The following is a 224,832-nucleotide window of genomic DNA, read 5'->3' as shown; positions in this document are numbered from 1 at the left end:
CTGCGCAATATCGCCATCATCGCCCACGTTGACCACGGCAAGACCACGCTGATCGACGTTCTGCTCAAGCAGTCCGGCTCGTTCCGTGAAAACGAACGCGTCGAAGAGCGCGCCATGGACAGCAATGATATCGAGCGTGAGCGCGGCATCACCATCCTGGCCAAGGTTACCTCGCTGATGTGGAAGGATACCCGCATCAATATCGTGGACACGCCCGGCCACGCCGATTTCGGCGGCGAGGTGGAGCGCATCCTCTCGATGGTCGATGGCGTGGTGATCCTGGTGGACGCCGCCGAAGGCCCGATGCCGCAGACCAAATTCGTGCTGGGCAAGGCCCTGGCACAGGGCCTGCGCCCCATCGTTGCCATCAACAAGATCGACAAGTCCGACGAGCGGCACCTGGAAGTGCTCGAAGAAATCTTCGACCTGTTCATTGCCCTCGATGCCTCGCCCGAACAGCTCGATTTCCCGGTGCTTTATGGTTCGGCCAAGCAGGGCTGGATGGCGCTGGAGCCCGAAGGCCCCAAGGAAACGCTGGCCCCGCTGCTCGACAAGGTCATCGAGCACGTGCCCGAGCCGCAGGTGGAAGAAGGCGCGTTCCGCATGCTGGTCACCACCATCGAGCGCAACCCGTTCCTGGGTCGCATCCTGACCGGGCGCATCACCTCGGGCACCGTCAAGGCCAATGATGCCATCCACACGCTCAATCGCGATGGCAAGGAAGTCGAAAAGGGCCGCGTCTCCAAGGTCCTGGCCTTCCGCGGCCTTGAGCGCACCCCGGTCGAGGTCGGCGAAGCCGGCGACATTGTTGCCATTGCGGGTCTCGTGACTTCCACCGTGGCCGACACGCTCTGCGCCACTTCGGTGACCACCCCGATCGCCGCCAAGCCGATCGATCCCCCGACCCTGTCGGTCACCTTCCGCATCAATGACGGCCCGCTGGCCGGCCGCGAGGGCGACAAGGTCCAGTCGCGTGTTATCCGCGAGCGCCTGATGCGCGAAGCCGAGGGCAATGTCGCCATCAAGGTGACCCCGGGCGACGACAATGACAGCTATGACGTGGCCGGACGTGGCGAACTGCAGCTGGCCGTCTTGATCGAGAACATGCGCCGCGAAGGCTTCGAACTCACCATCGGTCGCCCCAAGGTGCTGTTCAAGGAAGAGAACGGCGTGCGCATGGAGCCGGTCGAGGAAGTCATCATCGACGTGGATGACGAGTTCACTGGCGCCGTGGTGCAGAAGCTCACCGAGCGCAAGGGCGAACTCACCGATATGCGCCCCTCGGGCGTCGGCCGCACGCGCATTCAGCTCCTGGTCCCCACCCGCTCGCTGATCGGCTACCAGCCCGAACTGCTCAGCGACACCCGCGGCACGGCCATCTTCAACCGCCTGTTCCACTCCTTCGTGCCGTTCAAGGGCGAACTGCCCGGCCGTCGCACCGGTGTGCTGATCTCCAACGGCACCGGCCAGTCCGTGGCCTATGCGCTGTGGAACCTCGAAGAGCGCGGCGCCATGCTGATCGACGCCGGCGTCGACATCTATGAGGGCATGATCATTGGCGAGCACAATCGCGAGAACGATCTCGAGGTCAATGCGCTCAAGGGCAAGCAGCTCACCAATATCCGCACCACGTCCAAGGACGAGGCGGTGCGCCTGACCACGCCCAAGAAGCTCACCCTCGAGCAGTCCCTGGGCTATATCGCCGAAGACGAATATGTCGAGGTGACCCCCAAGTCGATCCGCCTCAGGAAGATCTGGCTCGACCCCAATGACCGCAAGCGCATGAGCCGCGCTGCCAAGACCGCCTGATCGGCGGTTGGGCCCGATGGCCCGAATAACCACGACAGCGCCCTCGGACTTGATCCGGGGGCCGGTTTCAGCATAGCACGCGTGACGATTGGCCCCTGGCTCAAGTCCCGGGGCGGCCCGGCGGGTGTTGATCATGCTCGCCAGATCCCACGCGAGGGAGTGCAGGCATGAGCGATTTCATCATCGGCTTCATCACCGATTGGGGCTATCTCGGCATCTTCCTGATGATGGTGCTGGAAAACATCTTCCCGCCCATCCCCTCCGAACTGATCATGCCCTTTGCCGGCTATGTGGCGGCGCAGGGCGATCTCAACCTGGTCGGCGTGCTCATTGCCGGCATGGCGGGCTCGCTCCTGGGCACCTCGGCCTGGTATGTGGCGGCGCGGCTGATGGGCATCGAGCGCTTCACCTGGCTCTGCAACCGGCTGGGGCGGATCGCGACGCTCAGCGAACACGATATCGACATGGCCTATCACTGGTTCGCCCGCTACGGCGCGCTGGCCGTGCTGGTGGGCCGCCTGATCCCCGCCATCAGGACACTGATCTCGGTGCCGGCGGGGCTCGCTGCCATGCCGGTCTGGCGGTTCCTGGGCATTTCGGCGCTGGGGACGCTGGTCTGGACCGGCATCCTCACCGCCGCCGGCTATGTGCTCGATGCCGGCTATCACGTGGTGGAGGCCTGGATCGACCCGGTCTCGACCGGCGTCGTGATCCTGGTCGTGCTGCTCTATATCTGGCGCTTCCTCACCTGGAAGCCGATCAAGGACATTGGCTGATCCGGACTTGCAGATTGCAAGGCTCTTGCATTCTGCACACGGCGCCATTGCCGCAAAATGCGAATTTTTACAGCGACTTAAGGTTTGACCCTGGTTTTCCGGGCCGCCGAGTCTGGCACGCTTCGTGCATTGGGATGCGCGCCCGGATGAAGTGTGCTGCGTACCGGGCAGTCAGTCATGCGGGGTCCTGTGTCGTGTTGTTGATGCAGGGCCCCGCGACGTCTTTACCCTTCCTTCGGCCCCGGCCTTGCCCCAGCCGCCTGCATTCACTAGATAATTCGGACCCGCCGGCAGCCATTCGGGCTGCGAACGCTATTCGGAGACGCCCATGCGCGCCGTGCTCGACATCATCCTGATCCTGCTTCAGCTTTATTGGTGGGTGCTGCTCATCATGATCATCATGAGCTGGCTGATCTCGTTCAATGTCATCAATACGCGCAATCAGTTCGTGGCGATGATCTGGCAGGTGGTGAACCAGCTCACCGAGCCGGTGCTGCGGCCCATCCGCCGCTTCATGCCCAATTTCTCGGGCCTCGACCTGTCGCCGCTGATTGCCTTCCTGATCATCTTCTTCATCCAGTCGATCATCGGCTATTACATCTATCCGGCCGTCATTCGCGCCGGGATCTGACCGCATTTGTCCGATCTGCCCGGATTTGCCCGGCCGACGGAAGCCGGGCTGATCCTCCACCTGCGCGTCACCCCCAATGCCGGACGCGATGCCATCGAGGGCATCGAAAGCCGCGATGACGGCACCAGCGTGCTGCGCGTCCGCGTGCGCGCCGTGCCCGACAAGGGCAAGGCCAATGCCGCCGTCATCGCGCTCCTGGCCAAGGCGCTGGGCGTGCCAAAATCCGCGCTCGGCGTGGTGAGCGGAGAGACGAGCCGCCTCAAGACCCTGCTGGTCGCCCCGTCCACTCCCGACCTCGTGACCCGTCTGGCCGCGCTCGCCGGCTAGGCGCCGCGACAAAAGCGCGCAATCACCATTGCTTAACCCATTATTCCCGTTAAGCTCCCTCCCCGGAGGGGGCCCGATGGAGGGCGGGGAGCGGACCGGGCGAAAGACCCGGCCAGGACCAGCGCGGGCCCTCGGAGGAAACTTTTCGAGGGACTTCTTATGGATCTGGCACTTTGGCTGATCGTTGCGTGCGGCGGCCTGTCTATCGTCTATGGCGTGGTGACCACCCAGGGCCTGCTCAAGGCCGATGCGGGGTCGGCGCGCATGCAGGAAATCTCGGCCGCCGTGCGGGAGGGGGCCTCGGCCTATCTCAAGCGGCAATATACCACCATCGCCATTGTCGGCGTGGTCATTCTCATCGCCGCCTATTTTCTCCTGGGCATCTATGCCGCCATCGGCTTCCTGATCGGCGCCGTGCTCTCGGGCGCGGCCGGCTTCATCGGCATGAATGTCTCGGTCCGGGCCAATGTGCGTGTCGCCCAGGCGGCCGTCGGTTCGCTGGCCAAGGGACTGGACCTGGCCTTCAAGTCCGGCGCGGTCACCGGCATGCTGGTGGCGGGGCTCGGGCTTCTGGGCGTCACGCTTTATTTCATCATCCTGACCGGCATGGGGTTTGATCCCACCAGCCGCACCGTCATCGATGCGCTGGTGGCGCTGAGCTTCGGCGCGTCGCTGATTTCCATCTTCGCCCGTCTGGGCGGTGGCATCTTCACCAAGGGTGCGGATGTCGGCGGCGACATGGTGGGCAAGGTCGAGGCCGGCATTCCCGAGGACGATCCGCGCAACCCGGCCACCATTGCCGACAATGTGGGCGACAATGTCGGGGACTGCGCCGGCATGGCCGCCGACCTGTTTGAAACCTATGTGGTGACCATCGTTGCCACCATGGTGCTGGCGGCCATCATCCTGCCCGATGCTTTCAAGCTGACCGGCATGGTGCTGCCGCTCGCCATTGGCGGCGCCTGCGTCGTCACCTCGATCATCGGCACCTATTTCGTCAAGCTCGGCGCGGGCAACAACATCATGGGCGCGCTCTATAAGGGCGTCATCGCCACCGGCGTGCTCTCGCTGGTGGCGCTCTTGCCGGTGCTCTGGTTGATGTTCGGCGACATGAATGCGGTCATCGAGACGGCCGGAAAGACCTTTACCCCCTGGAGCCTGTTCTGGTGCGGCGTGGTGGGCCTGGTCATTACCGGTCTCATCATCGTCATCACCGAATATTACACCGGCACCAATCGCCGCCCGGTGAACTCGATTGCCGAAGCCTCGGTCACCGGCCACGGTACCAATGTCATCCAGGGCCTTGCCGTGTCGCTGGAATCGACGGCGCTGCCGGCCGTGACCATCATTGCCGGCATTATCGTCACCTATTCGCTGGCGGGTCTCTTCGGCATCGCCGTGGCTGTCGCCACCATGCTGGCCCTGGCCGGCATCATCGTGGCGCTCGACGCCTTCGGCCCGGTCACCGACAATGCCGGCGGCATTGCCGAAATGGCCGGTCTCGACAAGGAAGTGCGCCACAATACCGACGCGCTCGATGCCGTGGGCAACACCACCAAGGCGGTCACCAAGGGCTATGCCATCGGCTCGGCCGGCCTTGGCGCCTTGGTGCTCTTCGCGGCCTATACCGAGGATCTCAAGCACTACTTCACCGACCTCACCGTCAGCTTCGACCTCGCCAACCCTTACGTGGTGGTGGGCCTGCTCTTCGGTGGGCTGCTGCCCTTCCTCTTCGGCGGCATGTCGATGACTGCCGTGGGCCGCGCCGCCCAGTCGGTGGTGGTGGAAGTGCGCCGCCAGTTCAAGGAAAAGCCGGGCATCATGGCCGGCACCGACAAGCCCGATTATGGCCGTGCCGTCGACATGCTCACCAAGGCGGCGATCAAGGAAATGATCGTGCCGAGCCTGTTGCCGGTGCTCTCACCCATCGTGGTCTATCTCGTCATCCTCTGGATTGCCGGCCAGGCCAACGCGTTCTCCTCCCTGGGCGCCATGCTCATGGGTGTCATCGTCACCGGCCTTTTCGTCGCCATCTCGATGACGGCGGGCGGCGGTGCCTGGGACAATGCCAAGAAGAGCTTCGAGGACGGCTTTACCGACAGCCACGGCGTCACCCACCAGAAGGGCAGCGACGCGCACAAGGCCTCGGTCACCGGCGACACCGTCGGCGACCCCTACAAGGACACGGCGGGCCCCGCCGTCAACCCGATGATCAAGATCACCAATATCGTGGCCCTGCTGCTCTTGGCGGTGCTGGCGCATATGGGGATGTGAGGCATTCGCCTCAACTGAACTGAAGAAGGCCCGGGGCGAAAGCTCCGGGCTTTTTGGTTGGTACGGCATCACCCCCTCCCTGCCTCCCCCATCAAGGGGGAAGTGGAGCTCGGTGTTCGCCCGAATGTCTGTCCAAGCGGAGAAATTGTAGTGCTTCTCGCAGAGGTTTTGAGACGAACCCGATACGGCACCTCCCCCTTTATGGGGGAGGCAGGGAGGGGGTGAACCGACATGGCCCGCAACTCACTACCCCGCAAACTCCGCCAAACCCCCACCCTTGCCGAGGTGCGGTTCTGGCGTTTGCTCTATCCCATCCGCCAGATGGGCTGGCATTTCCGTAAGCAGGCGCCGATGGGCCGCTATGTCGTTGATTTCGTCTGCCATCCGGCGCGACTGATCGTTGAAATTGACGGCGGACGCATTTCACTGAGCAGGGCATGCGGTACGATGCAGTCCGCACGGCCTTCTTGGAGGGCGAAGGCTACCAGGTTCTGCGCTTCAACAACCAGGAGGTCACCGAAGGGACAGAAGCAGTCTATGACATTGTCCTAGCTGCCCTCGATGCAAGCGGCGCCACCCCCTCCCAGCCTCCCCCATCAAGGGGGAGGTGAAGGTTGGTACTTGCCTCGACCTTCGGACACATCACAGGAGAGGTGTCAGCGTCTGGGAAGGATGCGTCAGCGAGCACGACGCGATACCTCCCCCTTGATGGGGGAGGCTGGGAGGGGGTGGTTGGGAACGCACAGAAAACCACAAAACAAAAATGTCGAACCCCTCACCCCTCCCTCGTCGCCTCAGCGAAACGGGCGGTAATGTGCCGCCCGAAACCAGAGGGACAATCCAATGCGTAAAGTGACAGCCGGGCTTTTTCATTCCGTCGATGGCGTGGTCGAGGACCCGTTCAAGTTCCAGTTCGACAGCTTTGACGATGCACTGGGCGAGATGCTGACCGGGGTGCAGAACCGGGTCGACACCGTGCTGATGGGCCGGGTCGGCTGGTCGGAATGGGCCGGCTATTGGCCAAAGGCCGATCAGGACATGGATTTTGCCGCCTTCATCAATGGTGTGCCCAAATATGTGGCCTCGAACACGCTGGGCGCGACCGACATGGCGAGCTGGGCCAATTCATCGCTGATCGATGGCGATGTCGTCGATTTCGTGCGCGGTTTGAAGGCGCAGCCCGGCGGCGAGATCGCCGCCATGGGCGGCATTTCGCTGGTGCGGCAATTGCTCTTTGCCGGGCTGATGGACGAACTTTCGTTGATCACCCATCCGGTGGTGGCGGGCGAGGGCCGGCACCTGTTCGAGCCCGGCGATCCGACCACGCGGCTGGAGCTGGTTCGCTGCGACGCGACGCCCAAGGGCAATGTGGTGCAGGTCTACGCCAAGAAGGCCTAGGGCACAGGTGCCCTGGCTCCTGCGTCTCCCTCCCCCTTGCGGGGAGGGTAGCGGCGCTTGGCCGAAGGCCGTAGCAAAGCTAGGTGGGGGGCTCGCGTGCAGGGTGTCCGCTTCGGGGCACCAGCGCGTTGCGCACCCCCACCCAACCTCCCCCGTCAAGGGGGAGGAGTTGCACCGGCGAATGCCTTGCCATCGAGGGCAATCTCACCCAGCCTCTTCACCACCCGGTCCTTCTCCCGCGTCAGCCCCTTGTAGGCGAGTTGCTCCGGCGTGAGCGCCTCGATCTGCCCCATCAGCGAGGCCGCAATTTGCGCCCCATCCGCATGCGCCTCCAGCCGCTCCAGCGGATCGAGGGAAATGCGGATGGAAAAGGCGATCGCCCCCGTTTCCGGCAGTTTGCGCAGGGTCTGCCGCTCGACCCGCAGATAGACCGGATCGGCCCGCTCGCCACTGCCGAAGCGCTGCGCGTCCGGTCCCGAGACATCGGGATGATGAAGCCGGTCATCGCCATAGAGCGAAAAATTCCAGCGGATCATCGGCGTCTCGACTCGCAGCGCGTCGAACATGCGCGCCATCACTTCGGCCTGCCGCGTGCCGGGGCCGAAGCCGGGGACGGGCGCGTGAATGTCGGCCAGCACTCTTCCCATTTTCTCGGCGAGGACCCAGGACGAAGGGAAACAGAGACTGCCCGCGGTCAGCCGCCAGCCGTCCTCGGCGCGCCCGAGCACAAGAAGGTCGTCCTGCACCAGCCTTGCCGCCGTCCGTAGCGGGCTTTCCTCGGTGTCGAGCGGAACCGTCTCGTCCGTCGCAATCACAAGCATTCCAGCGCTGCTATGGCGCCATAATTCCGGAAATCGGCTTGGGAGATGGTCGACCAGCAGCGCCAGCAGCTCGGCCTGGGCAGGCCGGCTCTCCGGCAGGTCCGCAAACACCGCCTCGGTCCGCTCGGCCAGGAGCCGCGCCTTTTCGGCCAATTGGTTCGTCATGGCCGCGTCGGGTTCGAGCCAGTCCTGCGGGTCGAGCGGCTTCGTGCCGATGCGGAACAACGGCGACGAGCCGTCATAGGGCGTGGGGAAGGTCATGGCAGGCATAGAGCCCGCGCCGGGGCGGGCTGGCAAGATGGCCGGTGAACCGGCATCGCCAATCCAACGTATCCAAGCAGGACGACACGTCACCAAAGGGAGCATCAGACATGCGTCGACTGGGTTGGATTGCAGGCCTCACGCTCTTGGCCACCGGCCAGGTCATGGCCGTATCAGTCTGGGAATTGTCGCGGGTCTGTGGTGATGATGCCAAGGCCTATTGTGACGGCGTCGGCTATGGCGATGCCATGCAGGCCTGTCTCGACCAGAACTACCGGTCCCTGTCCGATGGGTGCCAGGCGATCATGGATCGCATCCGGGCCGGCGAAGGGGTGAGCCTTTTCTAGCCTCAGACAAGAAGGGCGACCCTGAGGCCGCCCCTTGCAATCCTGCGATCAGGCCTTCTTGGCCATGTCGATGCTTTCGAGGATTACCCTGCGGGCCTCCTCGATGCCGCCGATGCGGTCGATGCGGGCCCACTTGCCGGGTTCGAGATCCTTGTAGTGGGTGAAGAAGTGCTTCACGCGCTCGAGCTGGATTTCGGGCATGTCGCCGATATCCTGGATATTGTCATACATGCGGGTGAGCTTGGAAACCGGCACGGCGATGATCTTCTCGTCCTGGCCGCCATCGTCTTCCATGAACAGCACGCCGACGGGCCGCGAGCGCACCACGGCGCCGGGCACCAGCGGGCGCGAATTCATAACGATGACGTCGAGCGGGTCGCCGTCGCCGCACAGGGTGTGGGGCACGAAGCCGTAGTTCCCGGGATAGCGCATGGGCGTATAGAGGAAGCGGTCGACGAAGAGCGCGCCCGAATCCTTGTCGATTTCATACTTGATCGGCTCGCCGCCAAGCGGCACTTCGATGATGACGTTGAGCTCGTCGGGCGGGTTCTTGCCGGTGGGGATCGCATCGATATTCATGTCGTTCACTTTGGCCGTTCGGGAGGGGTCCGGGAGTTGGCGCGGTTCTGCCCGCAATGGCGGGCAAAGGCAAGGTCCAAATCCGCCGGGGCGGCCCTGCATTACTTGACGATCAGCACCGGAATGGTGGCGCGCGCCAGCACCTCGGCGGCCTGGCTGCCGAGCAGCAGGCGGTTGAGCCCGCGCCGGCCATGCGACCCCATGACGATGAGGTCGCAGGAGCGTTCCGCCGCCGTTTCGAGGATGCCGTCGGCGGGGCGATGGCGCGGCAGGTGCAGGATTTGTGCAGCAATTCCAGCCTCTTGCGCCCGGTGGCGGGCCTTGGCAAGGAGGTCTGCGGCTTCGGCTGCATAGGCTTCTTCAAGCCGCGCCACGATGGGGCCGGCATCGATGGTGCCGAAGCCGCCCGAGCCGATGCCGGTGCTGACCGGGTCGGTGGCCGTCAGGATGGTCAGCGCGGCGCCGTTGGTCCGCGCCAGCTCGAGCGCCACATCGAGCGCCTTGTTGGCGAGGTCGGATCCGTCGGTGGCGACGAGAATGGACTTGAACATGGTGCCGTCTCCTTGTGCGCAGCAATCTGGCATGGTCATCTGGTGAGCATATTGATCTGGATCATCGGGATGACGCCAGTCCCGACATGAGGAGAGCCATGGCCAAACTGAACACTCTATTGGCTTTTTCGACCCTGCTGCTGGCCGTTTCGACGCCGGCAGCGATGGCCCAGTCGGGCTTTACCAGCGCCTATACCGATCTCGATCTCGACCAGTGCCTGGTGCTGGACGCCGATGATTTCGGCGCCTCCTGGTCCTGCCCGGGCTACAAGGGTTTTCCGCTGCTGGTGCAGGAGGGCGATCTGCGGTTCTCGCTCAGCTATGGCTTCGATGCCGATGAAAGCAGCGTCGGCTTCCAGACCCTGCCGCCGTTCAACACGCTGGGCAGCAAGCTCGAGTGGCGGCTCAGCAATGCGCTGGGACGCTGGTTCCCCATCGCCACAATCGTGCGCTACTACACCGCCGATCCAGAGACGGGCGAGGACAGCGGCCAAGTCCTGGTGGTGACTCAAATTGCCGAGGGCAATAGCTGCCACATCGCCTATGTGGATGCGCGCGCCAATGCCAATGCCAATGAGCTGGCGCGGGAAGCGGCCGACAAGGCCGGCGATTTCGACTGCATGAGTGATGAGGTCGAGATCATCGGCAGGTTCGAGGCCTATTAGGCTGGCGCCAGGGTTTAGCCCTCTTCGGGCTCGGATGCGGTCCGGCCGCGGATCTGATTGCGCAGGATCGTGCGGTCGCGGCTGGAGACGCCGATCAGTTCGGCGATGCGCCAGACCATATTGTCTTCCAGCTCGTGGTTCTGCCGGTCGGCAAAGACGACGGTCCACATCATGCGGATGATCTCCACGCGGTCTTCCATGTCGAGCTGGGTCAGCCCGCTGGTGAACTTGTAGAAATCGACTGCCTCGGCGTCGCGCCGCGCGGCTTCCCGGATCAGCCGGTCGACGCTGGCCTCGTCGATATCGTAGTGGTCCATCAGGGCGCCGCGAATGGCCTTGCGTTCGGCCTCCTGCATGGAGCCGTCGACGGCGGCCAGGTGCACCAGCAGGGCGGCCACGGCCAGTTTGGGATCGTGCAGGTCCGACGGTGCTTCGGATTTTGCGAACAAGCGGGTCAGGGCCTCGAACATGGCTGTCTGCCTCCGTCGGGGTCGATGGGAAATATGGCGATGCGCGCCGGGAGGCAGGCCTGACGAGACTTAGCCATAAGCGGGCGCGGCTCAATGGGCTTGGTGGCTGCCTCACGCGGTCTTGAGCGCGGTTGATGCAGCCAGGCCACACCGGCGGGGCGGAAAAGGGACTCGACTCTGCGCGGATTCGGAGTCTAAATGTTCTCTCTTTGTTCACGCATATGGTCGCCCCATGCAGACCCCGAACCAGCAACAGCGCCTTGCCGCGCTGCGGGATGTCATTGCCGATATCGAACGCAAGCCGGCGCTGCTGGACGCGCATGGACCGGCTGATGCAGGCTTGAGTGAGGGCTTTCCGGCGTTCCCGGGCGGGCTGGTGCAGGAGGTCTTCACCGACAGCGCGCGCAATGGCGGGGCGAGCCTGGCTTTCGCACTGGGGCAGGGGAGGGGATTGCTCAATCCCCGGCGGCCGGCACTGCTCTATCTGCATCTGGCCCAGGACGGGCAGTTCTTCGGGGTGCCCTATGGGCCGGGCCTGATCAGCTTCGGCCTCGACCCGGCCCGGCTGGTGATCGTGCGGGCGGCCAATATGACCGAACTGCTCTGGACAGCCGAGGAGGCGCTGTGCTGCGGCGCGGTCGCGGGCATCCTGGCCGATATCGGCGCGATGCCCCAGCCGCTCGATTTCACGGCCAGCCGGCGATTGAGTCTCCGGGCCGCCGAAGCGGGCACCTCCTTGTTCCTGTTGCGCTATGGCCGGGGTCGGGAGGCCAGTGCCGCGCATCTGCGCTGGCATCTGGAACCGGTCCGTTCCGGCCGCCAGCGTCATGATCCGGGGGCACCGGGCCCGGCGCGCTGGCGCCTCACGCTCGAGCGGGGAATTACCATCAAACGTCAGGGCGCATGGCACCTGGAATGGACTGAAAATGGCTTTGCAACACTCCCTACCCATATCCATGGGGCGAACCGGTCTGGCACCGGAGCGACGCTTTCTGGTGCTCTACCTGCCGCATTGGGCGACCGACTATCTCAAACGGCGTGATCCGGCGCTCGAAGCGCCCCTGGTGCTCTATGAGCGGATCAAGGGGGGACTGCGCCTCGCGGCTCTCGATGCCGAAGCCATGGCCCTGGGGCTGCGGCATGGCCAGAACCTGGCAGATGCCCGGGCCATGGTGCCCCGGCTGATCGTGCGCGAACACGATCCGGCGGCGCTCGAAGCCGGCTTTGCCGATCTTGCCGACTGGCATTCCAATGCCAGTCCCCTGGTCTCGGTGCTCACCGATCTTGCGCCCTATGGCGATCTGGTGCTCGACATTACCGGGGTCAGCCATCTCTTTGGCGGCGAGGCGGCAATGCTGCGCCTGCTGCTCGGCCGCCTCCGGGTGCTGGGCTATACGGTGGCCGGGGCCATTGCCCCCACCATCGGGGCGGCCTGGGCGGTCAGTCATTTTGCACGCAGCCAGGTGGTCGGGCCCGAAGCGCTGGAAGGTGTGCTCGATGCCCTGCCGGTGGCGGCCCTGCGGCTCGATCCGCAGCAAATTGCCACCCTGTCGCAGATGGGGCTGTTGCGTATCGGGCAGTTGCGTGCCCGGCCGCGCAAACCGCTGCAGGCGCGGTTCGGGCAGTCGCTGCTGGTCCGGATCGATCAGGCCTTCGGCGAGATCGAGGAGCGCATGGCGCCGCGCCTGCCGCAGGTCGATCACGCGGTCGAACATCGCTTTGCCGATCCCATCGCGCTGATGGACGACGTGCTGGCGGTGACCCAGGACCTGGCGGTGCAACTGTCCTGCCAGCTGGAAAAGGCGGGGCTGGGCGGGCAGAGTTTTCACCTGTTTCTCTATCGCGTCGACCACAAGGTGATGACGCTTTCGCTCAATTCGGCGCGGGTCACGCGCGATCCCAGCCACATCACCGATCTGTTCCGGCATCGGGCGCAGCGGCTGGAGGGGGAATATGACGCCGGTTTCGGCATCGACATGGTGCGCCTGGCAGTCAGTTCCCTTGACCGGCTCGATGCACTGCAGACCGGCGCCTTTGCCACCCAAACCGGGCTCAATGAACTCGATCGCCTGCTCGACCGGCTGGGAAGCCGGCTGGGGAGCGAGGCGGTGCTGCAGACCGAGCTGGTGGCCAGCCATATTCCCGAGCGGGCGGCAAGGCTGGTCCCGGCGGTGGCGGCAATGCCCAATCCGGTGCAGCCGCCGCGCCTTGTCCGGCCCTTGCGCCTGTTGCCCATGCCCGAGCCGGTTTCCATCAATGCCGAAGTGCCCGATGGCCTGCCCGCATCGATGATCTGGCGGCGCCAGAGCTATCGGCTGGTCAAGGCGGCCGGGCCGGAGCGCATCAGCGCCGAATGGTGGCGGACCGGGGAGCGGTTGCAACTGGTGCCGCCGGCCCGGCCGAAAGAGGGTGAGCCCCAACCCCATATCCCCGATCTGCCGCTGTTCGATCCAGAAGCCGGCACGCGTGATTATTACCGGGTCGAGGATGAGGAGGGGCGGCGGTTCTGGCTGTTCCGGCAGGGGCTCTATGGTGGGCCGGTGCATCCGGCCTGGTATGTGCATGGGCTGTTCGCATGAACCAGATCGTCTCCCTGTCCCGGCCGGCGCCGGCCGGCCCTTCCGTCCCGGCCCCATCCCCGGCCTATGCCGAACTGGTCACGACCAGCAATTTCTCCTTCCTGCGCGGCGGCTCGCATCCGGAGGAGCTGGTGGCCGGGGCCATGCATATGGGCATGAATGCCCTGGGCCTGTGCGATCGCAACAGCTTTGCCGGGGTGGTGCGTGGCTATGTGACGGCGCGCGACAGGGGTGAGATCGCGCCGGGGTTCCGCTATCTGGTCGGGGTGCGCCTCTGCTTTGCCGACGATACGCCCGACATCATCGCCTATCCGAGCGACCGGGTAGCCTATGGGCGGCTCTGCAAGCTGCTCACCATTGCCAACAGGCGGGGTGAAAAGGGCAATCCCGTGCTGCTGTTCGATGATCTGTTCGGCTCTGGCAATCCGGCTTCGACGCAGCTTCAGGGCCCGCCGGAGGATTTTTCGCAGGGCCAGCTCTTCATCCTCATGCCCGATGAGGCGGATTGGGGCCGAACCGAAAAGACCCTTGATCATCTGGGGCGCAAGGCGCCCGGGCGGGTCTGGGTGGCCGGGGTGCCCCGCTTCGACGGGCAGGACCGCGCCCGGCTCAACCGCGTTGCCGCACTCGCCGGCCGGCACGGCGCTGCCATGATCGCCAGCAATGATGTGCGCTATCACGAGCCTGATCGATGCCTGGTGCTCGATGTGGTCACCTGCATCCGCGAGCATGTGACGCTGGAAGAAGCCGGTTTCCGCCTCGCCGCCAGTGCCGAGCGGCATCTCAAAAACCCAAGGGAAATGGCCCGACTCTTTGCCGGCCATCCCGACGCCATTGCCCAGACGCAGGCCTTTGTTGCCCGCATCGGTTTTTCGCTCGACCAGCTCAAATATAATTATCCCGAGGAGACGATCGGCACGGGCGAGACGGCGCAGCAGACGCTGGAGCGGCTGACTTGGGAAGGGGCTGAAAAACGCTATCCCGCGGGCGTCCCCGAAGCGGTCAAGCGCTCGCTTTGGACCGAATTGTGCCTGATCGCCTACAAGCACTACGCGGCCTATTTCCTTACCGTGCACGACATTGTCCGCTATGCCCGGCATGAACGGCATATCCTGTGTCAGGGGCGCGGCTCGGCGGCCAATTCGGCCGTGTGCTTCTGCCTCGAAATCACCGAAGTCGACCCGGCCAAGGCCAATCTGGTGTTTGGCCGCTTCATCTCCACCGAGCGGGACGAACCGCCCGATATCGACGTCGATTTCGAGCACGAGCGGCGCGAGGAGGTGATGCAATATGTCTATGAGAAATATGGCGGGCGCCGCACCGGGCTGACGGCCAATGTGATCTGCTATCGCTCGAAAAGCGCCATTCGCGAAAGCGCCAAGGTGTTCGGGGTCTCCGACGACACCATTGCCGCCTTCAACCAGCTGCACTGGGGCTGGGGTAGTTCGGTCAATCTCAAGGATCTGGTTGGGCTGGGGCTCAATCCCGACGACCCGGTGCTGGCGCAGATGTTCGAGGTGGTCAAGGTGCTCAAGGGCTTCCCCCGCCATCTCAGCCAGCATGTGGGCGGCTTCGTCATCACCCGCGATTCGCTCGAAAGCCTCGTCCCCATCGGCCAGTCGGCCATGGACAGCCGCTCCATCATCGAATGGAACAAGGACGATATCGATGCCCTGGGCATCCTCAAGGTCGATATCCTCGCTTTGGGCATGCTTTCCTGCCTGCGGCGCGCCTTCGAGCTCCTCCATGTCCATTACGGACAGGATCTGCGGCTGGTGGATCTTCTGGCCGAAGAGACCGGCGATGGGCCGATGGACAGGGAGCGGGTCTATGCCATGATCCAGCGGGCCGACACGCTGGGCGTGTTCCAGATCGAGAGCCGGGCGCAGATGAGCATGCTGCCGCGCCTGAAACCGGCGCGCTTCTATGACCTGGTGATCGAGGTCGCGATCGTCCGGCCCGGTCCCATCCAGGGCGATATGGTGCATCCCTATCTGCGGCGCCGGCAGGGGCTGGAAAAGGTCGAGTATCCCAGCGCGGCCCTGGCCGATGTCCTGGAACGGACACTGGGCGTGCCTCTGTTTCAGGAGCAGGCCATGCAGATCGCCATTGTCGGGGCCGGGTTTTCACCGGGCAAGGCCGACCAGCTGCGCCGCGCCATGGCGGCCTGGCGGCGCACCGGCAGGATTGCCCAGTTCGGCGAGGAGTTCATCGCCGGCATGGTGGGCAATGGCTATGATCTGGCCTTTGCCAAGCAGAGCTTTGCCCAGATTCAGGGCTTTGCCGAATATGGCTTTCCCGAAAGCCACGCGGCCAGTTTCGCGCTTCTGGTCTATGCCTCGTGCTGGTTCAAGTGCCATTACCCCGATGTCTTTGCCTGCGCGCTGCTCAATTCCCAGCCCATGGGGTTCTATGCGCCCAGCCAGATCGTGCGCGATGTGCGCGAGCACGGCGTCGAAATGCGCGAGGCCGATGTCAACCTGTCCGAGCTGGAATGCGTGCTGGAGGCCTCCGAACACCGGGCCGCCGATCATCTCTGGCAGCGCCACGCCGACATGGCGGGCGATATCCTTTCGAACCGGGCCATCCGCCTGGGCCTGCGCTTTGTCGAGGGCCTGGCCGAAAACGACATCAACCGCATCGTGGCGCGGCGCGGGGCGGGCTACAAGTCCGTCCGCGATCTATGGCTGCGCACCGGGGTACCCATTGCCAGCCTCGAAAAGCTGGCCCGGGCCGATGCCTTTGCCTCGATGGGGCTCAACCGCCGCGACGCGCTCTGGGCGGTCAAGGGGCTGGTGGGCACGCATGGCGCGGAGACCCTGCCGCTCTTTGCCGCTGCCGAAACCCCCGCAGTCGCGCTGGCCGAAGAGCCCGCCGGCCTGCCGCCGATGCAACCGGGCGAGGAGGTCATCCATGACTATGCAACGCTCTCGCTTTCGCTCAAGGGGCATCCGGTCGGGTTTCTCAGACCCATGCTGATGGCGCGAGGAACCACGCGGGCGGACAATCTTGCCGGCATTGCCAATGACATCGTGGTGGAGGTGGCCGGGCTGGTACTGGTGCGCCAGCGCCCCGGCACGGCGAGTGGGGTGATTTTCGTGACGCTCGAAGACGAGACCGGGGTGGCCAATATCGTGGTCTGGCCCAAGCTGTTCCAGGATGACCGGTTGCGCAAGGTCCTGCTCTCGAGTCGCATGCTGGCGGTGCGCGGCAAGGTGCAGTCCGAGCAGGGTGTCATTCATATCATTGCCCAGGACATGACCGATCTCACCCCGCATCTGCTCGATCTTTCGCATGGCAAGGATATTGGCGATGCCGCAATGGCCCGGGCCGACGAAGGCAAGTCAGGCCCGCCCGGCAGCCAGAGTCGCGATCGCATTGCCGTGCGGGAAGTGGAAATGGCGCGGCGCCGCGCCTATGCCGCCATGCCCAATGGCCGCAATTTCCACTAAGTCGTTTCATCGCGCGGCTGGAGCGGGTCAGGCCCCCAGGGCGTCGATGCGTCGGGCAAGATCAACATCCTTTTCGCTCAGCCCCCCGGCGTCATGGGTCGAGAGGCGGATCGAGACGGTGTTGTACACATTGGACCAGTCCGGGTGGTGCCCGGCCTTTTCGGCCAGCAGGGCGACCCGGGTCATGAAGGCGAAGGCTGCCGAGAAATCCCTGAACTTGTATTCCCGCACCAGGGCATCGGCATCCGCGTCATAGGACCAGCCGCCGAGTTCGGCCAATGCCTCCTGGCGCGCAGCAGTCGACAATTTCTCCACCATGGTCTCCTCCACAATCAGCCTGTCCATAACGCAACGCGGAGCTCCACCGATCGCTCCAGCGGCGACAGCATAGGCGGGACTGTCGAATATTAACCTGCCATTCAGCCTCAAACCGAATCACCGGCACGGTGGGCCGTGCCCGCAAGGGCTTGTTAAGGGCTCGCCCCCCCAAATGGCATGGCAAGAGGAAAGTTCCGTGCTGAACTCAGCCCGAAAGACAATGCCAGCCCTGGACTATGTGTCCATCGTCCGCTCGGTCTATGGAGACCGGATGGCGATGCTTGGCGGCGTGTTCGCCACCGCCATAACCTCGGGTCTTGCCGCCTATAGCAACCAGTCCGTCCCTCTTTACGTCATCACCGTCACCTTTCTGGTGATCGGTTTCGTGCGTGACGCCAATATGCGCGCCTTTCGGCGCGCCGCCATTGCAGATGACGACATCAGTGGTGCAGAGCATTGGGAAACCAGGGCGGTGTGGACCGGTGGGGCCCTCGCGCTGACCTATGGCCTGTGGTGCCTGATCTCCATGGGTTTCGTGCAGGACCCCTTTGCCGAGCTTTCCAGTGCCTCGATCACCATTGCCGTCACCGTCGGCATCGTGGCCCGCAATTTCGGCCTCGACCGGCTGGTCACCATCCAGGTCAGCCTGGTGATCATCCCGCTCTCGATTGGCTATGTGATGCTGGGCGACCTCAATCACATCGTCCTTGCAGCCATGCTGGCGGTCATGCTCATCAGCTTCCGCAAGCTCGCAGGGGACATCAGGGCCATTCTGCTGGCTGCCGTGCATGGGCGCGAAGAAGCCTCGCGCCTCGCCGCCGAGCTCGATATTGCCATCACCACGCTCGAGCATGGTCTCTGCATGCTCGACGAGAACGGCGTCGTCACGGTGGCCAATGAGCGCGCCAATGGCGTCTTTGCCATGTTGGGGATCGGGCAACTGGCCAATCAACCCTTCGGTTCGGTGCTTGCCGCGCTTGGCACCACCGACCGGGTGCCGCGCACGGCAGTCGAGCAGCTCGCCAGCATGATTGCCCGCCGCGCCTCTGGAAAGGTTCTGCTCTCGCTCAGTCCGGGTCGATATTACGAAGTGACCGTGAGTTCCCGCGACAAGCGCAGCGTGCTGCTGTTCGAGGATATCAGCGAGCGCGTTGAGGCCCAGGAGCGCATCAGCTTCATGGCCCGCCACGACACGCTGACCAATCTGCCCAACCGCAGCCATTTTGGCGAGCTGGCGCTCGAGGAGCTCGAGACTCGCGCTGCAACCGATTCGCCCAGCGCGCTGATGATCTTCGATATCGACGAGTTCAAGCACGTCAATGACAGCTTCGGGCACGTGGTCGGCGACAAATTGCTGCGCCAGGCGGCAAATCGCCTGCGCGAAACCCTGCCCAAGGGCACCACGCTGGCGCGCCTGGGCGGGGATGAATTCATCGCCCTGTCGGGCAATGATCCCGAGCGTGCCCGCGCGGACGCGCAAAGCGTGCTGGATGCCTTCCAGGAGCCTTTCGTGCTCGACGGCCACCAGCTCTCGGCCCAGGTCAGCATCGGCGTGGTGACCAGTCCTGCCAGCCAGGACGAACTGGACGAGCTGATGACCAAGGCGGATCTGGCGCTCTATGCCGCCAAGGGAGAGGGCAAGGGGCGCAGCCAGTTCTTCCACGCGCAGATGGATATCGACTACCATTATCGTCAGCGTCTCAAGACGGATCTGCGCGATGCGGTTGCGGCCGACGCGCTGACCCTGGTGTTCCAGCCGCTGCTCGATATTGACAGCCGCAGGGTCGTCTCCTGCGAGGCGCTGGCGCGTTGGACCCATCCCGAACTGGGCGCCATCGCCCCGACCACGTTCATTCCGCTGGCCGAGGAAATGGGCATCATTTCCCAGATTACGGACTTCGTGGTGCGCAGTGCGGTGGCGCAATGCAGCCAGTGGTCCGGCGATATCGGCGTCGCGGTCAATGTGTCCGCCCGGGACTTCCGCGGCCTGGACCTGCCGAGCCTGGTGGACAGAGCCCTGCGCGAGGCCGATCTGGCACCATCGCGCCTCGAACTCGAAGTCACCGAAACGGCGGTTATCGAGGAACGCGAACTGGCCCAGAGCGTGTTGCAGAGCCTTTCGGCGCGGGGCATCTCGATCGCGCTTGACGATTTCGGAACCGGCTATTCATCGCTGAGCTATCTCAGCGCCCTGCCATTCTCCAAGCTCAAGATCGACCGGTCCTTCGTTCAGGACATCGCCGGGGACGAGCGCGCCCTCAGCCTCCTGGCCAATGTGGCGCGGTTGGGCCGCGACCTGGACCTGACTGTCGTTGCGGAGGGTGTGGAGACCGAAGAGCAGCTCAATGCCATGCTGGAGCATACCGGCATACAGCAGGTGCAGGGCTATCTCTTCAGCCGGCCGCTGCCGGCGCGCGACATTGCCGAGCTCATCGGCCGGCTCAATGGCAAGGCGTCCCTGGCCTCGACAAAACGCAAACATGGTTAACCTGCGTTAACGCTTTGATAACCATGAATTTTCACGAAGAATAACGCCTAAGTGGCCGTTCCATCGTGATTTTTCCGTATGCGGATATCCCTAACAAAAGGTTAAGCTGCCTCCAGCCACCGGGGTAATGGGTATCTGTATATGAGTGCGGCAATGGATACGGCGGCGGGGACCCCCTCGCGATTTGCCACCAGTCTGATCGACCTTCTGGACCGCGTGCATTTTCGGCGCGTGTCCGTCGAGGACCAGTTCGATCCCGTCTACAGGCTGCGTTACGAGGCCTATCGGCGCGAAGACTTCATCCCGATCAATTCCCAGGGCATCACCCGCGACGCCTATGACGAGGCGGACAATTGCTACTGCTTTGGCGTCTATATCGACGACACGCTGGTGAGTTCCGTGCGGCTGCATATTGCGACGCCGGAGAACCCGACCTCGCCGAGCGCGGCGATCTGGCCCGATGTGCTGGGCGACATTCTGGCAAAGGGCGGCAGCTATATCGATCCCAGCCGCTTCACGGCCGATCACGAGGCCTCGCTGGCCTATCCGGCCTTGCCCTATCTCACCCTGCGGGCCGCGGTCATGGCCTGTGAGCACTTCAAGGCGACCTACTGCATTTCCTCGGTGCGCCCCGAACATGCCGCCTTCTATCGGCGCGTCTTCGGCTCAACGCAATTGGCGGGGATCGGATATTGGGGCGAGCTCTCCTTTCCGGTCTGCCTCTACGCCTCCTATATCCCGGTCATGTATCCACGGGTGATATCCCGCTACCCGTTCTTCGATTCGACGCCGGAAGAACGTGCGCAGTTCTTTGCCCCCGGTCGCCAGGCCATTCCGGCCATACGGCCAACGGCGCGCCTGGCCCAGCGGCTCGAACGGATCTCGGGATCTGTGTAGAGGAAGTGGTGCCGCAGAAGGGACTCGAACCCCCGACCCCATCATTACGAATGACGTGCTCTACCAACTGAGCTACTGCGGCGCCGACAGGGGCCTTGGCCCGCTCGGATGGCGGGTCTTTTACTGGGCGTTTTCGGTCGATGCAAGGGGCAAGGGCGGTTCGGCCGGCGGCAGGCCTGGCACAGCCTGCGCGGCGCTCGCCGCCAGGGGCGCAGGCCGGGCATTGCTGGCCACCGGCACCTTCCATTCAAAGGCGTCGAGCCGTCCAGTCACCGGGGAAACCGGTTCCCATTCGTCGCTGACAATGCCGTCGGCGGTCCAGGCGGGATCGCGCGGCGCGCGCACCGCACGGGCCAGCCATTCGCGCGCCTTGCCCTGGTCGCCGGTCTGGCCTTCCTCGATCTCGGCCATAAGGGTAGCGACGCCCTGGGTGGCTTCGGGGCCGGCAAAGGGCGCAAGTGCCTCTCGCGCACGGGGCCAGTCATAGGCATCGATGGCGGCGCGGGCCATGGCCATGGCGGCCGCCCGGTGCGGTGCGGGCAATTCGATGATCTCGCCCAGGCGCTTGAGACGGTCCACCGCCGAAGCACCGGGTTGGGAATGGGCGTAGAGCGCGGCGATGTCGGGATGGCCGGTGGCGCGCCAGATGCGCCGCAGCAGGCTCTGCGCCCGGCGGCTTTCGCCGCGATTGGCATAGATGCGAGCCGCGATCAGCGCGGCCGGCACGAAATCGGGCAGCAGCTTGAGAGCGGTCAGCGCGTGTTCCAGGGCATTGTTGGGCTGGCTGGTTTCGCTTTCCCGGGCCCTGGCGGTCTCGATCACCGCCTGGCGGCGGCGCTTGCGGGCCTTGTCTTCGCGGCTGGTGGCGGATTCGGCATTGACCATGGCCACTGCTTCCGCCCACTGGCCGCGCCGCGCCAGGTCGTCGAACACGGCCTGGCCGGCCCAGCCGGTTTCCGGCGCCAGCGTCAGCGTCTTGCGGGCAAAGGTGAGCGCGGCTTCGGGGCGGTTCTGGGCGCGGGCCTGGTCGTAAAGTCCGGTCAGGGCGGCCACGGCTGTCTTTTCGCTCGCGATCAGGGAGCGGTAGTGCTCGCGCGCTGCGGGCATGTCGCCAAGCGCCAGATCGGCTCGGGCTTCAAGGAGCCTCGCCGCGCCGTTGTCGGGCAGGCGGGCCTGGGCCTCGCGCGCCATGATACGGGCACGCGCCGGGTCGCCCGATTGCAGGGCGATGACTGCGTCGGACAATGCCTCGACGCCCTGTTCGCGCCGCCGTGTGGCGCGACGCCGCGCCATGGCTCCCGGCGCACCGATGATGCGACGGACAATGGCCCAGATCAGGATCACAACCGCCGCAGCGACCAGCAGAATGAGCACCGCCGTGCCGAGCCTGGGCTGCATGCGATAGCCGGCCAGCTCCAGGGTCAGGGTGCCGGGCAGGGCAATGATCCAGGCGGCGATGCCGGCAAGGACCAGGCTGCCGATAATCCAGGAGGCGAGTCTGATCATGCGCCGTTCTCCCCGGCCAGCAACTGGGTGCGCAATTGCCCAAGGAAGGTTTCGGCCGCGGCAAGGCTCTCGATGTCGGCGGCCACGCTGCCTGCGGCATTGCGCATGCTTTCCGGCAGGGCCTGCAATTCGGTCTGGGCGGCAGTGAAGTCGCGGCGGGCAACGGCGGCTTCCAGCCGGGCAATGGTGGCATCCGGCCCATCTCCTTCCACCGCCCCCGCCGGACGCATGGCGATCAGTCCGCGGAACCAGTCGGCCGTGGCGTCCTGCCAATTGGCGTCGGCATTGGCGGGGCGTCCCGCCAGCATGTCGGGCAGCGCGGCAACGAGCTGGCGCTCGACAGTGTCGGGGCGCGGCAGGCCGCCGGCGGCGCGACCGGCAATGGCTTCGGGCACGATGGTTTCGGGCAGGGCCTGGCGCAGGGCCGCCAGTTCGGTTTCGAATGGCCGGCCGGCCGCAAAGGCGCTTTCGAGGCTTGAAAAGATCAGCGGGAGACGCACAGTTGCGGCTTCCGTGCCAGCATTGTCATCGGCATCCTGGGACAGGGCGGCCAGCTGCTCCTGCGTTTGCGCCAATTGTGTATTGGCGCCCGCAATTTCGGCGCCGAGCCGTTCCAGTTCTGCCTTGAAACCCGTCAGCGCCTCGGCGTCGCTGGTGCCGGCCGGGGCCGCGGCCAGTTCATCCAGACGCGCCGAAAGGCTTTGCACCTGTTCGGCCAGGGCCGGATCGGTAGTCGGCACTGCGGCGGCCTCGGAGCGCACCTGCTCCAGAGAGCCGACCCGGCTGGTCAGGGTCGAGAGTTCGTCCTGGACCGTATTGGTGACCGTTTCCAGTTCGGGGATGGCCGTGGCAAACTGGGCCAGGCGCGGGTCCGCCTGCGGCGCGACCTGTGGCGGCTGCGGCCAGAGGCCGAACCAGGCCAGGCCATAGGCCGCGCCAAGGCCCAGAACGCCGCCGACCAGCCCGGCCAGCCAGGGATTGCTGCCCCTGCCATCTGTGGTCCCTTCAGTGCGCGGTTTTGGGGTCGGAGCACTCGCGGGTTTGTCTGCCGTGCCAGGCGCTGCCTTGCCGGGGCTCGCCGAATCACCGGGCTTGCCGTTGCCGGACGGCCGGGCGGTGCCCTCCAGCACGGGTGGCTTGACCGGGCCGGACTTGCCTGCCGGTTTGGGATCGGTCGATGGAGTTTCCTTGCCGGTGGTGTCAGCCATGGGCCTTCCTTTGCATTGTTCCGATCATGACCCAGTTTGCTCGCGCGCAAAAGCCAGGGCCAGGGCCAGCATCGCGTCCTCGCTCGGGTGATCGGCCAGCAGCACGCGGCTGAAATGGTGCGCGAGCAGGGGCGCAGCGACATTTTCCGACAGGCAGAGAAATGGAAGCTTGCGTCGATCCGCCGGCGCGATGAGGTCGCTTGCCAGATCGCAGAAAATTTCCGCGGTGCGCCTGGAATAGCACAGCACAGCGCCGAACCGGCCTGATGCGAGGTCGCTGGCAATGTCCTTGTCGAGATCGGAACGGGCGACCATCTCGTAGACCGGCACCGTCACCACCATCAGGCCGCGCGGTGCCAGGGCATGGGCCAGGTCGCCGCTCAGATGCCGGCCCGCCGGGTAGAAGACCGGGCCGTCGGGCCGTGCAAGGGCGATGGCGGTGGCCAGGGAGTCCAGTGTCCCGTCAGCTGCGGTGACGTCGGCAAATCCGAGCTGCCGTGCCTCATGCGCCGTGCGGTCCCCCACGGCGAAGACCGGCTTGTCGCGCAGCGGATCAAGCGAGACCATGTCCGAAAGGGCGCGCAGCGCATTGGTGCTGCTCAGCGCCACGGCCGCGAAGCCCTCGGGCGGTGGCAGGTGGGCGTCGAGGGTCTGGCGGGTCATCAGTGGTGCGATGTCCGCCTCGATCTCAAGCGCGGCCAGCCGCTCCTGGGTGGCCTGCGCATCCGGTTCGGGCCGCGTGACCAGCATGCGCATCAGCGGTTCCACCGATCGAGGAAATCCGCGCCGGCCTGCGCCAGGAGGTCGCGCCCCACCGCCTCGCCCAGCGCCAGCGGATCGCTGCCCCTGGCCTCGGCACGGTAGCTGGTCTGTCCGTCCATGCTGAGAATTTCGCCCTTGAGGGTGAGAAGGCCATCATCGAGGCCGCTCAGTGCCCCTACCGGGGTACGGCAGGAGCCGTCGAGCACGGCCAGCATGGCCCGTTCAGTGGCAATGGCGGCGTGGGTCGGGGTGTGGTCAAGCGGCGCGACGATTTCGGCCAATCGGGTGTCGCCGTCACGGATGGCAATGCCGATGGCCCCCTGGGCCGGGGCCGGCATGAATTGCTCGGGATCGAGAATGGCGGTGGCGCGATGCCCTTCCTCAAGCCTGTTGAGGCCGGCCAGGGCCAGCAGGGTGGCGTCGGCGACGCCATCGAGAAGTTTCTGCAGCCGCGTATGCACATTGCCGCGAAAGGGCACGATGCGAAGATCGGGCCGGAGGCGCAGGGCCTGTGCAGCGCGGCGAATGGACGAGGTGCCGAAGCGGGCGCCCTCGGGCAGATTGTCGATGCCCTTCACCGATACCGAGATGAAAGCGTCGCGCACATCCTCGCGTTCGAGAAAGGCGGCCAGGCGGATGCCGGCCGGCAGGCCAGTGGCGACATCCTTGGATGAATGAACGCCCAGATCGATGCGACCAGACAGCAATGCCTCGTCGATCTCCTTGGTGAACACGCCCTTGCCACCGATATCGGAAAGTGTGGTGTTCTCGGCCTGGCTACGGTCGCCGCCGGTGGAAAACACCTCGATCTCAATGCGATCCTCGGCCACGCCATGCGCCTCGGCCAGGAGGCTGCGCACCAGTTTCGCCTGGGCGAGGGCCAAGGGGCTGCCACGCGTTCCGATCCGGGCGAAGGGGAGGGATGATTGCATCGACTATGGGTCCTATAGTAGGCGATAGGCTCTGTTGGGAGTAGACCAGTTCATCGTGACCGGGCAAGCGCAAGCCATCATTCTGGGTATCGAAACCAGCTGCGACGAAACCGCCGCGGCAGTGGTGGTACGGGATCAATCTGGTCGTGGGACGATTCGTTCCAATGTGGTGCGCTCCCAGCTCGATGAACATGCCGCTTTTGGCGGCGTGGTGCCGGAACTGGCGGCGCGCGCCCATGTCGAATGGCTCGATCACATCATTGCCCAGGCCGTCGATGAAGCCGGGATCGCGCTGGCCGATGTCGATGCCATCGCGGCCACGGCCGGTCCGGGGCTGATCGGCGGGGTGCTGGTGGGGCTGACCACGGCCAAGGCGCTGGCGGCCTCGCTGGACAAGACGCTGATCGCGGTCAACCATCTCGAGGGCCATGCTCTCACGGCCCGGCTGACCAATGGCGTGCAATTCCCCTATCTGATGCTGCTGGTCTCGGGCGGGCACAGCCAGTTCGTGCTGGTGCGCGGGGTGGGGCATTACGAGCGCTGGGGCGGCACGATCGACGATGCGCTGGGCGAGGCCTTCGACAAGGTGGCCAAGCTGCTTTCGCTCGGGCATCCGGGTGGTCCCGCGGTGGAGCAGACGGCCAAGTCGGGCGACCCGAGACGCTTCAAGTTTCCCCGGCCGCTTCTGCGTGAACAGCGGCTCGATTTCTCCTTTTCCGGGCTCAAGACGGCAGTGCGGCTGCAGGCCGAGGCACTGGCGCCGCTGACCGACCAGGACGTGGCCGATATCGCCGCCAGTTTCCAGGCGGCCGTCACCGAAATCGTCGCGACCCGCTCGCGCCAGGCGCTGGCGCGGTTCAGGGCCGAACTGCCTGATGCCGCTCCGCAACTGGTGGTGGCTGGCGGGGTGGCGGCCAACCGGGCCATTGCCGAGGCGCTCAAAGCGGCGACCGACGAAATGGGCGCGACCCTGGTGGTGCCGCCGATTGCCCTTTGCACCGACAATGGGGCCATGGTCGCCTGGGCCGGTGCGGAGAGGCTGGCGCTGGGCGCGGACGACCGGCTGGACGTGGCGGCGCGACCCCGCTGGCCCCTCGACACACCCGATATGAGGATCGCCGAAGATGCGACTTGAGACGGTAGCGGTGATCGGCGGCGGGGCCTGGGGCACGGCGCTGGCCCAGGCGGCCGCCATGGCCGGGCGGCAGGTGACGCTGGTGGTGCGCACGCAGGAACAGGCCGAGGCGATCAATGCGACGCGGATCAATGCAGCCGCGCTGCCGGGGCAGGCGCTGCTGCCCAATGTAAGGGCCGTGCCGGCGCTTGATGCGGCCGATATCGTGATCCTGGCGGTGCCAGCGCAATCGACGCGGACGCTGCTTTCGGGGCTGGAACCGGCGCTGCTGGCAGACCGGCCGGTGGTGCTCTCGGCCAAGGGGCTCGAAACCGGCACGCTGGCGCGGCAGAGCGAGGTGCTGGCCGACATGGCGCCCGATGCCATGCCCTTCGTGCTCTCGGGCCCGAGCTTTGCGGTCGATGTGGCTTCGGGACGCCCGACAGCGGTGACCCTGGCCGGCGACGATGCCAGCGATACGTCCGATCTCGCCGCCGCGCTGGCCGGGCCGAGCTTCCGGCCCTATGCGGCCGATGACCGGATCGGGGTGGAAATCGCCGGGGCGCTGAAGAATGTCTATGCGCTGGCCTGTGGCGCGGTGGAAGGGGCCGATCTCGGCGCCTCGGCCCGGGCGGCGCTGATCGCGCGGGGCTATGCGGAAATGGCCCGCATGGTGACGGCCATGGGCGGTTCGGCGCATACGCTGACCGGGCTGGCCGGGCTGGGTGATCTCACCTTGACCTGCACGTCGGTGCAATCGCGCAACTACCAGTTCGGCATGGCGCTCGGCGCTGGCCGCAGCACGGCCGATATCCTGGCCTCGGGCGCCAAGCTGGCCGAAGGTGTGGCTACGGCACCGGTCGCCGCCGCGCTGGCCCGAAGCCTGGGGGTCGAGGCGCCACTCATCGATGCCGTCGATGCCGTCGTCGCCGGCAAGGCCAATATTGCCACAATAGTGGCGGGACTGATGTCCCGCCCGCTCAAAAGGGAAGCCTGATCCATGCTCTATGCCATGATCGCCAAGGATGCGCCGGGGGCGCTGCAGAAGCGTCTCGACACCCGTCCGGTGCATCTGGAGCACCTCAATTCGCTGGGCAAGAAGCTCGTCTTTGCCGGCGCCCTGCTCAATGCCGAGGAGCAGCCGGAAGGCTCGATCGTGGTGTTCGAGGCCGAGAGCCTGGACGAGGCCGAAAAGCTCGCCGCTGCCGATCCCTTCGTGCCGGCCGGGGTCTTTGCCAGTTATGAGGTGAAGCGCTGGCGCATCGCCATCAACAATTCGGGCGCGGAGCTCTGACACGATGGCCTATTGGCTGATGAAGAGCGAGCCAGACGTCTTCTCCTTCGATGACCTCGTCGTCAAGACCGCCCGAGGCGAGGCCGAGGAATGGCACGGTGTGCGCAATTATGCGGCACGCAACAATATGCGGGAGATGAAGGTGGGCGACGAGGCCTTCTTCTACCACTCCAATATCGGCAAGGAGATCGTGGGCATCATGAAGATCGTGGCGCCCGCCCATCCCGACAGCACCGGCGAGCTCAATGCCAAGGGCGAAGTGGTGTGGGACTGCGTCGACGTGCAATCGGTCAAGGCGCTCCCGCGCCCGGTGACCCTGGCCGAGATCAAGGCGACGCCGGAACTGGCCGAGATCGAGCTGATCAAGCTCTCGCGCCTCTCGGTCTCCAAGGTCCGTGAAACGGAGTGGCGGCTGCTCTGCACGATGGGCGGCCTGTAGACCCTCCGTCTGTTCGAACGGCGCAAATCGGCCTAGATTCCTCGGCGCAATCACTTGCGAGGGGGAATTGAAATGAACTTTGTTGCCGTCAACTGGCTGGCCATCGTGCTGGCCACCGTGGCCAGCTTCGCCTTTGGCGCCGTCTGGTATATGGGGCTGTCAAAGCAGTGGCTCGATGCCGTAGGCAAGACCAAGGAGCAGCTCGGCGTAGGCTATACGCCCTTCATCTGGTCGGCCGTGGTCGAACTGGTCATGGCCTATGTCCTGGCCCTGATCACGCCCTTGCTGATGGGCGGTATCTCGATCGGCGCCGCCATCCAGGTCGCGGTGCTGATGTGGGTCGGCTTCGTGATCACCACGCTGATCATGAACCACCGCTATGAAGGCATGAAGTGGTCGCTGACCATCATCGACGGCCTGCACATCCTGGGCGTTCTCGTCATCCAGGGCGTGGTGATCGGGATCTTCGGCTAGCTTTCGACCGTCACCGGCGGGGCCGTCTTGGGTTCCGCCGGCGGCGCATATTTGTTGAGCAGCGGCAGCTGCGTCATCGAGAAGGCCACGGTTAGCGGCATGATGCCCCAGACCTTGAAGGCCACCCAGAAATCGGTCGAAAAGCTGCGCCAGACGATCTCGTTGAGCACGGCGAGCACGACGAAGAACAAGCCCCAGTTGAGCGTCAGCCGCCACCAGCCCTCGGGCCTGAGCTTGTAGACGTCCCCGAACACATATTTCAGCAGCGATTGCCCGAACAGCAGCCCGCCGAGCAGCACCGCAGCAAACAGGGTGTTGGTGATGGTGGGCTTGACCTTGATGAAGGTGTCGTCCTGCAACCAGAGCGTCAGCCCGCCAAAGACCAGCACCACGACGCCGGTGACCAGCGGCATCACCGCGATCTTTTTGAGAATCAGCCAACTCAGCAGCAGCGAGAGCACCATGGCCCCCATGAACCAGGCGGTGGCGACGAAGATGTCGGCGCGGCCATTCATGATGAAGAAGACGACCAGCGGGCCCAGCTCGAGCGCCAGCTTGATGGCCTGTGGCTTCATCTCGTCCCAATTGAGTTCGGGTTCGGCTTTTTCGGTCATGCGTGCTTCCATAGCGTTGCAGCCAATGTGATGGCAGCTTTGCTCCGATGCAAGCGCTTAGCGGACAAGAGTGGTCAGAATTGGGCCTGGCTCCCTTGGCCTTCTCGCTTCAAACCTGTCCGCCGAAGCGGTTTGTCCCGCCTCCCCGCCATTCGTGCATAGCTCTCATGGCCTTCTCGGCTCAAATCTCCCCGCCGGGGAGATTTGCGCTAGCGGGACGCCTCGAAGCCGGCAATGGCCTTGGCAAAATCACTCGCCTCAAACGGCTCCAGATCGGCAACGCCCTCGCCGACGCCGATGAAATGCACCGGCAGGCCGAATTTCTGGGCGATGGCGACGAGGATGCCGCCCCTTGCGGTGCCGTCGAGCTTGGTCATGACGAGGCCGGTAACGCCGGCGCGCTGGCCGAAGATTTCCACCTGCTTGAGCGCATTCTGGCCGGTGGTGGCGTCGAGGGTGAGCAAGGTGGCGTGCGGCGCCTCGGGCTCAACCTTCTTGATCACGCGGATGACCTTTTCGAGCTCGTTCATCAGCTCGTCGCGGTTCTGCAGGCGCCCGGCGGTGTCGATGATCAGGACATCGCGGCCCTCGGCCTTTGCCTGGGTGACGGCGTCGAAGGCAAGACCCGAGGCATCGGCGCCCGCGGGTTTGGCGATGACCGGCGCTCCGGTGCGCTGGCCCCAGACCTGCAATTGCTCGATGGCGGCGGCGCGGAACGTGTCGCCGGCAGCCAGCATGACCGACTTGCCCTCGGCGGTGAGTTTCTGCGCCAGCTTGCCGATGGTGGTGGTCTTGCCCGAGCCGTTGACGCCGATCATGAGGATGACGAAGGGGCGCTTGCCCGCATCGATTGCCAGCGGCGTCGCGACCGGGGCGAGCACTTTTTCGACTTCGGCGGCGAGGACGGCGCGCACATCCTCATCGGTCACGTCCTTGTCGAAGCGGTCGCGCCTCAGCGTTTCGGTGATGGCCATGGCCGTGTCCACGCCCAGATCGGCCTGGATGAGCACGTCCTCGAGCTCGTCGAGCATGGCCGCATCGAGCTTGCGCTTGGTGAAGACCGAGGTGATGGAGCTGGCCAGATTGTCCGAGGAGCGCTTGAGGCCCGAGGCCAGGCGCCCGAACCAGCCCATGCGTGGCGGTTCCGGTTCAGCCACGGCCTGCGGCGCGGCGGCCAGCTGGTCCTCGATCTCCTCGATATAATCGGGCGTGGTCTCGGGCGGGCCGGGCGGGGGCGGATGATCGGGCTCAGCCGGCGGGGCAGGCGGCTCCGGTTGGGGCTCCGGCGCGGGCTCGGGCACGTCGGGGATGGCATCGGGAGTGACCGGGGTCTCCGGAACAGTCTCCTCCGGGGCGGGAGCTGGCGCGGGCTGGGTGCCAAACAGGCGCTGGAAGAAGCCGGGTTTCTTTTCGGTCATCCGATGTCCTTAAAAATCACGCCGCGGCGCGCAGGGCTTCGCCCATGAGCCCATCTTCGCTCAATCCGGCAATGCGCACGGCGAGCAGTTCGCCGGCTTCCGCCCCTGCAACGCGCACGGGGATGAATTGTTCGGTGCGACCGAGCCCGGTGCGTTCGACCAGCACGCTTTCCGTCCTGCCCAGGCGCGTGGCGCAGAGGGCGGCGAACTGCTTTTCGCCCGCTTCGCGCAGCAGCGTGGCGCGCTGCCGGGCAATGGCCTTGCCCACCTGCGGCATGCGGGCGGCCGGCGTGCCGGGGCGCGGCGAATAGGGGAAGGCGTGGATATAGGTGAGGCCGGCCTCGGCAATGAAGCGCAGGGAGTTTTCAAACATCGCGTCGGTTTCGGTGGGAAAGCCGGCAATGATATCGGCGCCAAAGACCATGTCGGGCCGCAGGCTGCGCAGCTTGTCCACCACGGCCAGCGCGTCGTCACGCAGATGCCGGCGCCTCATGCGCTTGAGGATGAGGTCATCTCCGGACTGCAGCGAGAGATGCAGATGCGGCATCAGCCTTGTGTCGGTGACGGCTTCGTAGAGCGCCGGGTCGGCCTCGATGCTGTCGATCGAGGAAATGCGCAGGCGCGGCAGGTCGGGCACGTGGCGGAGGATGGATTGGGTCAGCTTGCCCAGGGTCGGGCTGCCGGGCAGGTCGGGCCCATAGGAGGTGATGTCGACGCCGGTGAGAACCACTTCGCGGTAGCCATTGGCCACGAGCTTTTTCACCTGCTCGACCACCAGCCCCATGGGCACCGAGCGCGACGGGCCGCGGCCGAAGGGGATGATGCAGAAGGTGCAGCGGTGGTCGCAGCCATTCTGTACCTGCACGAAGGCGCGAGTGCGCCCGTCCATGCCCTCGATGAGGTGCCCGGCGGTTTCGCGCACGCTCATGATGTCGTTGACCTGCACCTTGTCATTGAGCGGCGTGCCGAAGACCATGGGCTTGTAGCTCTCGGCCTTGAGCTTGTCGGCATTGCCGATCACGAGGTCGACCTCGTCCATGTCGCCAAAGGACCGCGCCTCGGTCTGGGCGGCGCAGCCGGTAACGATGATGCGGGCCTCGGGGTTGTCGCGGCGGGCCTTGCGCACGGCCTGCTTGGCCTGGCGCACGGCCTCGGCGGTCACCGCGCAGGTATTGATGATGATGGCATTGTCGAGCCCGGCCTTTTCGGCCTCGGCCTTCATCACCTCGCCCTCATAGGCATTGAGGCGACACCCGAATGTCAGCGTTTCAATCGCCATCAGGCGGCCTCGCTGCGCGTCCAGGCGCCGGTGGCTGGATCGAGGCGGCCGCGCCATTCGAACTCGGCCGGGCCGGTGAGGGTCACGTGATCGTCAGGCAGCCATTCCACCACGAGGTCCCCGCCCGGCACGGTCACGGTGGCCTTGCGGGCGGTGCGCCGGGTGCGGGCGCCATTGACCAGGGCCGCGCAGGCGGCGGTGCCACAGGCTTCGGTCAGGCCGGCGCCGCGCTCCCAGGTCCTCAGGATGATGCGGTCCGGCGTCAGCACCTGGGCGATGGAAATATTGGCGCGCTCGGGAAACAGGGGATGGTTTTCGAGCAGCGGCCCGAAGCGGTCCAGCGCATAGGACCAGACGTCGTCCTTGACCCAGAAGGTGGCGTGCGGATTGCCCATGGAGGCGACGGACGGGGAATGCAGCACGGGCGCATCGATCGGCCCGATCTGCAGCTCGACCTGGCGGGTATCGGCGAATTCCTCGTTGAGGGGAATGTCGTACCAGGCGAATTTCGGCGTGCCCATGTCGACGGTGATCAGGCCCGTATCGGCCTCTTCGCCGAAGAGAATGCCGGCCACGGTCTCAAAGGTGAAGCGCTGCCGGCCCTGTTCGGCCGAAAGCGCCTGGACGACGCAGCGCATGCCATTGCCGCAGGCCTGGGCGCGGGAGCCGTCGGAATTGATGATCTCGATATAATTGGCGGTGTCGGGGGTCTTGGGATCATGGATGGCCATGATCTGGTCGAACCGGGTCTCGGGGCGCGCATTGATGGCGATGGCGGCCTCGGGCGTGACGCGGGCCGTGGTGCCGCGCAGATCGGCCACGATGATCTGGTTGCCCAGCCCGTTCATCTTCAAAAAAGGGACGTCGCTCACGCCGGTCTTCCACGCTCTGTTCGCCCCTGGGGGCGTGTCTGTGCCCTATATGGCGGAACTGGCGCGCAAATGCCAGTCCGGCGCGGGGCATGGCCCGGATGCGACCCGAGCAGGCGCGGGCGGGCAATATACAATTTTCTTTTCATCTTAACCACTTGGCTTGGTTACGCTCTTAACCAGAGTGGCAGCTTTGGCGTGCATGTCGCGCGCATTGGACTAGTCTGGGAAGCGAAGAGTTGTCGCCGCCGTGTCCGGAGTCCGTCCATGAACATGCCGCTCATTTCCGACCAGATCATCACCGACTGGCAGCCGCATTACCCGCAGGTGTGGGGCAGCCAGGCGCTGCGCCTGCAGCATAGCCTCGCCAATTCGCCGCTGTTTACCGATGCGGCGCTGGCCGAATTGATCGAGAACAGCCCGCGCAATGCCTATCACGTCAACTATTCGCAGAAGACGCCGGGCAATCCGCCCAAGCGACGCGAAGGCGAGATCAAGGGCCTGTCGGGCGCCGAAGTGATCGAGACCGTCAAGCAGGGCAATATCTGGGTCAATCTGGTGGCGCCCGCCAGGACCAATCCGGCCTATGGCGAATTGCTCGACAGCCTCTATGCGGAGTTCGAGGACCGCGTCCCGGGCTTCAAAAGCTACAAGCGCAACCTGACCATCCTTATTTCCTCGCCCAATGTCTCGGTGAAATACCATTCGGATGTTCCCGGGCAGAGCCTGTGGCAGGTGCGTGGCACCAAGAAGGTCTATGTCTATCCCGCGCAGGCCCCGTTCATTTCCCAGCCCGCGCTGGAGAAGTTGATCCTGGGGCAATTGCGCGAGACGGACATGCCGTTCGAACCCTGGTTCGACGATTTCGCCCAGGTCTATGACCTGGAAGCGGGGCAGATGCTGCACTGGCCGCTCAACGGGCCGCATCGCGTGGTCAATCACGGCATGCTCAATGTCAGCTTCACCACCGAGCACTGGACTGACGAATTGCGCAAGCATTATGCGGTCAACTATGCCAATGGCGTGCTGCGCAAATCGCTGGGAATGAAAAAGCTCGGCCAGCAGGTGACCGGCCTTTCCTATATCGCCAAGCTCGGCATTGCCGGGGCGGTGAAATTCTCGCCGCTCAATCCGCAGAAGAAGAAGGTCTACACCGTCGATTTCCAGGTCGATCCGGCGGCCCCCGAAGGGGTGCGCGACGTGGCGGCGCATAGTTTCGAAAAATGAGCATTGCCGGTGTCATTGCCGGGGACGGGGATCGTCGGGCCAGGGGCGCGGCGGCGGAGAGCTATGGCCTGCGCGGTTCGGTCGTGCGCAGCCGCGAGGAGCTCGATGCCATCGCCCATCGCTGGCAGGGCCTCGAGCGGTTCAGCAGCGGCGCCAATCTCTTCCAGAGCCTGGGCTGGGCACAGGCCGTGTTCGATTTCGAGGCGGCGCGGGGCAACACGGAATTCGACCCGGTCATCGCCACCATTGAGGACGGGCAGCGGCTGGTCGGCATCCTGCCGCTCGAGCGGGTCAGCACCGGGGCACGGACCCTGCTGGTGCCGCTGGGCCATGCCTTTGCGCAGATTGCCGATGTGCTGATCGATGCCGATACCGACCCGGTGGCGGCGGTCACCCGCCTGTTGCGCATCGCCATTGCCAGGGCCCCGAGCGACGGGGTGAGCCTGCTCAAGGTGCGCGACGGCTCGGCGCTGGCGCTGGGCATGCCCAGGACCCACATGCTGACCGGCGAGGAACAGGGCGCTCCCTATGTGGGGCTGGATGGTTTTGCCGATTTCCAGGCCTATTTCTCCACGGTGCGGGCCAAGACGCGCAAGAACATGCGCAATGCGCGCAACCGGCTGGAGCGTGAAGGCAAGGTCGCGCACCGGGTTGTGGTCCGGCCTTCCGAGCAGTTGGCGCTGATCGAACGGACGCTGGGTGGGCGGGCCGACCGGCTCAAGGAGCAGGGGCTAACCTCGCGCGCCTTTCGTGACGGCGACTTCACCGCGTTCTGCAAGAGCCTGGTGGCGCGCAGCGACATGTCCATCCTCGCCTTCTCGCTGACCCATGACGGGCGGCCCCTGGCCGAACAGTGGGGTTTCGTGCATGGCGGGCGCTACCACGCCTATGTGGCCAGCCGCGATTTTTCCCATTCCGATGAAAGCCCGGGCAAGCTGCACCTGGCCGAAATCCTGGCCGCCTGTGCCGAGCGCGGCCTCAAGGGCTGTGACCTTGGAGTGCCGGCCATGCCCTATAAACTCACTTTCGCCACCGAAACGGTGCCGGTGCGTGACTATGCCCTGCCGGTTACGCCCCGGGGCTGGGTCATGGTCCGGCTCTGGGACATGGGGATGCGCCCGGCCCTCAAGCGGCTGGTGCTGGCCATGCCGGCCGGATTGCGCGCCCGGTTGATGAAGCTGGGCGGCCACGGCCACTAAATAGCCAGGGTTAAACATTTCTTACCAAATCGCTCCGTACTGTCCCTTTAGCTGACAGTTGGAGGGGACCATGCCAGCCAGTGCATCTGCGCGGGCCGTTGCGCCTGCGGGAGAGGGCCCGCGCCTGGGCGATATTGGCGATCGGGCCGGACGGCTCGGCGTCGAGATAGCCGATGTCGCCGGGTTGATCGGCGATCTGTCCGGCATCAGCCAGAACCAGGCGCTACAGGCCGAGGCGGCCCGCCGGTCTGCCCAGGAGATGGGTGCGGCGACATCCCGCCTGGCCCAGTCCATGGGGACGACGCGCGAGGCGGCGGCGGATGCGCGCCGCGTGCTCGACCAGAGCGCCGCCCAGATTTCCGATGTGGTGACGCGGGCGGCCGAAACCATGACGGTGCTGTCGGAAAGCGCGCTAGGCTTCCGTTCACGGCTCGATACGGTGTCCGACACCGTCAGGGGCGTGGAGAAGGCCAGCATGGCCATCGCCCAGATCGCCCGCGAAACCAAGCTTCTGGCCCTCAACGCCTCGGTCGAGGCGGCACGGGCCGGCGATGCCGGGCGGGGCTTTGCCATCATCGCCAATGCCGTCAAGGGTCTTGCCGACCAGATCCAGGAATTCTCGGGGCAGACCGTGGCGCATCTGGGCGAGTTGACCGAGGCGCTGGGCGGGCTCAGGCACCAGGCCGAAGACAATGCCGAGGCCGCGCAGCAGGGCATGACCGATTCCCGCGCGGCCGGCGAGGCGACTGCCACGCTCGAGGAACTGGTCGATTCGGTGGGGCGGCTGGTGACCGATATCGACACCATGGCCCAGCCGGTGGAACAGTCCATTGTCGGCTTCGAGGCCATGCAGGGCGAATTGTCGGCCCTGGCGGACGGCGTCGCCGATGGCCGGCGGCATCTCGAAAAGGCCGAGGCCCGCACCCAGACCATTCTGGGGATTTCGGAAGACTTCATGCTGTTCCTGGTCGAGGCCGGGGCGGAGACGGCCGATGCGCCGTTCATCGACCTGGCCCGGGCCAAGGCCGATGAGATTTCCGAACTGTTCGAGGCGGCGGTGGCCCGCGGCGAAATCGGCGTGGGTGAGCTGTTCGACGAAAACTACCGCGACGTGCCCGGCAGCAATCCCAAGCAGGTGACCACCCGGTTCACCGCTTTTACCGACAAGGTGCTGCCACCGGTGCAGGAGCCGGTCCTCGCCTTCGACGCGCGCATCGCCTTCTGCGCCGCAGTCGATCGCAATGGCTACCTGCCGACCCATAACAAGATCTACTCCCAGCCACAGGGCGACGACCCTGTCTGGAATGCCGCCAATTGCCGGAACCGCCGCATCTTCAACGATCGCACGGGCCTCTCGGCCGGGCGTTCGACCAAGCCCTTCCTGCTCCAGACCTATCGCCGCGACATGGGCGGCGGCCAGTTTGCGCTGATGAAGGACTGCTCGGCGCCGATCATGGTCAATGGGCGGCACTGGGGCGGGGTGCGGCTGGCGTTCAAGGTTTAGGCGCCGCGACCGGCAACGATCCGATCGGCGCGATCCTGGGGGCGCGTGATCATGTAGTGCTCGGCACTGGGCAGGAAATAATACCGCCACTCTGTCGCCCACTGGCCTTTGCCACGCGCCAATGCGGCATCAAGCGTTGAAGCAGCATCGCTTTCGATCCATAGGCGCAGGTCGTAGAGTGGGGCCAGCGCCGGATCGAGGGCGGATACGCCTTCGATGATGACGGGACGATCCTGCGCGTCGATTGTGTGAGGTGCGGCCAGTTGGCCACTTGCCCAGTCATAGGGCTGAAATTGACAAAGGCGATTGGTCGCCAGTTCGGCAGCTGCAGCAATGAAAGCGGCGTGGCGGAAATAGGGAAAGGGATAGGCTGGTAGGAGCGGACGCGGCCAAAGATCCTCGGGGATGACAAAGTCATCGAGAAAGAGGCAGACCGCGCCCAATTCACTGGCGAGCCGTTCAGCCAAAGTGGACTTGCCGGATGCCGGCAGGCCATCAATGGCGATGGTGCGTTTGCCGCCGGCTTGTTCGATGGCCTCCGCCATGCTGATCATCTGTGCTCCTCCGCATTGGCCTTGGTAAATCAGCATGGACTTGAAGTCATCCGCGCTTGCGCCTCAGTTGCCCGGCGGACCGGCGCGGTATTTGTCCATCACCGCATCGAGCCGAGCATTGGTGATGTCGGGATTGATCGCCTGCAGGCAGGGCAGAAGAACTGCCTTGTTGTCGCGTTCGCGCTGGCCGTCGAGCTCGGCTGACATGCGGGCCGGCGTGACGCCGGCAAAGCAGGTGGCAAATTGCAGCGGTGTCACGCCCAGTTCGCCGGCAACGGCCTCAACGGGCCGGTTGGGATCGTTGAGAACGGCTTCTGGCGTCGAGACGGCAAGGGCGGGGCTGGCAACGGCCAGAAGGGGCAAGACCAGAACGGTCGTTGGAATGCGGGGCATCGTGTTTCCTCCTCATGGAATGGGAAGAGGGTGGCAGCGGCACCGGGCCGGAACAAGTTAGGGTTTGGTCATGGTCTTGCCCGCTCCGTCACGGAACGGAAAGATTGCCGTAAGCCGGGGGCCAAGCTTGCCAGCTTTCCTTGACTCCCCCCGCACTTTCCCCTAAAGCCACCCCGTTCATCAGGCTTTTGCTCCTGACCAGCCGACCGGGACCCCTCGTGGTATAAACCGATCCCGGAGGCCAACATCCGCCAGCGCGTTGCGCCCGCGGGTGGGTTTTGCATTTGGCCTTTTGGACCCTATCTCTTGCGGGATTGGCCCGCGAGCGAAAAGGAACAGCGATGTTTGAGAGCTTAAGCGACCGGCTTGGCAAGATTTTCGATGGACTTCGCGGACGCGGCGCGCTCAACGCTGCCGATGTCGATGCGGCCATGCGCGAAATCCGCCGGGCGCTGATCGAGGCCGACGTTTCGCTCGAAGTCGTCCGCGCCTTTGTCGAGCAGGTGCGCGAGCGCGCCGTCGGCGCCGAGGTGACCCGTTCGGTGACGCCGGGCCAGCAGGTGGTCAAGATCGTCAATGACGAGCTGGTCCAGGTGCTGGGCTCCGATGCCGTCACCCTCGATCTCAATGCGCCGGCGCCGGTGACGTTCCTGATGGTGGGCCTGCAGGGTTCGGGCAAGACCACCACCACCGCCAAGATCGCCAAGCGCCTCAAAGATCGCCAGAAGAAGAAGGTGCTGCTGGCTTCGCTGGATACGCGCCGCCCGGCCGCCATGGAGCAGTTGCGCGTCCTGGGCGAACAGGTCGGCGTTGATACGCTGCCCATCGTTACCACCGAAACCCCGGTCGAGATTGCCCGCCGCGCCGAGCGCGAAGGCCGTCTGGGCGGTTATGACGTCCTCATCCTCGATACGGCCGGCCGCACCCATATCGATGAAGAGCTGATGGCCGAGACGGTCTCCATCAAGGAGATCGCCAAGCCGCATGAAATTCTCCTGGTCGTCGATGCATTGACCGGCCAGGACGCCATCAATGTGGCCCGTTCGTTCGATACGCGCCTCGATGTCACCGGCATCGTCATGACCCGTGTCGATGGCGATGGGCGCGGCGGTGCGGCGCTTTCCATGCGCGCGGCCACCGGCAAGCCGATCAAGCTGATCGGTGTCGGCGAAAAGATGGATGCGCTGGAGGATTTCCATCCCTCGCGTATTGCCGACCGCATCCTGGGCATGGGCGACATCGTCAGCCTCGTCGAAAAGGCCGCCGAGCATGTGTCGGCCGAAGACGCCCAGAAGATGGCGAAGAAGCTCAAGAAGGGTTCTTTCGACTTCGAGGATCTGCGCAGCCAATTGCAGCAGATGAAGAAGATGGGCGGCATGGGCGGATTGATGGGCCTGTTGCCCGGCGCCGGCCAGCTCAAGAAGGCCATGGCGGGCGCCAATATCGACGAGAAGGTCTTCGACCGGCAGATCGCCATCATCAATTCCATGACCAGGAAGGAGCGGGCCAATCCGGACCTGCTCAATGCCAGCCGCCGCAAGCGCATTGCCGCCGGTGCAGGCGTGGAAGTCTCTGAGATCAACAAGCTCGCCAAGCAGCACCGCCAGATGGCGGACATGATGAAGAAGGTCTCCAAGGGCGGCATGGGCTCGCTGGCCGGCATGTTCGGCGGCAAGATGGGCGGGATGATGGGTGGCATGCCCGATCTCTCCAAGATGGATCCCAAGCAGCTCGAAGCCATGGCCCGCCAGGCCGGTGTCGACCCCGAACAATTGAAGGGCCTGCCCTCCGCAGACCTTCCGGCGCAGAAGGCGTTGCCCAGCGACGTCAATGCGCTTCTCAAATCCTCCGGAGGTCCGGCTCTGCCCGGGCTTGGCGGAGCGCCCCGTTTCCCCGGCCTGCCCGGCCTGGGCAAGAAGAAATAACCCTCAATATCAAACCGACATAACTGAACAGGACTGACAAAATGGCTCTCAAGATCCGCCTCGCCCGCGCCGGCACCAAGAAGCGCCCCTTCTACCACATCGTCATTGCCGACGCCCGTTCGCCGCGCGATGGCCGCTTCATCGAGAAGCTGGGCACCTTCAACCCGCTGCTGGCCAAGGACGCCGAGAACCGTGTCGTGCTCGACGCCGAGCGCGCCAAGCACTGGCTGTCGCATGGCGCCCAGCCGACCGACCGCGTGCTGCGCTTCCTCGACGCTGCCGGCCTGGCCAAGCGCGAAGCCCGCAACAACCCGAACAAGGGCGTGCCCGGCGACAAGGCCAAGGAACGCGCTGAAGAAAAGGCCGCCAAGGCCGCCGCTGCTGCCGCTCCCGCCGAGGAAGCTTCGGCCGAGTAATTCCGGCCCTTGCCTGAATGAGAAAAGCCCCGGTGGAGACACCGGGGCTTTTTTGTTTGTGCGAAGCATCCCAAGTCACTCGATGTCATCCCGGCGAAAGCCGGGATCCATCCTGAGATCTCAAGATGGGCCCCGGCCCAAGGCCGGGGTGACAGCCGGTGATTAGCGGAGATCAGCGCTTACTTCTTCAGCTTCGCCAAAATCGCGGCGCCCATTTCTTCCGTCCCAACCGTCTTGCAGTTGTCCTGGGCGATGTCGCCGGTGCGCAGCCCGTCGTCGAGCACGGCGGCGATGGCGTTTTCGACCTGGCTTGCCAGTTCGATCATGTTGAACGAATAGCGCAGAGCCATGGCGAAGCTGGCAATCATGGCGATGGGGTTGGCAATGCCCTTGCCGGCAATGTCGGGGGCCGAACCGTGGACGGGCTCGTAGAAGGCCTTGCGTTTGCCGGTGACCGGATCGGGCGCGCCGAGCGAAGCGGAGGGCAGCATGCCGAGCGAGCCGGTCAGCATGGCGGCGACGTCGGAGAGGATGTCACCAAAGAGGTTATCGGTGACCATGACGTCGAACTGCTTGGGCGTGCGCACCAGCTGCATGGCGGCATTGTCGGCCAGGATGTGGTGCAGCTCGACATCGGCATAGTCCTTGGCAACATTGCGCACGACCTCGTCCCAGAGCACGCCAGACTTCATGACGTTTTTCTTGTCGGCCGAATGCACCTTGCCGCCGCGGGTGCGGGCGAGGTCGAAGGCGACGCGGGCAATGCGGTCGATTTCGTAGGTCTCGTAGACCTGGGTGTCCACGGCGCGCTTCTGACCATTGCCGAGGTCGGTGATGGTCTTGGGTTCGCCGAAATAGACGCCGCCGGTCAGCTCGCGCACGATGAGGATATCGAGGCCTTCCACCAGCTCCTTCTTGAGCGAAGAGGCCGAGGCCAGAGCGGGGTAGCAGATGGCGGGGCGCAGATTGGCGAACACCGCCAATTCCTTGCGCAAGCGCAGCAGCGCGGCTTCCGGCCGGTGCTCGTAGGGCGCATTGTCCCACTTGGGGCCACCCACGGCACCGAAGATCACCGCATCGGCGGCCTTGGCCTTGGCGACGTCCTCGTCGGTGATGGCCACGCCATGCTTGTCATAGGCAGCGCCACCGGCCAGGCCTGAATCGGTCGAAAAGTCCGTCAGGCCCTCGGCATTGGTCCAGGCAATGAGCTTTTCCACCTCGACCATGATCTCGGTGCCGATGCCGTCGCCGGGCAGAAGGAAAAGGGAATGGGTGGCCATGATGGGGAAACTCCTCGCCGTACTGGTGGGTACACCTTGGGCGCGCACATAGCGGGAAAACGCCGCCGAGCGCAAGCACGCCATGGCCGGAATCGTCCAGTCTGGGCGCCTCAGCGCTGGAACAGCAACTTGATATAGGAGCGAAAGAGCAGCACCTGCTGGGGCAGGATGCCGGGATCGTCGAGCGCCTTGCTCATGATGATGCCGCCATCGACGATGCAGCTCATCATGCCGGCGAGCTGGTCGAGATCGACCGGCTCGGCTGGTGGATAGGCCGCGGCGATGGCTTCTATGCGCTCGCGGAAGAAGGTGTTCCATTTGCGCACCGATTCCGCGGTGAGCTGGCGCACGGTGTGGTCGAACAGGCGCTCCTGGTAGCAGACGCTGGCAATCAGGCAGCCGGGGTGGCCATTGGGCAGGTCGGCCATGGTCTCGGCGAGGAGCTTGAGCCCGATCAGGAAACCCTGCAGCGGGTCGTCGGACAGTTCGGCGCCGCGACCGAACAATTGCTCGAACAAATCATCATTGGCCGCCACATAGCGCTGCAGCATTTCGTGGGCGAGGGCGTTCTTGTCGCCAAAATGGTAGAAGAAGCCGGATTTGGTGATGCCGGCCTCGGCGATCACCTCCTCGATGGACGTGGCGGCAAAGCCCTTGGTCAGCACCGCGGCCTCGGCGATGGCCAGAAGCCGCTCGCGCGTTTCCTGTCCCTTGGTGGCCTTTCTGAACATGCCCGCCCCCTTTTCGCTGTACCGCCGGTACAGTTTTGCCCCGAACCGTCCGGGAAAAAAGCTCTCTGCCCCACAATATGGGTCGCCAAGCCATTGATTTACAAAAGAAAACAAGACGGCCGCCAAGTGGACCACGAGTCCGCTAGATGGACGCCGTCATGCCGGGGCATCACTTGGGCCACGGGCGGGACGATGTAACCCCGCTCCAACAGCCAAAGCAAGTGATCAAAGGAGGCCGTGATGGCCAAGCACAGTCCGACCCTGCCGCAACTCTCCGGCCAGATGTTCGTCACCGATGGTGGTATCGAGACGCATCTGATTTTCAACAAGGGGTTCGATCTGCCGCATCTTACCGTGTTCCAGCTCAATGACAGCGCGCTGGGACGCCAGGCGATGCGGGACTATTACCAGCCCTATATCGAGATTGCCCGCAAGGCGGGGCAGGGGTTCCTCTTCGATACCAATACCTGGCGGGCCAATCCCGATTGGGGCGCGCTGGTCGGCTATGACGCGGAGATGCTGCGGGCCGTCAACATCAAGGCCATCGCGCTGTGCCGCGAAACCGCGCAGGACTTCCATGCGGCCGGTGTCCCCACTGTGGTGAGCGGCGCCATCGGGCCGCGGCGCGATGCCTGGCAATATGACGGGGCGATGAGCCTCGAGGAGGCCATGGCCTATCACGAAGGGCAGATCGCCGCCTTCGCCGAGGCCGGGGCGGACCTGGTGACGGCCTATACGCTGACCAATACGCCCGAAGCCATCGGCATTGCCAGGCTCGCCGAGGCAGCCGGGCTGCCGGTGGTCTTGTCCTTCACGCTCGAGACCGATGGGCGCCTGCCCGGCGGCAAGGCGCTGGGCGAGGCGATCGGCGAGGTCGAGGCGGCAACGGACGGCTATCCGGCCTATTACATGATCAATTGCGTGCACCCGATCCACTTTGCCGGCACCATCCGCAAGGCGGGCGACTGGATCGACCGCATCGGAGGGCTTCGGGTCAATGCGTCGATGAAGAGCCACGCCGAGCTCGACGAGAGCGAGACCCTCGATATCGGGGACTCGCAGGACCTGGCGCAGCGCTACCAGCGCCTCCTGCCGCTGCTGCCCAATATCCGCGTTATCGGCGGATGTTGCGGCACCGATCACCGGCATATCGGGGCGATCTGCCACCATTGCCTGCCCGGCACGCCTCACGGCAGCGCTGCGATCGGGTCCGCTGGCCATCACGTCCACGAGGCGGCGATATGAGCGAGGCACTAGCCGCTGCCGGTCCCTTCGCCGGCGCGCAGGCCGCGTCGCGGTCTTGGGCCAGATGGGTCGCGTGGCGGGGCCTGCGCATGCTGGCCTGGATCCGGGCGCGGTGGCGGGCCTACCAGCTCTACCGCGACAGCCAGATATTCCTCACGCGGGCAGATGAGAAGCTGCTCTATGACCTCGGGCTGGAGCCACTCGACCTGATCGAGCAGGTGCGCAAGTCCCGGGAGCGGCGGCTGAGATACGATCCCCCGCGCCTCCCCTGATCCAGAAGCCGGATGCGGGCGCCTCAGGCGCCCGCAAAGCCGTTGCGGTCGAACAGCACCCAGAAAGCGAAGATATTGGTGAGACCGTGAGCAATGCTCACATAAAAAACCGAGCCGGTGCGCCAGGCGATCCAGCTCCAGAACAGGCCCAGCGCAGCCGCGCCGCCGATCAGGGTCGCTGCGCCGCCATCGAAACTGATGCCGACGCTCATGGCCAGCGGCACATGCCAGGCCGTGAACAGGCTCCAGCCCAGCCAGAAGCCCAGGCGCGGCCGGTCCCGAAAGGTGCCAAGGAAGCCGCCGCGCCAGGCCATTTCCTCGAGCGGGCCGTTGATCGCGGCGATGAGCAAGGCGAGGTACATGCCGCCCTGGCTGAGGATGGATGTGTTGGGCACGAAATTGATGATGGCGACCGAGCCGACCTGAGCCAGGAGCAGGGGAATGAGCCACCAGTCTCGCCAGGCGAGTCTTTCCGAGAACAGGCGCCCGTCATTGCCCTTAAGCGCGTGCCAGCCGATGACCGGCAGGCAGAAGCCGAGCCAGTAAAAGGTGAGGGCAAAGAGATAGCCATATTGGGGGTGCCAGCCCGTCAGGGCCGGCACCATGAAAAACAGCGCCCCGATGAGGAGCGCTGCATGCAGGGTAAGGGCGATCTGTCTTCCGGTCATCGCCCGCTCGCAGCTCAGCTATGGCTGGTCGCCGCACCGATCCGGGCGGTCACCTCGATCTCGATCTTCATGCCTTCCTCGATCATCTGCACGATCAGCATGGAGGCGGCCGGACGGATGTCCTTGAAGACCGGACCGACCGCGGCGACAACCTCGTCGACCAGCGCGCGGTCGCCGACATAATAGACCACGCGCACCGTGTCCTGGATCGAAGAGCCGGCTTCCTTCAAGGCCTTGTCGATGGTGGCGAGAGCGTTCCTGGCCTGCTCGCCGACGCTTTCGGGCATTGTCATCGTGGCATAGTCATAGCCGGTCGTGCCGGAGACATAGACGGTGTCCTCGTGCCGCACGGCGCGAGAATAGCCGAACGTGGCTTCGAAGGGGGAACCGGTGGAAACGCGCTGGACCATTGGTCAATCAACTCAGGTTTTTGTGGAGATAATGCCGGGTGAAGCCGGGTGGATAGTCGGCGAGCGTGCCGAATTCGGTGTAGCCGAGCTTCTTGTAGAAGCCGGGTGCCTGGAATGAGAATGTGTCGAGCCAGATGCCGGTGCAGCCCTCGCGGCGCGCCACAGCCTCGGCCTCCAGCATCAGCTTTTCCCCGAGGCGTTGGCCGCGCAGATGCTCGGGAACATAAAGCAGCTCGACGAACATGCGGCTATAGCCGATGCGGGCGGTAAGGCCGCCCACGGCCTCGCCCCTTGCCGGATCGCGCAGGGCGATGGCGATATTGCGCGGAGGGCTTTGGGTGCCCCCCGTCTGTTTCTGGTTGAAGGCGATCAGGCCTTCGAGAATGGCCGCGCGCGTTTCGGGCAGCGGCTCGGGCTCGAAGACGATCTCGACCATGGCGACTAGAGCCAGGGACGCTCGGCCGCCATCTTGCCTTCAAAGGCGGAAATGGAGGGATCCGACTTCAGCGTCCCGGCAATATCGTCGAGGCCTTCGAGCAGGATCTGTTTGCGGGACGGGTCGATGTCGAAATGCAGCGTGCCGCCATCGGGCCCCTTGATGGTCTGGCTTTCCAGATCGACCGTCAGGGTGGCGTTGGAGCCGCGCTCGGCATCGTCGAGCAGCAGCTTCAACTGCTCGGGCGTCACCACCAGCGGCAGGATGCCGTTCTTGAAGCAGTTATTGTAGAAAATATCGGCAAAGCTGGTGGAGATCACGCAGCGGATGCCGAAGTCGAGCAGGGCCCATGGCGCGTGCTCGCGGGACGAACCGCAGCCGAAATTGTCCCCGGCGATGATGATCTGCGCGCCGCGATAAGCGGGCTTGTTGAGCACGAATTCGGGGTTTTCCGAGCCGTCCTCATTGTAGCGCATCTCGGAAAAGAGCGCGGTGCCCAGACCCGTGCGCTTGATGGTCTTCAGGTACTGCTTGGGGATGATCATATCGGTGTCGATATTGATGATCGGCAGGGGCGCCGCGACACCGGTCAGGGTGGTGAACTTTTCCATGGGGGCAAAGACCTCGCTATTGAGGCCGTCATGCCGCAAAAGCAGGGTTTGGGCAAGGCCAAACCGTACCGAAGCGTACGGTTAGGTGTTTCCTCTCCCGTTCACGGGAGAGGGGGACCGCCATAAGGCGGTGGAGAGGGGAGCAAGAGACCCTGAAGTGGCGGTATCGTGGGTATGGCACCCCCCTCCACCATGCTTTGCATGGTCCCCCTCCCCCGCGAGCGGGGGAGGATCGGCGCCGCGCTATCCAGCCTCAGGCCGCCAGGCTCTCCCGCGCCCCGACGCCGAGCATGATGTTGAGGTTCTGGACGGCCGCGCCGGAGGCGCCCTTCCCCAGATTGTCATAGACCGCGCAGATCACCGCCTGATTGAGCGCGTCATTGGCAAAGACATGCAGGGTCAGCGTATTGGTGCCGTTATGCGCTTGCGGGTCGAGCGCGGCGGTCTTGGCCATGGTCGGGTCATAGGGGGCGACGCGGACAAAGCTGTCTGGAATGCTGGCATAGAAGTCGCTCAGCGCTTCATGCAGGTCCTTGCCGGTCGGGATTTCGGCGGACATGTCGGTGTGGATGGGCAGCGAAGTCGACATGCCCTGGGCAAAATTGCCGACCACCGGCTCGAATAGAGGCGCGCGGCCGAGCTTGGCGTAATGGGCCATTTCCGGCAGGTGCTTATGCTGGAAGGTCAGGGCATAGGGCATGTATTGGCTGGCCTTGTCGCCCTGCGCCACGTAATCCTCGATCATCTGCCTTCCGCCGCCGGAATAGCCCGAGACGCCATGATAGGAGAGCGGAAAATCGCTGGGCAGCAGCCGCGCCTCGATCAGCGGGCGGGCGGCGGCGATCAGGCCCTGCGGCCAGCAACCGGGATTGGCGACAAAACGGGCCTTGGCGATTTCCTCGGTCTGGTCGATGTCCATTTCGGCAAAGCCATAGGCCCAGCCCTCGGCCACGCGATGGGCAGTCGAGGCGTCGATGACGCGGGTCGTGTCGTTCTCGATCAGCCGCACGCTTTCCCTGGCCGCATCGTCGGGCAGGCAGAGGATGGCGACATCGGCGGCGTTCAGCAGGCGCTTCCGCTCGTCCAGATCCTTGCGCTTGTCGTGGGCAATGGAAATGACTTCGAGGTCGCGCCGATCGGCCAGGCGTTCGCGGATCTGCAGACCCGTGGTTCCCGCTTCACCATCGATGAAAATCTTCGCGACCATTGGCATGCCTCCGTTTGGGACGCGCGGTACATGGCGCCGGCAGGGCTGCGCGTCAAGAAAATAGCGCATGAGCGGCCGGGTGGTTCCCGGCGCGGGATTGTCATGATCCCACGCCGGTGGCACTACTTTGACCAATTGGACAAAACCGGGAGAGGCCCATGACCACGCCGCACAACCATGCCAAGCCGGGGGATTATGCCGAAGCGGTGCTGCTGCCGGGTGATCCCTTGCGCGCCAAATGGATTGCCGAGACGTTTTTCGAGGCACCGCGCCTCGTCAATTCGGTGCGCAATTGTCTTGGCTATACCGGCAGCTGGAAGGGCAAGCCGGTCTCGGTGCAGGCCTCGGGCATGGGCCAGCCCTCGCTCTCGATCTATGTGCATGAGCTGATCAATGTCTATGGCGCCAAGTCACTGATCCGGGTGGGCACATGCGGGGGGCTCAACGCCAAGGTGAAGGTGCGCGACGTGATCCTGGCGCAGGGGGCCTCGACCGACAGTTCGATCGTCCGGGACCGGTTCGGCCCCTATAATTTCGCGCCCATCGCCGATTTCGGCCTGTTGCGCTCGGCCGCCGACAAGGCCGATGCCAAGGGGCTGCGCTATCATGCGGGCAACATGCTCTCCTCGGACATCTTCTATCACGCCGACGGCTTTGCCGGTTACAACAAGCTGCCCGATCACGGCGTCATTGGCGTCGAGATGGAGGCGGCGGCGCTCTATACGCTGGCGGCGCGCTTCGGCGTCAGGGCCTTGACCATCTGCACCATGACAGACTGCCTCATCACCCATGAGGAGATCGATGCCGAAGCCCGGCAGACCTCGCTCAAGGACATGGTGGAACTGGCGCTGGACGTGGCGGTGGACGCCTGATGGCAGGCGGTCGGTCCATTGCCGATCGCTTGTCCGGGGCGCTGGGGCGCCGCGACGAAGGGCCCAATGTGGCGCTGGCGGAAGACATTGCGGCGGCAAAGGACAAGGCCGGCGTGGCCGAGCTGATCGATCTGGTGCGTTCTGGCACGACGCGTCAGCGCAATGACGCGATGAAGGTGCTCTACGAGATCGGCGCGCGCGATCCGGAGCTGATCGGCGGCCATTGCCCGGTGTTTCTCGAAGCCCTGGGTAGCCGCACCAATCGCCAGGTCTGGGGCGCCATGTCGGCACTGGATATGGTGGCCGAAATCCGGGCCCGGGAAATCGCCGCCGAACTTCCAAAAATCATTGAGGCGGCCGACCGCGGTTCGGTGATTGCCAAGGATCGCTGCACATCGCTGCTGACCAAGCTCGCCCGCGCCGGCTATGCCGATATGGCCGTGCCCATTCTGGTGGAGCGCCTGAAGAGCGCCGCCCCCAACCAGTTTCCGACCTATGCGGAGGAGACGGCCAGCGTGGTGACGCCGGAGGCGAAGCCGGGCCTGATCGAGACGATCCGGGAGCGGCTTGCCTCCATGAGCCAGCGGGCCAAGCGCGAGCGCATGGAAAAGCTCTTGCGCAAACTCAATGGATAGACGCTTCTCGGGACGTTCCGAGAACGAAGATAACGGAGGCCGGTTTGGCTCTGGTTGCAATGATCCTTGTGGGGCTGGTGGCCCTTATCCATCTCTATATCGTGTTGCTCGAAATGCTCTGGTGGGACACCCCACGCGGCCACAAGGCTTTCGGGCTCAAGCCCGACTTCGCGCGGCAGACCAAGGTGCTGGCGATCAATCAGGGCGCCTATAACGGCATCCTCGCGGCTGGTCTCATCTGGGGCCTGGTGCATCCGGACCCGGCCTTTGCCTGGCAGATCGAACTGTTCTTCCTCGCCTGTGTGGCCGTGGCGGGAATCGTGGGTGCGGTGACGTCCAGCCGGAAAATTCTCTTCATCCAGACCGTGCCGGCGGTGATCGCGATTTTGGCGGTGGTGTTGGCTTAGGAACGGGCCCCCTCACCCGGCCTTTGCGGCGGGTGAGGGGGCCTTGAGGGTCTAACCCTGCGCCAGTGAACCCAAAACCCGCACCCAGGAGCGGATGCCGCGGTGGAAGCTTTCGAGGTCGTATTTCTCGTTGGGCGAGTGGATCTGGTCGTCCACATGGGCAAAGCCGATCAGCAGGGTGTCGAGCCCGAGGATCGACTTGAACTCACCTGCGACCGGGATGGAGCCGCCCGAACCGGTCACCACGGCCGGCTTTTTCCATTCCTCCGACAGGCCCTTGAGCGCCAGGCGCAGATAGTCGCCATCGGCCGGCACGGTGATGGCCGGGGAGCCGCCATGGGGGGTGAATTTCACGCTGCAATCAGGCGGGACCATCTTTTCGACATGGGCGCGGAAGGCGGCGCGGATCTTGTCGGGCTGCATGCCCGAAACCAGGCGGAAGGAAATCTTTGCCGATGCCTTGGCCGGAATGACGGTCTTGAAGCCGTCGCCGGTATAGCCGCCGATCATGCCGTTGATTTCGCAGGTGGGACGCGCCCAGAGCATTTCGAGCACCGAGCGTCCCTGCTCGCCGGCGGGCACGGAAAGACCGGCCTCACCCAGAAAGGCCTTTTCGTCAAAGCCGAGCCCGGCCCATTGCGCCTTGAGCTCGGGCGAGATTTCGGCCACGTCGTCATAAAAGCCGGGCAGGGTCACCGAGCCATCGGGCGCACGCAGGCTGGCGATGATCTCGGCCAGCACCTGGTTGGGGTTGCGCGCGGCATTGCCGAACATGCCCGAATGCAGATCCTTGTTGGCGGCAGTGATTTCCACCTCGTCGGCCACGAGGCCGCGCAGCATGGTGGTGATCGAGGGGGTCTGGCGGTCCCACATGTCGGTGTCGCAGACCAGCGCGATGTCGGCCTTCAGTTCCTCGGCATTGTCCCGCATGAAGGGCGGCAGGTTCTTGCCGCCGCTTTCCTCTTCGCCCTCAAGCATCAGCGAGACGCGGATGGGCAGCGACCCGGTCGCTTCCTTCCAGGCGCGGCAGGCCTCGATGAAGGTCAGCATCTGGCCCTTGTCGTCCGAGGCGCCGCGCGCCACGATGATCTTGCGGCCGTCCTTTTCGCGAATCTGCGGCTCGAACGGATCGGTATCCCACAGGTTGAGCGGATCGACCGGCTGCACGTCATAATGGGCATAAAAGAGCACATGCGGCCCGGCCTGTTCGGGGCCATGAGCCACCACCACCGGATGGCCGGGCGTCGGGCGGGCGGAGGCGTCAAAGCCGAGGGCGTTGAGTTCGCTGGCGATCCAGTCGGCGGCCTTGCGGCATTCGGCGGCAAAGGCGGGGTCGGTGGAGATGGACTTGATCCGCAGAAGATGGAACAGGCGCTCCAGGCTTTGGTCGAGCCCCGCATCGACCTTGGCGAGGACGGCGTCGATGGTTGCAGGGCTGGTCATGGAATAGTCCTTGGGTCACGAATCCGGATATGGGGCGCACCATGGCGCGGCAAAGCCGGCGCTGTCCAGCCCGGCGGGCGGCGGTGTTATTGTCATACTAATACGCCTGTGATTAGGTCGAGCGAACAGATTTGGAAGTGGAGCGGCAATGGACAGGTCCGGTGGACGCGCGCGGCATTCAGGCGATCTCATTGCCGCGCTCTCCGGGCGTAGTCCGGCCCGCAATCTGCATTCCGACGTGCTCTGGGCGCTGGGCCTGGCCATCGTGTCCGGCACCTATGCCGAAGGCGCGATCCTGCCCTCGGACAGCGAGCTGCTGGAGCGCTTCGGGGTGTCCCGCACAGTCTTGCGCGAGGCGCTCAAGACCCTGGCGGCCAAGGGGCTGATCGAGGCGCGGGCGCGCATCGGCACACGCGTGCTGCCGCGCAATCGCTGGAACCTGTTCGATGCAGACGTCCTGGCCTGGTTCTTCGAGCTGGGACCGGAAGTGTCGTTCCTCAGGAGCTTGGCCGAGGTGCGCATCGGCATCGAGATCGAGGCGGCGGCGCTGGCGGCGGAGCGGTGCGGTCCGGAGGAAGCGGCCGGATTGATCGCCTGGGTGGACAAGATGGCCGGATCCGAAACGCCGGCCGATTTCGCGCGCTATGACCTCGAATTCCACAAGGCCGTGGCGGAGGCCTCGGGCAATCCCTTCATGGCCTCGATCAGCGCGCTGGTGGAAATGGCGCTGACGGCGGCCTTTACCATTTCCTCGCCGGTCAACGATCCCGAGGCGCTCGGCGTCACCGTGGGCGTGCACCGCCGCATCGCCGAGGCCATTCGCGATGGCGATCCCGCCGAAGCGCGGCTGGCCATGCGCGACGCCATCGCGCAGGGTTTTGACCGCGCGGCGGGGCGCATGGAAAAGGGCGAATAGACGCCCGCAAATGGAAGAAAAATGGTGGAGCTGAGCGGGATCGAACCGCTGACCTCGTCATTGCGAACGACGCGCTCTCCCAACTGAGCTACAGCCCCTCACCAAGGCGGTATATGGACAAAATCGCGGGCGAGGGCAAGGGGTGGGGCTCGTTGTTTTTCAGACCAGGCGGCGCTCGATCAGGCTGGCCGTGGTGGCGGCGACGGACTGGCTGGCGGGGACCAGGGGGCGACCCAGCAGGGCAATGGCGGCGCTCGAATCCAGCGCCTTGAGCACCCCCAATTCGTTGACAATGCCGCGCACGTCGCGGTCGAACAGGCCATAGAGCCGCACCGCCCAATCGGGCATGTTGAGGCGCGGCACCTTGCGGCCGGGGGCTGCCTTGCGCACGATATCGGCGACCTCGCCCATCAGCATGGGGCGCTCGCCCATGGGGAAGCGCCGGCCGCCGGCACTGTCCTCGGTCATGGCCTTCACATGAGCCTCGGCGATGTCGCGCACATCGACAATGACGAAGGGAATGCGCGGCAGCGCCGGCACCGAACCATCGAGCAGGCGCTTGACCATGAGCGCGGAGGTGCTGGGATCCTCGTCAAGCAGGGGCCCCAGAATGGCGCTGGGATTGATGGTGGTGAGATCGCGCTCGCGCCCGGCGGCCCGCATGATCTCCCAGGCGCGCCGTTCGGCCAGGGTCTTGGATTCGATATAGGCGTTGACGCCGCGGCCCTCGAGATCGGTCCAGTCGGCGGCAGTGAAGGGGCGCGTGCGTGCCTTGTCATGGCCATAGGCGATGGCGGCCATCGAAGAGGTCAGCACGATCCGCTCGACCCCGGCCCTGAGGGCCGCCTTGAGCGCCCGTTCGGTGCCTTCGACGGCCGGGCGGATCAATTCGTTCTTGTCCTCGGGCAGGTCGATGACGAAGGGCGAGGCGGTGTGCTGCAGATAGCGGACCCCCGCCATGGCCTCGTCCCAGCCGGCATCGGAGAGCAGGTCCAGTTCGACGAATTCGAGCCGGGAGATGTCGGCGCCCGCCGCCTTGAGACTGGCGCGCACCTTGTCGGCTTTGGCCAGCTTGCGCACACTGCCCCGCACGGTGTAGCCAGCCTTGAGCAGGGCCAGGGCAACATGGCCGCCCAGAAAGCCGGATATGCCGGTGAGCAGGACGCGGTCAGCATGGTTCTGGGTCGATTGGGACATGGGCATGGTCTCCTGTTCAATTGAACGATATATACGGTAATCGTTCAATTCGTTCAATAGTGGCCGGAGAAGATGGCGAGATGCAGGACGCAAGGCAGGCAGAAAAGCGCGAGCGCATCCTTTCGGCAGCGCGGGAGCTGTTCCTGCGCCATGGCCTGCGCGCCACCAGTATGGAGGCGATCGCCCGCGCCGCCGGCATGGCCAAGCCCACGCTCTACGCCCAGTTCGCCGACAAGGATGCGGTGTTCCTGGCCATTCTCGAGGTGCTGATCGCCGACAAGCTGGCCAGTTTCGATCTGGCGATGGCCGGTCCGGGGCCGCTGCCCGAGCGGATCGGGGTGGCGCTGGCCGCTGAATTCGGCGTCATTGCCACCGCCATTGCCGGCTCTGCGCATGTGGACGAATTGTTCTCGGCGCACCGGCAGGGCGCCGGCCTGTTTGCCGAATCGGATCGCAAGGTGCGCAACCGGCTTGAAGCCGAGCTGACGTCGGCTGGCGCCGCCGAACCCGTGCGTCTTGCCCGGCTGCTGCTCGATGCCGCCTTCGGGGTGGCGCAGAAATCCATCGCCGCCGAGACGCTCGAAGACGATCTGAAGCTCCTGGCGCTGCGGCTGGTGGCGCCGGCATTGCCGGCCCCAAAGCCTTAGCGCGCCACCCTGGCCCAGGCGCCGGTCTTCTCGCTTTCGAAGATTGCGTCGATCACCCGCATGGTCGCAATGGCGTCCTCGATGCCATAGGGCAGGGGCGCATTGCCCAGCACCGCCTGGGCAAAGGCCTCGGCCTGCTCGGTATATTGATCACAGGCCGGCAGGATTTCGCGCCGGGCCAGCGTGCCATCGACAGTGCCGCTGTGATCGACAGTGATGGCGGTGGGGGCGTTGGGCGGGGCATTGAACGGGATGACAATCTCCGCCTTGGCGCGGGTGCCGAAGATTTGCACCCGCTGGTGCGGCGCCGCCTGGGTGGAACAGGTGAAGCTCAATTGCCGGCCCTTGCCAAAATCGGCCATGACGCTGGCGAGGCGATCGGTACCGAAACCGGGGTCGCGCTCGACCAGCGAGACGACGCGCTCGGGTTCGCCCTCGAAGAAATAGCGACCGGCCGTGATCGGGTAGCAGCCGATATCCATGATGCCGCCACCGCCGATATCGGCCTGATTGCGCACATTGGCGGGGTCGACATTGTGATAGGTGAAGACCGCATTGATGGCGCGGACCTCGCCCAGTTCGCCCGAACGGATGATTTCGCGCATCCGCTGCCATTGCGGGTGGAAGCGCACCATGAAGGCTTCCATGAAGACGATGCCCTTCGGAATGTCGCGCAATTGCTCGGCCTCGGCGGCCGAAAGCGCGATGGGCTTTTCGCACAGCACATGCTTGCCGGCCCGCGCCGCCGCCAGCGTCATGGGCACGTGCAGATGGTTGGGCAAGGGATTGTAGATGGCGTCGATCTCGGGATCGGCGAAAAGCTCCTCATAGGAGCCATAGGCCCTGGCAATGCCGAGCTGATCGGCGGCGGCGCGGGCTTTTGCGGCGTCGCGCGAGGCGATGGCGACCACCTCGGAACTGGGCGAGGCCTGGATGGCGGGCGTCACTTTCTGCATGCCGATATTGGCGGTGGACAGAATGCCCCAGCGGATCTTTTGCGATGTCATCTTGCGCTCCCTCACATGCAGCACTGGGGTAGCCCCGCTGGCCCCAGAGGCGCAAGGGGGCACTCACCGACAAGTCATCGGAACGGCGTTAACCCTGCCCCATGCTGCCGCGATTCTGCCGGGATGCTTGTGTTAACCTCCTCTTAAGGGCCCGGTGGCGGGCCATCCGGATCGGGGTCCCCATGCAGCTCAAGCCCAATGCCTTCCGCCTGCACGAAACCGCGCGCGGCGTCGAAACCATGAGCCGGTTCGCGCTGGCGGTACTGGCGCTGGCCTCGGGCGTCTATACCTATCTGGGCGTGCGTGGCCTGCTCGACGGGTCGGCGAGCTTCGTGTTCTTTGCCGCCATCATCTATTCGGCTGCGGTCTCGGTCGCGATCTATGCCTTCTGGACCTATATGATGCGCTTCATCCCGCTGGTGATCAGCGGCGTGCAGCGGATCAGCCTGTTTCTCACCATGCTCATCGGCTGCGCCATGATCGTGGCCATGAGTTCCTGGCTTAACGCGGCGGCGCTGGCCGGTTCGGCAGCCCTGGAACAGCATATGGCGGTGACGCTCCAGGGCTATGCCGAGGATCTCGACCGGGCCCATGCCAATGCGCTGGGCAGCCAGAGCCTGTTGCCCGATGTCGAGCGGGCCGCGGCCCGCTTTGCAGCCCTGGCGCAGGACGAGCGCGACAGCGGCGCGCTGACCGGCACCCAGGGTTCGGGCAGCGTCGTGCAATTGCTCAGCCAGATGAGCACGCAGATGACCCAGCTTGCCGGCACGATCTCGGGCTCGCGCGAGGAGGTGGCGGGGCTCTTCACTCAAGGGTCCGAGCGGTTGGCGTCGATGCGCGAGCTGGTCTCGACGCCCGGCCAGATCGAGCCGCGCTCCGATGCCTTCCAGGCCGAGGCGGTGCAGCTCTCCGCCATCATTGCCGCGCTGGAGCAGACCGACATTGCCGCCTCGGTGAAGCGCGCCGCGACCGATCTTTCGGCCGGGTTCATCGCGCCGGTGGCCGATGGCCGGGTGGGCGACCTCGCCGCGCGGCAGAACCAGGTGATGGCGACGGTCGAGGCTTCGGTCGATGCCCAATCGGCGGCGCTGGTGGCGGCGGCCGACGAGATTCTGGCAACGCCAGCAGTAGAGCAGCGGCGCTTCGTGCCCCTGTCCTCGGCCGAGGCCGTCATCCGCTACTGGAGCGATTTCATCCCCTCCTGGGCCGGCGCCATTTCCATCGACCTGTTGCCCGTGGTGCTGGTGCTGGTCCTGATGATCGTCAATGACGCGATGCGCCGCGAGGCCGAGACGCTCAAGGAGGCCGAGACCATTACGGCCGCGGAAATGCTGCGGGCCATGGCGCTTTACCGCCGCATGGAGGCAGAGGGTGCCGCCGAGGCGGCCGCAGCGCTGGCGCCGAAAATCGAGGAAGTGGACACGCCGCCAGTGCCCGACGAAATCGCGCCGGAAGACAAGACCGTGGCCGAGGACGGCACGGTTACGCCCATCGAGGCAGCGCAGCGCAAGCGCGGCGACGGACCGCGCCCGGCATGAAGACGGACGCCAATGCCCGCGCAGTGGGGGAGGAGGGGCCCTTCTATCGGCGTCTGGTCGCCAGGCTGGCGCGGATCGAGGACGGGTCGATCCTGCGCTTTGCATTCTTCGCCCTGCTGGCCGGCACCGCGGGGGTGCTCTATGTCGATTATCGCGAGTTGAACGCACAGGCACCGGCGGCGCTGACCCTGATGCCGCAGCCCATCCTGCCGCCGGCGACCAGCGATGATGGCGGCGGGCGGGCGCGTCCGGCCCTCAACACTCCCCCCGAGGTACTCGACGAACCCTTGAAGATCGAACTGACCGGCGGAGGCGTATTGCGGCTGACCGGAACCATCGATCCGGGCGCGGCGGAAAGATTTGAACAGGAGATCGCACAAAGGGGGGAATATGTGTCAACCGTGCTGCTGGATTCGCCCGGCGGCTCGGTGGACGATGCCCTCGAAATGGGGCGTCTGATCCTGGAAAAAGAACTCGATACACTGGTGCCGGATGGCGCTTTGTGCGCCTCGTCCTGTCCGCTGGTGTTTGCCGCGGGGCACGAGAGGATTGCGGGTCGGGATGCGGCTATCGGGGTGCATCAGATCTATGCGGCGGCGCTGAGCGCCTCCCCGGTGGATGCTCTGAGCGTTGCGGGCGTGGCCATGGCGGATGCGCAAAGTGCCACGGCCAGGATCACCCGCCATTTGAGCCAGGCTGGCGTCGATGCGGCGCTGTGGCTGCATGCGCTGGAGACACCGCCGGACCAGCTTTACTATTTTTCGCCTGAGGAGATGGAGCGTTACAGGCTCGTCACCCAGCTGGCGGATAGTTGATCGGAGAGGCGGGAACCGGCGCAGAACCGGACCGTTTCACGAGGTGACAGACGAGGAGGCCATTTATGTCACAAGCCCATCTGCTGACCCGGCATCGGGATATCCAGAACTGGGTCAATGACCGCCAGGGGCGGCCGGCGATCGCGCGGGTGCGCGACCGGTTCGGCGAGCAGCGGGCGCAGCTCAAGCTGCGTTTTGCCCATAATGAAGAGGGACGGGAAGATGTGGGCATGAGCCCCGTCTCATGGACGGCCTGGCTTGCGGAGCTGGACCGTCAGCAACTGGCGCTGCGCATCGAGCCCACCGGCGATTGCGCGCTGGTATCCCGGCAAGTCATGAACTGATTGTGCCGTTTACGCGCGCGGCCGCGAGTGGCCGCGCCGGTTCGCTGAGGACTGTGCGCACGCAGTCGCGACCATCGGTCTTGGCCTGGTAGAGGGCGGCATCGGCCCGGCGCAGCAGGTCGGACAGGTGATCGGACGGGACGAACTGGGCCACGCCGAAAGAGGCGCTGACCGTGCGGTCGACGCCCATATGGCCGCGCGGCCCGGCCCGGAATGCATTGCGGACAGTTTCGGCATAGAGCCTGCCGGTGGCCAGATTGGCGCCGGGCAGGAAGGCCGCGAATTCCTCGCCCCCCAGCCGACCCAGCACCGCGTGAGGTGGCGCGCAGTCGCGGAGCACGGCCGCGAATGCGGCGATGACCTCGTCTCCTGCGGCGTGGCCAAAGGTGTCGTTGATCTGCTTGAAATGGTCGAGATCGGCCACGATCATCACCGCAGGGACCCCGGAGCGCGCCGCCAGGGTCAGGGCCTTGTCACCCCGGTCCTCGAACCCCCGCCGGTTGAGCAGCGTGGACAGCGTGTCGGTTTCCGATCGCGCCGTCATGTCTGCCATGACGTCGCGGATGATGATGAGCAGCATCATCAGGCCATTGGCGATCAGCAGCACGGCGCCCACGGTCTGGGAGACGGCGGCATAGGTGGAGCCCATATAGGCCTGCGGCGCAGCGCCCGAGCCGATCAGCATGGCCAGCACCGGCTTGGCGAGGAAATGCAGGGCCGAAATGAAGTAGATGACCAGAAGGGCCAGGTCGAGCGCGCGCTTGCGCGGATTGGCGAGGATCACCCCGACGCCAATGGCCTGAATCACGGCATAGGGCGCCTGATAGAGCAGATTGCGGACAAAACTGGCCCGCGGCATGTCGAGAATGGATAGGTTAAGCAGGAGCGAGGCCAGCACCGCCACAGCCAGGAGCAGCCAGGGCGGGTTGAGCCGATAGTGATGGGCGAGACCCACCACGCAGCCGGCCAGCGCCAGCAGAAAGACGGCGAAGATGCCGAAGCTCAACAGCCGGTGGTCCTGCTGGAAGGGCAGGATGAACTCGAACACCACATTGAGCACGCCGAAGCTATAGGCAAAGGCCAACCAGCGCGCGCCCAGCGCCGAGCGCTGGTAGGCGGCCACGACGCCGAAGGCGGTGGCAAAGATGCCCGCGACAAAGAGGTTGATGGCGAGCACGAAGGCTGCAGCGCTCATGAGGATGTCCGTCCCTGGATTGCCCCGATCCTAGCGAGCGGGGCAAAAGGAGTCGTTAACGAACCATGCCTCAGGCGCCCGGGCGGGGAGCGACTCCCAGGGCTTCGGCGAGGAGCGCGAAGGAGCGCCGGCGCAGCGCATAGGAATGCACGGTGGTGGTGATCATGACCTCGTCGGCCCCGGCGGCCCGGGCCTTTTCGGCAATGATTTCGGCCAGTTGCTGCGGGTCGCCGACCAGCCACAGGCTCGACTGGTGTTCGATGACCTGTTGCTGCTGCGGCGAAAGAACGCGGGCGGCTGCGTCCTCGGGCGGCATCAGGTGGCGCTGCTCGCCGGTCACGAACAGGGCCCAGCTCACCGCCTGCGAGGTGGCCAGGAATTTCGCCTCGTCCTCGGTGGGGGCGCAGATGGCCGAAAGACAGAGAATGGTTCGCGGCTCGGGGAAGTCCTCTGTCGGCTGGAAGGCCTGCCGATAGGCCGCAAAGGCGGGCGCGGCCGGGGTGTGGCTGAAATGGGCGGCAAAGGCATAGCCGAACCCGAGCTGGCCGGCCGCCTGGGCGCTCGCCCCCGAAGAGCCGAGCAGCCATTTGGGCGGCAGGGAGATGCCGCCGGGCGAGACCGGCACCCGGGAAAATGGATGATCGGGCGGAAAGCCCTCTTCGTCGAATGCCATCAGTTCGGCCAGATAGGTGGAAAATTCCTCGCCGCCGCCGCTTCTGAGGGCGCGCATGGCATAGCCATCGCCGCCCGGCGCGCGGCCAAGGCCCAGATCGATGCGGCCCGGATGGAGCGCCTCGAGCGTGCGATAGGCCTCGGCGATGCGCAGCGGCGCATGGTTGAGCAGCATGACGCCACCCGAGCCGACGCGGATGTTGCGCGTGGCGGCCGCGGCGCTGCCGATCAGGATTTCCGGGACCGAGGAGGCAATCGACGGCATGCCGTGATGCTCGGCATACCAGAGGCGCGTATAGCCCAGAGCATCGGCCGTCTGCGCGAGGATGACGGTTTCGGCCATGGCCTGGGCCGTGCTGGTGCCTTCGGCTATGGGGGCAAGATCCTGAAGCGACAGGGCAAAGGGTGCGGGCATGATCGGAATTGGCAAAAGGAAAGGGACGGAGAGCTTCTATCGGTAAATTACGATGAAATCGAGACCCGGCGTGGCTGCCTCGCAACAATGAGAGGTGATTGGCCGTGCCCGCATTGACTCGATAACAAGACTGCGCCCTTTACTATCGTCTGTCCGAAGAGGTTCCCGCTCGTGTCGATGCTGCGCATTTCCCTGTTGGCCCTGGCCCTGTCGGCCGCCTGTAGCGGGCCCGCGCAGGCGCAGAGCCTGCTGTCGCCCGAGCCTTTTTCGGACATTGTCGACGAAATCCGCGTTGGCCTGCATGCCCATAGGGTTCACCACGCGGCGCTGCCCTTTCTGGTCAATGAGTGGCAGCTGAACGGGGTCGAGGATATCAGCTTTGATGTGCTCTTCACCTCACCCGATGTCGACGTCTTCCGCTGGATCGGCTCGCCCCGGCCCGAGGTCGGCACGACCATCAGCCTGGCGGGGCGGGACAGCCTGGTGCATGCCAATCTGACCTGGCAATTGCCGGTTTTCGATACGCCGATCTATCTTGAGGCCGGCCTGGGTGCCGCCATCCATGACGGGGCGCTGACCGGGGCCGCGCCGGGCCGGCAGAATTTCGGCTGCCGGGTCAATTTCTACGAACGCTGGGGCGTGGGCATGCATGTGAGCGACAACGCCACGGCAACCTTGACCTATGAGCACACCTCCAACAATGACTGGTGTGCGGCCAATGATGGCCTTTCCAATTTCGGCCTCAGGCTGGGCTGGAAGTTTTAGGGCGCGTCAGATTTGATCGGAATCGGCGGTTCCTGCGCCTCCCTCCCCCTTGAGGGGAGGGATCGAGGGTGGGGGTGGTTTTGTGGGTCGCCGATGGACCCCCTCCCCCAGCCCCTCCCCTCAAGGGGGAGGGGAGCCACCAACCGCGCGTTTCCATCAAAAACTGACAGAGTCTGGCCGGGCCTAGGCTACCTGTCCGGCGGCCCAGCCCGAAGCCCAGGCCCACTGGAAATTGTAGCCGCCCAGCCAGCCGGTGACATCGACCGCCTCGCCGACGAAATAAAGGCCGGGCACAGTGCGAGCCATCATGGTCTTGGCGTCGAGCCCGGTGGTGTCGATGCCACCCAGTGTGACCTCGGCGGTGCGATAGCCCTCCGAGCCGACCGGTTTCAGGCTCCAGCGCTGCACCCTTTCGGCCGCGGCAATCAACTTCTTGTCGGACATGTCGCCGATCATGCCGGGCTGGTCGATCATCTCGCCAGCCAGTTGCGCCAGCCGCTTGGGCAGCTTGTCGCCCAGCACCGTCTGCAGGTGCAGCTTCGGGGTCGCCTTGCGGGCGGCGCGAAACAGTTCCAGCGCATCCTCTCCCGGCAGCAGGTCGATGAGGATGCTGTCACCCTCGCGCCAATAAGAGGAAATCTGCAGGATGGCCGGACCGGAAAGACCGCGATGGGTAAAGAGCAGCGCCTCCTCGAAGCGGGTCTTGCCATGGCTGACAATGGCATTGGTGGAAACCCCGGCCAGGGGCTTGAGCTGCTCGAGTGCACCGGGCTCGAAGGTCAGCGGCACGAGGGCAGGACGGGTCTCGGTGACCTTGAGGCCGAACTGCCGGGCAATGTCATAGGCAAGGCCGGTGGCCCCCATCTTGGGGATGGACTTGCCGCCAGTGGCCACCACCAGGCTCGACGCGGTGACCCGTCCATCGCCGATCATGACATCGAAGCCATCTTCGATGCGCTCGATGCTGCCCACTTGCCGCCCGGTCCAGATGGCAGCGCCGGCGGCGCGCAGATCATTGGTCAGCATGGAAACGACCTGGGTCGCCGGGCCGTCGCAGAACAATTGCCCGAGGGTCTTTTCGTGAAAGGCGATGCCTTGCTTCTTCACCCGCGCGATGAACATGTCGGGCGTGTAGCGCGACAGCGCAGAGAGCGCGAAACGCGGATTGCTACTGAGAAAGCGTTCCCGACCCAACTGATGGGTGGCATTGATATTGGTGAAATTGCAGCGCCCGCCACCGGAAATCCGGATCTTTTCGCCCGGATCGCGCGCATGGTCGACCACCAGCACCTTGCGGCCACGCTTGCCGGCCTCGATGCCCGCCATCATGCCGGCGGCGCCAGCCCCCAGGATGATCACGTCGAAATCGGGCATGGTCATCTCCTGTGCCGGCTGCGTACCGCCCGGCCGTAGCGCGCCGGCAGCCCCTTTAGCAAGGGCTGTCGGCGGCCGGTCAGCTTTCGGCGTGCTGGTAGGCGACGGGCAGGGTTATTGTGCAGGGCGTCGGCCCGGGAGCGGTCGCGACCGCCCGGATGGTGCCCGACAGGCGCTCCGGCGCCTCGACGATGAGGTCATAGGTGGCGAACATGGCGTCCGACCCCGGCAGTACGGCCCGGTAATGGCCGGGCCCGATTTTGAGCCAATTCACGCTCTGGTCGGGAAGCGCCTGGCCCGGGTCGAAAGGCGTGGCAAAGGCGATGTCCCCGCTCTCGGCCAGCCGCAGGCCGGACATGGCTCCCTCCACCCCCGGCGGGCAATTCTCGGCGCTGCCCGAGCCGATGGTGACCGACCATTTGCCGTCGCGCGGCTGGATGTCACCCAGATCGGGAAAACTGGAAATGATGGGCGGCTCGCCCCTGCCGCCGAACAGTATATTGATTTCCTCGGGTGTGCGCTGCATGTCGACATAGTCGACCGCCTCGCCGGCATTGTTCCTGAGGAACACCACCGGCTTGCCGAAGCCCTCGCCCTCGAGCGTGCCGAGCTTGTTGAGCAGCCTGTCCATCTCGGGATAGGTGAAGGGGGTAACAAAACCCTGGCAGCCGTCGCCGCCATAGCAATAGAGCGCCAGGACCCGTTCCGGGCCGTCCTGGGCAAGGGAAAAACTCGTCAGGGCGCCCCAAAGCGCCAGGCCGATCGCAATCCGCATGTTTTGTGGTCTCCAAGCCCCCTTTGGAGAATAGACCAGAGGCCGGGACGGGCGGCAAGAGTGGCGCCAAGCATTGACTCTTTCCTATTTCAGAGTATGAGAAGTCCTGCTTTTCCAAAGGAAGCATCGTTCGTCATGTGCAGCCGCAGCCGCAACATCGCAGCTCTTGCCACCACCCGGTTCACTACCGGGGGCATGCCGGCCATGACCAAAACCACCAAAACCGCCTGACGCTTTTCCCCGGGTCGCACTCCCGACGGGGAGAGGCTCAAGAGCAATAGGCCGCGATGGATCGATCCAATCGCGCGGGGGCGGAAATGGTAAGGGACCGGAGTTCCATCATGGGTTATCGCGTCGCTGTCGTCGGGGCCACAGGCAATGTGGGCCGCGAAGTTCTCAACATTCTGGCCGAGCGCAAGTTTCCGGCCGACGAGGTCTTCGCGCTGGCCTCTTCAAAGTCCATCGGCAAGGAATTGTCCTATGGCGACAAGGTGCTCAAGGCCAAGGACCTGCAGCATTTCGATTTTTCGGGCGTCGACTTCGCCATCATGTCGGCGGGCGGCTCGATCTCGAAGGAATGGGCGCCGCGCATTGCCGCGGCCGGGGCCATCGTGATCGATAATTCGTCCTATTGGCGCTACCACTCGGACGTGCCGCTGGTGGTGCCGGAAGTGAACGGGCATGTGCTCGAGCGCTGGCTCAACGATCCCAAGCGCACCAATATCATCGCCAATCCCAATTGCTCGACCGCCCAGCTGGTGGTGGCGCTCAAGCCCCTGCACGACGCGGCCACCATCACGCGCGCCGTGGTTTCGACCTACCAGTCGGTGTCCGGCGCCGGCAAGGAAGGCGTGGACGAGTTGTGGAACCAGACCAAGGGCATCTTCGTCAATGACAGCCCGACCCCGGGCAAGTTCCCCAAGCAGATCGCCTTCAACGTCATCCCGCATATCGATGTGTTCATGGAAGACGGCTACACCAAGGAAGAGTGGAAGGTGCTGGCCGAGACCAAGAAGATCCTCGATCCCAAGATCAAGGTGACCTGCACGGCGGTGCGCGTCCCGGTCTTTGTGGGGCATTCCGAAGCGGTCAATCTCGAATTTGCCAATCCGATCAGCGCCGACGAAGCACGCGACATCCTGCGCGAAGCGCCGGGCATTTCGGTCCTCGACAAGCGCGAGGCCGGTGGCTACGCCACGCCGGTGGAATGCGTGGGTGAATATGACACCTATGTCAGCCGCATCCGCGAGGACGTCACGGTCGAAAACGGCCTGGTGCTGTGGGTGGTCAGCGACAATCTGCGCAAGGGCGCGGCGCTCAACACCGTCCAGATCGCCGAAACCCTGATCGAGAAGGGCCTGGAGAGCCGCAAGGCCGCCTGATAGGAGCAGGGGGCGGTCCGTTCGAATCGCCCTCTTCCTTGTTCCTTGATTGAAAGGAGCGGCACATGCCGCTTCGCCATATTCTCCTCGCCCTTCTGGTGGTCGCCATCTGGGGCTTCAATTTCGTCGTCATCAAGATGAGCGTCGAGGCTTTTCCGCCCATCTTGGCGGCCGCGCTGCGCTTTGCCGCTGCGGCGTTCCCGGCCGTGCTGTTCGTGCGGCCGCCCAAGGCGCCGGCATGGCTGGTGATCGGCTTTGGCCTCACCTTCGGGGTGGCGCTCTATGGCTTTCTCAACCTGGGTCTTGCCTGGGGCATGCCGGCGGGGCTCTCCTCGCTGGTGCTGCAGACCCAGGCCTTCTTCACCATGGTGATGGCCTTCCTGCTCCTGGGCGAGCGCCCCAGCCGTTTTCAGATCATCGGCGCGGCCATTGCCTTTGCCGGCATAGGGGTCATCGCCTCGGAACGGCTCGAAGTCACCAATCTGATGCCGCTGGCTTTGGTGCTGCTGGCCGCGCTGAGCTGGGGCCTCGCCAATGTGCTGACCAAGAAGGCCGGCAGGGTCAACGCCATCTCCTACACCGTGTGGGGCGTGCTGGCCGCGCCATTGCCGCTCCTGGCCCTGTCCCTGGCGACCGAGGGTTGGCCGGCCATATCCGCGGCGCTGGCCGGATTTTCCTGGATGGATGCGGCACTGATCGCCTTTCTCGCCTATCCCGCAACGCTCCTGGGCGGCGGCATCTGGAGCTGGCTGCTGGGCCGCCATCCGGCTTCCGTCGTCGCGCCGTTCACGCTGCTCGTGCCGATAACGGGGCTGGCTTCGGGCTATCTGGTGCTGGGGGAGACCATCACCGCCATTGAAGTGCTCGGCGCCGCGCTGGTGATCGCCGGACTGGTCGTGACCTTGCGCCGGGCCAGGAAAAGCGAGCCGCCGATCCGGCTCGACTGAGCGGCCGGAAATGGCCGCCCATGGGGCGGCCACCAGAGGGTCAGTCCGCGCTGTCGGTCAGCGAGGTCGTGGGACCGGCAGGGGCGTCGGGCTGCATGGCGCCATTGTCCATCGGCATCGGGGTCGGCGTCGCGTCCGGCGCCGGCAAGGCACTGGGTTGCAGGCCAGCGAGCTCGTCGGCGTTGAGGCCGCCATTCATGTCGAGGTCGGCAGCCATGAATTCGTCGTGGGTGATGTCGGGCCAGACGGCCTGCAGCTCCTCAAAGCTCAACTCGCCGCTGGCATCGGCATCGACATCGGCAAAGGTCAGGGGAGTCTGGGCAAGGGCGGGCGTGGCCGCCAGGGTCAGCGCGATCAGGCTCAGGGTCAGCTTGTTCATGGATATGTCTCCGGAATTGGGGTGTCTTCACCCCGGATCAAGAAGGCCGCAGCCACCCCGGGGGGCGGGGTAGCTGGCTGACTGCCCCGTGCTGCAGCCGTCTGCGCGGGCGAAGGCTTAGGGTAACCTCCGGCCGCTGGACCGGCCGCACATTGCTGCGCGGAAATCTTTGGGGGCGCTTTCCGGGAGCACGTCGCAGGGGCAGGGAGGATTACTGCGCGGCAGGCGCAGCGGTGGTGGCGAGATAGGCCTCATATTCTTCGGCCGACAATTCGCCATTGCCGTCGGTGTCGGCGGCGGTGAACGCCTCTTCGGTCAGATCCGGCCAGGCCACCTGCGCTTCGGCAAGCGAGACACCGCCATTGACGTCGGTGTCCACCGAGGCGAAGTCGGTTGCGGCCTGGGCCATTGCGGCGCCCGAAAGGCCGAGGGCGAACAGCGAGGTCAGTACGATCTTCTTCATGGTCAAACTCCATGTTGACTTGGGAGGAGGCGGCACCGGAGGACCCGGCGCCGACGGGTCGCTCTCCGGCGGCCCGTGACCAAAACAATCGTCGTCCAATGTGGCCGGTCATGGCCGGCAGATGGGCGCGGCTGGACAAATCTCGGGGCGATTTTCGGGCGCGGCAAAGGGCCCGCATTGCGGCCCCCTGCAAGTTGCGGTCAGGGCGCGGCCGGGCCGATCGCAGATCCCGGTCACGGGTTAGTGATCACGATTGCGGCCGGGCCAGTACAGTTTTGCGGCAAAAACCGGAACAAGCGCGGCCGGGCCAATGGTCGGGCGCCCGGCATGGTCGCCCGGCAATGCTTCAACGGGACGGTTAGAGGACCGGGCGGATGAAATCGCCGTTATTGTCCATGATCCACAGCTCGCCGGTCGAAATGTCGAACCAGGCGCCGTGCACGGCCAGCTTGCCCTCGTCCTCGAGCTTGGCGACATAGGGGAAGGTGCGCAGGTTGCGGATGGAATTGCGGATCGAGATGCGCTCCAGCGCCGTCTGCCGCTCGGCCTCGGTCATCAGCGTGTTCTGTCCGAGCTGCCCGGGCAATTCACCCAGCATGCTCATCCACTTGCCAATGAAGTCGCCAGCGTCGAGCGGCTTCATGTGCGGGTCGAGGGCGGCCTTGATGCCGCCGCAGCGGCCATGGCCCATGACCACGATATTGGAGATGGAGAGCCCCTTGATGGCAAATTCGATCGCCGCCGAGGTGCCGTGCTGGCCGCCATCGGGCTGGTAGGTCGGCACCAGGTTGGCGACGTTGCGCAGGACGAAGAGTTCGCCCGGGCCGGCATCGAAGATCATTTCAGGCGCCGCGCGGCTATCGCAGCAGGCAATGATCAGCGTGGTCGGCTTCTGGCCGGTTTCGGCCAGGTCGCGAATGCGCTCCTTCTCCCGGGCGTAGCGTCCGGACATGAAATTGGCGTGGCCATCGAGCAGGTGCTGAGGAAAGCTGTGCATGAATGCTCGATTAGCTGTAAGAGGCGACAAGATCAATCGCCGGCGTGTGATCGTCGGCACATGGGGGACATGCATGCAGATCTACCGTTTCCTCACGGGCGAGGATGACAGCGCCTTTTGCCACAAGGTGACCAAGGCGCTCAGCGAGGGCTGGCAGCTGCATGGCGGGCCGACCTATGCCTATGACGCGGTCAGCAAGAAGATGCGCTGCGGCCAGGCGGTGACCCGCATTGTGCGCGACCAGCCCTACGACCCGGACAAGAAGCTGGTGGACTTCTGACCGGCCGCAGGCAAAATCGCTCCGGTGGAGCGATTTTAGGTCAGGAGGCCACGAGACCTATGGTCGAGTGGCGAGGGCGGGCCGCAGGGCCATTCGGTCCGGTGGAGCCTTTCAAGCCGAGAAGACCACGTCAGCTAGGCTGGCGTGGCGAGGGGCCTGTCTCACCCCAGCCGCTCCAGCGCCAGGTGCTGGAGCAGCAGAATTGTCTTGGCATCGACGATGCGGCCGTCGCCGATCATGGCCAGTGCCTCTGCCATTGGCAGTTCCACCAGCTCGATGTCCTCGCCTTCGGCCACGACACCGCCCCCGGCATGGCGGCGTGTCGTCTCGTCATAGTTGCCGATGAACAGGCTGACCTTTTCGGTGAGCGAGCCGGGGCTCATGTAAGCGTCGCACACATGGCGGATGGCGCGCGGGGCGTGGCCGGTTTCCTCCAGCGCCTCCCGGGCGGCGGCCTGTTCGGGGTGGTCGTCGCCGGGGTCGAGCAGGCCGGCGCAGACCTCGAGCAGGTCGGGCTGGTCGGCGTTGAGCATGGGCGGGTAGCGGAACTGGCGCACCAGCAGCACCGTGTCGCGCGCCGGATCGTGCAGGAGCAGGGCGGCGGCGTTGCCATGGTCATAGACCTCGCGCACCAGCCGCTGCACCGCGCCGTCGCGGCGGCGAAAGTCGATGCTGGTGCTGGTCAACAGGCCCCAGCCTTTGGCCAGCGTCTCGACGGCCACCACCTTGATCCGATCCTGCATGCGGCTCCCCTTGATCGCTTTGGAATGAATTCGAGAATTCCTGGGGATCGCTTAGCCCGGACCCGGCCTCATGGAAAGGCCGGGTCCGCAGGCATGGGTTGGGCAGCGGCGGAGGGTAGGGGGAAGAGCCCTAGAACTCGTTCCAGTCCTCGGCGGCGGCGCCGCCGAAATAGGCCTTGGCCGCCTTTTTCACCTTGCCCAGCAGTGCGCGGGCGCCGGGTTCGGCGGGCGCAGCCTGTCGTGCGGCCGTGGCAACGGGCCTTGAGGCCTTCGTCCCGGCCGCCACCGCCGGCATGTCGAGGGTAAAGGTCTCGACAATGGTGTCGAGCTTGCCGGCCTGGCCCTCGGTCTGTTCGATCGAGGCGTTCATCTCCTCGACCAGGGCCGCATTGTGCTGGGTCATCTCGTCCATCTGGCGCACCGCGACATTGACCTCGGCAATGCCGGAGGCCTGTGCCTGGCTATCGCTGGCGATGGTCTCCATCACGGTCGCGGTCTGGCGCACCCCTTCGATGATATCGCCAAGGCGGCCGGCGACATCGGCGACCAGCCGCGTGCCATTGCGCACTTCGCTGGCGCTCTGCTCGATCAGCACCTTGACCTCGGCAGAGGCCTGGGCAGCGGACTGGGCCAGGCGCCGCACTTCCACGGCCACCACGGCAAAACCCTTGCCGGCCTCGCCGGCGCGCGCCGCTTCTACCGAGGCATTGAGGGCCAGGAGATTGGTCTGGAAGGCGATGTCGTCGATCAGCCCGATGATGTTGGAGATCTTGGAGGAGGAGGTCTCGATGGCGCTCATGGCGCTGGTGGCCTCGTCCATCACGGCGCTGCTGGCTTCCACCACATGGGTCACCTTGTCGGTGCTGCTGCTGGCATCGCGGGCGCGCTCGGCATTGAGCGAGACGGTTGCGGCCATCTGCTCCATGGCGGCCGATGTCTCCTCGATGGTTGCGGCCTGGCGGGTGGTGCGTTCGGAGAGATCGTTGGCGCCGGCGAGGATTTCGGCGGTCGCGGTCTTGAGGGCACGCGAGGTCTCGCGCAGATCGCCCACCATTTCGGCCAGCTTGTCGGCGACATTGTTGGTGGAGGATTTGAGCCGGTCGAAGGCGCCGGCATAATTGCCGCGCATGCGCTCGCGCAGGTCGGCGCGGGCCAGTGCCCCGAGTACGGTTTCGGCCTCGTCCAGCGCCGCTTCGATGGAATCGAGCATGGCGTTGAGATTGTCGGAAATGCGGTCGATCTCCGGATCGTCGTGCCGCTCTTCCATGCGCCCGGAGAAATCGCCCTGCATCGCCCGGGCGATCAGGGCATCGAAGGCGGACTGGAAGCGGGCCATCATCTCGGCGCGTGCTTCGGTGGCGCTGGCCTGGACGCGCTTTTCGGCCTCGGCCAGGGCCACCTGGCGGCCATTGTCGCGGAAGGTCTCGAGGGCCCGGGCCATCTCGCCCAGTTCATTGCTGGCGGTGGTTCCCGAAATTTCGATGTCGTAGTCGCCGTCCGAGAGGGTGCGCATGGTCTGGGTGAGCCCGGTGATCGCCTTGCCCAGCCAGCGTGCGGTGACGATGGCCAGGGTCACGCCGGCCACCAGGCCGACAATTCCGGCCGCCAGGATGATCAGGAACTGCAACCCCTGCTGGGCTTCGATCTGCGGCCCGAGCGTGTTCTGCGCCTCCTTGGCGCGGTCGCTCATGGCGCCATAGAGTTCACTCATGGCCACGCCCAGCGCCCGCATCTGCGCGGTCTCGGGCACCGCTTCGGGGTCGGCGCCGCCGGCGATGGCCGAAACCAGCTTGGTGAAGGCGGCGTCATATTGCTGGGACTGGGCGGTGACGCTGTCGATGGCCTCGAGCGAAACCGGGTCGTGCTGGAAAAAGGCCAGGCCGTCGGCGTCGGTGGTGCCGACATCGAGGATCATCTCGCGCACCCTTTCGGCCTTCTGGGCCGTCGGGTCACGCAGATATTCGGCGAAATCCTGGCGCAGCGTCTCCACGTCGCGCACATAGTCGTTGATTTCCAGCGATTGTCGCGAGGCCTGCCGATACTGGCCGAACAGGGTTTCGGCCGAGTGCATCATCACAATCGCGGTTCCGGCGAGCACGAGGATGATCGTGGCGACGCTGGCGAAAGCGGCATAGAGCCGCCCTTTGACACTGGAAATCAGGCCCATTGTGAATTCTCCGTAACTGTCCCTAAATTCCACGGAGGAGGCTAATATTTGTTTACCATATCGGCGGTTTCGCCCAACTCACGCGCATCTGGCTCAGAAAAGTGGCGGTACGCCTGCGCAAATCGAACAGCCTGTGCGGTATGCGAACAAAGTGCGCATTGCGCCGAAAGTTGGACGCTTCCGTCGGGTCGGGGCTTTGATTTCGTAACCATTGGGCGCTAAACGTTCGAACCATTCCAAACTGGACGCGGCAACTGCGCCGCCTCAGGAAAGGCCCCGGATACGCCCCATGTCGGTCAGAGCCCGCCCCACTTCCCCGCATCTGCAGATCTATCGCTGGACCGTCACCATGACGATGTCCATCCTCCATCGCATGACCGGCATCGCCAATTATGCCGGCATGGCCCTTCTGGCCCTCTGGCTGGTGGCTGCGGCCGCCGGGCAGGAGACGCTGACCCAGGTCAACTACATCTATGGCAGCTGGTTCGGCCAATTGGTCCTGTTCGGCTTCACCTGGAGCCTGGTGCATCACATGTGCGGCGGCCTGCGGCACTTCGTGTGGGATTTCGCCGTGATGATGGAGCCGGGCCAGCGCGAGACTATGGCCTGGGCCACTTTGGTCGCTTCGGTGATCATCACGCTCCTGATCTGGACCCTATTTGTGTGGATGGCCTGATATGCGTGAAACCGTGACAACCACCCAGACCATCGCCAATCCGACATCTCACTACGGGGATGCCAAGGCATCCACCCGTCACTTCATTACCCAGCGCACCACCGGCGCCATCAACACCGTGTTCCTGGGGTTGCTGCTGTTCATCGTGGTGCGCCTGGCGGGGCAGGATCGCACCGACGTGGCGGACCTGATCGGCAGCTGGTGGATCGGCATTCCGCTGGCAGCGCTGATCTGCGTGGTGGCCGTTCACATGCGCAATGGCATGCGCGATACGCTCGAGGATTATACCCACGGCGCCATGTATCGCCTGCTGATGCTGCTCAACTCGCTTTTCTGTCTTCTTGTCGCGGTGGCCGGAGCCGGCGCCGTGCTCAAGATCGTGTTCTGGGGCTGATCCAATGGCGAATTACGAACTGATCGACCACGAATTCGACGTGGTGGTGGTTGGCGCCGGCGGCGCGGGCCTGCGCGCCACGCTGGGCATGGCCGAACAAGGCTTCAACACCGCCTGCATCACCAAGGTCTTCCCCACCCGCAGTCACACCGTCGCGGCCCAGGGCGGCATTGCCGCCTCGCTGCAGAATATGGGGCCGGACAGCTGGCAGTGGCACATGTACGACACCGTCAAGGGGTCGGACTGGCTGGGCGACAATGACGCCATGGAATATCTGGCGCGCGAGGCCCCGGCCGCCATCTATGAGCTTGAGCATTACGGCGTGCCCTTCTCGCGTACCCAGGAAGGCAAGATCTACCAGCGCCCCTTCGGCGGCCACATGACCGAGTTTGGCGATGGCCCGCCGGTGCAGCGCACCTGCGCCGCCGCCGACCGCACCGGCCACGCGATCCTGCACACGCTTTACGGCCAGTCGCTGCGCAACAATGCGCAGTTCTATATCGAATATTTCGCGCTCGACCTGATCATGGGCGAAAATGGCGAATGCCAGGGCGTGATTGCCTGGAAGCTCGATGACGGCACCCTGCACCGGTTCCGCGCCAAGCTCGTCGTGCTGGCCACGGGCGGCTATGGCCGCTCCTATTTCTCGGCCACCTCGGCCCATACCTGCACCGGCGACGGCAATGGCATGGTGGCCCGCGCCGGCCTGCCGCTGCAGGATATGGAATTCGTGCAGTTCCACCCCACCGGCATCTATGGCGCCGGCGTGCTCATCACCGAGGGGGCGCGCGGCGAGGGCGGATATCTCACCAATTCGGAAGGCGAGCGCTTCATGGAGCGCTATGCCCCCAATGCCAAGGACCTGGCGTCACGCGACGTCGTGAGCCGCTGCATGACGCTCGAAATCCGCGAAGGCCGTGGCGTCGGTCCCAAGAAGGACCATATCTATCTGCACCTCGATCACCTCGATCCCAAAGTGCTGCACGAGCGCCTGCCGGGCATTACGGAATCGGCCAAGATCTTTGCCGGTGTCGATTTGACCCGCGAGCCCATCCCGGTGCTGCCGACGGTGCACTACAATATGGGCGGCATTCCCGCGAACTATCACGGCGAGGTCCTCAACCCGACCGCCGAGGACCCCAACCGCATCGTGCCGGGCCTGATGGCCGTGGGCGAAGCGGCCTGTGCCTCGGTGCATGGCGCCAACCGCCTCGGGTCCAATTCACTCACGGACCTGGTCGTGTTCGGCCGCGCCGCGGCCCTCCGCGCCGGCAAGGTGCTCGACAAGGCCGCCCCCGTGCCGGGCATCAACAAGTCGGAAGACGAGAAAATCCTCGCCCGCTTCGATCGCCTGCGCAACGCCAATGGCTCCCAGCCGACGGCCAAGCTGCGCGACGAGATGCAGCGCACGATGCAGGCCGATGCCGCCGTGTTCCGCACCTCGGACTCGCTCAAGAACGGCGTCAAGGCGATGACCGAGATCTATGCGCGCCTGCCCGACGTCAAGGTCACCGACCGCTCGTTGATCTGGAATTCGGACCTGGTGGAAACCCTCGAGCTTGAAAACCTCATGACCTGCGCCATCGCCACGGTGGTGTCGGCGGAGGCGCGTCACGAAAGCCGCGGCGCCCATGCCCATGAGGATTTCCCCAATCGCGACGACCAGGAATGGCGCAAGCACACCCTGGCCCGCGTCGATGTGGGCAATGGCGCGGTGGACCTCAGCTATCGTCCGGTGATCACCGATCCGCTGACCCCGCAAGACCAGGGCGGCATCGACCTCAAGAAGATCGCCCCCAAGGCGCGGGTGTACTGAGCGCCATGTGTCACCTCTGCGAAGAGCGCAGTCACGACAGCTGGCGTCAGGCCGGGCCCGTCGCGCATGCTCCAAAGCCCAGCCAGAATGGCGACACCCGGCCACCCGCCCCGCCCAAGCCCGCGAAGGAAGGCAAGTAGAACGCGCATGATCCGTTACCTCGCTGTCCTGACCGCCGCTTTCGCTCTGGCCGCCTGCTCGACCAGTTCGACCAACTTTGCCGCCAGCGGCAATGCTGGCGCGGCCGGCAGCACCTTTGGCCAGAACGAGCAGACCAGTTATGGCAATAACAGCGTTGTCACTACCACCAGCCAGATTGATCCCTCGACCGGCCAGCGTGTGATGACCGGCGGCAGCTTCGTGATCGGCTCGAATGCCAATATGGCCGGCATGGCCAATGCCATGACCGGCAAGTGGACGCTGAAGGACAAATTCGGCCGGACCTGCACCTTTGCCCTCTCCACCAGCCCGCTGAGCGGGGCCAGCGGCGCCATGCAGGCGGCGCAGTCGGGCTTCTGCTCGAGCGAGTTTTCATCGGTCGCCGGATGGATGAGCGCCGGCAATGGCATCGCGCTGACCAATAATACCGGCGCCATCCAGGGCCAGCTCATCGCCGACGGCCAGGGCGGCTATGAGGGCAATCTCAACACCATGTTCGGGCCCGGCGCCGTAACGCTGACCCGTGGCGGCTTCTAGGAGGGATGAATGACACGACCAATCGTCGTCCTCGCATTGCTGCTGGGCACTGGATTGCCGGCCTTCGCCGCGGCGCCTACCGCGGCGCAGAAGGATGAATTCTACCGCGTCTGCATGGGCATCGCGCAGGATGCGCGGCTGTGCGGCTGCAAGGCCGATGCGGCGATGACGCTGATCGACGAACGCTTCATGGGGGTCGTGATTTCGTCGATGAAGGGCGGCTCGCCCGCCGCATCCGACTATGACGCCTACAATACCTATGTCGCCCGATCGAACCAGGTCTGCAAGCCGAACTACTGATCGGGCGAAACCGACATGCCTTGGGGTCGAAGACCCCGGAGTTGAGAAGGAAGAGCGAAGAAAATGGCCGAACTGACATTGCGCAAGGCCGACCAGCCGCAGAAGGGCAAGACCTGGCCGAAGCCAGAGGGCGCCACGCGCCTGCGCGAGTTCCACATCTATCGCTACGATCCGGACAGCACCGACAATCCGCGCATCGATACCTATTTCGTCGATCTCGACGATTGCGGCCCGATGATCCTGGATGCGCTGCTCTATATCAAGAACCGGACCGATCCGACGCTGACGCTCCGCCGCTCCTGCCGCGAGGGCATTTGCGGTTCGTGCTCGATGAATATCAACGGGCTCAATACCCTGGCCTGCACCAAGGGCATGGACGACAGCTCCGGCCCGATCAAGATCTACCCCTTGCCGCATATGCCGGTGGTCAAGGACCTCGTCCCCGACCTCACCAATTTCTACGCCCAGCACCGCGCCATCGAGCCCTGGCTCAAGACCACCTCGCCCACGCCGGACAAGGAATGGACGCAGTCGATCGAGAACCGCGCCAAGCTCGACGGGCTCTATGAATGCATCCTGTGCGCCTGCTGCTCGACCTCCTGCCCGTCCTATTGGTGGAATGGCGAGAAATATCTTGGCCCCGCAGCGCTGCTGCAGGCCTATCGCTGGCTCATCGACAGCCGCGACGAGACCCAGTCCGAGCGCCTCGACAATCTCGAGGACCCGTTCAAGCTCTATCGCTGCCACACCATCATGAACTGCGCCAAGGTCTGCCCCAAGGGCCTCAATCCGGCCAAGGCCATCGCCCAGATCAAGAAGATGATGGTCGAGCGCAAGGCGGCCTAGAGCGCTTTCAGCAAAGGTGGACACCACTTTTGCGGTTCGAAAGCGTGACAAAACAAAGAGATAGAGCTCCCGTTCTGAGTTAGAACGGGAGCTCTAGGGTTCAGACGCCGATTGTTCATGAAAAAACCCCCGGTCCATGCCGGGGGTTTTGTTTTTGGGTCACGGTGTGTGGACGGCAGAATGCGACGCCGCTGGGGCCGTTGAGCCCATACGACCAGACAACCAAAACCTGCTGTCTCCCAACCCACCGCGCGTCACCCTCGGGCCTGACCCGAGGGCTCTTCACTTGACGATCTCGTCACAGAGGTCGCGCCCATTCAGACTTGTGTCGCTTCATAGCGCCCCTGCCGAAACGCCAAAGTACAGAGCCCTCGGGTCAGGCCCGAGGGTGACGATCCGAGGGGTGGAAACAAAGAGACAAAACCGGAGGACCGATTTCGATCCCTTTGCGGTCGTTCGGGCTAAGCTGATAGCCACCCGAAAGCTGCCGTCATGGTGTTCTGGGGACGAGTGTGGTTCGACGCAATGATGATACAGTTAGGGAAATCGCGTAGAACTGGAAAGTCGATGAGATGATGCAGGTCGATGAGACACTCGAAGCTTGGAGTGCAACATTGATGACAAGCATTCCCGTTGGCGGATTAATTTCCCGAAATCCCATCGTCTACAAATGGAAATCGACTTTTCGGGTATGGATGCTACGTGAGGTGGTGGCTTGGCGGTTGGTGGACCTCTTGCAGCAGTCCCAGGTCCTCTATCACCAGTCGCATATCCTCGGTGCTCGGATATTGCTCCGGAGCGCGTTCGAGACGCTCGCCACGCTGATCTATCTCAACCAACAGATGCGGCGCGTGATTGAAGGGACGCTGGACTTCAACGCCTTCGGAGAGAAGACTTCCGTGCTGCTGCTAGGCGCGCGCAACAACCCCGATGCTCCAAAATCGATGAATATCGTGTCCGTGCTAGAGAAGTGCGACAACGAGTACCCAGGTCTCATGGCGTTTTACGCAGACCTCTCCGAGAGCGCCCATCCGAGCTACGAGGGCTTCATGAGGGGCTATTCCAAGGTTGACCATGGCGAATACGAGACACATTTCTCGAACAATTGGTCGGAACGCTACACCGATGGTCATCTCGAGAGAGTAGCCCTTTGCATGACCACCTTTGACCACGAGTACAATGAGGTCTGGCCGGATCGTATGGCCAGGCTGGAAAGGTGGATCGAGGAGAATGACGAGGCACTTGCAAACAGTCGCGTAGAGGACGGAAGATAAGGTCACCAAGAGCTGACCCTCGCCTCCCCACCCCATTCCCCCCAAAAAGCGAACGGCGGGATCGAGGCCCCGCCGTTGGTGTTTCGTCTGCTGAACCCGTCTAGCGCAGGATGATCTTGCCCTGCTCATAGAGCGTGCGGCAGTCCTCGGCGTCGTGTTCCAGATCGCTGTCGAGCAGCGTCGTGGCCGAGCCGGGGCCTTCGAAGCGCGGGTCGTCGCAGATATTGTCATTGGCGTAGGACGATGAATTATCCCCGAAATTGACGCCAGAAGTGTCATAGGGCGCGCCCAGGATATAGTCGGGCTGATAGACCGATTTGATCGAAATGTCGCCAGAGGCTTCAAGGGCCTGGCAATCGCTGGCATCGGCCTGGACATCGGCGCTGGAGAGCTTCTTGGCCATGCCGGGGCCGGTGAAGCGCCAGTCGTCGCACTGGCCGTCATTGGCCCATTCCGAGCTGTCATTGCCATAGTCGAAGACGCCGCCCAGGTCGCTGGCCGACTTGAGCGCGGCTTCGCCGGCGATGAAGGCGGCGCGGCAGTCGCTGGCGTCGTGCATGCGGTCGACATCGGACGGATCGCCCGCCACGCCGGGGCCGACAAAGTCGGGGTCGTCGCATTCATTGTCATTGGGCCAGTTGCCATTGTCATCGCCGAAGTCGATACGGGCGGCCAGGGCCTCGAGCACCGAACCGGGGACCGTGCTCATCGGTTCATCCGGTGCATCTTCGGCCAGGGTCACGGTGCCGTCCTCGAAGGCCTGGCGGCAGTCGCTGGCGTCCTTCATGATATTGACGTCGTCCAGTTCGCTGGCCATGCCGGAGCCGGCAAAGCGCGGATCATCGCATTCCTGGTCCTTGGCCCATTCGGAACTGTCGTCGCCGAAGTCGATATCGGCCATTGGGGTGGTGCTGCCCTCGCCGGCAAGGGTGATGGTGCCGGCCTCATAGGCGGTGCGGCAGTCGGTGGCATCCTTGCCGATATCGATGTCTTCCAGTTCGGCGGCCATGCCGGTGCCCGAGAAACGCGGGTCGTCGCATTCCCCGTCCTTGGACCAGTTGGAACTGTCATCGCCGAAGTCGATGTCGCCGCCAGCCATGTCCGTGCCGGCATCGCCTTCCACCAGGGTGATGGTGCCGGCCTCGAAGGCGGTGCGACAGTCGGTGGCGTCCTTGCCGATATCGACATCTTCCAGCTCGGCAGCCATGGCCGAACCGGTAAAGCGCGGATCGTCGCATTCGCCGTCATTGGCCCAGTTGGAGGTGTCGTCGCCAAAATCGACGGTCCCCGTTCCCTGCGCCAATGCAGGGGCGGACAGGCCCGACACCATCACCAGCATGACGCCGGCCAGGCCCAGTCGTTTGGTGATTGCACGCATCGCTCGTTCTCCCTCAACCCTCAGATGTAGCAATAGTGGTGAGCGCACATTACAGCGGCTTTGCGGCGGCCAGAAGCGGGAAAGCTAGCGATTTGCAGCGCGGGCCCGGTTGTCGGTTCGGGCAAAAAGGATCGCCCCCGCCATCACCAGGGCCGTGCCCAGGGCATGAAAGGGGGTGAAGGCCTCGCCCAGGACCACCACCGCCAGGGCGATGGTGACGATCGGTCCGAGCGAACCGGTGGCCGAAGTGGCGCGCGCGCCGATCCGGGAAATGCCGGCATTGAGCAGGAACGAGGGCAGCACGGTGCCGAAGATGCCCAGCATCAGGCCCAGTGCCCAGACCTGGGGCTGGTAGGCGAGATAGGGCCCGACGCCGTCCAGCACCAGGCTTTGCCCGATCGCCAGCACTGCGGCGGTGGACATGCCGATGCAGGTGAAGAGACCGGCGCCGAGCACCGCCATGCGGCGCTTGGCCAGATGCTGGTAAAAGGCGAAGGTGACCGCCGAGCCGAGCACCAGCGCCGTGCCGGTCAACAGGCCTTCGGGCTGCACCGCCAGGTTCCAGCCGAAAATGATCAGCAGCCCGCCATAGGACAGCGCCATGGCCGGCACCAGCGCCCAGTTCATGCGGTCGCCAAAAAACCAGACACCGAACAGCAGCACGAAGAAGGGATAGGTGAAGAGCACCAGCCGCTCATATTGCGCGGTGACATGGGCCAAGCCGGCAAAATCGAGATAGCTGGAAACAAAATAGCCCAGCGCCCCGACCGCCATGGCCGGCAGGACCTGTCGCGGCGTCAGCCTGGCCAGCAATTGCGGGTTGCGGCGCAGCAGCGAGACCAGGATAGCCAGATAGACGGGCAGGGCAACGAGCATACGCAGCGCCAGGGTCGCTTCGGCAGAGACATGCTGGGCATAGGCGAGCTTGGCGAAAATGCCCTTGGTCGAAAACAGCGCGGCGCCGGCAATTGCAAAGCCATAGCCGACGAGGTCGATCCGGCCGGGGATCAATGCCTCTTGCGGTGATTGGGGCTTTGCGGGTGATCTGGTGAACATGGGCGGGGTCTTTCTGGCCGCTCCATGGGGTCAACCGGACGCCGCAGGGAGCGGGCCGGTTGGTGCCAAATGCTGGATGTCAGCCTTCGGTCCGGGCCCGTGAGGGACGGATGAGCCAAAGAATCGAAATCAGAATCGTCGGGCGTGAAGACATGGCCCATTGGATAGGCCCTGACTTCGTGGCAGCCAAGCCGCGCAAGGCCAAATCCGTCCATTCGGGGCAATTCAGCCGCGCGGATGGGCGTTCGTGTAGCTTTCCAGCAGGCGCTCGGTATCGACGGCGGTGTAGATCTGCGTGGTGGAGAGGCTGGCATGGCCGAGCAGTTCCTGGATGGCGCGCAGGTCGCCGCCCTTGCCCAGCAGGTGGGTGGCAAAGGAATGCCGCAGGGCGTGCGGCGTTGCCGAGGGCGGCAGGCCGAGCGCGGAGCGGAGCTGGGCCATGCGCAATTGGATGAGCCGCGGCGACAGGACGCCCCCGCGGACGCCGCGGAACAGATTGTCGTCCGCCCCGAGCTTGAACGGGGCGAGCTCGAGATAGGTGTCGATCGTCTGCCGCACCGCCGCAATCAGGGGCACCATGCGCACCTTGCCGCCCTTGCCGGTGACGCGCAGCGTATCGGTTTCGAGGTCGGCCCTGGTGAGCGCCAGGGCCTCGGAAATGCGCAGTCCGGCGCCATAGCAGAGCGAGATGACCGCCATGTCGCGCGCCGCCACCCAGGGGCGGTCTTCCAGCTCATTGGTGGCGTCGATGGTGCGCTTGGCCTCCACGACCGTCAGGGCCTTGGGCAGGGAGTGCGGGACCTTGGGGGTGCGGATGACATTGAGCGCCTCGGTCGCCAGCGTCCCCTCACGCTCGAGAAAGCTGAAAAAGCTCTTGAGCGCGGACAGGACGCGCGCCAGCGAACGCGAGCCGAGGCTCTCGCTGCGGCGCTGGGCCATGAAGGCGCGGATATCGGCGCCGCGCAGCTCCTTGAGGGCCGCGAGCGAGACCGGACCGCCCATATGGCCGGACAGGAAGGCCATGAACTGTCCAAGGTCGCGGCCATAGGCTTCGAGGGTCTTGGGCGCGAGGCGTCGCACGGACCCAAGGTCACGCAGCCAGGCATCGATCTGGCTGCGGACGAAATCATCGGTGGCAAAGGCGCTGTCGGTCATGGGTGAAGTCTATGCCGGCGCTGGTGAACAAACCCTAGTCGAAGGGGGCCCTGCCGCGCCCATCCCAGTCTTCGCCAGGAGTTGGAAGGCCGAGATCGGCGTAGAGATAGGCCGGCAGTGGCGCCGGGCGGCGCCTGACCCGGCTGCGTCCGACCAGCCAGTCGTAGAAGCTGGCGGAGCGGGCAATGCCGGTGATCGTTGCGGTTTCCTTGTGGAACATGTGCTGCTTCATGACGTCCTCCCGTTTCATCCTGCATGAACATTAGAAGAACATCACGTCAGGGAATGTCAGCAGGCCGCGCCAACGGAATCGCTTGCATTGGGGCTCCGGCGATGCGAACAGAACAGGCACAGATGATCGATCGTCCTGACATTGTCGCGGTGATGGTGGGGGTGGCCGTGGAGGGCCCCTATAGCTATAGCGTGCCCGCCGGCATCTCGGTGGAGCGCGGCTCCATCGTCGCCGTACCGCTGGGGCCGCGGCTGATCCTCGGCGTGGTCTGGGGACCGCCCAAGGACATGATTGCGCATAATCGGCTGCGCGACATCGCCCATGCCTATGACGTGCCGCCGCTGTCCGAGGAATTGCTGAGGCTGGTCGAATGGGTGGCGCGCTATACGCTGACGGCGCCGGGCCAGGTGCTGCGCGGCGTCCTGCGCTCGCCCGAGGCGCTCGATCCGCCCAAGCCGGTGGTCGCCTATCGCCGCACCGGGCATGAGCCGGAAAAGCTCACCCCGGCACGGCTGCGCGTGCTCGATTGCCTGATGGACGACATGGCCTGGCCCAAGCCGGCACTGGTGGGTGCCAGCGGGGTCTCTTCCTCGGTCATTGACGGGCTGGAGCGGGCGGGCGCCATCGAGAAGCTGGAAATGCCGCCGCCGCCGGTGGTGATGCCGCCCGACCCCGATGATAATCCGGCAAAACTCAATCCCGAGCAGCAAAGAGCGCTGGACCAGATCCTCGCGCTCGATGCCCGCCAGTTCGGCGTGGCCCTGCTCGATGGCGTCACCGGCGGCGGCAAGACCGAGGTGTTCTTCGAGGCGGTGGCCGATACGCTGCGCGCCGGGCGGCAGGCGCTGGTGCTGCTGCCCGAAATCGCCCTCACCAATACCTTTATCGACCGCTTCACCCGGCGCTTCGGCACGCGGCCGGCCGAATGGCATTCGGACATGACCCCGGCGCAGCGGGCCAAGGTGTGGCGTGGGGTGCTGGAGGGTTCGGTGCGGGCCGTTGTGGGGGCGCGCTCGGCGCTGTTCCTGCCGTTCCGGGAACTGGGGCTCATGGTGCTCGATGAAGAACATGACGGCGCCTATAAGCAATCGGACGGCTTTACCTACCATGCCCGCGACATGGCCATTGTCCGCGCCAATCTCGCCAATGCGCGGGTGGTCTTGTCGTCGGCCACGCCCTCGGTGGAATCGCGCAACAATGCCAATCACGGTCGCTACGCGCATGTGACGCTCGAAAGCCGCTTTGCCGAGGCGGCCATGCCCGATGTCACGGCCATCGACATGCGCACCGATGGGCCGGAAAAGGGCGAGTGGATCGCCCCGGCGCTGGCGCGGGAGGTCTTTGCGGCGCTCGACCGGGGCGAGCAGGCGCTATTGTTCCTCAATCGGCGCGGCTATGCACCGCTCACCCTCTGCCGCTCCTGCGGACATCAATATCAGTGCCCGGACTGTTCGAGCTGGATGGTGGAGCACCGGTTTCGCGGCGTGCTCATGTGCCACCATTGCGGGCATGAGATGCGGACGCCCAAGGCCTGCGGGGAATGTGGGGACACTGACAGTCTGGTCGCCGTCGGTCCGGGCGTCGAACGGGTGGCCGAGGAGGCCGCGGCGCGTTTCCCCGAGGCAAGGCGGGTGCTGCTCTCGACCGATATGGGCAGCCATGCCCAGTTGCGCGAACGCTTTGCGGAGATCGAGCGCGGAGACTATGACCTCATCATCGGCACCCAGCTGGTGAGCAAGGGACATCATTTCGAAAAGCTCTCGGTGGTGGGCGTGCTCGATGCCGATCTCGGCCTCGCCCATGGCGATCCGCGTGCCGCCGAAAAGACCTTCCAGATCCTGACGCAGGTGGCCGGCCGCGCCGGCCGCGCGTCAAGGCATGGCAAGGCCTTCCTCCAGACCTACCATCCCGACCATCCGGTGATGAAGGCCATGGTTTCGGGCGATCGCGAGGCGTTTTATGCGCAGGAATTGTTGGCGCGCGAGGCCGGCGGCATGCCGCCTTTCGGTCGGCTGGCAGCGCTGATCATCTCGGCCAATGAACAGCAGACGGCCATGGCCTTTGCCAAGGGGTTGTTGTCGGCGGCGCCCATGGCCGAGGGGGTGCGCCTGTTCGGTCCCGCCGATGCGCCCGTCGCCATGATCCGCGGGCGGCACCGGGTGCGGTTACTGGCCCAGTCGGGCAAGGATTTCGACCTCTCGGGCTATATGCGCTTCTGGCTATCCAACGCGGAAAAGCCCAAGGGCGACCTCAAGATCCAGGTCGATATCGATCCGATGAGCTTTATGTAGGCCCGGAGGGGCCGATATGGCGCGCCGCTGGCGCGGCAGCTCCCGTGCCGGACCGCCGCCGCCGCTCAACCATAGCGCTCGCGGCCTCTTCGCCTGAAATCGCTCCACCGGAGCGATTTGGCTTGCAGGACGGTTCCTGCCATTCGGCCATAGGCCTCATGGCCTTCTCGCCTCAAATCATGCCACTGGCATGATTTGCCCTGCGGGACGGTTCGAAGTGCGACACTTTTGCCGCCATTGAATCGCGCCGCCGCGCCTTGCATGGCGCAACGGCCTTGTGCTAGAGGGGGCGCGATTTCCTGGGGGGTCGAGGTGTGCCCCCTTTCCGGACAAAAACAAGCGTCGGCAACGACCCGGTTTTCGGCACGAAAATGCGGGGCGAGACCGGAGCAGATAACCAAGAGGGTGAAGCGGCATTGGCAGCGCAGAATTCAGTGCTTACCCAGATCGCGCGGCCTTATGCGTCGGCGCTGTTCGATCTCGCCCAGGGCGAGAACCAGCTGGCCCAGGTGGAAACCGGCCTTTCCGACATCTCCCGGCTGATTGGTGAAAGCGACGACTTCTCGCGCTATCTCCGTTCCCCCGTGATCTCCGGAGACGTCAAGGCGTCGACGCTTGAGGCGATCCTCAAGAAGGCCAAGGTCAATCCGCTGGTGGGCAATTTCCTGCGCCTGGTGGCGCGGAATGGGCGCCTGTTCGCACTCGACACCATCATTGCCGTGTTCCGCGAGCTGGCCGCTGCCGCCCGTGGCGAAGCCACGGCCGACGTCACCTCTGCTGCGCCGCTGTCCGATGCCCAGGCCAAGGCCCTGGCCGAGACGCTCAAGGCCAAGCTGGGCAAGACCGTCACGCTCAACCAATTCGTCGATCCCTCGCTGATCGGTGGCCTTCAGGTGAAGGTCGGTAGCCAGATGATCGACTCATCACTCAAGACAAAACTCGCTGCGATGAAAATCGCCATGAAAGAGGTCGGATAATGGACATCAAAGCCGCGGAAATTTCTGCGATCCTCAAGGACCAGATCAAGAATTTCGGCCAGGAAGCCCAGGTTTCCGAAGTTGGTCAGGTGCTTTCCGTCGGTGACGGTATTGCCCGCGTCTATGGCCTCGACAATGTGCAGGCCGGTGAGCTCGTCGAGTTCCCGGGCGGCGTCAAGGGCATGGCCCTCAACCTTGAAACCGACAATGTCGGCGTCGTGATCTTCGGGTCCGACCGCGCCATCAAGGAAGGCGACGTCGTCAAGCGTACCGGCGCCATCGTGGATACCCCTGTCGGTCCGGGCCTGCTCGGCCGCGTGGTCGATGGTCTGGGCAACCCGATCGACGGCAAGGGTCCGATCGACCATACCCAGCGCAGCCGCGTTGACGTCAAGGCTCCGGGCATTCTACCGCGCAAGTCGGTGCATGAGCCCATGTCCACCGGCCTCAAGGCCATCGACGCGCTGATCCCGATCGGCCGCGGCCAGCGCGAGCTGGTCATCGGTGACCGCCAGACCGGCAAGACCGCGATCATTCTCGACACCTTCCTCAATCAGAAGCCGGCCCACGACGCCGACGCTTCGGATACCGACAAGCTCTACTGCATCTACGTCGCCGTGGGTCAGAAGCGCTCCACCGTCGCCCAGTTCGTGCGCCAGCTTGAAGAGTCCGGCGCCCTGCCGTACTCGATCGTCATCGCCGCGACCGCGTCGGACCCGGCCCCGCTCCAGTACATCGCGCCCTTCACCGGCTGCGCCATCGGCGAGTGGTTCCGTGACAATGGCAAGCATGCCGTGATCGCCTATGACGATCTGACCAAGCAGGCCGTTGCCTACCGTCAGATGTCCCTGCTGCTGCGCCGTCCGCCGGGCCGCGAAGCCTATCCGGGCGACGTGTTCTATCTCCACAGCCGCCTGCTCGAACGTGCCGCCAAGATGAACGAAGACCATGGTCTTGGTTCGCTGACCGCGCTGCCCGTCATCGAAACCCAGGCCAACGACGTGTCGGCCTATATTCCGACCAATGTGATCTCGATCACCGATGGCCAGATCTTCCTCGAGACCAACCTCTTCTTCCAGGGCATCCGCCCGGCCGTGAACGTTGGTCTTTCGGTGTCGCGTGTGGGTGGTTCGGCCCAGATCAAGGCGATGAAGCAGGTTGCCGGTTCGCTCAAGGGTGAGCTGTCGCAGTACCGCGAAATGGCCGCCTTCGCCCAGTTTGGTTCGGACCTCGACGCCGCCACGCAGCGCCTGCTGAACCGCGGCGCACGCCTGACCGAATTGCTCAAACAGCCGCAGTTCTCGCCGCTCAAGACCGAAGAACAGGTCGCGGTGATCTTTGCCGGTGGCCAGGGCTATCTGGACTCGATCCCCGTGAACAAGGTGCAGGATTTCGAAAAGCACGTGCTTTCGAACATGCGCTCCAAGCATGCCGATCTTCTCAAGACCATCGCAGCCGAAAAGCAGCTCAGCGACGATACCCGCGCCAAGCTCAAGTCGGCACTGGACGAGATCAAGAAGACCTACGCGGCTTAAGCCCTGAAGGAGACGACAGGCAATGCCGTCGCTAAAGGACCTGAAAAACCGGATCGACTCGGTCAAATCGACCCAGAAGATCACCAAGGCCATGCAGATGGTCGCGGCGGCCAAGCTCCGTCGCGCCCAGGAAGCCGCCGAGGCCGCCCGTCCCTATGCCGAGCGCATGGGCAAGGTGCTGGCCGCGCTTGGCGCCGTCTATGATGGTCAGGAAAACGCACCGGTGCTGCTCGGCGGCACCGGCAAGGACCAGGTGCATCTGCTGGTCGTTGCCACGGGTGAGCGCGGGCTTGCCGGCGGGTTCAACTCGTCGATCGCCCGTCTTGCCCGCGACCATGCCCAGAAGCTGATTGCCCAGGGCAAGACCGTCAAGCTCCTGACCGTGGGTCGCAAGGGCCATGACATCCTGCGCCGGCAGTACCCGGACCTGATCGTGGACACGTTCAACTTCCGCGAAGTCAAGCAGGTGGGCTTCACCCAGGCCCAGCAGGTTGCCGACAAGGTGCTCGAGATGTTCGCCGCCGGCGAATTCGACGTGGCCACGCTCTACTTTGCCAAGTTCGGCTCGGTGATCAGCCAGGTGCCGACGGCCCAGCAGATCATCCCGGCCAAGCTGGAAAAGGTGGAAGCCGAAGGCGACGTCAATGCCCCGGCCGTTCCCTACGAATACGAGCCGAGCGAAGAAGCAATCGTCGAGGACCTGTTGCCGCGCAACATCTCGGTGCAGGTGCTGCGCGCCCTGCTCGAGAACAGCGCCTCGTTCTACGGTGCGCAGATGTCCGCCATGGACAATGCGACCCGCAATGCCGGCGAAATGATCAACAAGCTGCAGCTGAGCTACAACCGCCAGCGCCAGGCCCAGATCACCAAAGAACTCATCGAAATCATCTCGGGCGCGGAAGCGCTCTAACCCATCAGCGAGGACGAACAAATGGCAGAGAAGAAGGCCGGTCGCGTTTCGCAGGTCATTGGCGCCGTCGTTGACGTGGTGTTCGACGATCACCTGCCCGCCATCCTGAACGCACTTGAAACCACCAATAACGGCCAGCGCCTGGTGCTGGAAGTTGCCCAGCATCTCGGCGAAAATGCCGTGCGCACCATTGCCATGGACACGACCGAAGGTCTGGTCCGCGGCACCGAAGTGACCGATACCGGCGCTTCGATCTCGGTGCCGGTGGGCGACGAGACCCTTGGCCGCATCATGAACGTCATCGGCGAGCCGATCGACGAAGCCGGCCCGGTTGCGACCGCCGGCCGTCGTGAAATCCACCAGGAAGCGCCCGATTTCGTGGACCAGTCCCCGGAAGCCGAAGTGCTGGTCACCGGCATCAAGGTCGTGGATCTGATCGCCCCCTATGCTCGCGGCGGCAAGATTGGCCTTTTCGGTGGCGCCGGCGTGGGCAAGACCGTGCTGATCCAGGAACTGATCAACAACGTCGCCAAGGCGCATGGTGGTTATTCGGTGTTTGCGGGCGTGGGTGAACGCACCCGCGAAGGCAATGACCTCTACCACGAAATGATCGAATCGGGCGTGAACAAGGACCCCAAGGAACATGGTGGCTCTGCCGCCGGCTCCAAGTGTGCCCTGGTGTTCGGCCAGATGAACGAGCCCCCGGGTGCCCGTGCCCGCGTCGCGCTGACCGGCCTTACCGTCGCCGAGCATTTCCGCGACCAGGGCCAGGACGTGCTGTTCTTCGTGGACAACATCTTCCGCTTCACCCAGGCCGGTGCCGAAATGTCGGCTCTGCTGGGCCGCATTCCCTCCGCCGTGGGTTACCAGCCGACGCTGTCGACCGACATGGGCGCGATGCAGGAACGCATCACCACCACCACCAAGGGCTCGATCACCTCGGTGCAGGCCGTTTACGTGCCCGCCGACGACTTGACCGACCCGGCCCCGGCCACCACCTTCGCGCACCTTGACGCGACCACCGTGCTCAACCGCGCGATCTCGGAAAAGGGCATCTACCCGGCCGTGGATCCGCTGGCCTCCAACTCGCGCATTCTCGACCCGCAGGTCGTGGGTGAAGAGCACTACCAGGTCGCCCGTGACGTGCAGGCGATCCTGCAGAAGTACAAGGCCCTGCAGGACATCATCGCCATCCTGGGCATGGACGAGCTCTCCGAAGAAGACAAGCTGACCGTGGCCCGCGCCCGAAAGATCGAGCGCTTCATGTCCCAGCCCTTCGACGTGGCCGAAGTGTTCACCGGTTCGCCGGGCGTGTTCGTCCAGCTCGAAGACACCATCAAGGGCTTCAAGGGCCTGGTGAGCGGCGAGTATGACCACCTGCCGGAAGCCGCCTTCTACATGGTCGGTACCATCGACGACGCCATTGCCAAGGCGCAGAAGCTGGCCGCCCAGGCTGCCTAAAGTCGGTCGGGCCGCTTCGGTGGCCCGCCATCTCGTCATGGGGCCCGGATGAGAATTCGGGCTTCGTTGCCAAAGGACCAAAAGAATGGCTGAAGGCCTCAAGATCGAGATCGTGTCGCCCGAGCGGCTGGTGCTGTCCGAAACCGTGATGTCGGTCACCGTGCCGGGCACGGAAGGCTATTTCACCGTGATGGACGACCATGCGCCGTTCATGACCACGCTCAAGCCCGGCTTCATCACCGTGACCAAGTCCGGTGGCGCGTCCGATGTCTATTTCGTCAAAGGCGGCTTTGCAGACGTGTCGGCCTCGGGCCTGACCATTCTGGCGGAGCAGTCGGTGCCGTTCACCGATTTCGACCATGCCGATCTGCAGGCCCAGATCAAGGCGGCCGAAGAAGAGCTCAATCGCGCCGCGACGCCGGAAGACAAGTCCTATGCCCAGGAAGTGGTATCGGGCCTGTTGAACCTGGCCATAGAGGCCCAGCATATCGACGGAGCGCATGTCCATTAAGGACCGCGCGGCAGCACGATCGCCTCAAGAAGGCCGTCCGTTGGGGCGGCCTTTTGCTTGTCTGATAGGCACTTAGCGCAATATTTGTGCAAGTCATTGATATTTATAGTACTTTTCTCGCAATCAACCAGTGATTAACCCTTGCGGTGCACAGTGCCCGCGGAACGGCAGAACGCCGGCCACCGGCGGCCGGACTTCGGGGGCATGATCATGGGTTCTTTCCTGCGCAATATCCGGCTGACCTTCGCCATATCCAGCATGACTATCGGTGCGATCACCGTGGCCATCATGGCGGTGCTTGGTGGGCTCTATTACAGCTTGAGCGCCTCGGTGGCTCAGGACGAGAATGACGCACTGCGCGACACGACCCGCATTGCCGCCGAAATCCTGCAGGTCAATCTGCCGAACCTCGAAGTGGTGGTCGACGATGTCGGCAATGTCTCCGCGCTGACCGCGCGGAGCATGCCGCGTTTCCGAACCCATGACGTCATCGATTCCGTGGCCCATGTGGCCGGGCACGATGTCTCGGTCTATGTCTATGACACCGAGAAGAGCCCTGACATGGTGGTGGGCAGCACGAGCCTTGTCGATGGCGCCGGTGAACGCCTGATGGAGACCAGCCTGGTTGCTGGCGACCCGGTGTTCGAAGCCCTGATCGGCAATCAGCCCGTGCGCGCCGAGACCAGCTATAATGGCGCAGACTATCTGTTGAGCTACAAGCCCATCGCCACGGCGGAGGGGCAGGTGATCGGCGCGCTGATGGTGGCGGTCGACAAGGGGCCGATCCAGGCCGTGCTGGGCCGGACCATGATCGTCCTGGGGGCCGTGGGGCTCGCGGGCCTCGTGGTCACCGGCATTTTGGCCCTGCTCTTGGCGCGCAAGCTGATGCGTCCCATTCCCGACCTTGCCGGCGTGATGGGGACCCTGGCCCAGGGCGAACTGGACAGCCAGGTGCCCTATACCGAGCAGCGCAATGAAATCGGCGCCATGGCCCGGGCGGTGGAAGTGTTCCGCGCCAATGCCGTGGAAAAGGCGGCCCTCGACGCGCAGGCCCGCCAGCACCTGGCCGAGGCGGCCGACCATACCGGACAACTGCAGGCGATTTCACGCAGCCAGATGGTGGTGGAATTCGAACTCGACGGCACGGTCATGACCGCCAATGACAATTTCCTGGCGCTGCTGGGCTACCGGCTCGAAGAGATCGTGGGGCGCCCCAATGCCCTGTTCCTTTATGACGCCGATCCGGCCAGCCAGAGCTATCGGCAGTTCTGGCAGGACCTGAGCGAAGGCGCGTTCAAGAGTGGCGAATATCGCCGCCGCACCAAGACGGGCCAGGAAATCTGGATCCAGAGCACGTTCACGCCGATCTTCGACGCCGATGGCGTGCCCTACAAGGTCGTGCAGTTCGCCACCGACGTGACGGCCCGCAAGACTTCGGTTGCGGCCATTGGCGCCGGGCTGCAGCGGCTGGCGGAGGGCGACCTGACCGGCCCGATCCAGACGAGCTTCCCACCCGAATTCGAGGATCTGCGGGTGGCCCTCAATGGCACGATCGCGCGCTTTGCCGATGTGGTGGGGCAGTTGCGGCTGACCACGCGCTCGCTGCGCACCGCCAGCGGCGAGCTGCTCTCTGGCGCCAACGACCTGTCGGAACGCACCACCCGCCAGGCGGCGACCATCGAGGAAACCTCGGCCGCGATGGAAGAACTGGCGGCGACTGTCGCCGGCAATGCGGACATGGCGGAGAAGGCCGCGGGCAAGGCCGAAACCGTCTCGAAGGCGGCAGCCGAAAGTGGCGCCGTCATGGGTGAGGCCAATGGCGCCATGGAGCGGATCACCGCCTCCTCGGCCAAGATCTCCAACATCATCGGTATGATCGACGATATCGCCTTCCAGACCAATCTGCTGGCGCTCAACGCCTCGGTGGAAGCGGCGCGCGCCGGGGATGCCGGCAAGGGCTTTGCCGTGGTGGCCGTGGAAGTGCGGCGCCTGGCCCAGAGCGCGGCCAGCGCATCCGCCGAGGTCAAGGCGCTGGTGGAACAGAGCGCCGGTGAGGTCAAGGGCGGGTCCAGCCTGGTCGCGGCGGCCGGTGACAAGCTCCGCGCCATGCTCGATGCGGTGGCGGAAAACAGTGAACTGGTGCGCTCGATCGCATTGGCCAGCCGCGAACAGGCGGCCTCGATCGAGGAGGTCAGCACCGCCGTGCGCACGCTCGACCAGATGACCCAGCACAATGCTTCGCTGGTTGAACAGACCAATGCGGTGATCGAGCAGACCGAAGGTCAGACCCAGGCGCTCGACATGATCGTGGATGTGTTCACGCTGGAAGACGACGGCAAGGCGCCGCAGCAGGCGGCAGGCCGCCGAGCCGCCTGACCGCCACAATCCCGCGCTTCAGGTTTCCAGGGCGGCGCTGACCAGCGCCTTGGCGTGCAGGTCGGTGGTGTCGTAGGTGGGCAGTGGGCTTGTGCTGTCATCGATCAGCATGCCGATCTCGGTACACCCCAGGATCACCGCCTGGGCGCCGCGCGCCGCCATGCGATCGATGGCGGCCTGATAGACGCGGCGCGACTCCTCGCGCACGATGCCCTTGCACAGCTCGTCATAGATGATGCCGTTGAGGTTGGTGTGGTCCACCTCGGGCACCAGCACGTTCAGCCCATGCCCCGCAAGCCGCTCCTTGTAGAAGCCCATTTCCATGGTGAAGCGGGTGCCCAGAAGGCCAATTGTATCGAAGCCGTCCGCCAGCAGCGCCCCTGCCGTCGGGTCGGCAATATGGATGAAGGGAAGGTCGAGGCCGGCCATCATGGCCTCCGCCACGACATGCATGGTATTGGTCGCCAGACCAAGCACCTCGGCGCCTGCAGCAGCCAGGCCACGGGCGACCTCGTTGAGCACATGACCAGCCTCATACCATTGACCCGCAGCCTGCATGGCGGCAATCGGGGCGAAATCCACCGAGTGCATGATCACCGGTGCTGAATGCAGGCCGCCCAGGCGCGCCGCCGTCTCCTGGTTGAGAATGCGATAATAGTGGGCGCTGGACTCCCAGCTCATGCCGCCGATCAGGCCAATGGTCTTCATCGGGTCTTTGCTCCTGGGAGTCGCATCGGATCGGTCCGGAAACCGCGACGCCCTGTTCGGTCCGATGCTCTAGACATGGGTGAAGCGCTGCGGGATATCGGCAAAGGCCTCGACCACCTTCTCGTAGGCGGGGCGCTTGAACGGCACGATCAGCGCGGGCGCGCGGCTGAGTTTTTCCCAGCGCCAGCCGTCGAATTCGGCCTCGAACTTGCCTCCGCCCGGATGCTCCACATCGATTTCGCTGTCGGGTCCGGTAAAGGCGAAGGCGAACCAGCGCTGGCGCTGGCCGCGATATTTGCCCTTCCAGGCCTTGCCGAGAAGGTCGTCGGGCAGATCGTAATAGATCCATTCCGGGGCCTCGGCGAGCAGGCTGACCGAGGTGATGCTGGTCTCTTCGTAGAGTTCGCGCAGCGCGGCGCGCAGCGGGTCCTCGCCCTTGTCGATGCCGCCCTGCGGCAATTGCCAGGCCGAGCCATGGCTCGCCGACTGGTCGGGGTCGCCCTCGATCCTGCGGCGCCCGAGAAACACATTGCCATCGGCATTGAACACGGCAACGCCCACGCAATCGCGATAGGGCAGGGCTTCACGGTCGGGCCGGCTGGTCGGCATGGAATGTCTCTATTTCATCAGGGCGCTGACCGGAACCAGCGCAATTCCCTTGGCATCGAGTTCGCGCGCCCAGTCCGACACAGTCTGCACGGAGATGGGCAATGCGCTGACAATACCAATGGCGCTGCCCGATTCTATGGCTTCCGTCTCAAGGCTGGCAAGCGCTGAGAGAATGGATGCCCGGGCCGGATTGGCGTCTATCATTTCCCCGGCGCGGCCGAACGGCACGCGATTGGCGGAAGCGAGCTGAGCGGCCACAGAGCGATTGGACGATCCGTCATCGAGATAGCCCAGGCCACGCGCTCCAAACTCTTCCATGATCGGGGCCATGTCCACCGCCGAGGCGGTGAACCGGGCGCCCATATTGTTGATGACGCCGAAATAGCCGCCGAAGCGGGCCATGAGCCAGAACAGCTTTTCGAGATTGTCGCGCGGTGTCTCCCCGGTCAGCATGGTGTGGGGGCCGGGGTCGTTCTGGGGATAGTCGAAGGGCTCGAGCGGGACTTCGAGCATGACCTCGTGGCCGGCGGCGCGCGCCGCGGCGACGCTGGATTGCAGCGACCTGCCATAGGGCGCAAAGGCCAGCGACACATCATCGGGGAGTTGGTCGATGGCATCGAGCGAGCCCTGCTCATTGATGCCGAGGCCGGTGACGACGATGCCGATCATCGGACCGGTGGTCGCCGCACTGTCCACGGGCCGGCGATACGCCGCGAAGGGGGTGAGACCGGTTCCGGACATGCGCGGAATGGTGCCGACGGAGGTTTCTTCGCTGAGGTCTGGCAGCGCGCCAAACTGGTCGGGAACCTGCCCCATGGCGCTGCCGGCGGTGCTGCCGGAGGGGGTGGGAACAGCAATGACCGAGCCATTGGCGGGGTATTGACCGGGGTCGGCGGTAATGGTCGCCGGGTGGCTGGCCGCCTCGTTGGCAATGGAGTTGTTGTCGCGGGTGGACGTGATGGCCACTTCCTCGCTGGGACGACCGCCATCGGGGTCATCCACCAGCATCAGGCGCAAGGCGATGCCGCCGATGATCAGGAAGATCAGGCCGAAAAGCAGCCGGGCAAGGGGGAAGTGAAACCGCTTCGACCGGGCCTGATTCCGGCGCCGGCGTCCGGTCAGCGGCGTGGAAAGGTCATTGGCCATCGGCTGCGTGCTCATCCCCGGCTGGGCAGGTGCGGGACGCGGCGCGAATCAAGCCGCCGCATCCCCAGTCTATCATGGTCTCCGGCGTTTCCGGGAACGCGCGGAGCGGTCCCATCATGCGGAGGCCGAGCGGTACCCGCTCGGCTTATTCCGCCTTTGCGGGATAGGCGGGGTCCGTCTCCTCGCCCTTGATCAGCCGGATGGCATATTGCAGCTGGGTATCTTCCGCCTTGTCCGCCGGGACATAGACAGAGGAGCCGACGCTCGCCTCTTCCTGGCCTTCAATGGTGATGTGGCCTTCCAGCCCTGCTTCGCCAATGATCTCGTCGCGCCCCTGGAACTCCTCGGGAACCACCTGGCGCACCTCGATGTCCGGGGTGATGCCCAGCGCCTGGATGGAGCGATTGTTGGGCGTGTAATAGCGCGCGGTCGTCAGGCGCATGGCGCCGTCCGGCCCCAGCGAGATGATCGACTGCACCGAGCCCTTGCCGAAGGACCGCGTGCCGACCAGGGTGGCGCGCTTGTGGTCCTGCAGGGCGCCGGCGACGATCTCGGAGGCCGAGGCGGAGCCGCCATTGATCAGGACGACCAGCGGGACATCGGCGATCTTGGCGTCGAGGGGATCGGGAGCCGCATCATAGCGGGCGCTTTCGCTCTCGCTGCGACCACGGGTGAGCACCACAGCACCGCGATTGAGGAAGGCGTCGGCGACATAGACCGACTGGTCGACCAGGCCACCGGGATTGTTCCGAAGGTCGAGGATGATGCCCTTGGGGGCCACGTCATCGCGCGCCTTGTAGATGTCCTCGATGGCACGCTCGATGCCGACAAAGGCCTGTTCAGAGAAGCGCGACAGGCGCAGCACGGCGATATCGCCCTCGCCTTCCTCGGCTCCTCCCTCCATGCTCCAGCGTACGGCGCGCATCGAGATGATGCCGCGCGTCAGCTTGAACTCGATGGGATCGGTGACCCCCTCGCGCAGAACGGTGATGGTGACATCGGTGCCCACCGGACCGCGCATCTTCTCGACGGCCTCGTCCTGGGTCATGCCCTGCACGGGTTGACCGTCGATCTCGTAGATCAGGTCATTGGCCATGATGCCGGCGCGAGCGGCCGGGGTCTCGTCGATGGGCGAGACGACCTTGATGAGGTCTTCTTCCATGATGATCTCGACGCCCAGGCCACCGAATTGGCCCGAAGTGTCTTCGCGCATCTCGTCATAATCGGCCGGCGGCAGATAGCCCGAATGCGGATCGAGCGAGGTGAGCATGCCCTGGATGGCGGCGCGGATCAGCTCCTGCTCGTCGGGTGGATCGACATATTCGGCGCGGATACGGTCGAAGATTTCGCCGAACAGGTTGAGATCGGCGTAGATTTCCAGCGGGTCGCGCGGCGCGGCGGCGCGTTCGGCGGCGGTCGGCTCCGGCGTTTCGCCGCTGGGATTGGGGTCGAGCTGCTCCTCCACGGGCGCCGGCGCCGGATCAGCCGGAGGTTGGTCCTGGGCGATCAGCACTGTGGCGGGCACCAGCACTGCCGCGCAGATGGCGGCAAGGCGAAGGGTGGTCAGGCGCATGGGTTTATTATCCCGTCTGTTCACTGTTGGCCCACCACCCGGCCGGGTCGAAAGGCTCGTTGTCTTGTCTCAGCTCAATATAGAGGGTCGGCTGGTCGTTTCCAGCACTGGTGGTCACGGTTCGTCCAATTGTGCGTGATCCCATGGTTCCCAATGGCTCGCCCATCTGCACGAACTGGCCGATATCGGCGGTGATCGTGTCGAGGCCGGCGAGCAGGGCGGTGTAGCCATTGCCCGTATTGAGAATGACGATCTGGCCATAATTGAGGTAAGGCCCCTTATAAAGCACCCAGCCGTCGGCCGGCGCCACCACCTGAGCGTCTGCGCGGGTCACGATGGATTGCCCCTGGGCGATGCCGCCACGGCCATCATTGGCGCCGAAATCCACCACGGTGACACCATTGGCCGGCAGGGCCAGATAACCCTGGGCCAGAGGGAAGGGGACCGCGGGTTGCGTACGGGCCGCATCGGCAAAGGCCAGTTCGATGGCCTCGGCCGAGAGCTGCGGCAGGTCGGGATCGGCAGTGACCGGCGCGGCGCTGGCGCCTTGGGCGGCGCGTTCGGACAGGGCGCCGATCAGTTCGCGCAGTGACGTGGCCTTTTCTGCCAGGGCGACCGCTTCGGCCTCCTCGGCCTGCAATTCGGCACTCATCTGGGTGATGCCCTGCTTGCGCGCCGCGATCAGCGTGGCGATGCGCAACTGCTCCTCCTCGAGCACCTGGTGATTGGCCTTGAGCGTCTGCTCCTCGGCCAGCGCTGCCGTCTTGATGTCGGTCAGCGCCTTGAGGTCATTGGCAACCGTGTCGGCCTTTTCCCGCAGCTGGGGAAGGATGGCGGCGATCAGCATGGCGCCGCGCGCCGAGCCGAGCGCATCGTCGGGATCGACGATCAGGGCTGGAGGCGGGTTCAGCGATATGCGTTCGAGGGCGGCCAGAACATTGGCGATCTCTGCATCGGCTCCGTCAAGGCGGCCGCGCACCTCCAGTTCGCGCACGATCAGCTCGGAAATCCGTTCCTCGACATCGGACACTTCGATCTCGGCCAGCTTGACCCGCTGGGCGGCGGCGATCAGAGCGGCGTTCTGCTGGGTGCGATCGCCTTCCATGGCGGCGATCTCGGCCTTGAGCTCGTCGATGCGTTCACGGCTGAGGCTGAGCGAGGCCTCTACCTCTTCGAGATCGATGACATTCTTGTCGGCGGGCTCGGTATCGGCGGCCTCGGAAGGCTGTGCGGCCTCTTCGGAGGCGGTTGCCGGCCTCTCTACTGCATCGGGTTCCGCGGGTTCGAGGGGCAGCGAGGGGCGCAGGTCCACATCCTCGACGGCCGCGGGAGCCGGTTCGGATTGCGCCAGAAGCGGCATTGCGACGAGACATGCCGCGACGCTGCCCGCCAGCAGGGCCTTGAGTGTACTTGCCGGCCGCAGGGGCATGGCGTCTCCTCGAAAAAGGGCCGGGCCCCGAATCAATCGGGGGCACTTTAGCAAGAGGCGGGCAAACCGCCGGTTAACAATGCTTAACCATAAGCGGCGGGGCTTAGTCGCCGCGATGATAGGGGTGGCCCGAAAGAATGGTGGTGGCGCGATAGAGCTGTTCGGCCAGCATGATGCGCACCAGTTGATGCGGCCAGACCATGGGCGAGAAGCTCACCGTCAGGTCGGCCGTGCGCACGAAGTCCGGGTCGATGCCGTCGGCGCCCCCGATCACGAAGCCCACGGCAGGGCGGCCGTCGTCGCGCCAGCGCGCCAGCTGGTTGGCAAAGCCTTCCGAATTGAGGCCCTTGCCGCGTTCGTCAAGCATCACCGTGATGCCCTCGGGCAGGGCGGCGCGCAGGGCCTTGGCCTCCTCGGCCTTGCGGGCTGCGGCCGACCCGGCGCGCGACTCGTTGATCTCGCTGACCTCGAAGCCGGTCAGGGCCAGAGGCTTACCGCTGGCATTGGCCCGCTCAAGATAACGGGCCACGAGCTCGCGCTCTGGCCCGTTCTTCATCCGGCCAATGGCCGCAATCGCAATCCGCATCGGGGATAAGCCCGAACGTTAGTGCTGGTCGGCGGCGAAATCGGCCTGCCACATCTTTTCGATGTTGTAGAACTCGCGCACTTCGGGGCGGAAGATGTGCAGGATCACATCGCCCGCATCCACCAGCACCCAGTCGCAATGGGGCAGTCCTTCGACGCGCGGCTTGCCATAGCCATTGTCGCGCAGGGCGGTAATGACCTGATCCGCGACGGCACCGACATGGCGCTGCGAGCGACCGGAGGTGACGATCATGTGGTCGGCCAGCGACGACTTGCCGGTGATGTCGACCGCGACCGTTTCTTCGGCCTTGGCGTCATCCAGCGTGTCGAGAATGAGGTCGATCAGGGGCTTTTGCGCACCGGCCACGGGGGCGGGCGAAGCGGAGAGGGAATTGTCGGGCAGCGCGGCCATCAAAAACGGCCTTCCGCCCATGCGCGGGCATGGGTCATGCGAAAGATGAGCATCCTTGGTTGTTGATCGGAATGTTGCGGCGTCGTGAGAACGGCAAGCCGTCTGTTCCTGTTCCGGTGACAATGATCACACTTGGGGCTGAATATGCGCTTCCGGAGCCGATTTCGCAAGGTCGGGGCGCGCAAGAGCCTTAATTTGTGCCCTGCGCGGCCCGGATGGCGGTCGAAGACAGGGGGGATTGGCGACCCTGGAGGTAGATCCAGGCCGGGGCATGGCAGCGCGCCAGGAGGGCCGTATCGGTTTCGTCGAGCTGGGCGTGATCGAGCGTTGCCGCGGCCCGGGAGGCCAGGGCCCGGCGGCCCGCCCCGGGGCGGACATAGACGGCCATCGGCACTTTTGCGGCCATGTCGCGCCAGCGCTGCCAGCGATGGAAATTGGCCAGACTATCGGCGCCCATGATCCAGACGAAGCGCCGGTCGGGCATGGTCCGGGTGAGGAAATCCACGGTCTGCCAGCTATAGGCAAAGCCCCGCTCGGCCTCGAAACCGGTGACGCGGATGCGCGGATCGGTGATCATGGCCCGCGCCGCAAGGACCCGGGCTTCCAGCGAGGGCAGCGATGAATTGTCCTTGAGCGGATTGCCCGGCGTCACCAGCACCCAGAGCGCATGCAGTTCGAGCCGCCGCAGCGTTTCCTCCATCACCAGCAGATGCCCCTGGTGCATGGGATTGAAGCTGCCACCAAACAGGCCAATGCGCATGCCGGGCGCAGAAGGCGGCATTGTGGTGATGCCGGGGATGCGGAGGGGCGGTCGCAGGGTCAAGGGATCAGGGCCGCGTCTGACCGTTGCCGCGCACGCGGTATTTGAAGCTGGTCAATTGCTCGACGCCCACCGGGCCGCGCGCATGCATCTTGCCCGTGGCAATGCCGATTTCGCCGCCAAAGCCGAATTCGCCGCCATCGGCGAACTGGGTCGAGGCATTGTGCATGAGAATGGCGCTGTCGATCTCATTGAAGAATCTTTCGACCGCCGCGGGGTCCTCGGCAATGATCGCCTCGGTATGGTGGCTCGAATAGTGCTCGATATGGGCAATGGCCGCCTCGACATTGTCGACGATCCTGACCGAAATGATGGCGTCCTCATATTCGGTCTGCCAGTCCTTCTCGGTGGCCTCGTGTGCCTCGGGGATCAGGGACATGACCGTCGCGTCGCCGCGGATTTCACAGCCCTTTGCCACCAGCGCTTCGATGATGGGCTTGAGGTGCGTCGCCACGACATCCTTGTGCACCAAGAGCGTCTCGGCCGCGCCGCAAATGCCGGTGCGCCGCATCTTGGCGTTGAGCGTCACGCTCACCGCCTTTTCGAGGTCGGCGCTCTTGTCGATATAGACATGCACCAGCCCTTCGAGATGGGCAAAGACCGGCACGCGCGCCTCGGCCTGGACGCGGGCCACCAGCGTCTTGCCGCCACGGGGCACGATGACGTCCACATTGCCCTCCAGCCCCTTGAGCATCTCGCCCACGGCGGCCCGGTCGGTGGTGGGCACCAGTTGTACGCATTCGACCGGCAGGCCGGCCAGATGCAGGCCGTCGAGCAGGCAATCGACAATGGCGCGGGAGGAATGGAAACTGTCGCTGCCGCCGCGCAGGATGACGGCATTGCCCGATTTGATGCAGAGCGCGCCGGCATCGGCCGTCACATTGGGCCGGCTTTCAAAGATCACGCCGATGACGCCGAGCGGGGTGCGCACGCGCTCGATATGCAGCCCATTGGGCCGGTCCCACTCGGCAATCACCGTGCCGACGGGATCGGGCAGTTCGGCGATGGTCTTTACGGCCTCGATGATGCCGTCGATGCGCGCATCGGTCAGCAGCAGCCGGTCGAGAAAGGCCTTGGAAATGCCCTTCTCTTCGGCTGCCTGCATGTCGAGCGCATTGGCGGCGAGGATCTTTTTGCGATGCGCATTGATGGCGCCGGCGGCCGTCAGCAGTGCGGTGCGCTTCTGTTCGGGCGTGGCGATCTTGAGCGCATTGGCGCCCTTGCGGGCATTGCGGCCGATCTCGGCCATCAGGCTCGCAATATCGGTCGTGGTGGCTTCAGCCAGGCTCATGGTTGGCCTCTTGTCTCTGCGGTTTGTCGGCGCTGCCGGTCAGTACCAGATTGTCGCGATGCACCAGCTCGGCGCGACTGTCCATGCCCAGGAGTTCGACAATGGTGTCGCTGCGCTTGCCCATGACCAGGCGAGCATCCTCGCTGTCGAGCCCCACCAGGCCGCGGGCGATCTCGCGGCCGTCGGGGTTGATGATGGCGATGGTGTCGCCACGCTCGAACGCGCCGGTGATACGGGTGACGCCAATGGGCAGGAGCGACTTGCCAAGAGCCAGGGCGCGGGCGGCGCCGGCATCGACCTTCACCGTGCCGGCGACGGCCAATGTGCCCATGATCCAGCGTTTTCGAGATTGGGCGCGGGTGGTCGCGGGCTTGAAGAGCGTGTGCAACCCGCCCTCGGTCAGCCGGCGCAGGGGATGGTCTTCTGTGCCCTTGGCGATCACCATGGCCGTGCCCGCCAGCGTCGCGATCTTGCCGGCCTCGACCTTGGTGGTCATGCCGCCGCGCGAGAGATGGCTGGCAGCGCCCCCGGCCATGGCCTCGATGGCGGGCGTGATTGCCTCGACCACGGGAATGTGGGCAGCCGACGGATCCTTGGCCGGTGGCGCGGTATAGAGCCCGTCAATGTCGGAGAGCAGCACCAGCAGGTCTGCCTCGATCATGGTGGCGACGCGGGCCGAAAGGCGGTCATTGTCGCCATAACGGATCTCGGCCGTGGCGACGCTGTCATTCTCGTTGATGATCGGAATGGCGCCGAGACCCAGCAGGGTCTGGATGGTGGTGCGGGCATTGAGATAATAGCGCCGCTCCTCGGTGATATTGGGGGTGATGAGAATCTGCCCGGTGACGATCCCATGCCGGCCCAGGGCCTCGGCCCAGGCCTGCGACAGGGCGATCTGCCCCGCGCTGGCGGCGGCTTGGCTCTGTTCGAGCGTCAGGGCGAGCGCCGACAGCCCCAGAAGGCCGCGCCCCAGTGCAATGGCACCGGACGAAACAATGACGATATCGCGCCCCTCGGCCTTGAGGGCAGCAATATCCTCGGCCAGGCCCGCCAGCCATTGCGCGCGCAGCCTGCCGGCCTTGTCCACAAGCAGGGCCGAGCCGATCTTGATGGTGATGCGGCGATAGGGGGCGAGGGGGTTCTGAACGCTCATCTTGCGGCGAACTCGATCCACTCCCTCCCCCTTGCGGGGAGGGTTGGGGTGGGGGGACAGCTTGCAGGGCGTCGAGCGCGTGACCACCCCCACCCGGCCTCCCCCGTCCAGGGGGAGGAGTTGCATCCAGCGTGCGAAGGCATCAACGCGATCAAGGCGTCCATTTGCCTTCGACCTTTTTCCGCTCGGCCTCGGCCTTCTCGGCCTTTTCCGCATCGAGGATGTTGAGCACGTCGTAGAGCACCTGCTCGACACCCGATCCGGTTGCCCCCGAAACCAGCCGCACCTCGGCCTTGGAGACCTTCTTGAGCGCCTTGACCTTGGCCTTGACCTCTTCGGGCGTCAGCGCGTCGACCTTGTTGAGCACGACGATTTCCGGCTTGTCGGCCAGCACATCGGCATAGGCGGCCAGCTCGTAGCGCACGGCCTGGTAAGTGTGGGCGACGTCTTCATTGGTGCCGTCGATGAGGTGGATCAAGACGCCGCAGCGTTCGATATGGCCCAGAAACCGGTCGCCAATGCCGATGCCTTCGCTTGCCCCCTCGATGAGCCCGGGAATGTCGGCCAAGACGAATTCGCGCTCGCCGATGCGGACCACGCCCAGATTGGGGTGCAGCGTGGTGAAGGGATAGTCGGCGATCTTGGGCTTGGCGGCCGAAACAGCGGCGAGGAAAGTCGACTTGCCGGCATTGGGCTGGCCGACAAGGCCGGCATCGGCAATCAGCTTCAGGCGCAGCCAGATGCCCTTTTCAACGCCCTCCTGGCCCGGATTGGCGCGGCGCGGCGCCTGGTTGGAGCTGGTCTTGAAATAGGCATTGCCGAAGCCGCCATTGCCGCCCTTGAGCAGAACGACACGCTGCCCGACCTCGGTGAAGTCGGCAATGAGCGTTTCCTGGTCTTCCTCGAAGATCTGGGTACCCACGGGCACGCGCAGGATGACATCCTCGCCATCGGCGCCGGTGCGGTTCTTCCCCATGCCGTGCACGCCGGTGCCGGCGCGGAAATGCTGCTGGTAGCGGAAGTCGATCAGCGTGTTGAGGCCATCGGCGCATTCGGCGATCACGTCGCCGCCGCGCCCGCCATTGCCGCCATCGGGGCCGCCGAACTCGACGAATTTTTCGCGCAGGAAGCTGACGGCGCCGGCGCCACCGGAACCCGACTTGATATAGACCTTGGCCTGGTCGAGAAATTTCATGCCTGTCGTGCCTTCCAGCGGCTAGCTCGCCGCGTTTCCGAGCCGCAATGCCGGCGGCCAGGTCTCAAGGAAACGCTCGCGCGTCAATATGGTGTCGATATGCTCCAGCTCGGCGTTCCGCGCAAGGCAGAGCAGGGTGGAGCGGCCCGTCTCGGTAAATCCCAGCCGGTGCTGGATGGCCAGAGACGCCGCGTTGAAGTGGAACACGCCCGAATAGAGGACCTCGGCCCCGGTGCTGGCAAAGTACCAGTTGACGGCGGCCCGGGCGGCTTCGGTCATGATGCCGCGCCCCCAATGCGGCTTGCCCAGCCAATAGCCGATCACTGCGGTATCGCCTGCGGGCTGATAGCCGATATGGCCGACATAGCCGACATCCGCAAGCTCGATGGAGAAATTTGCCTCCTGCGGGGAGAGGTCGGGCCGCTGGGTGCGCAGCCAGGCCCGGGCATCGCTGAGATGATAGGGAAAGGGCACGCGCGCCAGATTGCCCGAAACCTCGATGTCGTTGAGGAATCGCGCGATGGGTTCGGCATCGCCCTGTTGGGGCGGCCGCAGGATCAGCCGGTCGGTGACGAGGGTGGGGGTCATGTTTGCCCCCCGCATTGGTCCAATGCACGACTTTCCCCTCTCCCCCTGTGGCAGAGGGTGGATCGCGCGCAGCGCGAGACGGGTGAGGGGTCCTGAAGAGCCGCGATACTCCTCATCCGCCCTGCGGGCGCCATCCCCCGTAGCGGCAGAAAGGGGCGTCGAGCCGTTTCGATCCGGTCGGCAAGACTGTCTCTCAGGCGCATTGCTTGGACTCCAGGGCCGCCCAGTCGGAGCGGTCGAGACTGGTTAGCACATGTTGCACATTATGCTGCAGGGCATGGGAAAAACGCATGTCCCGACCGGTCTCGCGAAAGCCCAGCTTGGCCTTGACGCGGAGCGAGGCCCGGTTGTCGTGATGGGCGCTCGAGGCGATCGCACCGGCATCGCTATTGGCGAAATGCCAGCCGATCACGGCCCGCGCCGCCTCGGTGACATAGCCGCGTCCCCAATGGGGGCGGGCGATCCAGAAGCCCAGTTCGCTCCCCAGCGCCACGCATCCAATCAGGCCACGGCCTGGCAGATCGACGATGAACATGGCCCTGCCTGGGTCGTCGCCCGGTGCCTGGCGCAACCAGTCGCTGGCCATGGCCAGGGTGAAGGGAAAGGGCAGGGGCGTCAGCCAGCGGGCGACAGCGAAATCGCTGACGCCGAGCGCAAAGCAGGGCGCATCGTCGGGCCGGCCGGGGCGGAGAATGAGGCGTTCGGTGCGGAGCTCGGTCATCTCCCGAACTCCAGCCGCATCTGCATGACCTTGCGCCCGGTGAGGGTGCCGGTGCGGTCGATATCCTCGCCGACGTCGATAAAGCCGAGCTTGCCAAGAACCTTGCGCGACGCATGGTTGTCGAGCAAGGCCCGCGAGCGCAGCCCCGGCGCGCCGGCCGCTCGTGCCGCCGCGACCACGGCCTGGCCTGCCTCGGTGGCAAAGCCCTGGCCCCAGAAGGGCTCGCCCAGCCAGTAGCCCAGTTCCGGCAAGCGGCCGGGCAGCAGGTGCAGGCCGATCGTGCCGATAAAGGCGCCTCGGTGCTCGATGGCCCAGGCGAATTCCTCCGGTCCCCGGGCAATCGTCTCCACGAAGAACCGCCCGTCGCTTTCCCCATAGGGGTGAGGCAGGCGCGACAGCACCGCGTGAATGGCTTTGTTATTGGCCAATACGGCCATTTCGCGAACATGGCCCAGAGCAGGGGTGGCCAGGGCCAGGCGGGCCGTGGCGAGGGTGGCAGGCAGACGATCCTTCAGGGTGCTCATGGGACAGATTTCCAAATACGAAAAGGGGAACCGGCGGACCGGTTCCCCTTGATTTGTCGTGTCTGTCGCCAAACGCGCCGGGGAACTGGTCTCCGGCGGGTTGGTCAGGCCTGCCGGGTTATTCGGCGGCCTCTGCCGGAACGACGGAAACGTGTACTTTGCTGTTCGCGCGGGTGCGGAACGCAACAGTGCCGTCGATCAGCGCAAAAATGGTGTGATCCTTGCCCAGGCCGACGCCGGTGCCCGGAGCCCACTTGGTGCCGCGCTGACGCACGATGATGTTGCCGGCGATGACAGCTTCGCCGCCGAACTTCTTGACGCCGAGACGACGGCCAGCGGTATCACGACCGTTGCGGGATGAACCGCCTGCTTTCTTGTGTGCCATGGTCTAGCTTCCTCTTATTCCTTGTCGGCCTTGGGAGCGGCCTTCTTGGCCGGGGCCTTCTTCGCCGGCTTTTCAGCGGCGGTGTCTTCCTTGGCGGCAGCGGCCTTCTTGGCAGCCGGCTTCTTGGCCGGGGCTTCGGCAGCAGCTTCGGCCTTCGGTGCAGCCTTCTTGGCCGGGGCCTTCTCGGCGACGGCTTCGGTCTTTTCAGCATTGGCAGCAGCCTTGATCGTCGGCTTGGCACCGCCGGTCAGGATCTCGGTGATGCGCACCGTGGTCAGCAGCTGGCGGTGGCCGTTGCGGCGACGCGAATTGTGGCGGCGACGCTTCTTGAAGATGATGACGGTCTTCTGCTTCTTGGTCTCGACCAGCTCGGCCGCAACCAGGGCGCCTTCCACCAGCGGGGCGCCGATGGTGTCGCCAACCATGAGGACCTGGTCGAAGGTGACGATGTCACCGGCCTCGGCCTCGAGCTTTTCGATCTTGATGACGTCGTTGGCAGCAACCTTGTACTGCTTCCCGCCCGTCTTGATAACGGCGAAAGTCATATTCATGCCGATTGGTTTTCCCAACCGGTCCCTATCTGTCGCGCTCTGCGGCGCCGCAGGTTCATGCCAATCCCGCGGGCTTTTCGAATGATGGGGCCGAAGATTTCGGCCGGCAGCCTCGAGCAGCGTTTTCAAACAAAACCAGCGCACCGGACGGACCGGTGCGCAGATTGGGGGCTTATCGGGTCAAAAGGCCCCGGAGTCAAGCGCGGCGGGGCCCGGTTCGAGCCCGGACAGCATTTTCCGTTCAGAATGCGTTCATTAACGCAGTCCAGGACCTAGCCGGGATACCAGTTGCGCAGCCGCACCTCGACCGCAGCGTCGATATCGGTCTCAAGCGGGCTGAGGTCGCTATCGCCATAATGATAGGGGTAAACCACGGCTGGCTTGAAGGTGTTGATCGCCTCCACGGCCTGGTCCACGGTCATCGTATAGGGCAGGTTCATGGGCAGGAAGGCGACGCTAATGTCTTGTAAATCCAGCATATCCTGCGTGGGCTCGGTATCGCCGGCGATATAGACCTGCTTGTCGCCAAAGCTCAGCACATAGCCATTGCCGACGCCGACCGGATGGTAGCGCAAGCGGTCCTCGGTGGTGTTGTGCGCGGCGATGGCGCGGATCGGCAGGTCGAGAATGGTGCCGCTTTCGCCATTGGCGAGCGCGGTGGCATTGGCCTTAAGTCCTTCCGGCAACTTGGAAAAAACATCCCCATTGGTGATGAGCGGCGCGTTTCCGGCAATGGCCTCGAGCGTGGGCACATCGAAATGATCGCCATGTCCATGGGTAATCAGAATAGCGGCGGGCTCGGGCAGCGATGCATAGCGCCCGGCACCGCCAACCGGATCGACATAGATGGCCTTGCCGTCCCATTCGAGCACGAGACTGGCGTGATCGACCGGATGAATCACCAGGTCGCCGGCGCTGGTGGCGAGCGTGTCGGCCATGGGCATCTCCTGCGCGTGGGTGGCGGTTGCGACAAAACTGGCGGCAAAGCCGGCAAAGGGCAAGCCGGCCATGCCGGCGACGACGGTGCGGCGTGTAACCATGGTCAAGTCTCCCTCTTTGTTGATGGCAAGGAGGCTAACGGGGCAATGCGGACGCCGGATGTCCGTGCACGCAAATGTGAGGGCCATGGGGCCTGCGTCCAGCAGCGCGACTTGGGGAAACAGGTGCAACCCCCAAGCATCGCTCCGGGGCGAAACGCGCAAAAGGGGTGTTGCAGGCGCGGTTGGGCTATGTCATAAGCCCCGCCGTATCGACCAGCCGCGTCCGTTTCCGGGCGCTTTCGATCTCGCGGAGAGATGGCAGAGCGGTTGAATGCACCGCACTCGAAATGCGGCATAGGGGCAACTCTATCGGGGGTTCGAATCCCTCTCTCTCCGCCACTCCTAAGTCATTGAAATTGCTAGGGTAGAATCCGAATCTGAGAACGGATTCTGTCACAGCATCCCGTCACAGCGACGGGAGTGTTTGTTCCTTGCTTGGTCCTACATCATCCTTGGTTCACCGGCGGGGTCCGGTCCTCTGGTTCCGCAAGGCGGTGCCGGCGGACCTGATCGATCGCCTTGGACGGTCGGACATCCGCAGGTCATTGCGTACATGCAATATGCGGGTGGCCCGGCGGAGAGCCTGGGCTTTGACATTGGTCGTAGAGGATGCATTTGCTGTATTGCGCGACGCGGGGCTTTCGCCCGGCGCCCGCAGCGCATTGAGCGCCGTCCTGGACAGCGTCATGAATGACCTGGACCGCACGGGCCAGCAATGGTCGCAAAGGCTGCGATACAAGGCCCTGCTGGAAAGCCTCGACACTAGGCCATCAGATGACGCCCTCAAGGCCGAAGCGTCGTCTGACGAACTGATTGGTCAACTCGCCATCCCGACGAACCTTCCGGTTCCGCAACCCTCGCCGGCGGCGCCTCTGGCGGATCAATCCTCTACTGACCTTGCACAGACGGTAATGAGCGCTATCCGCCTCGCGAGCCTCCACCCGGACGCCAATAAGCCGCTGACCAGCTTTCTGCCGGACTACCTGGCGGGACTTCGCAGGAAGGGCCGCGGCGAACAATATCTGAGCGAAATTGGCACCAAGGTACGCATCTTTGTCTGCACGATCGGCGACAAGCCTGTGCACGAATATGGCAAGACCGATCTATTGCACTATCGTGACCTCATCGATCAGATGCCGTTCGATGCGATCAAGCACCTCAAGACCGACGATCCGGTCAAGGCAATCGCGCTGAATAAGGAGCGCGCCCAACCACTGCCGCCGATCAGCCCGACCACGGTCAACAGCAAGTATTTGACTGTCATCCGGGGGCTATTCGGCCATCTGGTCCACAAGGGTATCCTGGCCACCAACCCGGTCACCGGGGTGAATTCGGAGCAGGTCGTTGACGGCGAGGACCTGCTTGACGTCGAGATCCGACTTCCCTTTACCGCGGATATGGAAGCGGCGATCTTCCGCGAGGCCAGCAAAAAGCCGAAATATTCAGCGGATTATTGGTGGCCCCGGGTCAATTGCCGGCAGGGCTTGCGATTGCAGGAGTTCACGCAGCTGTGCGTGTCCGATTTCCGCATGCTGCATGGTCGCATGTGCATCGATCTGCTGCACTTCGACTTCGACGGCGACCCGTTTCACGCCATCCGCAAGACAGAGTTGCGGCTCAAGTCCTCCGCCGCGCGCCGCATCTTTCCTCTTGCGCGAGAGGTGATCGATGACGGCATTTTGGATCTCATTGAACGACGCCGGCGTCAGGACGGTCCAAATGCCCGGCTGTTCCCCAAGGAGAAGCCTGATCGCTTCGGCAATACGTCATCGGCGCTGTCCAAGCGCGCCAACCGCGTAGTGCGCAGCGTGACCAGTGACGCGCGCTACGTCGCCTACAGCGCCCGGCACCTGTTTGCGCAGCGGTGTGACGAGGCCGGCATCCCCATTGCGATCCGGAACATGTTCATGGGTCATGAGCCTGAGGATACCGAGGAGACTAAACAACGTAAGCGGCTACGCGGTCGGCACGTCAGTGCACGCTATGGGTCGCCGCTGCCGACGGCGGAGGATTTCGCCTGGTTCGACAAGATTAAGTTCAGCACCAGCTGACATGCACGCCCCCCGACGTTAGGCCCTTGGCAAATGTTGTTCCTTGCCAGGGAGGCGGTGATGGTTCGTCCATTCCGGCCGTGTCGGGCCGGAACCTTTTTCACCGGAGATGAACATTGGGCGAGCATATATCGGACGGAGACGGCAAAGAGGCAGATTCGGTTCCTGAGCTCCTTGCATTGAGAGAAAAACTGGCCCGACTGGTGGCGGACGATTTTGAGGCTGTCATCAGTTTTAAGATGCCCGCACCGGCCGGGTCGACCAAGGCAGCCGAGGCCCATCGGAAGCGGACGGCGCAGTACAAAACCACGCAGTTGCTGGCTCTTGCCCCGGACTCACAGGCCATCGCACAGGCCTGCTCCTATCTTGTGTTGCGGTCCCTGAGCTCGAAAAGCAAGGTGGCCCTGGAACTGCTCGAGCGCCTTGTCGGCATTTTGGCTGCAGCGGGCTATGAGCGTCTTGAAACAGAAGCCGCAATTGACCGGCTTCTGATCGACCTCGATCGTCGCCAGGCAATGTGGCAACGCAGCCAGATTCGCAGGCTTGCGTCGGCACTGGCAGCGGCCATACGCGGACTGAAGTAGCCCGGAAGCTGCTCGTGCGACGCCTGTGCATCGCACCGGGTGCGTCACCCGGTGCGATGGAGTAACGTAGGTGCCGAGCATCACTATGTCACCGGGTGATACCCGAGCGGCCTCAATCAACTATGGGGAACCATTTGTTGCTGGCGAGCCAAAGAGCGTGAGCTGCCGTCAGCTTCGATGCCTTCTGTTGGACGTCTGCAAGCCGTGACAGCAGCGACCGCCTATTGGTATCTGCAGTTTGGTTGCGACGTCGTCGGTCGAAGATGGTGGGCTGGGTGTTCCACCGAGAGTTTGTTCCTTGCCAGGCCTTGCCGCAGTTTCGGTCCATGACCGACCCCAACTTCAACATTGTCAGGCCTGCGGCGCCGGAGACTAAGGCAGAGCTCGATGTATCCGACATCTGGCGGCGCGCCGACGCGGCGAATCCGGCGCATCCCTTTCTGGCGCGATATGCGCTGCCACCGCAGCACCTACGCCAGATCGGCGATCATCTGGTCGCGCCGCTGACCACCCGAGGCGGGTCGCTGGTTGGTTTGCGGCTCGTCGATCCTCACGGAGCCGAGGATGCTTATCCCGCAGTGGCGGATCATGCCTGCTTCGTTCTGGAGCATGACGCTCCCACGAGGACGATCATTGTTCAGGGTTCAGTTGCGGATGCGCTTGCTATTCATGCGTCTACCGATGCGCGGGTCCTCCTTGTATCGTCCGCGACCGACGCGCTGAAGCTGCATGCCCAGCTATCGGCCGACCGCCCCGCCAGACCGCTCGTTGTGGCGTTTTCCTCAGGCGACGTGGCGGCCGCTTTGGCGCCCGTCGGAGAGCGACTCGTCTTCGGACTGGTCCCACCGCCGGGTCCCACATGGGCCGAGCTTTATGCGCACCGTGGTCCCGCAGGCGTAGCCTCATGGCTGGACGATCCCGCCATCATATTTGGTGGCGTTGCCATGCCGGATTATCTGGCTGTTCGCGCGTCCGGCCTATGGATCTGCCTGGAGGATCGATGCTCGTCACGAATCGGCGGTGCCGTTGTCGCCATTGCCCTCGCACATGACGAGAACAAACAGAACTGGCAACGCGTGCTCTATATGCGCGACCGGGACGGTAGTGATCGTCATCTTTTCGTGCCTGAGCAGCTGTTCTGGCAGAACCCGAACAGGGTGGCCGGCACCCTCATCAATGCCGGCTTCGATCTTGGCACCGGCTGTGCGGAGCAGCTTGTTCGCCAGCTGGTGCAGACATCGGTCGAAAAGCGCCTTGTCGTGGTGGCCCGTCCGGGCTGGCATCGTGAGCATTATGTCAAACCAGATGGTACGATCGGACCGCGCTCGTCCCGTGTCCCGGTTCTGGCCGGATCAGTTGGAACAGCGCCAGCAATATCGGCTGAGCGACTGGAGCTGTGGCGACGTACGGTCGGCAGGTATGCGGAAGGCAATAGTCGCCTCACCGCGGCGTTAGGGATTGCGTTGGGCGGGATCGCAATCGGGCTTTTCGACGGCCAGCTTGGCATTGGACTTCACCTGAATGGCCTGTCGAGCCTGGGCAAAACCACCGCGCTCCGGGTTGCGGCATCGGTTTTTGGACCTGCGCATACGGAGGTAAGGTCCTGGAGTGCTACGGATAGCGGCCTCGAGGTCCTGGCGGTCCGCCACCATCACCGCTGCCTGATCCTCGACGAACTCGCTCAGATCAGGCCTGACGCTGCGGCTCAGGCCGCCTATCTCCTGGCAAACGGATCGGGCCGGCAGCGGGCGAATGGTGGCGGACGTGCGCGGCCAGCCGAGCATTGGAAATTGACCTTTCTGTCGAGTGGCGAAATCTCGCTTGAGGAAAAAGTGGCGGAACGATCGGGGGCGCCTCAGGTGCGCGAAGGGCAGGCAGTGAGGCTGATCGACCTGCCGGCCGATGCCGGCTGTGGCCACGGCATCTACGAGGACCTGCACGGTTTTGCCGACGGCGCCGCACTATCCGATGCCCTCAACCAGGCGACGGAGCAGAGCATGGGCGACATCGCGGATGAATTTGCCGGAGCCATAGCAAACGATATCGAACAGACTCGCGCTTTCCTGCGCACAGAGCAGGAGCGCTTCGTCCGCAGCAGTCTCCCCGATGAGGCGGACGGCATCGTCAGAAGGGTATACTCGAGTTTGGGGTTTCTGGCCGCCGCCGCCGAGCTTGCGACGCGAAAAGGGATCTTGCCGTGGAGGCCAGGAAGCGGCCATGCCGACATCGGTGTTTGCGCACATGCATGGTTCTCGGCCTGGCGGTTGCGGTCAGGGATGAACCGCCCCCATGCGCTTACGCAGGCATGGCTTGCGGAGAACATCGCTCGCCTGACACCATGGGAACTGGCGGCGCGCGACGTTGATGAGCCTGGCTACTATTGCCACGCACGAAACGTCGTCTACCTGAAAGCCGCTGGCTGGCGAGATCTCTGTGGGGACCTCAGTTCCGCATACATGCAGGCGGCCTTGAAAGAAGCTGGGGTTGTTCGGTACACGACCGCTCGTCCACCCCGCGGCAAGCCAGGGAAATTCTACATCATTGATGCTGCTACTTTGGGTGATGGAAGCAGCGAAGGTAACAACAGTAAAAATCCCGGATAGGCGCCCTGTGTGCGCGGGCATCCCGAGGCGATGTTACCATTGTTACCTCGTTACTCGTGACCATTCGGCAGGAAGGGGGCCGAAAGTGGACTTGCAGGTTTTGGGACAGTGGCCAGGTGTTGTCGTCGTTCCGGCCCCCTGCATTTCGGCTTGCGCTTGCACCAGGCTATAGGGGGACGGTCGGATCGAAACCCCATAAGCGTTCGGGACCGGAGACATTGTCGTTCCGGCCCCGATTGCTGAACTAGAGCGCAGAAGCCATTTGTAGCGCGGGCTTTCCCGTTCTGGCAGGTTCGACGTCTATACGTTGACCGGTAATGCGGTCGAAAAGGTGCAGGTCGGACTGCTTGAACACCAGCTTGACTGCGCGGCCTTCATAAGGCTCGTCGCCCGGAGGCAGAACCACGGCGATCTCGGTGTTCTTGACGGTGCAATACGCGATGCGCGAACCGCCCAATTCCTCGACCAAGTCGACGGTTGCCGCAATACCGTCGATCCCATCGGGCGCGAAGGTGACAGCCTCCGGGCGGACGCCAACCGTCAGCGGCGTACCCTCTGGGAGCCCGGCAAGACGCAGGACCGGGCGGCAGGTGGCGTCGATGGATACCTGGCCGTCGGTTCCCATGGTTGCTTCCATCAGGTTCATCGCAGGTGACCCCATGAACCCCGCGACAAAGACCGATGCCGGCTGGCGATAGACTTCGGACGGCGTGCCGACCTGCTCGATGCGACCGGCATTCATGACGATCAGCATGTCGGCCAGGGTCATGGCCTCCACCTGGTCATGAGTCACGAAGATCGAGGTGGCATTCAGGCGCTTGTGCAGCCGCTTGATCTCGATGCGCATTTGCACGCGCAGCAGCGCGTCGAGGTTGGAGAGCGGCTCGTCGAACAAAAAAACCTCCGGCTCGCGCACAATGGCGCGGCCCATGGCCACGCGCTGGCGCTGGCCACCCGAAAGCTGGGCCGGGCGGCGGTCCAGATATTCGGTGAGGTTGAGGATCGCGGCGGCCTCTTCCACGCGCTTGTCGCGCTCGGCAGCCGGCATTTTCGCGATCTTGAGCGGATAGCCGATATTCTGGCGCACGCTCATATGCGGGTAGAGCGCATAATTCTGGAACACCATGGCGCAGCCGCGATCGGCCGGGTCGATGTCATTCATCGTGACGCCACCGATGGAGAGGTTCCCCTCGGTAATGTCTTCGAGCCCCGCAATCATGCGCAGCAGGGTGGACTTGCCGCAGCCCGAGGGGCCGACCATGACGACAAAGCTGCCATCGGGAATGGTCACGTCCACGCCATGCAGAACCTGCTTGGCGTCATAGGTCTTCTTGAGGTGCTTGAGAACGAGCTCAGCCATCAGACATCTCCCATCAGGCGGTGGCGCAGGCGGTCAATGGTGTCGGCCGACAGGCCGATCTTTTCGAGATAGGTGACGGCTGAGCCGTGGTTTTTCTCGATATAGGCAATGGTCTCGATCATGGTCGACGGTTCGGACGCCAGCAGCGGACGGAAGTGATCGACATTGGCGCCCTGCGCGGCGGCATGGGCGGTCATTTCCTCGATCATTGGAGCGATCATCTCTGCGGTGAGCGCATAATCGTCGACGATGAGTCCTGCCTCGACATTGGCAATCGCCAGCAAGAGGGCCGAGACGATGCCCGTGCGGTCCTTGCCGGCGGTGCAGTGGTAGAGAACCGTGCCCTGGGGTGCATCGGCGATGATGGTCAATACCTCGGCAATGGCGGCCTGCCGGGTCTCGAGCGCCAGGATGTAGAGCTCGAGCAGCAGGTCTTGGCCCGGCTTGGGCGTCGGGGCCAGAGACTCGAATAGCGAGACATTGTGGTAGCGCACGGCCGGATTGGCGTGGAACGGGTTGGGCTGGGTGGCCAGCTCCCCAGGATGGCGCAGGTCGATGACCGTGGCAACGCCGGCTTCGACCAGGGCATCCATGCCCTCGGCGTCGAGGCGGTGCAGGCCATCGGCCCGCAGGATGCGGCGCCAGCGGGTTTCGCCGGCCGGCGTGCCATAGCCGCCCAGATCGCGGACATTGAAGGTGCCTTTGACGGGCAGGTGGCGGGTGAAGGTAGCGTTCATTCAGCGAATTCCTGATTTCATGAAGGACTGGATGACCTGGCGCTGCAGCACGATGTAGATGACCAGAACCGGCAGGCTGGCCATGGTCGAGGCAGCCATCAGCGGCCCCCACTGGTTGCCTTCGGAGGACATGAACATCTGGATACCGATCTGGATGACGCTGTTGTCCGCGGTGCGGGTGAGCAGCAGGGGCCAGAAATACTCGTTCCAGGTCGAGATGAAGATGAGAATGGCGAGCGAGGCGAGGGTGCCGCGCAGGTTGGGCGTCATGACTTCCCACAGGATGCGCCAGTTGCCGGCTCCATCCATGCGGGCGGCTTCCACCACTTCCTTGGGAAAGCTGCGCATGGCCTGGGCCAGGAGCAGGATGGCGAGGGCGGATGCCAGGTTGGGCAGAACCAGCGCGGCGAGCGTGTCGAGAAGGCCCATCTGGGCGATCAGCAGGTAGTTGGGGATCATCACCACCTGGAACGGCACCAGCCAGGTGAGGGCCACGGCGGTGTAGATCAGCTTGTCGCCGGGGAATTTCCAGCGGGCAAAGGCATAGGCTGCGAGCAGGCCCGTGCCCAGCTGCACCACCGTGGTCAGCACCGAAACCACCAGCGTGTTGATCAGCATGCGCAGGATCGGAATGCTGTCCAGCGCATAGGCATAGTTTTCGAGCGACATGGTCGTGGGCCACAGGCTCGTCTCGAAAATGGCATTGGCCGGGCGGAACGAGGTCGCCAGCATCCAGTAGACCGGAAACAGGCAGAAGATCGACAGCAGCACCATGACCAGATGGCCGGCAGCACTGTTGACGCCGATCCCTTCGGCGGCCTTGCGGCGGAGGGGACGCGCCGCAATCAGCGGCACCTTGAGAGCTTCAGTTGTCATGGAAGGAATACCTGTCGATGAGGCGGAACAGCACGAAGGCCAGGGCGCCAAAGCCGAGGAACAGGATGACCGCTGCGGCCGAGCCCCAGCCGACCGACATGGTCGAGAAGCCAAAGTCCCACAGCAAATAATAGATATTGGTGGTCGCCCCGAGCGGGCCGCCGCCGGTCAGCACATTGATATAGCCAAAGCTCCACTGGGCGCCGAGCAGGATGGTCATCATCACGAGGAACAGCGTCGTCGAGCTCAGCAGCGGCAGACGGATGTCGCGGATGATTTCCCACTTGCTGGCCCCATCCATGCGGGCCGCTTCGATAAGAGCCGGATTGATATTGGCATTGGCCGCCGAAAGGATCAGCGTCGAAAAGCCGATGAGCTTCCAGCCGGTAATGGCAATGATCGTCCAGATGGCGATCCGCGGATCGGTGAGGAACTTGATGGGTTCGGCTCCGAAAAAGCCGATCAGTTCATTGACCATGCCGTAATTGGGGTCGAGCAGCCAGCGCCACACGGCGGCGGCCACCACCGGAGCAATGATCATCGGCACGAAGATGATGGCCCGGTAGATATTGCGCCAGCGCGGCGACAGGTCATGCGTGTAGATGGCGAGAGCCAGCGGGATCAGCACAGCCAGGGGCAGCAGGCCCAGCACATAGACGCCGGTATTGCGCAGCGCCTGCCAGAATTTGGGCAGAGCAAAGATGCGCTGGTAATTGTCCCAGCCCACAAAGGTCTGGGGCGAGGTCGGCAGCATGTTCCACTGGAAAAAGCTCAGGCGGAACGCGTCCACCAGCGGCCAGTAGATCCAGACGACGAGAGTTATGATGGCCGGAGCCATGTAGAGCCAGGGCGACCAGCGGGGCTGGGCAATCCGTCGCCGCTGGACTGGGGCGGGTGCAGCTATGGCCATGTCACGCTCCAAGATTGAGGGAAGGGATGGCCCGCCCAAGAGGGCGAGCCGAAAAGCCTGAGGTCTATTCCGCGGCTTCGGTTTCGTAGAAGTCGTGCGCCTTGGCGACGAGCTCCTGGAAGGTCATGTCGCTGACCAGCTTGCGTTCTTCGGGGCGCGGCATGAAAGCCACGGTGAGGCCCCAGGAGCGGATCGTGCCCACGGCAATCGAGGCGCCCGAAGTCTGGCAGAGGCGACCCTTTTCGAGCTTGATCGGGTCGATCCAGTCGTGCTGGCCGCCCGTCATGATCAGCGGAATGCCATGCCAGTTCGACACGCGATCGTGGTGCAGGTGGCCGCAGAGAATGCCCAGAATGTCGGTGCGACCCTGGAGCACTTCGCGCAGGGCGATCGTGTCCTTGAGGGTCATGCCCTGCCATTCGGAAGCCGGATCTTCGTCCAGCATCAGCGGGTGATGCATGACGATCAGCTTCGGCACGCCGGCATGGTCGGCGAGGCGACCGCGGAACCAGTCGAGCTGGCCGGGTTCAAGCGCGCCATGGCCCTGCATCGGGATCGAGGTGTCGAGCACGATGATGTGGGTGCCGGCAATGACCGTGTCGTAGTCGTAAGGCGCATCGGCATTCTCGGTTTGGTCGAGCATGACCTTGTAGAAGGGCGCGCGGCTGTCGTGATTGCCCAGGGCCAGCAGCATCGGGATCGGCAGCGCGGCTTCATCCAGCAGGCGCTTGAGTTCTTCAAAGGCCGGCTCGGTGCCGCGATTGGTCAGGTCGCCGCTGACGACGATGAAATCGGGGGCCGGATCATAGGTCTTGATGTCGGCCAGCACCTTGGCCAGCGTCGCGCTGGTATCGGTGCTGAGGAAAGCGTCCGGCACGCCCGGCTGGGCAATGTGCAGGTCGGTGAGATGCAGGAAAGTCGTGTGCCGCGTCATGTCTGTCTCCTGAAACTGGGAAGGTGACGCCGCCCGGAAAAGAGGCGGGGCGGCGCCATGCGTGTTGATCAGGGCATCAGCGCCTGGGCATTGGCCTGGGCGTCGGCCAGCGTGGCCTCGACATCGGCGCCGCCGAAGATCGCCATTTCCATGCCGTCCATCATGGTCTTCATGATCTGGCGATAGTTCGGGCCCGGCAGCGGGTCCCAGGGTTCGAGACGATCAAGCTGTTCCAGGTTCGGCTGTACCAGCGGATGCTCGGCAATCCAGTCCTTGAGGTAAGCCGGATCATCAACGATGGCCGGACGCAGCGGCAGGTAGCCGATTTCCGAGGTGATGATGGTGTAGCCGTGCTCCGAGGTCAGGAACTTCATCAGTTCCCAGGCGGCGCGCTGCTTGAGCGGGTCAGCCGTGTGGATGGTCAGGGCCGAGCCCGAATTGTTCGGGCGGGTCGGCTTGTCGCCAAAGCGCGGCATGGTCGTCGCGCGAAGATCGTAATTGTCCTTGGCACCGGCGACCAGGGCCCCCTGAAGGGCCGAGGTCTGAAGATACATGCCCAGCTTTCCGGCAGACATGCCTTCCAGGGCGCCTGCGAAGTCATAGTTCTCAAGGGCGCCGGCGTCATACATGTCGCGCAGCATCTTGACGGCTTCGATTGCTTCGGGTTGGGCGAAATTGAGCGTCGTGCGATCGCGCGAAATCACTTCGCCATTGTTGGAGCGGATGACGCCCTGAAGCATCCAGTCCGAGCCGCCAGATCCGATGCCGGCGACACCGGCGGTGAAGCCTTCTGCGGCAGTCGCCGATTCGATGGCCAGCGCGGCTTCCTTCACCTGCTCCCAGGTCTGGGGCGGGTTGTTGGGATCAAGGCCGGCGGCCGCAAACAGGTCCGCATTGTAGAACAGCACCGGGGTCGAGAACGTATAGGCCAGGCCATAGGTCTTGCCATTGAGTACGCCCAGCTGGGTGCCATTGGGATGCATGCCCTCGAGATGGGTTGCCAGTTCACTGTGCGTGGTGATGTCTTCCAGCGCCTGGGCGCCGAAATTTTCAACTGCGAAATCGAGATCGCTGAACACGGTCTGGACCAGGTCGACTGGCAGGCCGGCCGCCATGTCAGCCTGAATGCGGCTGCCATCGGTGCCCGAGTAGGGCACGCCTTCCACGGTCACGTTCGGGTTGGCGGCCATGAAGTCAGCGATCATCTGACGGGTGGCATCCGCGCCGTTGTTGGAGGCAGACAGGTTGTAATTGTAGAAGGTGATGGTGACCGGCTGGTCGATGGCCGGAGCCATCTGGGCCAGTACAGGGGTCGATACGGTCAGAGTCAGCGCCATGGCGCCGAGCAGGAAGGACTTGCGGTTCATCGCAGTTCTCCGGGTTGGGGAAGGGTGAGGGGCATCCCGTGGGATGCCCCGGGAAATCAGGGCATCAGGGCCTGTGCATTGGCCTGGGCGTCGGCAAGCGTCGCTTCGACATCGGTCCCGCCGAACACGGCCATTTCGGCAGCGTCCATCATCATCTTGACGATCTGCGCATAATTGGCGCCGGGCATCGCATCCCAGGGCTCAAGCCGCGACAACTGCTCGAGATTGGGGGCGATCAGCGGGTGATCCTTGATCCACTCGCCCAGATATTCCGGGTCATCGACAATGTCGGTGCGCAGCGGCAGGTAGCCGATTTCCGACGTGATGACGGTGTAGCCATGCTTGGAGGTCAGGAACTTCATGAATTCCCAGCTGGCGCGCTGCTTGATCGGGTCCTGGCTGAGAATGACCAGCGCCGAGCCCGAATTGTTCGGACGGGTCGGCTTGTCACCAAAGCGCGGCATCGGGGCGGCGCGCAGGTCGAAATTGCCTTCGGCGCCCTTCACGAGGAAAGCCTGAATGGCCGAAGTCTGCAGATACATGCCGAGCTTGCCGCTCGCCATGTTCTCCATGGCACCCGTCACGTCGACATTATCATAGGCGCCGCTCTCGTAGAGATCCTTGAGCATGGCGACAGCTTCAACGGCGGCCGGTTCGGCAAAGGTCAGGGCCGTGCGGTCTTCCGAGATCACCGAGCCATTGTTCGAGCGAACAACGCCCTGGAACAGCCAGTCAGCGGCGCTGGGGCCAAAAATGCCGGCGGTAAAGCCGGGATTGCCGGTCTTGTCCTTGATGGCGAGCGATGCGGTCTTGATCTCGTCCCAGGTCTGGGGCGGATTGTTCGGATCAAGGCCGGCAGCCGCGAACAGGTCGGCATTGTAGAACAGCACCGGGGTCGAGAACGTATAGGCCAGGCCATAGGTCTTGTCGTCGAGCACGCCGAGCTTCAGCCCATTGGGGCTCATGCCTTCCATGTGTCCGGCGATTTCGTCGGCCGGGAACAGGTCTTCCAGCGCCTTGGCGCCGTAATTTCCGCGCGCATAGTCGAGCGAGTTGAAGCCAAGCTGCACCAGGTCAACCGACATCCCGGCGGCAAGGTCCGCCTGCAGGCGGGCATTGCCCTCGGCCGCGCCATAGGGCACGCCTTCAACGGTCACATTGGGGTTGGCGGCCATGAATTCGGCCATCAGACGCTCGGTGGCATCCTTGCCATTGCCGGCGCTGGCCAGGTTGTAGTTGTAAAACGTAATGGTCACCGGTGCATCGACGCTGGCCGGAATGGACTGGGCCAGGACAGGCGCCGAGATCGAGAGCGCAAGCGCGCCCAGCAGGAAAGACTTGCGGTTCATCGCAGTTCTCCGGGGAGGAATCGGGGAGGCGGGCTCCCCGCAGGGAGCCCGGACTGTTTCTGGGGGCTACTCGGCAGCGACGAGGCTGGCTTCGTACTTCTTGAGCATTTCGGCGAAGTCGGCGAAGCGGAAGCTCATGATTTCCTTGGGGTCCTTGCGCAGCGGCGCGAAGGTAATGGTCAGGCCGGAGGGACGCAGCGTGCCGATGGCGAAGGACGCGCCTTCATAGCCACGCAGACCTTCATGCAGCCAGAGCACGTCGGTGGCGGCGTGCTGGCCAATGCCGACGACAACCGGGATGCCGTACCAGTTGGAAACGCGATCGTAGTGGATGTGGCCCGAGAGGATGCCGATGACATTCTTGCCTTCGACGGCCTGACGCAGCGACTCGGTGTCGGCGATGGAGAGGGATTCCCATTCCATCTGCGGATTGTCATCAAGTGCCGGGGCGTGATGCATGACCAGCAGCTTGGGCAGGTCGGCATGGTTGTCGAGCTCGGACTTCAGCCACTCGAGCTGGCCGGGTTCGAAGGAGCCACCGACCTTGTTGGGAGCGGAGGAGTCGAGGGTGATGATATGGATGCCGTCGATGACCTGGGCGTGGTCATAGGGGGCCATGGCATGATCGGTCTTGCCGAGCATGGCGGGGTAGAAGCCTTCGCGCTTGTCGTGGTTGCCGAGGGCAAAAAGCACCGGCATGGTCAGCTCGGCTTCGGCAAAGATCGCCTTGAGCGTTTCATAGCTGGCTTCGTCGCCACGATTGGTCAGGTCGCCGCTGGCAACGATGAACTTGGGCTGCGGCACGAGCTTCTTCACATCGGCCAGGATGGCCGCGAGTGTGGTGTTGGTGTCGGAATGCAGGTGGTCATCCTGCACATTCGGGTCGCCCACATGCAGGTCGGTGAGATGAACGAAAGTGACGAGGTCGGACATGGCGCTCTCCTGAGTCTTTAGAGCCAGATCAATGGCTTCTGAAACTTTTTTGATCCCGCGACCTAATTTGGGACTTTTCCCTCTTGCGCCGGAACGGATGCCTAGCTAGCGTTCCAACATGACAGGTGAATGAAGGTTCATTCAGTTTATGGACGTTACCCCCGACAAGCGCGAACGCATTATCGCCGCCGCATCAAGACTGATCGTGAAAAACGGATTGCACTGCTCCATGGCGGCGATTGCCGAGGAAGCGGGCGTAGCCACTGGGTCGCTCTACAATTATTTCGATTCCAAGGAAGCGCTGGTGCTCGGCGTCTATGGGCGCATGGCCGAGCAGATGACCGAAAGCCTGTCGGTGCAGCCTGATCCGGCCAAGACACCGGCCGAGCGCATGCAGGTCTATATAGCCGACTATGTGGACTTCATCTGGTCCGATCCGCAGCGCGCACGGTTGTTCGACTACCTCGAAAACAATCCGCTCATCACTTGGGCCGACGCCAAGACGATCTTTGGCGCCTTTGTCGACTATGCGATCGATCTGATCGCTGCCGGGCAGGAGAGCGGAGACTTCCGGCCCGGTTCGCCCACCATGATGGCCAGCTTCATCCGCGGCGCCATTCGAAACACACTCAAACGCCGACGGCTCAGTGCTGAACCGCTGTCAGATGCCGAGCGGCTTTTAGTTATCGAGATGTGTTGGGCGGCCATCGCCGCATGACGGGATGAATGCACCACGTAGACCACACCCGTGTCTATGCCCGCGAGGTCATCAAGTGCTCGCTGGAGCTTTCAGCGACGGCCGTCATCCTGGTGCACAACCATCCCTCGAGCGACCCGACGCGCGGCAAGTTCGGTTCAGCATCCCTTCGCACGGCTCGGGCTGCTTGCAGTCTTGTGACGCAGAATGCGCCAAGTATCGGTTCAAGCGGAATGTCGGCTTTCGGCCTATCGACAAGGTGCAGCGAATGACCGAGTTGGGGCGCGTTGCGGACAGCGTGAGGTCACCTTCGCTCACCTCCCCTCTGTACTGCTAGCAAGCTGCAACGATCGCAAGCTAGCAAGACGGCAAGCTAGCGCGCGATCGGACTACGAGTCCGCCTGCAGCTTGGCGAGGAGGTCGCCCACGGCCTCATCGAGAAGGCCCTGCAAGTTCGTCCGGCGGTCGAGAGCGAGGCGGTGCAGCATGTCGCGCCTTTCGCGGGACAGCCGGTAGCAGATCTGAGCGCGTGCTTCGGTCTCTTCTACCAGGTCAGGCGCGATTGCGGTTGCGCGGAGGGACGATTTCGGCGGCGTGTTCATCGGCAGTTACCTCTTCCACTTGCAAATGGCCGACCACAGGCGTTCGTAGTCAGTACGGGCCGGGGCATCGGCGGACAGGTCGGCAATGGTCATGCCGCGATGGATCAACTCCGGGTAGGCGAGGCGGTGGGTGATCTGGTGACGCCAAAGAGTCGCGCCCGCGGATTTGAGGCGCTCGCGCGCGATACGGACAGCAGGGGACTCCATATCAAGGCGCAGAGGTGGCGCGGCGGTGAGCGCGACCAATGGCGTTGTATGGGCGTTCTTCAGGACGTGCACCCACTCCAGAGCCAAAGAGATATCGAAGAGAAACGGACGGGCGCAGATCAGCGACATACCGGCCCTCTGGGCAATGGCGGTGGAGCCGCTGTAGCGGGCCGGTGGATTATCGATAAGCACCACGTCGTAGCGTGTTTTGGCCCGATCCAGCAGCGCGGCAACTGCGCCAACTTCGGTGCTGTGCACGGCAAAGGGAGGATTCGCGCTCACCGCATGCCATTCGCTGGCCGAACGCTGCGGGTCAGCGTCGAGGACTATGGCGCGGCGGCCCTCGGCGGTCGCCAGGCTCGCCAGGGCAAGTGCAGTCGATGTTTTGCCCGAACCGCCCTTACCCCAGAGCGCAAGGACAATGGAACTAGTGCTTTTGGTCATGGTCATCCTTTCCTCGGCAATGTCGGAGGAAGCCTGGCAAGGAACAAATGCTCGACGCACCGGCATGCGGGCTTGCTATCAATCGAGCATGCTCGCTTGATCGCTTTGGGGCTGGTATCCGAGCCTGGGGCCGAGCCGATAATAGCGGCTGATGGTTCGCGCCCACCCGGCCTGTTCATCGGCTGCAAGAACCGCGGAGGTGGTAATGCAGCCGTCCTGCAGCAGGGGATGGCTGCTAACGAAGCCGACCAGGCGGAACAATCCGCCGGGCAGGGGCTGGACGGCCCAGCCAGTCAGGAGCGGTGCGTCGGCCAGTTCCGCCGCGCCGGGTACAATCCCGGCCTTGATGCGCTCCGCCTCACGCAACCCGGCCGCGATGGTTTCCTTGGACAAGAGACTCATGACCACCTCCGGCGCTTGTGGTCCGGACAGCGCGTGCTCCACCAGCGATTCCAGCTCTGCAGCGATCCGGGGGCGCCGCAAGCTTCGCAGACATGCCCGGAAAGATGTTCTGCAGCGGCGATGATCGCATCACCGGTTTCAGGCAGGTCGCCAGACCAGTAAAACCGCAATGTCGCGTATTTCTCCTTGACCTGATCCGACCGCCAGGAGTGGTCTGGCGCGATCTCGTCCAGCCAGATGAAGACGGCATCGAGGAGGTCAGTCCACCCTGGCAGGCATTCGAACCCAGCCGTGGCTCGCTTGTGCTTCTGGTGCAGCGCCTGAAGGTCTGCCTCAGTTGGCGGCATGGCCAGCGGGGTGAGGGGTGCAGACCGGTGCCAGCGCAGGCGCTGCATGCGTAGGGCCAGTTCGGTGAGCGTTTCGCGGCGGAATGACGGCGTGCGGTAATAGGTGGTGCCACCGATCTCGCTGGCCGGTACACCGGGGGTGATGTGCACGGCCAGGGTATCGGGCGAAGAGCCGGCAATAGCCAGCGTCGGCAGTGCCGGATCGCCATCGAGCGCGGCTTCGATCAAGGTCCGGGTTTCAGCGGCGATGGTCACGGTCGGCCTCGTGGAGCACGTCTTCAATGGCGGCGAGCGCGATTTCGATCAGCGCGGATTCGATCAGCGCCAGCCAGGGGCGGTTCCGGCCAATGGCGAGGGCGGCGCGGATATTGGAGATTGTCGGGCGCTGGTCACAGGCGACAAGCGCCTCGCGCTCGGGCCCCTGCGGCAGGGTGCGCATGCACAGGGTGATCGCATAGTCCCAGGCATGGGCAGCGATGCGGATCTGGTCGGCCTTCTGCATCAGATCCTCCCCGCCACCGGAATGTGGTCTTCGATCGCATCGTCGATCTCGTCAGGCTTTTCGGCCGTGTGGGCGGCATCGAGAATGCCGGCCAGCCTGTCGCCGGTGATGACGCGCTCGACCTGCAGGATTTCGGCGAGGCGGAGGATGTCGTCCCTATGCCGGCTGACGATTGTGACGGCCCGGCCGTGGAGGCGGTCGAGTTCGGTCGTCACTGCTGCCCACAACGAGGCCCCGTTCCAGTGGCGCGGGTCGGTGTTCTGGACCGTCGTCAGGGGGCCATAAAGACCAAGCTCGAGCATGGCGCTGCGCAATACCATGTTGGCGATCTCGATATCCGACTCGGCGCCACTATTGGCGCCATTGCCCAGGCTGATGTCGGCGGCGCGCCCGGCCAGCACCATGGTGACAAAATCTTCGACGTCGCCCCGGGTGAGCAACCCATCCCCGGGCCTGGGCTTTACCCAGCCTCCCATGGCACCAGAGCCGAGGATGGACACTTCCAGGATCGGCAGGTTCAGCGCATGGGCCACCACGGCATGACCTGCTTCGTGGATGGCAATGCTCCGGTCGGTCTCCGGCGACCGTCCGTCGGGCGGGGCAATCAGAACCATGAGATCGGCCAGGCCGAGCGGCCGATCCTCGGCTTCGGCCGCGGCGATGGCCGATTGGCACCAGCTTTCGATCTGCGCGGGCGTGGCCTCCACGGCCAGCCGTGCCAGCGTCGCAATGCCGCCAGCATTGATCCTGTCGCCGAGACAGGCTGCAAACATGCGGCACCGCTCATCGAGGTCCGGGAGCAGGACAGGCACTTTGCGCTCCAGCCGTCCTGGGCGGATGAGCGCCTTATCCAGCTTGCCGTAGTGGTTGGTGGCCCCGATCAGCAGGATCGGCCTGCCGAGCTTGCGCAGCCGGTCGAGTTCGGTCAGCAGGAAAGTCACGACCGGAACCCACCACGATGCCCGGTCTGCATCGAGCGTCGCCCGGTCGGGAATGGCGTCGACTTCGTCGAGCAGCCCGACGATCGGTCCGTCGGCACTGGCGACTTCGTCCAGGAAGGTGCGCGCAGAGCGGATGACATCACCCAGATGACCATCAGAGCTGGCAAACCAGGCGCCGACCGAAGTTGCCGTGAACCTCCAGCCCGCCGAAACAGCAAGGGCCTCGGCAATGGTCGTCTTGCCGGTGCCGGGCGGTCCGGCAAGGCAGGCAAAGCGCAGTGCCGTGGGGTTCAGGCTCCCCTCGGCGACCTTGCGCATGATGCCCAGCGTCTCATGCGCCCAGTCGCCAACCGGCCGGGTGAGCGCCAGCCGCTCAAGGGGAACGCCGCGACTGTGCTCGGCCGGCTGGTTGCGATAGCCTGCGATGCGGCGCAGATTGGCAACGCAGTCCCGCGACGAGAGGCCCGGCCGGATGGCAACGGTCAGGTCGTGGACCGAAAGACCCTCGACATCGGTCCGCAGCAGACCGCGGACGGTGCGGCCGGTGACCATGCGGATGGTCCTGCGAATGATGGCAAGATCCGGGCCCGGCACCGCGATGACGGCATCGGCGCCCGCGAGAGCCTCGGGAACAAGCACGCGCTCAGGATCATGCGAGATGAGGATGACGCTGCGGCCCGCTTCGAGCAGGTCGAGTTCGGCGCGCCCCTGCAGCTCATATCGGCCGCCGGATTTCTGCCGTTCGGCATAGGCCGCGACCATCGTCGCTCGGTCCTGGCCGGACAGATGACGCTCAAGCATTGCGGCGGAAATCTCGTTTTCGGTCCTGATCACGACGAGGCGGGGCCGGGTCTTGAGCAGGCGCTTGAGCGCAGGCGTAAGCGCGGCCTCGACCATGCATTGGGCCAAAGCGTCGCTGGTCCGCTCAGCCAGCGGCGTAGGCGTGTCGTCCTCAAGATGGGGTTCGTCGTCGGTCTCGGTATCAGATGATGGGGTACGCAGCGAAGAAATGGACATGAGGCGTCTCCAGGCGGCGGCCAGGGCCGCGCTACGTGCGAGATGGAAGGAAGGGGACGAGCGCGGGAAAAAGACCGCGCTAGCGCGCCGGTGCGGTGAGGTCGGTATCGACGGGCTGCCAGCCGCCGCGCCCCCGGCCCTTGCTGCCCACGGTAAAATGCATGGCGGCAGAGGCCGAGGAAAAGACCATGTCGCGGGTCAGCACATAGGAGGTCCCGTCATGGGCCAGCTCCAGAATGCCGGCATTGTGCCAGGCAGCCCGCAAATAGCTCACCGAGGCCGTGGCGCTGGCCACGCTATCGAGGCGGACATCGGAGCCGCGTAGAAGCACCCATTCATCATCGGCCCGGCGGCAGGCGAGGGCGATGTGGCCCTTGCCGAAGGCCAGCTCCATGACCTCGCCTTCCGGCGCCTCGTTGAAGGCGCGCCAGGGCGCCAGCCGCCCCTCTTCCGCACGCGGGCCGGCCAGCACCATGCGCGGGCTGAGATTAACGAACAGGTGCCCCTTGCGCGCCAGGACATGACAGGCCATGGCTGCAAGAAGGTTGAGTTCCTCGAACCGTTCGGGGGCAACCGGCGCCCCATCCGGGGTGCCATTGACCAGGGTCACTTCCCGCGCCACAGACAAGCGTCCATGGATGATCCGTTCGAGCACCAGGGCATCGGCCTCGCTCAATCCGTCATGGGCATCGGTAATGGTGATGATCGCATCGATATCCGCGATCGGCTGGGTGCCGGTAGCGACGCGGCGGCCCACCTCGGACCCCATGCCGACATAGGCCTGCGCACCGGACAGCAAAATGTAGACGCCGGGACGCTGCAGGACCTCGGCGCGGCCCAATGCACGGCGTCCACTGCCCGGGCTGACGACCACGCTCGGATGCATGGTGGTGACACATGGGGAAACAGAATCGTCGGGCAGGCCGCCGGTGATGGGCAGTACACCGCCTGGCGCGGAGGGCGTCGGGTCATCGTCCGGATCGTTGGGCGCCATGCGGGTGAGCATTGTGTGCTGGTCGAGTACCCCCGAGCGGATATCAGCTTCGACGATCCCCGCAGAGATCAGCGCCTGGATCGCCCCGGCCGGATCGGCATGACCATCCAGGGCCACCATGATGTCGCCGACGCTGGCCGAGCCGGTCTCGTCGATGGTCGCCAGGATCAGGACCTGATCGGTCGGGCTGACCAGGTCGTGCTGCACCAGTCCGGACGCAATGGCGATCGGGCTGGTCGTGGGACAAGAAAATTGGGACTTGTTCGACGCCGCGGCGCCGCTAGAAGAAGGACAGGTCATGTATGCCTCTGGTGAGTCAGGGGTTATGTGGCTCAGGCTGACGGGAGTGTTGGAAGCACTTCCGTCAGCCGCCTTTTGGAAGAAGGCGACTTGCCGGCCAATCAAGCCGGAATCGGCCTGACACAGCCAAGATGCGGATCCGTTTGCCCAAAACAAGGATCCGGGGCAAAGCCATCGGTAGCGTGGTTAACGTCTCGTGACGTGGCTGTTAGAATCCTTCGCTCCTTCGCGCTACTGAATAGCCCCTAGATTTGTAGACGCCTTCTTCCCTAATTTTGAGGCAAGGAGGCCTACATGGGCAAAGGCAATTTCAGCGACGAGTTCAAGCGTGACGCGGTGCGTCAGATCACCGAGCGAGGATATCCGGTTTCGGAGGTGTCGCAGCGTCTGGGGGTGAGTGCCCATTCGCTCTACGAGTGGCGGAAGAAGTATGCATCGGATGTTTCCAAGGGTGGGGATCAGGCCGATGAGATCCGGCAGCTGAAGCGAGAACTGGCCCGGGTCAGCGAGGAGCGCGACATCCTAAAAAAAGCGGCCGCGTACTTCGCCAAGGATGCAAAGTGAGGTACGCGTTCGTTGCCGAGCATCGCCAGCAATTCTCGGTGCGCACCATGTGCCGGTGCCTTTCGATCCATCCCAGCGGCTTCTATGCCTGGCTCAAGAGCCCCTTGAGCAAACGGGCCCAGGAAGACATTCGCCAGACCCAGCTCATCGAGGAGGCCTGGAGACAGAGCGGCAAGGTCTATGGCTATCGCAAGCTGCATGATGACCTGCTGGACCGGGGCGAGACCAGTTGCGCCAACCGTATTGCGCGCTTGGCCAGGCTGGCCGGGATCAAGGCCCAGATCGGCTATCGGCGCCGGCCTGGCTCCTATGGTGGCAAGCCATCGGTCGTGGTCGACAACACCCTGGCCCGGCAGTTCGACGTCGATGCACCGGAAACCGCCTGGGTGACCGACATCACCTATATCAAGACCATGGAGGGCTTTGCCTATTTGGCCGTGGTCATCGATCTGTTCTCGCGCCGCGTCATCGGCTGGTCACTACAAAGCCGGCAAACCAGCGAGGTCGTTCTTCAGGCCCTCTACATGGCGGTCTGGCGCCGAAAGCCACAGAACACGGTGCTAGTCCATTCCGATCAGGGCTCCCAGTTCACCAGCATGGACTGGGCCAGCTTCCTGCGACACCACAATCTGGTTCATTCGATGAGCCGGCGCGGCAACTGCCGTGACAATGCTGTGGCCGAGAGCTTCTTCAACCTGCTCAAGCGCAAGAGGGTCAGGCGTCGGACCTATCGGACACGGGGCGAAGCCCGCCAGGATGTGTTCGATTACATCGAGATGTTCTACAACCCAACCCGAAAGCACACCCGCAACGGCATGCTCTCACCCGTCGAGTTCGAACGGCGGCACCAAATCTAACCCCGAAGGTGTCTACAGAACGCGGGGCTATTCAGTCCGGATGACCCAAACTGCTGGAGTGGGGCACTCAGCCGCTGTCGTTCCAGAATGGCGGCTTACAAGAATTTAAGGAACTGCACCGATTGCAGGCATGGGGTCAAAAGTTGACCAGCTGAAACGCGCCCCAATTCAGACGTGAGAGCCGCGTCGTCTGGGTCCCCAAAGCGGCTATTCCAATGAGCTGTCAGAAGCCCGATACCGCTCGCACCGTCCATCAAACTAACGACCATACTTGCTCAGCCAGGAGAGCAGAGGCCAACGTGGCTGCACTGATTGTCATTCGACCATAAATGTTCTAATGTAACAACATCGTGTCGAGTGGAGCGACCCATGACGATCACCACAGTGTCCAGTCGAGAATTCCAACAGAATGCCAACCAGGCGCAGAAGGCCACGCGCAGCGGCCCCGTCTTCATTACCAACCGTGGCAAGCCGGCCCAGGTTCTACTGAGCATCGAGGAATATCAGCGGATCACAGGTCAGCGCCGGAGCATCGTTGCAGCGCTTTCAATGCCTGGACTATCGGAGATTGAGCTTACCCCCCCTCGGTCGCGCGACTTGCCTCGTCCAGCAGATTTCTCCTGATGTTCTTGCTCGATACCAACGTGATTTCTGAGCTGCGCAAAGCCGGCGATGGCAAGGCGGACATCAACGTCGTCTCGTGGCTCGACAGCGTTGAAGCCACGAAGCTCTACATATCAGTGATAACACTGATGGAGCTGGAACTTGGCATCCTTCTGGTGGAGCGACGGGACCCGGACCAAGGCGCCAGATTGCGCATATGGATGGATCGTCATGTCGTTCCTGAGTTTGCCGATCGGACGTTGTCGGTCGATACGCCGGTAGCCCTCCGTTGTGCTCAAGTCCATCTGCCTAACCCCTGCGCCGAACGGGATGGCCTGATTGCCGCGACTGCGTTGGTCCATGGTATGACGATGGTCACGCGTAACGTTGCCGATTTCGAGCGAACCGGGGTCAACATCATTGATCCCTGGGATCACCCCGCCTGATACGGCTGGCGTTCTCGAAAGGATTTTGCGTTCAAACGGCAAAATGCCCGTCAAAATGAAGAGCGGTCCAAGATAACTGCAGACTGGCAACTTCTTATCACTGGCGGGTCAAATCTAGACGTCCGCAACAGGCGCGGGACCGGACCATCGCTGATGCGCCCCCATTCCCGCCGTTCAGGCTGCCATTTCAATTTCCCGAAAACGGTCGGTCCGCTCTGGTTCTGGCAACGGCAACACTGGGGTGGGGAGCGGACTGGCGGCACTTGGCAAAACAACCAGGGAAACCGCCATTGCTCTCAACAGATAAAGGCATGGTCTGCATGCCGGACGTCTGATCCTTTGCGAGATCGGAGCCTTTAGCGGCAATTGCGGAGGGGCCCCATTGAGATACCGTTTGACACGTTAAAGGCGCAACGCCCCTTTGTGCTCGAGGCAAAAACTGAATTGAGCGGGACTCTAGAATGGTCTTCCGATGCTAGTGAATGGTAGAGTTGCGTATGGAAACCTCACGCGTCGACATAGATTATCGGCCCATCCGTATTGGTTGGCTCATTCATTCTTCTGACCGTGAATCTTTTCGAAAAGCTGTAAAATACTGTAATGCCTTCTGGTATAGCGCGGCAATCTGGATGAGACGCTGGCGACAATCAGGATGAGATTCTACGTCGCGGCGCTTGTGATGTTATCAGGTTGATTGTCGTGGGCAAGATCGGCGTCTTCCTGTGATTGACGCGGAGCGTCAGTCACAGGTGTGTTCTTGATTGTCGCAAAGGATGCGGGTCTTCCTCGTTGCCGTTTGGCCTCGAGGGCGGATCGTCGCCGGTAGCTTTCGACGTTCATCTCGAAGATGGTCGCGTGATGGACCAGCCTGTCGACAGCGGCCAGCGTCATGGCTGGATCTGGGAAGACCCTGTTCCATTCTCCAAAGGGCTGGTTGACGGTAATCATGATCGAGCGTCGCTCGTATCGCGCTGAGATGAGCTCGAACAGGACACTGGTCTCGGCCTGGTCCTTGGTGACATAGGCGAGGTCATCGAGGACCAGCAGATCGAACTTGTCGAGCTTGGCAATAGCCGCCTCGAGCTGGAGTTCGCGCCGGGCGATCTGTAGCTTCTGGACGAGATCGGTGGTTCTGGTGAAGTGCACGCGCCAGCCATTTTCGATCAATGCCAGGCCGATCGCTGCGGCAAGATGGCTTTTGCCGCCGCCCGGCGGGCCGAACATCAACACATTGGCGCCCTTGGCAAGCCAGCTGTCACCGGCCGCCATGGCGAGGGTCTGCGCCTTCGAGATCATGGGCACGGCTTCAAAGTCGAAGCTGTCGAGCGTCTTGCCAGGTGGCAGGTGGGCTTCGGCCAGATGCCGTTCGATCCGACGGTGCGCTCGCTCGGCAAGTTCATGTTCAGCAATGGCCGCCAGGAAGCGTGCGGCGGGCCAGCCTTCGCGATCGGATTGCTCGGCGAACCTGGGCCAGAGGGTCTTGATGGTGGGCAATCTTAGCTCGTTGAGCATGATGCCCAGGCGGGCTTCATCGACGGGATGGGTATTGGCTTTCATGCGCGTTCTCCCGCCATGTCCTGGGTTCCGACCAGAACCTGGTAGCTGTCCAGACAGACGGGCTGCACAAAGACCTGGGGCAAGGCGGCGGGATCTGGAGAGAACCTTCTCCGCAACGCCGCCAGATCAGGCAGGCTACCGGAACGGAGCACCTGACCCAACTCGCTGGCCAGTTCTCCTTCACAGTTGCGATCATGTGCGAGTGCCAGAAGTTCGACTGTGATCTTGCAGGCGGGCCGTTCCGGCATCGCCGCACACAGGGCCTCGAATGCGCGACGATATTCCGGTCGGGGGAAGAGCTTGTCGCGATAAACCAGGTGCAGCAGCGCCATGGGCTTCTTGCGCAAGGAGTGGATGACGTGATGGTAGTTCACCACCTGGTCATGCTTGCCGTTGGCCTGAGCGCGCCCTCTGGGCAGGGTCAGCAAATGCGTTCCGCCCATGAACACTTCCAGCCTGTCATCGAACAGACGCACCCTCAATCGGTGTCCGATGAGGCGGGAAGGCACGGTGTAGAACACCTTGCGCAAGGTGAACCCGCCCGTGCTGGAGACGGTGACGATCACCTCCTCGAAGTCCGTGGTGCGGCGCTCAGGCAGAACCTGCAGATGCGCTCGCTCCGCCTCTATGCCTTTACCCCGGTTCGCATTGCGCCGGCTGATGATCTCGTCGACAAAGGCGCGGTAGGAGCTCAGATCCTCGAAGTCAGGGCTGCCACGCATCAGCAGGCCATCCCGGATCGCGCCCTTGAGATGGCCATGAGCACTCTCGATCGAGCCGTTCTCATGGGCCACGCCCTTGTTATTCCGCGTCGGGGTCATCCCATAGTGAGAGCAAAGAGCCTCGTATCGCGTCGTGAGATCTGTTCTGGCCTCGGCGTCAAGATTGCGGAAGGCGGCCGAGAGGCTGTCGCTGCGGTGATAATGAGGAGCACCACCGGCTGACCACAAAGCATTCTGCAGCCCCTCGGCCAGAGCAACAAAGCTCTCCCCGCCCAGAATGACGTGAGCATGTTCGAAGCCAGACCAAGGCAGACGGAAGTGGTACAGCAGGTGGTTCAACCGCTGCCCGGCAATGGTGACGCCAAGCCCGCCCAGATCAGTAAAGTCCGAAAGCCCCAGCCGTCCCGGTTCGTGAACCTGCCGGAAAATAACATCTCGCTCGGCGCCATGGATGGCCCGCCAGGCGCGAATACGACGCTCCAGTGTACGGCGAATGCCGGACTGCAGGTCGGGGTGGCGGCGCAGCAGTTCCTCGTAAATGGCGACAGGTCGCAGCCCCGGCGCTGCCTGCAGCAACGGCACAACTTCAGCCTCGAAAATGTGCACAAGAGGATCAGGGCGTCGTCGCCCTCGAGGTTCTCGCCTCTGGGACGGCAATATCGGGTCCTGTAGCAGCCGGTAGCCTGTCGCGCGGCTTATCCCGGTCTTGGCTGACGCCGTCTCGGTAGCGTGGGTTTGTCTGAGCTTCATGAAAAGCCTCATCTGATGATCGGTTACATGGCGCCCCGGCACAAAGGTGGTCCCCTCCTGAAAACCACCACTGTAGCGGGACGACCGCGATCACAGACCCCGAAATCGGGCAAAGCGGTTGGTATGCGCCTCCGGTCGGGCTACGCCCTCCCTGCGACACACACCAACCGCTCCGTCTCATCCTGATTGTCGCTGAATCTCACCCTGTTTGTCGCGCTGCACCTTCTGGGGCGGTCGTTTCAATCCGATCATCTTAGTCGACCGTCCGGTGGCAAGCGCGCTAGTCGAACTCTATGCACCGGACTTGTTGTTGCCGATTGGCGACCACAAGTTGCTCGCGGAGTTTGTCGAGAAGTATCCCCACCTCAAGAACCCCCTCATGACCGATCTCTACTTCGGACGAGGTGAATACGGCCCTCCGCGTTCGGCCGTGTTGGACATAAATAATATGCTTGTCCACTGGCGTCACCGACCTGAGTGGAAAGAGGCCATGGAGCTGGGAATCAGAGTGGCATGGTGGGAAGCCGACGATCCGCTAGCCGATGCCTTGCTAGTGCAGTTCGGAGCTTATCCCGACATCGATGATTGCGGAATAGATTACTATGAGACGTTGTCGCAAGCGACAGCGGCGATCCAAGTCGATTTGAGCAAAGATCGTCCAATTCCAGACGAGTTTCTGCGTTGCCACACCGTGTCCAAGCTCGCACGCTTCGGCATGGAAACCCAATCCGAGTTCGGTGGTTGGCGCAGTCCCGGCTTCTACGTGGGAAGCGCAGGAAACATCGACGACCTGACCCACTTCTGGAATCTGAGAGCGGCAGGCGTGTCTCTGTCGTTCCACGATCCCGATCACAAACATCGCTACGAACTGATCGACGCGGCCTACGAAAGCGCTCTTCGCGCGGATTTATCTACGGGGGATGAGCACTCCCGGGAACCAGCTATCTGGTCTCGCCGCGAGATAGGCGAGGAAGCCCAAGCCGCAATGGGCGAAGGCAAATTTGTGCTGTGTCGCATCGACGATTTTCTATGGAACGGCATGAACGTGAAACCCTGCACGGCGATCCTCGGGCAAGAATCTGCATTGGGGGTTATCGGGGCTGGCAACGCGCCGAGGATTAGTTTTGCGCTCTCGAATAAGCCCTTCTCAGGCGATACGTGGTTCTATTCGCAGCACCTGATTGCCTCGATCAAACTCTTCGGCGGCTTCGATCAAGATTCGATGTTCATCCCGCCATATGTGCCAGAGCTGAACGAGTTCTACGGACGAACAATGGCTCTCCGCTATGACCTTGTTCGGGTGGAGCCCCAAAGGATCGCCTTCGTTATCGACGCTGCTGATCGCGATCTATCGTTCCAAGCTGTTCCAGTGGCGTCCCTGATCGAGCGGATATTTGACCTCGGCGGATACAAGGCCAGCTTGAGCGGCGGCGGCCTGATAGCAAGACAGCTAATAGCTCGGATGGGTGGTCCGGACGGCGCACGGGCCTTCAAAATACCCGGCGTACGCCGGTTGCTAAAGCAGTATGGGCCGAATGACTCATTTACGGCCAAAGCGGCATTGCAGTTGATCGGCGAAAAGGACCCCGAGAATCCTAGAGCGTCGTTTGCGGATCACAAGGGACTGTTCATCGAACCACGAGACTGGAACGAAGAGTTAACGCCGAAGGCAGTGTTCGCTCATTTGGTAGCAAAGGGCCTCTTCCGCATGGGGTCCGACCTTCGGTGTCCAACATGCGCGCTCACGAGTTGGGTTCCGCTGGATGACCTCAAGCAAGACACCAAGTGCCAACTCTGTGGCACTGCGTTCGACGCGACAAGGCAATTGGTCGATGAACGTTTCGCATACCGACGCAGTGGTGTTTTGGGGCTTGAACGAAATATTCAAGGGGCGGTCCCCGTTGCGCTTGTACTTCAGCAGTTGTCCGTCGCACTTCACGGCCTCAGCAATGAAAGCGCCTCCGGCGCTTCTTATGACCTTATCCCGAAAGACGGAGACGAAGGCAAACGCTGCGAGACGGACTTTGTCTATCTTGCGCGACATCCTCGTGATGCGACTACCGACTTCATTATTGGCGAGGTCAAGGATGTGGGCGGCACAATTGACGAGAATGACATCAAGCACCTTCACGACGTGGCCGATAGCCTACCTAAGTCTCGGTTCAACACATATGTCGTGCTCGCGAAACTCTCTCCTTTCACAGAGGATGAAATCGCTCTCGCGAAGACCCTGAACACCAAGTATCGCCGCCGCGTTATCATGCTGACGGATCGAGATTTAGAGCCGTACCATATATATGAGCACGCGGCAGAGGAACTCGGCGAGCGTGTAGTCGCTGTGAGCGCCGATGATCTGGCCGCTATAACTCAAAAGCTTTACTTTGCGCCACGAGACATACAAAAGGTCGAGGTTGTTGCAGCCAAGTAATTGGTCGGCAAAGCGCGTCTATTGGTTGAAAGAGCGGGAGGGGGAGCGCGCCTCGCAGAGCGTGTTCCCATTAAAAACGCGACTTGATGCGAAGACACCAAAAGGAACGACAGCTTTTGGTGATGTTAGCACACGTTATGCAACGGCCGAAACGGGGTCGGGAGCGGGCCGGCAGGTTTCCAAGGCAGGCAGGAGCGCTATTCCCGGGACCCCGACGCCGTTAGGGTTTTCGCCATGACGCCGGCGATGTCGGAAGTCGACCATCCGGATCGATAACGCGCAGAACGGGAGCGCCTGGACTGTTCCATCGCCATAGAGCGACGCAACTCCCGCCAGGCGACATGAACGATGGATAGATTACGCCGTCAAAACCTGCGCCAAACAGTTGGCGATAGACCAAATGAGGTGCTGGAACTTCGCCCTTATCGAGTTCCGACCGCCATTCCGATCGATGGATGGCCTGGTCAAAGCCATGTTCTTCCATGACTGCTGGCACTGTAAGATCGGCAAGCCTTGCGCCGGCGAGCTCGAGCTGGGCAATCAACGCCGGGTGCTGAACGAACCCCTGATTATATTCGGCCCACGCGGTCGAAAGTTCCCGCGCCGCGTAGATTGCCGGCACTCCGGGAGGATTCCAGCGCCCGCCGAAACGGGCCGCCCCGTCTCCTGACAGAGGCACATAGGACCATTTGGGGACGTAGGCACGCCAGAGGATCAGCGGTCCGGCTGCCTCTGCGTCAGGCATAAACGCCCGCTCGAACAGCCTCGAGATAGGCCAGGACCTGGTCCGCCTTGCGCTCCTCGACAAGATCGTATGCGGTCTTGCCGGCCCAGCCGGGAATGGGCTGGTGCTTGAACCAGATGACGGCCCGGCTCTCGTCGCCCGCCATTTCCGCGGCCAGCGTCAGAATGCGCACAATCGGACTGAGCGCCGCATCCACCTTTCGCGTGGCTGACTTTGCGGTGAGGGTATTGCGGGCAACACCTGCGAGCCTTGCAAGCTCGGCCTGGGTCACGCCTAGCTGCTCCGACAGCCGCTGCGGCGATAGAAATCGCGATCCCTCTTCCCCATAACGGGTGGCTCCCAAGTCGAGCCCTTGCGCCTGCATGAAACACGTTCCGATCTCAGTTTGAGCACCTATCCGTCAATATGCGCTCTAGTTGTGCTCACTTCAAGCATGGGTCTCATTCCGTTAGCGCCGGAGCGTCAGCGGCTTTCTCTCACCCCGTCAAGCGCTGCCTCATTGTGGCACCGATCTTTGGGCGTTGCCGCCGGTCGGCTGGGCGCCCCATTTCAGACATTTAGCGAGCCTTCGCAAAGTCCCGAAAGCGGTCGGTCAGCGCATGTTGCCGACTAGCTTGATCGAGGCATCAGCTACCACTGCTGGGTGTCTCTATACTGTCTCCCCAATGGTGCGTTGCGCGAGCCGGCCGATCACGGATTGCGACCTTATGCATCCTCATCGGAGGTGCCTTCGCCCCCCAAGGTCGCAAACTTGACATTCAATTTGTCCTAATCAATAGATAGATACTAATAGGCGGAGGCTGGTCGCGTGTCGCGAGTGAAAAGCATTGATGCGGTGACGCGGCATGGCAGCGCGCAACTGTTGCTGTGGTCCGCATTCTACTACCTGCTTCCCGCGCTGCTGCCGCACATGAGCGACGATGGGTTGCTCCTCAACGATCTCACGGGCGCCATAACGATCGCAGCCCTCGTCTGGGCGGCACTTATTCCCGTTGCTGGGCGATTGGTCGACCGGGGCCATGGCATTGCTATGATGCGCATTGGCGGTGTGATTGGGGTCGGGCTGCTGGTTCTGATGACGTTCGTGCCCTATGCCGCACTACCGCTGGTGATCGTGGCGCTTGGCGTACCCATGGCTGCCACGCTTTACGATCCGTGCTTTGCAATTCTGTTGCGCACGACCGGTCTTGACGCCAGGCGGGCCATCACAACGGTGACGCTGATTGCCGGGCTTGCCACATTGCTCACCTTTCCATTGGTCATGCTGGTCGCCACCATATGGCCCTGGCAAGGTGTGGTGCTGGTCTTTGCAGTTATCGCATCTCTGGGCGTCGCCAGTATTCCCGATGGCGGAAGTGACACGGCCTCCAACCCTGTGGATGTCTCATCGCCGGTTAGGTCGCCGCTCCGCACGAGGATGAATCTGGTGCTGATCTCGGTGCCATTCGGGCTGGCGATGTTTTCCCATGCCGCTTTGCTGTTCCTGCTTCCCCTGGCGCTGCTGAAGATCAACGGTGCGAACAGCTGGGCCTTGTACCTGCCCGCCATTCTCGGGCCCGCCCAGATTGCCGGGCGGGCGTTGTGGCGCCGGATGGCGCTTCGGGGCAAGCCCAAGGGCGCAGCGAGCGTCATGTTCGCCTTATTCCTTTTGCCCCCCATGATCCTTCTGGTCTCGCCGTCGCACTGGGCGGGCGTCCTGCTCGCGCTTTTGATTCAGGGCGGGCTCTACGGCATCCACACCGTCTTGCGCCCGCTTGTTGCGGCCTCCGTGCTGCCGATGTCCAGCCTCGGCCAAACTCTTGGCTCGGTTGCTACCATTGGCCTGTTGATGATGGCAGCGGCACCCGCTCTGGGAGGCGTCGTGATGCAGAATCTAGGCTTTCAAGGGCTGATCGCATCGTTGTTGGCAGTCAATCTGGCCGCCCTTGGTGTTGCCGTGTTTGGAAAGTTTGAATTGCAAGGGAGAGCAAGATGGACCCCGTCGTAGTTGCTGGCGGTGCAATGACGCCGTTCAACCGCCGCAAGGATGGCTCGTCATGGCGCGACTGGGCGAAAGACGCCTTTTTTGCCGCTCTGGCCGACACAGATCTTGAGCGGCAGGACATTGACGCCCTTATCGTCGCCAGCGAGAGCGACTTCTTCACCCTGCAACTAAACCCGGTCAGTGTTCTGGCCGACGATCTGGCTTTGCTCGGAAAGCCGGTGATGCGCGTCGAGGGGGGCGGCGCGTCGGGGCATTTGGCGGTGCAGGCAGCCGTGATGCAGGTGCTGTCAGGCCAGGCCAGCCGTGTCGCCGTAGTTGGGGTCGAGGCGCTGGCGAGCCATTTGCCGGGTGCCACGGTATCAACGCTCTACGGGCTCTCGTTTGACGCCTGGACTGATGGGATGACCGGAATCGATTCGACAGCGCTCTATGCGCTGTCTGCCATGGCGTTTCAGGCACGGACCGGGGCCGATGAGAGGGACTTTGCTGCCGTTGCGGTGCGCAATCGTGACAATGCACGCCTCAATGACTTTGCCCATTTGCCTCTCGCAATCAGCGTGGAAGATGTTCTCTCTTCCCCGATCATTGCCGCGCCCTACCACCGGCTCGACTGCTCGCCACTGAGCGACGGGGCAGCATGTATCGTTGTGGGGCGTGGTTCGGGTCTGCCGGACACTGCGCGCGATCGCGCCAGGCTGGTGGGCATCGGGGCGGCCAATGATCGCGTCCGCTTGGGGGAAAGGGCCGACCCGGGCCATTTCGGCAGCAAACGCATCGCCGCTGAGCGGGCCCTTGCCGGTGCCGGTTGGGTGCACTCTGATATCGACATTGCCGAAGTCTATGACAGCTATTCGGGCGCACAACTCCAGGCAATCGAAGGGCTTGGCCTGAGCACGAACGTGCTCGCTGATGAGCGTGCGGGGCGCTTTGATGCGCAGGGCGATCTGCCCATCAATCTTTCCGGCGGGCTGCTAGGGCAGGGCGCTCCGGTCGGTGCAACCGGGGTAGCGCAGGTGCTTACAATCGCCCGCCAGCTCGAAGGTCGGTATTGGGGGCGCAAGCCCTCCCGGGCACCCCGCCGGGGTCTCGTCGACACTCATGGCGGCATCGCCACTGTGTGCGCAGTGAGCATTCTGGAGGCGCCATGAAACGCCAGATAACATTGGACTACGCCCTAAAATTCGGCGCCTTGGCGCCATACGTCGCCGCGGTGGGCAAAGGTGAAGCGCTTGCCAGCGTCTGCGTTCAGTGCGGCTATACGGCGTTTCCCGCCCGCCTCGTTTGTCCCAATTGCACGAACAGTTCGGTCACATGGAAACGCCTGTCGGGGCACGCGCAAGTCGTCCACCGCACGGTGGGGCCGGAACACGAGTTTGCGCTCGTGCGGTTTGACGGCGCGGATACCCAATCAGTCGTGCGGCTCCACGCCGTTCCCTCTCACGCTTCGCATGGGTGGCTGATTGCCCCTCGCGATGACCTCATTGGCCTATGGCTCGGCGCGGATGCGTCTGATGCCGGAAAGGAAGACTAGATGCTGAACGATCTCAATGCCGATCAACTCGCCAAGATTGGTCTTGTGCGGGACGGAGTGGACCTTTCGATCAGCGTGCCCGATGACGCCAATATCTATTCCATGACAGTTGGCGCGCAGATCGCTGCGGGAAACGGCGAACACGTCGCTATGATCTTCGAACAGCCTGAGGGAGTAACCACCTGGACCTTTGGCGAGGTTGACCACGCGGCAACAGCCCTGGCGGCGCACCTGCGTGGTCTCGGTCTAGGACGGGGCAGCCTTGTTGCGCTGCATACCGGCAACCGCCCGGAAACGGCAATTGCGCATATGGCTATCTGCAAAATTGGCGGTACAGCCGTCACCTTGTCGCAGCTTTATGGGCCCGACGCGCTTAGCCACGCGCTCAACCACAGCGAAGCAAAATGCCTGCTGAGCATTGAAAAGGCCTGGGCTCCGCTGCGCAACAACGCCGCTGAAGCGTTCACCCATATCGAACATGTGCTGGTGGCCGAAGCTGCAGGTCCGGAAGCAAATCTGACCGAAATACTTGCCGGTCCCGCTCCCGCCGACTTCGTGCCGGAGCTGACAGGCGCCAATGATCCGGCACTGCTGATGTACACCTCCGGGTCCACCGGCATGCCCAAGGGGATCCTGCATGGGCACCGGGTACTGGCCTCCTACCGGCCCTCGATCAATATGTTCTTCAATTTGACGCTTGAGGACGGGGATGCCGTGTACTTCTCACCCTCCGACTGGGCGTGGGTCGGTGGGCTGCTTGACATGCTATTTCCAGCATGGATGGCAGGCCGTCCTGTCGCGACCGCCGAGGCGCGGTTCAAGGCCGAGTGGGCCTATGAATTCATGGCGCGCCACAAGGTCACCCATACTTTCCTCCCGCCCACTGCGATCAAGCGGCTGGCCGATACCGACAGCCCGCGGAGCAAATATGACTTGTCGCTGCGGGTCATATGCACTGGCGGCGAGGCGTTGGCGGCGGAAACGCTCACATGGGTGGAACGCGAACTTGGTGCCGTATGCAATGAGTTTTATGGGATGACCGAGGTCAACCATCTGATCGGCAATTGTCAGGCGCTTTACTCCCGCCGACCGGGCTCGATGGGGCTAGCTTATCCGGGGCACGATGTCCGGTTGGTCGACGAAGATGGTGTGGAAGTCGAGTGCGGCGTGGAGGGCGAGATCGTCACTCGGGCCGACGCGCCCACCCGCTATCTCGGTTATCTGAAAAACGCCGAGAAGGAAGCCGAACTGCGTCTGGGCGAATGGATGCGGACCTATGATCTGGCTGTTCGCGATGCCGATGGGTATTTCTGGTACAAAGGCCGCAGCGACGATTTGATCAAGTCATCTGGTTTCCGCATCGGGCCCGCCGAAATCGAAGAATGTCTGATTGCACATTCGGCAGTTGCCGAAGCCGCGGTGGTCGGCAAGCCTGACAAGGACCGCGGAAGCATCGTCAAGGCCTTCGTGCAGTTGGCGCGCGGCTATGAACCCTCCGATGAACTCACCGAAGAATTGCGCGACCACGTGCGCATACGCCTGGCACCCTACAAGTCCCCGCGTGACATCGCCTATGTCGAAGGTTTTGAGATGACGTCGTCGGGGAAAATCAACCGAAAGAAGCTGCGTCAGGCGGAAATCGACGCCCAGAAGCATTGACGGAACCAATTGGTGCATACTAATCTGTAGCTATCAATTTGGAGGTCTCATGAGGTTCGGCATACATGCGGGGCTATGGCAACGCGCTTGGAGCGACAATCCGGCACCGATCATGAGTCAGGTCAAAGAGCTTGGCTATCGCGGGGTTGAGCTCTCCCTGCTGGGAGTTGGCTTTTCCGATGCGGGAAAGCTAAAGACCCTGTCGGTTGAGCTGGATCTGGCGCTGACCTGCTCGACGGGTCTGGGAGCTGGGGAGGACCCTGGTTCTTCCGATCCCGAACGTCGCACGGCAGCGATCAGGGCACTGACGGCTGCCGTGCGTACGGCAGGTGCCATGGGCGCGCAGAACCTGTCCGGGGTCGTTGCCAGTCCCTGGGGCTATTTTGAACCTGCTCGCAAGACCGAGCGCGCCAAATACGCGTCCGAAACGCTGGCCCAGCTCGATGGTGTGCTGCGCGAAGAAGGAGTTGTTCTTGGAATAGAGGCGCTAAATCGTTTTGAATCGGACGTGACCAATACCGCTGCCGAAACCAAGGCAATCGCGGATGCGACCGAAAGCCAGAACATTGGTGTGCTTCTCGACACATTCCATATGAATGTCGAGGAGAAGTCTCCTTCTGACGCGATCAGTGAGACGGGCAAGTCTCTGGTGCATTTCCATATTTCGGAGAATGACCGCGGAATACCTGGAACCGGCCACTTCGATTTTGGAGCGTCCGCGCAGGCGCTTTCGCAGATTGAGTATGATGGGTGGGTGGTAGCCGAGATGTTTGTCATGGCCGGCAATCCCGCAAGTGCTGACGTCAATATCTGGCGCAACATTGAAGCGGACCCGACCGAGGCCGCGCGGGTCACGCTGTCTTTCATGCAAAGGACCTTCTCGCGATGACCATTGCACAACAGTATTTTTCGCGGCTGCTTTCCAGGATTGAGGCGCGCAAGGACGAGCTCAACGCGCTCGATGCCGCTCTGGGTGATGGCGACCACGGCACAACGATGCTGCGCGGTCTCACCAGGGCCGCCCAAGCGGAGTCGGGAATGGGCGCCAAGGCCTTCATGCGCGCTTCGGGTGGGGCAGCAGGTACGCTATTCGGATTGGTGCTGGTTGCCATCGAGCGGCACCTTGTTTCGGACGCAGACCTGCCGGCCGAACTGGCGCTTGCCGAAGCCCGCATATGCGATCTAGGACAGGTAAAGGCCGGTGATAAGAGCATGATTGATGCGCTCTCACCGGCCGTTTCCGCCTTCAGTGACGGTGATCTGGATGCCGCCATCGAGGCTGCGCGGCAAGGGTGCCAGGCGACAATCGCTCTCCATGCCCGCAGGGGCCGTGCCCAGTATGTCGAGGGCAAGGGCAGGGGTCATCAGGACCCCGGCGCGACCTCAATCGTAATCCTGTTTGAAGTTCTCCGCGAAACCCGGGAAGGCCAATGACCAAGCTCTTCAACTCGCAGGAGACCATGGTCGACGACATGATCGACGGCTTCGTTTCCGCATTTCCCCAAGTCGAACGCGGCAAGATTGACCCGCGTGTCGTCGTTCGCAGCCGGGCCCGCAAGAACCCGGACGAAAAGGTCACCGTGCTGATTGGCAATGGCTCGGGACACGAACCCATCGCCATGGGCTTTGTTGGTGAAGGCCTGCTGGACGCCAATGTGGTTGGGGATGTCTTTGCCGCCCCCTCGGCGGACCTTATCCTCGATGGCATACGCGAAGTGAACGGCGCTGCGGGAACGCTCCTTTTGATCTCGCAGCATTCCGGCGATGTGATCAATGGCCGCGCAGCGATCATGCTTGCCGAAGACGACGAGCTCAATGTCCGGGGCCTATTGATGTACGACGATGTCGCCTCGGCTCCGCCCGAACGGCGCCAAGATCGGCGCGGCGCTCCCGGTACCATGTTCATCTACAAGATCCTTGGCGCGGCTGCAGAAGCAGGGTTGGACCTCAATGGTCTGATGGCGCTGGGCGAAGCGGTGCGCGATCGCACGGTGAGCCTCTCGGCGGCTATTTCCCCTGGCATCTCTCCGCTGACGGGCAAGCCGATGTTCAAGCTACCCGAGGGCGAAATCTTCATCGGCATGGGGGTGCATGGCGAACCGGGCGCCGGCCGAATGGCGTACGGTCCGGTCAACAAGCTCGTCCAGACCATCGTCGACAAGCTATTGCAGGACCGTCCCATCGCCAGGGGTGGCCGTGCCGCTGTTATCATCAATGGCATGGGCGGCACCACCTTGATGGAGTTGTACACAATCTGGAACGAGACCAGAAGAGTCCTGGCCGCACACGGGATCGAGGCGATTGCCCCGATGGTGGGCAGTTTCGTGACCACCCAGGAAATGGGCGGCTTCTCCATCTCTCTGCTCGAGCCGACCGACCAAATGCTGGCCTATTGGTGCGAACCTTCCGACAGCCCGGCCTTTCCCTCAATCTCACTGCTGGCCCAGGAGGCGCTGACGTGATGCCCGCTCCTTTTAAACCCCATGAGCCCATCTACGGCGTGGCCGTCGACCAAGGCAGTGGCCTGGCAGCAGTGATTGCCGCTGCCCGCGGCGCCGATGCGCGCGATGACGACCTCCAGACTTTCAAACGGATTGTTGTGGAAACGGCCAGCCCCCAGGCGACGACCCTGCTCGTCGACTCCAACTACGGTCCCCAATTGCTGCCGCACATGGCTCCGACCTGCATTCCTATGCTTGCTTTCGAAGCCGACGTCTATCATATCGCCGACGAGGACCGCATCACTCGCCTGCCCGATAACCTCACCGTGGAACAGTTCCCGGCCCTCGGCGCGCCTGTGCTGAAATTCTTCCTGTATTACGGCCCCAACGATCCTGCCGAGCTGAACAAGCGCAAGTTCGATCTCGTGCGCTCCATCGGAGATCGCTGCCGGGCTCAGGGTACCACGTTCCTATTTGAACCCATCGTCTATGATCGCGCCGTTTCTGATGGTGCATCGAAGGAGTACGCGCTGCTCAAGCCCGAACTGGTGCGACGTGCCGTCGAGGATTTCGTCAACCCGGACTACAAGATCGATATTCTCAAGATTGAGATCCCGGTTACGTTGGATTACGTCGAGGGCTTCGGGACGCCTGCGATGAGCCGCCGCGACGCAGAGGCCGCGGTAGTGGATGTGTCCAACGCCGCGGGCGACATGCCGTTTGTCTATCTCAGCGCCGGGGTGACTTACGAGCGGTTTGTCGAAGGGTTGAAGTTCTGCAAGTCCAGCTCCGGCGAGGCGGCAGGCTTCATGTGTGGTCGCGCGCTTTGGAGCGATGCCATTGGCATTTTCGGATCAGAGGGAGCAAACGCCATGGCTCGCTGGATGGAAACAACCGGCCGCGACCGGCTTGCGGGCATGAGCGAGGCCATCGCATGACCATGCTGGAGCTCAACCCCGAGGTTTCCGATTTTCTGAGTTCTGTCCAGGGACTGCGCATTGGCGCTGAGCAGGTTCAGGCTCGCGAAACCATTGAGGTTCTCAACCCCTCCACCGAGGAGCCTCTGGCGCAGGTTGCCTGCGGTGATGCCGACCATATCGAGGCCGCCGTCGCTACGGCCCGAAAGGCGCTTTCCGGGCCCTGGGGCACCATGTCCAGCCACGATCGCGGTGTGCTGATTTGGCGGTTGGCAGACGCGATCGAAGCCCGCAAGGAGATATTCGGGCAGCTCGACGCACTCGATAACGGCAAGCCCTTTGCAAAGGCCCGCGACGTGGATGCGGTCTATTCCGCCCGCCACTTCCGCTATTTCGCCGGCTGGGCCAGCAAGATTGAAGGGCGCACCATTCCCGTTTCCGATCCACGCCGGTTCAACTATACCCGCGCCGAGCCAGTGGGGGTGTGCGGGTTGATCACGCCTTGGAACTATCCAACGCTGATGGTCGCCTGGAAGCTGGCGCCGGCGCTTGCGGCTGGCAATACCGTAGTGCTCAAGCCTGCCGAACAGACGCCGCTGAGCGCTCTCTATCTCGCCGACTTGGCGCTCGAAGTTGGTTTTCCGCCGGGCGTCCTCAACGTCGTGGCCGGCCTAGGCGCTGGCGCCGGTGCAGCCTTGGCGAGCCACAGGGGCGTCGATAAGATCGGCTTTACCGGTTCGACCGAAACCGGCCGAAGGATCGTTGCCGCATCGACTGGAAATCTCAAGAAGGTTTCGCTCGAGCTCGGTGGCAAGGCTGCCAACATCATTTTCCCTGACGCCGACATCGAAGCTGCGATCGAAGGTTCGTTCTGGGCGCTGTTCGGAAATAACGGGCAATCGTGCACGGCGGGCGCGCGGCTCTTTGTGCACAGCTCCATTCGCGATCAGGTGGTCGCCGGTCTGGCCAGGCGGGCCAATGCACTTTCGGTTGGCCCGGGGATGGATTCGGAAGGTCATGATCTGGGCCCCATCATCTCCCAGCATCAGATGGACAAAGTTCTTTCCTATGTCGGGCAGGGGCAGGCCGAGGGTGCTCAGTGTGTTGCCGGCGGCAAGCGCGTTCGCAGCGCCGGGTACTTCGTCGCGCCGACCGTGCTCGACGGAGTGACTGATACCATGTCGGTCGCGAGGGAAGAGATTTTCGGACCCGTCATGGCAGTGCTTTCGTTTGACGATGAAGCTGAGGTGCTTTCGCGCGCCAACAATACCGACTTTGGGCTGGCCGCTGGCCTTTGGACCAATGACGTATCTCGCGCCCACAGGATGGCGGCACGGCTGCAGGCCGGCACCATCTGGATCAACACCTGGGGCGATACGGACGCGGCTTCCCCCTTCGGCGGCATGAAACAAAGCGGCTATGGCCGCGAAATGGGTCAGGAGGCGATTGCGCTTTATTCGCAAACCAAGAGCGTATGGCTCGGTCTCAAGGAATCTGATTTGATCTAATCAATTTGTGTTTCATGAAAGGGTCGTCAGGTGGCAACCAAGTCCGTTCCAAAATACCAGTCGGTGCACGACGAGGTGCTCAACAGGCTGGATTCCGGCATGTATTCGGTCGGAACGCGCCTTCCTACCGAGGAAGCATTGGCGAAGGCGTTCGACGTCAGCCGTGTCACCGTGCGCAAGGCGCTCGATATGCTCGTTCAGTCTGGATACATCACCGCGCGCCAGGGCAGTGGCTACGTCGTTTCCACGCTTTCGCCACCATCATCGAGCTGCCTTGTCTCGTTCACGGATCAGGTTATCCGTGAGGGGCGGATGCCCGGGGCCAAGCTGCTGGGTATCGATGCGCCTGCAAAGTCGGTGCCCCCGGAAGTTGCCGCTCTGTTTGACAGTGAATTGACACTGATCCGTCGTTTGCGAACCGTCGATGGCGCGCCCGTCATGCTCGTTCGTACCTGGGTGCCAAGCCATCTGGTGGATGGCATCAGCGCCGAAGATTTGCCCGAAACGGGTCAAAATCAATCCATCCTGCGTATTCTCGGACGGCGGTTCAAGATGCAGTGGACGCGCGCCTGTGAGGTTATCAGCTCGCTGGTCGCGGATGCCGAGATCGCTGAACTGCTGGACGTAAAGCCCAACGCGCCCATTCTTTCGCAGGCCTGTACGGCGTTCGACGAGGACCAGAAGCCGGTCTTTTACGACCAAGTCTACCGTCAGTCGCCCATCACCTACAACCTCGACAAATCCGCCCCCACGCGAACAGCCGGAACCTCTGCATAATGCCCTTGACCATCGGCCTGATCAAAGCATCGCTGCCAAGCTACTTTCCGGATAAGCATGGTGTCTTTGATCTGGCAGTGTCTGCGCTGGAAGGCCTGGCCTCAGAAGAAGGCGCCCGACTGGTTGTTGCTCCCAGCGTGCCGATGAATGGAGAGCAGGCTCGGGCGGCCATGGACGCTGTTCTCTCGGATGGCGCAGACTTTGTCATTCTGCTGCACGGCGGCTTTACCATGGGCGATGTTGCCCGAGCGCTGGCCAGCTATGACGTGCCTCTGGGCTTCTGGGCGACGCCTGAGCCAATCCACGAGGGCGACATCCAGCTCAACAATTTTGTTTCGCTCAATATGAGCATGTCGATTGCCCGTGGGGTCCGTGACTTGGAAAGTTCGCCGGTTCGCTGGTACTTCGGAGCGCCGGACGATACGACATTGCTTGGGCAGTTGCGTCAGACGATCAAGGCGTTGGGAATGTGCACGGCCCTGCGCGGAGCGCGGATCGGGGTGGTGGGCGGACTGGCTCCAACCTTCTACAACATGGCTGTTGATCAGGACGCGCTGTTTTCGCGGCTCGGCGTGGAAGTCGAACATGTCGATCTCCATCATCTGACCCAAGCCATGAGCGGCTTTCCTGATGAAATGGTCGCCCGGGAACTGAGCGCCATGTCGACTGCTGCCGACGTTGATGGCGTATCCATGGCGCAGATGGACCTGGCTGCGCGCATGGTGCTGGCTTTGCGCGAACTGGCGCAGGTCAATCGGTATGATGCGCTGGCTGTGTCCGATTGGCCGGCCCTGCAGCAGGATCCGGGCTTTCATCCGGGCGCCGCTTTCAGCTGGTTGGAAGAGCATAACGCCATCCCCGTCGCCTCGGAAGGCGATGTTATGGGCGCGGTGACCCAGCTTGCAGTCAGGTCCATGACGGGCCGAGTCGGCTGCCTGCTAGACATGACCTCGCCGCAGCTCGCGCAAGATCGCATCCTGATGTGGCATGGCGGTGGGGGACCGCTGCATCTCGCCGAAGGTCGTGCGCGCTGGATTAATCATCCGATGATTGGTCGGGGAACTGTGCAAGGGCCGATCTACGGTGCCATTGCGGACTATTGTTTTGCCCTCGGGGCGGTGACGGTGCTTCGATTGGGACGCAGTGGTGCCAGCCGCTTCAGCTTTGAGGCGGAAGTCGTCAAGGCGCCGGAAACTGGATTTACGGGCTGCCGTGGCTGGGTGTCATGCTTCGTTGCCGACGGGAATCCCTGCAGCGCAAGCGATGTCGTGGCGGCAGTTCTCGATCACGGCGTCGAGCACCACTTTGTCCTCGTTGCCGGCCATTGGGAACAGGTTCTGACAGAGTTTGGCGAGTGGTCCGGGCTCGTCACTTTAGGCATCAAAAAGCGCTAGGAATTCGTCCTTCTCTTCGCCGACGAGGCGTTTGGAGTTGACACGGGGAAATTTTCGGCATTAATTTGTAGTATCGAATTGGATAGAACCAATTGACACTAAGGGAGGGCACGCGTGACCGAAGTCCGGCTCAATGCGGTTCAGAAGCGATTTGGTGCATTTACGGCGATCGAATCCATTGATCTCGATATCAAGTCCGGGGAACTGGTCGCTCTCCTGGGGCCTTCCGGCTGCGGCAAGACGACGACGTTGCGCATGATCGCCGGGCTTGAGGCGCCGACGAGTGGAGAGGTCTTGTTTGACGGTAAGGACGTTTCGGACGTTGCCGTGCAGAAACGAAACGTCGGCATGGTATTTCAGCGCTACGCACTTTTTCCCCACATGACGGTCGAAAAGAACGTCACGTTCGGGCTCGATGTGCGGGGCCTGCCCAAGAAGGAAATCAGCGAGCGCCTTGAGGAGATTCTCGAGGTTGTACAGCTCAACAAATTCCGCAAGCGCTTCCCGGCGCAGCTCTCTGGCGGCCAGATGCAGCGCGTTGCCATTGCGCGCACGCTGATTACAAAGCCCTCCGTTCTGATGATGGACGAGCCGCTGGCCAATCTTGACACAAAGCTGCGTGGCGAGATGCGGCGCTTCATCCGCGACCTGCAGAACCGCCTCGGCATTACTACCATCTTTGTGACCCACGACCAGGTCGAAGCCATGGAATTGGCGGATCGGGTGGCGGTCATCTTCAACGGCAAGCTTGCCCAGTTCGGCGCCCCGCAGGAGCTCTACCAGCAGCCCAATTCCACTGAAGTCGCCGACTTCATGGGGGCCAGCAATATCTTCAGCGCGAAGCTCGCAGCGGCCGATCGCGCGGAAGCCTCGTTTGGAGCCATTGAGATCACGCCGCAGCCTGGCCTCAGGGCGGGTGACGATGTGCATGTAATGCTGCGCAGCGAAGGCATCGATCTCTACCCCGAGTCCGAGGTGCCCCAAGGTGCCCAGAACCTGATCTCTGGCAAGATCAAGGCGCGCGAGTTTTTCGGTGCGTCTGTTCAATATGTGGTCGGTGCTGGAGAGGACATCACCGTCGCCGAACAGTCCCGCCGTCTACTCGACGTGGGCCAGTCAGTTGTTCTCTCGGTCCAGCCGGACCGGGTGTGGACTATCGCCCGCTAGCAACAGGGGCGACGACTAAGAAACGATTTTTCAAGAGGAGGAAATTCAATATGCATAAACTGGCACTAGGCGTTTCGCTCGCTGCACTGCTTGTAGCAGGCGCCGCACAGGCAGAGGATCCGGCCGCCACCGAATTCCGCGAGAGCTTTCTCGCCGGAGACCTCGATTGGTCAGCCGTGACCGAGCGCGCGCAAGCCGAAGGCACCGTGAATCTGTACTATTGGGGCGGTAGCGATCCACTCAACGTTTGGATGGACAGCGTCGTTGCTCCGGCAATGTCCGAGCTGGGTGTAACTCTCAATCCCGTTCGCATCACGGGCACCAAGGACGCCGTCGACCTCGTTCTAGCCGAGCTTGGTTCGGGCAAGATGGTCGGTGAAGGCAGCGTCGATGCGATCTGGCTCAATGGCGAGAACTTCTCGACCCTCAAAGAACAGGACGCGCTTTTTGGAGCCTTTGCGCCGCTGTTGCCAAACGCAAAGAACATCGAGTGGGACGAAAGCGACCCCCGCTCGCTGCTCAATCTGCGCGACTTCGGTGTGACCACCGGTGGGGCGGAGGTTCCCTGGTCCGGCGAGCAATATGTCTGTGCCTTGAACTCAGATCGTGTGAGCGCCGAAGAGGTGCCCCATACATTCGAGGAAATGCAGGGCTATCTTGAAGCCAACCCCGGCAAGTTCATTTACGTGAAGCCGCCGCACTACATCGGCAACACCTTCGTGCAGCAGGCGATTTACGCGCACAATCCCGATGGCACTGGTGCAGAACCGTTCCAGCAGTCGCTCGAGGAATTGGGGACGTCCGAACTGGCGCGCCTGATCACTCCGGGTCTGGAATACCTGAAGAACCTCGAGCCTCTGCTTCTCGGCGGTGACAGCGGCACGCCGCGCTATCCGGAAGATCAAAACGCGCTGGACGGCTTGTTCCTCAATGGCGAGGTCAACTTCAACTGCAAGTTCGGCCTTTATGCGGTGGCCACCGGTCTCAGCCAGGGAACCTATCCTGAAGGCGCCCAGGAGTTCGTGTTTCCAGAAGGCAACATGATCAAGAACAAGAACTATCTGGCCATTCCGGCCAATGCGCCCAACCCGGCAGCTGCTCTGGTCCTGGCCGACTACATGACCACCGTTGAAGCGCAGATCTCCAAGCTCGAATTCACCGGCATGCCGGCCGGCATTGATCCGTGGCTCCTCAGCGAGGAAGACGCTGCAGCGCTTGCTGCAGCCTCGCCGGGCCACACGGGCCTCGATGCTTCCGAGCTCGACGCAAACATCGCACCCGATACCAACGCGACCCTGGTGGATGTGATTGAAGCCACCTGGCTCGAATACATCGAACGCGACAGCACGGACTCGATCGAAACCATTGTGACCCGCGCAGCCGAGAATCTGAACCAGTAACGGCAATTTGTTGGCCCGGCGCAGGTCGGGCCAACAGTCTCCAATTTGTCCTCGGAAGTTTTGATATGGCACGCTCCCACGACAGCGCACTGAAGGAAAGAATGTGGCTCTGGCTGCAGCTTTCCCCAGTGTTGCTCATCCTCGCGGTGCTCTTTGGCGGTGCCCTGGTGCTTGCCGTCGTGCAATCACTGGGGTTCGCCCCGTGGTTCGGGGTCAATACGTTCCCAAGCTTTCAATACTTTGGCGCGTTGTGGGGCTCGGCCTCTTTCTGGCAATCGCTTTGGCTGACGCTCTATTATGCTACGGTTTCGACAGTCATTGCCCTGGCCATGGGGATAGCGTTGGCATTGGCCTTGGTGCGCACTTTTCCGGGCAAGCACCTGTACAAGTATATCTATAAGCTGCCGCTGATGATCCCTTACACGGTGGGCATCGCCCTGGCCGTAATCATGCTGGGCAATGGCGGCATGATCTCACGACTGGCTGCGTTCTTTGGCCTTATTTCCGATCCCTCCCAGTTTCCGCAGATCCTCAAGACCCATGCCGGTTGGGGCATCATTGCGGTTTATGTCTGGAAGCAGGTTCCATTTATCACCTTGGCGATCTATGCGGTGATGCTCGGGATCGGCCGGGAAACCGAAGAGGCGGCGGCCATTCTTGGCGCTAATCGTTGGCAGATCCTGACTCAGGTGACACTGCCCCAGATCATGCCCGGAATCGTGTCGTCCACCCTGATCTGCTTTGCCTTCAATGTCGGGGCTTTCGAAGCACCGTTCATCCTGGGAGGCGGGTTCCCAGACACCTTGCCCGTCGTGGCATGGCGCTACTTCAACGATGCTGACTACACCCTGCAATTGCAGGGTATGGCCACCGTGGTTTCCATAGCTCTGGTCGCTGGCGTCATCTTGTTCTCCTACCTGGCCATCTATCGCCGCTTTGAACGAAAGATCGGGAGAACGTGATGGCCCGCAAATTTTCCAGCACTGCCTTGAACAACCAGCTCTCTGGCTTTCAGAAGATCTATCTGATCCTGATCGTCGGGTTCATCCTGGGGCCGTTTCTGCCGCTGATCATCCAAAGCCTGGCGTTCCGTTGGGCATGGCCCGACCTACTGCCCGGAACCTGGTGGATGGAGCAGCGTGAAGTCTCAAGGATGCCGCTTGCCTGGGACTATGTGCTGTCGCCTTACAGCCGCATTCTCGAGGCAACGATCAATACCGTGGTGATCGGCGGAATCGTGACCGTAATCTGCCTCGCCATTTGCCTGCCGGCAGCGCGGGTGCTGGCCCGGGAGAGCTTTCGGGGCAAGTCAGGCTTTGAGTTCTTCCTGTCCCTGCCACTGATCGTGCCCGAGGCCGCCATCGGTATCGCCTTGCTGATGATCTTCATACGCATGGGCATTGCCGGCAGCTATCCCGGTATCATCATCGCTCATCTGATCCCCACCATCCCTTACATGATCCGCATGCTGACGGCGGTCTATCAGGGGCTGGGCAAGGACTTCGAGGAGCAGGCAATGATCCTGGGCGCCAGCAGGTGGCAGGTTCTGCGGCTTGTGACGCTCCCCATGCTGCTGCCGGGCGTGGTGGCGGGTGCCTTGTTCACCTTCCTTGTGTCCACCAACATCTTCCTACTCACCTTCTTTTTGGGGCAGGGCAAGATAATCACCCTGCCAACGCTCCTGTTTTCAAAGATCGCAGGCGGGACGCTCGATGCGTCTGCTGCTGGCATCACGCTGATCGTGACCCTGCCAGGGGTAATTCTGCTCATCATTTCCGAACGGTTCATCAAGGAAGAAGCTTTCGGCAAGGGCTTCGGAAACTAGGATTTCGACTATGCTAGACCAAGACGTGATCGCGCGCTTTCCCAAGCTTTCCGCTGAGCTCTACCAGAGGCTGCTTGCCCACCCGGGGCACTTGGCCCGTGTAATTATCGATACTGACACGGCCAATGAAATCGACGACCAGTATGCGTTGGCCTGGGCTTTGCTCTCGCCCGACCGCGTGCGGCTTGAAGGCGTGACGGCGGTGCCATTCTCATTTGCCCATCACCAGGACAACCTCATTCGTTCGGTTGCCATTCTCAAGCGTGGCGGCCCGGAAAATCCTGCTGAAGAAAAGTTCATGGGTGGACTGGCTGGCTGGGCGCAGCGCATGGTCGATACCGGAAGCGATCCCAAGGAGACGCTGTTTACTCTGCCCAAGGAAGGCGCCGAGCTCTCCTACCAAGAGATCCTGCGCGTCTTCGGAAAGTGTGGCGTCGACCACGAGGGCAAGGTTTACCGCGGCGCCCCAGGTTACCTCGAAAGCTTTGACTCCCCGTTTGATACTCCGGCCGCCCGCTTCATTGTCGAGAGCGCCCGACGTCGCGAAGATGGCCCGGTCTATGTGCTGGCCATGGGAGCGTTGACCAACATCGCTTCCGCCCTGTTGATGGCGCCCGACATCATCGACAACATGGTTGTGGTCTGGACCGCTGGGTTCCCGACCTATGCGCCATTCTCCAACGAGCCCTCGCTCAATCTGGTGCAGGACCGGCTTTCTTCACGCCTGCTTTTTGACTGCGGTGTGCCGCAGGTCTATCTGCCGGGCTATCACGTCGGCGCCCAACTGAAAATTTCACTTCCGGAAATGGAGCGGTTCGTAAAGGGGCAGGGGGCTATCGGCGATTATTTGCACCACCTTTACACCAACAATCCGCTACACGAGATGTTCGCCATCACCGGGGCCGAAGCAAAGACCTGGGTGATTTGGGACATGATCAATGTCGCCTGGCTCCTAGACCCGGCCTACGTCTCGACATTTGATACCCAAGCGCCCAGCCTGGATCCGGGCCTTTATTGGCGCCAGGACAGTATGAGGCACCCCATGGTTGAGGCCTATGACCTGAACCGCGATGCGATCTTTGAAGATTTCTATCGCTGCCTATCCAAGGCCCCTCTCTAGAAGCCCGGCTTGGAATCGGAAAGCGTCAAAATCAGACCCGTGTTCGGAAAGCGATAGGCGACAGTGATGACCACAATCGATCTGTGCCAGCTCATGCTGGTCGCAGGCGTCGCTGCTTATCTGCAGACCCTTACCGGATTTGCCTTTGGCCTGGTTATGATGTGCGCAATAGCCATTCTCGGCCTCATTTCACTTGCAGACGCGGCGATTATCGTAGGCATCCTGTCGGTGGTGAACTCCGTTCACATCCTGATCAGAGGCTGGCGATATGTTGCCTGGCGGGAATTCTGGCTTGTGGCCGGTCCGTCGCTCGCTGCAACAATCGCTGGTTATGCGATGCTGGAACGCGTCGCCGCCTCGAACCTGGTACTTTTGCAATTGATCCTGGGAGTGGTGATCATTGCAGCTGCGGTCCAGCTTGTGTCCCGACCCCACCCCTTGAGCAAAAGGTCATCAGCGAGGCAATTCATTGTAGCCGGAGCTGCAGGCGGTCTCATGGGAGGGCTCTTTGCCACTGCGGGGCCACCCTTGGTCTACCTGTTCTATCGCCAGCCCATGGCGATCACGTCGATCCGGGTGACTCTTGTCCTTGTCTTCACTGTCGGCATTCTGCTGCGGACGACATTGGTCGTTGCGACCGGTGATTTTCCCTTTATCCCTGTGTTGTGGAGCTTGCTGACGATTCCGGTGATTCTCGCCGCCACCGAGATAGCACACCGATGGCCGCCCGTGCTCTCACCCGAGACCCTGCGCCGCGTTACATTCGGCCTGCTCCTCGCCTCCGGGCTCGGCCTTGCCTTCAAGGCTCTTATCTAGCGTTTCCTTTTGCGTGCACTATTCATCACCAAACACCAACGACCGGCGCGGCTGTAAGTGTCCCTGCTGAGATGCGTCTCGCACCGCGTCAACCTCCTAATTCTCGCTAGCCGCGTGCCCCGCCGCGCTGCCGATGGGCAGTGGCTCGCCCAATCCATTCTCTGATAGTCCGCCGGAAGGAACAGACCTATGGACGCCCTACCTCACCGTATCGTCATGCTGGATCGCGGCACTTTTCCCGCGGACACCAGGATCAAAGGTCCGAAGTTCCCGCACGAACTGGTGCTTTATGAGCGCACCGCTCCTAACGAAGCTGCTGCCCGTGTCGCCGATGCCGCGGTGATCATCACCAACAAGGTGCCGATCACACGAGCCGTTCTGGCGCAGGCGCGGCAGCTCAAGCTGGTGGCCGTTGCCGCCACCGGCTATGACGTCATCGACGTTAAGGCCTGCGCCGAGCGTGGCGCCGCCGTGTGCAATGTGCGCGACTACGCCCTCCACACCGTGCCCGAGCATACCTTTGCGCTGATGCTGGCGCTGCGGCGCAGCCTCATGCCGTATCACCACTCAGTCGGAAAGGGCCGCTGGCAGCAAAGCGGCCAGTTCTGCTACTTCGATTATCCGATACAGGACCTTGCAGGATCGACCATTGGAATTTTCGGCGGCGGCACCATCGGTCAGTCGGTGGCCGGCATCGCCCGAGCCTTCGGGATGAAGGTGCTGTTTGCCGCCCGCCGCGGTGCCCCGACCCAAGCGAATCGCACCCCATTCGAGGCCGTCCTAGAAGAATCCGACGTTCTTACTTTCCATCTGCCGCTGCGTCATGAGACGCGCCACATGATCGGCGCCGCCGAGTTTGCGCGGATGCGGCGCAAGCCGCTGGTCGTCAATACCGGACGCGGCGGGCTAGTGGATGAGGCGGCGCTGGCCGTAGCGCTCGAGTCGGGACAGATCGCAGGGGCGGGGTTCGACGTGGTCACCGTCGAGCCCATGCCGGCCGATCATCCGTTCCAGAGGTTGATGGGCCGTCCGGACTTTGTTCTGACACCCCATGTCGCCTGGGCAGCCGCGAAGCCACTCAAGCTGTTGCCAACCAGGTGTTCGAAAATATCGACAATTTCTTCAGTCGATTTCCTTCGAACCTGGTGCTTCCTTGACGCTGTGCCAATGGCCTTGAAGCAAGTGACGATGAGCATCGATGATGCTGGCCAAGTTGGAACCGCCACGCACTCACTTTCTTGAAGAAGACTGTGTGCGGCAAATATAGACCGGTATTGCAGATACCTTTTACTAGGTACAGGACTTCAGTTGACCTGATTCGTGCCGTTTTGGAGCCGACTGTGGGAGTGGACCGCGTTTCCCAGGACAGCCGGCGGTTAAGTTTAGGCACCGACTGTTGTGCGCTACTGGTCGGTCCGTCAGGTGGCACCCACTCTTTCTGGCTCTGATTTGGTCTGGCCTCGAAGTCGGCATCAGCGGTATGTGGATTGGAGACTTCAGCTTCCTTAGATTTCAACCGGAAACTAGGCCGACCGGATTCTGCCCCTCACTCTTTACCTGCGAACCTGGCGGGAAGGGCAGGGGGCTTCCTAATTCGCCTGGCAGCAACGCGCCCCGTTCCGGCCGTTAAGAGCCAAAAAGCCGGTTCTCGAAAGCAGACATGCAAATTTGGCAGGGATAGTTCCGCCAGCAGCCCCCGCTGTTTCCCCTTCCATACACTACGCGGGATTGTGCATTTGGGCAGTTCAGTCGGTTTGTCGGATATGGGCAAAGCCACGCATCCGGAAGCTAGAGCAGCGACGCGCTGGGGGCAAAGCGGCGCGCGGTGACTTCAAGCAGCAGGGCTACCGCCAGGGTCACGGCAACGACGACGGTGGCCAGGGCCGAGGCCGCCGGGGAGTTCCCCTCATACTGCAGGAAGAACACCATCACGCCCAGCGTCTCTGTGCCGGTTGACCACAGGAGGGCCGAGAGCGTCAATTCGTTGAAGGCGCTCATGAAGACGAGGAGGGCACCGGCAATGGTTGCGGGCAGCACCGAGGGCAGCGACAGCTGCACAAGCCGCCGCGGCACGCGCGCACCGAGGATCTGGCCGGCCTCGTCGAGTGCCGGATCCATCGTGGCGTAGCTTGCCGCGACAGGACGGAGCGCCAGTGGCAAGAAGCGGGCCAGATAGGCGACTAGAATGATCCAGGCGGTGCCATAGAGTGACACGCCGAACACCGGCAGTGGCGGCAGGAAGACCATGATTACACCAAGCGCCAGCACAGTGCCGGGAACGGCATAGGGCGCGTCGGCAAGAAGATCTAGCAGCCGGGCGAGCGCATTTCGGCGGACGGTGGTCAGGTAGCCGAGGATGAAACTGGCCAGGGCCGAAATCAGCGCAGCGGCGCCGGCCAGAAGAAAGCTGTTGGTGAAGGCGCGGCGCAGGGCGGCATTGCTGAAAAGGAAGCCGAAATTATCGAGGCTGAGGGTGGCAACGCTCAAGCGAACGCCAAGCGCCGGAACAAGGGCGCTGGCGATCAGTGCCAGCAGCGGCAGAACCGAAATCAGCAGCACAAGCAGCCAGACGACACACTCCATGGGCAGGCGGAACCTGCCGAGCGCGAAGGGATCAAGGGGCTGCCCGGTGCGGTCGAGGTAGGAGGTGCGGCGCAGCAACAGCCAGCGGAGCAACAATCCGGCTGCAGCCAGCAGCACCAGCACCAGCGACAGGCTCGCCACCTGCGCCAGCGCCGACGGCCCGAAGCCGGTGAGGCGTTGATAGATCAGGGTCGTCAGCACCGTGACGCGCCCGGGGATGCCGAGCAGTGCCGGCACGCCGAAATTGCCGATGGCCGCGACGAAGGCAAGGGCACCGCCGGCCAACAGGCCCGGCCGGGCCAGTGGCAAGACGATGCGCCAGAGGATCGCCGTGCGCCGCGCGCCGCTCACGCTGGCGGCTTCGACGAGATCGCGCGGCAGTGCGCGCAAAGAGGTCAGCGTCGCCAGCATGACCAGCGGCGCATGTTCGAGCCCCATGACCCAGATGATGCCGCCCATGGAATATAGAGGATTGGTGGTGCCCGGTGGCGGCGCAAGGCCGGCGAGGCGTAGGAGCGGGCTTGAGGGGCCGGTGAGTTCGATCCAGGCCAGGGCCGAGATCTGCGGCGGGATCAGCATGGGCAGCAATAGCAGGAAGCCAAGTGCTGTCCGGCCGCGAATGTCGGTCAGATGCAGCACGGCCGCGCCCAGCCCCCCGATCAGCAGCGAGACCATGGTCGCGCCGACCGAGGCAATCATCGTATTGCCGAGTGCGCGTGGCGCCGCGCGGCTCTGCCAGACGTCGAGCAGGATGCCGAAGGCCTGGCCGTCCTCGCCAGGCCGCAGCGCCTCGATCAGCAGCCGGCCGAGCGGCATCACCCCGACCACGAGCACGTAAAGACACAGTCCGGCGAGGAGGAAAACCTCGCCGGACTGCGAAGGCCACCGCATGCGCAGGGGTGGCAGCAGGCCCAGGCGATCAGCCGCCGAAGAGATCGGCAAAGTGCTGCTTGTTGGCTTCGTCGTCGGCCAGCATCTGGTCGAAGTCGGCCGGCAGAATGTTCAGGGAATCGACTTCCGGATAGCCTTCGGGAACGGCAACGCCGGCAAAGATCGGGAAGTAGCCCTGGGTGACCGACTGCTCCTGGGCGGACGCGGACAACTGCCAGTCGACAAAGATCTTGGCAGCTTCGAGCGCGTCGGTGTCCTTGAAGATGGCGATCGGCTGGGTGATGGAGGAAACGCCCTCGGCCGGGAAGACGAAATCGACGGGCGAGCCGTCCTTCTTGGCGTTGAGCGCCATATATTCGATGATGATGCCATAGGGCTTTTCGCCACGCGCCACGGCCTCGACCACGGTGCCATTGCCCTGGCCGGCCACGGCGCCATTGTCAGCGAGAGTCTCGTAATATTCCCAGCCGAATTCGGGCTGCTGCGCAACGGTGCCGACATGGATGACGGCCGCGCCGGAATAAAGCGGGCTCGGCATGATGAGGCCTGAGGCGATCTCGGGCTGGGTGAGGTCGGCCCAGGCAGTCGGCGGCGTGTCGACCAGGTCGGTGTTGTAGATGATGCCGGTGGTGATCAGCTTGGTGCCGAAAAAGGTCATGTCCGGATCAACGACGCTGGCCGGAAGGTTTTCGACCGGCGCGTCGGTATAGGCATAGAGCAGGCCTTCGTTCTTGAGCTGCGTCATGGCGACCGCATCGGCGATCAGGATGACGTCGGCCTGGACCTGACCGGCGGCCACTTCGGCCTGCAGCTTGCTCATCACTTCGGTCGTGCCCGAACGGAAGAGTTCGACGGTGATCTCGGGGTGATCGACGTTGAACGCCTCGATCACGGCTGTCATCTGCTCGGTGGGCTGGGACGTATAGACGGTGATGGTCGAGCCATCCTGGGCCAGAACGGAGGCCGGAACGGCCGAAATGGCGAAGGCTGCCGCAAGGCGAAGAAGCGTTGTTTTCATCGGATTTTCCATCGTGTGACCCGCGGGTGCGAGCGTCGGAGGGGACGTAGCCAAATCGCGTGACATCGGCGTGACGCTCAGGCGAGTTGCAGCGCGCCTTCCGTCCAGGGGATGGCGGGCAACGCCGCATGCAGGGCGCGGAGTTGTTCCGCCGGCACGAAGGCAGGCATCACGACCTCCGGCTCGACCGCGTCGAGAAGGGCCCGAATGTCTGACAATCGGGGGTGCACGTTCCAGCGCAGGACGCTGGCGCGGCCTCCGGCAACGGCAAGCGCCGCCGGCGTGCCGCGCGAGACATGGCCGGTGAAGACGATTTTGACTTCGCCGGTCCGCCAGGTGGCGAGCAATTGCGCGGCGAGACCGCCGCTTGCATCGGCCTTGGCTGCGATCATGACGCCGTCCGGCTCGTCATCTGCATAGAGAGTTTCCGTCTGCTCGAGCAGGGAGGCCAGGCGCTCTAGTGCGCCCGGTGCCAGTTCCGCGCCGCCCTCGATCAGCATGGCGGCCACGGCGCGATGGACGGGGCAGAGGCGGACGCGATGGCCTGCCTCCCACAGCAAGAGCGCCATTTCCAGGCCGCGGCCCGCCGCCGGAGCGGGCAGCAGCAAGGGGCCGGCGGCGGCAAGTGCGGTCAGTTCGGCAAGGGCCTGCTGCACCGTGCCGTCCCAGGCGCCATAGGAGGCATCGGCAACCAACGCACGCGCGCGCGGCCAGGGTTCAGCAGGATAGAGGTTGCTTTCGAGCGAGAAGTCGCCGGTATAGAGCAATCCTTCTGCGCCGCCGATCCGCATCCAGACGGCGCCGGGGGCATGGCCGCAGCGGCCGGTGGCGATCTCGAGGCCGAGATGGCGGGCGGCATCGTCAAAATCGCCGACGGCGCGGATATCGGCGAGCCGTGCGGCAAGGCCGGTGGCAAAGACCGGGGGGCTGCCGATGTCTCCGAGGCGATACAGGGCACCGGTATGGTCACGGTGGGAATGGCTGACAAGAACTGCGTCCACGGTGCCGACGCCGACCAGGTCGGGTTCGCGGTCGTCATCGGGCCCCTTGCCGCAATCGAGCAGCAGGCGGCGTCCGGCGATCTCGAGAAGGAAGCAGGCGGGTCCCTTTTGTCCATAGCCCGATATCGCGGTCAGCCTCATGCCGGGAGCACCCAGCCGCCGGTCACGGCAAGATCGACACGCGCACCGGGCTCTGGCGCCGCCGCCATGCCGAGGCCGATGGTCTTGCCGCCAAACTGCTCCAGCGCCAGCGTCACCAGGTGATCGGCGCCGCGGAAGGATGTGTCGACTACCCTGCCGACCAGATGGGGCCGCAGTCCGGCCGCTGCCGGGACGACGTTTTCGGGACGCAGGCTGAGCTGGGCGGCGCCGACTGCAGCCACACCCGGAAGGTCGAGCGTCACGCCCCCGAGGGAGACGCGGCGCGTTCGGTCGTCGAGCCGTGCGGCCACGTCGACCGGCAGAACCACCCCCTTGCCGAAAAACTCGGCCACCATCCGCGTCGCCGGCTGCCCATATAGCTCCTGGGGCGTTCCCAGCTGCTCGATGCGACCGGCATTCATGACGGCGACCCGGTCGGCCAGGGCCATGGCCTCGGCCTGGTCATGCGTGACAAAGACGAAGGTGGTGCCGGTCTTGCGGTGAATGCGGCGAAACTCGGCCTGCATGGACTCGCGCAGGTGCGGATCGAGATTGGCCAGCGGCTCGTCGAGCAGGATGAGTTCAGGCTCGGTCACGAGGCAGCGCGCCAGTGCGGTGCGCTGGCGCTGGCCGCCGGACAGTTCGGGCGGTCGGCGACTGCCCAGGCCCTCGAGTCCAACCATCGCAAGGGCGGCCTCGACCCGTGCCGCGCGCTCGCGGCCGTGCATACCCCGCACCGACAGGCCAAAGCCCACATTTTCGGCGACGCTCATGTGCGGCCAAAGGGCATAAGACTGAAATACCATGCCCAGCTTGCGCGCTTCGGTCTCAACCCAATGGTCGGGGCCAGCCACCACGCGGCCAGCGATCTCGATCTCGCCGGAGGTTGGCCGTTCGAGCCCGGCAATCAGGCGCAGCAAGGTGGTCTTGCCGCAGCCGGACGGTCCCAGCAGCGCGAGGAAGGTGCTCGGCTCGACCGACAGCGTCACATCCTGCAGCACTGCGGTGTTGCCGAAGCGCTTGTTGATCTGCCTCAGTGTGATCTGGTCCATCGCAATCGCCCCTTCGGGCGGTGGCTGTAGGCAGGCGATGTGACAATCGTGTAACGGCAAGGCCGGCTGCGGGTCTGCCTGGCCTCCGAAGCCAGGAATTCGCACGTCGATCCTCCGTCACGCAACCTTCGCCTTAGCGTTAAGAAACCGTCAGCTCTGCCGCGTACATCGACCGGGCAATGCAATTACAATTGCAGGGAGAGATCATGTCACGCAATTTGCACATCTCGATTGCAGCCAGCTTCGTCGCCCTGGCCGCCTCCACCATCGCCGCCCAGGCGCAGACCACAGTCAGCTTTTGGCACAGCTTCAACAATCGAGCCGGTGAAGCTCTCGAAGAAATCATCGCCAACTACGAAGCCGCCAATCCGGACGTCGACATCCAGGGTGAGTATGTCGGCAACTACAACGACATCGTCGCTCGCCTGCAGGCCGCCATTCCTGCCAACCGGGCGCCCGCCGCAGTGATCCTGGAGGTCACGCGCTACGGGCTCTTTGCCGATGGCGGTGTGCTGGTGGACCTCACGCCCTATTTCGAAGCCGACCCGCTCAAGGACGAGCTCTATGATTATGCTCGCGAAATCGGGGTCATAGGGGACAAGAACTATATCGTCCCGTTCAACTCCTCGACCCCGGTCCTGTATTACAACAAGGACATTTTCGCCCGCGCCGGCATTGAGGGCGAGCCCGACCTCGGCACTTTCGACGAGATCCTCAAGGCTGCCCAGACAATCACCGAAACGCTTGGATCAGAGGGCATCACTGGAATCGCCGCACCCGGCCAGTTCGCACGCTGGGGCCTCGTCATGGCCAATGGCAGCGACCTCATCGATTCCATGACCGGCGAAATCCTGCTTGATGATCCCAAGACCATCGAGGCCTACGAATGGATGGCATCCCTCGTGGATGAGCACAAGGTCGCCTCGGCCGACGGTGTCACCGAGGAAGACAACGGACGTGACGCGTTCCTCGCCGGCAAGGTCGGCATCATGATGAACTCGACCGGCAACTATGTCGGCGCCCGCGAAGCTCTCGGCGATAACCTCGGCGTTTTGCCCATGCCCTGCAATCCCGATTGCTCCGTGCCGATCGGCGGCGCCGGCATCGGCATTCTTGCCAGCGCTCCGCAGGACGTCCAGGACGCGGCTTATGATTTCGTGAGCTATGCCGCCTCGGCCGAAGCCAACGCCATCTGGTTTGCCGCGACCGGCTACCTGCCGATCAACAAGAACTCGGCCGAACAGCCTGTCGCCGCCGAAGCACTGGCCAACCAGCCGGGCATCGACGTAGCGATCAAGTCCCTTCCCTATGCCCACGGCCGTGCCCGCACCCCGGTGGTGACCTGGATGCGCACTACCGAGTACGATGTGTGGCAAGCGATGGCCTTGGGCCAGACCCCCGTGGAAGCGGCGATGACCAAATTCGCTGAAGACACCCGTGCTGAGGAAGCCCGCATCAGCAACTGATCCTCTGCCAGATGGGCGGCGGGCCATTTCCGGTCCGCTGCCCTCCCAGGTGCCTGCGAAATGTCCAAGCTCACGCCCTATCTGCTGGTCGCGCCGCTTATCGCCTTCATCGCGATTTTTACCTATGTCCCGATTGTTTCGAGCGTCGACCTCAGCTTCCGCTCCTGGAACTTCATGTCGCCGGAAATGCCGTTCGTCGGCTTTTCCAACTATGCGCGGCTCTTTGCCTGGGACGACTTTTGGGATTCGCTCAAGGTCACGACGATCTTTGCGGTCATATCGGTGCCGATCAGGCTGGTGCTGGCCCTGGCCATCGCGAGCTACCTCAAGCGCGAAACGCTGAGCTCGCGAGTCTTGCGCGGGGCCATGTTTCTGCCGACCATCACTTCGACGGTCTCGATCGCGGTTGTCTTTTCCTGGGTATTCTCCACCGACTATGGTCTCGCCAACGGCCTACTGACCGCCATGGGGCTGGGCAAGGTACCGTGGCTGCAGGACCCGAGCCTGACGCTCCTCGTCCTCATCTTCATCAACACCTGGAAGCAGCTTGGCTACGACGTCATCATCTATATCGCCGGGCTGCAGGCGGTGCCTCAGGAGCTCTACGACGCTGCCGCCATGGACGGGGGACGGCGCTTCCAGGTGTTCCGGCGGGTCACCGTGCCGCTCATTATGCCCACGACCTATTTCCTGCTGGTGATCTCGGTCATCGAGGCCTTCCAGATTTTCACCATCATCAACGTGATGACGCGCGGCGGGCCGGCGGGAGCGACCGACATGCTGGTGCACCTGCTTTATCGCACCGGCTTCGTGCTCTTCGATATCGGCACGGGCTCGGCGCTCGCCATCATCCTTTTCGTGCTGCTGATCGGGCTGGCCCTGGTCAAGGCGCGGGTCCTCGGCGCCAAGGTGCACTATGAAGCTTAGGCAAAACGCAACGACCGCGCTGGCGCTCGTTGCCGGGCTCCTGTTCCTGTCGCCGGTCCTCTACTCGATCTGGATGTCGTTCCAGACGGCGCAGTCCTATTATCGCGGCGGCTTCGAATTCAGCCTGGGCAACTATGGGACGGCGGTCACCAAGTTCAATTTCGCCCGCTACCTCGTCAACTCGATCATTGTGTCGGGCATGGTGACGCTGGTGGGGCTGGCGGTTTCGACGACGGCGGCGTTTGCCTTCGCGCGCTTCGACTTCAAGGGCCGCGACCTGCTCTTCGGGATCACGGTGGCGACTTTGATGATCCCGAGCCACATCACGCTCATTCCGAACTATCTGACCCTGGCGCGGGTCGGCCTGCTCGATACCTATGCCGGGCTCATTTTGCCCGCGATCTCCAACGGCTTTGCCGCGTTTTTCCTGCGCCAGTACATCCGCGGCATTCCGCGCGCACTCGATGAGGCAGCTTACATGGACGGGGCACGGCCGCTGCAGGTCCTGTGGCGGGTGATCGTGCCGATCTCGCGGCCCGCCATCTTCTCGATGGGGCTCTACATCTTCCTTGGCGAGTGGAACAACTACATCTGGCCGCTCGTCGCGGTAGGCAAGGAAGACCTCTATACGCTGCAACTCGGGCTCGCCAGGCTCTACAGCGTCAACCCCGGTGAAGGATTGATCGACTGGCCGCTGGTCATGGCGGCCTCGACCATCACCATCCTGCCGGTCCTGTTCGGCTTTTTCCTGGTGGAGCGGCATCTGGTGCGCGGCATCACCATGGGCGCCGTCAAATGATACAAGGACAAAGACGATGACACGCATCGCATCCCATCGCGGCGGCACGCTCGAATTTGGCGACAGCACGCCCACCGGATTTCGCAAGACGGCGCAGATGGCGCTCGAGGAGGTCGAATTCGACGTCCATCCGACACGCGACGGCGCCATCATGGTCCATCACGATGCAACGCTCGAGCGCACCACCGACAAGACCGGGGCGATCGCAACGCTGAGCGAAGCCGAGGTGCGGGCCGCGACCATCAATTACAGCGGCGGCGAGCATCCGCTCTCGCTGGACGAGCTTTGCGACATCTATCGCGACAGCACGGTCGAGTTCCGCTGCGAGATCAAGCCGGATGCCGAAGGCCGCGCCTACAGTAACTTCGTGCCAGGGGTCGTCGATACCTTGCGCAAAGGCGGTATGCTGGAGCGGACGCGGTTCTCGTCGTTCCTGCTCGATACGCTGGTGGAGCTCGGTGCGGTGACGCAGCGGCCCTGTCTCTGGCTGGTTAGCCCGCAGGTCTTGCGGCTCGTCGGCAGAACCGCGCTCTTTGAAATAGTGCGCGCGCGCTCGATATCCGAGATCGGGGTCCACATCGACGAGGCGGACGCCGAGCTGATGGCGGCGGCCAACGACGCGGGAATCGCTTTTGGATGCTGGGCAGCACATACGGCCGAACAGATCGAAAAGGCACTTGGGCTGGGGATCAAGGTCTTCACGACCGACCGGCCGAGCCTGGCCATTGCTCTGCGCGACAATCGAGCGGGGAGGCAGCCGGCATGAGCGCCATAGCGCTACGTAACGTCCGTAAGGCTTATCACGGCGGTCCGACGGTGCTCCACGATCTGTCGATGGCAATCGAAGCCGGGGAGTTCATCGTTATCGTCGGCCCCTCCGGATGCGGCAAGTCCACGCTTTTGCGCCTCATTGCCGGGCTCGAGCGCGCCGATGGCGGCGATATCGAAATCGGCGGCACCCGCGCCAACGACTTGCCGCCGCAGGACCGCGATATTGCGATGATCTTCCAGAACTATGCGCTCTACCCGCATATGAGCGTGCGCGAGAACATCGCCTTCGGGCTCGAACTGCGCGGCGTGCCCAAGCGCGAACGCAACGCGCGCGCCGAGAGCGTCGCCGGGATGCTACAGCTCGACCCCTATCTCGAGCGCAAGCCGGGCGCACTCTCGGGCGGGCAACGCCAGCGCGTGGCCATGGGCCGGGCCATGGCGCGCAAGAGCTCCATCTTCCTGATGGACGAGCCGCTCTCCAATCTCGACAATGCATTGCGCATCGCCATGCGCACTGAAGTCAAGGAACTGCATCGCCAACTTGGTGCCACCATGGTCTATGTGACCCACGACCAGACCGAGGCCCTGTCGCTGGCCGATCGCATCGCCGTGATGAAGGACGGGCACCTGTTGCAGTTCGATACGCCTGAGGCGATCTATGATCGGCCGGCGCACCGGTTCGTCGCCGGGTTCCTTGGCGTGCCGCCGATGAACTTTCTGTCGGCAAAAGCGGTGCCGGGCTATTCGGGACCCGAGGGACTGACCATAGGCCTCCGCCCCGAGCACCTGTCCATTCATGCCGGGGAGCCGGCGGCCAACGGGCTGGGTGTGCGGCTCCTGCTCTCGGAAATGACCGGGGCGACGGTCATCCTTCATTGCGAGAGTGCCGCCGGGCGTATCACGCTGAACTGCGCGCGCAAGGACATGCCACAGGGGAGCGATGCCCTGTGGGTAAATCTCGAGCTTTCGCATGCGCTCTATTTCGATGAAGACGGCAAGCGTGTTGAATTGTCCTGAAGGCAGGAAGCACACCTGCGTCCCTTTTCATCCAGGCCGGGATCGTCCGTGATCGAAACGAAAGATACGGTTTCCGAGGCATTGCGGAACCTCATCGCGCGCAATTCGACGCGACTGACGCGGGCGGACGAGCGCCTGCTCGAAGTCCTCACCCAGGACCCGGTGCGCGCTGCCATCGACAATGGCGCGGCTGTGTCGTCCCGGGCGGGCGTTCATCCGGCATCGGCGGTTCGCCTGGCGCGCCGGCTTGGCTTTTCCGGCTATCCAGAATTTCGCACCTTCATCCAGTCGAGCCTGATCGCGGGCGGGGGCGACCTCGACAGTCCCGCTGCGCGAATGGCGGCGCGACTCGTCAAGGCGGACGACGGCGGCATTCTCTCTTCGATCCTCGACAGCGAAATCGCCGCACTCGAGCAGGTCCGCCAGCGCGTATCGGGCGGTGACATCCGCCGATTTGCCGAGTGCATCCGCGAGAGCCGGCGCGTTTTCGTCTTCGGGCGCGGACATTTTGCCTCTCTCTCGGCCCTGGTGACCTTGCGCCTCAATCGCTCTGGCTATCCTTGCGTCGATCTCGGCAGTCGCATGCACCAACTCCCCGAGGTGTTGAGCCAGATGACGCGCAAGGACACGCTCTGGCTTTTCTCCTTCCGCCGATCGGTGCCGGTGCTGAACGAGATCAGGGCCATCGCGCATTCGGCCAAGGCTACGACCATGGCGATTACCGACCTGAAGGGCGTACTGATCAGCCCCCCGCCCGACCACCACATCGCTGTCTCGCGCGGGGCTGTGGGTGAGTCGCAGTCGCTCGTCGTTCCCATGACGATCGCCAATGCCATCATCCTCGATCTTGCCTCGATCGATGAAGGTCATTCGATCCGCTCCCTTGAGCGGTTCAAGGCCTTTCGCACCCAGAGCGGCCTCTCACGCTCTCTGACCTGAGGCGTTACGGGCAGCTAAGCGCCCCATTCCCGCCACTAGCGGGTTCATTCTGATTGCCTGTAAGCGGACACCCCTCTGGAAGCCGCAAGGCCTTCAGACGATGGTTGCGACCCGGCGAGACATGGCGGACTGGAGGACCAGGTAAAGTATGGAACCAAGGCCGCAATAGGTCGCGTAGCCGAAGGTTTGGATCGTGATCGGTGCGCCTGCATCAATGAGGTAGCCTGCAATGCCCGGACCCAAGGCAGAGGCGGCAACCAGGGCTGCGGTGGCCAGCGATCGAATGGCACCGATATGGGCCGTGCCGTATATCTCCACCCATAGGGCTCCAACCACGGGGTTCATCATACCCTGCGTCATGCCGATGCAGATGAAAGCGATAGGGACGGACCATATTGGCGCAACCGTGCCCAGGATGAGGCTGGCTGCGGCGAGGGGCAGAAGTACGATTGGCATGAGGCGCCACGATCCGAAACGATCAACCAGAAACCCGGCGACGATGGATGACACCGCCACCGAGAGCGACAGGAAGGGAAACATGGCGGTGAATGTCGTCAGGTCCCAACCCTTCACCTGGGTTAGGTGGGCTTGGTGAAAGATGTAGAGCGTGCCGATCGCCGGGGGTGCCATGATTCCCGGAAGCAGGAAATAAAAGAGCGGATCACGCAGGACGCGCGATCTCGTCCATTGTTTGCCAGTTGGCTCCATCGTGCCCATGCCATCCGGATTGGCAATGACCGGACGACCCTTGCGCCCCTCGGGAGGGTCGCGCAATAGGAACCAGATCGCCGGAACGACCAGACCAACGAGCATGGTTGCCGCGCCCGCCCAGACATTGCGCCAGCCAAAGGCGAGGATGGAAACCGTCAGCACGAATGGCAGGATGGCGTCACCGATCGTATAGCCCAGCCCTGCGAAGGACAGCGCTCGGCCACGGAAGCGGTTGAACCATCGGGACATCGTGGTCATGGCGACATGGCTCAGCATGCCCTGACCGAAGAAGCGCAGCATCGCCAGTGCCACCACCAGGATAGCGACATGGCTCGCGCCGGCCATGAGGAGTGCAGTGGCGGCCAGACCCAGCATGCAGCTGATGGCCAGGCGACGTGCCGGGATCTTGTCGGCGAGGATTCCAGCGAAGACCAGCACGCTGGCGCTGGCGAGTGTGGCCAGCGTGTAATAGCCGCCGAATTCGCCGTGGCTCAGCCCGAATTCGGTCCTCAGCGCGGTGTTGAACTGGGCGATGAAGTTGGTCTGCCCCGGCATTGTCGCCAGCGTCATCATGGCGCCACCGGCAATCCATTGGAGCTGGCGACCCGTCAGTTCGGACAGGGGCGGAGACTTCGGCAAGGCAATAACAGACACGATATGACTTTCCCGGCAGAACGCCGGCAGAAATGAGTGGGCATGAAAGGCTGGCCGAGGAGTCGGCTCAAGGCAGGTCCCGTCAGCTTAACATCGGCGGGAGCCGCTACCCAGCGCTCCTTTGAGCACAGGATATGCAGAGCGTCGCGGCCGGGTCGATTTCGAGACGCTTGAGCGCGATGGGCTCGCCACAATCCAGGCACTCGCCGAACTCGCCGGTTTCCAGCCGCCGCAGCGCCATTTCCAATGCGACCTTTCTCGCCTGGCGTCGCTGACCCGAGGCCTGAGCAAGAGCCTGGCCCTGCATGGCATCCATCCGTGACAGGCGCCCCACGCTCTGCTGGTCAAGCTGCACGGGTGCCCGATCCGCCTCGGTGCCCTCGGTGAGGCGTTGCAATTCTGCGAGTTCGTCGCGGATAAGGGCCTCAAAACGCGTTGCGTGCTTGGGGCCGAACTGATCAACCATGGGTCTTCTCCCATAGCCATTGCACACCCGAGAGTTCAGTCGCGGCACTGTTCAACGGAAGGGTGTTCATGTCCGCCTCATCAGATCACCGCCAGGGTCCAACACCAGGGCGAAACCGATAACAGTGTCGAGGCGAACCTGACCCTGATATGGCGTATTGCATCAATCAGAAATTCGCCGCTGCCTTTGGTCGATGGGCTGCCATTTTCGTCCAATCCCCGGGTCATATAGGTCAAGGAGATGGCATCTGCCCTGCTGCCAGAACAGTGGCGACAGCTGGCAGAGGGATGATGGGGCTTGGTGTTCCCATCCGGGGTATCAAGGCTTTCCGGGAAAAGCCGGGCCATCGCCTGGTCGACCGCGAATGAGGCGTCGGCGTCTGTGTGCCAGCGACCACCCCGTGCCGCCGCCGTTTCCTTCATGAACCACCATATGAATCCCCTATGATAGCAGGACGACAGGATGCGAGCCCGGGAGTGGCTCGGGGTTAGTCGCATGAGGACCCAGAGCCCGGCGGCATAGGCGTACTGTTCCAACCGGCGCCGACGCCAGCGTTGAAACAGTGACAGTGACCTCGATACTATCGGCAAAGATACCTTCTCCCAAGTAGCGCCTTTACGGCAGAGGATCATGTGCGAGCGATCATCTCGCGATGGTCGTAGAGGTCAATGAAGCCCGAACATTCGGTGACCAGTTGTTCGTGTGGCGCAATGGAGGGTGGCGCATGCAGTGTCGACACCAGCGAGACCTTTGTCCCGCGCTCGACCAGCGCGGTTACCAGAGGGGTCAGCTTGATGTCCGCCCCGACGAGCAGAACCTCGTCCCCCGGCTGGGCGACTTCCATCGCGTCCACGGCCAGGCCCACCAGGTTGGTGCCGTATCGCTCCCGTGGGAGGTCGTCGATTTCGCTGTTATCATCGCCCAGAACTTCGAAATCATGGCGGGACAACCAGCCAAGGAAACCCTCCTGTCGCTGCGCCTCCTCGGCGTCACGCAGGTCTCGGTGATAGTGGGCCGCCGCGATGGCTCCTGCTTCCGCCAACCTGTTTCTGAGTCTGCCGAAGTCAATGGCGATCCCGAGCACCTTGCGGAGCCGGTCGCAATGGGCTCCGTCGATGAGCAGGATGCGCTTCCCTTGCTCTGTCATGATCTCGCTCCTTGCCTCGTGCAGTGGCTGGCGGCGTCACGCGCTGCCAGCCAGTCTCGTCAGCGGAACAGCATCACGGGACGCTTCACCGACCGCACCATCTCGGCCGTAGTGCTGCCGATGATAAAGCTGCGGATGCGCGAGTGCCCGTAGGCCCCCATGACCAGGAGGTCGATGTGGTCGGCCTCTGCATGGCTGGCGATGACTTTTTCCGGTTCCCCATCCTCAATAAGGGTATGGATGGTGTAGCCTGCGCTTCGCAGTACGTTGGCGGCAGCTTCGAGCTTGCCGCGGCTTTCCGGCGTGTCCTTGCCAACTGTCACCATGTGACCTTCCAATCCTGGAAACAGCTTGCCGGTGGCGATGTGGTTGATCGCCTTCATCACGCTGGGCCCACCATCGAAGGCGACGAGGAAGCGCTTGACTGGCTGGAAGGCCCGTGAGGCGACCAGCACCGGCTTGGTGCTGGTGCGCACCACGCGTTCAAGGTTCGATCCCAGATGCAGCTTGGCAAAGTCTGCGGCTTCGCCGCGCTTGCCGATCACGATCAGGTCGGCCTCTTTCTCGAGCTCCTGCACGGCCTCGACTACGTCGCCATTGCGCAGCTTGCCGATAGCGCTCGGGACACCCGCTTCGAGCAGGCGCTTGACGCCGGCATCGACAATCAGCCGACCACGCTGCTGCGCCAGCTTGGCACGTTGGGCATCGTGCTCGGCCAACTCGTTGAGCAGGCTCGTCCGGGCGCCGAGCTCCAGGCTTCCCGAAAGATCTGCGGGTGTGCTGGAAAGATCGCGGCGGCCAATGACATGGACGACGTCGACGCTGGCACCAATGGTGGTGGCCACCCAGGCGGCGTGGTCGAGCACGCTCTGGGCATAGGTCGAGCCGTCGATGAAGGCTATGAGTTTTGCCATTTTTCGTTCTCCTCCTAGTGACCCATGAGGCGTTCAAGCGCCCCGGGCTTATCGTGGATGGCCAGCCGGTCGACGATGGTCTCGCTGGCTTCGTTCATGCCGACAAGATTGACCTCGGCACCCTCGCGCCGGAATTTGAGGACGATCATGTCGAGAGCCTGGACGCTGGAAATGTCCCAGATATGAGCGTGGGTAACGTCGATGGTGACCTTTTCGAGGCTTTCCTTGAAGTCGAAGGCGCCTGTGAAATCCTCTGCTGACGCAAAGAAGACCTGGCCTTCGACCTTGTAAGTCCGTTCACGTCCATCGGCTGACAGTTCCGAGGTGATGCGGAAGATCTGCGAGATCTTCCAGGCAAAGAAGATGCCCGAGAGCAGCACGCCGATGAGTACGCCGATGGCCAGATTGTGGGTGTAGATCACGGTCACCACCGTCGCGATCATGACGATGGATGAGCTGCGCGGGTGCAGGGCCAGGTTCTTGATCGAGCTCCAGGAAAAGGTGCCGATCGAGACCATGATCATGATGGCCACCAGTGCAGCCATAGGGATCTGGCTGACGAGATCACCCAGCACCAGGATCATGAACAGCAGGAACACGCCGGCCATAAAGGTCGACAGACGCCCGCGACCGCCCGACTTCACATTGATGATTGACTGCCCGATCATGGCGCAGCCAGCCATGCCGCCGATAAAGCCGGTGGCGGTATTGGCAATGCCCTGGCCGATGCATTCCTGGTTTCTGTTGCTCTTGGTGTCGGTCAGCTCGTCGACGATCTGTGCCGTCATCAGGGATTCAAGGAGGCCCACCACCGCCACGGCTGCCGAATAGGGCAGGATGATCATCAGCGTTTCGAGGGTGAGCGGAATCTGCGGGATCAGGAACACCGGCAGCGTGTCGGGCAAGTCGCCCATGTCGCCAACGGTGCGCAGGTCCATGTTGAGGATCATGGAGAGCGCAGTCAGCACAACGATGCAGACGAGGGGCGACGGAATGGCCTTGGTGATGCGCGGGAAGAGGTAAATGATGGCCAGCCCACCGGCGACCATCACATAGGTCAGCCAGGTAACATTCGTCAGCTCGGGTAGCTGGGCCATGAAAATGAGGATGGCCAGCGCGTTGACGAAGCCGGTCATCACCGACTTCGAGACGAAGCGCATGACATAGCCGAGCTTCAAAAACCCTGCCGCGATTTGCAACAGACCAGCCAGCACCGTCGCGGCCAACAGGTATTCGAGACCGTGGTCCTTGACCAGGGTGATCATGAGCACGGCGGTTGCGGCGGTTGCGGCCGAAATCATTCCCGGGCGACCGCCGACAAAGGCGATCAGCACGGCTATCGAGAACGAGGCATAGAGGCCGACCTTGGGATCGACGCCGGCTATAATTGAAAAGGCGATCGCCTCTGGGATCAGGGCGAGGGCAACGACAAGGCCGGCGAGAATGTCGCCGCGGATATTGCCGAACCACTCGGCACGCATTCGGAGAAGGATATCTTGCATCTGGGGTCCATCTGTGGAGTGACGCTGTCAGAAGGCTTCTGGCGGCTATCGCGACACACGGATGTCCTGAAGGAAGAATAGTCGGCGGCGGCAATGCCCATTCCGGGCCCTACGAAACGCGGTCGCCTGCACGAAAACGGTGGGTGTTGTGTGCCGTGATCGGGACAGTCTGACCGGCAGCCGAACGCTTCAGGCGTTCCGTTGCATCGATGTTCAAACGATCTGGTAGGTGACCGGGGGATAGGCGCCCGGAGAAGCCACCCGCATGGCGGGTCCGACGACGGTATGTGAATGCCTCAGATGGATCAGGCAATCAAGGAATACTAGCCATGCGTCAAACGCATGACAAGCTACTAGCGCAGGCTCAGCCCGCTATCGTCCACGTCTTCAAGCGCATGGCTGAAGTCTCTCTCCAATAGCGCAACGGTGCTGGGATCACTGGAGTGAACATAGGCTTGGTTACGAAAGCGCTCGATCCAATGATGGGCGGCGTGATGCCGTCGCAAATGTTCACCGATTTCGCGGATGGCCGCATTGCCCTGGCCCGGTGCGAGGACGAATTTGGTCCCTTCAGGTGGACCGCAACGCCCCGCAATCCGTACAAAGTTGCTGACAAAGGTCCCGGAAGAGACGCTCCTTTCCGACTGGTCCCAAACAATGAACGCAGGACCCGAACCTGTTCTGGTCGATCCGTTCGATGGCCTCCATCAACATGCGCTCACGCAGGACGATCCATCCATAATGACTGCGGTAATACTTGCTCTCTGTATTCTCGTTCAGAAGGCTGGTCCTGATCCGCCGCCGCTCGATAGCCAGAAGGTCCCTTTCGCGCAGCGCCTGGGTGCGAAAGCGTTCGAACGTTTCGGTACTGATATCCAGCATGTAATTTCTCCGTCGCTACTGGATTTGCAGGGGCGCATTCAACGCGGCAACTACCCCGCGCCTCAACACCCATTGATTGTCATGTTCGCCCGGATCGATCGTACATAAGCTGAGCAATGCTCGATCCCTGGACACGGACTTGTCGACGGGCCTGAATGTCAGGGCATCGCCTACCAGACGGGCGAGCTGGGTATAGGCCTTGTGCGCGGCATCGGCATCGAGGCGACAGGACCGTGCGAGCTCGCTGATTGTACTGCGATGATCGGGCAAGGATGCATGCTGGTGCAACATGGTCAGCGCATCGGGACTGACCAGCCGGCGGTATCCCTCCAGCGCGGTCCTGTATTCCTCAGGGGAAGGTTCCCCATCGCCGCGGGCGGCGAGCATTGCGGCTCGGTTGGCCTCGATCCTGACTTGCAGGTCTGCCATGGCTTCAACCAGGCTCTGCCCGCTCACGCGCAGGGTTTCCTGTCGGCCAAGATAGGCCACGGCCTGAAAATCGCCCTTATAGGAGGCCGCAACCAATCTATACGGCCCATACCTGACGTCCATTCTCTCGTTCATCTGCGTCCTTCATCTTCATTTGGTGGAAAGGGCGATGGGGCGGGCATGGTCACGGAGATAGATACGCTTCTGCTCCAGGTCGTGGTCGCCGATGCCGTCGAGTTGCGGCAGCAGTCTGCGCATTTCGCTGACGCTGGCTTGAGGCTTGGCCACAGGACCCGCGCGATCAGCCTGTTGATCTCTTTGGCGCCAAGTCTGGGTGCAGCAATCATGCTGACGTCCTCCATCGCTTGGGCTGGCAGGACGGGGCAGGCGACAACGCATCGCTCACCAACCGGAGCCTGAAGCGCCGGGTGCAGCTGAGCCGGACCGAAAACCGCTTCGCGGTTGCCAGGAACGGAGCGCTGCAACAGTCGCCAGCCGTTCTGGTTTCGGCCCCGGCATCCGAAGATGAAGGGGAACACCCGCCTTTATAGACGGAGAATTTCTTCCTGTGTAGCCCAAAAAGCCGCTAGGGTTCCAGATCGTTTGCACACGGCGCTACTGGCTGCCGGTGCGCTGATTGCTTTTCCATTTTGGAGATGCAGCAGCAATGCTGTGGCAATGTCCACGAACTCTTAATCCGCCTGCCCCAGGATTGAGGTCCATCACTGGATATATGTGTGCATCTATGAGGGACGAACTGACCTTGGGAATGGCCGGCGATCTGCTCATGCCCGCGGACCGGTTCGAGCCCGATTTCGCTGGCATTTTCGACGATCTATCCCAACTTGCCCATTTCGGCATTTGGGAACACGCGGCCATCCCGGACGAGGTTCGCTGGAGCCGCACCATGTTTGCGCTCTGCGGGGCCGCCGACACTTCGTGCCCCACCATGCAAGACATGCATTCCCTCTTTCCCGCCGGGCAGTTTACCACTCTCCTTGAAGAAGCTGATCGATTTGGAACCGCCAGTATCGAATCCCAGATATCGACGGCGGGCGGCGACAGGAAGTGGGTGCATGTCGTTGCCCGATCCGAGCGCGAGTCCGAAAGGGTCACGCGGCGCTACGGGCTCGTCCGGGACATTACCGTGGAGCGGATTGCGCTTCAGGAAGTCACGCGACTGGCGGAGCGCGATACGCTGACCGATCTTCGCAATCGCGCTTCCATGCTGGCCCGCCTGACCGACATTCAGGACCGTGAAAATGCCGTTGCGCTCCTGATGCTGGACCTGGACGGGTTCAAGGACGTCAATGACGGCAGTGGACATGCGGCCGGCGACCATTGCCTGACCGAGTTTTCCGAAAGGCTGAAGCGCCTGCGCGCCCGTGGGCGAATGATTTGCCGACTGGGTGGGGACGAGTTTGGCATCATCCTTGAAAGCCCCGACGACGTGGGCGCTGCCGAGGCGTTGGCTCAGGAGGTTCGTCGCCTCGCGCAGTTGCCAATCGACTGGCAGGGTGGGACATTTCAGCTGAGTGCGTCCATCGGAATAGCGACCCGGCCAGCGTCAGGCCGGTTTGAAGCAGATCAGCTCATTCGCGAGGCTGACCTTGCACTTTATGCCGTCAAGGCGCGGGGCCGGAATGGCTGGCAGAGGTTCACCTTCGAAATGAAGGCAGAGGCTGACAATCGGCTGGCCCTGCTTCATGCCGCGCGTGGCGCCATCGCGAGTGGTGAAATGGAGCTCCATTATCAGCCCATCGTGGACCTGCAGAGCGGCGAGACCATAGGCCGGGAGGGCGTGCTGCGGTGGCGTCGCGGCGATGGCCGCTATCTGGCGCCACACCAGTTCCGTCCTGTGTTCGAGGACATTCAACTCGCCCAGAGTATCGGCGACCTTGTGCTCGATCAGGGGCTACGGACGCTCGCCCAGTGGAAGCGGCAAGCGTGGCCTGGCTTCCTCAGCCTCAATGTGGGCCCGCATGAGTTTCGAAAGCCCGATTGGGCCGGGCGGCTGTTAACATCTCTGGGCCGGGAAAACCTGACGCCTGCCGACCTGCGCATAGAGGTGACCGAAGACGTCCTTCTCTCCAAGCATTCCGGAGACGCTGCATCCGCTTGCGCAGCCCTGGAAAAGGCGGGGGTCCGGGTCGCTTTCGATGACTTCGGCACCGGCTATGCCTCCCTGACACACCTGCAGGAATTTCCGGTCTCCATCATCAAGATTGACCGCTCCTTCATCAAACCGCTGGGGCGGTCCGCCGCCAGCCCAGCCATTGTGCAGGCCATCTGCCAACTCGCCACGGCCCTAAACAAGACCGTCATCGCCACCGGGGTCGAAACCGCTGCCCAGGTGTCCTTCCTGCGCTCAGTCGGGTGCCAGATCGGACAGGGCGACTTCTTTGCCGCGGCCGGTTCAAATCGGGATGGTTCTGGGCTCGCCGTCAGCGGCAGCGGTCGTTAGTGGGCTGGTCACTGACGAGCGGCAATGTCCGCTTAACTCCGTTCTTGGCCTGAACCGGACTGGCCGCAAGCGGCCCCGCTGGAGGCGCTACCGAGGAGAACTGTGAGGCAGGGGTAGTTCACCCGAGGCCGCACGGCGCTGCCTGACGAACTGTTCGCCTTAATCGTTCTCCCCATTGGCCGATGTTGGCCAAAGGAGAATGAAAATGGGTATCTCACAATATGACCCCGCCGCCAGAGGTCGGCCGGCGTGGAACGCCGGTCGCCAAGTTGGCGCCAAGCGGGCGCTCAAGGTCCGGCAGATTTGGGCAATCCGGTTCTTCCTGGATCGGGAGGGCCGAATGCGCGACCGAGCGCTGTTTGACCTCGCCATCGATAGCAAGTTGCGCGGTTGCGATCTGGTCAAGCTCAAGATCGGCACACTGGTGACCGGTCATGACATTCGCGCGCGGGCGATGGTCATCCAGCAGAAGACCGGTCGACCGGTTCAGTTCGAGATCACGAGCGATGCCAGAACAAGTTTGCTGGCATGGCTCGAGAGGCGAGGGGGCTCGGTTGAGGACCTCGCGTTTCCTAGCCGCACCGACCCGAACGATCACCTGAGCACCAGGCAATACGCCCGACTTGTGGATGAGTGGGTCACCGCCATCGGTCTGCGCAAAGAGGAGTACGGTACGCACTCGCTCCGGCGCACCAAGGCCTCGCTCATCTACAAGGCAACCGGCAATCTCCGCGCCGTGCAGATCCTTTTGGGCCATACCAAGATCGAGAACACGGTCCGATATCTGGGAGTCGACGTCGAAGACGCACTGGAACTGGCGGAGCACACCGAAGTCTGACGATCAGCGGCCCCACCGCAGGTGAGGCCGCGCAGGAGAACACCGCCGGTCCACCATCCTCAGTTCGAACACCGCAACCGGACAGTCAGCAATTCCGTGATCGTGTTTCTTCCCGGACCGGGGTCTATGCGCCCCATCTCCCTGTTCCCCGTCAGCGCCCATGGCACAGATTCAGGGTTGAGCTTTAAGGAGTGTTTTGGTCTCGTCGTCTGACGAAGGAACCAAGATGACTGCTAAATCCCCGAGCACCAAAAAGCCTGCCGAGCAGGTGGTGAAGGACATTCGCCGGGCGTCCCGACGGCACTTTTCAGCTGAAGACAAGATCCGGATCGTTCTCGATGGTCTGCGCGGCGAAGACAGCATTGCCGAACTGTGCCGCAAGGAAGGCATCGCGCAGAGCCTGTATTACACTTGGTCGAAAGAGTTCATGGAAGCCGGCAAGCGCCGACTGGCGGGCGATACTGCTCGTGCTGCGACCAGTGATGAGGTCAAGGATCTGCGCCGAGAGGCTGGTGCGCTCAAGGAATGCGTTGCCGACCTGACGCTGGAAAACCGTCTGCTTAAAAAAAGCATGATCGCGGATGGGGACGAGCCAGAATGAGATATCCCGCATCCGAAAAGCTCGAGATCATCAATCTGGTTGAGCAGTCGCACCTGCCCACAAAACGCACGCTGGACCGGCTGGGCATCCCGCGCCGGACCTTCTATCGCTGGTATGACCGCTACCTCGGTGGCGGTCCTGAAGCACTAGAAGATCGGTCTTCGGCACCCAGTCGGGTGTGGAACCGGATCCCGACTGCCGTCCATGATCAGCTCATCGAGATGGCGTTGGAAGAGTCCGAACTCTCGCCTCGGGAGCTGGCTGTGAGCTTCACCGACCAGAAGGGGTACTTCGTGTCCGAAGCCAGCGTTTACCGGCTTCTCAAGGCCCACGACCTGATCACCAGCCCGGCCTATGTGGTGATCAAGGCGGCAGATGCGTTCCACACCAAAACGGTGCGGCCAACGAGATGTGGCAGACCGATTTCACCTACTTCAAGATCATCGGCTGGGGCTGGATGTATCTGTCCACGGTGCTCGACGATTACTCGCGCTACATCATCGCCTGGAAGCTGTGCAACACAATGCGGGCCGAGGACGTCACTGACACGCTGGACATGGCCCTCGCGGCCTCAGGCTGCGACCAGGTGCATGTGCATCACAAGCCCCGGCTGCTCAGCGATAATGGCCCCTGCTATATCGCCAGTGAACTGGCCGATTATATCCAGACCAATCGCATGAGCCACGTCCGCGGCGCCCCGATGCATCCCCAGACCCAGGGCAAGATCGAGCGCTGGCACCAAACCATGAAGAACCGCATCCTGCTGGAGAACTACTTCCTGCCCGGCGACCTGGAGGCCCAGATCGGCGCCTTCGTCGAACACTACAATCACAGGCGCTATCATGAGAGCCTCGACAACGTGACCCCGGCAGACGCCTACTTCGGCAGGGCCGCAGCCATCATAAAACAGCGCGAAAGGATCAAACGACAAACCATCCAGCATCGGCGCTTGCAGCACCGCAAGCTCGCCGCATAACATCAACCCAAAGGCGAGGCCGATACTCCGCTAATCCAAGACCCAAACTGCGCCAAATGATCTGACGACGGACAAATATGACAGGCAGGGCATCAAGCATGGTTGTGTTCCAGGAGAGGGGACATTCGGTCGTGCGCCCCTGACCCATGCTTACTGAATGGTCAGGGGATGCCTTCTTGATTGCGAACGTCTTTCTCTGGTGGTGCTGCCGGGCATGTCAGACTTGATCCGAAAGATTATGTTCCTGGTCGACGGAGAGAACGGTCAGAGCATTCTTTTTGCCGCCATGACTCCGCCACGTGATCGACTGACCAGTTCTGAGACCGATCAGTGCTGCTCCCACCGGCGTCAGGACAGAGACGCGACCGAGTGAGATATCGGCCGCTGCCGGGTACACCAAAGTGACCTCCTTGGCGGAGCCTTCATCGGTTCGAAACTGAACTCGCGAGCCCATGCGGACGACGTCGGAATTGAGCTTGTCGTCCTGGACCACGTTGGCGCGCTCCATTTCGTCGAGCAGACTTTCTGCACCTGGCGAGGTGCCTGCGGCGGCCATCGCGAGGAGCTGTCGATGTTCTGACAAAGCCACTGTAATTCGTGGTCTTAGATTATGATTACGCATAGCGTGCGTCTCCACGTGCAAGCACTGATGACTCAGAAGGTCACCAAATATTTCGAATGATGGAAGTATAGAGAGCCCCCCTAAACCACGCAGCGTAGGCCGTGGTTTAGGGCTGGTGTCCTTCGACCGGAATCGTCCGGCGGGCGCTGGAAATGGCAATGATCTGAACCGAGCTCATTCTACGAGCGTAGCTCCACCGCGGGGGTTGTCAAGCGCAGACGGGATCCCCAGCCCACACGTCAGCGCTTCGGCAGGACCGTAGCTAGTTCAGCAATTGCTACCAGATGTTCGAGCATGGCTGCACTTGCCTCTGCCGGCCGCCGGTCCGCAATCGCTTCCACAATGCGCAAATGCATGTTGTCCTGAGCCAGGGCGTATTCTTTCTTGTGGGCGCGGCGAAAAATCTGGTCGTGTTCTCTCTGCCATGCCACTCGCCCCCGGACAGAGGACACGAAATGCATCAAAGATACTAGAACCCGGTTCCCAGTCGCCGCGGCGATAGAATTGTGGAAGTCACTGTCCGCGCGCTCATAACTCTGCCAATCAGAGGCACTGCTTGTCGCCAAAGCGTGTTTTCTCATCAGGTCCAGCGATTTGTCAGAAGCCATTCTCGCGGCCAGCGCAGCGACGCCAGGCTCGATGGCGATGCGGGACTGAAGCAACTCGAAAGGGCTGGCGATGTCGAGAACGATCCGAGAGGGGCCAATGTTCGAAGAGTCATGAGAACCGAGAAAGGTACCTTGTCCAATTTGGCGTCTCACCCTGCCTTCCTTTGCCCAACGCTCCAGTACTGCTCTTAGGGTGCCTCGACTGCACCCGAGCTGTTCGGCCAAATTGCGTTCCGCAGGCAGTCGGTCGTGCAAGGATAGGTCATGTTCGACGATATGCGCCTCGAGAAGATTGCTGACTTCAGCAGTGGTGAGGCGCTTCACACTCGCCACGGTTGTGTCTCCCAGATACGCGTCTCACCAACCATAATCCAGCACGGTCAAGGTTCTAACCCGACCCTCGTCGACCCACTCGATTGAAGCGTTTCTTTTCATTCCGATGAGTGCCGCACCCACGGGTCCTAAGATAGGAATATTGCCGCGTTCTCCCCAAGGTCGGTTCGGGTATCTCAACCGCCCGATTCTGGTGATGCCGTCATCGTCCACCCGGAACATAACGCGGTGGCCCATCGACACGCCGGCGGGATCCCAAGGGTCGCACACCTCGGCCCGCTTCAATTCACGTTCCAAGTATGCCGATACGTATGGCAGGCTGTCGAAACAGCGTTCGGCGAGGAGCGAAACGCGGTTGTAGTCATCGGCATTGATGAGGATATCCGGCAGATCTTGGCTAGGAAACACGACTTCACCCGTTTTGCTCTTCTGCACAAAATTTGTCCTACAAGCACACGAAGTCTGCAATATGAGACAGCACGATTGACCCAATAGGCTGCTCGTGGCAGACATTCGATGCAATATTTTGCGTCCTGCCTAATTCATGCTCAAGGGGGTTGTTTTGTCCGGGGATTCCTTGCTCGATCGCGCACTTGTACGGTTGGAGGAGGCTGCAGGCCATCTCCAAATTGATCAGGATGTGATTGAGAAACTCAAATATCCCCGTGAGACCACAAAGACCAGGTTGCTGATCCGCATGGATGACGGTTCCAGAAAGTCGTTCCAGGCCTGGCGCTGCCGCTACGACGATACGCGTGGCCCTACCAAAGGCGGCATACGCTTCCACCCCCATTCGACGATGGAGGAGGTGGAGACGCTCGCATTCTGGATGACATTCAAGTGTGCGGTCATGAACCTTCCCTACGGAGGCGGCAAGGGTGCGGTGCAGGTGGATCCTCATTCGCTCTCGAAATCGGAGCTCGAGCGCCTGTCTCGCGCTTATGTTCAGGCTTTTGCCAGCACCATAGGGCCTGACCGGGACATACCGGCTCCCGATGTCTACACGAATGCCATGATCATGGGCTGGATGGCAGACGAATACAGCCAGATCACGGGACAGGTCTCGCCGGCGGTTATCACCGGGAAGCCGATCTCGTTGGGCGGATCTTTGGGCCGAAACGATGCTACGGCTCGCGGCGGCTTCTATCTGGTCAGGAACCTTGCCAGCGAACTGGGTCTGGATCGGGACCATACCGTCGCCATCCAGGGCTTTGGCAATGCCGGACAATATTATGCGCGTCTTGCGGCCTCCGATAGAAATACGGTCATTGCCGTCTCCGACTCGGCCGGGGCCATCTATCGACCGGGTGGACTGGATGTGGAGGCCCTCATAGCGGGTAAGAGCTCCGGCCGTCGTCTCATCGACATGGCGGCCGATCAAGGTGCCCATGCGATTGATGCGGAGGAACTGCTGTCCGTTGAGGCCGACCTGCTCGTGCCAGCGGCCCTGGAAGACATGATCACGGCGGATAATGCTGCGCGGATCAAGGCTAAGGTGATTCTTGAGCTTGCAAACGGCCCGGTCACGCCAGGTGCCGACAAAATCCTCAATGATCATGGCGTGGTCGTTCTTCCCGATATTCTCGCCAACGCCGGTGGGGTCACCGTATCCTATTTTGAGTGGGTGCAGAATCGACAAGGATTCTATTGGGATCTGGAGGAAATTCATTCTCGCCTGCTCAAGATTGTGGAGCGAGAAGGCCGGGCGGTCTGGAGCATTGCCAAGGAGCGTGGCGTATCGGTCCGTTCGGCTGCCTACATCCACGCGTTGGACCGACTGGCCACGGCAATCGAGGCGCATGGTACGCAATCCTTCTTTGCTGGTTGAGACGGCAGTCGATTGCCAAAAACAGAATAGGCGAGATCATCGGTTCGACACATTTAGGCCCACAACACGTGCTGCGATGTGGGGTATGTCGTTCCGGGCGATACCGACGTCATTCAGCAATGCACCGTTGAGACACTGAAGCGCCATTATAGCCCTCTGGTGATGCCATTGACGCATTCGAGACTTCAAACGGTTGCGCAGCGTATCTCTACGCTTTGATGCACTAGCAGCGGGCTTAGGCGTTCCATCGCTCGGAGGTTCGGCGCAAACCACGTCCGCAACGAGAGCTGTCCGCAATTCGCCTCGTTCGTCAGCAAAGCTGATTGATTGTCCTTTCCCAATTCCAAGCAAAGCTAGGCCGGTGGTCACAGTGCAGGGCAGCTCGCCTTCGGAGACGGTGCTTTCCGTCCAGACGAGGTGGCGTGAGATCGCCTTGGCGCCATCGACCGAGAAGGTCACCCGCTTTCCTATGCGCGCGATATTCGATGAGATGTCGCTGGGCAGCATCACCACCGAGGCGGCCAGTTTGCGACGCAGCAAATTGGCCAAAGGTTGCCTACTGCCCGTCATGGTGCTCATCATCGTCTCCAGGCGCTCGAATTCCACAGGCGTGATGCAAGTTACGGCGGTGACACAGAAGTTCGGATTCATGCCTTGATGCAGCAAGTATAGGCTCCCTGATCTGACGCACCATCGAAGAGATGGCGTTGATGCCGTTGCCGCGGTAGCTTCCGCGGCAACGAACGGATCGTTTCAAGCACGCACTCTGGAGTTGGCGACCTGCAGTACTTCTACGCTGTCCGCTTGTCCGGTCGGGCCGATCCAAGAAAGCGATTGCTTGGGCCTCAACCCAAGCAAAGCCGCACCGTGCATCGATGTCACCGAAAGACGATAGCTCCGCGCATCATCGACCTCTCGTGGAAGCACGAGCTTTATGGTGCGCTCACCCGCGGAAGCCGCTCTGTACCGAACAACGCTGCCCAGCCGGACAACGTCCGTGGGGAGTATGTCGTCATCGACAATCATCGCCCTATCGAGTTCGTACAGGAGAAAATCGACGTGGTCTGCTTCATTGGTGACATCCGTCAAGGCCGCTGTGGTCAAGTGCCTTAGCTCCTGTCGACCTATGGTAATTGGAGGCGAGTGCTCCCAATCCCTCAATGAGATCGTCGTCAATTGCCGGTTTCCTTTTGATTGCCTCGAATAGTGGGATGAACGCCTCCAAAACGATCGTACGAAGCGAACAGGTGCTCCGGCCTTGACTGAGCGCTGCTGTAGTCTCGATGACACCACGGACATCGACGAGCCGCACGTGGCCGAGGACCAGAACAGGATCTGCAATATCTCAACATTCCCATAGCCTTCCCCTTCAAACTCGCGACGACTTGGCGAATGCTTCGAGGAGCACTCGTCTATCCTCGATAGACAGCAGCTTGATTGTCATGGTTTCGGTCTTGATAGGTGTCTGAACCGGCAAACTGTAGCTCAGGGCAGGGACGTGCTCTTCCGCCCATTCGCGGAATCTGCGGAGCTTGTTGCCACCGCTGATGGGAAGAGTGACGGAATACTTGAAGGTCATCGCTTCGGCCTCGACGAGACGCGCGCTCACGTCGCACGGCAAGTGCGTCAGGAGCGCATTGAACGGAACTGGTTTTGTGAGTGGAGCTTCCTGGTGCTGCTCTTGCCTTGGGCAGGTAGCAGCACCAGGCAATCAGAGTGCCTGGCGATGACCGTGTGTCAGCTGATTGAAGTACGTCTTGCTCATGACGTCGATCATGGACATATTTCGCGGATTGTCAAATCTCGACCCAGTCAGGCGTCTTTGGCTGAGCCACGGCCTGGAGCACCTGTGGGGCCAAGGCTTGCCAACGGATCGACCTGGTGCGCTGCCCAAGAGTCAATGGCGCCGCGGCTGATGCCAATTCTGTTGAGATGATACTCGTCCAGGCGATGAAGGGCGGAAGCCGTCCGCCCCCATAGCATCTTGCGAAAAAAGCCGCACCGACTATTGGGCAGAGATGCGTCGCGATAACGACGACTTTTGCTTGTACCAACGTGAAGCAACATGACTTCCTCCTTGGAATGGCTTCGACCGACAAGCTATTTCTTTGAGCAGTGGTCCACTAATTGGTCCATTTCGTAACGTTCAAATTCGATCACCAAGTGGAAGACACGAATAGGCAGATTGATGCGCACCGGGCTGGTGGGCTGGTCGCGCTTCACGATGCCGATGATCGGAAGGTCGCAGGCTTTCGTCACTGCCGCGACATTGTCGGCCCCTTCAATGCGCAGCGCCCTCGCGCCGCCATCCCGGGCGGCCAGTGCGAAACCCACAATGGCCGGGATAGAGTCGAGCGGACCGTTGTCCACCGGCTGGCAGGATACGATGAGCCCGCCGCGCAAAGTATCAAGAAGTGAGGTGGTCATTGGGGTGCCGTCTCCACGGGAATTTCCTTGCGATCACGGTTGGATTGGTGCGCCGCCGCGATGATGGCGACCAGATGCCGGCCATAGCTGGCATCTATCGGTGGCGGTTTGCCCTCGGTGATCGCGCCGAGAAATGCCTGCCATTGGCGGCGGACTGCTGCGACCATTGGGTCTTCATCCGTAGGGCAGGGCAGGTCCTGCCAGATTCCGCTCTGTCCAATCTGCAGGCGTCCGTTGAGGTCGAGTACCAGGGTGCCATGCTCGCCGACAATCTGCAGGGCGGCGGTCACGGCGCCATCGGCATAGCCAAGGCTGGTCACCTGGCCCAGCCGTCCGTCGGCAAAGCGCAGATTGAGAAAGGCGATGTCGTCGGCGTCCTGGCTATGGAACGCCGTGTCCATGAGCGCGCCGACACTTTCGACCGGGCCACCCATCAGATGGAGCAGACGATCCAGCGCGTGGATGCCGGCGGTCATCAGCATGCCGCCCCCGGAACTCGCGGACAGGTGCCAAGGCTGACGATTACCCTCCATCCAGAGCTTGATGAAGGCGCTGGTGCCGGCGATCGGGCGACCGATACGCCCGGAGGCAATGACTTCGGCAGCGGCCTGCATTGGGGCAAAATTGCGTGGCACATGCAAGAGCATCTCGACGTCATGGCGGAGGGGCAGAGCGAGGAGATGGCGGCCCTGATCCAGACTATGGAGCCGATGCACAGCGACATGATGCGCGGCGTGACGGCTGCCGACTTTCAGACCGCCTTTGTCTGTTCAATGATTCCGCACCACCAGGGGGCGGTAGAAATGGCCCTGGTCGCTCAGAAGTTTGGCACCGACCCCTGGGTGCAGATGTTTGCGCGGGAGATCATCGCGGCCCAGCAGGTAGAGATAGGGGAAATGCAGGCCTGGCTGGCGCGAAGGAACCAGTGATCCTGGAAACGTCGCGATCCCGTTGGTGCGCGAGTTCCTGGCGTTCAGCGGGCCGGCGCGCAAAAGCGCGACTGATAAAATGGTCGCTTGGCACTGGCGCTACCTGAAAGCACCCTGCCCAAATCCCAGCGGGCAATTCAGCGCATTTTAACCGCTTGCCTTTGGGACTTGTAGATACTTGGCAGCTACTAGGAGGGTTTTAAGTCTAGCAATGGGATCAATTTACATCGGTTCTGCGTGAACAAACATGAACGACAGTGAACTCTTCAAGACACTCACCCTTGCTGTTCCGGGCCTGGTCTGGGTTTGCGACGCGCTCGGCAATGTCGAGTCCAACAATGCGCAGTGGTCGACATTCACTGGGCTCCCACAGGAGAATGGGTTAGGATTAGGCTGGTTGGACAGTATCCATCCTGCCGATGCAGCGGCATTCCGGGCTCAACTCCCGCTGTCCCCAATGGGGCCAGAAAACGTCCAGGCTGAAATGCGCGTTCGTCATCACGACGGTACCTACCATCGGCATCTTCTCAATGTCCGGCACGTGGGGGAAGGCAAATGGGTAGGCTGCGCGATTGATGCCCATGAGTGGTTAACCACAGAGCTACGCGATGCCACTCAAGGCAATATTCTGGAGATGGTTATCTCCGGCGTAGAGCTGCCCCAACTGCTTTCCGAATTGTGTCGTGCAGCGGAACGGCAGATACCAGGCGCTACGTGCAGCATACTGCTCGTAGACCATAAGAAAGGCGTATTCCTGGAAGGGATTGCGCCGAACATGCCTCAAACGATGATGAGCGCGGTGCCCAGCATCAAGATTGGCACGGGCGTCGGTTCCTGTGGCACGGCCGCCTTTGAGAAACGCGATGTGATCAGTTCTGATATCGCCAATGATCCTCTGTGGGACAGCTGGCGAGATTTGGTCTTGCCTCTCGGCTATCAGGCCTGCTGGTCGAAACCGGTTTTTGCTTCGAGTGGAGAAGTTATTGCTTCTTGTGGGTTCTACTTTCGAGACAGGCGTTCGCCGACAGCGGTCGAACATCAGGAGCTTACCCGGCTGCGCGGCCTTGCGTCGCTAGCAATTGAGCGCGTCCGCATGCTCGATGCCCTGCGCGAGAGCGAAGAGCATTATCGCTACACCGTTGAGCAGAATCCTCAGATTCCATGGACCTCGGACCCACAAGGGCGCATTCTGAGCGTATCATCTCGCTGGACGGAGTTGACTGGAATTTCTCAGGCGGATGCCCTGGGGAATGGCTGGCTTCAGGCATTGCACCCCGAGGACATGGCGCCGACTATCGAAAGCTGGGAAGAGGGGCTTTCGACGGGAGGCCCCGTCGACATCAATTATCGAATTCGACTGAAGGACGGCCAATATCGCTGGGCCCGCGCACGAGCCACGCCACGTCGGGATGCCCAGAGCAAAATCATGCTCTGGTATGGCACTGTTGAAGACGTGCACGAGCAATATCTGGCCGATGAAAAACTCAAGCGTCAGGCCTACCAGGACGAGTTAACGGAGTTGCCGAACCGTCGTCGATTTGTGGAGGAGCTGAAGCGGCGCCTGACCACTACCACCGAACCCATAGGGTTGATGGTACTCGATATGGACGACTTCAAACTGATCAATGATCGATACGGGCACTTGACAGGTGACGCTGTCCTCCGGCTGTTTGCTCGCTATCTCCAGCGCACTGTTGAACCCAATGAATTTGTCGCACGCCTCGGTGGAGACGAGTTCGCAATCATCTGCCGTCATATCTCCGACGAACACTGCCTGCTCGACCGTGCCCATTCCATTGAAGCCAAGCTCGACACCTATTTGAAGTCTAACAACAAGACTCGTAACTGCCGCCCCAGCATTGGCTGTGCCATGGGCAAGCGGGACGAGAGCCCCGATGAGGTCTTCAAACGCGCCGACCTTGCCCTCTATGCTGCCAAGGCCGCAGGGAAAAACAGAACTAAGCTCTTTGATCCCACTATTCGAAGCGCCGCCTCCAGGCGAAGCGAGGCCCTGGAACTGGCCAGGTCCGCACTGCGGGACAATTGGATCGAGCCATTCTATCAGCCCTTGATCGACCTCAAAACGCAGCATGTCCGAGGGTTCGAGGCGTTGCTCCGTATCCGGCATCCGGACCGCGGGTTGCTTTCACCTATCGCGATCAAGGACGCTCTCGATGATCCCAGGTTGGCTGACGCCATTGGCATTCGCATGGCCCAGCTGGTGATTGACAATATGGCCAATTGCGCAGCCGCCGGCATCCGATGTGGCCAGATTTCGATCAATCTTGCGACCGAGAACCTGGTCAACACAGCGTTTATATCTGAGCTCCTGGCAATGATGGATAAGCGAGCACTGCCAAGAGAGGCGATCAAGCTAGAGATCACCGAACGCGTTTTGATGGACGAGTTGGGAGATGCGGTTGTCCGCAATCTCGAAAAGCTACGCCAAAGTGGCGTTGGCATATCGCTCGACGATTTTGGCACTGGCTATGCGTCTCTGGTTCATCTGCAAGCCCTGCCCGTCGATGAAATCAAGATCGATCGCTCCTTCGTCTCAGGCCTTGGTACCGATGCCAACCGCGGAGAAATCGTACAGGCCATGCTTGGCCTGGCGAAAACGCTTGGGCTGAAAACTGTCGCCGAAGGCATAGAGACGCAAGGGGAGGCGCTAAAGCTTTCAGCCTGGGGCTGTGACTATGGTCAGGGCTATCTCTTCGCTCGACCAATGCCATTCGAAGAAGCCAAACAGCTGGTCTTGGGCCCGACCAACCTGAGGAGTGCGGTGGCGCGTTAGGTCAACCGGAACCTTTGGCGCGCCCAGGAATTGTCCGAAATCGGGCGCAATCACGCCAATCCTCTGGACCAGCATGACCAAGTTATCTTCGATCCACACCGAAGCGTGGCTTGCCGCCCTCGTTGAAAGCAGCAACGATGCCATTATCTCAAAAACTCTTGGCGGTATTGTGACCTCCTGGAACGCCAGTGCCGAGCGCACCTTTGGTTATTCTGCAGAGGAGATGATCGGACAGTCAATTCTCCAAATCATTCCGCCTGAGCGTCATGGTGAGGAAGCGCTGATCCTCGGACGTATCCGGGGCGGCGAGCGCTTGGACCATTTCGAAACCAGGCGTCGACGCAAGGATGGCACGCTGATCGACATCGCGCTCACAGTGTCCCCGATCAAGGACGAGACAGGCCGTATTCTGGGCGTGTCCAAGATTGCCCGAGACATTACGGAAGAGCGCCGGGCGCGCGAAACACAGCGGCTCCTTATGCGGGAGGTCAATCATCGTTCCAAGAACCTGCTCGCCGTCGTTGAGGCTATGGTCAGGCGATCGGTCACCAGAACCCCGCCGGCTGAGTTTGCTCGCAGGGTTTCCGCCCGAATAGGAGCGCTCTCTCGCACACTAGACCTGATCGTGCGCGGCGATTGGCTGGGTGTTGATCTCAACGAGCTGGTTCTGGCGCACGCGGCTATCGTACCACCCCCGATCCAGGCGCGGTACAGCATCGCTGGGCCCAAGCTCCGGATATCGCCCAACGCCGCCCAGGCTCTGGGTCTGGCGCTCCATGAACTTTTTGAGGGGTCGGCGCTTCGACTGAGAGACGTAACGGGTGGTGAGGTGGTCGTAACCTGGGTAGGCGATCAGGCCGATCAGTCACTTCAGTTCTCGTGGTCAGAAGCCCTCCATTCCGACAAGGATGAACTCGACGACTTTGCCCGCGACGTACTGAGCAAGGTGTTGCCGCTCTCCCTGAATGGCGTTGCAACTTTGGCGATTACAGACGCGGGGTGGCAGTGGTCGGTGTCGACCACCTCCGATGTCGCGTTCGGGCCCCAGATTGTCGACCCTTTGGGCTCGCAGGGACGTTAGATTTGTTCTGAGCTTGCCGCAGCGCGGAATAATGTGATCTAAGCATTGACAGTCCAGCGGCGGGCGAACCTCCAAATGCATGATGATGAGCTCGCAATTGCTGTTGCCGAGACAACGCCCGCCATGTTGTGGATGGGCGACGAGAACGGTCGCTGCCTGTTCTTGAACCGGGCTCTCCGAAAATTCTGGGGCGTGGATCCAGAAGACCTGGGGACCTTTGACTGGTTCGCCACCCTGCATCCCGATGACGTCGAGATGCTTCAAGCGCCCTTTGCCCAAGCCATGCAGGATCACGCCGCTTTCACTGTGGAAGCACGGTATCGACGTGCCGACGGTACCTTTCGAATTATGCACATCCAAGCCAATCCGCGCTTTGACGAGACCGGGCGCTTTCTGGGGATGACGGGGGTCAATACCGATGTCACCGACCAGCGGTCCGCCGAGGAGCAGTCGCGCTATCTGATGGGTGAACTCAACCATCGCACCAAGAACCTGCTTACTGTGGTGCAGGCCATTGCCAGGAACACCGCGCGATCTATTTTGCCCCAGTCATTTCTGGAGTCGTTTTCTGCGCGATTGGGCGGACTGGCCGCCAGCAACGATCTGCTGGTGGCCCAGGATTGGTCTTCGGTTCATCTTGAAGATCTTGTCATGGGCCAGCTACGGACGATCGGCGCCGATGAGGATGTCCGGGTGGTTGTAGAAGGGGCGCCCTTTCTTGTCTGCCCGCAGCATGACCAGGTGATCGGGATGGCGTTGCATGAACTGGCGACGAATAGTCTGAAACATGGGGCGCTGGCTCATCCCGAGGGTCGACTGCGCATCGTTTGGACCGGTTCGTCCAATGCCAACTGGAAACTGGAATGGGATGAATCCCTGCCCTCGGCGCTTGTGCCGCCGGAGCGCAAGGGCTTCGGCCATGTGGTCATGGTCGATATGGTTGAGCGGGCACTTGATTGCGAGGTGAAACTCGAGTTTCAACCAAATGGTGTTTTGTGGAGCCTCAATGTTCGCGGTCCCGCGGTAGGCCGCTAGGCGCTGTGGCGCTAACAGCCACGGGCTGAACAGGGCAGGGCCAGATCCTGAGCTGTATTCTGGGGGCAATTCCTCTTCTCGTTTGAGGCCAATGCCGTGCAGGGCGCGTAGCGACCATCTGGTTGTCGCCACCACCGTTTTCCACCGCGGATGATGGGTTGCCCCAACTTGCGACATCTTTGCCAGACGCTGGCGATCAGCGCCGTCACTGAAAGAACCTTGAGCCAGATCATCGCTTATTCCGAGGTCAGGAAGCAATCGATGCGGAGCGTGTCTGTCTCGTCGGTCATGCGGATAATGTACTCGTCATGCGCGTGCCCCGCGCCGGCTGGGGAATACTCGAACCGAGCGGGCCACCCTCGGTATGCGCCATCCTGCCACACAATAGCTCCAGTACCCGTGTCGAACGAATAGGCCCCCTGCACACCATTGACCCCGTAGGTCCCTTCATTCAGGTCAATCCAGCCTATCGTTGTCATGTACTGGCGACAGACATAACGACCAAGTGGCAGTCCGCCATTGGTGGATATGGGTTCCGCGCCTTGCGCTGGCGACATGGCTTGCTCGCCGATGACCCGGCAACCCCCCAATTGAAAAGTGTCCCAGCCCCATGAACTGTCGTCGCCTTGTACAGTCAGCATCGACCCGGGGATCAGTTCTGCAAGCTGGTCTCTGTCTGCTTCATTGAAAGTGCACATCGCTACGCCGAAGGGTCCGTCTGTTAGTCTGACATAGTCGGATCCCACGCGTTCAAGGGTGCCAGACAAAGTCACCGTCAGCCCTTCATAACGTTGACGGGCTGCGGCAACGTTTGTTCGGTACGCCTCCCCAATCTGGGCGAGATTGGCCTCAAGTGTCTGCGAGGCGCGCGGTGGAGCTTTGGTCTTGCCGCCTGCGTCAACAGCAGAAGAGTGAACGGCACGCATGCGGTCGGGTGCCATAGAGAAATGCATCTCGCGACCGCTGTAGCTGGTGTTAAGAACACCGCAGGCTTCATCCCCGAACGCGTCGGGGCCCGAGACGATCCCCTTGTACCATGCACTGCCAACAAGTATTTCGACCTCGTCACCAGGAATGCAGAGGTCATGCCAGTCCGGACTTAGGGCATCGGATATGGTCGGTGCCGGGCCAATGGCCGGGCCGGCAACGTCCATCAGCTGCACAGCACGCATGCGATCATGTGCCATGGAAAAGTGCATGTCTCGCCCGGTGTAACTCGTATTGAGAACGCCGCAATAGGCCTCCCCATTTATGTCGGGTCCGGTTACGGTACCGCGATACCAGGAGCCGCCGACAAGGATTTCCACTTCGGCGTCCGGCGTGCAGATTTGTCGCCAGTCCTGCTCTGCGGTGGACGCGGTTGACAAGGACGTCAACACGGCAATGGACAAGCCTGTGGCAAAGACGGAATTTCGCAGCGCTACGATCATCGGATTCTGAACCCCCCCACTCGAAAAAAGCATAATCGCCAAACTTCAATTCAGCGAGCGAAAGATTGAGTGACGGCCATTCATCGCCCCGCCCACGCGCAGCTCACGACTTGGGCGGCACTCTGACGCGATAGTCGCGACCAATTGGCCCCAGGAAACGAGGGGGTATTTTGTTTGGGAAACCTTTGTCGGGTGCTGAAATGTTCAGTGGGAAAGTTGCCAGATCGGCCTTCGAGCAGCCCGGACGTCGAATAACCTAGTGGCTTATCGCCTCGGTCAGTCGCGATCGCGTGTTTTGGAAACCTGCCGAGGTTACCCCCCTTCGGCCGGCTTGGAGCGCCGGTCGGCAAGTAGGCGCCAAGCGGGCGCTCAAGGTCCGGCAGAACTGGGCAATCCGGTTCTGTCTGGATCGGGAAGGGCGAATGCGTGACCGCGCGCTGTTTGACCTCGCAATCGATAGCAAGTTGCGCGGCTGCGACCTAGTCAAGCTCAAGATCGGTACACTTGTGACCGGTCATGACATTCGCGCCCGGGCAATGGTCATTCAGCAGAAGACCGGCCGACCTGTTCAGTTCGAGATCACGAGCGATGCCAGGACAAGTTTGCTGGCATGGCTCGAGAGGCGAGGGGGCTCGGTAGAGGATTTCGTGTTTCCCCGCCGAGCTGATCCGAACGACGGACAGGCAGCTGGAAATATCCTGGCCTGTCGTGCCGTTCCACTGACGGACGTTGCCGTCGCCTGGTCCAATGATCAAGTGGTGGCGGGTGCTCGGGTCAGGATCGTTGCCTTGCACACTATGGCACCCGAAATCTATCGGCTGGTGCTCCGGCCCGATGAGCCCATTGCCTTTTCACCCGGACAGTTCTTCGAAATCGAACTGGCGCCCGGCATCACCCGCAGCTACTCGGTCGCCAGCGAACAGGGCGCGCTTGAGCTTGAGTTTCATATCCGCGCAATCGCCGGTGGCCGCGCCTCGGGCCTCCTTGCCGAAGAACGCGAACTGGGCGACGCTGTTCGGGTGTCCGGACCGTTCGGCAGTGCCATCGGCGCCGACCAGGCGACAGGACCAATCCTTGCGATTGCCGCGTCCACCGGCCACGCTCCAGTCCAGTCGATTCTGAACTCAAACGACGGCCGACGGGTGCACCTGGTCTCCTTCGCGCGCCAGCGCGAAGGCTTCTATCTCAATGGCCTCTTTGCGCGAGCGGCCGAGGCAGACACCCGTTTCACCTATCAGGCGATCATGACCGGCGCTGTTGCGCGGAACTCATCGGCATCGCCTTTGGCTGAGGCCATCAGACAGCTTGATTGCGACCTGCTGTCAGGGCAGGTCTACATCGCCGGGCCGCCGGGCTTTGTTGACGCGGCAGCGGAACTGGTGTCGGCCCGGCAATGCCTCACCGGCGTCATTCTGACCGACAGGTTCGAGTTGAGCGCCGCCGCGGCCGCCAGTTAATCGGACGGATCGACGGTGACCCACTGCCGATCCATTCCGTCTATTGGCAGCGCAGATAGCCCAGATAGCCCGCCTGCAATTGGTCGCCGATTCTCAGCTCCATGACCACTTCGGACAGCTTGTGGTCCATCAGCTCCGCTATCTCCTGGCCGTCCCGGCCTGCAAGGGTCAGGCTGAGGTCGCCTGCGGCAAACGCGCCCATGCTGTCCCCCTCGATCCGCACCACATCACCGGAGAGCTTGACCACAGCGATGGTGCCGGTGCTGCCCGTGCCGATCGCCAGGGCAGGCTGACTATCCTCGGTATAAAAGAATGTGCATATGGCCCCTTCAGGCAAGGCAGCGGAAATGTCCTCCGGAGCGAGGAATTGCGGGTCGAGGGCAGACACATCGGCACTGGCCAGGGCAGCTTCGACGCTGTCGACCAGCGGCGCAGGATCTTTCAGATCGGCCGGCTGTTTGCCGTCTTCGGCAATAGAGGCCAGCAGATACTTCATTTCTGAAATTTCCTTGTCCTGGGCATAGATTATCTCGTCGGCAAGCTTGCGCACCCTGCCGTCTTCGATACGCGCCCGCGACGAAGTCATGATGGCGATGGAATGGTGAGGAATCATCGCACTCATATAGTCGCTGTCGTCGACGGTGACTTGGCTGCGCACCAGCCATAACGACAGCCCGAAAACCACCGCGGCACCCGCGAAGATGGCGATGTTGAGCATCGTATTCTTGTACATGGACAGCATGAAGGCCAGCATGATCACCGCCATCGCGCCGCCCATCACCAATGCCATCCAGGCCCGCGTCTCCGACCAGAAGACATGGCTGAAGAGATAGGTATTGAGATACATCAGACCGAACATCACCACGGTCGACGTGGCGATCATCAGGAAAAAGCGGCCGTATTTCATCGGGTCCTCCATCATTGTCTGGTGGGGAAATGACCTTTCCACGTGGGAAGGTTGCGAACATTTCATATATGCCCGAGCGGGGGCGACAAGTGATGCGCTCGCTGAGCTGGCGACTATGACCTCCACTGACGGCAATCGCTTTGTGCAACCAAAGGTCCGCTTATCGTCGCTTTTGCAGTAAACCGGACAGTCAGCAAACGGCCCCGCTGGAGGCGCTGCCGAGGAGGACTGAGGGGCAGAGGGACCTTTCTCGCGAGGCGGCACGGCGCCGAAGGACAAACCGCTCGCCTTAATCGTTCTCAGATTGGCCGATGTTGGCCAAAGGAGAATGAAAATGGGTATCTCACAATATGACCCCGCCGCCAGAGGTCGGCCGGCTTGGAACGCCGGTCGGCGAGTAGGCGCAAAGCGGGCGCTTAAGGTCCGGCAGATCTGGGCAATCAGGTTCTTCCTGGATCGGGAGGGCCGCATGCGCGACAGAGCGCTGTTTGATCTGGCCATCGACAGCAAGCTGCGAGGCTGCGACCTGGTCAAGCTTAAGATCGGCACACTGGTGACCGGTCATGACATTCGCGCCCGGGCGATGGTGATCCAGCAGAAGACCGGTCGACCGGTGCAGTTCGAGATCACGAGTGATGCCAGAACAAGTTTGCTGGCATGGCTCGAGAGGCGAGGGGGCTCGGTTGAGGACTTTGCGTTTCCCAGCCGAGCCGACCCGAACGATCATCTGAGCACCAGGCAATATGCCCGACTGGTCGATGAGTGGGTAACCGCCATCGGTCTTCGCAAGGAGGAGTATGGCACGCATTCGCTCCGGCGCACCAAGGCCTCGCTCATCTACAAGGCCACCGGCAATCTCCGCGCCGTGCAGATACTTCTTGGCCATACCAAGATCGAGAACACGGTCCGATATCTGGGCGTCGATGTTGAGGACGCGCTGGAACTGGCAGAACACACCGAAGTCTGACGATCAGTGGCCCCACCGCAGGTGAGGCCACACAAGATGACGCCGGCGGCTCACGATCCTAGGTCAAAAACACCAACCGGACCGTCAGCAATTCCGTGATCGCGTTTCTTCCCAAGAGCATATCCAGACCGGGGTCTATGCGCCCCATTCCGGTCATTCGGCGAGCCTTCGCGGCTTCCTAAAAGCGGACAACGTTGACTTGCTTGCCGGCCTGATGAGCGTCAGCCGCCCGTACCGAGCCCTACGACATCCAACAGCCTCGGCGCATGGGCCGAACGCGACTTCGCATCCGGGCACACCCGGCGAGGGCATGCTGTTCTGCCTATTGCGGCGAAGAAATCACCAATGGTGTTTCCAGCTGCAGAGCTATTGCCTGCCAATCCTCCGCAAACGGTCCATAAGCCGTTTTGATTTCCACGCCGACCGGCAGTTCGGGACATTCATTCTCGCCATTGCTGCCCCAGTTCACCCAGCCCGACTGGCGACGCTGGACGATCTGGAAGGCGCCCGAGGGCTGGGAGGTCCACCAGACCATGGCGCGTCCGCTTTCGGAGTGGAACTCCACGGTCTTGTCGGCCGGGCCGGGGAAGATGGTTTCGTGCGGAATGGCGGAGACGTCGACCGGCTCCTCGGTGAGTTGCCAAAGGCGCTCGGTGAGGTCGGCCTTCACATGCGCGGCGGCGCGGACGCGGGCCAACCGTTCGCGGATCTCGTCGTCGCTCAGCACGCCTTCCCACTTGCAGAACAGGCGCCAATATAGGTCCCAGTGGGCGCTTTCGATATCGGTTAACTGGTCGCGGAACTCGTTGAACTTCTCGCTGGTCGCGGTCGACTGCTGCACCGTCTCGGCGACCATGGCCACCAGTTCGCCGGCATAAGGATCGCCGGAGCGGTAGCGCGTGCCACCCATGGCAGCGAAGCGGTCGAAGACCAGCTTGCCCGGGCCGCCCTCGAACTCGTCGCCGACGGTGATCTTGTTGGTCACCGAGCGACCGTTGATGACAGTCTGGAAGTCGTCGACGCGGTAACGACGGCCGAAGCTGTGCGCCTTGTGTGCGAAAAGCCAGTCGATGGAGAAGGTCTTGCCCTTGAGCTCGGGCAGCAGGCCATCGGGGATGGTGCCATTCATGCGGTAGTGATGCAGCACCGGACCCTTTTCGACGGTCTCGATCTCGACCAGCGTGTGCTCGGGCGGGTTGATCAGGCCGTTTTCGGGCGTGAAGAAGGGACCATAGAAACCGCCGATAGCATTGTTGCCAGAGGGCAACAGCTCGAAATCATCGAAATGGCCCTTGAAGTGCTTTATGCCCCATTTGGAGGAGCCAAGCCCCTGCGCCGTGCCCGAGCACAGTTCTAGATCGAAGGCGCCGGTATCGAGGCGGACGAAGCAATCGACTTCACGGCCAGTCTTCTCGACGATGCCATCAACGGCCTCGCCGGCGGCGATCGCGCGATCAAGCACCAGTTCGGTCTGACCGGTGAAGCTGACCACGGCGGCAAACATGGTTTCCCCGGTCGCCCCGCCGGACAGGCGCTGGCACAGAACAGCCTGGCCGGCATCGTCCTTTGCCCACCAGAGCGGCTCGGCATGCTCACCCTTGACGGAAAAACGGATGAGTTCATTGCTGCGGGAGCCGAGAAGCGGGTCCCTGACGATAATCTTGGTGGACATAGTGTTTCCTGAATAGGGACGTGAAGCGGATCAGCCCTGAGACCGCCCTTTGCCCCGGCCAAAAAGGGCCGAGAGCAATTCAGGACGCTGCTTAAGGCTGTCGATGGCCACGGCCAGAATGATCACCACGCCCTTGATAAGGAGCTGGGTGAAGAACTGCACATTGAGCAGGATTAGCCCGGTGGTCAGCACACCGAGGATCACTGCGCCTATGAGCGTGCCGACGATGCGGCCGCGACCGCCGACGAGGCTCGTGCCGCCCAGAACAACTGCCGCGATGGCGTCGAGTTCGTAGCCAGTGCCGGCGGTCGGCTGGGCCGAGATGACGCGCGCGGCAAAGATCACGCCGGCAAGGCCCGCGCAGATGCCTGCAATGACATAGACCGAGAGCAGGATGCGATTGACTTGCACGCCGGCCAGCCGCGCGGCCTGGGCATTGCCGCCCACGGCATAGACATGGCGGCCATAACGGGTGCGCTCGAGCACAAACCAGGCCACGAGAAACACCACCAGCATGGTGATGACCGGCACCGGCAGACCCAACAGGTAGCCGTTGCCGAAGTCGCGGAAACTTAGGTCGCTAGAAACGATGGGCTGGCCGTTGGTCATTGTGTAGGCTAGGCCCCGCAGGAAGGTCATGGTGCCAAGCGTGACGATGAACGGCGCCAGCGCGAGGTAGGCCGTCAGCACGCCATTGATGAAACCGCAGGCACCACCGACCGCCATGCCGATGGCGATTGCAATCGGCGCCGGGACACCGGCCATTGCTGCCAGCACGGCGACGACGCCGGATACGGCGACGATGGATCCGACCGACAGGTCAATGCCGCCCGTCAGGATGACGAAAGTGAGCCCCGCGGCGAGGATCGCGTTGACCGAAATCGATCGCGCTATGTTGAGCAGGTTATCCACGCGATTGAAATTGGGCGCGAAGATCGACATCAGCAGTACGAGCAGGATCAGCACCATCAGGATGCCGACCCGGTCCCACCACCAGGCGAAATCGAAGTGCCGCTTTTCCTTGGGGGCGGCGACCGGTTGGGAATTGGCGCTCATGGCAGGTCTCCGGCTCTGGCGGTCTGATGATCTGTGCTCGCGCCTACGGCGTGTCGCATGACGGTTTCTTCGCTAGCCTCATCGGCCGACAGTTCCTTGACGACCTTGCCGCCGCGCACAACGAGCACCCGGTCGGCAATGCCGATGGCTTCGGGCAGGTCTGACGAGATTACAAGGATGGCCTTGCCGGCACGAGCCAGCGCATCGATCAGTTCGTAGATTTCGCGCTTGGCGCCGATATCGACGCCACGCGTCGGCTCATCGAGGATCATGACGGCGGAGTCTCGCAGCAGCCAGCGCGCCAATGCCGCCTTCTGCTGGTTGCCGCCCGAGAGGGCCCGCACCGGCAAGTCGATGGCATTCTTGCGCAGGCGGAGACGAGCCATCTGCTCGAGCACCGCCTGCCGGACCGCGCGGTTCTGCACAACCTCGGCGGAGACGTAATTTTCGAGCGACGATATCGACACGTTGCGCTCGACGCTGTGGTCGAGGAACAGGCCCTCTGCTTTGCGGTCTTCGGGGACCATGGCCAGCCCATCCGCGATGGCATTGGATGGATTAGCGGGGTCAGATGGCTTGCCGTTGACCAAAACCGTGCCAGTCTCGCGGCGGTCGGCGCCAAAGATCAGCCGGGCGAGTTCGGTGCGGCCGGAGCCGACCAGGCCCGACATGCTGACTACCTCGCCAGCGCGCACTTGGAAGCTGGTGGGACCAAGACCGCCAGCCGCGAGATCCGCAACGTCAAGCACGACCTCACCCGGCTCACGCGGTTCATGGCGGTAGAGGTCGCCGATCGAGCGGCCCACCATCATGCGCACCACATCGGCTTCGATTAGCTCATCGCGGGTGCCGGTGCCGACATAGGCGCCATCGCGGAACACGGTGATGCGGTCCGAAAGTTGCCAGACCTCTTCCATGCGGTGTGAAATGTAGATCAGGCCGACGCCCTCGGTGCGCATCCGATTGACGACGACGTAGAGTTCCTGTGCCTCGGCGCGCGACAACGCTGCCGTCGGCTCGTCGAGTACCAATACGCGGGCGTTTTCGCTGACAGCACGGGCGATCTCGACCATCTGCTGCATGCCGATGCCGAGCGATCCGAGCGGGCGGGTCGGGTCGATGTCGGCGTGGATGCGCGCCAGCTTTTCGCGTGCGTCGCGCAACACCTGCCCCCGATCCAGCATGCCGAAACGGTTGCGCGGCTCCTGACCCAGCGACAGGTTCTCGGCCACGGTCATGGCCGGAACGGTATTGAGTTCCTGGTGGATGATGGCGATGCCATGGGCGCGTGCATCGCGCGGCGTGCGGATGTCGACGGGTCGGCCATCGATCAGGATGGCCCCGGAATCGCGCTGGATATTGCCCGACAGAATCTTCATCAGAGTGGACTTGCCGGCGCCGTTCTCACCCATCAGCGCATGCACTTCGCCGGCGCGCAGATCGAAGCGCACTTCGTTGAGCGCGAGGGTGGCGCCGAAGCGCTTGGTGATGCCGTTCAGTTCGAGCAGTGGCTGGGTCATGATCCACCTTTTCAGTTGGGGTGGCCGGAGCATGGGAGGATGCCCCGGCCCTCGACTGGTCTTGGAGCTTACCAGCCGGGATATTCGCTGACGTTGTCGCGCGTCACCAGTACGCTGGGGATCAGCACGTTGGTTTCGGTCAGCGTCTGGCCTTCGGTGATGGCGACGGCGGCCTTGACGGCCTGGCGCACCATTTCGCCCGGGTTTTGGGTCGCAGTGCCGATGAAGGGCGAACCGTCACGGGTCAGTTCCTGCACGGCTTCCGGGCTGCCATCGACGCCGGTAACCTTGATCTGGCTGGACTTGCCAGCCTGTTCGACGGCGAGCACGGCACCCAGAGCGGACGGGTCGTTCATCCCGAAGATGCCGGTGACGTCGGGATTGGCGGTCAGCATGTCGGTGCTGACGGACATGCCGGAGGCCCGGTCATTGCGCGATGCCTGCTGACCGACGATCTGGATGTCCGGATAGTTGGCGGCGACGTTCTTGCAGCCGGTGATGCGGTCGATGATGGTCTGGATCGGCGTACCGTCAACCAACAGCACCTGACCCTTGCCGCCCATCTGTTCGAACAGATAGGTGCACGAGACTTCGCCCGCCTGCACCGCATTGGTCTGGAACACGGCGTCAGCGCCGACGGCCGGGGTATCGACGGCCATGACGATGATGCCGGCGGCCTTGGCACGCTCGATGGCGGGGGCAATGCCGGCCTGATCGACGGCCGAGATCACGATAAGGTCGACGTCCTGCTGGATGAAAGCATCGATCTGGGTGTTCTGGTTGGCCAGGTCGAGCTGGGCGTCCTGGGTGTTGAGGGTGGCGCCGATCTCGGCAGCGGCTTCCTTGGCACCCTTTTCCATGGCGGCAAAGAAGGGATTGGACATGTCCTGCACCATCAGGCCGATCTGTTCGATCTTGGCCGGGGTGTCCTGGGCCATCACCGGCAGCATGCCGGTGGCGACGAAGGCCAGGGCCGAAACCGCAATGCTAAACGTTTTGGATTTCATTCGGAGTTCCTCCATGTGCCAGTCCTTTACGGAGCGCGGGCCGGCTTGCGCATTTCGACCGTCCACCACGGACGGAAACTTGGGGTTAGCTGGCGCCGGGGCCGGTGACCCTAGGTTGGCAGCCGCAGGACTGGCGAACGATGAGTTCGGCGCCGACCTGCTTCTGATGCGACGGCAAGTAGACGGGCGTCCCGCCTAGGCCGCCCTTTTCGGCTTCATCCTGGGCCAGCACGATTTCGGCCAGGGTATGGGCCGCTTGGCGACCGATTTCGCCGCTTCGCTCGTTGAGCAGGGTCAGGGGCGGCTGGATCAGGTTGGACCAGGCAAATTCGTCATAGCCCACCACGGCGATGTCGTAGGGCACTCGCAGGCCCGCGAGGCGGAAATGCTCGAGGGCGCCAAGCAGCATGGGGTTGTTGCCGGCGATCAACACTTCGGGCATCGCGCCGGAAGCCGCTAGATGCAGGCGCAAAGCCGCCTTTGCCGAGATGGCGTCGTTGGCGCTTTCTACGACGGTGAGTGTCGCGCCGCTGGCTGTCGCTGCATCGCGCAGGCCATGCTCGCGCTCGACGCGGGTGGACCAGATGGCGGGATAGGCAAGGAACAGCCAAGACTTGTAGCCATGCCCGGCCAGATGCTCGCCCACCTGCATGCTGGCGCGATAATTGTCGGTGGTGACGCTGGGCAGGTCCGGCGCGGCGGCAGGCGGCGAGGAGTCGACGAAGACCACCGGAATGTCCCACTTGGACAGGAGGTCAGTGTTTTCCTTGCGCAGCGTCAGGGTCGAGATGACGCCGGCCACGCGCGCTTCGATCAGGCGGCGGACCGTGCGATCCTCCTGGTCGGCATCGTAGTGGCCGTCGACCGCCACGTCGGCGATGATCACCGTCCAGGCCAGCGACTGCACGGTGCTCTGGATGCCGCCGATCAGGTCGAGATAGTAGGAGTTCGAAGTGGACGCCGTGATGAGGCCGACCGAGTCGCGATTGGTGCGGCGCAGGTCCTGGGCGGCGCGATTGGGAATATAGCCAATGTCATTGGCCGCAGCGAGGACGCGAGCGCGGCTGTCGTCCGAGACACCGTCGGCCCCCCGCAAGGCCTGCGAAATCGTATAGGTCGACAGGCCCGTCAGCTTGCTGATGTCACGAATCGTGGGACGAGCCATGGCTTCCTCCGTATCAGGCTTCCTCAAATGCCTAAACGTTTATCTGCATAGCCGCCATGCAATTAGGAGTCAACTAAACGTTTTGGTGATTTTCTAATATTAGAGATGCGCCCCATTCCCGCCTTTGGTAGACTGAACTAGTAATCCTGTAAGCCGCCATTCTTCGCACGGCGGAGAAATGATGCGATGCTTGTGCGATTTGACTAACGCTCGGGAAGCCCGGCGGCCCTGAGGCTGGGGATAACCGCGAGGCCGTACGCGTCATCACATCGGTCAACGCCTTCTTCCAGCGCTGCCAGGGTGAGCGTCGGATTCAGTTCGCGAAGTCGCCGGACCATAGCTCGGGCGTCGTCCATCTGACCGAGGCGCTCGTAGCAGGTGGCCAATGTCATGTAGGTGAAGGGCCATTCGTTGAAGGTCGCCAGCGATTTGAGGCACCATTGCACCGCAGTCTCAAGATTGCCGCGCATCATTTCTGCCGCACCCATGCCGTGCAAGCTCACATAGGCGTCCGGGGCACCGGGGCTGAGCTCATAGGCGCGCCTCCGACACCGCAATGCCTCGTCGACGTCACCGCTCATCTGATGGCCTATTCCGCTTAGATTGAGAATGACGACATTGTTGGGATTTTCTCGCACCGCTTCACGCAAACCTTCGAGCATGGCGGCATCGCGTTCCAACCGATAGAGCACGAAGCTGCAAATGGCCCGCAGAAGCGGATCGCTGTGCCCGACCTTCAGCGCCGCATGGGCGAGCGCGATGCAATTGTCGCGATCGCTGTTTCCCAGGGAAGGCAGACGGGCCGAGATGCGCTTTTCGTAGATCCAGGCAGCATAGGCCGATGCCAGGCCAAAGCCCGGATCGAGTTCGGCCGATTTCTGCAACAGCGCCAACGCCTCCTCATACCTCTGCGGCGTTGGTGCATAGATCATGGGCAGGGCCTTGAGGAAGAGCTCATAGGCATCGAGGCTCTCTGCGGGCTTGCGGCGCACCCGCTCGATCTCGGCCGTTCGAATTGTGGGTTCGACGAGGCCAGCCACGATTTCGGTTATGCGATCCTGAAAGGCGAAGACCTCCGAGGCGCTGCCATCATAGGTCTCCGCCCACAAGGTCTTTCCAGATTCCGCACCGAGCAACTGAGCCGTAACTCGGAGCCGGTCGCCACGACGTCGAACGCCCATTTCCAGAACATAGCGTACGCCGAGTTCGCACGCTGCATTCACGGGGTTCGCGCTCCGATCGCGCAGGGCAAAGCTTGCGCTGCGAGACAGCACGGCGAATGTCTTGAAGCGTGACAGCGCGGTGATGACGTCGTCGACAGTGCCGTCAACGAAATCGTCTCCCTCGGTGGCGGCGCCATGATTGGCGACGGGTATAACGGCAATCAGCGGCGGGCCGCTCAAGTTTTCGGACGGTTGAGGTCGGACGACCAAACGATAACCGATGCGTGGCACGGTGATGATGATGCTGTCGCCATCGGCGCCCAAAGCACGGCGCAACGCCGAGATCTGCACGCTGAGATTGCTTTCCTCAACAACCACCCCAGGCCATGCCCGCTCCAATAGCGTGTCCTTGCTGACGGCTTCGCCCTTTGCCTCGGCCAGGGTTTCGAACAGTACATATCCCCGATGGCCGAGGGGCAGAGTTCGTCCGTCGCGCATCAGCTGACGGCGTTCATGGTCCAGCGTGAATGGTCCCAAGGTCGTGCCCATGGCGCCGAGCATAGCCGGTTTTCGGAAGTTTTCGACTCTTTCAAAGGACCCGAAACGCCCATCTCTGGGAAGCTCCTGCACCGACAACAGGAGAGTTTCCGATGACCAGTTATTCCCATCTGATCAATGCGCTAGTCGCCGTATTTGCAATTTCGGCAATGCCGATGTTGGCGATGGCCGACGATGCCGACACGACCTATCAGAATATCAGCGAAACCTATGGCGCTGTGCCCACCTTCTTCTGGCAGTTTCAGCGCGAAGAGGTCGCCGATGCCTGGGAAGCCTTCTCGGCCCACCAGATGAACCCCGACCTGGCGCTGGAGGGCGGCATGCGGGAGCTGATGGGTGTCGCGGTCGCTGCGCAGGGTTCGTGCCAGTCCTGTCTCTACTTCCACACAGCAGCGGCGCTCGCCAATGGCGCTTCCGAAGCCGATATTCTGGCGGCCCTTCGAGTTGGCGAGGCCACAGGACGTCTTGATGCAATAATCGCTAAAGTCGATGCGACGCCCAGAGACTTCCGGCGGGCAAAGGATCTTGTTCTTTGGGGCGACATGACAACGGTCGCGGTGCGAAGCCCATCCGCCGAATTCTGCAGGCGGCTTCTTGCGGCCGGTGATCTGGCCGGATTCTGCGAAGAGTAGACGTTCCGTTCAGGTGGCTGTCCCCGTCTGGAGTCGGAGGACAGTCGTCAGGCAGCGGCCCAACTTCGCTGGCTAGGCCGCTGCTGAAATGCGCCCCAAATCTGCCGTCTGACGCAGTTGACTGATTGCCGAAAGCGGACATCGCACCTGAACCCGCTGAAGCCTCATCCGGTCCAGAAGGGCCATATGATTCATGCGATTTAGCTCAATCCCATCAAGTCACGCTCTCCGGACGGTGGGGGTAAAACAGCTGCGTGATCCAGATTAGACCATCACCAGTGGCCAGTTCGACGACGCCGCGATCGACATGAATGTCCAACAGCAGCGGGCCTGCCTTGGGAAATGAGGCTGGCACGCCGTAATTGTGGCCGAAGGCTGGCATGGCCGGCGTCTGGCTGCGGATCACAAGGATGGTTGCCTCGTCAGTGGCCGTGCGGGTAATCCTGAATTGGGGCTCATGCTCCGCGAAAAGCGCGATGTCCATCGACTGACCGATAGCGAGGGGCAGTTCCATTTTTTGTCGATAGACACCGGGCTCGGTCGAGGCGTTTAGCGCGGCGGAAACCGCAGCCGGAAGCGACTGAGTAAGCCGCAGGCCTTGGCGTGCCTCGACCAGCGATAAGGTTCGCGGCAACGACATGACGCCCCGGAAGGCCTCTGTCGGGGTGCTGCGGGCATATTGCCAGTTGCTTGCCCAGCCGAGAACGATTGGATCAGCGCCCTCCCGATCGAAGAAAGTCTGGGCGGCGTAGAAGTCCCTGCCGTAGTCCAGCCAGAGCGTGGTGCCCGGCCGGTTGCCGTTGATGAAAGCCCTGCCGTTAAACTGGCCGACAAAGTATTGCGTGCCCGATCCAGCGGCGAAGCCGCCAGACCCGACGCCGACCAGCAGGATCCAGTGTTCGGCGCCGTCCGGTCCGGTCATGGGGAACAGGTCCGGGCATTCCCAAGGGCCATCACTGTGGCGGCCGTGGCCAACGCCGAAATCGCTTTCATGCGTCCACTCCGACAGGTCGGGCGATGAATAGAAGCCAATAGACTGGCCGTGCGTAACAACCATGATCCAGCGCTGGCTGGGCGCGTGCCAGATCACCTTGGGATCGCGGAAGCAGGGCAGCCCGGGATTGTCGAGCACCGGGTTTTTCTCGTCGTGACGGTAGGTGGAGAGGGACCGGTTGGCGTGGACAAGGCACTGGACCTGATAGTCCTCGTCATCGATGCGGCGATGGGCGGTGTAAATCAGCTTGAGCTCGCCGTCTGCTGTCTCGACAGCACTGCCGGAAAAACAGGTTCCCAACTCGGTCGGATAGAGCGCCACAGGCAGCTCTTCCCAGCTGACCAGGTCGGTGCTGCGGGCATGGCCCCAATGCATGGGGCCGTGGGTAATGCTGTCCGGATCATGCTGGAAAAACAGATGATAGGCGCCATCGACCTTGATGAGCCCATTGGGGTCATTCATCCAGCCATGCAAAGGCGAGAAATGCAGTCTTGGACGATACGGCTCCACGATGTTGGTCTCCGGGCAGGAAACGAAAGGAGCCGCCGGTGTGGCGGGCTCCGAGGTCGGGACTGTCGGGAGGGCAGCCCCGTAGCGCCGATTTGCCGACGTTGCGGAGGGCGCGGTCAGACGATGAGGAGGAACTCACGGTCTGGTAAGGGCTGCAGCGTCGGCGCGGGCAGGGTCTGGTACCAATAGGCGACAGAGGCAACGTCGTCCTGCATGGGCAGCCAGCGGCCATTATAGCCCCAGCCAAGTGCTTGCACCGTGACTTTGAGGTCGCTGTCGAAGCGGATGGGGTCCATGACGTGGAAGCGATACATGCCCATACGGAATTGCGTCTTGTAGTCCGATGCCGGGCGAACCACCTGGTGAAAGCCGGCATATGGGGTCGTGTAGGTGACGTATTCCTTGTCATGTTTGGGCGTGGGGTCGAAATTGTAGGAGCCGCAGAAGTAGTCCTCGAGGCCGGTCGAGGCGATGGTAGGATACTCGCTGTCGCCGTCCATGAAGAACTTGACCTCGCCCTCGCCCCACCAGCCATTGTTGTTCTGGCCCCAGGCCATATACAGCCCGACAAAATGGCCCTTGCCCTTGATGCCGTCGATGACGGTGTAGTCCGTCTTGTAGGGAATGGGGTTGGTCCGGCGAAAGTGGGCGTGGAAATAGGCGCAGTCGTCGGGAATCTCGGTCAGCGTGTAGTTGATCTGGTAGTAGAGCGTCATCTGCTCTTCGGCGATATTGGTCATGGTGATGCGCGCCCGCTTGCGGAACGGCATCTCCCAGTAGGAATTGAAGGCGCTGCCCGGATTGACGCAGATCGGCAGGGCCGACATCTGGGCAAACTCGCCCCAGCCCGAGCCGAAGAAGTCGCCGACGGGGCATTCGACGGACGGAATGTCGCTGCCATCCCAGTAGATGCGCAGGATGGTGAACCGCCAGTTTCCCGTGGGTGTCATCCAGATATGCTGGATCGCCCCCGGGCCTTCGATGTCGGCAATGGTGCGGGTCTCGCCGGGCTCGATGCGGATCGAGGGCGAGATTTTCCAGCCCTTGCCGAGGTCGCGCGCCGCGTTGGCTCCGGTCCCCTCGGTCGCCATGCAGGCGCCGCCCTTTTCGCCATTGAAATTCTCGGCACAGATCGACCGGGTCTTTGCATTCGACAGCCGGGACAGATTGCCCAGATGCATGCCAAGGCCGTTGAAACCAGTCATAATAATCCTCTCTGCGCTTGCGCGCTTATTGCTTTGGATGGAGTTGAAAAGGTGGGCGCGCGGCCATAACAGCCATCTGCACGGCCGCGGCCGTCGTGGGTGTCTCACCCGGACGAAGCGGCAGCGCGACCGCACGCAGCGGTTCGGTGTGGTAGAGCCCGACCGGTCCGGTGGGCAGGAACGCGGACGGCGAAGGCGGTTCGGCTTCCAGGTTCCAGTCCCGATCCGGATCCGGCGACGGCACAGCGTCGATCAGCGCCTGCGTATAGGGGTGCTGCGGATTGTGGATGACTGCGTCGGGATCGCCCACTTCGAGGATATGCCCGCCATGCAGCACCACAATCGTATCGGCCACCTGATAGGCGGTCGCCAGGTCGTGGGTCACGTAGATCAGTGAAATGCCGAGGTCGCGATTGAGGCTGAAGAGGATTTCAAGAATTGTGGACCGCAGCGAAGCATCGACCATCGAAACCGGTTCGTCCGCCAGGATGATCTGCGGGTCGAGCAGCAATGCGCGGGCAATCATCACGCGTTGGCGCTGGCCGCCCGATAGCTGGTGGGGATACTTGCCAAGGGTTTCCGACGGCTTGAGCCCGACCCGCTGCAGGGTTGTCTCGATCCGGCCATAGCCTTCCTCGCGCGACTTGATGAGCCCGAAGGCCCGCAGGGGCGTCATCAGGGCGTGGTCGACCCGGTAGAAGGGATTATAGACCGAGAACGGATCCTGGAAGATGGCCTGCACTTCGCGGCGAAAGGTGCGCTGGCCGGCACTGCCGAGCCGGGCCACTTCGGCGCCATCATAGCGCACGCTGCCGCGCGATGGGGGCTGCAGTCCCAGCAGCAGCCGGATCAGCGTGGACTTGCCGCTGCCGCTTTCGCCGACCACTGCGGTGATCGACGGGCGCTCGCCGCCGACGGCCAGCGACACGTCGCGCAGGGCCGTCTTGGTCTTGTTGAGGCCGAGCTGATAAACCACGTCGGCATCCGTAACCTCAAGAAGCTTGCTCATGGCAATGCCTCCTGATGGGCGGCCTTGATGAACCGCGCCTGGCGGTCGAAGGACGGGAGCGAATTGATCAACATGCGCGTATATTCGTGTTGCGGGTTGGAGAAGACGTCGCGCACCGGGCCGACCTCGATCAGCTCGCCGCGATACATGACGCCCAGTGTCGTCACAAAATGCGCCATCAGCGCCATGTCGTGACCGATGAGGATGATGGCGGCCCCGATATCGCGTTGCACCCGGCCAAGCGTCGCGAGCACCTGCTTTTGCACCATCACGTCTAGGGCACTGGTGGGCTCGTCGGCCAGGATCAGGCTCGGCGTCAGGGCGATGGACATGGCGATGCAGACGCGCTGCTTCATGCCGCCCGACAGTTCGTGGGGATAGCGGCGCTGCACCTCAGGACTGAGACCCACCCGGGTCAGCAGGTCGCCGATGATCCGCTCGCGGTCCGCGCCGCCGTGACGGACGCCATGATCGTCGTAAATGTCCCCGATCTGTGCGCCTATTCGCAGGACCGGATTGAGCGAGTTCATAGCGCCTTGCGGGACCAGGGACATCTCTGCGAAGCGCAGCTTGCGAAAAGCCTCGTCATCGAGACGCGTCAGCTCGCGACCGTTGAGTTCGAGGCTGCCGCTGCTGACCAGACCGCCCTTGAGCATTCGCATCAGCGCCAGGATGGTGGTCGACTTGCCCGAGCCGGACTCCCCGACAAGGCCGAAGCGTTCGCCTCGTTGTAGTGAGAAGCTGACATTGCGGGTGGCATGGAACGAGCCGCTTGCCGTCGGATATTGCACCGTGAGGTCAGAGACCTTGAGAACCGTGTCACTCATGACTGGCTCCTCAGGCGCGGATTGGCGAAATCGTCGAGGGCGCTGGCGATCAGGAAGAGCGCGATGAAAAGCAGGGCCAGGATGATGACCGGGGGGCTCCACCACCACCACATGCCGCGGCTGAAGGCGGCATAGAGCAGCGCCCAGTAGACGGTCATGCCCAGAGTGGGGGTGTTCTGCGGCCCGAGTCCCAGGACTTCGAGCCCCATGCCCGAAAGGATGGCGCCGGATGTGGCGCCGACCAGCGACGCGAAGGCGATTGGGATGACGTTGGGAAAGATTTCGCGGAAGATGATGGAGAAGCTGCCCAGCCCCGATAGGCGCGCCATCTGCACATAACCCAATTCCCGCAAGGCGAGAACCTGTGCCCGAATGACGCGCGTGGCATGCATCCATGACAGCGCGGCGATGATGAGCGCCATCATCTCAACGTTCACCGCCCGCACTGAGGACGCAACGACGAGGAGAATCGCAAGCGGGGGGATGGTCAGCATGGTGTCGGTTACGGCGCCGATGATCCGGTCCCACCAGCCCCCGAAATAGCCCGAGAATAGGCCGAGCATGACGCCGATGGTGGTGCCGATGACGCCCGCCAGCACGCCCATGCGCAAAGTCTGTGGCGTGCCGGCGATGACAACGGCCAGCAGGTCGCGGCCGCCGCTATCCGTGCCCAGCCAGTGCTCTGCGGAAGGCGGCTGGTTGGTACGGACTGAGATCGGCTCCGCCAGCCGGATATCGACGAAGAGGGGTCCGATGATGCCGATGAGCAGCAGCACCGCCAGGATGGCCATGCCTGCCACCATCTTCGAATTGGTGCCGAGATAGGCCAGCGCGGCCCGTGTATTTCGCAGGATAGACTGCATGTTCATAGCCTTTGGATACGCGGGTCGAGCAGTGGATAGAGCAGGTCGAGGACCAGCACCGCGAAGGCGACCGTAATGACCAGGAAGAAGGCGACGCCCTGGATGAGGAAATAGTCCGAGCTGCGCAGGGCGTTGTAGAGCAGGTAGCCGATGCCGGGATAGTTGAATGCCACCTCGACCAGCACCGAGCCCGATGCAGCTGTGCCAAGAGCGATGGCGAGGGCCGTGACCTGCGGCAGCAGTGCATTGCGCATGGCATACTTGAAGAAGATGCGGCGCTTCTTCAGGCCTTTCGCCTCGGCCAGCGCCAGGTAATCCTCGCCCAGCACATTGATCATGGCGCCGCGCATCCCCAGCGCCCAGAAGCCCAGCCCGGCCAGCACGATCGACAGCGCTGGCAGGAAGGCGTGGTAGGCGAGATCCCAAAGCACCGGTAGGGAAAAGCCGTTTGGAAAAACGGAATAGGCCCCGCCCAGCGGAAACCAGCCCGTCCAGATGGCTAGAAGATAAAGGACGATCAGCGCCAGCAGGTAATAGGGGATTGCCGACAGCACCATGAGGAATGGAGCCAGGCGGTGCACGGCGCGCGGAGAGCCCGGCCAGGCGAGGAGCGCGCCGATGAGGCTGCCGAGCCCGAAGGCGATGACGGTCGATACCGACAGCAAGGCGATGGTCCACGGCAGTGCCGCCAGAATGGCACTGGTGACGCTCTGCGGGAAATAGGAGATCGAACTGCCGAGGTCGAGCCGCAGCGAGTTGAACAGGTAACGGCCGTATTGCACCAGCATTGGGTCATCGAGACCGAAGCGCGCGCGATAATTGGCCACGATGTCCTGAGCGCCCTCGACCTGCTGCCCACGGGACAGCAACTGCTCGAGAACGGCGGCCGTGGGATCGCCCGGCGCCAGGCGCGGCACGATGAAATTGACGGTTGTCGCCGCCAGCACGACGGCGAAAAACATCGCCAGCCGCCGGAACACATAGCCCCAGGTCATGGCCCAACTCCACAAGGTTCGGGTGGGAGCCGCCGGTGCATCGGCACCGGCGGCAGTGTGATGGTTATGGCTGCTTCTTTTGCACTTCAGCCACGATCAGGAGGTTCGTCGCCCACCAGAAGCCGGGATGGACATAGTTGTTCTCCGAGGTGGGGAAGTTGTCCCAGTAGTGACCGTTAAAGCTGGTCAGCAAGGCGGCCTGGACCAGCGGGATGGCCGGCATCTCCGGCAGCCAGATCGCCAGGGCCTCGTGGAACAACTCCTGCATGCGCGGATCGTCCGCAGCCGTGACAGCCATTTCTTCGACGATGGCGTCGTAGGCGTCGTTGGACCAGCGCGTGCGGGCACCGGTCGCCACTTCGCCCATCGGGGCGGCATGGCGGCTGTGGTAGAGCTCGAGCGTGCCGTAGGGATCGGAGATGCCGCCACAGGACACGTCGAGCCAGGCGTCGGCGCGGCCGGTATTGAGGGCATCGGAGAAGGCGGCGATGTCGGACAGTACGAAGTTGGCATCGAAGCCGGCACGCTGAAGCAGCGTCGTCACCACCGGAGCCATGCGGGTCTGGTCGGCCTCGCCCTGGCGGATCACCAGGTCGATGGCAATCGGATTGCCATCCTTGTCCTGCCAGAAGTCGCCATTTTTGGTGTAGCCGGCCGCTTCCATTGTGGCCGCTGACTTGTCGACGTCATAGGCCAGCGTGTCGTATTCACTGAACAGGTCCGTCGCATTTTCCATGTAGGACGCGAAAGGCGGATAGTCCGGGGTCATCCACTTGGCTGGGACCGTCAGGTTCTCCCAGGCGATGTCGACGATCGCATCGCGATTGAGGGCCTGCGAAATGGCCCAGCGCAACTGCGGGTCGTCAAATGGCGCCTGCGTGGTGTTGAACGCCATGTAGCGAGGGCAAGGATCGAGATAGGCGTAGGGCGTCTCGGGGAACCACGAGAAGACATCGCCATTGTTGGCGACCACCTGCTCGAAGTTGTCGCGACCCAGGACCCACACCGAATCCAGTTCATTGTTGGCCGCCATGGCCGCACGGCGTTCCTCGCTGCCGGCCGTCTTGAACAGCACCTGAACCGGTTCGGGCAAGGCGTGGAAGCCGCTGGCTGCGCCCCACCAGTCATCCCGGCGCTGCCAAACCGTTTCGGTCGTGGTCGACGAGATCAACTGGTAGGGCGAGGTCGAAACCGGCCAGCCCTTGGCGAGATCATAATTGGTGAAGGTCTGCGGATCCTGGGTCTCCCAGATATGCTTGGGCAGGATCATGGTCGTGCCGTAGATTCGGACGCCGAAGGCATCAAGCATGTATCGCGGATTGGGCGAGGTCAAAGTGAGCCTGACCGTATGCGGATCGACGGCGACGATGTCTTCGACCCAGGTCTTGGCGTTGACCGAATAGCCGCCCAAAGCCGGAGCGTGCTCCTTGAGCATGTTCATGGTATAGACCACGTCGTCGGCAGTGAAGGGCGTGCCGTCGCTCCACTTGGCTTCGGGCTGGAGGTTGATCGTCACCTCGTCGAAAGCCTCGTTGAACGCATAACCGGTGGCCAGCCACGGGACCATTTCGCCGGTCTCGTAATTGTAGTAGAAGAGTGACTCGAAGCCCACCTGCTGAAGTCCAGCATGCTGCAACGTGCTGGGCAGGAATGGGTTGTAGTTTTCAGGCGTGGTGACGCGTTCGGAGATGTTCTCGAAGATCAGCTGATCTTCACGCGCAACCTCCTGCGCGAGAGTCGTAGAAGCGGTGCTTGTCATGGCAGCGACAAGCAGCACGCCCAGAGCGCCGTAGCGCCGGGTTATGGACCGCATGGGTCTCTCCTCCCAAAATGTGTGCTGACGTTTTATTGGTTCTTCAGGCTTGGTTGTGGGTGCTTGTCCCTCCTCCGGGCAGATGCCTCATGCCGTTTCGTGAATTTCCAGCGTAGCAGGGAGCACGACCTGTCTGGGTGTGCCGTCATAACCAGCAATGCGCTCGTTGAGCAGTTCGATCGCGCCACTGCCTAGATCACTGGGGCTCACCCCGATCGTGGTGAGGCGGGGGCGCAGGTCGGCCAGTTCTTCGTAGATGTCGTAGGAGGCGACCGCGATGTCGCCCGGCACCGATATGCCGCGATCTGCAAACCCCGCCAGGGCCGCCCTCGCCATGCGCGAGCTGGCAAAGAAGATGGCGCTGGGCAGGTCATCGCCATGCCGCTCGACTAGCCAATCGACTGCCTCGTAGCCGGATGGGGGCAGGAAGGACCCTTCGTAGCGCAGGTCATCCTCCATCGCGACGCCTCCATCCTTCAGCGCGCGCTCGAAGCCGGCCTGGCGCAGCATGGACATATTAAAGAACGATGGCCCGGTGACATGGGCGATGCGTTTGTGGCCCTTGGAGACCAGGTACTCGCCCATCCGATAGGCGCTGGCGAACCCGTCCTGCTCGATGCTGTCCACGGACCGGCTCGGCAGGTTGCCGACGAAGACGGTGGGTATTTTGACCTCGGCCAGTTCGTGCTGGATGCGGTGCAAGGCGGCGTCGGCGACGATCAGCCCGTCCACCCCTTTGGTCTTGATCTGCTTGAGATAGGTATGCCCGTGATCTTCGGAATGCCCGCCGGGCACATCGGTATTGTAGATCAGCGTATCGACACCGTCATCGACCAGCGCCGTCTGCATTGCGCGGACCATCTCGGTATAGTAGGGCGCGCAAATATCGGGGATCATGATGGCAATGACATTGGTCCGCCCGGTGCGCAGCGACTGAGCCTGGCGATTGGGCACATAACCCAGCTTGTCGATCGCCTCCTCGACCTTGGCACGAAGTGCAGGCGAAACCCTGTCGCGGTGATTGATGACGTGCGACACCGTCGTGAGAGACACGCCTGCAAGTTTCGCGACTTCTTGTATCTTGACCATCATCAACATCTAACACGTGCAAAACGTTTTGCAAAGCCTTTCGCAAAACGTTTTGCATGCTGATTTCTACATTTGCAGCCCTGACGGGTTCGCGCCCCATTCCGGTCGTTCACGCTATAAATTGGTGCACCCGAAAGCTGCCGTTCGCTTCGCGACGAGGACGTCGTAAATGGAGCGGCTGGAGTCACATCAGCTGCGCTTCTTCTGACTTTCGCCGTGCCGACGCACGAAAATTCGGCACGTGTCGAGTAAGTTTCAGACGCTACGAGCATTCCGCAAGACCGCCCCTTGTGACGTCAGAGCAATTCTCGGTGCATTTGGAGGTGAGCTGAGGCACCCATTCCCGAGCGTAAGCCACCATCGCCCCCGCCTAGCCGAAATCTCAGTGTCGCATGTATTTGTAGACCGTGTTTCGCGAGATGCCGAGCGCCTTGGCTGTCTCGCTGACATTGTTGCCGTTGGTCCGCAGCAACTCATTGATCTGCCGGATGATGAGGCCCTTAAGCCCGGCGGACTCGATAAGGGCCGACGCGTTTTGGCTGCCGAAAAGCTGATCCATATGAACGATGTCGATCGGCTCTTCCGTCACCAGCAGGCTCAGTTGAAACAGGGCAGACCGGAGCTCGCGCAGGTTGCCAGGCCATTCATGTTGCGCGAGGGATTCGACGGCGCGGTCGGTGATGTCCAGTGCCGCGTCTAGCTCGCCAAGCATAAAGCGGGTGAGGGCCGCAAAGTCGCGCCTCTCCCGCAGTGGCGGCAGATTGAGCTGCACGACGCCGAGACGGTAGAAAAGGTCCGAGCGGAAGCGCTTCTCGGCGATGGCCGAGAGAAGATCGACATTGGTTGCGCCAACGACCTGAACGTCGACTTTGTGCGTCGTGGCGCTTCCGACGGCCCTGACTTCGAACTGATCAAGAAAGCGCAGTAGTGCAACCTGATTTGGAAGAGGCAGGTCGCCAATTTCGTCCAGGAAAAGAGTACCGCCATCTGCCGCCCTGGCCAGCCCCATGGATCCGTCCTTGCGGGCCCCGGTAAAGGCGCCGGCGGCATAGCCGAAGAGCTCTGCCTCGAACAGTTGCTCGGGCAATGCACCGCAGTTTACCGGCACGAAAGCGCCGCTCCGCCCGCTGGCGGCATGAATGTGACGCGCTATGATTTCCTTTCCCGTTCCACTTTCGCCCAGGATCAGGAAGGGCGGCTTGCGTCGCACGGCCCGCTGCACCTTCACCAACTCCGTCTGAAGGGCGGGGTCTTCGGCCACGAAGCCGGCAACTGACACGACCGGAGACGCGACTATTGTGCTGCTGGCTGCGCGTACGCGCCCCTCCGAGACCGGGCGACCTGAAAACTGAACTACATATTGGCTGCCCAACAAATCCCGCAGCGTCGGCACGATACCATCGCCCAGATGCCCCAGCGCATTGGCGAAACTGGTGTCGAAAACCGCCTCGAACGCCGTTCCTGGCCGCACGGACAGCCCCGACAACATGCTGCGTCCGCGTTGATTGATGGCCCGCAGTCGCCCTTCGGAGTCGAAGGAGATCAGGCCCCCGCTGACCGAATTGAGCAGCTCGAACCGGGAATGGAACAACAGGACAAGATGATCGGACTGCTGGCGCAGGAATAGACTGTTCTCGATATGGGTCGCGGCCATCTGCATGAGGACCAGCGTGTGCGTGTTGCGTGCGCGGCAATCGGACGAGGCGTCGAGCACGCCTGCCAGTTCACCGTCCGAATGGAATACCGGGGCAGCAAAGCAACTGACGTCAGAATGGGCATGGAAGAAATGCTCCTCGCCATGGACGATCAGCGGCTGCCTGATCATGGCTGCGGTCCCCATGGCGTTGGTGCCGCGCAGTTCCTCAAGCCACACCGAACCGGGCAGGATCGCTTTGCCCGGCTTGCTGCTGCGGAATTCGCCATCGGAAACGGTCTCCAGCACCGTTCCGCGGGCATTGCCGAAGGCAATCATGAAATTGCTGCCCGCAATCTGCTGATAAAGCGCCTGCATCTGCGACGCGGCGAAACGGTGGACGAGTTCATCCTCATCCCGCTGCTGACGCAGTTCCCGAGCGCTCAGCTGGGCATTGTGGGCCGTGCCCATTGGGTCGAGCCCCCGCTCGAGGCAACGGTTCCAGCTATCCGAGATATGCGGCGCAATCAGGTGCGGATCGATTACGCCTCCGTGCTGCAAAGTAATCCGCGCGCGTTTGAGGCGCTCAGTGCGTGAGAGCATGTGTTCCTCCGGCATGTGTCCGCCGGTCTTCGCCAGCGTGAACGGATGCAAGGCTACACCACGGGCAATGCCTTGTAAAACCTAGGAAAATGGCCGTGTTCGAGTGTTCATTTACTGAACAGTCGCCGCTTGCCCTCAACAATATTGAGCAATCTCACCATCGCCGCGGATGGCATCTGCAGATGGTTAAGCCTTTGTAGCAAAAACCAAATCCTGCCGGGACAGCAACTTGGCACGGCTCTTGCGTTGACTTGGGCAGTTACGCAGCTCGTGAACACCAGGGAGGTCCCCATGAAGGCAGCAGTGCTTCATGAATTTGATGAGAAGCTCGAGAAGAGCCAGTTCGTTGTCTATGAGGACGTGCCCGATCCGCGCATCGAAGGGCCAAACGACGTCATCGTTCGCATCGGTGGTGCCGGCGTGTGCCGCACCGATCTGCACATCATCGAAGGGCTCTGGCGGAACAATTCCGACGTTCAGTTGCCATATATCATGGGCCACGAAAATGCCGGCTGGATCGAGGAAATCGGGCCCGCCGTCACCGGCTTCAAGGTTGGCGATCCGGTTATCTGCCACCCACTGGTGACCAGCGGACATTGCCTAGCCTGCCGTCGTGGCAATGACATGCATGCCGAGGAAAGCGCCTTTCCGGGCGTCAACGTCAATGGCGGCTATGCCGAACTGCTCAAGACCGGCCAGCGCTCGCTGATCAAACTGCCCAAAACCCTGGCGCCCAAGGATGTCGCGCCATACACCGACGCTGGTCTGACCGCGTATCGCGCCTGCAAGAAGGCCGCCACGCATCTGCTTCCGGGCCAATATGTCGTGGTGATCGGTGTCGGCGGTCTCGGTCATATCGGCGTTCAGGTGCTGCGGGCCATGTGTGCGGCCCGCATTATCGCGGTCGACCGCTCGGACGATGCGCTCGAGCTAGCGGGGAAATGCGGCGCTGACTTCACCGTGAGGGCCACCGGCGACCAAGTGGAGCAGGTGCTGGCCATGACCGGCGGCCATGGCGCGGAAGCCGTCATCGACTTTGTCGGCGAGGGCAGCGCCATCTCCGAGGGTCTTGCCATGACCCGCAATGACGGCGCCTACTACATCGTCGGCTATGGCGGAAAACTCGAAATTCCGACCATCGACATGATCACCTCGGAAAAGCGCATTATCGGCAATCTGGTCGGAACCTATCCAGAGCTTGTCGAGCTGATGGCCCTGGCCGACCAGGGCAAGGTTCACCTCTCGACCGCCGAGTATCGGCTGCAGGATGCCAACCAGGCCCTGCTCGACCTCCATCACGGCAAAATTCACGGCCGCGGCGTGCTCATTCCGTAGCAGGCCCGGTCGATCAGAATGCAACGCAGCAAAGCTGCATCTAGGGAGAAGGAAGAATGAAACTCGCAAGAATGGCCAGCCTGGCCAGTGTCATTGCCATGGTGGCCTCGTCCGCCACACTGGCGCAGACTGATTATTCGGTCGCCTATGGCATTGACGAAGATATGCCCGGCGCTTGCTCATATGAGAGCATCGACGCCAAGGATTATTCGGGCCGCCAGCTCAACATCATCAGCCATGCCGTACCGGTCATCGGCGAACCCACCGACATCCACGCCCGCCAGTTCGAGGAACTCACCGGGGCCAAGGTCAGCGTGGTGCATGTGCCCTTCGGCGACCTGTTCCAGCGCATCCTGATCCCGTTCCAGACCGGGCAGAATGCCTATGACGTGCTGTTCTATCCCTCGCTCTGGATCGGCGATCTCAACCAGTATCTGGCGCCGGTGCCTGAAGCCTATCGCGAGACCGCTGGTTTCAAGGACGTGACCCGAAACTATATCGACGTGGCCACCTGGGGCGACACCATCGTCCAGTATCCGATGGATGGTGACCGGCACTATCTGAAATACCGCGCCGACATCTTCTCCAATCCCGAGGCCATAGCCCGCTTCAAGCAGGAGACCGGCAAGGACCTCGCCGTTCCCACCACTTGGGAAGACTATAACGAGATCGCTCGCGTCTTCTCCGGATGGGACTGGGATGCCGACGGCAATCCGAACTACGGCTCGGCCGAAGTCACCAAGCGTGACGACCTGATGTTCTCCGCCTTCATCAGTCGTGCAGCCCCGTACGCGCGCAACCCCAATGTGAAGGGTGGCTTCTTCTTCGACCTCGAAACCATGACGCCGCAGATCAACAATCCCGGTTTTGTCAAAGGGCTGGAACTGTTCGTTGAAGCGTCCAAGGACTGGGCGCCGGGCGGTGCGAACTGGGGCCTTGGCGATGAAATCTTCGCCTTTGGCGGTGGTCAGGCTCTGATGAGCTATTCCTGGGACGATGCCTTCGTTCAGGCGCAGCAGGAAGACAGCCCGATCCGCAATCAGGTAGCCGCGGCGCCGCTGCCGGGCGCAAGGGAAGTCTGGAACCGCGATACGGGCAGCTGGGACAGTTTCGAGGAGCCCAATCGTGCTCCCTATGTCACCTGGGGCTGGACTTCGGCGGTTTCCAACCGCTCGCAGAACCAGGACATGGCGTTCGACTTCCTCTGCTTCTTCTCCAATGAAGCCAATACCCTGGCCGACCTGCAGGTCGGGCGCTTCGGCGTCAATCCATACCGCAATGCCCATTTCGACCCGTCTCTGTGGACGGATCGCCTGGGCTGGGACGCGGCACTGACCAAGAGCTATGTCGAAACACTGTCCGGCATGGATGACAGCAATAACCGCGTCTTCGACCTGCGCGTGCCCGGCGTCAGCCAGTTCATGACGTCCCTAGCAACCGGCGTTGCCGCCGCACTGGCCGGCCAGCAGACGCCGCAGGAAGCGCTCGACGGCGTAGCCGTGGAATGGACCGCGATCGTCGATCGGATCGGGGTGGACACGGTTCGCGATGCCTATGCCGGCGTCGTGGCGCTCGAAGACAACCTCTAGCACTCACAGTCCCGGTGGGTCTTACCCCCCGGGACTTCGCTCACTGGCGCTCGCGCCCCCCGGAGGACCAGGCCGATGTATGGGCTGACCCGCTACAAACTCTTCTTCCTTTTGCCCGGCCTTCTGGTGCTGCTGGCGATCATCCTGTTTCCCCTCATCTTCACCATCCGCGTGAGCTTTTCCGGCTGGGACGCTGTCCGCCCCGGCCTCGACTGGATCGGTGGCCTCAACTATGGCCGCCTGCTCGCCGATGGACGGTTCTGGCAGTCGCTGTCCCGGCTGGGCGTGATGGCGGTATCGGCTGTGATCATTGAATATGTGCTGGGCTTCGGGCTGGCGCTGCTGGTCTGGCGTCAGATCAGGTTCCGTCGCCTGGTGCGGGTGCTGTTCCTCATTCCCATGATGACCACTCCCGTCGTCATGGCGGTCATCTGGCGCACCGTATTCCACGAAAGCCTGGGGCCGGCCAACGACCTCGTGACGCTGTTCGGTTTTGCCCCGATCCCGTGGCTCACCAATGCGCAATGGGCGACCTTCGTCGTCATCCTTGTCGATGTCTGGCAGTGGACGCCCTTCATGTTCCTGCTGTTGCTGGCGGGCCTGCTCTCCTTGCCGCGCGAGCCGCTGCTGGCGGCGGCAATCGATGGCGCCGGACCCATCCGCGCCTTCTGGAACGTGACCTTCCCCGCCATGGCGCCGATATCGGTCGGCGCGATCATCATCCGTCTGATCGAGGCGTCCAAGATCATGGAGACGGTTTACGTCATCACCTCGGGCGGGCCGGGAACGTCCACGGAAACCTCCAGCTATTACATCTTCATCCGTGGCCTGCGCGACTTCCAGATCGGCTACGCGGCGGCTCTGTCGATTACCTACCTCGTCATCATGATCGTGCTGCTCACGATCATCGCCAAGCTGTTGACCAAAACGCTCATCAAGGCGGAGGCCTGAAATGGAACGCCTCTATCCACTTCTCAAGGCCGCTGCCATCCTGCTCTGGAGCGCCTTCGTCGTCGCCCCATTTCTCTGGGCGATGACCACGTCGTTCAAGACCGCCAATGGCGTCACCGCCGGCCCGACTTATATTCCTTTCGTCGACTACGAGCCCTCGCTCGCTGCATGGCAGGGGTTGTTTGGTAGTGGCGGTGGCAGCATCGATATTGCCGGTCCCTTCGTCTCCTCCATGGTGGTGACGCTGTCGGCCAGTCTTGTCAGCCTCGTGCTCGGCACTCTGGCAGCCTATGGATTGTCGCGCTTTTCATACAAGGCAGGTCCTGTCGGCAATAGCGACCTGACCTTCTTCTTCGTCTCCCAGCGCATCATGCCGCCTGTTGTTCTGGCCATCCCTTTCTTCCTGATGCTGGGCTGGCTTGGACTGCTCGACACCATTGCGGGCCTCGTCATCGTCTATGTAGCGCTGCTGCTGCCCATTTCAGTCTGGGTGATGGTCGATTTCTTCAATTCCATCCCGCGCGAGCTGGACGAGACCGCCATGATCGATGGCTGCACGCCGTTCGAGACCTTCTGGCGCGTCATTCTGCCGAACTCTGTTCCCGGTCTCGTCGTCGCGGGCATCTTCTGCATCATCTTCGGCTGGAACGACTTCTTCTTCGCTTTCACGCTGACCTTCACCCAGACGCAATTGCTGCCGGTGGCCATCGTCTCCCTCAATTCGTCCGTCACGCCCTGGTGGAGCCTGTCTGCCTCAGCGCTGATCTCGGTTGCCCCCCTCATCGTCATTGCCTTCCTTGTCGAGCGCTATCTCGACAAGGGCAGCATTGGCGGCCGCAAATAGAGTGCGCCATGACTTACATTCTCGATAATCTGACAGTGAAGCAGGGCAGCGATATCCATCTCGATGGTGTCACCCTGAGCTTGCCCAGCGCGGGCGTCGTCACGGTCATCGGACGCACGCTTGCGGGAAAGACGACCCTGCTCAAAGTTCTGGCCGGTCTGATAGCGCCACAATCGGGGTCGCTGACCAAGGACGGCGCGGATCTGCTGGCTATCCCAGCCTGGCGGCGGCGGGTCGGCATGGTCTACCAGCAGTTCGTCAACTACCCGCATCTCTCGGTTCGGGACAACATCGTCTTCCCGCTCAAGCGCAGCGGATTGAAGCCTGCGGCAGTCGCCGAAAAGCTCAGCTATGTCACCGAACTTCTAGGACTGGCCCCCTTGCTCGACCGCCGCCCTGAGGAACTGTCCGGGGGTCAACAGCAACGCGTGGCTCTGGCACGCTCCTTAGTGAAAGACACCGATTTCCTGCTGCTTGATGAGCCTCTGGTCAATCTCGACTACAAGCTGCGCGAGCAATTGCGCGACGAATTCCGGCGGATTTTCCACGCCAGCGAAAACCGTCTGGTGGTGTATTCAACCACCGAACCGCTCGAAGCGATGATCATGCAGGGTCTGGTCGTGGTCCTGCATGAGGGCGAGGTGGTGCAGGTCGGCGACTATCGCGACGTCTACCGGCGTCCGGCCAACACCACGGCCGCCACCATATTTAACGATCCGCCGATGAACCTATTCGGCGGGCGCATCGAAGCCGGACAGGTGAAGATCGGGGACGAGACGGTGCTCAGAATGCCCGGGCATTTCGCAAACCTGTCCGATGGCAAGTACATCTTCGGTATCCGCGCCAGCGAAGCGGTGATGGGCGGAATCATAACCGGCCGCGTGGCCCTGGCGGAGATAAACGGCTCTACCACCGTCCTGCATCTCGACATGCCATTCGGCAATCTGGTGCTGGAACGCGAGGGCGTCGCCCTGCATGCCATTGGCGACGGTGTGTCGGTAACGTTGCCGCACGCGCGCCTCTTCGCCTTTGATGCCGATACCCGCAATCTTGTTGCTGCCCCAGTCAGCGACTGAAAGGACCTATCCTATGGCCCGTATTACCCTTGAGCGTCTGGGACACGCCTACAATCGTAGCGACGGCACGCCCAACTACGCCTTGTATCCGCTTGATCTGGTCTGGGAGGACGGAGGCACGTATGCGCTTCTGGGGCCGTCCGGCTGCGGCAAATCAACGATGCTCAACATCGTGTCGGGCCTGCTGACGCCCAGCGAAGGCCGGGTGCTCATAAACGGCCGCGACGTCACCGGCACCAGGGTGGCGCAACGCAATATTGCCCAGGTGTTCCAGTTCCCTGTCGTTTATGCCTCCAAAAGCGTCTACGAGAACCTCGCCTTCCCGCTGCGGTGCCGCAACATGGCTAACAGGGAGGTCGACCGACGGGTGAACGAGATTGCCGAATTGCTCAATCTCGATACGATCCTGCACCGTCCTGCCCGAAAACTCACGCCAGACGCCAAGCAACTGATTTCGCTGGGCCGAGGTCTGGTCCGCGATGACGTTGCCGTCATCCTGATGGACGAGCCGCTTACGGTAATCGATCCGCAGCTCAAGTTTCATCTGCGTCGCAAGCTCAAGGACATCAGCGCGCGGCACGGCCATACATTGGTCTATGTCACCCATGACCAGAACGAGGCCATGACGCTGGCTGAGAACGTGATCGTGATGGACAATGGCCGCGTTGCGCAGGTGGGCACACCACAGGAGCTTTTCGAGAACCCGACCCATGCCCATGTGGGTTACTTCATCGGCTCGCCCTCCATGAATTTTCTGCCGGTCTCCCTCTACAACGGGAAGTTGAGCATTGCGGGGCAGGTCGTTGCATTCGGCACGGTTGAAGTGCCCGAGGGCGGAAATCTGCTCCTCGGCATCAGGCCTGAATTTGTGGAAATATTGCCGGAGGCCTCGCCCAATGCGTTGAAGGCCAAGCTGAGCGAAGTTCAGGATCTCGGCACTTACCAGATCGTGACGGGACAGCTTGCGGATGGTCAATGTGTAAAGATCAAGACCAAATCGTTCAAGGGCATTCCCGGCGACGAGTTCGCATTTCGGCTTGTTCAGGACCGCATCCGGATGTTTTGCGATGGCAAGCAAGTAAAGGCGCTACTGACCTGAGAGCCCTCTCTGTCCGTTCCCCGCCATCGTCTCATCGGCGGGACAATGGCGCCGGGAGTCTGTTTTCTACAATCTTCGAATAATAGCGGACAGGGCAGATGACGGCCCCGCTGGAGGCGCTACCGAGGAGACTGTGTGGCAATTGGGTAGTCCTCCCGAGGCGGCACGGCGCCGGCCGACGAACCGTTCGCCTTAATCGTTCTCAGATCGGCCGACGTTGGCCATAGGAGAATGAAAATGGGTATTTCACAATACGACCCCGCCGCCAGAGGTCGGCCGGCGTGGAACGCCGGTCGGCAAGTTGGCGCCAAGCGCGCACTCAAGGTCCGCCAGATCTGGGCAATTAGGTTCTTTCTGGATCGGGAGGGTCGCATGCGCGACCGAGCGCTATTCGACCTGGCTATCGATAGCAAGCTGCGCGGCTGCGATCTTGTCAAACTCAAGATTGGTACGCTGGTCACTGGTCATGACATTCGCGCCCGGGCGATGGTCATCCAGCAGAAGACCGGTCGACCGGTGCAGTTCGAGATCACAACAGACGCCAGAGCAAGTTTGCTGGCGTGGCTCGAAAGGCGAGGGGGCTCGGTTGAGGATTTCGTCTTTCCCAGTCGAGCCGATCCGAACGACCACCTAAGCACCAGACAATATGCTCGATTGGTCGACGAGTGGGTGACTGCCATAGGTCTGCGCAAGGAGGCGTACGGCACGCACTCGCTCAGGCGCACCAAGGCCTCGCTCATCTATAAGGCAACCGGCAACCTTCGCACCGTGCAGATCCTTCTTGGTCATACCAAGATCGAAAACACTGTCCGGTATCTGGGCGTCGACGTTGAGGACGCATTGGAACTGGCGGAGCACACCGAAGTCTGACGATCAGCGGCCCCACCATCGGTGAGGCCGCACGAGTGGACGCCGGGCAACCGCGGCGTCCGGTTCGATAACTGGAACCGGACGGTCAGCAGTCACAAGATCGCGTCCTGTCCAAGATGGATGTCCGGACCATCGTTGATGCGCCCCTTTCTGGCCGTTCGACTGCCGCTTGCGGCGTCCCGAAAGCCGACATTGCTCACGGCGTAGCCAAGCGCAAGCCGATTACTTCGGCGTATGTTCGAATCCCACCCGGTCCGCCACTTTGGTAAAAACCGGGAACGCCGATTCCAGCCGACTTCCCTCCTTTGGTCGCTACCGGCGTCCTCAATAGGGTGTTTTTTTGCTGACCTTGATGTAGATCGCGTCGTCCGCGATCTCGGCGTGTTGGGCGAAGGCGCGGACATGTTCCCGCCGATAGCCGCCCTTTCCAAGCCGGAGGCGAGTGCGAGCTTCGCTTGCCAGTTCCGGCACGGCCGCTTTGGCGTGAATCTAAATTCAAACAGCAAAGCGCCCGATGGGTTGCACCGGGCACTTCTTTCTCAAGTCACCTCAAGATTACTTGGTAGCGAGGATTTCGAAATTGTGGACGTTTGCCACCACACCGTCGTCCCATCCACCTGAGATCAATTCTGAAGCCTTTTCATTCAGGAGTCCGGCGACTTGTCCGGCAAAGTGCGCTTCGCGGCCAGAGTTGTCGGCAAAGATGTCGAAGATGGCGAAGTTGGTCTCGTCAATCTGCAGCGCCGCCCAGAACAATGTCTTGGGTTCAGTTTCTGCGACGATGGGGCCGGCGGCGGTCAGCAAGGCTGCCAATTCGGGGCCTTTACCTGGAGCAGCTTTGAGCTTGATGTAAGTTGCGGTCGTTGCCGTGGAGAGATCAACCGGCGCCTTGACCGACAGGACATCGGAGTTGTTGATATTCGCGACAACACCGTCGTCCCATCCGCCGTCGACCAGCGCGTCGGCGTTTTGGTTCAAAGCCGCCGCAACCGCTCCTGAGAAGTGAGCGTCGCGTGCTTCTTCGTCTGCGAAGATGTCAAAGATTGCGAGCGTGTCATCGGCTTGCAGAGCAAACCAAAGGACGGTGCCCGGCTCTGTGTCCCGCACGATCGCTGCGGCACCAGCCAGAAACTCCGCGAAAGCTCCGGACTGGCCTTCGGCGGCCGGCATGGCGATGTAACTGGCTGTATGATTCACCATTGGGTTGTCCTGTGCAGTTGCAGAAGTTGTGATCAGCGCCAGTGCGGCGACTGTCTGAAGGATTTGCGTTTTCATGGTCGTCTCCTGATTTGAAGTGCTTCAGGTTTGGTTTCGATGCACTTTTGTCCCATGCCGAATGCGCCCAAGCCCAATTCCGAAATTCTATTCTTTGATAGACATTGACTATTGAAGTTGGTTTGATGGTGTGGCTGAAGATGTAACGGAGGATGCGGCGATGGAGATGAACCAGATCAGGTATTTTCTCGCTGTCTGCGAGCACCGAAACTTCACCCACGCAGCCAGTGCCTCCAATGTCTCCCAGCCTTCCTTGACGACTGCGATCAAGAAACTTGAAGACGAGCTTGGAGGTGACCTGTTTGTCAGGGACCGTGCGGGATGCAGGCTGACGACGCTGGGAAAACTCATGCAGCCAAGATTGCAGAAGGCTCATGATGAGACGAGGCAGGCGAAGGCGGAGGCGGTCCGTCATATGCGCTTGGAGCGGGTGCCAATCTCTGTCGGTGTCGGAGAAACGATTGGCCACAACCGGATTTCGGCAGCTATGGAGCGTACTCGTACGCGATTGCCGCAAGCCGAAATAGAATTGATCGTTGCGTCAACCTCCGAGCTTCTTGCCGGGTTACGAGATGGTGAATTTGACGTTGTAGTCACCGCAGAGAAGGTCAGTGAAGACCTCTATCGTATAGACCATCTCTATGAAGAGGACTACAAGGTCGTGGTGTCAAAGTCGCATCCGTTGTCTGAACTAAGTGCGATCTCTCTTTCGACTCTTGCTAAAACTGACATGCTTGACCGCCTAAATTGCGAAATGCGGGATGTTTTGCATGGGACCTGCGCGGATCATGGTCACGAACTCTACGCGGCCTATCGGTCAAATCGCGTGGATTGGTTAGTTGAACTTGCTCGGCAAGGGTCAGGTGCGGTGATCCTGCCAGCCACCGCTATTCCTTCGGACATGGGCCTGGTGTCGAAACCCATCGATGGTCTTGAAATATCAAGAACTGTTTTGGCCCTTCGATATCGGCACCAAACGACGAGACCAGAGACAAATGATCTGATCCGTGAGATGACGCGCACGCTGGCGTAGTGAGGTTGGTAATCGACATTCGTCCATCGTGCAGCATTCGTCACTTTGGGCTCAGACCAGACTTTCGCGGCATCACGCTCGAACGTCCGTTCTACTTTTCTTCGAGATCTCGCCAGCAATCCGCCAGGTAGCGCTGGAGAAATTGCGCCAGATTGCGGTGAAGGTTACAGCGAACCACACCCATTGTGTGCGGTGATCTTCGTCGGTGACGAGGCCGTACTCTTCAAGAAGCCACCGCGCTGCGTGAGGCGACCTTCGGCGCGGGTAACAGTGGGCGGGTTCTTTTCAATCTTGAGGAACCGCTTGATTTTCCTGATGACCTCTTCAGCAGACGTCCCCGACTTTGCCGTCGGGTGGAAGTGAATGAACGGCAGGTTTCGGGCGCCGAACGCGGCGCTCCGAACGGCGACAATGGCGTCGGCACCCGCCGATCGGCAACGCGCTCCATTTCGGTCATTCAACGGATTATGGAGCGCACCCCATTTTGACCGGACAGCCGGCATAGCCGATAAGGCATAGGCATGCGCCTATGAGTACGACTATGTCCAAGAGTTCTGACGAGCCGTTTCGACGGGTCGAAGTCATCACCTCCGTGCAGCGCCGCCGGCGCTGGTCAGTGGCCGAGAAGGTTCGGTTGGTGGAGGAAGCCATGCAGCCGGGTATGAGCGTTTCCTACGTGGCACGCCGCGCCGGCATTTCTCCCTCCCAGCTCTTCGCCTGGAAGCGCCGCATGCTTGAGGGCGGTCACGCAGCCGTTCAGGCCGATGAAGATGTTGTTGGCGCCTCCCAGGTGCGCGATCTGGAAAAGCGCGTGCGTGACCTCGAGCGCATGCTCGGCAAGAAGACCATGGAAGCCGAGATCTTGAGGGAGGCCCTGGATCTCGCCCGCCCAAAAAAACGGACCTCGCCCTTGCTGTCGTGGAGCAATCCCGAGGACGATACCCAATGAGCGTTATTGCCCGCACTCTGGGCGTCTCCAGGTCCAACCTCATCGAGCGCGCCAGCAAGCCATCCAAGCCGCGCGGACCTTATCGGAAGGCCGATGATGTGGCTCTTCTTGCCGAACTGCGCCCGATCATCGACCAGCGACCCACCTATGGCTATCGCCGCGTGACGGCATTGCTCAACAGGCAGCGGCGCAAGGAGGGCAAGCTCACCGTCAACACCAAGCGTGTCCTCAGGGTCATGCAGCAGAACGGGCTTACCCTTCAAAAGCATACCGCTCTGCGGCCCACGCGGACCCACGACGGCGTCGTCGTTGCCCTGCGATCCAACATCCGCTGGTGCTCCGATCATCTGGAGATCCATGCCCGCAATGACGAGGTGGTGCGCATCGTCTTCGTCATCGACGCCTGTGACCGGGAGATTATCGCCTGGTCGGCGGTCGCCAATGCTGGCATCTCCGGCGAGATGGTCTGTGATCTGATGATCGCTGCCGTCGAACGCCGCTTCCAGGCCCTCAGGGTCCCGCACCGGCTCGAATGGCTCTCGGACAATGGCAGCGCCTATATCGCCAGGCAGACCGCGCAAGTGGCCGCCGCTCTGGGCATCGAGCTGCTCTTCACCCCGGTTCGAAGCCCGCAGAGCAACGGCATGTCAGAAGCCTTCGTCAAAACTCTGAAAAGGGACTACGCCTCAACCGTCATCCTTCCAGACGCCGAGACCATCCTGGCCTTGCTGCCCGAATGGATCGACGATTACTGTGAGGTCCACCCGCACTCCGGGCTCAAGTATCGCTCACCACGCGAGTTCCTGCGCCTCAGTGCCTAAACCCAACCGCCAGCTGTCCGGCGAAATGGGGTCCACTCCAGATTATTGCATCAACGAGAAAACGGACATGACCTGGATCGTCACCTGATGTGAGAATGCAAAATCAAAAAATCGCAATGGACCAAACTTCAGCATCAGTCACTCCGCAGAAGAGACAAGGCTTCAGGAAAAGAGTGTTGGCGTTCCTCGCCGTGCTATTGGCCCAAGGCGTGCGTACTCGTCATCGGTGAACAAGCGGGAGCGCGTGAGAAACCGCCGCTCGGTGCCATTATCGAGACTGAACATGCCGCCACGACCTGGAATCGCATCGATGATCAACTGGGTATGCTGCCAATATTCGAACTGGCTGGGTGACATGTAGAAGGGAGCGCTGCCGATATCACCCATCTTGACGTCATGGTCGCCGACGATGAATTCGCCTTCAGGATAGCACATCGGCGACGAGCCATCACAACACCCGCCGGACTGATGAAACATAACCGGCCCATGGCGGGCCGTGATGGTGGCGATGAGACTTAAGGCGGCGTCGGTGGCGACGACGCGCGGAACGAGATCAGTCATGGCGGGTTCCTTGCTCGACGGTCATTCCAGCGGGAGGTGGCCAGGGAGAGAGTGGGGTTAGGGCTCTTCCCGCCGGAATGATTTCTGGCGCGCCCGGAGCTCTCCCCGGGCGCCCGCTCAGGGAGGAGCGGCTTAGAAGAAGCCCAGCTTCTTGGGCGAGTAGCTCACCAGCATGTTCTTGGTCTGCTGGTAGTGGTCAAGCATCATGCGGTGGTTTTCGCGTCCGATGCCGCTCTGCTTGTAACCACCAAAGGCGGCATGGGCAGGATAGGCGTGATAGCAATTGGTCCATACGCGCCCCGCCTGGATGCCTCGGCCGAAGCGATAGGCCCGGTTGGCATCACGCGTCCACACGCCGGCGCCCAGGCCATAAAGCGTGTCATTGGCGATCTCGAGGGCTTCGGCATCGGTCTTGAAGGTCGTCACCGAGACCACCGGGCCAAAGATTTCCTCCTGGAAAATGCGCATCTTGTTGTTGCCAGCAAACACCGTCGGCTTGACGTAGTAACCACCCGCCAACT

At 62.6% G+C, this 224,832-nt stretch carries 217 protein-coding genes, 3 tRNA genes, 4 pseudogenes and 1 other annotated feature (2 of these 225 only partly in view); of the genes and pseudogenes, 108 read left to right on the top strand and 116 right to left on the bottom strand.

Annotated features, from left to right (window positions below):
* The 8 genes and pseudogenes from typA to K1X15_RS19765 all read left to right on the top strand — a co-directional run.
* Positions 1-1,809: the 3' portion of a translational GTPase TypA gene (typA, locus tag K1X15_RS19795; protein ID WP_220305249.1), read on the top strand. Its footprint begins 6 nt before the window's first position; only the last 1,809 of its 1,815 coding nucleotides appear in the window; the start codon falls outside the window, past its left edge; it ends in the stop codon at positions 1,807-1,809.
* Between the two features lie 167 nt (positions 1,810-1,976).
* A complete protein-coding gene (locus K1X15_RS19790) occupies positions 1,977-2,585 on the top strand; it encodes a DedA family protein (RefSeq protein ID WP_220305248.1) in 609 nt (202 codons plus the stop codon).
* Positions 2,586-2,913: 328 nt separating this feature from the next.
* Entirely contained in the window at positions 2,914-3,216 is a 303-nt protein-coding gene (locus K1X15_RS19785) for a YggT family protein (RefSeq protein ID WP_220305247.1), read from the top strand.
* Positions 3,217-3,231: 15 nt separating this feature from the next.
* Positions 3,232-3,543: a DUF167 family protein gene (locus K1X15_RS19780; RefSeq protein ID WP_420828382.1), complete on the top strand. Its 312-nt coding sequence runs from the start codon at positions 3,232-3,234 to the stop codon at positions 3,541-3,543.
* Between the two features lie 159 nt (positions 3,544-3,702).
* Entirely contained in the window at positions 3,703-5,817 is a 2,115-nt protein-coding gene (locus K1X15_RS19775) for a sodium-translocating pyrophosphatase (RefSeq protein ID WP_220305245.1), read from the top strand.
* 231 nt (positions 5,818-6,048) lie between these two features.
* Positions 6,049-6,228: pseudogene (locus tag K1X15_RS21680) on the top strand (endonuclease domain-containing protein); the annotation flags it as partial.
* A 26-nt stretch (positions 6,229-6,254) separates the two neighbouring features.
* Positions 6,255-6,428 (top strand): DUF559 domain-containing protein, encoded by a 174-nt coding sequence (locus K1X15_RS21675; RefSeq protein ID WP_420828352.1) that lies wholly within the window; start codon positions 6,255-6,257, stop codon positions 6,426-6,428.
* A 232-nt stretch (positions 6,429-6,660) separates the two neighbouring features.
* The gene (locus tag K1X15_RS19765) at positions 6,661-7,215 is read left to right on the top strand and encodes a dihydrofolate reductase family protein (RefSeq protein ID WP_220305243.1); all 555 of its coding nucleotides are present in this window, start codon (positions 6,661-6,663) and stop codon (positions 7,213-7,215) included.
* Between the two features lie 155 nt (positions 7,216-7,370).
* Here the strand turns inward: K1X15_RS19765 and K1X15_RS19760 are convergent, their stop codons facing one another.
* Entirely contained in the window at positions 7,371-8,306 is a 936-nt protein-coding gene (locus tag K1X15_RS19760) for a heme-dependent oxidative N-demethylase family protein (protein ID WP_220305242.1), read from the bottom strand.
* Between the two features lie 101 nt (positions 8,307-8,407).
* Here K1X15_RS19760 and K1X15_RS19755 point away from each other — a divergent pair, with 101 nt between their 5' ends.
* Positions 8,408-8,644 (top strand): hypothetical protein, encoded by a 237-nt coding sequence (locus K1X15_RS19755; RefSeq protein ID WP_220305241.1) that lies wholly within the window; start codon positions 8,408-8,410, stop codon positions 8,642-8,644.
* Positions 8,645-8,692: 48 nt separating this feature from the next.
* On the opposite strand, the gene ppa is transcribed toward K1X15_RS19755, so the two are convergent.
* Positions 8,693-9,223 (bottom strand): inorganic diphosphatase, encoded by a 531-nt coding sequence (gene ppa, locus K1X15_RS19750; protein WP_220307632.1) that lies wholly within the window; start codon positions 9,221-9,223, stop codon positions 8,693-8,695.
* Between the two features lie 101 nt (positions 9,224-9,324).
* Positions 9,325-9,774 carry a universal stress protein gene (locus tag K1X15_RS19745; RefSeq protein ID WP_220305240.1) on the bottom strand — a complete coding sequence of 150 codons (450 nt, stop codon included), beginning with the start codon at positions 9,772-9,774 and terminating at the stop codon, positions 9,325-9,327.
* 98 nt (positions 9,775-9,872) lie between these two features.
* On the opposite strand from K1X15_RS19745, the gene K1X15_RS19740 reads away from it, so the two are divergent.
* A complete protein-coding gene (locus K1X15_RS19740; RefSeq protein ID WP_220305239.1) occupies positions 9,873-10,439 on the top strand; it encodes a hypothetical protein in 567 nt (188 codons plus the stop codon).
* A 14-nt stretch (positions 10,440-10,453) separates the two neighbouring features.
* Here the strand turns inward: K1X15_RS19740 and K1X15_RS19735 are convergent, their stop codons facing one another.
* A complete protein-coding gene (locus K1X15_RS19735; protein ID WP_220305238.1) occupies positions 10,454-10,909 on the bottom strand; it encodes a tellurite resistance TerB family protein in 456 nt (151 codons plus the stop codon).
* Between the two features lie 232 nt (positions 10,910-11,141).
* Between K1X15_RS19735 and K1X15_RS19730 the strand changes: the two genes are divergently transcribed.
* The 3 genes from K1X15_RS19730 to K1X15_RS19720 are packed head-to-tail and all read left to right on the top strand — an operon-like array spanning position 11,142 to position 16,940.
* On the top strand, positions 11,142-11,951 hold the full coding sequence (locus K1X15_RS19730) for an ImuA family protein (protein ID WP_220305237.1): 810 nt from the start codon (positions 11,142-11,144) through the stop codon (positions 11,949-11,951).
* Positions 11,836-13,488: a Y-family DNA polymerase gene (locus K1X15_RS19725; protein ID WP_220305236.1), complete on the top strand. Its 1,653-nt coding sequence runs from the start codon at positions 11,836-11,838 to the stop codon at positions 13,486-13,488. The genes K1X15_RS19730 and K1X15_RS19725 overlap by 116 nt, the downstream gene beginning before the upstream one ends.
* Complete coding sequence (locus K1X15_RS19720) at positions 13,485-16,940, top strand: error-prone DNA polymerase (protein ID WP_220305235.1); 3,456 nt, start codon at positions 13,485-13,487, stop codon at positions 16,938-16,940. The genes K1X15_RS19725 and K1X15_RS19720 overlap by 4 nt, the downstream gene beginning before the upstream one ends.
* 27 nt (positions 16,941-16,967) lie before the next feature.
* Here K1X15_RS19720 and K1X15_RS19715 read toward each other — a convergent pair whose 3' ends face one another.
* The gene (locus K1X15_RS19715) at positions 16,968-17,258 is read right to left on the bottom strand and encodes a 4a-hydroxytetrahydrobiopterin dehydratase (RefSeq protein ID WP_220305234.1); all 291 of its coding nucleotides are present in this window, start codon (positions 17,256-17,258) and stop codon (positions 16,968-16,970) included.
* A 220-nt stretch (positions 17,259-17,478) separates the two neighbouring features.
* Here K1X15_RS19715 and K1X15_RS19710 point away from each other — a divergent pair, with 220 nt between their 5' ends.
* Together K1X15_RS19710 and K1X15_RS19705 are read left to right on the top strand one after the other, a co-directional pair.
* Positions 17,479-19,746: a putative bifunctional diguanylate cyclase/phosphodiesterase gene (locus K1X15_RS19710; protein ID WP_220305233.1), complete on the top strand. Its 2,268-nt coding sequence runs from the start codon at positions 17,479-17,481 to the stop codon at positions 19,744-19,746.
* Between the two features lie 141 nt (positions 19,747-19,887).
* On the top strand, positions 19,888-20,643 hold the full coding sequence (locus K1X15_RS19705) for an N-acyl amino acid synthase FeeM domain-containing protein (RefSeq protein WP_220305232.1): 756 nt from the start codon (positions 19,888-19,890) through the stop codon (positions 20,641-20,643).
* Positions 20,644-20,649: 6 nt separating this feature from the next.
* Here K1X15_RS19705 and K1X15_RS19700 read toward each other — a convergent pair.
* The 5 genes from K1X15_RS19700 to hemC form a co-directional block, all read right to left on the bottom strand.
* Positions 20,650-20,725, bottom strand: a tRNA-Thr gene (locus K1X15_RS19700).
* Positions 20,726-20,763: 38 nt separating this feature from the next.
* Positions 20,764-22,149: a heme biosynthesis protein HemY gene (locus K1X15_RS19695; protein WP_220305231.1), complete on the bottom strand. Its 1,386-nt coding sequence runs from the start codon at positions 22,147-22,149 to the stop codon at positions 20,764-20,766.
* Entirely contained in the window at positions 22,146-23,357 is a 1,212-nt protein-coding gene (locus tag K1X15_RS19690) for a COG4223 family protein (RefSeq protein WP_220305230.1), read from the bottom strand. Before K1X15_RS19690 ends, K1X15_RS19695 begins: the two co-directional genes overlap by 4 nt.
* A 24-nt stretch (positions 23,358-23,381) precedes the next feature.
* Positions 23,382-24,113 (bottom strand): uroporphyrinogen-III synthase, encoded by a 732-nt coding sequence (locus K1X15_RS19685; RefSeq protein ID WP_220305229.1) that lies wholly within the window; start codon positions 24,111-24,113, stop codon positions 23,382-23,384.
* A complete protein-coding gene (gene hemC, locus K1X15_RS19680; RefSeq protein WP_220305228.1) occupies positions 24,113-25,051 on the bottom strand; it encodes a hydroxymethylbilane synthase in 939 nt (312 codons plus the stop codon). The genes K1X15_RS19685 and hemC overlap by 1 nt, the downstream gene beginning before the upstream one ends.
* Positions 25,052-25,127: 76 nt before the next feature.
* On the opposite strand from hemC, the gene tsaD reads away from it, so the two are divergent.
* The 5 genes from tsaD (at position 25,128) to K1X15_RS19655 (ending at position 28,372) form a co-directional block, all read left to right on the top strand.
* A complete protein-coding gene (gene tsaD, locus K1X15_RS19675; RefSeq protein ID WP_220307631.1) occupies positions 25,128-26,186 on the top strand; it encodes a tRNA (adenosine(37)-N6)-threonylcarbamoyltransferase complex transferase subunit TsaD in 1,059 nt (352 codons plus the stop codon).
* Complete coding sequence (locus K1X15_RS19670) at positions 26,176-27,162, top strand: NAD(P)H-dependent glycerol-3-phosphate dehydrogenase (RefSeq protein WP_220305227.1); 987 nt, start codon at positions 26,176-26,178, stop codon at positions 27,160-27,162. The genes tsaD and K1X15_RS19670 overlap by 11 nt, the downstream gene beginning before the upstream one ends.
* Before the next feature lie 3 nt (positions 27,163-27,165).
* Positions 27,166-27,459 (top strand): YciI family protein, encoded by a 294-nt coding sequence (locus tag K1X15_RS19665; protein WP_220305226.1) that lies wholly within the window; start codon positions 27,166-27,168, stop codon positions 27,457-27,459.
* 4 nt (positions 27,460-27,463) lie between these two features.
* Entirely contained in the window at positions 27,464-27,898 is a 435-nt protein-coding gene (locus tag K1X15_RS19660; RefSeq protein WP_220305225.1) for an EVE domain-containing protein, read from the top strand.
* 72 nt (positions 27,899-27,970) lie between these two features.
* The gene (locus K1X15_RS19655) at positions 27,971-28,372 is read left to right on the top strand and encodes a DUF1761 domain-containing protein (RefSeq protein ID WP_220305224.1); all 402 of its coding nucleotides are present in this window, start codon (positions 27,971-27,973) and stop codon (positions 28,370-28,372) included.
* Here the strand turns inward: K1X15_RS19655 and K1X15_RS19650 are convergent.
* The 4 genes from K1X15_RS19650 to dapF form a co-directional block, all read right to left on the bottom strand.
* Positions 28,369-28,986 carry a septation protein A gene (locus tag K1X15_RS19650; RefSeq protein ID WP_220305223.1) on the bottom strand — a complete coding sequence of 206 codons (618 nt, stop codon included), beginning with the start codon at positions 28,984-28,986 and terminating at the stop codon, positions 28,369-28,371. The two genes, K1X15_RS19655 and K1X15_RS19650, sit on opposite strands and share 4 nt — an antisense overlap.
* Before the next feature lie 209 nt (positions 28,987-29,195).
* Entirely contained in the window at positions 29,196-30,404 is a 1,209-nt protein-coding gene (gene ftsY, locus K1X15_RS19645; RefSeq protein WP_220305222.1) for a signal recognition particle-docking protein FtsY, read from the bottom strand.
* A gap of 16 nt (positions 30,405-30,420) precedes the next feature.
* Positions 30,421-31,683 carry a tRNA (N(6)-L-threonylcarbamoyladenosine(37)-C(2))-methylthiotransferase MtaB gene (mtaB, locus tag K1X15_RS19640; RefSeq protein WP_220305221.1) on the bottom strand — a complete coding sequence of 421 codons (1,263 nt, stop codon included), beginning with the start codon at positions 31,681-31,683 and terminating at the stop codon, positions 30,421-30,423.
* A complete protein-coding gene (gene dapF / locus K1X15_RS19635; RefSeq protein WP_220307630.1) occupies positions 31,683-32,531 on the bottom strand; it encodes a diaminopimelate epimerase in 849 nt (282 codons plus the stop codon). The genes mtaB and dapF overlap by 1 nt, the downstream gene beginning before the upstream one ends.
* Positions 32,532-32,819: 288 nt before the next feature.
* Between dapF and K1X15_RS19630 the strand changes: the two genes are divergently transcribed.
* The 3 genes from K1X15_RS19630 to K1X15_RS19620 all read left to right on the top strand — a co-directional run bounded on the left by K1X15_RS19630 (position 32,820) and on the right by K1X15_RS19620 (position 36,482).
* Entirely contained in the window at positions 32,820-33,779 is a 960-nt protein-coding gene (locus K1X15_RS19630) for a hypothetical protein (protein WP_220305220.1), read from the top strand.
* Positions 33,776-34,978: a GNAT family N-acetyltransferase gene (locus K1X15_RS19625; RefSeq protein ID WP_220305219.1), complete on the top strand. Its 1,203-nt coding sequence runs from the start codon at positions 33,776-33,778 to the stop codon at positions 34,976-34,978. The genes K1X15_RS19630 and K1X15_RS19625 overlap by 4 nt, the downstream gene beginning before the upstream one ends.
* A gap of 70 nt (positions 34,979-35,048) precedes the next feature.
* Complete coding sequence (locus K1X15_RS19620) at positions 35,049-36,482, top strand: methyl-accepting chemotaxis protein (protein ID WP_220305218.1); 1,434 nt, start codon at positions 35,049-35,051, stop codon at positions 36,480-36,482.
* Here the strand turns inward: K1X15_RS19620 and K1X15_RS19615 are convergent.
* Positions 36,479-37,036 (bottom strand): uridine kinase family protein, encoded by a 558-nt coding sequence (locus tag K1X15_RS19615; protein ID WP_220305217.1) that lies wholly within the window; start codon positions 37,034-37,036, stop codon positions 36,479-36,481. The genes K1X15_RS19620 and K1X15_RS19615 overlap by 4 nt on opposite strands.
* A 63-nt stretch (positions 37,037-37,099) precedes the next feature.
* Positions 37,100-37,429, bottom strand: a complete 330-nt coding sequence (locus tag K1X15_RS19610) for a hypothetical protein (RefSeq protein ID WP_220305216.1) — start codon at positions 37,427-37,429, stop codon at positions 37,100-37,102.
* A 341-nt stretch (positions 37,430-37,770) separates the two neighbouring features.
* On the opposite strand from K1X15_RS19610, the gene ffh reads away from it, so the two are divergent.
* Positions 37,771-39,354, top strand: a complete 1,584-nt coding sequence (gene ffh / locus K1X15_RS19605) for a signal recognition particle protein (protein ID WP_220305215.1) — start codon at positions 37,771-37,773, stop codon at positions 39,352-39,354.
* Between the two features lie 41 nt (positions 39,355-39,395).
* A complete protein-coding gene (gene rpsP, locus K1X15_RS19600; protein WP_220305214.1) occupies positions 39,396-39,770 on the top strand; it encodes a 30S ribosomal protein S16 in 375 nt (124 codons plus the stop codon).
* Positions 39,771-39,949: 179 nt separating this feature from the next.
* Here the strand turns inward: rpsP and leuB are convergent, their stop codons facing one another.
* Positions 39,950-41,050 (bottom strand): 3-isopropylmalate dehydrogenase, encoded by a 1,101-nt coding sequence (gene leuB / locus K1X15_RS19595; RefSeq protein WP_220305213.1) that lies wholly within the window; start codon positions 41,048-41,050, stop codon positions 39,950-39,952.
* A 110-nt stretch (positions 41,051-41,160) separates the two neighbouring features.
* Positions 41,161-41,781 (bottom strand): TetR/AcrR family transcriptional regulator, encoded by a 621-nt coding sequence (locus tag K1X15_RS19590; RefSeq protein ID WP_220305212.1) that lies wholly within the window; start codon positions 41,779-41,781, stop codon positions 41,161-41,163.
* Positions 41,782-42,021: 240 nt separating this feature from the next.
* On the opposite strand from K1X15_RS19590, the gene K1X15_RS19585 reads away from it, so the two are divergent.
* Positions 42,022-43,026 carry a homocysteine S-methyltransferase family protein gene (locus tag K1X15_RS19585; protein WP_220305211.1) on the top strand — a complete coding sequence of 335 codons (1,005 nt, stop codon included), beginning with the start codon at positions 42,022-42,024 and terminating at the stop codon, positions 43,024-43,026.
* 89 nt (positions 43,027-43,115) lie between these two features.
* Positions 43,116-43,298, top strand: coding sequence for a hypothetical protein (locus K1X15_RS19580; protein WP_220305210.1), 183 nt, complete (start codon positions 43,116-43,118; stop codon positions 43,296-43,298).
* Between the two features lie 23 nt (positions 43,299-43,321).
* Here the strand turns inward: K1X15_RS19580 and K1X15_RS19575 are convergent, their stop codons facing one another.
* The 5 genes from K1X15_RS19575 to argC all read right to left on the bottom strand — a co-directional run bounded on the left by K1X15_RS19575 (position 43,322) and on the right by argC (position 46,630).
* Positions 43,322-43,966, bottom strand: coding sequence for a CPBP family intramembrane glutamic endopeptidase (locus tag K1X15_RS19575; RefSeq protein ID WP_220305209.1), 645 nt, complete (start codon positions 43,964-43,966; stop codon positions 43,322-43,324).
* A gap of 14 nt (positions 43,967-43,980) precedes the next feature.
* Positions 43,981-44,376: a RidA family protein gene (locus tag K1X15_RS19570; protein ID WP_220305208.1), complete on the bottom strand. Its 396-nt coding sequence runs from the start codon at positions 44,374-44,376 to the stop codon at positions 43,981-43,983.
* Between the two features lie 7 nt (positions 44,377-44,383).
* Positions 44,384-44,812, bottom strand: a complete 429-nt coding sequence (locus tag K1X15_RS19565) for a GNAT family N-acetyltransferase (protein ID WP_220305207.1) — start codon at positions 44,810-44,812, stop codon at positions 44,384-44,386.
* Between the two features lie 5 nt (positions 44,813-44,817).
* Positions 44,818-45,423: a 3-isopropylmalate dehydratase small subunit gene (leuD, locus tag K1X15_RS19560; RefSeq protein WP_220305206.1), complete on the bottom strand. Its 606-nt coding sequence runs from the start codon at positions 45,421-45,423 to the stop codon at positions 44,818-44,820.
* 253 nt (positions 45,424-45,676) lie between these two features.
* The gene (gene argC, locus K1X15_RS19555) at positions 45,677-46,630 is read right to left on the bottom strand and encodes an N-acetyl-gamma-glutamyl-phosphate reductase (protein WP_220305205.1); all 954 of its coding nucleotides are present in this window, start codon (positions 46,628-46,630) and stop codon (positions 45,677-45,679) included.
* Between the two features lie 158 nt (positions 46,631-46,788).
* Here argC and deoD point away from each other — a divergent pair, with 158 nt between their 5' ends.
* The 3 genes from deoD to K1X15_RS19540 are packed head-to-tail and all read left to right on the top strand — an operon-like array spanning position 46,789 to position 48,544.
* Entirely contained in the window at positions 46,789-47,502 is a 714-nt protein-coding gene (gene deoD, locus K1X15_RS19550; protein WP_220305204.1) for a purine-nucleoside phosphorylase, read from the top strand.
* Positions 47,502-48,137, top strand: a complete 636-nt coding sequence (locus K1X15_RS19545; protein ID WP_220305203.1) for a hypothetical protein — start codon at positions 47,502-47,504, stop codon at positions 48,135-48,137. The genes deoD and K1X15_RS19545 overlap by 1 nt, the downstream gene beginning before the upstream one ends.
* A 50-nt stretch (positions 48,138-48,187) precedes the next feature.
* Positions 48,188-48,544, top strand: a complete 357-nt coding sequence (locus K1X15_RS19540) for a DUF1304 domain-containing protein (protein WP_220307629.1) — start codon at positions 48,188-48,190, stop codon at positions 48,542-48,544.
* A gap of 51 nt (positions 48,545-48,595) precedes the next feature.
* Here K1X15_RS19540 and K1X15_RS19535 read toward each other — a convergent pair whose 3' ends face one another.
* Complete coding sequence (locus K1X15_RS19535; protein WP_220305202.1) at positions 48,596-49,987, bottom strand: M20/M25/M40 family metallo-hydrolase; 1,392 nt, start codon at positions 49,985-49,987, stop codon at positions 48,596-48,598.
* A gap of 148 nt (positions 49,988-50,135) precedes the next feature.
* On the opposite strand from K1X15_RS19535, the gene K1X15_RS19530 reads away from it, so the two are divergent.
* On the top strand, positions 50,136-50,903 hold the full coding sequence (locus tag K1X15_RS19530; RefSeq protein WP_220305201.1) for a FadR/GntR family transcriptional regulator: 768 nt from the start codon (positions 50,136-50,138) through the stop codon (positions 50,901-50,903).
* 22 nt (positions 50,904-50,925) lie between these two features.
* Here K1X15_RS19530 and K1X15_RS19525 read toward each other — a convergent pair.
* Positions 50,926-51,001 (bottom strand) — tRNA-Ala (locus K1X15_RS19525).
* 61 nt (positions 51,002-51,062) lie between these two features.
* Positions 51,063-52,100, bottom strand: coding sequence for an SDR family oxidoreductase (locus tag K1X15_RS19520; protein WP_220305200.1), 1,038 nt, complete (start codon positions 52,098-52,100; stop codon positions 51,063-51,065).
* A gap of 80 nt (positions 52,101-52,180) precedes the next feature.
* On the opposite strand from K1X15_RS19520, the gene K1X15_RS19515 reads away from it, so the two are divergent.
* Complete coding sequence (locus K1X15_RS19515; protein ID WP_220305199.1) at positions 52,181-52,747, top strand: TetR/AcrR family transcriptional regulator; 567 nt, start codon at positions 52,181-52,183, stop codon at positions 52,745-52,747.
* Here K1X15_RS19515 and K1X15_RS19510 read toward each other — a convergent pair.
* Positions 52,744-53,754, bottom strand: a complete 1,011-nt coding sequence (locus tag K1X15_RS19510; RefSeq protein WP_220305198.1) for a Gfo/Idh/MocA family protein — start codon at positions 53,752-53,754, stop codon at positions 52,744-52,746. The genes K1X15_RS19515 and K1X15_RS19510 overlap by 4 nt on opposite strands.
* A gap of 182 nt (positions 53,755-53,936) precedes the next feature.
* On the opposite strand from K1X15_RS19510, the gene K1X15_RS19505 reads away from it, so the two are divergent.
* From K1X15_RS19505 to K1X15_RS19495, 3 genes are all read left to right on the top strand, one after another.
* Entirely contained in the window at positions 53,937-55,292 is a 1,356-nt protein-coding gene (locus K1X15_RS19505; protein ID WP_220305197.1) for a hypothetical protein, read from the top strand.
* The gene (locus K1X15_RS19500) at positions 55,289-56,107 is read left to right on the top strand and encodes a COG3904 family protein (RefSeq protein ID WP_240549577.1); all 819 of its coding nucleotides are present in this window, start codon (positions 55,289-55,291) and stop codon (positions 56,105-56,107) included. Before K1X15_RS19505 ends, K1X15_RS19500 begins: the two co-directional genes overlap by 4 nt.
* Before the next feature lie 65 nt (positions 56,108-56,172).
* Positions 56,173-56,451, top strand: coding sequence for a hypothetical protein (locus tag K1X15_RS19495; RefSeq protein ID WP_220305196.1), 279 nt, complete (start codon positions 56,173-56,175; stop codon positions 56,449-56,451).
* Here K1X15_RS19495 and K1X15_RS19490 read toward each other — a convergent pair.
* Both K1X15_RS19490 and K1X15_RS19485 read right to left on the bottom strand, forming a co-directional pair.
* Positions 56,441-57,646, bottom strand: a complete 1,206-nt coding sequence (locus tag K1X15_RS19490) for a GGDEF domain-containing protein (protein WP_220305195.1) — start codon at positions 57,644-57,646, stop codon at positions 56,441-56,443. The genes K1X15_RS19495 and K1X15_RS19490 overlap by 11 nt on opposite strands.
* Positions 57,647-57,716: 70 nt before the next feature.
* Complete coding sequence (locus tag K1X15_RS19485; RefSeq protein ID WP_220305194.1) at positions 57,717-58,733, bottom strand: LLM class flavin-dependent oxidoreductase; 1,017 nt, start codon at positions 58,731-58,733, stop codon at positions 57,717-57,719.
* 177 nt (positions 58,734-58,910) lie between these two features.
* On the opposite strand from K1X15_RS19485, the gene K1X15_RS19480 reads away from it, so the two are divergent.
* Positions 58,911-59,498 (top strand): acyloxyacyl hydrolase, encoded by a 588-nt coding sequence (locus K1X15_RS19480; protein WP_240549781.1) that lies wholly within the window; start codon positions 58,911-58,913, stop codon positions 59,496-59,498.
* 183 nt (positions 59,499-59,681) lie between these two features.
* Here K1X15_RS19480 and K1X15_RS19475 read toward each other — a convergent pair whose 3' ends face one another.
* Positions 59,682-60,872: a BaiN/RdsA family NAD(P)/FAD-dependent oxidoreductase gene (locus K1X15_RS19475; protein WP_220305192.1), complete on the bottom strand. Its 1,191-nt coding sequence runs from the start codon at positions 60,870-60,872 to the stop codon at positions 59,682-59,684.
* 79 nt (positions 60,873-60,951) lie between these two features.
* On the bottom strand, positions 60,952-61,647 hold the full coding sequence (locus K1X15_RS19470; RefSeq protein ID WP_220305191.1) for a hypothetical protein: 696 nt from the start codon (positions 61,645-61,647) through the stop codon (positions 60,952-60,954).
* A 341-nt stretch (positions 61,648-61,988) separates the two neighbouring features.
* Here K1X15_RS19470 and K1X15_RS19465 point away from each other — a divergent pair, with 341 nt between their 5' ends.
* Both K1X15_RS19465 and K1X15_RS19460 read left to right on the top strand, forming a co-directional pair.
* A complete protein-coding gene (locus K1X15_RS19465; protein ID WP_220305190.1) occupies positions 61,989-63,029 on the top strand; it encodes an aspartate-semialdehyde dehydrogenase in 1,041 nt (346 codons plus the stop codon).
* Between the two features lie 65 nt (positions 63,030-63,094).
* The gene (locus K1X15_RS19460; RefSeq protein WP_220305189.1) at positions 63,095-63,976 is read left to right on the top strand and encodes an EamA family transporter; all 882 of its coding nucleotides are present in this window, start codon (positions 63,095-63,097) and stop codon (positions 63,974-63,976) included.
* A gap of 40 nt (positions 63,977-64,016) precedes the next feature.
* On the opposite strand, the gene K1X15_RS19455 is transcribed toward K1X15_RS19460, so the two are convergent.
* The 3 genes from K1X15_RS19455 to K1X15_RS19445 all read right to left on the bottom strand — a co-directional run bounded on the left by K1X15_RS19455 (position 64,017) and on the right by K1X15_RS19445 (position 65,815).
* Complete coding sequence (locus K1X15_RS19455; protein WP_220305188.1) at positions 64,017-64,355, bottom strand: penta-EF hand family protein; 339 nt, start codon at positions 64,353-64,355, stop codon at positions 64,017-64,019.
* Positions 64,356-64,566: 211 nt separating this feature from the next.
* Positions 64,567-64,818: an EF-hand domain-containing protein gene (locus K1X15_RS19450; protein WP_220305187.1), complete on the bottom strand. Its 252-nt coding sequence runs from the start codon at positions 64,816-64,818 to the stop codon at positions 64,567-64,569.
* 358 nt (positions 64,819-65,176) lie between these two features.
* Positions 65,177-65,815, bottom strand: a complete 639-nt coding sequence (locus K1X15_RS19445; protein WP_220305186.1) for a carbonic anhydrase — start codon at positions 65,813-65,815, stop codon at positions 65,177-65,179.
* A gap of 73 nt (positions 65,816-65,888) precedes the next feature.
* Here K1X15_RS19445 and K1X15_RS19440 point away from each other — a divergent pair, with 73 nt between their 5' ends.
* On the top strand, positions 65,889-66,095 hold the full coding sequence (locus tag K1X15_RS19440; RefSeq protein ID WP_220305185.1) for a DUF1737 domain-containing protein: 207 nt from the start codon (positions 65,889-65,891) through the stop codon (positions 66,093-66,095).
* 161 nt (positions 66,096-66,256) lie between these two features.
* On the opposite strand, the gene K1X15_RS19435 is transcribed toward K1X15_RS19440, so the two are convergent.
* Positions 66,257-66,838 carry an NUDIX domain-containing protein gene (locus tag K1X15_RS19435; RefSeq protein WP_220305184.1) on the bottom strand — a complete coding sequence of 194 codons (582 nt, stop codon included), beginning with the start codon at positions 66,836-66,838 and terminating at the stop codon, positions 66,257-66,259.
* 130 nt (positions 66,839-66,968) lie between these two features.
* Positions 66,969-69,005 carry a methyl-accepting chemotaxis protein gene (locus K1X15_RS19430; protein WP_220305183.1) on the bottom strand — a complete coding sequence of 679 codons (2,037 nt, stop codon included), beginning with the start codon at positions 69,003-69,005 and terminating at the stop codon, positions 66,969-66,971.
* 289 nt (positions 69,006-69,294) lie between these two features.
* Here K1X15_RS19430 and sdhC point away from each other — a divergent pair, with 289 nt between their 5' ends.
* The 7 genes from sdhC (at position 69,295) to K1X15_RS19395 (ending at position 75,007) form a co-directional block, all read left to right on the top strand.
* Positions 69,295-69,681: a succinate dehydrogenase, cytochrome b556 subunit gene (gene sdhC, locus K1X15_RS19425; protein WP_220305182.1), complete on the top strand. Its 387-nt coding sequence runs from the start codon at positions 69,295-69,297 to the stop codon at positions 69,679-69,681.
* Position 69,682: 1 nt separating this feature from the next.
* Positions 69,683-70,075: a succinate dehydrogenase, hydrophobic membrane anchor protein gene (sdhD, locus tag K1X15_RS19420; protein ID WP_220305181.1), complete on the top strand. Its 393-nt coding sequence runs from the start codon at positions 69,683-69,685 to the stop codon at positions 70,073-70,075.
* Between the two features lie 4 nt (positions 70,076-70,079).
* Positions 70,080-71,891 (top strand): succinate dehydrogenase flavoprotein subunit, encoded by a 1,812-nt coding sequence (gene sdhA, locus K1X15_RS19415; RefSeq protein WP_220305180.1) that lies wholly within the window; start codon positions 70,080-70,082, stop codon positions 71,889-71,891.
* Between the two features lie 147 nt (positions 71,892-72,038).
* On the top strand, positions 72,039-72,587 hold the full coding sequence (locus K1X15_RS19410; protein WP_220305179.1) for an AprI/Inh family metalloprotease inhibitor: 549 nt from the start codon (positions 72,039-72,041) through the stop codon (positions 72,585-72,587).
* A gap of 9 nt (positions 72,588-72,596) precedes the next feature.
* Complete coding sequence (locus tag K1X15_RS19405) at positions 72,597-72,887, top strand: hypothetical protein (protein ID WP_220305178.1); 291 nt, start codon at positions 72,597-72,599, stop codon at positions 72,885-72,887.
* A gap of 63 nt (positions 72,888-72,950) precedes the next feature.
* The gene (locus tag K1X15_RS19400) at positions 72,951-73,733 is read left to right on the top strand and encodes a succinate dehydrogenase iron-sulfur subunit (protein WP_220305177.1); all 783 of its coding nucleotides are present in this window, start codon (positions 72,951-72,953) and stop codon (positions 73,731-73,733) included.
* Between the two features lie 572 nt (positions 73,734-74,305).
* Positions 74,306-75,007 carry a hypothetical protein gene (locus K1X15_RS19395; RefSeq protein WP_220305176.1) on the top strand — a complete coding sequence of 234 codons (702 nt, stop codon included), beginning with the start codon at positions 74,306-74,308 and terminating at the stop codon, positions 75,005-75,007.
* A gap of 100 nt (positions 75,008-75,107) precedes the next feature.
* Here the strand turns inward: K1X15_RS19395 and K1X15_RS19390 are convergent, their stop codons facing one another.
* The 4 genes from K1X15_RS19390 to K1X15_RS19375 all read right to left on the bottom strand — a co-directional run bounded on the left by K1X15_RS19390 (position 75,108) and on the right by K1X15_RS19375 (position 78,828).
* Positions 75,108-76,385: a hypothetical protein gene (locus tag K1X15_RS19390; RefSeq protein WP_220305175.1), complete on the bottom strand. Its 1,278-nt coding sequence runs from the start codon at positions 76,383-76,385 to the stop codon at positions 75,108-75,110.
* An 84-nt stretch (positions 76,386-76,469) separates the two neighbouring features.
* Complete coding sequence (locus K1X15_RS19385; protein WP_220305174.1) at positions 76,470-77,441, bottom strand: DMT family transporter; 972 nt, start codon at positions 77,439-77,441, stop codon at positions 76,470-76,472.
* Between the two features lie 225 nt (positions 77,442-77,666).
* The gene (locus K1X15_RS19380; RefSeq protein WP_220305173.1) at positions 77,667-78,596 is read right to left on the bottom strand and encodes a tyrosine recombinase XerC; all 930 of its coding nucleotides are present in this window, start codon (positions 78,594-78,596) and stop codon (positions 77,667-77,669) included.
* 34 nt (positions 78,597-78,630) lie between these two features.
* Positions 78,631-78,828 (bottom strand): hypothetical protein, encoded by a 198-nt coding sequence (locus K1X15_RS19375; RefSeq protein WP_220305172.1) that lies wholly within the window; start codon positions 78,826-78,828, stop codon positions 78,631-78,633.
* A 122-nt stretch (positions 78,829-78,950) separates the two neighbouring features.
* On the opposite strand from K1X15_RS19375, the gene K1X15_RS19370 reads away from it, so the two are divergent.
* From K1X15_RS19370 to K1X15_RS19340, 7 genes are all read left to right on the top strand, one after another.
* Complete coding sequence (locus tag K1X15_RS19370) at positions 78,951-81,119, top strand: primosomal protein N' (RefSeq protein WP_240549576.1); 2,169 nt, start codon at positions 78,951-78,953, stop codon at positions 81,117-81,119.
* A 371-nt stretch (positions 81,120-81,490) separates the two neighbouring features.
* Positions 81,491-82,096, top strand: coding sequence for a F0F1 ATP synthase subunit delta (locus tag K1X15_RS19365; protein ID WP_338033482.1), 606 nt, complete (start codon positions 81,491-81,493; stop codon positions 82,094-82,096).
* Positions 82,096-83,631 (top strand): F0F1 ATP synthase subunit alpha, encoded by a 1,536-nt coding sequence (atpA, locus tag K1X15_RS19360; RefSeq protein WP_220305169.1) that lies wholly within the window; start codon positions 82,096-82,098, stop codon positions 83,629-83,631. Before K1X15_RS19365 ends, atpA begins: the two co-directional genes overlap by 1 nt.
* 22 nt (positions 83,632-83,653) lie before the next feature.
* Complete coding sequence (locus tag K1X15_RS19355; RefSeq protein ID WP_220305168.1) at positions 83,654-84,541, top strand: F0F1 ATP synthase subunit gamma; 888 nt, start codon at positions 83,654-83,656, stop codon at positions 84,539-84,541.
* A 21-nt stretch (positions 84,542-84,562) separates the two neighbouring features.
* Positions 84,563-86,002 (top strand): F0F1 ATP synthase subunit beta, encoded by a 1,440-nt coding sequence (gene atpD / locus K1X15_RS19350; RefSeq protein ID WP_220305167.1) that lies wholly within the window; start codon positions 84,563-84,565, stop codon positions 86,000-86,002.
* 85 nt (positions 86,003-86,087) lie between these two features.
* Positions 86,088-86,513: a F0F1 ATP synthase subunit epsilon gene (locus K1X15_RS19345; protein WP_220305166.1), complete on the top strand. Its 426-nt coding sequence runs from the start codon at positions 86,088-86,090 to the stop codon at positions 86,511-86,513.
* 204 nt (positions 86,514-86,717) lie between these two features.
* Positions 86,718-88,889, top strand: a complete 2,172-nt coding sequence (locus K1X15_RS19340; RefSeq protein ID WP_220305165.1) for a methyl-accepting chemotaxis protein — start codon at positions 86,718-86,720, stop codon at positions 88,887-88,889.
* An 18-nt stretch (positions 88,890-88,907) separates the two neighbouring features.
* Here the strand turns inward: K1X15_RS19340 and K1X15_RS19335 are convergent, their stop codons facing one another.
* From K1X15_RS19335 to K1X15_RS19255, 17 genes are all read right to left on the bottom strand, one after another.
* Positions 88,908-89,597 carry an aspartate/glutamate racemase family protein gene (locus K1X15_RS19335; protein ID WP_220305164.1) on the bottom strand — a complete coding sequence of 230 codons (690 nt, stop codon included), beginning with the start codon at positions 89,595-89,597 and terminating at the stop codon, positions 88,908-88,910.
* Between the two features lie 69 nt (positions 89,598-89,666).
* On the bottom strand, positions 89,667-90,206 hold the full coding sequence (locus K1X15_RS19330) for an RNA pyrophosphohydrolase (RefSeq protein ID WP_220305163.1): 540 nt from the start codon (positions 90,204-90,206) through the stop codon (positions 89,667-89,669).
* Positions 90,207-90,215: 9 nt separating this feature from the next.
* Positions 90,216-91,367 (bottom strand): divergent polysaccharide deacetylase family protein, encoded by a 1,152-nt coding sequence (locus tag K1X15_RS19325; RefSeq protein ID WP_220305162.1) that lies wholly within the window; start codon positions 91,365-91,367, stop codon positions 90,216-90,218.
* Positions 91,368-91,497: 130 nt separating this feature from the next.
* Positions 91,498-92,925 (bottom strand): S41 family peptidase, encoded by a 1,428-nt coding sequence (locus tag K1X15_RS19320; protein WP_220305161.1) that lies wholly within the window; start codon positions 92,923-92,925, stop codon positions 91,498-91,500.
* A 7-nt stretch (positions 92,926-92,932) separates the two neighbouring features.
* On the bottom strand, positions 92,933-94,354 hold the full coding sequence (locus tag K1X15_RS19315) for a murein hydrolase activator EnvC family protein (RefSeq protein ID WP_220305160.1): 1,422 nt from the start codon (positions 94,352-94,354) through the stop codon (positions 92,933-92,935).
* A 103-nt stretch (positions 94,355-94,457) separates the two neighbouring features.
* Positions 94,458-94,940, bottom strand: a complete 483-nt coding sequence (gene rlmH / locus K1X15_RS19310; RefSeq protein WP_220305159.1) for a 23S rRNA (pseudouridine(1915)-N(3))-methyltransferase RlmH — start codon at positions 94,938-94,940, stop codon at positions 94,458-94,460.
* Positions 94,941-94,958: 18 nt separating this feature from the next.
* A complete protein-coding gene (gene rsfS / locus K1X15_RS19305; RefSeq protein ID WP_220305158.1) occupies positions 94,959-95,351 on the bottom strand; it encodes a ribosome silencing factor in 393 nt (130 codons plus the stop codon).
* 190 nt (positions 95,352-95,541) lie between these two features.
* Positions 95,542-96,174: a nicotinate-nucleotide adenylyltransferase gene (locus K1X15_RS19300; RefSeq protein ID WP_338033481.1), complete on the bottom strand. Its 633-nt coding sequence runs from the start codon at positions 96,172-96,174 to the stop codon at positions 95,542-95,544.
* A 4-nt stretch (positions 96,175-96,178) separates the two neighbouring features.
* Positions 96,179-97,462, bottom strand: a complete 1,284-nt coding sequence (locus tag K1X15_RS19295; protein WP_220305157.1) for a glutamate-5-semialdehyde dehydrogenase — start codon at positions 97,460-97,462, stop codon at positions 96,179-96,181.
* Positions 97,449-98,615 (bottom strand): glutamate 5-kinase, encoded by a 1,167-nt coding sequence (proB, locus tag K1X15_RS19290; protein WP_220305156.1) that lies wholly within the window; start codon positions 98,613-98,615, stop codon positions 97,449-97,451. The genes K1X15_RS19295 and proB overlap by 14 nt, the downstream gene beginning before the upstream one ends.
* A 151-nt stretch (positions 98,616-98,766) precedes the next feature.
* Positions 98,767-99,810 carry a GTPase ObgE gene (obgE, locus tag K1X15_RS19285; RefSeq protein WP_220305155.1) on the bottom strand — a complete coding sequence of 348 codons (1,044 nt, stop codon included), beginning with the start codon at positions 99,808-99,810 and terminating at the stop codon, positions 98,767-98,769.
* 21 nt (positions 99,811-99,831) lie between these two features.
* On the bottom strand, positions 99,832-100,398 hold the full coding sequence (locus K1X15_RS19280) for a GNAT family N-acetyltransferase (protein ID WP_220305154.1): 567 nt from the start codon (positions 100,396-100,398) through the stop codon (positions 99,832-99,834).
* Between the two features lie 193 nt (positions 100,399-100,591).
* On the bottom strand, positions 100,592-101,119 hold the full coding sequence (locus K1X15_RS19275) for a GNAT family N-acetyltransferase (RefSeq protein WP_220305153.1): 528 nt from the start codon (positions 101,117-101,119) through the stop codon (positions 100,592-100,594).
* Entirely contained in the window at positions 101,116-101,643 is a 528-nt protein-coding gene (locus K1X15_RS19270) for a GNAT family N-acetyltransferase (protein ID WP_220305152.1), read from the bottom strand. The genes K1X15_RS19275 and K1X15_RS19270 overlap by 4 nt, the downstream gene beginning before the upstream one ends.
* A gap of 118 nt (positions 101,644-101,761) precedes the next feature.
* On the bottom strand, positions 101,762-102,028 hold the full coding sequence (gene rpmA / locus K1X15_RS19265) for a 50S ribosomal protein L27 (protein ID WP_220305151.1): 267 nt from the start codon (positions 102,026-102,028) through the stop codon (positions 101,762-101,764).
* A 14-nt stretch (positions 102,029-102,042) separates the two neighbouring features.
* On the bottom strand, positions 102,043-102,573 hold the full coding sequence (gene rplU / locus K1X15_RS19260) for a 50S ribosomal protein L21 (RefSeq protein ID WP_220307626.1): 531 nt from the start codon (positions 102,571-102,573) through the stop codon (positions 102,043-102,045).
* A 278-nt stretch (positions 102,574-102,851) separates the two neighbouring features.
* Positions 102,852-103,619: an MBL fold metallo-hydrolase gene (locus K1X15_RS19255; protein WP_220307625.1), complete on the bottom strand. Its 768-nt coding sequence runs from the start codon at positions 103,617-103,619 to the stop codon at positions 102,852-102,854.
* A gap of 249 nt (positions 103,620-103,868) precedes the next feature.
* On the opposite strand from K1X15_RS19255, the gene K1X15_RS19250 reads away from it, so the two are divergent.
* From K1X15_RS19250 to K1X15_RS19235, 4 genes are all read left to right on the top strand, one after another.
* Positions 103,869-103,958 (top strand) — tRNA-Ser (locus tag K1X15_RS19250).
* A gap of 92 nt (positions 103,959-104,050) precedes the next feature.
* Complete coding sequence (locus K1X15_RS19245; RefSeq protein ID WP_338033480.1) at positions 104,051-105,670, top strand: DUF6538 domain-containing protein; 1,620 nt, start codon at positions 104,051-104,053, stop codon at positions 105,668-105,670.
* A gap of 116 nt (positions 105,671-105,786) precedes the next feature.
* On the top strand, positions 105,787-106,254 hold the full coding sequence (locus K1X15_RS19240; RefSeq protein ID WP_220305149.1) for a hypothetical protein: 468 nt from the start codon (positions 105,787-105,789) through the stop codon (positions 106,252-106,254).
* Positions 106,255-106,580: 326 nt separating this feature from the next.
* Positions 106,581-108,857, top strand: a complete 2,277-nt coding sequence (locus K1X15_RS19235; RefSeq protein WP_220305148.1) for a TOPRIM and DUF927 domain-containing protein — start codon at positions 106,581-106,583, stop codon at positions 108,855-108,857.
* 244 nt (positions 108,858-109,101) lie between these two features.
* Here the strand turns inward: K1X15_RS19235 and K1X15_RS19230 are convergent, their stop codons facing one another.
* From K1X15_RS19230 to K1X15_RS19195, 8 genes are all read right to left on the bottom strand, one after another.
* The gene (locus K1X15_RS19230) at positions 109,102-110,217 is read right to left on the bottom strand and encodes an ABC transporter ATP-binding protein (RefSeq protein ID WP_220305147.1); all 1,116 of its coding nucleotides are present in this window, start codon (positions 110,215-110,217) and stop codon (positions 109,102-109,104) included.
* A complete protein-coding gene (locus K1X15_RS19225) occupies positions 110,217-110,954 on the bottom strand; it encodes a tyrosine-protein phosphatase (protein ID WP_220305146.1) in 738 nt (245 codons plus the stop codon). Before K1X15_RS19225 ends, K1X15_RS19230 begins: the two co-directional genes overlap by 1 nt.
* Positions 110,955-111,830, bottom strand: coding sequence for a carbohydrate ABC transporter permease (locus K1X15_RS19220; protein WP_220305145.1), 876 nt, complete (start codon positions 111,828-111,830; stop codon positions 110,955-110,957).
* Positions 111,820-112,740 (bottom strand): carbohydrate ABC transporter permease, encoded by a 921-nt coding sequence (locus K1X15_RS19215; RefSeq protein WP_220305144.1) that lies wholly within the window; start codon positions 112,738-112,740, stop codon positions 111,820-111,822. Before K1X15_RS19215 ends, K1X15_RS19220 begins: the two co-directional genes overlap by 11 nt.
* A 64-nt stretch (positions 112,741-112,804) precedes the next feature.
* The gene (locus tag K1X15_RS19210) at positions 112,805-113,674 is read right to left on the bottom strand and encodes a metallophosphoesterase (RefSeq protein WP_220305143.1); all 870 of its coding nucleotides are present in this window, start codon (positions 113,672-113,674) and stop codon (positions 112,805-112,807) included.
* Positions 113,675-113,742: 68 nt separating this feature from the next.
* Positions 113,743-115,041, bottom strand: coding sequence for an ABC transporter substrate-binding protein (locus K1X15_RS19205; protein WP_220305142.1), 1,299 nt, complete (start codon positions 115,039-115,041; stop codon positions 113,743-113,745).
* 56 nt (positions 115,042-115,097) lie between these two features.
* The gene (locus tag K1X15_RS19200; RefSeq protein WP_220305141.1) at positions 115,098-116,390 is read right to left on the bottom strand and encodes an ABC transporter substrate-binding protein; all 1,293 of its coding nucleotides are present in this window, start codon (positions 116,388-116,390) and stop codon (positions 115,098-115,100) included.
* A 66-nt stretch (positions 116,391-116,456) separates the two neighbouring features.
* Positions 116,457-117,323, bottom strand: coding sequence for a metallophosphoesterase (locus tag K1X15_RS19195; protein WP_220305140.1), 867 nt, complete (start codon positions 117,321-117,323; stop codon positions 116,457-116,459).
* Between the two features lie 148 nt (positions 117,324-117,471).
* Here K1X15_RS19195 and K1X15_RS19190 point away from each other — a divergent pair, with 148 nt between their 5' ends.
* Positions 117,472-118,041 (top strand): TetR/AcrR family transcriptional regulator, encoded by a 570-nt coding sequence (locus K1X15_RS19190; protein WP_220305139.1) that lies wholly within the window; start codon positions 117,472-117,474, stop codon positions 118,039-118,041.
* Positions 118,042-118,058: 17 nt separating this feature from the next.
* A pseudogene (locus tag K1X15_RS21670) lies at positions 118,059-118,167 on the top strand (JAB domain-containing protein); the annotation flags it as partial.
* 242 nt (positions 118,168-118,409) lie between these two features.
* Here K1X15_RS21670 and K1X15_RS19180 read toward each other — a convergent pair.
* The 7 genes from K1X15_RS19180 to K1X15_RS19150 all read right to left on the bottom strand — a co-directional run bounded on the left by K1X15_RS19180 (position 118,410) and on the right by K1X15_RS19150 (position 123,776).
* Positions 118,410-118,622, bottom strand: coding sequence for a hypothetical protein (locus K1X15_RS19180; protein ID WP_220305138.1), 213 nt, complete (start codon positions 118,620-118,622; stop codon positions 118,410-118,412).
* A gap of 6 nt (positions 118,623-118,628) precedes the next feature.
* A complete protein-coding gene (locus K1X15_RS19175) occupies positions 118,629-119,273 on the bottom strand; it encodes an AAA family ATPase (RefSeq protein ID WP_220305137.1) in 645 nt (214 codons plus the stop codon).
* A 78-nt stretch (positions 119,274-119,351) separates the two neighbouring features.
* Positions 119,352-119,675: a DUF6634 family protein gene (locus K1X15_RS19170; RefSeq protein WP_220305136.1), complete on the bottom strand. Its 324-nt coding sequence runs from the start codon at positions 119,673-119,675 to the stop codon at positions 119,352-119,354.
* The gene (locus K1X15_RS19165; protein WP_220305135.1) at positions 119,672-120,277 is read right to left on the bottom strand and encodes a hypothetical protein; all 606 of its coding nucleotides are present in this window, start codon (positions 120,275-120,277) and stop codon (positions 119,672-119,674) included. Before K1X15_RS19165 ends, K1X15_RS19170 begins: the two co-directional genes overlap by 4 nt.
* Positions 120,261-120,524, bottom strand: coding sequence for a hypothetical protein (locus K1X15_RS19160; RefSeq protein ID WP_220305134.1), 264 nt, complete (start codon positions 120,522-120,524; stop codon positions 120,261-120,263). Before K1X15_RS19160 ends, K1X15_RS19165 begins: the two co-directional genes overlap by 17 nt.
* Positions 120,524-122,482, bottom strand: coding sequence for an AAA family ATPase (locus tag K1X15_RS19155; RefSeq protein WP_220305133.1), 1,959 nt, complete (start codon positions 122,480-122,482; stop codon positions 120,524-120,526). The genes K1X15_RS19160 and K1X15_RS19155 overlap by 1 nt, the downstream gene beginning before the upstream one ends.
* 79 nt (positions 122,483-122,561) lie before the next feature.
* Positions 122,562-123,776 carry a hypothetical protein gene (locus tag K1X15_RS19150; RefSeq protein WP_220305132.1) on the bottom strand — a complete coding sequence of 405 codons (1,215 nt, stop codon included), beginning with the start codon at positions 123,774-123,776 and terminating at the stop codon, positions 122,562-122,564.
* A gap of 294 nt (positions 123,777-124,070) precedes the next feature.
* Between K1X15_RS19150 and K1X15_RS19145 the strand changes: the two genes are divergently transcribed.
* The 3 genes from K1X15_RS19145 to K1X15_RS19135 all read left to right on the top strand — a co-directional run bounded on the left by K1X15_RS19145 (position 124,071) and on the right by K1X15_RS19135 (position 126,246).
* A protein-coding gene (locus tag K1X15_RS19145) for an IS3 family transposase (protein ID WP_420828351.1) occupies positions 124,071-125,197 on the top strand; the annotation gives its coding sequence in 2 pieces (ribosomal slippage) (positions 124,071-124,311 and positions 124,311-125,197; 1,128 coding nt in all).
* Between the two features lie 369 nt (positions 125,198-125,566).
* Positions 125,567-125,821, top strand: a complete 255-nt coding sequence (locus K1X15_RS19140; protein ID WP_220305130.1) for a type II toxin-antitoxin system Phd/YefM family antitoxin — start codon at positions 125,567-125,569, stop codon at positions 125,819-125,821.
* Positions 125,818-126,246 (top strand): type II toxin-antitoxin system VapC family toxin, encoded by a 429-nt coding sequence (locus K1X15_RS19135; RefSeq protein ID WP_220307624.1) that lies wholly within the window; start codon positions 125,818-125,820, stop codon positions 126,244-126,246. The genes K1X15_RS19140 and K1X15_RS19135 overlap by 4 nt, the downstream gene beginning before the upstream one ends.
* Positions 126,247-126,906: 660 nt before the next feature.
* Here the strand turns inward: K1X15_RS19135 and istB are convergent.
* Complete coding sequence (gene istB, locus K1X15_RS19130) at positions 126,907-127,803, bottom strand: IS21-like element helper ATPase IstB (RefSeq protein ID WP_220305129.1); 897 nt, start codon at positions 127,801-127,803, stop codon at positions 126,907-126,909.
* On the bottom strand, positions 127,800-129,317 hold the full coding sequence (istA, locus tag K1X15_RS19125) for an IS21 family transposase (protein ID WP_420828350.1): 1,518 nt from the start codon (positions 129,315-129,317) through the stop codon (positions 127,800-127,802). The genes istB and istA overlap by 4 nt, the downstream gene beginning before the upstream one ends.
* A 337-nt stretch (positions 129,318-129,654) precedes the next feature.
* Between istA and K1X15_RS19120 the strand changes: the two genes are divergently transcribed.
* On the top strand, positions 129,655-131,703 hold the full coding sequence (locus K1X15_RS19120; RefSeq protein WP_220305127.1) for a hypothetical protein: 2,049 nt from the start codon (positions 129,655-129,657) through the stop codon (positions 131,701-131,703).
* A gap of 220 nt (positions 131,704-131,923) precedes the next feature.
* On the opposite strand, the gene K1X15_RS19115 is transcribed toward K1X15_RS19120, so the two are convergent.
* Together K1X15_RS19115 and K1X15_RS19110 are read right to left on the bottom strand one after the other, a co-directional pair.
* Positions 131,924-132,448 (bottom strand): RES family NAD+ phosphorylase, encoded by a 525-nt coding sequence (locus K1X15_RS19115; RefSeq protein WP_220305126.1) that lies wholly within the window; start codon positions 132,446-132,448, stop codon positions 131,924-131,926.
* Positions 132,441-132,812 (bottom strand): DUF2384 domain-containing protein, encoded by a 372-nt coding sequence (locus K1X15_RS19110; protein WP_220305125.1) that lies wholly within the window; start codon positions 132,810-132,812, stop codon positions 132,441-132,443. The genes K1X15_RS19115 and K1X15_RS19110 overlap by 8 nt, the downstream gene beginning before the upstream one ends.
* Positions 132,813-133,256: 444 nt before the next feature.
* Between K1X15_RS19110 and K1X15_RS19105 the strand changes: the two genes are divergently transcribed.
* The 18 genes from K1X15_RS19105 (at position 133,257) to K1X15_RS19020 (ending at position 152,229) form a co-directional block, all read left to right on the top strand.
* Positions 133,257-134,435, top strand: coding sequence for an MFS transporter (locus K1X15_RS19105; RefSeq protein ID WP_220305124.1), 1,179 nt, complete (start codon positions 133,257-133,259; stop codon positions 134,433-134,435).
* Positions 134,420-135,580 carry a thiolase family protein gene (locus K1X15_RS19100; RefSeq protein ID WP_220305123.1) on the top strand — a complete coding sequence of 387 codons (1,161 nt, stop codon included), beginning with the start codon at positions 134,420-134,422 and terminating at the stop codon, positions 135,578-135,580. The genes K1X15_RS19105 and K1X15_RS19100 overlap by 16 nt, the downstream gene beginning before the upstream one ends.
* Positions 135,577-135,963 carry a PhlB family protein gene (locus K1X15_RS19095; protein WP_220305122.1) on the top strand — a complete coding sequence of 129 codons (387 nt, stop codon included), beginning with the start codon at positions 135,577-135,579 and terminating at the stop codon, positions 135,961-135,963. The genes K1X15_RS19100 and K1X15_RS19095 overlap by 4 nt, the downstream gene beginning before the upstream one ends.
* Complete coding sequence (locus K1X15_RS19090; RefSeq protein ID WP_220305121.1) at positions 135,964-137,622, top strand: AMP-binding protein; 1,659 nt, start codon at positions 135,964-135,966, stop codon at positions 137,620-137,622.
* Between the two features lie 49 nt (positions 137,623-137,671).
* A complete protein-coding gene (locus K1X15_RS19085; RefSeq protein WP_220305120.1) occupies positions 137,672-138,511 on the top strand; it encodes a sugar phosphate isomerase/epimerase family protein in 840 nt (279 codons plus the stop codon).
* On the top strand, positions 138,508-139,056 hold the full coding sequence (locus K1X15_RS19080; protein WP_220305119.1) for a DAK2 domain-containing protein: 549 nt from the start codon (positions 138,508-138,510) through the stop codon (positions 139,054-139,056). Before K1X15_RS19085 ends, K1X15_RS19080 begins: the two co-directional genes overlap by 4 nt.
* Positions 139,053-140,084, top strand: coding sequence for a dihydroxyacetone kinase subunit DhaK (locus tag K1X15_RS19075; RefSeq protein WP_220305118.1), 1,032 nt, complete (start codon positions 139,053-139,055; stop codon positions 140,082-140,084). Before K1X15_RS19080 ends, K1X15_RS19075 begins: the two co-directional genes overlap by 4 nt.
* Positions 140,084-141,001 carry a tagatose 1,6-diphosphate aldolase gene (locus tag K1X15_RS19070; protein ID WP_220305117.1) on the top strand — a complete coding sequence of 306 codons (918 nt, stop codon included), beginning with the start codon at positions 140,084-140,086 and terminating at the stop codon, positions 140,999-141,001. The genes K1X15_RS19075 and K1X15_RS19070 overlap by 1 nt, the downstream gene beginning before the upstream one ends.
* The gene (locus tag K1X15_RS19065) at positions 140,998-142,488 is read left to right on the top strand and encodes an aldehyde dehydrogenase family protein (RefSeq protein ID WP_220305116.1); all 1,491 of its coding nucleotides are present in this window, start codon (positions 140,998-141,000) and stop codon (positions 142,486-142,488) included. Before K1X15_RS19070 ends, K1X15_RS19065 begins: the two co-directional genes overlap by 4 nt.
* A gap of 30 nt (positions 142,489-142,518) precedes the next feature.
* A complete protein-coding gene (locus tag K1X15_RS19060) occupies positions 142,519-143,265 on the top strand; it encodes a GntR family transcriptional regulator (protein WP_220305115.1) in 747 nt (248 codons plus the stop codon).
* A gap of 5 nt (positions 143,266-143,270) precedes the next feature.
* Complete coding sequence (locus K1X15_RS19055; protein WP_220305114.1) at positions 143,271-144,659, top strand: L-fucose/L-arabinose isomerase family protein; 1,389 nt, start codon at positions 143,271-143,273, stop codon at positions 144,657-144,659.
* A 114-nt stretch (positions 144,660-144,773) separates the two neighbouring features.
* Positions 144,774-145,826 carry an ABC transporter ATP-binding protein gene (locus K1X15_RS19050; protein WP_220305113.1) on the top strand — a complete coding sequence of 351 codons (1,053 nt, stop codon included), beginning with the start codon at positions 144,774-144,776 and terminating at the stop codon, positions 145,824-145,826.
* A complete protein-coding gene (locus K1X15_RS19045; protein WP_240549573.1) occupies positions 145,808-147,226 on the top strand; it encodes an ABC transporter substrate-binding protein in 1,419 nt (472 codons plus the stop codon). Before K1X15_RS19050 ends, K1X15_RS19045 begins: the two co-directional genes overlap by 19 nt.
* Positions 147,227-147,291: 65 nt before the next feature.
* Positions 147,292-148,188, top strand: coding sequence for an ABC transporter permease (locus tag K1X15_RS19040; RefSeq protein ID WP_220305112.1), 897 nt, complete (start codon positions 147,292-147,294; stop codon positions 148,186-148,188).
* Positions 148,188-149,051 carry an ABC transporter permease gene (locus tag K1X15_RS19035; RefSeq protein ID WP_240549572.1) on the top strand — a complete coding sequence of 288 codons (864 nt, stop codon included), beginning with the start codon at positions 148,188-148,190 and terminating at the stop codon, positions 149,049-149,051. Before K1X15_RS19040 ends, K1X15_RS19035 begins: the two co-directional genes overlap by 1 nt.
* A gap of 10 nt (positions 149,052-149,061) precedes the next feature.
* The gene (locus K1X15_RS19030) at positions 149,062-150,171 is read left to right on the top strand and encodes a nucleoside hydrolase (protein WP_220305111.1); all 1,110 of its coding nucleotides are present in this window, start codon (positions 149,062-149,064) and stop codon (positions 150,169-150,171) included.
* 66 nt (positions 150,172-150,237) lie between these two features.
* Positions 150,238-150,987: a TSUP family transporter gene (locus K1X15_RS19025; protein ID WP_220305110.1), complete on the top strand. Its 750-nt coding sequence runs from the start codon at positions 150,238-150,240 to the stop codon at positions 150,985-150,987.
* Between the two features lie 189 nt (positions 150,988-151,176).
* On the top strand, positions 151,177-152,229 hold the full coding sequence (locus tag K1X15_RS19020) for an NAD(P)-dependent oxidoreductase (RefSeq protein WP_338033478.1): 1,053 nt from the start codon (positions 151,177-151,179) through the stop codon (positions 152,227-152,229).
* Between the two features lie 546 nt (positions 152,230-152,775).
* On the opposite strand, the gene K1X15_RS19015 is transcribed toward K1X15_RS19020, so the two are convergent.
* The 4 genes from K1X15_RS19015 to K1X15_RS19000 all read right to left on the bottom strand — a co-directional run bounded on the left by K1X15_RS19015 (position 152,776) and on the right by K1X15_RS19000 (position 157,673).
* Positions 152,776-154,512, bottom strand: a complete 1,737-nt coding sequence (locus K1X15_RS19015; protein ID WP_220305109.1) for an ABC transporter permease — start codon at positions 154,510-154,512, stop codon at positions 152,776-152,778.
* Entirely contained in the window at positions 154,490-155,479 is a 990-nt protein-coding gene (locus tag K1X15_RS19010; RefSeq protein WP_220305108.1) for an ABC transporter substrate-binding protein, read from the bottom strand. Before K1X15_RS19010 ends, K1X15_RS19015 begins: the two co-directional genes overlap by 23 nt.
* Before the next feature lie 77 nt (positions 155,480-155,556).
* Positions 155,557-156,621, bottom strand: a complete 1,065-nt coding sequence (locus tag K1X15_RS19005) for an MBL fold metallo-hydrolase (protein ID WP_035077460.1) — start codon at positions 156,619-156,621, stop codon at positions 155,557-155,559.
* Complete coding sequence (locus K1X15_RS19000; RefSeq protein ID WP_035077463.1) at positions 156,618-157,673, bottom strand: ABC transporter ATP-binding protein; 1,056 nt, start codon at positions 157,671-157,673, stop codon at positions 156,618-156,620. The genes K1X15_RS19005 and K1X15_RS19000 overlap by 4 nt, the downstream gene beginning before the upstream one ends.
* A 206-nt stretch (positions 157,674-157,879) precedes the next feature.
* Here K1X15_RS19000 and K1X15_RS18995 point away from each other — a divergent pair, with 206 nt between their 5' ends.
* From K1X15_RS18995 to K1X15_RS18970, 6 genes are read left to right on the top strand one after another with little or no spacing between them, the layout of a single operon-like run.
* Positions 157,880-159,139 (top strand): ABC transporter substrate-binding protein, encoded by a 1,260-nt coding sequence (locus K1X15_RS18995; RefSeq protein ID WP_220305107.1) that lies wholly within the window; start codon positions 157,880-157,882, stop codon positions 159,137-159,139.
* A 60-nt stretch (positions 159,140-159,199) separates the two neighbouring features.
* Positions 159,200-160,066, top strand: coding sequence for a carbohydrate ABC transporter permease (locus K1X15_RS18990; RefSeq protein WP_220305106.1), 867 nt, complete (start codon positions 159,200-159,202; stop codon positions 160,064-160,066).
* Positions 160,056-160,865, top strand: coding sequence for a carbohydrate ABC transporter permease (locus tag K1X15_RS18985; protein WP_035077473.1), 810 nt, complete (start codon positions 160,056-160,058; stop codon positions 160,863-160,865). Before K1X15_RS18990 ends, K1X15_RS18985 begins: the two co-directional genes overlap by 11 nt.
* 16 nt (positions 160,866-160,881) lie before the next feature.
* Positions 160,882-161,631 carry a glycerophosphodiester phosphodiesterase family protein gene (locus tag K1X15_RS18980; protein WP_220305105.1) on the top strand — a complete coding sequence of 250 codons (750 nt, stop codon included), beginning with the start codon at positions 160,882-160,884 and terminating at the stop codon, positions 161,629-161,631.
* Positions 161,628-162,653 carry an ABC transporter ATP-binding protein gene (locus K1X15_RS18975; RefSeq protein WP_035077480.1) on the top strand — a complete coding sequence of 342 codons (1,026 nt, stop codon included), beginning with the start codon at positions 161,628-161,630 and terminating at the stop codon, positions 162,651-162,653. Before K1X15_RS18980 ends, K1X15_RS18975 begins: the two co-directional genes overlap by 4 nt.
* Positions 162,654-162,701: 48 nt before the next feature.
* Positions 162,702-163,592 (top strand): MurR/RpiR family transcriptional regulator, encoded by an 891-nt coding sequence (locus K1X15_RS18970; protein ID WP_338033476.1) that lies wholly within the window; start codon positions 162,702-162,704, stop codon positions 163,590-163,592.
* 93 nt (positions 163,593-163,685) lie between these two features.
* Here the strand turns inward: K1X15_RS18970 and K1X15_RS18965 are convergent, their stop codons facing one another.
* The 8 genes from K1X15_RS18965 to K1X15_RS18930 form a co-directional block, all read right to left on the bottom strand.
* Positions 163,686-164,957, bottom strand: a complete 1,272-nt coding sequence (locus K1X15_RS18965; protein ID WP_220305104.1) for an MFS transporter — start codon at positions 164,955-164,957, stop codon at positions 163,686-163,688.
* A 106-nt stretch (positions 164,958-165,063) separates the two neighbouring features.
* A complete protein-coding gene (locus tag K1X15_RS18960; RefSeq protein ID WP_220305103.1) occupies positions 165,064-165,423 on the bottom strand; it encodes a TraR/DksA family transcriptional regulator in 360 nt (119 codons plus the stop codon).
* Positions 165,424-165,503: 80 nt separating this feature from the next.
* The gene (locus tag K1X15_RS18955) at positions 165,504-165,845 is read right to left on the bottom strand and encodes a hypothetical protein (RefSeq protein ID WP_220305102.1); all 342 of its coding nucleotides are present in this window, start codon (positions 165,843-165,845) and stop codon (positions 165,504-165,506) included.
* Between the two features lie 206 nt (positions 165,846-166,051).
* A complete protein-coding gene (locus K1X15_RS18950; RefSeq protein ID WP_220305101.1) occupies positions 166,052-166,570 on the bottom strand; it encodes an NYN domain-containing protein in 519 nt (172 codons plus the stop codon).
* Positions 166,571-166,629: 59 nt separating this feature from the next.
* Positions 166,630-167,484 (bottom strand): universal stress protein, encoded by an 855-nt coding sequence (locus tag K1X15_RS18945; protein WP_220305100.1) that lies wholly within the window; start codon positions 167,482-167,484, stop codon positions 166,630-166,632.
* Between the two features lie 14 nt (positions 167,485-167,498).
* Complete coding sequence (locus tag K1X15_RS18940; protein ID WP_220305099.1) at positions 167,499-168,986, bottom strand: SulP family inorganic anion transporter; 1,488 nt, start codon at positions 168,984-168,986, stop codon at positions 167,499-167,501.
* A gap of 227 nt (positions 168,987-169,213) precedes the next feature.
* Positions 169,214-169,265: a sequence feature (sul1 is cis-regulatory element that is thought to sense ions involved in sulfur or methionine metabolism; They are found in Alphaproteobacteria), on the bottom strand.
* A 291-nt stretch (positions 169,266-169,556) separates the two neighbouring features.
* A complete protein-coding gene (locus tag K1X15_RS18935) occupies positions 169,557-169,868 on the bottom strand; it encodes a hypothetical protein (RefSeq protein ID WP_220305098.1) in 312 nt (103 codons plus the stop codon).
* A 15-nt stretch (positions 169,869-169,883) separates the two neighbouring features.
* Positions 169,884-170,432 carry a hypothetical protein gene (locus K1X15_RS18930; protein WP_220305097.1) on the bottom strand — a complete coding sequence of 183 codons (549 nt, stop codon included), beginning with the start codon at positions 170,430-170,432 and terminating at the stop codon, positions 169,884-169,886.
* Positions 170,433-171,042: 610 nt separating this feature from the next.
* Here K1X15_RS18930 and K1X15_RS18925 point away from each other — a divergent pair.
* The 3 genes and pseudogenes from K1X15_RS18925 to K1X15_RS18915 all read left to right on the top strand — a co-directional run bounded on the left by K1X15_RS18925 (position 171,043) and on the right by K1X15_RS18915 (position 175,176).
* Positions 171,043-172,761 carry a putative bifunctional diguanylate cyclase/phosphodiesterase gene (locus K1X15_RS18925; RefSeq protein WP_220305096.1) on the top strand — a complete coding sequence of 573 codons (1,719 nt, stop codon included), beginning with the start codon at positions 171,043-171,045 and terminating at the stop codon, positions 172,759-172,761.
* A 205-nt stretch (positions 172,762-172,966) separates the two neighbouring features.
* Entirely contained in the window at positions 172,967-173,599 is a 633-nt protein-coding gene (locus K1X15_RS18920) for a tyrosine-type recombinase/integrase (protein ID WP_220305095.1), read from the top strand.
* Between the two features lie 226 nt (positions 173,600-173,825).
* Positions 173,826-175,176: pseudogene (locus K1X15_RS18915) on the top strand (IS3 family transposase).
* A gap of 217 nt (positions 175,177-175,393) precedes the next feature.
* On the opposite strand, the gene rnk reads toward K1X15_RS18915, so the two are convergent.
* The 3 genes from rnk to K1X15_RS18900 form a co-directional block, all read right to left on the bottom strand.
* The gene (gene rnk / locus K1X15_RS18910) at positions 175,394-175,798 is read right to left on the bottom strand and encodes a nucleoside diphosphate kinase regulator (RefSeq protein ID WP_220305094.1); all 405 of its coding nucleotides are present in this window, start codon (positions 175,796-175,798) and stop codon (positions 175,394-175,396) included.
* 239 nt (positions 175,799-176,037) lie between these two features.
* Positions 176,038-176,739, bottom strand: a complete 702-nt coding sequence (locus K1X15_RS18905; RefSeq protein WP_220305093.1) for a FadR/GntR family transcriptional regulator — start codon at positions 176,737-176,739, stop codon at positions 176,038-176,040.
* Positions 176,740-176,763: 24 nt separating this feature from the next.
* Positions 176,764-177,174, bottom strand: coding sequence for a GreA/GreB family elongation factor (locus K1X15_RS18900; protein WP_220305092.1), 411 nt, complete (start codon positions 177,172-177,174; stop codon positions 176,764-176,766).
* A 109-nt stretch (positions 177,175-177,283) separates the two neighbouring features.
* On the opposite strand from K1X15_RS18900, the gene K1X15_RS18895 reads away from it, so the two are divergent.
* Positions 177,284-178,567 carry a Glu/Leu/Phe/Val family dehydrogenase gene (locus tag K1X15_RS18895; RefSeq protein ID WP_420828349.1) on the top strand — a complete coding sequence of 428 codons (1,284 nt, stop codon included), beginning with the start codon at positions 177,284-177,286 and terminating at the stop codon, positions 178,565-178,567.
* A 36-nt stretch (positions 178,568-178,603) separates the two neighbouring features.
* On the opposite strand, the gene K1X15_RS18890 is transcribed toward K1X15_RS18895, so the two are convergent.
* The 5 genes from K1X15_RS18890 to K1X15_RS18870 form a co-directional block, all read right to left on the bottom strand.
* Complete coding sequence (locus K1X15_RS18890) at positions 178,604-179,233, bottom strand: GreA/GreB family elongation factor (protein ID WP_220305090.1); 630 nt, start codon at positions 179,231-179,233, stop codon at positions 178,604-178,606.
* 87 nt (positions 179,234-179,320) lie between these two features.
* A complete protein-coding gene (locus tag K1X15_RS18885; RefSeq protein WP_220305089.1) occupies positions 179,321-179,671 on the bottom strand; it encodes a GreA/GreB family elongation factor in 351 nt (116 codons plus the stop codon).
* Positions 179,672-179,936: 265 nt separating this feature from the next.
* Positions 179,937-180,176 carry a hypothetical protein gene (locus tag K1X15_RS18880; RefSeq protein ID WP_240549571.1) on the bottom strand — a complete coding sequence of 80 codons (240 nt, stop codon included), beginning with the start codon at positions 180,174-180,176 and terminating at the stop codon, positions 179,937-179,939.
* Positions 180,177-180,667: 491 nt separating this feature from the next.
* Positions 180,668-180,994 carry a beta/alpha barrel domain-containing protein gene (locus tag K1X15_RS18875; RefSeq protein ID WP_220305088.1) on the bottom strand — a complete coding sequence of 109 codons (327 nt, stop codon included), beginning with the start codon at positions 180,992-180,994 and terminating at the stop codon, positions 180,668-180,670.
* Complete coding sequence (locus K1X15_RS18870; RefSeq protein ID WP_420828381.1) at positions 180,991-181,608, bottom strand: Gfo/Idh/MocA family protein; 618 nt, start codon at positions 181,606-181,608, stop codon at positions 180,991-180,993. Before K1X15_RS18870 ends, K1X15_RS18875 begins: the two co-directional genes overlap by 4 nt.
* Positions 181,609-181,629: 21 nt before the next feature.
* Between K1X15_RS18870 and K1X15_RS21665 the strand changes: the two genes are divergently transcribed.
* From K1X15_RS21665 to K1X15_RS18850, 4 genes are all read left to right on the top strand, one after another.
* On the top strand, positions 181,630-181,923 hold the full coding sequence (locus K1X15_RS21665; RefSeq protein WP_220305086.1) for a DUF305 domain-containing protein: 294 nt from the start codon (positions 181,630-181,632) through the stop codon (positions 181,921-181,923).
* Positions 181,924-182,170: 247 nt separating this feature from the next.
* On the top strand, positions 182,171-184,717 hold the full coding sequence (locus K1X15_RS18860; protein ID WP_220305085.1) for an EAL domain-containing protein: 2,547 nt from the start codon (positions 182,171-182,173) through the stop codon (positions 184,715-184,717).
* 73 nt (positions 184,718-184,790) lie between these two features.
* A complete protein-coding gene (locus K1X15_RS18855) occupies positions 184,791-185,798 on the top strand; it encodes a PAS domain S-box protein (protein WP_220305084.1) in 1,008 nt (335 codons plus the stop codon).
* A 75-nt stretch (positions 185,799-185,873) separates the two neighbouring features.
* The gene (locus tag K1X15_RS18850; RefSeq protein ID WP_220305083.1) at positions 185,874-186,833 is read left to right on the top strand and encodes a sensor histidine kinase; all 960 of its coding nucleotides are present in this window, start codon (positions 185,874-185,876) and stop codon (positions 186,831-186,833) included.
* A 236-nt stretch (positions 186,834-187,069) separates the two neighbouring features.
* Here the strand turns inward: K1X15_RS18850 and K1X15_RS18845 are convergent, their stop codons facing one another.
* Complete coding sequence (locus tag K1X15_RS18845; RefSeq protein WP_220305082.1) at positions 187,070-188,263, bottom strand: hypothetical protein; 1,194 nt, start codon at positions 188,261-188,263, stop codon at positions 187,070-187,072.
* Between the two features lie 422 nt (positions 188,264-188,685).
* On the opposite strand from K1X15_RS18845, the pseudogene K1X15_RS21535 reads away from it, so the two are divergent.
* Together K1X15_RS21535 and K1X15_RS21530 are read left to right on the top strand one after the other, a co-directional pair.
* Positions 188,686-188,931: pseudogene (locus K1X15_RS21535) on the top strand (site-specific integrase); the annotation flags it as partial.
* A gap of 129 nt (positions 188,932-189,060) precedes the next feature.
* The gene (locus tag K1X15_RS21530; protein ID WP_338033500.1) at positions 189,061-189,720 is read left to right on the top strand and encodes an FAD-binding oxidoreductase; all 660 of its coding nucleotides are present in this window, start codon (positions 189,061-189,063) and stop codon (positions 189,718-189,720) included.
* Positions 189,721-189,760: 40 nt separating this feature from the next.
* Here K1X15_RS21530 and K1X15_RS18835 read toward each other — a convergent pair whose 3' ends face one another.
* A complete protein-coding gene (locus tag K1X15_RS18835; protein ID WP_220305080.1) occupies positions 189,761-190,627 on the bottom strand; it encodes a DUF6692 family protein in 867 nt (288 codons plus the stop codon).
* A gap of 334 nt (positions 190,628-190,961) precedes the next feature.
* On the opposite strand from K1X15_RS18835, the gene K1X15_RS18830 reads away from it, so the two are divergent.
* Positions 190,962-191,594, top strand: coding sequence for a tyrosine-type recombinase/integrase (locus K1X15_RS18830; RefSeq protein ID WP_220305079.1), 633 nt, complete (start codon positions 190,962-190,964; stop codon positions 191,592-191,594).
* A 322-nt stretch (positions 191,595-191,916) separates the two neighbouring features.
* On the opposite strand, the gene K1X15_RS21350 is transcribed toward K1X15_RS18830, so the two are convergent.
* From K1X15_RS21350 to K1X15_RS18800, 6 genes are all read right to left on the bottom strand, one after another.
* Entirely contained in the window at positions 191,917-193,266 is a 1,350-nt protein-coding gene (locus tag K1X15_RS21350) for a hypothetical protein (RefSeq protein ID WP_240549568.1), read from the bottom strand.
* A gap of 30 nt (positions 193,267-193,296) precedes the next feature.
* Positions 193,297-194,322 (bottom strand): ABC transporter permease subunit, encoded by a 1,026-nt coding sequence (locus tag K1X15_RS18820; protein WP_220305078.1) that lies wholly within the window; start codon positions 194,320-194,322, stop codon positions 193,297-193,299.
* A complete protein-coding gene (locus K1X15_RS18815) occupies positions 194,319-195,842 on the bottom strand; it encodes a sugar ABC transporter ATP-binding protein (RefSeq protein WP_220305077.1) in 1,524 nt (507 codons plus the stop codon). Before K1X15_RS18815 ends, K1X15_RS18820 begins: the two co-directional genes overlap by 4 nt.
* A 68-nt stretch (positions 195,843-195,910) precedes the next feature.
* Positions 195,911-196,849, bottom strand: coding sequence for an ABC transporter substrate-binding protein (locus K1X15_RS18810; RefSeq protein ID WP_220305076.1), 939 nt, complete (start codon positions 196,847-196,849; stop codon positions 195,911-195,913).
* 85 nt (positions 196,850-196,934) lie between these two features.
* Positions 196,935-198,014 carry a LacI family DNA-binding transcriptional regulator gene (locus K1X15_RS18805; RefSeq protein ID WP_220305075.1) on the bottom strand — a complete coding sequence of 360 codons (1,080 nt, stop codon included), beginning with the start codon at positions 198,012-198,014 and terminating at the stop codon, positions 196,935-196,937.
* A 203-nt stretch (positions 198,015-198,217) separates the two neighbouring features.
* A complete protein-coding gene (locus K1X15_RS18800; protein WP_220305074.1) occupies positions 198,218-199,738 on the bottom strand; it encodes a winged helix-turn-helix domain-containing protein in 1,521 nt (506 codons plus the stop codon).
* Between the two features lie 89 nt (positions 199,739-199,827).
* Here K1X15_RS18800 and K1X15_RS18795 point away from each other — a divergent pair, with 89 nt between their 5' ends.
* Complete coding sequence (locus tag K1X15_RS18795; RefSeq protein ID WP_220305073.1) at positions 199,828-200,367, top strand: carboxymuconolactone decarboxylase family protein; 540 nt, start codon at positions 199,828-199,830, stop codon at positions 200,365-200,367.
* Between the two features lie 214 nt (positions 200,368-200,581).
* Here the strand turns inward: K1X15_RS18795 and K1X15_RS18790 are convergent, their stop codons facing one another.
* From K1X15_RS18790 to K1X15_RS18750, 9 genes are all read right to left on the bottom strand, one after another.
* Positions 200,582-201,871, bottom strand: coding sequence for a glycoside hydrolase family 32 protein (locus K1X15_RS18790; RefSeq protein WP_220305072.1), 1,290 nt, complete (start codon positions 201,869-201,871; stop codon positions 200,582-200,584).
* Positions 201,872-201,987: 116 nt separating this feature from the next.
* The gene (locus K1X15_RS18785) at positions 201,988-203,076 is read right to left on the bottom strand and encodes a glycoside hydrolase family 172 protein (RefSeq protein WP_240549567.1); all 1,089 of its coding nucleotides are present in this window, start codon (positions 203,074-203,076) and stop codon (positions 201,988-201,990) included.
* Between the two features lie 25 nt (positions 203,077-203,101).
* Positions 203,102-204,085, bottom strand: a complete 984-nt coding sequence (locus K1X15_RS18780; RefSeq protein ID WP_220305071.1) for an ABC transporter ATP-binding protein — start codon at positions 204,083-204,085, stop codon at positions 203,102-203,104.
* Positions 204,082-204,912: an ABC transporter ATP-binding protein gene (locus tag K1X15_RS18775; RefSeq protein ID WP_220305070.1), complete on the bottom strand. Its 831-nt coding sequence runs from the start codon at positions 204,910-204,912 to the stop codon at positions 204,082-204,084. Before K1X15_RS18775 ends, K1X15_RS18780 begins: the two co-directional genes overlap by 4 nt.
* A complete protein-coding gene (locus K1X15_RS18770; protein ID WP_220305069.1) occupies positions 204,909-205,775 on the bottom strand; it encodes an ABC transporter permease in 867 nt (288 codons plus the stop codon). Before K1X15_RS18770 ends, K1X15_RS18775 begins: the two co-directional genes overlap by 4 nt.
* A gap of 2 nt (positions 205,776-205,777) precedes the next feature.
* Positions 205,778-206,770 (bottom strand): ABC transporter permease, encoded by a 993-nt coding sequence (locus tag K1X15_RS18765; protein WP_104893347.1) that lies wholly within the window; start codon positions 206,768-206,770, stop codon positions 205,778-205,780.
* A 64-nt stretch (positions 206,771-206,834) separates the two neighbouring features.
* Positions 206,835-208,583 carry an ABC transporter substrate-binding protein gene (locus K1X15_RS18760; RefSeq protein ID WP_220305068.1) on the bottom strand — a complete coding sequence of 583 codons (1,749 nt, stop codon included), beginning with the start codon at positions 208,581-208,583 and terminating at the stop codon, positions 206,835-206,837.
* 87 nt (positions 208,584-208,670) lie between these two features.
* Positions 208,671-209,672 carry a LacI family DNA-binding transcriptional regulator gene (locus tag K1X15_RS18755; RefSeq protein WP_104894915.1) on the bottom strand — a complete coding sequence of 334 codons (1,002 nt, stop codon included), beginning with the start codon at positions 209,670-209,672 and terminating at the stop codon, positions 208,671-208,673.
* 382 nt (positions 209,673-210,054) lie between these two features.
* A complete protein-coding gene (locus K1X15_RS18750) occupies positions 210,055-211,908 on the bottom strand; it encodes a sigma-54-dependent Fis family transcriptional regulator (RefSeq protein ID WP_220305067.1) in 1,854 nt (617 codons plus the stop codon).
* Positions 211,909-212,199: 291 nt separating this feature from the next.
* Here K1X15_RS18750 and K1X15_RS18745 point away from each other — a divergent pair, with 291 nt between their 5' ends.
* From K1X15_RS18745 to K1X15_RS18715, 7 genes are all read left to right on the top strand, one after another.
* A complete protein-coding gene (locus K1X15_RS18745) occupies positions 212,200-213,243 on the top strand; it encodes an NAD(P)-dependent alcohol dehydrogenase (protein ID WP_220305066.1) in 1,044 nt (347 codons plus the stop codon).
* Positions 213,244-213,299: 56 nt separating this feature from the next.
* Positions 213,300-214,832, top strand: a complete 1,533-nt coding sequence (locus tag K1X15_RS18740; RefSeq protein WP_220305065.1) for an extracellular solute-binding protein — start codon at positions 213,300-213,302, stop codon at positions 214,830-214,832.
* 75 nt (positions 214,833-214,907) lie between these two features.
* A complete protein-coding gene (locus tag K1X15_RS18735) occupies positions 214,908-215,783 on the top strand; it encodes a carbohydrate ABC transporter permease (protein ID WP_220305064.1) in 876 nt (291 codons plus the stop codon).
* A 1-nt stretch (position 215,784) separates the two neighbouring features.
* Positions 215,785-216,627 (top strand): carbohydrate ABC transporter permease, encoded by an 843-nt coding sequence (locus K1X15_RS18730; RefSeq protein WP_220305063.1) that lies wholly within the window; start codon positions 215,785-215,787, stop codon positions 216,625-216,627.
* Between the two features lie 8 nt (positions 216,628-216,635).
* Positions 216,636-217,703 (top strand): ABC transporter ATP-binding protein, encoded by a 1,068-nt coding sequence (locus K1X15_RS18725; RefSeq protein WP_220305062.1) that lies wholly within the window; start codon positions 216,636-216,638, stop codon positions 217,701-217,703.
* Between the two features lie 13 nt (positions 217,704-217,716).
* Complete coding sequence (locus K1X15_RS18720) at positions 217,717-218,802, top strand: ABC transporter ATP-binding protein (RefSeq protein ID WP_220307617.1); 1,086 nt, start codon at positions 217,717-217,719, stop codon at positions 218,800-218,802.
* A gap of 237 nt (positions 218,803-219,039) precedes the next feature.
* The gene (locus tag K1X15_RS18715; protein WP_220305061.1) at positions 219,040-219,672 is read left to right on the top strand and encodes a tyrosine-type recombinase/integrase; all 633 of its coding nucleotides are present in this window, start codon (positions 219,040-219,042) and stop codon (positions 219,670-219,672) included.
* 555 nt (positions 219,673-220,227) lie between these two features.
* On the opposite strand, the gene K1X15_RS18710 is transcribed toward K1X15_RS18715, so the two are convergent.
* Positions 220,228-220,947, bottom strand: coding sequence for a hypothetical protein (locus K1X15_RS18710; protein WP_240549564.1), 720 nt, complete (start codon positions 220,945-220,947; stop codon positions 220,228-220,230).
* Between the two features lie 160 nt (positions 220,948-221,107).
* Between K1X15_RS18710 and K1X15_RS18705 the strand changes: the two genes are divergently transcribed.
* Both K1X15_RS18705 and K1X15_RS18700 read left to right on the top strand, forming a co-directional pair.
* Complete coding sequence (locus K1X15_RS18705; protein WP_157289823.1) at positions 221,108-221,980, top strand: LysR family transcriptional regulator; 873 nt, start codon at positions 221,108-221,110, stop codon at positions 221,978-221,980.
* Between the two features lie 529 nt (positions 221,981-222,509).
* Positions 222,510-223,750, top strand: a protein-coding gene (locus K1X15_RS18700; protein ID WP_420828343.1) for an IS3 family transposase whose coding sequence is annotated in 2 segments (ribosomal slippage) — positions 222,510-222,870 and positions 222,870-223,750 — 1,242 coding nt in all. Because the reading frame shifts where the segments join, the coding sequence is not laid out codon by codon here.
* Positions 223,751-223,912: 162 nt separating this feature from the next.
* Here the strand turns inward: K1X15_RS18700 and K1X15_RS18695 are convergent.
* Positions 223,913-224,311 carry a DUF779 domain-containing protein gene (locus K1X15_RS18695; protein WP_090597856.1) on the bottom strand — a complete coding sequence of 133 codons (399 nt, stop codon included), beginning with the start codon at positions 224,309-224,311 and terminating at the stop codon, positions 223,913-223,915.
* Between the two features lie 132 nt (positions 224,312-224,443).
* Positions 224,444-224,832, bottom strand: the end of a protein-coding gene (gene adh, locus K1X15_RS18690; RefSeq protein ID WP_090597854.1) for an aldehyde dehydrogenase. 1,132 nt of this gene lie beyond the right edge of the window; only the last 389 of its 1,521 coding nucleotides appear in the window; its start codon lies beyond the right edge, outside the window — the gene reads right to left on this strand; its stop codon occupies positions 224,444-224,446.

It is taken from the genome of Devosia salina (assembly GCF_019504385.1).
Taxonomy (GTDB): Bacteria; Pseudomonadota; Alphaproteobacteria; order Rhizobiales; family Devosiaceae; genus Devosia; species Devosia salina.
The sequence above is the reverse complement of the archived record's forward strand: the minus strand, read 5'-3'. Positions and strand labels throughout refer to the sequence as shown.

Coding starts and splice junctions, on each gene's coding strand:
- K1X15_RS19070 (WP_220305117.1), top strand. CDS start 140,084: ATGCCCGCTCCTTTTAAACCCCATGAGCCCATCTACGGCGTGGCCGTC.
- K1X15_RS19590 (WP_220305212.1), bottom strand. CDS start 41,781: ATGTTCAGAAAGGCCACCAAGGGACAGGAAACGCGCGAGCGGCTTCTG.
- K1X15_RS19620 (WP_220305218.1), top strand. CDS start 35,049: ATGCCAGCCAGTGCATCTGCGCGGGCCGTTGCGCCTGCGGGAGAGGGC.
- K1X15_RS19385 (WP_220305174.1), bottom strand. CDS start 77,441: ATGTTCACCAGATCACCCGCAAAGCCCCAATCACCGCAAGAGGCATTG.
- mtaB (WP_220305221.1), bottom strand. CDS start 31,683: ATGGCGATTGAAACGCTGACATTCGGGTGTCGCCTCAATGCCTATGAG.
- K1X15_RS19470 (WP_220305191.1), bottom strand. CDS start 61,647: ATGCGGATTGCGATCGGCCTGGCGCTTTGGGGCGCCCTGACGAGTTTT.
- K1X15_RS19030 (WP_220305111.1), top strand. CDS start 149,062: ATGCTAGACCAAGACGTGATCGCGCGCTTTCCCAAGCTTTCCGCTGAG.
- K1X15_RS19115 (WP_220305126.1), bottom strand. CDS start 132,448: ATGCCTGACGCAGAGGCAGCCGGACCGCTGATCCTCTGGCGTGCCTAC.
- K1X15_RS19695 (WP_220305231.1), bottom strand. CDS start 22,149: ATGATCAGACTCGCCTCCTGGATTATCGGCAGCCTGGTCCTTGCCGGC.
- K1X15_RS19535 (WP_220305202.1), bottom strand. CDS start 49,987: ATGACCAGCCCTGCAACCATCGACGCCGTCCTCGCCAAGGTCGATGCG.
- K1X15_RS19110 (WP_220305125.1), bottom strand. CDS start 132,812: ATGCAGGCGCAAGGGCTCGACTTGGGAGCCACCCGTTATGGGGAAGAG.
- K1X15_RS18855 (WP_220305084.1), top strand. CDS start 184,791: ATGACCAAGTTATCTTCGATCCACACCGAAGCGTGGCTTGCCGCCCTC.
- K1X15_RS18695 (WP_090597856.1), bottom strand. CDS start 224,311: ATGACTGATCTCGTTCCGCGCGTCGTCGCCACCGACGCCGCCTTAAGT.
- dapF (WP_220307630.1), bottom strand. CDS start 32,531: ATGAACGGGCTGGGCAACCAGATCATCGTGGCCGATCTGCGCGGCACC.
- K1X15_RS19160 (WP_220305134.1), bottom strand. CDS start 120,524: ATGCAGAAGGCCGACCAGATCCGCATCGCTGCCCATGCCTGGGACTAT.
- K1X15_RS19410 (WP_220305179.1), top strand. CDS start 72,039: ATGATCCGTTACCTCGCTGTCCTGACCGCCGCTTTCGCTCTGGCCGCC.
- K1X15_RS19295 (WP_220305157.1), bottom strand. CDS start 97,462: ATGAGCCTGGCTGAAGCCACCACGACCGATATTGCGAGCCTGATGGCC.
- K1X15_RS19225 (WP_220305146.1), bottom strand. CDS start 110,954: ATGAACGCTACCTTCACCCGCCACCTGCCCGTCAAAGGCACCTTCAAT.
- K1X15_RS21530 (WP_338033500.1), top strand. CDS start 189,061: ATGGCACCCGAAATCTATCGGCTGGTGCTCCGGCCCGATGAGCCCATT.
- K1X15_RS19005 (WP_035077460.1), bottom strand. CDS start 156,621: ATGAGGCTGACCGCGATATCGGGCTATGGACAAAAGGGACCCGCCTGC.
- argC (WP_220305205.1), bottom strand. CDS start 46,630: ATGGTCGCGAAGATTTTCATCGATGGTGAAGCGGGAACCACGGGTCTG.
- K1X15_RS18980 (WP_220305105.1), top strand. CDS start 160,882: ATGACACGCATCGCATCCCATCGCGGCGGCACGCTCGAATTTGGCGAC.
- K1X15_RS19315 (WP_220305160.1), bottom strand. CDS start 94,354: ATGCCCCTGCGGCCGGCAAGTACACTCAAGGCCCTGCTGGCGGGCAGC.
- K1X15_RS18925 (WP_220305096.1), top strand. CDS start 171,043: ATGAGGGACGAACTGACCTTGGGAATGGCCGGCGATCTGCTCATGCCC.
- K1X15_RS21350 (WP_240549568.1), bottom strand. CDS start 193,266: ATGTCCACCAAGATTATCGTCAGGGACCCGCTTCTCGGCTCCCGCAGC.
- K1X15_RS19120 (WP_220305127.1), top strand. CDS start 129,655: ATGACCGATCTCTACTTCGGACGAGGTGAATACGGCCCTCCGCGTTCG.
- K1X15_RS19170 (WP_220305136.1), bottom strand. CDS start 119,675: ATGAGTCTCTTGTCCAAGGAAACCATCGCGGCCGGGTTGCGTGAGGCG.
- K1X15_RS19095 (WP_220305122.1), top strand. CDS start 135,577: ATGAAACGCCAGATAACATTGGACTACGCCCTAAAATTCGGCGCCTTG.
- K1X15_RS18730 (WP_220305063.1), top strand. CDS start 215,785: ATGGAACGCCTCTATCCACTTCTCAAGGCCGCTGCCATCCTGCTCTGG.
- sdhA (WP_220305180.1), top strand. CDS start 70,080: ATGGCGAATTACGAACTGATCGACCACGAATTCGACGTGGTGGTGGTT.
- K1X15_RS18795 (WP_220305073.1), top strand. CDS start 199,828: ATGACCAGTTATTCCCATCTGATCAATGCGCTAGTCGCCGTATTTGCA.
- rnk (WP_220305094.1), bottom strand. CDS start 175,798: ATGCGTAATCATAATCTAAGACCACGAATTACAGTGGCTTTGTCAGAA.
- ppa (WP_220307632.1), bottom strand. CDS start 9,223: ATGAATATCGATGCGATCCCCACCGGCAAGAACCCGCCCGACGAGCTC.
- K1X15_RS18765 (WP_104893347.1), bottom strand. CDS start 206,770: ATGACCTGGGGCTATGTGTTCCGGCGGCTGGCGATGTTTTTCGCCGTC.
- K1X15_RS19475 (WP_220305192.1), bottom strand. CDS start 60,872: ATGCCCGATTTCGACGTGATCATCCTGGGGGCTGGCGCCGCCGGCATG.
- rpmA (WP_220305151.1), bottom strand. CDS start 102,028: ATGGCACACAAGAAAGCAGGCGGTTCATCCCGCAACGGTCGTGATACC.
- K1X15_RS18995 (WP_220305107.1), top strand. CDS start 157,880: ATGTCACGCAATTTGCACATCTCGATTGCAGCCAGCTTCGTCGCCCTG.
- K1X15_RS19355 (WP_220305168.1), top strand. CDS start 83,654: ATGCCGTCGCTAAAGGACCTGAAAAACCGGATCGACTCGGTCAAATCG.
- K1X15_RS18810 (WP_220305076.1), bottom strand. CDS start 196,849: ATGAAATCCAAAACGTTTAGCATTGCGGTTTCGGCCCTGGCCTTCGTC.
- K1X15_RS19175 (WP_220305137.1), bottom strand. CDS start 119,273: ATGACCAAAAGCACTAGTTCCATTGTCCTTGCGCTCTGGGGTAAGGGC.
- K1X15_RS19090 (WP_220305121.1), top strand. CDS start 135,964: ATGCTGAACGATCTCAATGCCGATCAACTCGCCAAGATTGGTCTTGTG.
- deoD (WP_220305204.1), top strand. CDS start 46,789: ATGACCACGCCGCACAACCATGCCAAGCCGGGGGATTATGCCGAAGCG.
- K1X15_RS18760 (WP_220305068.1), bottom strand. CDS start 208,583: ATGCGGTCCATAACCCGGCGCTACGGCGCTCTGGGCGTGCTGCTTGTC.
- K1X15_RS19685 (WP_220305229.1), bottom strand. CDS start 24,113: ATGCGCATGCTGGTCACGCGGCCCGAACCGGATGCGCAGGCCACCCAG.
- K1X15_RS19785 (WP_220305247.1), top strand. CDS start 2,914: ATGCGCGCCGTGCTCGACATCATCCTGATCCTGCTTCAGCTTTATTGG.
- K1X15_RS18815 (WP_220305077.1), bottom strand. CDS start 195,842: ATGACCCAGCCACTGCTCGAACTGAACGGCATCACCAAGCGCTTCGGC.
- leuB (WP_220305213.1), bottom strand. CDS start 41,050: ATGGCCACCCATTCCCTTTTCCTTCTGCCCGGCGACGGCATCGGCACC.
- K1X15_RS19330 (WP_220305163.1), bottom strand. CDS start 90,206: ATGCCGACCAGCCGGCCCGACCGTGAAGCCCTGCCCTATCGCGATTGC.
- K1X15_RS18800 (WP_220305074.1), bottom strand. CDS start 199,738: ATGCTCGGCGCCATGGGCACGACCTTGGGACCATTCACGCTGGACCAT.
- K1X15_RS18930 (WP_220305097.1), bottom strand. CDS start 170,432: ATGAACGAGAGAATGGACGTCAGGTATGGGCCGTATAGATTGGTTGCG.
- K1X15_RS19040 (WP_220305112.1), top strand. CDS start 147,292: ATGGCACGCTCCCACGACAGCGCACTGAAGGAAAGAATGTGGCTCTGG.
- K1X15_RS18870 (WP_420828381.1), bottom strand. CDS start 181,608: ATGCAGGCCGCTGCCGAAGTCATTGCCTCCGGGCGTATCGGTCGCCCG.
- K1X15_RS18725 (WP_220305062.1), top strand. CDS start 216,636: ATGACTTACATTCTCGATAATCTGACAGTGAAGCAGGGCAGCGATATC.
- K1X15_RS18735 (WP_220305064.1), top strand. CDS start 214,908: ATGTATGGGCTGACCCGCTACAAACTCTTCTTCCTTTTGCCCGGCCTT.
- K1X15_RS19445 (WP_220305186.1), bottom strand. CDS start 65,815: ATGCACAGCTTTCCTCAGCACCTGCTCGATGGCCACGCCAATTTCATG.
- K1X15_RS19580 (WP_220305210.1), top strand. CDS start 43,116: ATGCTGGCCTGGATCCGGGCGCGGTGGCGGGCCTACCAGCTCTACCGC.
- K1X15_RS19235 (WP_220305148.1), top strand. CDS start 106,581: ATGACCGACCCCAACTTCAACATTGTCAGGCCTGCGGCGCCGGAGACT.
- rpsP (WP_220305214.1), top strand. CDS start 39,396: ATGGCTCTCAAGATCCGCCTCGCCCGCGCCGGCACCAAGAAGCGCCCC.
- K1X15_RS19705 (WP_220305232.1), top strand. CDS start 19,888: ATGAGTGCGGCAATGGATACGGCGGCGGGGACCCCCTCGCGATTTGCC.
- K1X15_RS18820 (WP_220305078.1), bottom strand. CDS start 194,322: ATGAGCGCCAATTCCCAACCGGTCGCCGCCCCCAAGGAAAAGCGGCAC.
- K1X15_RS19765 (WP_220305243.1), top strand. CDS start 6,661: ATGCGTAAAGTGACAGCCGGGCTTTTTCATTCCGTCGATGGCGTGGTC.
- K1X15_RS19450 (WP_220305187.1), bottom strand. CDS start 64,818: ATGAAGAAGATCGTACTGACCTCGCTGTTCGCCCTCGGCCTTTCGGGC.
- K1X15_RS19440 (WP_220305185.1), top strand. CDS start 65,889: ATGCAGATCTACCGTTTCCTCACGGGCGAGGATGACAGCGCCTTTTGC.
- K1X15_RS19485 (WP_220305194.1), bottom strand. CDS start 58,733: ATGCCCGCACCCTTTGCCCTGTCGCTTCAGGATCTTGCCCCCATAGCC.
- K1X15_RS19610 (WP_220305216.1), bottom strand. CDS start 37,429: ATGCCCCGCATTCCAACGACCGTTCTGGTCTTGCCCCTTCTGGCCGTT.
- K1X15_RS19000 (WP_035077463.1), bottom strand. CDS start 157,673: ATGGACCAGATCACACTGAGGCAGATCAACAAGCGCTTCGGCAACACC.
- K1X15_RS19455 (WP_220305188.1), bottom strand. CDS start 64,355: ATGAACAAGCTGACCCTGAGCCTGATCGCGCTGACCCTGGCGGCCACG.
- K1X15_RS18935 (WP_220305098.1), bottom strand. CDS start 169,868: ATGCTGGATATCAGTACCGAAACGTTCGAACGCTTTCGCACCCAGGCG.
- K1X15_RS19565 (WP_220305207.1), bottom strand. CDS start 44,812: ATGGTCGAGATCGTCTTCGAGCCCGAGCCGCTGCCCGAAACGCGCGCG.
- K1X15_RS18830 (WP_220305079.1), top strand. CDS start 190,962: ATGGGTATCTCACAATATGACCCCGCCGCCAGAGGTCGGCCGGCTTGG.
- K1X15_RS18920 (WP_220305095.1), top strand. CDS start 172,967: ATGGGTATCTCACAATATGACCCCGCCGCCAGAGGTCGGCCGGCGTGG.
- K1X15_RS19020 (WP_338033478.1), top strand. CDS start 151,177: ATGGACGCCCTACCTCACCGTATCGTCATGCTGGATCGCGGCACTTTT.
- sdhC (WP_220305182.1), top strand. CDS start 69,295: ATGTCGGTCAGAGCCCGCCCCACTTCCCCGCATCTGCAGATCTATCGC.
- K1X15_RS19340 (WP_220305165.1), top strand. CDS start 86,718: ATGATCATGGGTTCTTTCCTGCGCAATATCCGGCTGACCTTCGCCATA.
- K1X15_RS19405 (WP_220305178.1), top strand. CDS start 72,597: ATGACACGACCAATCGTCGTCCTCGCATTGCTGCTGGGCACTGGATTG.
- K1X15_RS19715 (WP_220305234.1), bottom strand. CDS start 17,258: ATGGTGGAGAAATTGTCGACTGCTGCGCGCCAGGAGGCATTGGCCGAA.
- K1X15_RS19760 (WP_220305242.1), bottom strand. CDS start 8,306: ATGCCTGCCATGACCTTCCCCACGCCCTATGACGGCTCGTCGCCGTTG.
- K1X15_RS19025 (WP_220305110.1), top strand. CDS start 150,238: ATGACCACAATCGATCTGTGCCAGCTCATGCTGGTCGCAGGCGTCGCT.
- K1X15_RS18945 (WP_220305100.1), bottom strand. CDS start 167,484: ATGGCAAAACTCATAGCCTTCATCGACGGCTCGACCTATGCCCAGAGC.
- K1X15_RS19655 (WP_220305224.1), top strand. CDS start 27,971: ATGAACTTTGTTGCCGTCAACTGGCTGGCCATCGTGCTGGCCACCGTG.
- K1X15_RS19615 (WP_220305217.1), bottom strand. CDS start 37,036: ATGATCAGCATGGCGGAGGCCATCGAACAAGCCGGCGGCAAACGCACC.
- K1X15_RS19650 (WP_220305223.1), bottom strand. CDS start 28,986: ATGACCGAAAAAGCCGAACCCGAACTCAATTGGGACGAGATGAAGCCA.
- K1X15_RS18950 (WP_220305101.1), bottom strand. CDS start 166,570: ATGACAGAGCAAGGGAAGCGCATCCTGCTCATCGACGGAGCCCATTGC.
- istB (WP_220305129.1), bottom strand. CDS start 127,803: ATGAAAGCCAATACCCATCCCGTCGATGAAGCCCGCCTGGGCATCATG.
- K1X15_RS19435 (WP_220305184.1), bottom strand. CDS start 66,838: ATGCAGGATCGGATCAAGGTGGTGGCCGTCGAGACGCTGGCCAAAGGC.
- K1X15_RS19725 (WP_220305236.1), top strand. CDS start 11,836: ATGGCTTTGCAACACTCCCTACCCATATCCATGGGGCGAACCGGTCTG.
- K1X15_RS19625 (WP_220305219.1), top strand. CDS start 33,776: ATGAGCATTGCCGGTGTCATTGCCGGGGACGGGGATCGTCGGGCCAGG.
- K1X15_RS19775 (WP_220305245.1), top strand. CDS start 3,703: ATGGATCTGGCACTTTGGCTGATCGTTGCGTGCGGCGGCCTGTCTATC.
- K1X15_RS18785 (WP_240549567.1), bottom strand. CDS start 203,076: ATGACTGGTTTCAACGGCCTTGGCATGCATCTGGGCAATCTGTCCCGG.
- K1X15_RS18740 (WP_220305065.1), top strand. CDS start 213,300: ATGAAACTCGCAAGAATGGCCAGCCTGGCCAGTGTCATTGCCATGGTG.
- proB (WP_220305156.1), bottom strand. CDS start 98,615: ATGAGCGTTCAGAACCCCCTCGCCCCCTATCGCCGCATCACCATCAAG.
- K1X15_RS21675 (WP_420828352.1), top strand. CDS start 6,255: ATGCGGTACGATGCAGTCCGCACGGCCTTCTTGGAGGGCGAAGGCTAC.
- K1X15_RS19730 (WP_220305237.1), top strand. CDS start 11,142: ATGCAGACCCCGAACCAGCAACAGCGCCTTGCCGCGCTGCGGGATGTC.
- K1X15_RS19370 (WP_240549576.1), top strand. CDS start 78,951: ATGATCGATCGTCCTGACATTGTCGCGGTGATGGTGGGGGTGGCCGTG.
- K1X15_RS18960 (WP_220305103.1), bottom strand. CDS start 165,423: ATGGTTGATCAGTTCGGCCCCAAGCACGCAACGCGTTTTGAGGCCCTT.
- K1X15_RS19710 (WP_220305233.1), top strand. CDS start 17,479: ATGCCAGCCCTGGACTATGTGTCCATCGTCCGCTCGGTCTATGGAGAC.
- K1X15_RS19325 (WP_220305162.1), bottom strand. CDS start 91,367: ATGAGCACGCAGCCGATGGCCAATGACCTTTCCACGCCGCTGACCGGA.
- K1X15_RS18940 (WP_220305099.1), bottom strand. CDS start 168,986: ATGCAAGATATCCTTCTCCGAATGCGTGCCGAGTGGTTCGGCAATATC.
- K1X15_RS19465 (WP_220305190.1), top strand. CDS start 61,989: ATGGGTTATCGCGTCGCTGTCGTCGGGGCCACAGGCAATGTGGGCCGC.
- sdhD (WP_220305181.1), top strand. CDS start 69,683: ATGCGTGAAACCGTGACAACCACCCAGACCATCGCCAATCCGACATCT.
- K1X15_RS19790 (WP_220305248.1), top strand. CDS start 1,977: ATGAGCGATTTCATCATCGGCTTCATCACCGATTGGGGCTATCTCGGC.
- K1X15_RS19515 (WP_220305199.1), top strand. CDS start 52,181: ATGCAGGACGCAAGGCAGGCAGAAAAGCGCGAGCGCATCCTTTCGGCA.
- K1X15_RS19210 (WP_220305143.1), bottom strand. CDS start 113,674: ATGACGCGGCACACGACTTTCCTGCATCTCACCGACCTGCACATTGCC.
- K1X15_RS18710 (WP_240549564.1), bottom strand. CDS start 220,947: ATGAAAACGCAAATCCTTCAGACAGTCGCCGCACTGGCGCTGATCACA.
- K1X15_RS19400 (WP_220305177.1), top strand. CDS start 72,951: ATGGCCGAACTGACATTGCGCAAGGCCGACCAGCCGCAGAAGGGCAAG.
- K1X15_RS19735 (WP_220305238.1), bottom strand. CDS start 10,909: ATGTTCGAGGCCCTGACCCGCTTGTTCGCAAAATCCGAAGCACCGTCG.
- K1X15_RS19575 (WP_220305209.1), bottom strand. CDS start 43,966: ATGACCGGAAGACAGATCGCCCTTACCCTGCATGCAGCGCTCCTCATC.
- K1X15_RS19460 (WP_220305189.1), top strand. CDS start 63,095: ATGCCGCTTCGCCATATTCTCCTCGCCCTTCTGGTGGTCGCCATCTGG.
- K1X15_RS19380 (WP_220305173.1), bottom strand. CDS start 78,596: ATGACCGACAGCGCCTTTGCCACCGATGATTTCGTCCGCAGCCAGATC.
- K1X15_RS18745 (WP_220305066.1), top strand. CDS start 212,200: ATGAAGGCAGCAGTGCTTCATGAATTTGATGAGAAGCTCGAGAAGAGC.
- K1X15_RS18850 (WP_220305083.1), top strand. CDS start 185,874: ATGCATGATGATGAGCTCGCAATTGCTGTTGCCGAGACAACGCCCGCC.
- K1X15_RS18860 (WP_220305085.1), top strand. CDS start 182,171: ATGAACGACAGTGAACTCTTCAAGACACTCACCCTTGCTGTTCCGGGC.
- ffh (WP_220305215.1), top strand. CDS start 37,771: ATGTTTGAGAGCTTAAGCGACCGGCTTGGCAAGATTTTCGATGGACTT.
- ftsY (WP_220305222.1), bottom strand. CDS start 30,404: ATGACCGAAAAGAAACCCGGCTTCTTCCAGCGCCTGTTTGGCACCCAG.
- hemC (WP_220305228.1), bottom strand. CDS start 25,051: ATGCAATCATCCCTCCCCTTCGCCCGGATCGGAACGCGTGGCAGCCCC.
- K1X15_RS18705 (WP_157289823.1), top strand. CDS start 221,108: ATGGAGATGAACCAGATCAGGTATTTTCTCGCTGTCTGCGAGCACCGA.
- K1X15_RS19215 (WP_220305144.1), bottom strand. CDS start 112,740: ATGGCCATAGCTGCACCCGCCCCAGTCCAGCGGCGACGGATTGCCCAG.
- K1X15_RS19505 (WP_220305197.1), top strand. CDS start 53,937: ATGCAGCTCAAGCCCAATGCCTTCCGCCTGCACGAAACCGCGCGCGGC.
- K1X15_RS19495 (WP_220305196.1), top strand. CDS start 56,173: ATGTCACAAGCCCATCTGCTGACCCGGCATCGGGATATCCAGAACTGG.
- K1X15_RS18975 (WP_035077480.1), top strand. CDS start 161,628: ATGAGCGCCATAGCGCTACGTAACGTCCGTAAGGCTTATCACGGCGGT.
- K1X15_RS18715 (WP_220305061.1), top strand. CDS start 219,040: ATGGGTATTTCACAATACGACCCCGCCGCCAGAGGTCGGCCGGCGTGG.
- K1X15_RS18780 (WP_220305071.1), bottom strand. CDS start 204,085: ATGAGCAAGCTTCTTGAGGTTACGGATGCCGACGTGGTTTATCAGCTC.
- K1X15_RS18770 (WP_220305069.1), bottom strand. CDS start 205,775: ATGCAGTCTATCCTGCGAAATACACGGGCCGCGCTGGCCTATCTCGGC.
- atpD (WP_220305167.1), top strand. CDS start 84,563: ATGGCAGAGAAGAAGGCCGGTCGCGTTTCGCAGGTCATTGGCGCCGTC.
- K1X15_RS19335 (WP_220305164.1), bottom strand. CDS start 89,597: ATGAAGACCATTGGCCTGATCGGCGGCATGAGCTGGGAGTCCAGCGCC.
- K1X15_RS19155 (WP_220305133.1), bottom strand. CDS start 122,482: ATGTCCATTTCTTCGCTGCGTACCCCATCATCTGATACCGAGACCGAC.
- K1X15_RS19085 (WP_220305120.1), top strand. CDS start 137,672: ATGAGGTTCGGCATACATGCGGGGCTATGGCAACGCGCTTGGAGCGAC.
- K1X15_RS19430 (WP_220305183.1), bottom strand. CDS start 69,005: ATGGGCCTGATTTCCAGTGTCAAAGGGCGGCTCTATGCCGCTTTCGCC.
- rplU (WP_220307626.1), bottom strand. CDS start 102,573: ATGACTTTCGCCGTTATCAAGACGGGCGGGAAGCAGTACAAGGTTGCT.
- K1X15_RS19205 (WP_220305142.1), bottom strand. CDS start 115,041: ATGAACCGCAAGTCCTTCCTGCTCGGCGCCATGGCGCTGACTCTGACC.
- K1X15_RS19180 (WP_220305138.1), bottom strand. CDS start 118,622: ATGAACACGCCGCCGAAATCGTCCCTCCGCGCAACCGCAATCGCGCCT.
- K1X15_RS19570 (WP_220305208.1), bottom strand. CDS start 44,376: ATGGTCCAGCGCGTTTCCACCGGTTCCCCCTTCGAAGCCACGTTCGGC.
- K1X15_RS19255 (WP_220307625.1), bottom strand. CDS start 103,619: ATGGTTACACGCCGCACCGTCGTCGCCGGCATGGCCGGCTTGCCCTTT.
- K1X15_RS19195 (WP_220305140.1), bottom strand. CDS start 117,323: ATGTCCGACCTCGTCACTTTCGTTCATCTCACCGACCTGCATGTGGGC.
- K1X15_RS19010 (WP_220305108.1), bottom strand. CDS start 155,479: ATGAAAACAACGCTTCTTCGCCTTGCGGCAGCCTTCGCCATTTCGGCC.
- K1X15_RS19320 (WP_220305161.1), bottom strand. CDS start 92,925: ATGCGCCTGACCACCCTTCGCCTTGCCGCCATCTGCGCGGCAGTGCTG.
- K1X15_RS19670 (WP_220305227.1), top strand. CDS start 26,176: ATGCGACTTGAGACGGTAGCGGTGATCGGCGGCGGGGCCTGGGGCACG.
- K1X15_RS19630 (WP_220305220.1), top strand. CDS start 32,820: ATGAACATGCCGCTCATTTCCGACCAGATCATCACCGACTGGCAGCCG.
- K1X15_RS19345 (WP_220305166.1), top strand. CDS start 86,088: ATGGCTGAAGGCCTCAAGATCGAGATCGTGTCGCCCGAGCGGCTGGTG.
- obgE (WP_220305155.1), bottom strand. CDS start 99,810: ATGAAATTTCTCGACCAGGCCAAGGTCTATATCAAGTCGGGTTCCGGT.
- K1X15_RS19500 (WP_240549577.1), top strand. CDS start 55,289: ATGAAGACGGACGCCAATGCCCGCGCAGTGGGGGAGGAGGGGCCCTTC.
- leuD (WP_220305206.1), bottom strand. CDS start 45,423: ATGGAAAAGTTCACCACCCTGACCGGTGTCGCGGCGCCCCTGCCGATC.
- atpA (WP_220305169.1), top strand. CDS start 82,096: ATGGACATCAAAGCCGCGGAAATTTCTGCGATCCTCAAGGACCAGATC.
- K1X15_RS18720 (WP_220307617.1), top strand. CDS start 217,717: ATGGCCCGTATTACCCTTGAGCGTCTGGGACACGCCTACAATCGTAGC.
- K1X15_RS19275 (WP_220305153.1), bottom strand. CDS start 101,119: ATGACCGAGCTCCGCACCGAACGCCTCATTCTCCGCCCCGGCCGGCCC.
- K1X15_RS19220 (WP_220305145.1), bottom strand. CDS start 111,830: ATGACAACTGAAGCTCTCAAGGTGCCGCTGATTGCGGCGCGTCCCCTC.
- K1X15_RS18805 (WP_220305075.1), bottom strand. CDS start 198,014: ATGGCTCGTCCCACGATTCGTGACATCAGCAAGCTGACGGGCCTGTCG.
- K1X15_RS19080 (WP_220305119.1), top strand. CDS start 138,508: ATGACCATTGCACAACAGTATTTTTCGCGGCTGCTTTCCAGGATTGAG.
- K1X15_RS18985 (WP_035077473.1), top strand. CDS start 160,056: ATGAAGCTTAGGCAAAACGCAACGACCGCGCTGGCGCTCGTTGCCGGG.
- K1X15_RS19745 (WP_220305240.1), bottom strand. CDS start 9,774: ATGTTCAAGTCCATTCTCGTCGCCACCGACGGATCCGACCTCGCCAAC.
- K1X15_RS19395 (WP_220305176.1), top strand. CDS start 74,306: ATGATGCAGGTCGATGAGACACTCGAAGCTTGGAGTGCAACATTGATG.
- K1X15_RS19075 (WP_220305118.1), top strand. CDS start 139,053: ATGACCAAGCTCTTCAACTCGCAGGAGACCATGGTCGACGACATGATC.
- K1X15_RS18990 (WP_220305106.1), top strand. CDS start 159,200: ATGTCCAAGCTCACGCCCTATCTGCTGGTCGCGCCGCTTATCGCCTTC.
- K1X15_RS19720 (WP_220305235.1), top strand. CDS start 13,485: ATGAACCAGATCGTCTCCCTGTCCCGGCCGGCGCCGGCCGGCCCTTCC.
- K1X15_RS19150 (WP_220305132.1), bottom strand. CDS start 123,776: ATGACCTGTCCTTCTTCTAGCGGCGCCGCGGCGTCGAACAAGTCCCAA.
- K1X15_RS18875 (WP_220305088.1), bottom strand. CDS start 180,994: ATGACCACCTCACTTCTTGATACTTTGCGCGGCGGGCTCATCGTATCC.
- K1X15_RS19510 (WP_220305198.1), bottom strand. CDS start 53,754: ATGACATCGCAAAAGATCCGCTGGGGCATTCTGTCCACCGCCAATATC.
- rsfS (WP_220305158.1), bottom strand. CDS start 95,351: ATGGCCGCGCTGCCCGACAATTCCCTCTCCGCTTCGCCCGCCCCCGTG.
- K1X15_RS18955 (WP_220305102.1), bottom strand. CDS start 165,845: ATGAAGGAAACGGCGGCGGCACGGGGTGGTCGCTGGCACACAGACGCC.
- K1X15_RS21665 (WP_220305086.1), top strand. CDS start 181,630: ATGCAAGAGCATCTCGACGTCATGGCGGAGGGGCAGAGCGAGGAGATG.
- K1X15_RS19270 (WP_220305152.1), bottom strand. CDS start 101,643: ATGAGCACCCTGAAGGATCGTCTGCCTGCCACCCTCGCCACGGCCCGC.
- K1X15_RS19035 (WP_240549572.1), top strand. CDS start 148,188: ATGGCCCGCAAATTTTCCAGCACTGCCTTGAACAACCAGCTCTCTGGC.
- K1X15_RS19585 (WP_220305211.1), top strand. CDS start 42,022: ATGGCCAAGCACAGTCCGACCCTGCCGCAACTCTCCGGCCAGATGTTC.
- K1X15_RS18895 (WP_420828349.1), top strand. CDS start 177,284: ATGCTCAAGGGGGTTGTTTTGTCCGGGGATTCCTTGCTCGATCGCGCA.
- K1X15_RS19520 (WP_220305200.1), bottom strand. CDS start 52,100: ATGTCCCAATCGACCCAGAACCATGCTGACCGCGTCCTGCTCACCGGC.
- K1X15_RS19390 (WP_220305175.1), bottom strand. CDS start 76,385: ATGCGTGCAATCACCAAACGACTGGGCCTGGCCGGCGTCATGCTGGTG.
- K1X15_RS19490 (WP_220305195.1), bottom strand. CDS start 57,646: ATGAGCGCTGCAGCCTTCGTGCTCGCCATCAACCTCTTTGTCGCGGGC.
- K1X15_RS18755 (WP_104894915.1), bottom strand. CDS start 209,672: ATGGTCAAGATACAAGAAGTCGCGAAACTTGCAGGCGTGTCTCTCACG.
- K1X15_RS18835 (WP_220305080.1), bottom strand. CDS start 190,627: ATGAAATACGGCCGCTTTTTCCTGATGATCGCCACGTCGACCGTGGTG.
- K1X15_RS19660 (WP_220305225.1), top strand. CDS start 27,464: ATGGCCTATTGGCTGATGAAGAGCGAGCCAGACGTCTTCTCCTTCGAT.
- K1X15_RS19200 (WP_220305141.1), bottom strand. CDS start 116,390: ATGAACCGCAAGTCTTTCCTGCTGGGCGCGCTTGCGCTCTCGATCTCG.
- K1X15_RS19530 (WP_220305201.1), top strand. CDS start 50,136: ATGGACAGGTCCGGTGGACGCGCGCGGCATTCAGGCGATCTCATTGCC.
- K1X15_RS19190 (WP_220305139.1), top strand. CDS start 117,472: ATGGACGTTACCCCCGACAAGCGCGAACGCATTATCGCCGCCGCATCA.
- K1X15_RS19740 (WP_220305239.1), top strand. CDS start 9,873: ATGGCCAAACTGAACACTCTATTGGCTTTTTCGACCCTGCTGCTGGCC.
- K1X15_RS19065 (WP_220305116.1), top strand. CDS start 140,998: ATGACCATGCTGGAGCTCAACCCCGAGGTTTCCGATTTTCTGAGTTCT.
- K1X15_RS19280 (WP_220305154.1), bottom strand. CDS start 100,398: ATGACCCCCACCCTCGTCACCGACCGGCTGATCCTGCGGCCGCCCCAA.
- K1X15_RS19375 (WP_220305172.1), bottom strand. CDS start 78,828: ATGAAGCAGCACATGTTCCACAAGGAAACCGCAACGATCACCGGCATT.
- rlmH (WP_220305159.1), bottom strand. CDS start 94,940: ATGCGGATTGCGATTGCGGCCATTGGCCGGATGAAGAACGGGCCAGAG.
- K1X15_RS19690 (WP_220305230.1), bottom strand. CDS start 23,357: ATGGCTGACACCACCGGCAAGGAAACTCCATCGACCGATCCCAAACCG.
- K1X15_RS18775 (WP_220305070.1), bottom strand. CDS start 204,912: ATGAGTGACACGGTTCTCAAGGTCTCTGACCTCACGGTGCAATATCCG.
- K1X15_RS19665 (WP_220305226.1), top strand. CDS start 27,166: ATGCTCTATGCCATGATCGCCAAGGATGCGCCGGGGGCGCTGCAGAAG.
- K1X15_RS18845 (WP_220305082.1), bottom strand. CDS start 188,263: ATGATCGTAGCGCTGCGAAATTCCGTCTTTGCCACAGGCTTGTCCATT.
- K1X15_RS19545 (WP_220305203.1), top strand. CDS start 47,502: ATGGCAGGCGGTCGGTCCATTGCCGATCGCTTGTCCGGGGCGCTGGGG.
- K1X15_RS19100 (WP_220305123.1), top strand. CDS start 134,420: ATGGACCCCGTCGTAGTTGCTGGCGGTGCAATGACGCCGTTCAACCGC.
- K1X15_RS19140 (WP_220305130.1), top strand. CDS start 125,567: ATGACGATCACCACAGTGTCCAGTCGAGAATTCCAACAGAATGCCAAC.
- K1X15_RS19480 (WP_240549781.1), top strand. CDS start 58,911: ATGCTGCGCATTTCCCTGTTGGCCCTGGCCCTGTCGGCCGCCTGTAGC.
- K1X15_RS19755 (WP_220305241.1), top strand. CDS start 8,408: ATGCGTCGACTGGGTTGGATTGCAGGCCTCACGCTCTTGGCCACCGGC.
- K1X15_RS18750 (WP_220305067.1), bottom strand. CDS start 211,908: ATGCTCTCACGCACTGAGCGCCTCAAACGCGCGCGGATTACTTTGCAG.
- K1X15_RS19230 (WP_220305147.1), bottom strand. CDS start 110,217: ATGGCTGAGCTCGTTCTCAAGCACCTCAAGAAGACCTATGACGCCAAG.
- K1X15_RS19365 (WP_338033482.1), top strand. CDS start 81,491: ATGCGGGGCGAGACCGGAGCAGATAACCAAGAGGGTGAAGCGGCATTG.